At 68.0% G+C, this 180,916-nt stretch carries 165 protein-coding genes, 2 pseudogenes and 1 riboswitch; of the genes and pseudogenes, 82 read left to right on the top strand and 85 right to left on the bottom strand.

The window, feature by feature from the left end:
- Together ACCD11_RS05410 and ACCD11_RS05405 are read left to right on the top strand one after the other, a co-directional pair.
- Positions 1 to 901 (top strand): ABC transporter substrate-binding protein (locus tag ACCD11_RS05410; RefSeq protein WP_413312794.1); only part of this gene is annotated, 901 nt, incomplete at its 5' end.
- A gap of 25 nt (positions 902 to 926) precedes the next feature.
- A complete protein-coding gene (locus ACCD11_RS05405) occupies positions 927 to 1,439 on the top strand; it encodes an SET domain-containing protein (RefSeq protein ID WP_007839124.1) in 513 nt (170 codons plus the stop codon).
- Here the strand turns inward: ACCD11_RS05405 and ACCD11_RS05400 are convergent.
- The 8 genes from ACCD11_RS05400 to ACCD11_RS05365 all read right to left on the bottom strand — a co-directional run bounded on the left by ACCD11_RS05400 (position 1,409) and on the right by ACCD11_RS05365 (position 13,342).
- Positions 1,409 to 1,858: a vWA domain-containing protein gene (locus ACCD11_RS05400; RefSeq protein WP_413312806.1), complete on the bottom strand. Its 450-nt coding sequence runs from the start codon at positions 1,856 to 1,858 to the stop codon at positions 1,409 to 1,411. The two genes, ACCD11_RS05405 and ACCD11_RS05400, sit on opposite strands and share 31 nt — an antisense overlap.
- A 203-nt stretch (positions 1,859 to 2,061) precedes the next feature.
- On the bottom strand, positions 2,062 to 3,117 hold the full coding sequence (locus ACCD11_RS05395; RefSeq protein ID WP_413312793.1) for an ATP-binding protein: 1,056 nt from the start codon (positions 3,115 to 3,117) through the stop codon (positions 2,062 to 2,064).
- On the bottom strand, positions 3,114 to 6,935 hold the full coding sequence (gene cobN / locus ACCD11_RS05390; protein ID WP_413312792.1) for a cobaltochelatase subunit CobN: 3,822 nt from the start codon (positions 6,933 to 6,935) through the stop codon (positions 3,114 to 3,116). The genes ACCD11_RS05395 and cobN overlap by 4 nt, the downstream gene beginning before the upstream one ends.
- A gap of 12 nt (positions 6,936 to 6,947) precedes the next feature.
- A complete protein-coding gene (gene cobW, locus ACCD11_RS05385) occupies positions 6,948 to 8,015 on the bottom strand; it encodes a cobalamin biosynthesis protein CobW (RefSeq protein WP_413312791.1) in 1,068 nt (355 codons plus the stop codon).
- Positions 8,016 to 8,151: 136 nt separating this feature from the next.
- Positions 8,152 to 8,829, bottom strand: a complete 678-nt coding sequence (locus ACCD11_RS05380) for an energy-coupling factor ABC transporter permease (protein ID WP_413312789.1) — start codon at positions 8,827 to 8,829, stop codon at positions 8,152 to 8,154.
- Between the two features lie 73 nt (positions 8,830 to 8,902).
- Complete coding sequence (locus tag ACCD11_RS05375) at positions 8,903 to 10,426, bottom strand: PepSY domain-containing protein (RefSeq protein ID WP_413312788.1); 1,524 nt, start codon at positions 10,424 to 10,426, stop codon at positions 8,903 to 8,905.
- Between the two features lie 11 nt (positions 10,427 to 10,437).
- On the bottom strand, positions 10,438 to 12,624 hold the full coding sequence (locus tag ACCD11_RS05370) for a TonB-dependent receptor (protein WP_413312786.1): 2,187 nt from the start codon (positions 12,622 to 12,624) through the stop codon (positions 10,438 to 10,440).
- 128 nt (positions 12,625 to 12,752) lie between these two features.
- A riboswitch (cobalamin riboswitch) is annotated at positions 12,753 to 13,033 on the bottom strand.
- Between the two features lie 87 nt (positions 13,034 to 13,120).
- Positions 13,121 to 13,342: a hypothetical protein gene (locus ACCD11_RS05365; RefSeq protein WP_007839105.1), complete on the bottom strand. Its 222-nt coding sequence runs from the start codon at positions 13,340 to 13,342 to the stop codon at positions 13,121 to 13,123.
- 154 nt (positions 13,343 to 13,496) lie between these two features.
- Here ACCD11_RS05365 and ACCD11_RS05360 point away from each other — a divergent pair, with 154 nt between their 5' ends.
- Positions 13,497 to 13,901, top strand: coding sequence for a hypothetical protein (locus ACCD11_RS05360; protein WP_413312784.1), 405 nt, complete (start codon positions 13,497 to 13,499; stop codon positions 13,899 to 13,901).
- Positions 13,902 to 13,912: 11 nt separating this feature from the next.
- Here the strand turns inward: ACCD11_RS05360 and ybaL are convergent, their stop codons facing one another.
- The 3 genes from ybaL to phbB all read right to left on the bottom strand — a co-directional run bounded on the left by ybaL (position 13,913) and on the right by phbB (position 18,002).
- Positions 13,913 to 15,619, bottom strand: a complete 1,707-nt coding sequence (gene ybaL, locus ACCD11_RS05355) for a YbaL family putative K(+) efflux transporter (protein ID WP_413312782.1) — start codon at positions 15,617 to 15,619, stop codon at positions 13,913 to 13,915.
- Between the two features lie 172 nt (positions 15,620 to 15,791).
- Positions 15,792 to 17,135: a dicarboxylate/amino acid:cation symporter gene (locus ACCD11_RS05350; RefSeq protein WP_413312781.1), complete on the bottom strand. Its 1,344-nt coding sequence runs from the start codon at positions 17,133 to 17,135 to the stop codon at positions 15,792 to 15,794.
- Positions 17,136 to 17,264: 129 nt separating this feature from the next.
- Complete coding sequence (gene phbB, locus ACCD11_RS05345) at positions 17,265 to 18,002, bottom strand: acetoacetyl-CoA reductase (protein ID WP_007833119.1); 738 nt, start codon at positions 18,000 to 18,002, stop codon at positions 17,265 to 17,267.
- Between the two features lie 203 nt (positions 18,003 to 18,205).
- Between phbB and ACCD11_RS05340 the strand changes: the two genes are divergently transcribed.
- Both ACCD11_RS05340 and ACCD11_RS05335 read left to right on the top strand, forming a co-directional pair.
- Positions 18,206 to 18,853 carry a DJ-1/PfpI family protein gene (locus tag ACCD11_RS05340; protein ID WP_007833117.1) on the top strand — a complete coding sequence of 216 codons (648 nt, stop codon included), beginning with the start codon at positions 18,206 to 18,208 and terminating at the stop codon, positions 18,851 to 18,853.
- Complete coding sequence (locus ACCD11_RS05335; protein WP_007833116.1) at positions 18,850 to 19,371, top strand: CinA family protein; 522 nt, start codon at positions 18,850 to 18,852, stop codon at positions 19,369 to 19,371. The genes ACCD11_RS05340 and ACCD11_RS05335 overlap by 4 nt, the downstream gene beginning before the upstream one ends.
- 5 nt (positions 19,372 to 19,376) lie before the next feature.
- Here the strand turns inward: ACCD11_RS05335 and ACCD11_RS05330 are convergent, their stop codons facing one another.
- Genes ACCD11_RS05330 through ACCD11_RS05310 form a run of 5 tightly spaced genes read right to left on the bottom strand, consistent with a single transcriptional unit; the run spans position 19,377 to position 24,349 of the window.
- On the bottom strand, positions 19,377 to 20,372 hold the full coding sequence (locus ACCD11_RS05330; protein WP_413312778.1) for a tripartite tricarboxylate transporter substrate-binding protein: 996 nt from the start codon (positions 20,370 to 20,372) through the stop codon (positions 19,377 to 19,379).
- A gap of 38 nt (positions 20,373 to 20,410) precedes the next feature.
- Complete coding sequence (locus tag ACCD11_RS05325; RefSeq protein WP_413312805.1) at positions 20,411 to 21,262, bottom strand: HpcH/HpaI aldolase/citrate lyase family protein; 852 nt, start codon at positions 21,260 to 21,262, stop codon at positions 20,411 to 20,413.
- 2 nt (positions 21,263 to 21,264) lie between these two features.
- Complete coding sequence (locus tag ACCD11_RS05320) at positions 21,265 to 22,446, bottom strand: CaiB/BaiF CoA transferase family protein (protein ID WP_413312776.1); 1,182 nt, start codon at positions 22,444 to 22,446, stop codon at positions 21,265 to 21,267.
- Positions 22,447 to 22,461: 15 nt separating this feature from the next.
- The gene (locus ACCD11_RS05315) at positions 22,462 to 23,358 is read right to left on the bottom strand and encodes a MaoC family dehydratase N-terminal domain-containing protein (protein ID WP_413312774.1); all 897 of its coding nucleotides are present in this window, start codon (positions 23,356 to 23,358) and stop codon (positions 22,462 to 22,464) included.
- Between the two features lie 10 nt (positions 23,359 to 23,368).
- Entirely contained in the window at positions 23,369 to 24,349 is a 981-nt protein-coding gene (locus ACCD11_RS05310) for a tripartite tricarboxylate transporter substrate binding protein (protein WP_413312772.1), read from the bottom strand.
- Positions 24,350 to 24,459: 110 nt separating this feature from the next.
- On the opposite strand from ACCD11_RS05310, the gene ACCD11_RS05305 reads away from it, so the two are divergent.
- A complete protein-coding gene (locus ACCD11_RS05305; protein WP_056599545.1) occupies positions 24,460 to 25,371 on the top strand; it encodes a LysR family transcriptional regulator in 912 nt (303 codons plus the stop codon).
- 442 nt (positions 25,372 to 25,813) lie between these two features.
- Here the strand turns inward: ACCD11_RS05305 and ACCD11_RS05300 are convergent, their stop codons facing one another.
- Positions 25,814 to 26,404 (bottom strand): NADPH-dependent FMN reductase, encoded by a 591-nt coding sequence (locus tag ACCD11_RS05300; protein WP_413312770.1) that lies wholly within the window; start codon positions 26,402 to 26,404, stop codon positions 25,814 to 25,816.
- On the bottom strand, positions 26,401 to 27,282 hold the full coding sequence (gene yghU, locus ACCD11_RS05295; RefSeq protein ID WP_413312768.1) for a glutathione-dependent disulfide-bond oxidoreductase: 882 nt from the start codon (positions 27,280 to 27,282) through the stop codon (positions 26,401 to 26,403). The genes ACCD11_RS05300 and yghU overlap by 4 nt, the downstream gene beginning before the upstream one ends.
- 28 nt (positions 27,283 to 27,310) lie before the next feature.
- Between yghU and ACCD11_RS05290 the strand changes: the two genes are divergently transcribed.
- Positions 27,311 to 27,943: a glutathione S-transferase family protein gene (locus ACCD11_RS05290; RefSeq protein WP_413312766.1), complete on the top strand. Its 633-nt coding sequence runs from the start codon at positions 27,311 to 27,313 to the stop codon at positions 27,941 to 27,943.
- A gap of 30 nt (positions 27,944 to 27,973) precedes the next feature.
- Here ACCD11_RS05290 and ACCD11_RS05285 read toward each other — a convergent pair whose 3' ends face one another.
- On the bottom strand, positions 27,974 to 29,152 hold the full coding sequence (locus tag ACCD11_RS05285) for an acetyl-CoA C-acetyltransferase (RefSeq protein WP_007833100.1): 1,179 nt from the start codon (positions 29,150 to 29,152) through the stop codon (positions 27,974 to 27,976).
- A 43-nt stretch (positions 29,153 to 29,195) separates the two neighbouring features.
- Positions 29,196 to 30,947 (bottom strand): class I poly(R)-hydroxyalkanoic acid synthase, encoded by a 1,752-nt coding sequence (gene phaC, locus ACCD11_RS05280; RefSeq protein WP_007833098.1) that lies wholly within the window; start codon positions 30,945 to 30,947, stop codon positions 29,196 to 29,198.
- Positions 30,948 to 31,060: 113 nt separating this feature from the next.
- Between phaC and ACCD11_RS05275 the strand changes: the two genes are divergently transcribed.
- Positions 31,061 to 31,387, top strand: coding sequence for a hypothetical protein (locus ACCD11_RS05275; RefSeq protein WP_081502654.1), 327 nt, complete (start codon positions 31,061 to 31,063; stop codon positions 31,385 to 31,387).
- Here the strand turns inward: ACCD11_RS05275 and pgeF are convergent.
- Positions 31,316 to 32,077 carry a peptidoglycan editing factor PgeF gene (gene pgeF / locus ACCD11_RS05270; RefSeq protein ID WP_413312764.1) on the bottom strand — a complete coding sequence of 254 codons (762 nt, stop codon included), beginning with the start codon at positions 32,075 to 32,077 and terminating at the stop codon, positions 31,316 to 31,318. The two genes, ACCD11_RS05275 and pgeF, sit on opposite strands and share 72 nt — an antisense overlap.
- A gap of 5 nt (positions 32,078 to 32,082) precedes the next feature.
- Positions 32,083 to 32,721, bottom strand: coding sequence for a maleylacetoacetate isomerase (maiA, locus tag ACCD11_RS05265; RefSeq protein ID WP_007833091.1), 639 nt, complete (start codon positions 32,719 to 32,721; stop codon positions 32,083 to 32,085).
- Between the two features lie 141 nt (positions 32,722 to 32,862).
- On the opposite strand from maiA, the gene ACCD11_RS05260 reads away from it, so the two are divergent.
- From ACCD11_RS05260 to ACCD11_RS05245, 4 genes are all read left to right on the top strand, one after another.
- Entirely contained in the window at positions 32,863 to 33,564 is a 702-nt protein-coding gene (locus tag ACCD11_RS05260; protein ID WP_007833089.1) for a fumarylacetoacetate hydrolase family protein, read from the top strand.
- 17 nt (positions 33,565 to 33,581) lie between these two features.
- Positions 33,582 to 34,133 (top strand): NUDIX hydrolase, encoded by a 552-nt coding sequence (locus ACCD11_RS05255; RefSeq protein ID WP_007833088.1) that lies wholly within the window; start codon positions 33,582 to 33,584, stop codon positions 34,131 to 34,133.
- Between the two features lie 14 nt (positions 34,134 to 34,147).
- Positions 34,148 to 34,630: a CreA family protein gene (locus ACCD11_RS05250; RefSeq protein ID WP_413312761.1), complete on the top strand. Its 483-nt coding sequence runs from the start codon at positions 34,148 to 34,150 to the stop codon at positions 34,628 to 34,630.
- A 155-nt stretch (positions 34,631 to 34,785) separates the two neighbouring features.
- Positions 34,786 to 35,292, top strand: a complete 507-nt coding sequence (locus ACCD11_RS05245) for a murein hydrolase activator EnvC family protein (protein WP_007833081.1) — start codon at positions 34,786 to 34,788, stop codon at positions 35,290 to 35,292.
- A gap of 87 nt (positions 35,293 to 35,379) precedes the next feature.
- On the opposite strand, the gene ACCD11_RS05240 is transcribed toward ACCD11_RS05245, so the two are convergent.
- Both ACCD11_RS05240 and ACCD11_RS05235 read right to left on the bottom strand, forming a co-directional pair.
- Positions 35,380 to 37,008, bottom strand: coding sequence for a phospholipase D family protein (locus tag ACCD11_RS05240; protein WP_413312759.1), 1,629 nt, complete (start codon positions 37,006 to 37,008; stop codon positions 35,380 to 35,382).
- Positions 37,009 to 37,101: 93 nt separating this feature from the next.
- The gene (locus ACCD11_RS05235) at positions 37,102 to 37,332 is read right to left on the bottom strand and encodes a hypothetical protein (protein WP_042673331.1); all 231 of its coding nucleotides are present in this window, start codon (positions 37,330 to 37,332) and stop codon (positions 37,102 to 37,104) included.
- Positions 37,333 to 37,493: 161 nt separating this feature from the next.
- Here ACCD11_RS05235 and alkB point away from each other — a divergent pair, with 161 nt between their 5' ends.
- Positions 37,494 to 38,177 (top strand): DNA oxidative demethylase AlkB, encoded by a 684-nt coding sequence (gene alkB / locus ACCD11_RS05230; RefSeq protein WP_413312757.1) that lies wholly within the window; start codon positions 37,494 to 37,496, stop codon positions 38,175 to 38,177.
- Positions 38,178 to 38,312: 135 nt separating this feature from the next.
- A complete protein-coding gene (locus ACCD11_RS05225) occupies positions 38,313 to 38,519 on the top strand; it encodes a hypothetical protein (RefSeq protein ID WP_413312755.1) in 207 nt (68 codons plus the stop codon).
- A 30-nt stretch (positions 38,520 to 38,549) separates the two neighbouring features.
- On the opposite strand, the gene ACCD11_RS05220 is transcribed toward ACCD11_RS05225, so the two are convergent.
- Positions 38,550 to 38,816 (bottom strand): hypothetical protein, encoded by a 267-nt coding sequence (locus ACCD11_RS05220; protein WP_007833071.1) that lies wholly within the window; start codon positions 38,814 to 38,816, stop codon positions 38,550 to 38,552.
- A 207-nt stretch (positions 38,817 to 39,023) separates the two neighbouring features.
- On the opposite strand from ACCD11_RS05220, the gene ACCD11_RS05215 reads away from it, so the two are divergent.
- The 4 genes from ACCD11_RS05215 to ACCD11_RS05200 all read left to right on the top strand — a co-directional run bounded on the left by ACCD11_RS05215 (position 39,024) and on the right by ACCD11_RS05200 (position 43,514).
- Positions 39,024 to 40,697, top strand: a complete 1,674-nt coding sequence (locus ACCD11_RS05215) for an alpha/beta hydrolase family protein (protein ID WP_413312753.1) — start codon at positions 39,024 to 39,026, stop codon at positions 40,695 to 40,697.
- A 105-nt stretch (positions 40,698 to 40,802) separates the two neighbouring features.
- Positions 40,803 to 41,759 carry a S1C family serine protease gene (locus ACCD11_RS05210; protein WP_007833069.1) on the top strand — a complete coding sequence of 319 codons (957 nt, stop codon included), beginning with the start codon at positions 40,803 to 40,805 and terminating at the stop codon, positions 41,757 to 41,759.
- 65 nt (positions 41,760 to 41,824) lie between these two features.
- Positions 41,825 to 42,670, top strand: a complete 846-nt coding sequence (kdsA, locus tag ACCD11_RS05205) for a 3-deoxy-8-phosphooctulonate synthase (RefSeq protein WP_007833068.1) — start codon at positions 41,825 to 41,827, stop codon at positions 42,668 to 42,670.
- Positions 42,671 to 42,680: 10 nt separating this feature from the next.
- Positions 42,681 to 43,514 carry an alpha/beta hydrolase gene (locus tag ACCD11_RS05200; protein ID WP_007833067.1) on the top strand — a complete coding sequence of 278 codons (834 nt, stop codon included), beginning with the start codon at positions 42,681 to 42,683 and terminating at the stop codon, positions 43,512 to 43,514.
- Positions 43,515 to 43,525: 11 nt separating this feature from the next.
- Here the strand turns inward: ACCD11_RS05200 and ACCD11_RS05195 are convergent, their stop codons facing one another.
- Positions 43,526 to 44,179, bottom strand: coding sequence for an alpha/beta fold hydrolase (locus ACCD11_RS05195; RefSeq protein WP_413312751.1), 654 nt, complete (start codon positions 44,177 to 44,179; stop codon positions 43,526 to 43,528).
- A 272-nt stretch (positions 44,180 to 44,451) separates the two neighbouring features.
- Between ACCD11_RS05195 and fusA the strand changes: the two genes are divergently transcribed.
- Entirely contained in the window at positions 44,452 to 46,512 is a 2,061-nt protein-coding gene (gene fusA / locus ACCD11_RS05190; RefSeq protein WP_413312749.1) for an elongation factor G, read from the top strand.
- Here the strand turns inward: fusA and ACCD11_RS05185 are convergent.
- The 5 genes from ACCD11_RS05185 to ACCD11_RS05165 all read right to left on the bottom strand — a co-directional run bounded on the left by ACCD11_RS05185 (position 46,509) and on the right by ACCD11_RS05165 (position 52,677).
- The gene (locus tag ACCD11_RS05185) at positions 46,509 to 46,946 is read right to left on the bottom strand and encodes a CBS domain-containing protein (RefSeq protein WP_007833062.1); all 438 of its coding nucleotides are present in this window, start codon (positions 46,944 to 46,946) and stop codon (positions 46,509 to 46,511) included. The two genes, fusA and ACCD11_RS05185, sit on opposite strands and share 4 nt — an antisense overlap.
- A gap of 45 nt (positions 46,947 to 46,991) precedes the next feature.
- A complete protein-coding gene (locus ACCD11_RS05180) occupies positions 46,992 to 48,047 on the bottom strand; it encodes a 2-oxoacid:ferredoxin oxidoreductase subunit beta (protein WP_413312747.1) in 1,056 nt (351 codons plus the stop codon).
- Entirely contained in the window at positions 48,044 to 49,885 is a 1,842-nt protein-coding gene (locus ACCD11_RS05175) for a 2-oxoacid:acceptor oxidoreductase subunit alpha (RefSeq protein WP_413312803.1), read from the bottom strand. Before ACCD11_RS05175 ends, ACCD11_RS05180 begins: the two co-directional genes overlap by 4 nt.
- Before the next feature lie 2 nt (positions 49,886 to 49,887).
- Positions 49,888 to 51,687 (bottom strand): FAD-dependent oxidoreductase, encoded by a 1,800-nt coding sequence (locus tag ACCD11_RS05170; protein WP_413312745.1) that lies wholly within the window; start codon positions 51,685 to 51,687, stop codon positions 49,888 to 49,890.
- Positions 51,688 to 51,864: 177 nt separating this feature from the next.
- On the bottom strand, positions 51,865 to 52,677 hold the full coding sequence (locus tag ACCD11_RS05165) for a class I SAM-dependent methyltransferase (protein ID WP_413312743.1): 813 nt from the start codon (positions 52,675 to 52,677) through the stop codon (positions 51,865 to 51,867).
- A gap of 174 nt (positions 52,678 to 52,851) precedes the next feature.
- Between ACCD11_RS05165 and ACCD11_RS05160 the strand changes: the two genes are divergently transcribed.
- The 4 genes from ACCD11_RS05160 to ACCD11_RS05145 are packed head-to-tail and all read left to right on the top strand — an operon-like array spanning position 52,852 to position 56,259.
- The gene (locus ACCD11_RS05160) at positions 52,852 to 54,072 is read left to right on the top strand and encodes a helix-turn-helix domain-containing protein (RefSeq protein ID WP_413312742.1); all 1,221 of its coding nucleotides are present in this window, start codon (positions 52,852 to 52,854) and stop codon (positions 54,070 to 54,072) included.
- A gap of 43 nt (positions 54,073 to 54,115) precedes the next feature.
- Positions 54,116 to 54,796: a DUF6923 family protein gene (locus tag ACCD11_RS05155; RefSeq protein WP_413312740.1), complete on the top strand. Its 681-nt coding sequence runs from the start codon at positions 54,116 to 54,118 to the stop codon at positions 54,794 to 54,796.
- 1 nt (position 54,797) lies between these two features.
- On the top strand, positions 54,798 to 55,598 hold the full coding sequence (locus ACCD11_RS05150) for a DUF899 domain-containing protein (RefSeq protein WP_413312738.1): 801 nt from the start codon (positions 54,798 to 54,800) through the stop codon (positions 55,596 to 55,598).
- 34 nt (positions 55,599 to 55,632) lie between these two features.
- Positions 55,633 to 56,259 (top strand): hypothetical protein, encoded by a 627-nt coding sequence (locus ACCD11_RS05145; protein ID WP_413312736.1) that lies wholly within the window; start codon positions 55,633 to 55,635, stop codon positions 56,257 to 56,259.
- Here the strand turns inward: ACCD11_RS05145 and ACCD11_RS05140 are convergent.
- Positions 56,256 to 57,161: a LysR substrate-binding domain-containing protein gene (locus tag ACCD11_RS05140; protein ID WP_413312735.1), complete on the bottom strand. Its 906-nt coding sequence runs from the start codon at positions 57,159 to 57,161 to the stop codon at positions 56,256 to 56,258. The genes ACCD11_RS05145 and ACCD11_RS05140 overlap by 4 nt on opposite strands.
- 75 nt (positions 57,162 to 57,236) lie before the next feature.
- Between ACCD11_RS05140 and ACCD11_RS05135 the strand changes: the two genes are divergently transcribed.
- The 6 genes from ACCD11_RS05135 (at position 57,237) to ACCD11_RS05110 (ending at position 62,919) form a co-directional block, all read left to right on the top strand.
- On the top strand, positions 57,237 to 58,106 hold the full coding sequence (locus ACCD11_RS05135) for an HpcH/HpaI aldolase/citrate lyase family protein (RefSeq protein WP_413312733.1): 870 nt from the start codon (positions 57,237 to 57,239) through the stop codon (positions 58,104 to 58,106).
- 36 nt (positions 58,107 to 58,142) lie between these two features.
- Positions 58,143 to 59,117: a tripartite tricarboxylate transporter substrate binding protein gene (locus tag ACCD11_RS05130; RefSeq protein ID WP_413312731.1), complete on the top strand. Its 975-nt coding sequence runs from the start codon at positions 58,143 to 58,145 to the stop codon at positions 59,115 to 59,117.
- A gap of 26 nt (positions 59,118 to 59,143) precedes the next feature.
- Positions 59,144 to 60,337, top strand: coding sequence for a CoA transferase (locus ACCD11_RS05125; RefSeq protein WP_413312729.1), 1,194 nt, complete (start codon positions 59,144 to 59,146; stop codon positions 60,335 to 60,337).
- Positions 60,338 to 60,341: 4 nt separating this feature from the next.
- The gene (locus ACCD11_RS05120) at positions 60,342 to 61,217 is read left to right on the top strand and encodes an amidohydrolase family protein (protein ID WP_413312727.1); all 876 of its coding nucleotides are present in this window, start codon (positions 60,342 to 60,344) and stop codon (positions 61,215 to 61,217) included.
- 23 nt (positions 61,218 to 61,240) lie between these two features.
- Positions 61,241 to 62,203 (top strand): tripartite tricarboxylate transporter substrate binding protein, encoded by a 963-nt coding sequence (locus ACCD11_RS05115; protein ID WP_413312725.1) that lies wholly within the window; start codon positions 61,241 to 61,243, stop codon positions 62,201 to 62,203.
- 152 nt (positions 62,204 to 62,355) lie between these two features.
- Complete coding sequence (locus ACCD11_RS05110) at positions 62,356 to 62,919, top strand: thioredoxin family protein (RefSeq protein ID WP_413312724.1); 564 nt, start codon at positions 62,356 to 62,358, stop codon at positions 62,917 to 62,919.
- A 220-nt stretch (positions 62,920 to 63,139) separates the two neighbouring features.
- Here ACCD11_RS05110 and ACCD11_RS05105 read toward each other — a convergent pair whose 3' ends face one another.
- On the bottom strand, positions 63,140 to 63,883 hold the full coding sequence (locus ACCD11_RS05105) for a response regulator (protein WP_184641902.1): 744 nt from the start codon (positions 63,881 to 63,883) through the stop codon (positions 63,140 to 63,142).
- Between the two features lie 262 nt (positions 63,884 to 64,145).
- Between ACCD11_RS05105 and ACCD11_RS05100 the strand changes: the two genes are divergently transcribed.
- Positions 64,146 to 65,528 (top strand): ATP-binding protein, encoded by a 1,383-nt coding sequence (locus ACCD11_RS05100; RefSeq protein ID WP_413312723.1) that lies wholly within the window; start codon positions 64,146 to 64,148, stop codon positions 65,526 to 65,528.
- A gap of 149 nt (positions 65,529 to 65,677) precedes the next feature.
- The gene (locus ACCD11_RS05095) at positions 65,678 to 67,411 is read left to right on the top strand and encodes a cytochrome c biogenesis protein DipZ (protein ID WP_413312721.1); all 1,734 of its coding nucleotides are present in this window, start codon (positions 65,678 to 65,680) and stop codon (positions 67,409 to 67,411) included.
- A 225-nt stretch (positions 67,412 to 67,636) separates the two neighbouring features.
- Here ACCD11_RS05095 and ACCD11_RS05090 read toward each other — a convergent pair whose 3' ends face one another.
- Positions 67,637 to 67,963, bottom strand: a complete 327-nt coding sequence (locus ACCD11_RS05090; RefSeq protein ID WP_413312719.1) for a hypothetical protein — start codon at positions 67,961 to 67,963, stop codon at positions 67,637 to 67,639.
- Positions 67,964 to 68,144: 181 nt separating this feature from the next.
- Here ACCD11_RS05090 and ACCD11_RS05085 point away from each other — a divergent pair, with 181 nt between their 5' ends.
- From ACCD11_RS05085 to ACCD11_RS05035, 11 genes are all read left to right on the top strand, one after another.
- On the top strand, positions 68,145 to 68,501 hold the full coding sequence (locus ACCD11_RS05085; RefSeq protein WP_413312718.1) for a hypothetical protein: 357 nt from the start codon (positions 68,145 to 68,147) through the stop codon (positions 68,499 to 68,501).
- A gap of 211 nt (positions 68,502 to 68,712) precedes the next feature.
- On the top strand, positions 68,713 to 70,044 hold the full coding sequence (locus ACCD11_RS05080) for a M20 metallopeptidase family protein (protein ID WP_413312716.1): 1,332 nt from the start codon (positions 68,713 to 68,715) through the stop codon (positions 70,042 to 70,044).
- A gap of 156 nt (positions 70,045 to 70,200) precedes the next feature.
- Positions 70,201 to 71,856 carry a long-chain-fatty-acid--CoA ligase gene (locus ACCD11_RS05075; RefSeq protein WP_413312715.1) on the top strand — a complete coding sequence of 552 codons (1,656 nt, stop codon included), beginning with the start codon at positions 70,201 to 70,203 and terminating at the stop codon, positions 71,854 to 71,856.
- 93 nt (positions 71,857 to 71,949) lie between these two features.
- The gene (locus ACCD11_RS05070) at positions 71,950 to 73,179 is read left to right on the top strand and encodes an ABC transporter substrate-binding protein (protein ID WP_413312714.1); all 1,230 of its coding nucleotides are present in this window, start codon (positions 71,950 to 71,952) and stop codon (positions 73,177 to 73,179) included.
- A 14-nt stretch (positions 73,180 to 73,193) separates the two neighbouring features.
- The gene (locus ACCD11_RS05065; protein ID WP_413312713.1) at positions 73,194 to 74,081 is read left to right on the top strand and encodes an SMP-30/gluconolactonase/LRE family protein; all 888 of its coding nucleotides are present in this window, start codon (positions 73,194 to 73,196) and stop codon (positions 74,079 to 74,081) included.
- A gap of 13 nt (positions 74,082 to 74,094) precedes the next feature.
- Positions 74,095 to 74,847: an SDR family NAD(P)-dependent oxidoreductase gene (locus ACCD11_RS05060; RefSeq protein ID WP_413312711.1), complete on the top strand. Its 753-nt coding sequence runs from the start codon at positions 74,095 to 74,097 to the stop codon at positions 74,845 to 74,847.
- Positions 74,848 to 74,867: 20 nt separating this feature from the next.
- A complete protein-coding gene (locus ACCD11_RS05055; protein ID WP_413312709.1) occupies positions 74,868 to 75,617 on the top strand; it encodes an ABC transporter ATP-binding protein in 750 nt (249 codons plus the stop codon).
- Positions 75,610 to 76,338, top strand: a complete 729-nt coding sequence (locus ACCD11_RS05050) for an ABC transporter ATP-binding protein (RefSeq protein ID WP_413312708.1) — start codon at positions 75,610 to 75,612, stop codon at positions 76,336 to 76,338. The genes ACCD11_RS05055 and ACCD11_RS05050 overlap by 8 nt, the downstream gene beginning before the upstream one ends.
- Before the next feature lie 31 nt (positions 76,339 to 76,369).
- Positions 76,370 to 77,251, top strand: coding sequence for a branched-chain amino acid ABC transporter permease (locus ACCD11_RS05045; RefSeq protein WP_007833006.1), 882 nt, complete (start codon positions 76,370 to 76,372; stop codon positions 77,249 to 77,251).
- 11 nt (positions 77,252 to 77,262) lie between these two features.
- Positions 77,263 to 78,219, top strand: coding sequence for a branched-chain amino acid ABC transporter permease (locus tag ACCD11_RS05040; protein WP_413312707.1), 957 nt, complete (start codon positions 77,263 to 77,265; stop codon positions 78,217 to 78,219).
- An 11-nt stretch (positions 78,220 to 78,230) separates the two neighbouring features.
- Positions 78,231 to 79,022 carry an SDR family NAD(P)-dependent oxidoreductase gene (locus ACCD11_RS05035; RefSeq protein WP_413312706.1) on the top strand — a complete coding sequence of 264 codons (792 nt, stop codon included), beginning with the start codon at positions 78,231 to 78,233 and terminating at the stop codon, positions 79,020 to 79,022.
- Positions 79,023 to 79,060: 38 nt separating this feature from the next.
- On the opposite strand, the gene ACCD11_RS05030 is transcribed toward ACCD11_RS05035, so the two are convergent.
- From ACCD11_RS05030 to ACCD11_RS04985, 10 genes are all read right to left on the bottom strand, one after another.
- On the bottom strand, positions 79,061 to 80,734 hold the full coding sequence (locus ACCD11_RS05030) for a flavin-containing monooxygenase (RefSeq protein ID WP_413312704.1): 1,674 nt from the start codon (positions 80,732 to 80,734) through the stop codon (positions 79,061 to 79,063).
- Between the two features lie 130 nt (positions 80,735 to 80,864).
- Entirely contained in the window at positions 80,865 to 81,620 is a 756-nt protein-coding gene (locus ACCD11_RS05025; protein ID WP_413312703.1) for an IclR family transcriptional regulator, read from the bottom strand.
- Positions 81,621 to 81,693: 73 nt separating this feature from the next.
- On the bottom strand, positions 81,694 to 82,902 hold the full coding sequence (locus ACCD11_RS05020; protein WP_413312702.1) for a porin: 1,209 nt from the start codon (positions 82,900 to 82,902) through the stop codon (positions 81,694 to 81,696).
- A gap of 145 nt (positions 82,903 to 83,047) precedes the next feature.
- Positions 83,048 to 83,611, bottom strand: a complete 564-nt coding sequence (locus tag ACCD11_RS05015) for a nuclear transport factor 2 family protein (RefSeq protein ID WP_413312700.1) — start codon at positions 83,609 to 83,611, stop codon at positions 83,048 to 83,050.
- Positions 83,601 to 85,712, bottom strand: a complete 2,112-nt coding sequence (locus ACCD11_RS05010; protein ID WP_413312699.1) for an acetate--CoA ligase family protein — start codon at positions 85,710 to 85,712, stop codon at positions 83,601 to 83,603. Before ACCD11_RS05010 ends, ACCD11_RS05015 begins: the two co-directional genes overlap by 11 nt.
- Positions 85,713 to 85,722: 10 nt before the next feature.
- A complete protein-coding gene (locus ACCD11_RS05005; protein ID WP_413312698.1) occupies positions 85,723 to 86,823 on the bottom strand; it encodes an acyl-CoA dehydrogenase family protein in 1,101 nt (366 codons plus the stop codon).
- 4 nt (positions 86,824 to 86,827) lie between these two features.
- Positions 86,828 to 88,027 (bottom strand): acyl-CoA dehydrogenase family protein, encoded by a 1,200-nt coding sequence (locus ACCD11_RS05000; RefSeq protein ID WP_413312696.1) that lies wholly within the window; start codon positions 88,025 to 88,027, stop codon positions 86,828 to 86,830.
- Positions 88,028 to 88,071: 44 nt separating this feature from the next.
- Positions 88,072 to 89,043, bottom strand: a complete 972-nt coding sequence (locus ACCD11_RS04995; protein ID WP_413312694.1) for a Bug family tripartite tricarboxylate transporter substrate binding protein — start codon at positions 89,041 to 89,043, stop codon at positions 88,072 to 88,074.
- A 103-nt stretch (positions 89,044 to 89,146) separates the two neighbouring features.
- The gene (locus tag ACCD11_RS04990) at positions 89,147 to 89,788 is read right to left on the bottom strand and encodes a TetR/AcrR family transcriptional regulator (protein WP_007832976.1); all 642 of its coding nucleotides are present in this window, start codon (positions 89,786 to 89,788) and stop codon (positions 89,147 to 89,149) included.
- Positions 89,789 to 89,924: 136 nt separating this feature from the next.
- Positions 89,925 to 90,698, bottom strand: coding sequence for an enoyl-CoA hydratase/isomerase family protein (locus ACCD11_RS04985; RefSeq protein ID WP_007832974.1), 774 nt, complete (start codon positions 90,696 to 90,698; stop codon positions 89,925 to 89,927).
- A gap of 287 nt (positions 90,699 to 90,985) precedes the next feature.
- Here ACCD11_RS04985 and ACCD11_RS04980 point away from each other — a divergent pair, with 287 nt between their 5' ends.
- Together ACCD11_RS04980 and ACCD11_RS04975 are read left to right on the top strand one after the other, a co-directional pair.
- Positions 90,986 to 91,210: a hypothetical protein gene (locus ACCD11_RS04980; RefSeq protein WP_413312691.1), complete on the top strand. Its 225-nt coding sequence runs from the start codon at positions 90,986 to 90,988 to the stop codon at positions 91,208 to 91,210.
- Positions 91,211 to 91,369: 159 nt separating this feature from the next.
- Positions 91,370 to 91,714: a PRC-barrel domain-containing protein gene (locus ACCD11_RS04975; RefSeq protein WP_413312689.1), complete on the top strand. Its 345-nt coding sequence runs from the start codon at positions 91,370 to 91,372 to the stop codon at positions 91,712 to 91,714.
- Here the strand turns inward: ACCD11_RS04975 and ACCD11_RS04970 are convergent.
- Positions 91,702 to 92,325 (bottom strand): isochorismatase family cysteine hydrolase, encoded by a 624-nt coding sequence (locus tag ACCD11_RS04970; protein WP_413312688.1) that lies wholly within the window; start codon positions 92,323 to 92,325, stop codon positions 91,702 to 91,704. The two genes, ACCD11_RS04975 and ACCD11_RS04970, sit on opposite strands and share 13 nt — an antisense overlap.
- On the opposite strand from ACCD11_RS04970, the gene ACCD11_RS04965 reads away from it, so the two are divergent.
- The 3 genes from ACCD11_RS04965 to ACCD11_RS04955 all read left to right on the top strand — a co-directional run bounded on the left by ACCD11_RS04965 (position 92,304) and on the right by ACCD11_RS04955 (position 94,282).
- Positions 92,304 to 93,173, top strand: a complete 870-nt coding sequence (locus ACCD11_RS04965; RefSeq protein WP_413312687.1) for a UdgX family uracil-DNA binding protein — start codon at positions 92,304 to 92,306, stop codon at positions 93,171 to 93,173. The genes ACCD11_RS04970 and ACCD11_RS04965 overlap by 22 nt on opposite strands.
- Before the next feature lie 85 nt (positions 93,174 to 93,258).
- Positions 93,259 to 93,555, top strand: a complete 297-nt coding sequence (locus ACCD11_RS04960) for a hypothetical protein (RefSeq protein ID WP_413312686.1) — start codon at positions 93,259 to 93,261, stop codon at positions 93,553 to 93,555.
- 127 nt (positions 93,556 to 93,682) lie between these two features.
- Entirely contained in the window at positions 93,683 to 94,282 is a 600-nt protein-coding gene (locus tag ACCD11_RS04955) for a DUF4142 domain-containing protein (protein ID WP_413312685.1), read from the top strand.
- Positions 94,283 to 94,293: 11 nt separating this feature from the next.
- Here ACCD11_RS04955 and ACCD11_RS04950 read toward each other — a convergent pair whose 3' ends face one another.
- From ACCD11_RS04950 to ACCD11_RS04940, 3 genes are all read right to left on the bottom strand, one after another.
- The gene (locus tag ACCD11_RS04950) at positions 94,294 to 94,710 is read right to left on the bottom strand and encodes a DUF6766 family protein (protein ID WP_413312684.1); all 417 of its coding nucleotides are present in this window, start codon (positions 94,708 to 94,710) and stop codon (positions 94,294 to 94,296) included.
- A 94-nt stretch (positions 94,711 to 94,804) separates the two neighbouring features.
- A complete protein-coding gene (locus tag ACCD11_RS04945) occupies positions 94,805 to 95,689 on the bottom strand; it encodes a DUF72 domain-containing protein (RefSeq protein ID WP_413312683.1) in 885 nt (294 codons plus the stop codon).
- A 42-nt stretch (positions 95,690 to 95,731) separates the two neighbouring features.
- Entirely contained in the window at positions 95,732 to 96,070 is a 339-nt protein-coding gene (locus ACCD11_RS04940) for a four-helix bundle copper-binding protein (protein ID WP_413312682.1), read from the bottom strand.
- A gap of 335 nt (positions 96,071 to 96,405) precedes the next feature.
- On the opposite strand from ACCD11_RS04940, the gene ACCD11_RS04935 reads away from it, so the two are divergent.
- On the top strand, positions 96,406 to 97,278 hold the full coding sequence (locus tag ACCD11_RS04935; RefSeq protein ID WP_413312680.1) for a glucose 1-dehydrogenase: 873 nt from the start codon (positions 96,406 to 96,408) through the stop codon (positions 97,276 to 97,278).
- 76 nt (positions 97,279 to 97,354) lie between these two features.
- Here the strand turns inward: ACCD11_RS04935 and ACCD11_RS04930 are convergent, their stop codons facing one another.
- The 3 genes from ACCD11_RS04930 to ACCD11_RS04920 form a co-directional block, all read right to left on the bottom strand.
- Positions 97,355 to 97,855 (bottom strand): ferritin-like domain-containing protein, encoded by a 501-nt coding sequence (locus ACCD11_RS04930; RefSeq protein WP_413312678.1) that lies wholly within the window; start codon positions 97,853 to 97,855, stop codon positions 97,355 to 97,357.
- Positions 97,856 to 98,029: 174 nt separating this feature from the next.
- Entirely contained in the window at positions 98,030 to 99,046 is a 1,017-nt protein-coding gene (locus ACCD11_RS04925; protein WP_413312676.1) for a glycosyltransferase, read from the bottom strand.
- Positions 99,047 to 99,228: 182 nt separating this feature from the next.
- Positions 99,229 to 99,597: a hypothetical protein gene (locus ACCD11_RS04920; RefSeq protein ID WP_413312675.1), complete on the bottom strand. Its 369-nt coding sequence runs from the start codon at positions 99,595 to 99,597 to the stop codon at positions 99,229 to 99,231.
- Positions 99,598 to 99,864: 267 nt separating this feature from the next.
- Between ACCD11_RS04920 and ACCD11_RS04915 the strand changes: the two genes are divergently transcribed.
- The 3 genes from ACCD11_RS04915 to ACCD11_RS04905 all read left to right on the top strand — a co-directional run bounded on the left by ACCD11_RS04915 (position 99,865) and on the right by ACCD11_RS04905 (position 103,680).
- On the top strand, positions 99,865 to 100,332 hold the full coding sequence (locus ACCD11_RS04915) for a low affinity iron permease family protein (protein WP_413312674.1): 468 nt from the start codon (positions 99,865 to 99,867) through the stop codon (positions 100,330 to 100,332).
- 111 nt (positions 100,333 to 100,443) lie between these two features.
- Positions 100,444 to 101,526 (top strand): glycosyltransferase family 4 protein, encoded by a 1,083-nt coding sequence (locus ACCD11_RS04910; RefSeq protein WP_413312801.1) that lies wholly within the window; start codon positions 100,444 to 100,446, stop codon positions 101,524 to 101,526.
- A gap of 3 nt (positions 101,527 to 101,529) precedes the next feature.
- Positions 101,530 to 103,680 (top strand): glycogen debranching N-terminal domain-containing protein, encoded by a 2,151-nt coding sequence (locus ACCD11_RS04905; RefSeq protein ID WP_413312672.1) that lies wholly within the window; start codon positions 101,530 to 101,532, stop codon positions 103,678 to 103,680.
- A 16-nt stretch (positions 103,681 to 103,696) separates the two neighbouring features.
- Here the strand turns inward: ACCD11_RS04905 and ACCD11_RS04900 are convergent, their stop codons facing one another.
- The 6 genes from ACCD11_RS04900 to ACCD11_RS04875 all read right to left on the bottom strand — a co-directional run bounded on the left by ACCD11_RS04900 (position 103,697) and on the right by ACCD11_RS04875 (position 110,394).
- Positions 103,697 to 107,845 (bottom strand): CheR family methyltransferase, encoded by a 4,149-nt coding sequence (locus tag ACCD11_RS04900; RefSeq protein WP_413312671.1) that lies wholly within the window; start codon positions 107,843 to 107,845, stop codon positions 103,697 to 103,699.
- 121 nt (positions 107,846 to 107,966) lie between these two features.
- Positions 107,967 to 108,374, bottom strand: a complete 408-nt coding sequence (locus ACCD11_RS04895; protein ID WP_413312670.1) for an Hsp20/alpha crystallin family protein — start codon at positions 108,372 to 108,374, stop codon at positions 107,967 to 107,969.
- Between the two features lie 45 nt (positions 108,375 to 108,419).
- Positions 108,420 to 108,857, bottom strand: a complete 438-nt coding sequence (locus ACCD11_RS04890) for an Hsp20/alpha crystallin family protein (protein WP_413312669.1) — start codon at positions 108,855 to 108,857, stop codon at positions 108,420 to 108,422.
- 71 nt (positions 108,858 to 108,928) lie between these two features.
- Positions 108,929 to 109,264, bottom strand: a complete 336-nt coding sequence (locus ACCD11_RS04885; protein WP_413312668.1) for a hypothetical protein — start codon at positions 109,262 to 109,264, stop codon at positions 108,929 to 108,931.
- A gap of 144 nt (positions 109,265 to 109,408) precedes the next feature.
- The gene (locus ACCD11_RS04880) at positions 109,409 to 110,077 is read right to left on the bottom strand and encodes a phosphoribosyltransferase (RefSeq protein ID WP_413312667.1); all 669 of its coding nucleotides are present in this window, start codon (positions 110,075 to 110,077) and stop codon (positions 109,409 to 109,411) included.
- Between the two features lie 14 nt (positions 110,078 to 110,091).
- The gene (locus ACCD11_RS04875; protein WP_007832939.1) at positions 110,092 to 110,394 is read right to left on the bottom strand and encodes a hypothetical protein; all 303 of its coding nucleotides are present in this window, start codon (positions 110,392 to 110,394) and stop codon (positions 110,092 to 110,094) included.
- Positions 110,395 to 110,621: 227 nt separating this feature from the next.
- On the opposite strand from ACCD11_RS04875, the gene ACCD11_RS04870 reads away from it, so the two are divergent.
- Positions 110,622 to 110,774 carry a hypothetical protein gene (locus tag ACCD11_RS04870; RefSeq protein ID WP_007832938.1) on the top strand — a complete coding sequence of 51 codons (153 nt, stop codon included), beginning with the start codon at positions 110,622 to 110,624 and terminating at the stop codon, positions 110,772 to 110,774.
- Positions 110,775 to 110,835: 61 nt separating this feature from the next.
- On the opposite strand, the gene ACCD11_RS04865 is transcribed toward ACCD11_RS04870, so the two are convergent.
- Complete coding sequence (locus tag ACCD11_RS04865; RefSeq protein ID WP_413312666.1) at positions 110,836 to 111,126, bottom strand: hypothetical protein; 291 nt, start codon at positions 111,124 to 111,126, stop codon at positions 110,836 to 110,838.
- A gap of 258 nt (positions 111,127 to 111,384) precedes the next feature.
- On the opposite strand from ACCD11_RS04865, the gene ACCD11_RS04860 reads away from it, so the two are divergent.
- The 3 genes from ACCD11_RS04860 to ACCD11_RS04850 are packed head-to-tail and all read left to right on the top strand — an operon-like array spanning position 111,385 to position 115,190.
- Positions 111,385 to 111,960: a 2Fe-2S iron-sulfur cluster-binding protein gene (locus tag ACCD11_RS04860; protein WP_413312665.1), complete on the top strand. Its 576-nt coding sequence runs from the start codon at positions 111,385 to 111,387 to the stop codon at positions 111,958 to 111,960.
- Positions 111,957 to 112,940, top strand: coding sequence for an FAD binding domain-containing protein (locus ACCD11_RS04855; RefSeq protein ID WP_413312664.1), 984 nt, complete (start codon positions 111,957 to 111,959; stop codon positions 112,938 to 112,940). Before ACCD11_RS04860 ends, ACCD11_RS04855 begins: the two co-directional genes overlap by 4 nt.
- A gap of 12 nt (positions 112,941 to 112,952) precedes the next feature.
- A complete protein-coding gene (locus tag ACCD11_RS04850) occupies positions 112,953 to 115,190 on the top strand; it encodes a molybdopterin cofactor-binding domain-containing protein (protein ID WP_413312663.1) in 2,238 nt (745 codons plus the stop codon).
- A 25-nt stretch (positions 115,191 to 115,215) separates the two neighbouring features.
- On the opposite strand, the gene ACCD11_RS04845 is transcribed toward ACCD11_RS04850, so the two are convergent.
- Both ACCD11_RS04845 and ACCD11_RS04840 read right to left on the bottom strand, forming a co-directional pair.
- Entirely contained in the window at positions 115,216 to 117,129 is a 1,914-nt protein-coding gene (locus ACCD11_RS04845) for a PAS domain S-box protein (RefSeq protein ID WP_413312662.1), read from the bottom strand.
- A gap of 83 nt (positions 117,130 to 117,212) precedes the next feature.
- Entirely contained in the window at positions 117,213 to 117,992 is a 780-nt protein-coding gene (locus ACCD11_RS04840) for a metallophosphoesterase family protein (protein ID WP_413312661.1), read from the bottom strand.
- Positions 117,993 to 118,145: 153 nt separating this feature from the next.
- On the opposite strand from ACCD11_RS04840, the gene ACCD11_RS04835 reads away from it, so the two are divergent.
- Positions 118,146 to 118,994 carry a nucleotidyltransferase gene (locus ACCD11_RS04835; protein WP_413312660.1) on the top strand — a complete coding sequence of 283 codons (849 nt, stop codon included), beginning with the start codon at positions 118,146 to 118,148 and terminating at the stop codon, positions 118,992 to 118,994.
- 21 nt (positions 118,995 to 119,015) lie between these two features.
- On the opposite strand, the gene ACCD11_RS04830 is transcribed toward ACCD11_RS04835, so the two are convergent.
- The 8 genes from ACCD11_RS04830 to ACCD11_RS04795 form a co-directional block, all read right to left on the bottom strand.
- Positions 119,016 to 124,154: a malto-oligosyltrehalose synthase gene (locus tag ACCD11_RS04830; RefSeq protein WP_413312659.1), complete on the bottom strand. Its 5,139-nt coding sequence runs from the start codon at positions 124,152 to 124,154 to the stop codon at positions 119,016 to 119,018.
- A complete protein-coding gene (gene treZ, locus ACCD11_RS04825) occupies positions 124,144 to 126,006 on the bottom strand; it encodes a malto-oligosyltrehalose trehalohydrolase (RefSeq protein WP_413312658.1) in 1,863 nt (620 codons plus the stop codon). Before treZ ends, ACCD11_RS04830 begins: the two co-directional genes overlap by 11 nt.
- A gap of 16 nt (positions 126,007 to 126,022) precedes the next feature.
- A complete protein-coding gene (glgX, locus tag ACCD11_RS04820; RefSeq protein WP_413312657.1) occupies positions 126,023 to 128,185 on the bottom strand; it encodes a glycogen debranching protein GlgX in 2,163 nt (720 codons plus the stop codon).
- The gene (locus tag ACCD11_RS04815; protein WP_413312656.1) at positions 128,186 to 128,932 is read right to left on the bottom strand and encodes a mechanosensitive ion channel family protein; all 747 of its coding nucleotides are present in this window, start codon (positions 128,930 to 128,932) and stop codon (positions 128,186 to 128,188) included.
- A gap of 33 nt (positions 128,933 to 128,965) precedes the next feature.
- Complete coding sequence (gene treS, locus ACCD11_RS04810) at positions 128,966 to 132,268, bottom strand: maltose alpha-D-glucosyltransferase (RefSeq protein WP_413312654.1); 3,303 nt, start codon at positions 132,266 to 132,268, stop codon at positions 128,966 to 128,968.
- Positions 132,269 to 132,283: 15 nt separating this feature from the next.
- A complete protein-coding gene (locus ACCD11_RS04805) occupies positions 132,284 to 134,326 on the bottom strand; it encodes an alpha-1,4-glucan--maltose-1-phosphate maltosyltransferase (protein WP_413312652.1) in 2,043 nt (680 codons plus the stop codon).
- Complete coding sequence (glgB, locus tag ACCD11_RS04800; RefSeq protein ID WP_413312799.1) at positions 134,323 to 136,215, bottom strand: 1,4-alpha-glucan branching protein GlgB; 1,893 nt, start codon at positions 136,213 to 136,215, stop codon at positions 134,323 to 134,325. The genes ACCD11_RS04805 and glgB overlap by 4 nt, the downstream gene beginning before the upstream one ends.
- Before the next feature lie 266 nt (positions 136,216 to 136,481).
- Entirely contained in the window at positions 136,482 to 137,393 is a 912-nt protein-coding gene (locus tag ACCD11_RS04795; RefSeq protein WP_413312651.1) for a formate dehydrogenase accessory sulfurtransferase FdhD, read from the bottom strand.
- 107 nt (positions 137,394 to 137,500) lie between these two features.
- On the opposite strand from ACCD11_RS04795, the gene ACCD11_RS04790 reads away from it, so the two are divergent.
- From ACCD11_RS04790 to ACCD11_RS04725, 14 genes are all read left to right on the top strand, one after another.
- Complete coding sequence (locus ACCD11_RS04790) at positions 137,501 to 138,085, top strand: DUF3305 domain-containing protein (RefSeq protein ID WP_056599854.1); 585 nt, start codon at positions 137,501 to 137,503, stop codon at positions 138,083 to 138,085.
- The gene (locus ACCD11_RS04785; RefSeq protein WP_413312649.1) at positions 138,078 to 138,701 is read left to right on the top strand and encodes a DUF3306 domain-containing protein; all 624 of its coding nucleotides are present in this window, start codon (positions 138,078 to 138,080) and stop codon (positions 138,699 to 138,701) included. Before ACCD11_RS04790 ends, ACCD11_RS04785 begins: the two co-directional genes overlap by 8 nt.
- Positions 138,661 to 140,739: a 4Fe-4S binding protein gene (locus ACCD11_RS04780; protein ID WP_413312798.1), complete on the top strand. Its 2,079-nt coding sequence runs from the start codon at positions 138,661 to 138,663 to the stop codon at positions 140,737 to 140,739. Before ACCD11_RS04785 ends, ACCD11_RS04780 begins: the two co-directional genes overlap by 41 nt.
- Positions 140,736 to 141,353 (top strand): molecular chaperone, encoded by a 618-nt coding sequence (locus ACCD11_RS04775; protein ID WP_413312648.1) that lies wholly within the window; start codon positions 140,736 to 140,738, stop codon positions 141,351 to 141,353. The genes ACCD11_RS04780 and ACCD11_RS04775 overlap by 4 nt, the downstream gene beginning before the upstream one ends.
- Before the next feature lie 114 nt (positions 141,354 to 141,467).
- Positions 141,468 to 141,689 (top strand): hypothetical protein, encoded by a 222-nt coding sequence (locus ACCD11_RS04770; RefSeq protein ID WP_056521105.1) that lies wholly within the window; start codon positions 141,468 to 141,470, stop codon positions 141,687 to 141,689.
- Positions 141,690 to 141,701: 12 nt separating this feature from the next.
- A complete protein-coding gene (locus ACCD11_RS04765; protein WP_413312646.1) occupies positions 141,702 to 144,689 on the top strand; it encodes a formate dehydrogenase subunit alpha in 2,988 nt (995 codons plus the stop codon).
- A 9-nt stretch (positions 144,690 to 144,698) separates the two neighbouring features.
- Positions 144,699 to 145,319: a formate dehydrogenase FDH3 subunit beta gene (fdh3B, locus tag ACCD11_RS04760; protein WP_007832884.1), complete on the top strand. Its 621-nt coding sequence runs from the start codon at positions 144,699 to 144,701 to the stop codon at positions 145,317 to 145,319.
- Complete coding sequence (locus ACCD11_RS04755; protein ID WP_007832882.1) at positions 145,316 to 145,567, top strand: hypothetical protein; 252 nt, start codon at positions 145,316 to 145,318, stop codon at positions 145,565 to 145,567. The genes fdh3B and ACCD11_RS04755 overlap by 4 nt, the downstream gene beginning before the upstream one ends.
- 12 nt (positions 145,568 to 145,579) lie before the next feature.
- Entirely contained in the window at positions 145,580 to 146,839 is a 1,260-nt protein-coding gene (locus tag ACCD11_RS04750; protein WP_413312645.1) for a formate dehydrogenase subunit gamma, read from the top strand.
- Positions 146,836 to 147,222: a hypothetical protein gene (locus tag ACCD11_RS04745; RefSeq protein ID WP_413312643.1), complete on the top strand. Its 387-nt coding sequence runs from the start codon at positions 146,836 to 146,838 to the stop codon at positions 147,220 to 147,222. The genes ACCD11_RS04750 and ACCD11_RS04745 overlap by 4 nt, the downstream gene beginning before the upstream one ends.
- A 39-nt stretch (positions 147,223 to 147,261) precedes the next feature.
- Positions 147,262 to 148,515: a gephyrin-like molybdotransferase Glp gene (gene glp / locus ACCD11_RS04740; RefSeq protein ID WP_413312642.1), complete on the top strand. Its 1,254-nt coding sequence runs from the start codon at positions 147,262 to 147,264 to the stop codon at positions 148,513 to 148,515.
- Positions 148,512 to 150,431 (top strand): molybdopterin biosynthesis protein, encoded by a 1,920-nt coding sequence (locus tag ACCD11_RS04735; RefSeq protein WP_413312641.1) that lies wholly within the window; start codon positions 148,512 to 148,514, stop codon positions 150,429 to 150,431. Before glp ends, ACCD11_RS04735 begins: the two co-directional genes overlap by 4 nt.
- A 42-nt stretch (positions 150,432 to 150,473) precedes the next feature.
- Positions 150,474 to 151,310, top strand: a complete 837-nt coding sequence (locus tag ACCD11_RS04730; protein WP_413312640.1) for a substrate-binding domain-containing protein — start codon at positions 150,474 to 150,476, stop codon at positions 151,308 to 151,310.
- A gap of 71 nt (positions 151,311 to 151,381) precedes the next feature.
- Positions 151,382 to 152,884, top strand: a complete 1,503-nt coding sequence (locus tag ACCD11_RS04725) for an ABC transporter permease (RefSeq protein WP_413312639.1) — start codon at positions 151,382 to 151,384, stop codon at positions 152,882 to 152,884.
- A 71-nt stretch (positions 152,885 to 152,955) separates the two neighbouring features.
- On the opposite strand, the gene ACCD11_RS04720 is transcribed toward ACCD11_RS04725, so the two are convergent.
- From ACCD11_RS04720 to ACCD11_RS04705, 4 genes are read right to left on the bottom strand one after another with little or no spacing between them, the layout of a single operon-like run.
- Entirely contained in the window at positions 152,956 to 154,290 is a 1,335-nt protein-coding gene (locus tag ACCD11_RS04720; RefSeq protein ID WP_413312638.1) for an MmgE/PrpD family protein, read from the bottom strand.
- Between the two features lie 32 nt (positions 154,291 to 154,322).
- A complete protein-coding gene (locus tag ACCD11_RS04715; RefSeq protein ID WP_413312637.1) occupies positions 154,323 to 156,407 on the bottom strand; it encodes an acetate--CoA ligase family protein in 2,085 nt (694 codons plus the stop codon).
- A gap of 5 nt (positions 156,408 to 156,412) precedes the next feature.
- Positions 156,413 to 157,213, bottom strand: coding sequence for an enoyl-CoA hydratase/isomerase family protein (locus ACCD11_RS04710; protein WP_413312636.1), 801 nt, complete (start codon positions 157,211 to 157,213; stop codon positions 156,413 to 156,415).
- A gap of 17 nt (positions 157,214 to 157,230) precedes the next feature.
- On the bottom strand, positions 157,231 to 158,229 hold the full coding sequence (locus ACCD11_RS04705) for a tripartite tricarboxylate transporter substrate binding protein (RefSeq protein WP_413312635.1): 999 nt from the start codon (positions 158,227 to 158,229) through the stop codon (positions 157,231 to 157,233).
- Between the two features lie 198 nt (positions 158,230 to 158,427).
- Between ACCD11_RS04705 and ACCD11_RS04700 the strand changes: the two genes are divergently transcribed.
- A complete protein-coding gene (locus ACCD11_RS04700; RefSeq protein WP_413312634.1) occupies positions 158,428 to 159,225 on the top strand; it encodes an IclR family transcriptional regulator in 798 nt (265 codons plus the stop codon).
- Positions 159,226 to 159,258: 33 nt separating this feature from the next.
- On the opposite strand, the gene ACCD11_RS04695 is transcribed toward ACCD11_RS04700, so the two are convergent.
- Both ACCD11_RS04695 and ACCD11_RS04690 read right to left on the bottom strand, forming a co-directional pair.
- Entirely contained in the window at positions 159,259 to 160,116 is an 858-nt protein-coding gene (locus ACCD11_RS04695; RefSeq protein WP_081502650.1) for an alpha/beta fold hydrolase, read from the bottom strand.
- 134 nt (positions 160,117 to 160,250) lie between these two features.
- Entirely contained in the window at positions 160,251 to 161,135 is an 885-nt protein-coding gene (locus ACCD11_RS04690; protein WP_413312633.1) for a LysR substrate-binding domain-containing protein, read from the bottom strand.
- 70 nt (positions 161,136 to 161,205) lie between these two features.
- Between ACCD11_RS04690 and ACCD11_RS04685 the strand changes: the two genes are divergently transcribed.
- Genes ACCD11_RS04685 through ACCD11_RS04665 form a run of 5 tightly spaced genes read left to right on the top strand, consistent with a single transcriptional unit; the run spans position 161,206 to position 164,904 of the window.
- On the top strand, positions 161,206 to 162,045 hold the full coding sequence (locus ACCD11_RS04685; protein ID WP_413312632.1) for an amidohydrolase family protein: 840 nt from the start codon (positions 161,206 to 161,208) through the stop codon (positions 162,043 to 162,045).
- Positions 162,042 to 162,842, top strand: coding sequence for an SDR family NAD(P)-dependent oxidoreductase (locus tag ACCD11_RS04680; RefSeq protein WP_007832850.1), 801 nt, complete (start codon positions 162,042 to 162,044; stop codon positions 162,840 to 162,842). The genes ACCD11_RS04685 and ACCD11_RS04680 overlap by 4 nt, the downstream gene beginning before the upstream one ends.
- A gap of 37 nt (positions 162,843 to 162,879) precedes the next feature.
- The gene (locus ACCD11_RS04675; RefSeq protein WP_413312631.1) at positions 162,880 to 163,839 is read left to right on the top strand and encodes a Bug family tripartite tricarboxylate transporter substrate binding protein; all 960 of its coding nucleotides are present in this window, start codon (positions 162,880 to 162,882) and stop codon (positions 163,837 to 163,839) included.
- Entirely contained in the window at positions 163,836 to 164,363 is a 528-nt protein-coding gene (locus ACCD11_RS04670; protein ID WP_413312630.1) for a carboxymuconolactone decarboxylase family protein, read from the top strand. The genes ACCD11_RS04675 and ACCD11_RS04670 overlap by 4 nt, the downstream gene beginning before the upstream one ends.
- A gap of 13 nt (positions 164,364 to 164,376) precedes the next feature.
- Positions 164,377 to 164,904: a hypothetical protein gene (locus ACCD11_RS04665; protein WP_413312629.1), complete on the top strand. Its 528-nt coding sequence runs from the start codon at positions 164,377 to 164,379 to the stop codon at positions 164,902 to 164,904.
- A 24-nt stretch (positions 164,905 to 164,928) separates the two neighbouring features.
- Here ACCD11_RS04665 and ACCD11_RS04660 read toward each other — a convergent pair whose 3' ends face one another.
- The 7 genes from ACCD11_RS04660 to ACCD11_RS04630 are packed head-to-tail and all read right to left on the bottom strand — an operon-like array spanning position 164,929 to position 170,682.
- Positions 164,929 to 166,227 (bottom strand): MSMEG_0569 family flavin-dependent oxidoreductase, encoded by a 1,299-nt coding sequence (locus tag ACCD11_RS04660; protein WP_413312628.1) that lies wholly within the window; start codon positions 166,225 to 166,227, stop codon positions 164,929 to 164,931.
- Positions 166,228 to 166,259: 32 nt separating this feature from the next.
- Complete coding sequence (locus ACCD11_RS04655) at positions 166,260 to 166,544, bottom strand: MSMEG_0570 family nitrogen starvation response protein (protein WP_413312627.1); 285 nt, start codon at positions 166,542 to 166,544, stop codon at positions 166,260 to 166,262.
- A complete protein-coding gene (locus tag ACCD11_RS04650; RefSeq protein ID WP_413312626.1) occupies positions 166,535 to 167,545 on the bottom strand; it encodes a sll0787 family AIR synthase-like protein in 1,011 nt (336 codons plus the stop codon). Before ACCD11_RS04650 ends, ACCD11_RS04655 begins: the two co-directional genes overlap by 10 nt.
- The gene (locus ACCD11_RS04645; protein ID WP_007832837.1) at positions 167,542 to 168,102 is read right to left on the bottom strand and encodes an MSMEG_0567/Sll0786 family nitrogen starvation N-acetyltransferase; all 561 of its coding nucleotides are present in this window, start codon (positions 168,100 to 168,102) and stop codon (positions 167,542 to 167,544) included. Before ACCD11_RS04645 ends, ACCD11_RS04650 begins: the two co-directional genes overlap by 4 nt.
- Positions 168,103 to 168,104: 2 nt before the next feature.
- Entirely contained in the window at positions 168,105 to 169,175 is a 1,071-nt protein-coding gene (locus ACCD11_RS04640) for an MSMEG_0568 family radical SAM protein (protein WP_007832836.1), read from the bottom strand.
- A complete protein-coding gene (locus ACCD11_RS04635; RefSeq protein ID WP_007832835.1) occupies positions 169,138 to 170,184 on the bottom strand; it encodes a Nit6803 family nitrilase in 1,047 nt (348 codons plus the stop codon). The genes ACCD11_RS04640 and ACCD11_RS04635 overlap by 38 nt, the downstream gene beginning before the upstream one ends.
- A gap of 15 nt (positions 170,185 to 170,199) precedes the next feature.
- The gene (locus ACCD11_RS04630; RefSeq protein ID WP_007832834.1) at positions 170,200 to 170,682 is read right to left on the bottom strand and encodes an MSMEG_0572/Sll0783 family nitrogen starvation response protein; all 483 of its coding nucleotides are present in this window, start codon (positions 170,680 to 170,682) and stop codon (positions 170,200 to 170,202) included.
- Between the two features lie 351 nt (positions 170,683 to 171,033).
- Here ACCD11_RS04630 and ACCD11_RS04625 point away from each other — a divergent pair, with 351 nt between their 5' ends.
- From ACCD11_RS04625 to ACCD11_RS04610, 4 genes and pseudogenes are all read left to right on the top strand, one after another.
- Positions 171,034 to 172,434: a PLP-dependent aminotransferase family protein gene (locus ACCD11_RS04625; RefSeq protein ID WP_413312625.1), complete on the top strand. Its 1,401-nt coding sequence runs from the start codon at positions 171,034 to 171,036 to the stop codon at positions 172,432 to 172,434.
- Positions 172,435 to 172,680: 246 nt separating this feature from the next.
- Complete coding sequence (locus tag ACCD11_RS04620; protein ID WP_413312796.1) at positions 172,681 to 174,111, top strand: aldehyde dehydrogenase family protein; 1,431 nt, start codon at positions 172,681 to 172,683, stop codon at positions 174,109 to 174,111.
- 20 nt (positions 174,112 to 174,131) lie between these two features.
- Positions 174,132 to 175,457 (top strand): NAD(P)/FAD-dependent oxidoreductase, encoded by a 1,326-nt coding sequence (locus tag ACCD11_RS04615; RefSeq protein ID WP_413312624.1) that lies wholly within the window; start codon positions 174,132 to 174,134, stop codon positions 175,455 to 175,457.
- 71 nt (positions 175,458 to 175,528) lie between these two features.
- A pseudogene (locus ACCD11_RS04610) lies at positions 175,529 to 175,801 on the top strand (FAD/NAD(P)-binding oxidoreductase); the annotation flags it as partial.
- Between the two features lie 440 nt (positions 175,802 to 176,241).
- Here ACCD11_RS04610 and ACCD11_RS04605 read toward each other — a convergent pair.
- Genes ACCD11_RS04605 through ACCD11_RS04590 form a run of 4 tightly spaced genes read right to left on the bottom strand, consistent with a single transcriptional unit; the run spans position 176,242 to position 179,687 of the window.
- Positions 176,242 to 177,243 (bottom strand): NADP-dependent oxidoreductase, encoded by a 1,002-nt coding sequence (locus tag ACCD11_RS04605; protein ID WP_413312623.1) that lies wholly within the window; start codon positions 177,241 to 177,243, stop codon positions 176,242 to 176,244.
- A gap of 56 nt (positions 177,244 to 177,299) precedes the next feature.
- A complete protein-coding gene (locus tag ACCD11_RS04600) occupies positions 177,300 to 177,821 on the bottom strand; it encodes an alpha/beta fold hydrolase (protein ID WP_413312622.1) in 522 nt (173 codons plus the stop codon).
- Positions 177,822 to 177,877: 56 nt separating this feature from the next.
- Positions 177,878 to 178,864 carry an MDR family oxidoreductase gene (locus tag ACCD11_RS04595; RefSeq protein WP_413312621.1) on the bottom strand — a complete coding sequence of 329 codons (987 nt, stop codon included), beginning with the start codon at positions 178,862 to 178,864 and terminating at the stop codon, positions 177,878 to 177,880.
- Positions 178,865 to 178,898: 34 nt separating this feature from the next.
- A complete protein-coding gene (locus tag ACCD11_RS04590; RefSeq protein WP_413312795.1) occupies positions 178,899 to 179,687 on the bottom strand; it encodes an SDR family NAD(P)-dependent oxidoreductase in 789 nt (262 codons plus the stop codon).
- A 141-nt stretch (positions 179,688 to 179,828) separates the two neighbouring features.
- On the opposite strand from ACCD11_RS04590, the gene ACCD11_RS04585 reads away from it, so the two are divergent.
- Together ACCD11_RS04585 and ACCD11_RS04580 are read left to right on the top strand one after the other, a co-directional pair.
- Positions 179,829 to 180,434 (top strand): TetR/AcrR family transcriptional regulator, encoded by a 606-nt coding sequence (locus ACCD11_RS04585; protein ID WP_413312620.1) that lies wholly within the window; start codon positions 179,829 to 179,831, stop codon positions 180,432 to 180,434.
- A gap of 121 nt (positions 180,435 to 180,555) precedes the next feature.
- Positions 180,556 to 180,841 (top strand): annotated as a pseudogene (locus tag ACCD11_RS04580) (IS3 family transposase); the annotation flags it as partial.
- Positions 180,842 to 180,916: the final 75 nt, after the last annotated feature.

The following is a 180,916-nucleotide window of genomic DNA, read 5'->3' as shown; positions in this document are numbered from 1 at the left end:
CCCGCCGTTTGCCTCCGCCGCCCGCCAAATCGCGAAGGCCGCGGCCTTCGTGGCCCTGGGCTTCGGTTCGGTGGCGCACGCGGCGGGCATCCGCCTCGAAGACGACCGCGGCACCACGCTCGAACTGCAGGCGCCGGCGCGGCGCATCGTGTCGCTGATGCCCTCGCTGACCGAAACGGTCTGCGCGCTCGACGCCTGCGACCGGCTGGTGGGCATCGACCGCCATGCCAACTGGCCGGTGTCGGTGAAGGGCTTGCCGCAGGTCGGCGGCATCGACGACGCGAACATCGAGCGCATCGTCGCGCTCAAGCCCGACCTTGTGCTGCTGCGTCCGCGCAGCCGCGCTGCCGAACCGCTGGAGCGCCTTGGCATCAAGGTGCTGGCGCTCGACGCCAAGACCCACGCCGACATGCGCCGCGTGATGGAAACCGTGGCCCGCGCCACCGGCCGGCCTGGAGCGGGCGAAGCCTTCTGGCGCAGGCTCGACGCCGGGCTGGACGCCGCCAAGGCCCACGTGCCGGCTGGCTGGCAAGGCCGTCGCGTTTACTTCGAGGTGCACGGCGGCATGGCCGCGGCCAGCGAGAGCTCCTTCATCGGCGAGACGCTGGCCCGCCTCGGGCTTGGCAACGCTGTGCCGGGCACACTCGGCCCGTTCCCGAAGATGAGCCCCGAGTTCGTGGTACGCGCCAATCCGGACGTGCTGATGGTGTCGGCGCTCGGCGAAATCTCCGCCATGGCTTCGCGGCCCGGCTGGTCGGCCATGTCGGCCATCCAGCGCGGGCGCGTGTGCAGCTTCGCCTCGGCGCGCTTCGACCTGATGATGCGCCCCGGTCCGCGGCTGGACGAAGCGGCCGACGCCATCGTGGGCTGCCTGGCCTCGCTGGGTGCACCGAAGCCCTGACACCCGACGACTCATCCCTTCCGCCATGAAGCATCGCAAGCAAACCTCCTCCACTCCTTTCGTCCGGGTAGGCCCCAGCGGCGTGCACGGCCTCGGCGCCTTCGCCACGCGCGACCTGCCGGCGGAAGCTTTCCTCGGCCTCTACGAAGGCCGCCGCTACACCCAGGCCGAGATCGCCACCAAGGTTTGGGACGACCAGCTCACCTACCTGTTCACGCTGTCGAACCACGAGACCATCGACGGCGCCAAGGGCGGCAACGCCACTCGCCACCTGAACCATTCATGCGAGCCGAATTGCGAGGCCGTCGAGGAATACGACGAGGGCGGCGAAATGGTGCTGAAGTTCCAGACGCTGATGGCCGTGGACGCAGGCGACGAGCTATTCATCGACTATTCGCTGACCGCGGACGACGGCTCGCCGCCATCGAAGTACCCGTGCCATTGCGGCTCGCCCAGTTGCCGGGGAACGATGCTGGCGCCGGTCGAAACAGCGGCCGGGCAAGACGCTCAAGCGTTCGGGTTCGAGGCCACGACGTAGCGCGCATCCCAATGCGTGGCAAGCTGCCGCGCACGGTGCAGCGGCACGCGCGCCGTCTCGAAGTCCACCACGCAGGCCATGTCGGCGGCCTCGGGCCGCGCGGGGTTTTCGCTGCTGCGGCCATCGGTCAACAGCCACAGCCAGCGTTGGCGCGACTCGCTCTTCGCCAGCAGGTGCCCCGCGCGCTGCACGCCCAATGCCAGCGGCGTACCGCCGCCCGCTGCGATCGGCGCGACCCAGTCGTCGTTCCAGGCGCTGGCGCGGCGCGGCGGCAGGCGCAGTTCGACCACCTCGCCGGCAAAACACAGCAGCGCGACGTGGTCGCGGCGCTGGTAGGCCTCCTGCATCAGCGCGAGCAGCAGGCCCTTGGCGCGCGCGAGGCTGCTGTCGCTGCGCATCGAGGCCGAGCAGTCGAGCAGGAAGCAATGCAGCGCGCCGCTGCGTGCCTGCTGCGGGCGGCGGCGCAGGTGCTCCGGGCGCAGGTGGCCGGCACCGCGCGCCGCGAAGGTGCGCGGCCAGTCGAAGGCCGCGCCCTGCGAGGCGGGGCCGCGCCATGCATCCCTCTGCGCGCCCTGCCTCCGGTCACCCTGGCGTGCGCCAGTGGGTACGGCGTCCCGGAGGCTCAGGCTTTTTTTGACGCGGCCTGTGCAGGAGCGATCAGCGGTCGCAGCGGCTTCACGCGCTCGATGCCGACGGGCTCGGGCGGCATGGCCCCCCAGTCTTCATCGCCCGCACTGTTCGCGGCGTCGTTCGGATTCGCGTCGGGCATTGCGGAGCGAGGAGCCGCCGATGGCGCAGCCTCGGCTTCGGGCCTGCGCCGGTGCAGCAGCACGGCTTCGGCCACGCGCTGCACGTGGCCAGTGGTAATGGCGCCCGCCCCGTCCCAGGCCGCGAGCGCGCGAGCGGAGCGCAGCATCACGAGATCGGCGCGCAAGCCATCGACGCCGGCTGCGATGCACAGCGCACCGACCGCCTCATGCACCGCATCGCCATACGGCAGCGCTGTCGCATCGGCCACGAGGGCGCGCGCACGGACCAATGCGGCTGCCAGTTCGGCTTGCGCCTTCGCATGCGTCGTGCGAAAGCCCTGCGGATCGGCATCGAAGGCCAGCCGCGCACGCACGATGGCCTGCCGTTCTGCGGCATCCTCGATGTTGCGCAGCTGCACGCACAGGCCGAAGCGGTCGAGCAGCTGCGGGCGCAGCGTGCCCTCTTCCGGGTTCATGGTGCCGACCAGCACGAAGCGCGCGGCATGCCGGTGGGAAATTCCGTCGCGCTCCACCACGTTGACGCCGCTGGCCGCGGCGTCGAGCAGCGAGTCGATCAGCGCATCGGGCAGCAGGTTGATCTCGTCGACGTACAGCACGCCGCCGTGCGCGCGCGCCAGCAGGCCGGGCGCGAACTTCAGTTCGTGGCCGGCCAGCGCCTGCCCGAGGTCGAGCGTGCCCACGAGGCTTTCAAGGCTGGCGCCCAGCGGCAGCGTGACAAAAGGCGCGCCCGGCAGCAGCTCTGCCAGCGCGCGCGCAGCGGTGGTCTTGGCGGTGCCGCGCGGTCCTTCGATCAGCACGCCGCCAAGGCCCGGATCGACAGCGGCCAGCAGCAGCGCCTGGCGCAGCTGCGGCTGGCCCGCGATCGCGGCAAAGGGAAAAGGGACCGGCATGGGGGCGGCAGTGGTCATCGCGAAAGTCCTTCCATCTGCTGCTCGTGGCCGAGCAGCAGGTTTTGCAATTGGTCCTTGTAGTCGCCGGGCGATTGCCACAGGCCGCGCTGCATGGCCTCGAGCAGCCGGCTGAGCATGTCGTGCAGCGCGCACGGATTGTGCGTGTTCACGAAGTCGCGGGTGGCTTCGTCGAGCACGTAGGCGTCCGCCACCATCGCGTACTGGTGGTCGCCGACCACGCGCGCGGTGGCGTCGAAGCCGAACAGGTAGTCCACCGTCGCGGCCATTTCGAAGGCGCCCTTGTAGCCGTGGCGCTTCACTCCGTCGATCCACTTCGGGTTGACCACGCGCGCGCGGATGACGCGGCTGATTTCTTCCTTCAGCGTGCGCACGCGCGGCGCCTGCGGGTTGCCGTGGTCGCCGTGGTACATGGCCGGCTGCCGCCCGCTCAGGTGGCGCACGGCGGCGGCCATGCCGCCCTGGAACTGGTAGTAGTCGTTGGAGTCGAGCAGGTCGTGCTCGCGGCTGTCCTGGTTCTGCAGCACGACGTTCATCGCGCGCAGGCGGCGCACCAGCGCGCCGGTGGCGGGCACGCCGTCGCTGCCCTGGCCGTAGGCGTGGGCGCTGCCGCCGACATAGGCTTTCGACAAATCGTCGTCGGTCTGCCAGTCGCCATGATCGAACAGCCGTTGCAGGCCGGAGCCGTAGCTGCCGGGCGCGGAGCCGAACACGCGCCAGCCCGCCTGCGTGCGGGCGGCCTCGGGCGCCATGCCCTGCGCTTCGAGCGCGGCGGCCTCGCTGAGGATGCGCGCGCGGACGGGGTTGCGCTCGGCGTCTTCGTCTTCCTGCGCGGCGACGGCCTGCACGGCCGCGTCGAACATCTGCACCGCATTGGGAAACGCGTCGCGGAAGAAGCCCGAGATGCGCAGCGTGACGTCGATGCGCGGACGGCCGAGGCCCACCGTGGGCAGCACCTCGAAATCGACCACGCGCTGGCTGCCCGGCGCCCACTTCGGCCGCACGCCGATGAGGGCGAAGGCCTGCGCCAGGTCGTCGCCGCCGGTGCGCATGGTGGCCGTGCCCCAGACCGAGAGGCCCAGCGCCGCGGGATAGTCGCCGTGCTCCTGCAGGTGCCGCTCGACCAGCTGCGCGGCGGACTTGAGGCCGAGCATCCAGGCGGTGGGCGTGGGAATGGCACGGGTGTCGACCGCGTAGAAGTTGCGCCCGGTGGGCAGCACGTCGGGGCGGCCGCGCGATGGCGAGCCGCTCGGTCCGGGCGGAACGAAGCGGCCTTGCAGGGCGCGTGAAAGCTGCAGCAGCTCCTGCGCACCGCAGGCGTCGAGCGCGGGGGCGAGATCTTGTTCGACGCGGCCCATCACCGCAGCGGTATGCGGCATGCCGGACGGACAGTTGTTGTCCTCCAGCAGGCGCTGCGCCAGCAGCTCCAGCCGCTCACGCGTATCGCCCTGATGCCGCCACGCATCGGTGCTCACCGATTGCAGCAGCGCGGGACGCGCGCCCAGCCACGGTTGTGCCGCGTCGATGTCGAGCGGGTCAAACGCCTCGCCCGGCAACAGGTCTTGCGACAACGCGCCGAGCAGCCCGGCATTCGCGCCCGCGCCGTCCGCAGCCGGATAGCGCGCCAGCGCCAGCAGCGTGTCGCGCCGCAGCCGCTCGCGCGGCGACGCGCCGAACACATGCAGCCCGTCGCGGATCTGCGTTTCCTTCAGCTCGCACAGGTAGGCATCCACGCGCGCCAACACCGCATCGTCTTCCGCGCCCGGCAGGCCGCCCAGCTCTTCGACCAGATGCTGCGCCCGCACCGCCGTGAGGATCTGCGCGCGCAGCACCTTCGCGCGGCGCGCATCGACCAGCAGCGCGTCGTAGTACTCGTCGACCTGCCGCTCCAGGTCCTGCATCGGGCCATGGTTCTCGGCGCGCGTGAGCGGCGGCATCAGGTGGTCGACGATGACCGCCTGCGTACGCCGCTTGGCCTGCGCGCCCTCGCCCGGGTCGTTGACGATGAAGGGGTACACGTTGGGCAGCGGCCCGAGGATCGCGTCGGGCCAGCAGGCCCGCGACAGCGCGATGCTCTTGCCCGGCAGCCATTCGAGGTTGCCGTGCTTGCCGACGTGCACGACCGCGTCGATGGCGAAGGCATCGCGCAGCCAGAAATAGAACGCGAGGTAGCTGTGCGGCGGCACCAGTTCGGCGTCGTGGTAGCTCGCGTAGTCGGCCATGTCCAGGGTACCCAGCGCGCGCGCGGGCTGGATGCCGACGAACACGCGGCCCAGCCGCAGGCCGGCGATCATGAAGCGATCGCGCCGCAGCATCGGGTCCTGCTCTGGCGGGCCCCAGCGTGCGTCGATGGCGTCGGCCATGCCTTCAGGCAGCGACGCGAGCCGCATGCGGTACTCGGCCAGCCCGTAGCTCTGCCACGCCGGCCGCGCAGCCCACTGCGCGGGATCGTTCGCAATACCTTCCTGCAGCTTGCGCATCAGCGCATCGCCCTCGGCGGGCATCGCGCCGGGTTCGCCCAACGCATAGCCCTCGGCCGCCATCGCCTGCAGGATCGCCATCACCGAAGCCGGCGTGTCGAGCCCCACACCGCTGCCGATACGGCCCTCGCTGCCCGGGTAGTTCGCAAGGATCAACGCAATGCGCTTCTCGTCGGCGCGCAGGCTGCGCAGCCGGCACCAGCGGCGCGCCAGCTCGGCCACGAAGGCGATGCGGTCCGGCTCGGGCTGGTAGCTGACCACCTCGGTCTGCGTGAGTTCGCAGCGGTGCGACAGGCCCTTGAAGCTCACGGCGCGCGTGACGATGCGGCCGTCCATCTCGGGCAGCGCGATCTGCATGGCGATGTCGCGCGGACGCAGGCCCTGGCTGTCGGCCAGCCAGTCCTCGCGGTTGCCGCCGCTCACGATCACCTGCAGCACCGGCGCATCGCCGGCCAGGGCCAGGGCTTCGCCATATTCATCCTGCGCGCCCTGCCCCAGCGCCGCGAAGGCCGTGGTGTTGAGCACCAGCTGCACGTCATGCTCGACACACAGCGCACGCAGCGTGGACAGGCACAGCGGGTCTTTCAGCGAATCGAGCGCCACCGGCAGCGGGTTGAGCCCCTCGGCGCTCAGCGCCGCGGCGAGCGCATCGAAGGCCGCCGTGTTGCCCGACAGCAGATGCGAGCGATAGAACACCAGCGCCACCACCGGCGCACCCGCATGCCAGCCGGCGCGCAGGTCGTCGATGCCGGCGACGGCATGCGCCGCGCCCATGCCCTGCGGCACATGCAGCGCGACCTGCGGCAGGCTGCGCGGCGGCAGCGGCGCTTCGCCGTGGCCAAGCCCGTGGAAAGCCACCGCACGCAGGAACTGCATCGCATTGCCCGCTCCGCCGCTGCGCATGTACTGCCACAGCTGGCGGCTCACCGCGCGCGGCGCCGTGCTGCGCGCGAGCAGGTCTTCGTCTTCCTGCAGGTCGCCGGAGAACATGGCGAGCTGCTGGCCTTTGCGTTTGGCCAGCTTCTCGAGCTGCTGGAGTCCGTAGGCCCAGGCCGATTCCGCGCCCAGGTGGTCGACCACCACCACGCGCGCGTGCTGCAGCACCTCGTCGGTGTACAGGTCTAGCGAGGCCGGCTGGCGCAGGTGCATCAGGTTGGCCAGCCGCAGCGACGGGTAGCCCGGGTCGGTGACCGCCAGCGCAGTGCGCGCGGCCGCGAGCAGCGCGAGCGTGGTGTCGGCCGAGCTGAGCACCACGATGTCGCCCGGCGTCTGGTCGAGGCGGGTGACGACGCTGTCGTCCTCGACGAAGCGTCCGGGCTGGGTGCTCAGCAAGTGCATCGGTTCAGGTGGTCAGGCGGCGACTGCGCTCACCTCTTCCAGCGCCTTGCGCAGCATCGCTTCGTCAAGGTCTTCGCCGATGAACACGAGGCGCGTGCGCTGCGCCTCGCCATCGCGCCAGCGGCGATCGAAGTGGTGGTCGAAGCGGCGGCCCACGCCCTGCACCAGCAGGCGCATCGGCTTGCCCGGAATGGCGACGAAGCCCTTCACGCGGTAGATGGTGTGCTGCTCGACCAGTTGGCCCAGCACAGCCAGCAGGCTGTCGCGGTCCACGGGCGGCAGCTCGATCACGAGCGAGTCGAACTCGTCGTGATCATGGTCTTCCTCATGGTCGTGGTGGCTCTCGCGCAGGTGGATGGTGGCTTCGGCCTCACGGCCCTGGCCCAGCAGCAACGCGAGCGGCAGCCTGCCCTCGGTGGCGGCGACGATCTTCACTTCGGGCGGCAACTCCTCGCGCACCAGCGCCTCGACCTTGGCCCGCGCGGCGTCGTCCATCAGGTCGGTCTTGTTGAGCACCACGAGGTCGGCGGCCGAAAGCTGGTCTTCGAACAGCTCATGCAGCGGCGATTCGTGGTCGAGGTTGGGGTCGGCGCGGCGCGCTTCGTCCACGGCCTGCGGGTTCTCGGCGAACTGGCCCGAGGCGGCGGCCGGGCCGTCGACCACCGTGACCACCGAATCCACAGTGAAGATGTTGGCGATGTCGGGCCACTGGAAGGCCTGCACCAGCGGCTTGGGCAGCGCGAGGCCGGAGGTCTCGATGAGCACCGCGTCAAGCTCGCCGCGGCGCTCGGCCAGCTGCAGCATCACGGGCAGGAACTCTTCCTGCACGGTGCAGCAGACGCAGCCGTTGGCCAGTTCGTAGAGCGCGCCCGCACGCTCGTTGCCTTCCTCGTCGCAGCCGATGCCGCAGCCGCGAAGAATCTCGCCGTCGATGCCGAGCTCGCCGAACTCGTTGACGATCACCGCGATGCGGCGGCCTTCCGCGTTGCCAAGGATGTGGCGCAGCAGCGTGGTCTTGCCGCTGCCGAGGAAGCCCGTGACGATGGTGACGGGGATCTTGGCGTTGTTTGCTTGTGTCATGGATGTGTTCGAGGCGCCGCTGGCAAGGGGATGGGTGAGGGAGAACCAGGCGCCCAGCGGCGCGCCTGCTTCGGATTTTTCCAGGGGATGCGCCGCTCCCCCGAGGCGTGCTCGAGGCAATGGCGCCGGGCTTGGGTCAGACGCTGCTGTACAAGCGGCGCTCGACGAAGGCCGTCCCTTGCAAACGGCGCCAGCCCTTGGCGGCGGCCAGTACACCCAGGTCGACCAGCGGCTCGACAAGCACGACGGTCATGTAGGCCGCGCCGAAGCTGGCGATCTGGCCCAGGTTCTCGAGCCCGGTACCGCGTCCGTACAGCGCCCAGAAGCCGACCCAGACCACGATGCCGCCCTGGTAGGCCACCGAGAGCTTGAAGGCCTGCTGGTAGCCGATGTCCACGTAGGCCAGCTTTTCGGGAATGATCCGGCGGGCCAGCGCGGAAGTGGCGAACAGCGGCACCAGCAGCGTGGTGACGTTCATGCCGTACTGCGGCAGATCCTGCGGCTCGAAGAACAGGCCCTGCACGAGCAGCCCGCCCGCCAGCCCGATGGCCGCGGGCGCCAGCCCGAACACCAACAGCAGCGTGGTGCCCAGGATCAGGTGCACCTCGGACACGCCCACCGGATGGTGCGGGAACACCTCGAAGAAGCAGAACACCAGCGCCACCGCGATGGCGGAGCGCAGCACCAGCGCGGCGGGCCCGTCCTTCATGAGCATCTGGAACGCGACCTTGCCGGTGTAGGCAAGAGCGGCTGCCGCCGTCGCATAGCTGAGGAAAATCTTGGATCCGTCGACGAGACCTGGTTCGATGTGCATCGAGCGCCTCCTGAAATGCACCGCAGTGCGAAAGTTGATTGTTGGTGGATGGGCCGGCTCGCGCAAGCCCCTGTCATGAACGCCGAAGCACGGGCTGCGCTCCCGGCGCGGCCGACGAGCGAGGCTTGCGCAGCAACCGCCGCCAGCCGATCACCACGCCGCTGGCGGAGGCCACGGCGCCGATGATCGACAGCAGCCACATCACGATGTCCCAGGCCGGCCGGTACTGGATGAGCCAGGGAAAGTCGAGGCTGTGCGCCGCGTTGAAGAGCCAGCGGCGCAGGCGCGAATTGCTGTCGTTGCTGCCGACGACCTGCCCGCTCGCGGGATCGATGTAGATCCAGCTGCGCGCGGAGTCGTCGAACTGAAGCCGCCATACGGGCACGATGCGCTCGCGGTGGTGGCCGTACCAATGGAAGTCCTCGCGGGTCTGGAGCGTGGCCTGCGTGACGGCCGATCCGGGCCGCAGGCGCGGGGCGGCGCGCAGGATGTCTTCGCGGCTTATCGACGCAATCGCGCCAGTGGCAGCGTCGATCACGCGAACGTGGGCCTGCGCATTGCGCAGCTGCAGCAGCGGCTTGCCGTCGAACCACAACGGCACGGCTTCGCGCGGTGCGGCAGCGCCCTCGCCGGTCTGCAGCGAAGCCGGTGGCCATGGGAACGGCGATGTGCCGGCGCCCGTGTAGCGCGCCATCACCGCCGCATCGACCGGTCCGCGCTGGAACCAGCCATTGGGGTTCATCGACAGCCAGCCGCTGACGATCCACGTCAGCACGAAGAAGCCACCGATCAACCCCGCAATGTGGTGCCACGCCATCCAGCCGGTGTACGGCGTGACTGCGCCGTTGCGGAATCGCCGCCGCAAGCGCACCCGCAGGATGCCGATGACGATGCCCGTCACGGCCGAGACGATGCACGCCCCCGACAGCCACACCACCACGTCGTGCCACAGCGGCGGATCGGCGCGCAGCGGCGTGAAGTAGATCCAGTGCGGCACGGAGCCAAGCCAGTTCCACAAGCGTTCCGAGCGCGTGGTGTCGCGCACCACCTCGCCGTTGCGCGAGGACACATACAGCTCGGTGCCGGCCGCGTCGCCGACCTCGATGCGGTGCAGCGGGCGCAGCGGGTCCAGGCCTTGCGGCACGGTCCACTGGTCGCGCTCCAGCGTCTCCGCCCAGTGCGCACCGGCACGGCCCGAGAAAGCTCGCGCGATGGCCTGGGCCTGCGCGGCATCGACCGGGCCGGGCACATGGCCGTCGCGCGCCGAGACGGTGTGCCGGCCGCCGCGCGCATCGACGATGCGCCACACCGGTTCGGGGCTGTCGCCGCCCTGCATCTCCAGCACCATGCGCCGCGGCGGCTGGGGTAGTCGATCGAGCGCGGCAGCGGGCGACACCGCCGCCTGCCCGAAGCGCAGCGGCGCGAGCCCCGCCAGCCGCTCTTCGTCCGTGAGGTTGGGATATCCCACGTACATCATCACCACGCCCGAGACGAACCACATGGCGAACAGCAGGCAGCCGCCGATGCCCAGCCATCGATGCGTCCAGTAGAGCCAGTGCCGAATTCGCGGCCAGGCGCGGCGCCATGCAGAGGTCATGAGGGCACTGCTCAGAAGTTGACCAGCGCCGACAGCTCGAACGAGCGCGGCCGCCCCAGCAGCCACTGGTTGCCGCCGTTCGAGAACGACACCGGATAGCGCCGGTCCGCCAGGTTGTAGGCGCGCAGCGCGAGCTTGAGCGACGGGTTCGCCTGCCAGCTCACGCCTGCGTCGGCCACCGTGTAGGAACCGATCTTGCGCGAGTTGGCCGTGTCGGCCTGGCGCGGGCCGACGTAGCGCACGCCGAACTCGGCTTCCCACTGCGGCATGAAGCGCCAGTTGAGCCACAGGTTGGCTGCCTCCTCGGGCACGCCTGTGGGCGTGTTGCCCGTGCGCGAGACCAGCGACTGGCCGACCAGCTCATTGAAGTCGTCGTAGCGCGCACGCAGCTTGGCGACGTTGGCTTCGAGCCTCAGCGTGGATGTCAATGCCAGGTCGAGCGTGGCCTCGACGCCTTCGGACGACTGCTTGCCGATCTGCTGGGTGATGGTCGGGTCGGTCGCGTCGCGCGAGAGCAGCTTGCTCTTCTCGATGCGATAGGCCGCCACCGTCCAGGCACCGCGGTTGTCGGCCAGCTGGCGCTTGTAGCCGACCTCGACCTGCCTGCCGGTGCTGAGGTCGAAGGCCGCCTGCGAAGTCGAGGTCGTGACCAGCGAGCCCAGCGGATCGGCCGCGCGCGCCACCTGTGCATAGAAAGACTGCGACACATCGGGCGCATAGACCACGCCGAGTCGGCCGGTGGCGTACTCGAAGGTCTTGCCGAAGCTGTTGGCGGCGTTCAACAGGTCGGTGCGCGCGATCTTCGCGTGATCCCAGCGCAGGCTGCCCACCACCGACCACTGCTGGTTGAAGGCCAGCTTGTCCTCGGCGAAGAAGGCGTAGGTGCTGGTCCTGGTCTTGTAGCGCGGCGTGTAGGCCACGGGCGAAGCGTAGTAGCCGGGGTTGAAGACGAAGGGGTCGACCACCGAGCGGCCGCCATAGGGCGAGTCGTTGGTGTGCATGAAGTCGATGCGGTTCGCATCGAAGCCCACCAGCACCTGGTTGGCCAGGCCGAACAGACCATGCCTGAAGGTGGCGTCGGTGCGGTTGCCGATCTGCTCCTGGTCGTGGCCGATCTCCAGGTAGTCGCCGCGCGTCACGCGCCGCGTGGCGGCGTTGTAGGTGTAGGTTTCGCTGTTGCGCCAGTGGCGCTTGCTCTCCAGCCGGTAGAGCTGGTTGCGCACGGTGACGGCATCGTTGGGCGTCCACTGCGCGTCGAGCCGGGTCCACTTGTCGCGGTACTTGATCTCGGCGTCGTCCACGTTGTAGTTCTGGCGCAGCGTCTGGCTGCCCAGGCGGCCGTCGATCAGCGGCACGCCGTAGTAGCGCTGCGGCGACTGGCTGCCTTCGTCGTGCGACAGCGTGAACTGCAGCTGCGGCGACACGTCGAGCCGCACGGCCGCGCCCACGGCGAGGCTCTCGGCCTCCCCGCGCTGCATGAAACCGTCGGTGGCGCGGTGGCTGATGTCGAAGCGGTACGAGAGCCTGTCGTCGATCGCCCCGCCGCTGCCGAAGGCCACCTGGCGGGTGGCGTCGGAGCCGAGCGTAACGAGCGCCTCGTTGCGGATCGGGCCGCGCGTGGGCTTCCTGGGCACCACGTTGATCGCGCCGCCGATGGCGCCCTCGCCGTACATCACCGAGGCCGCGCCGCGCAGCACCTCGATGCGATCGACCGACCAGGTGTCGAACGGAAAGGTGACGGTGCCCGCGCCCGCATACAGGCGCGTGCCGTCGAACAGCTGCATCACCGAGCCGTGGCCCGAGAAGCCGCGCGCGGCCATGGCGGTGCCGCCGTTGCCGGGGCCGGGCGAGCCGGTGATGCCGGTGGCGCGGGTAGCGGCGTCGATCACCGAGACGTCGCCGCGCGCGCGGATGGTGTCGCCCGTCAGCACCTCGATGCTGGCCGGCGTTTCCAGCGGAGAGAGGCCGAGGCGGCTGCCGGTGTACGAGGGTTCGTCGATGGCCAGCGGCGTGTGCCGCTCGGCCTCGACCTGCACCGGCCTCAAACCATGGCCGCTGCCGGCCGCTTCATCCGGCGATTGCGCGAAGCCGGCGGAAGGCCCGAAGGCCAGCCCCAAGCCCAATGAGAAACCCGAAAGGCGCGCCCAACGCAGCGGCGTACCCATGCAATCGCGCGCCGGCGATGCTTGCTGACCCATTTGATCTCTCCTGCGACCTGCGTCCCCGCAGGCTCCCGACCGATAGAGGAAGCAACGGAAGAGGCGAAGGGACTGCGGCGGTCCGCGCGAGCGCGAGGCGGCAGGCCCGGACACGCACTCCCGCAGCGTCCGAAGGCGGTTGCGAAGGCCGGTATCCGGGCTCGCGGAGCGCCGCGGTGTGCTGTTGGATTGCACACCGCGGCCGAAACCCTCGCCTTCCCACGCCGATGCGCAGTGGCTGCCCATGCCTGCGTGGAAGCAGGCATGGGCGTGAGGGTTTCCAGATCCGCCGACCGTTGCGGGGGCAGCGCAGGAATTGACGCGTCAAGATCGACGCGGCGCACCTGCTTCCCGTTTAACCCCGTGGCCATCACATGGCGTGCGGGGCACCTTCGAACCGTGTTGCCTGGCGCAAGTCAGTTCATAAGAACTGACACACCAGGGCGGGCGGGATTATAGGGAACGGCCTGCGGCAAGCCGCATTGCGCCGAGAACTTCAGGCGGGCTTCCCGTCGGGCCCGAACAGCCGCCGCAGCACGGCCACGCCCGCCACCAGCGCATTCGAGTAGGTGGCGTAGGGATCCTGGGCGGCCTCCAGCGGCATGTAGACGTGGGAGGTTTCGCCCGGCGTGTCGTCGACCGCCTCCATCAGCACCCAATAGAACTCGCCCGCTTCCAGTTCATGGACGGTGAGTGCGACGTTTCTTGATAAGGACATGGAAATGGGCGTGACGGGATGGTCTGTCCTGAATGGGCGGGGAACGCATGCGGTTGACAGTGCTTTCGGGGTTCTCCTACAGAGCCCGACCCGCGCGCGGCCTAATGTTGTAGTCAGGGATCTTCGAAGAACCTCAAAAGAGCCAGGAGGCATCATGAAGCATTTCACTCTTGAACCGAACATGCGGTCGAGCATCGGCGGCGCCTTTTACCCGACCGGCTACTCGATGGTGATGTTTCCGAGCGCAGAAGATGCCAACCGCATCGGTCACCGCCTGATCGAAAAAGGCATGAGTGGGGACGAGGTCTACCTGCTTCCCGCGCAAACGGTGCTGGCCGAGATCACCCCGACCGTGAAGAGCTCCGACGATCCGTTGCCGTCCGCCGGCACCGATGCCGCGACCGTACGCGCCTATACCAAGCTGGCGAACGAAGGCCACACCGGCCTGCTGGTCAGGACCCGCGACAGCGCGACGGCCGAACGCCTGATGGAACTGGTGCGCACGGTGCCCTATTCCATCGCCCAGCGATACCGCACGCTGGTCATCGAAGACCTCTGACGGCACGGGCGTCAAGCCGGCACGGCCATCGACACGGCCCGCTGGACCACGTCGCGCGCCATGGCCTGGGCCAGTTCCTGTTCGCCCAGGAACACGGTGGCGGAAGTCTCCTGCGCGAGCAGCCGGGCCTCCTGCTCGTTGTGGCTGCGGATCACGGTCTGGATGGTGGGGTTGAGCGTGCGGGCCGTCTCCATCATCTGGCGCACGTTCATGGCGTCGGGCGTGGCCACCACCAGCACGCGGGCACGAGCGATGTGCGCCTGGATCAGCACGGCCGGATCGGCCGCGTCGCCCCACACGGCCGGCGTACCGGCCTCGCGCAGCCTCTCGACCAGTTCGCGGTTCTGCTCGGCCACCACATACGGGATGTCGTGCGCGTCGAGTTCGGCCGCGATGCGGCGCCCCACGCGGCCGTAACCCACGAGCACCACCTGCCGCGAGAGGTATTTCGCCTCGGTGGTCATGGGCAGTTCGGCCAGCGGGTCATCGCGCGATTCGAGTCCGCGCGCGAAGGAGGAATGGGCGTGCAGCCACTTCTGCATCGGCACGATCAGGCTGAACCACAGCGGGTTGGTGGCAATGGAGATCAGCGCGCCCGCCAGCACCAGGCTCTGCCCTTCCACCGGCAGCAGGCCCAGCGATACGCCCAGCCCGGCCAGGATGAACGAGAACTCGCCGATCTGCGCGAGGCTGGCGCTCACCGTGAGCGCGGTGCCCAGCGGGTATCGGAACACCAGCACCAGCGCGCAAGCCGCGAGCGACTTGCCCAGCACGATGACGAGCACCACCGCCAACACCTGCAGCGGCCGCTCGATCAGCACCGAGGGATCGAACAGCATGCCGACCGACACGAAGAACAGCACTGCGAAGGCATCGCGCAGCGGCAACGACTCCTGCGCCGCGCGATGGGCGAACTGCGACTCGCGCATCACCATGCCGGCAAAGAAAGCACCCAGCGCGAAGGACACGCCGAACAGCGCCGCCGAGGCGAAGGCGATGCTCACGGCGGCGGCCACCACGCACAGCGTGAACAGTTCGCGCGAGCCGGTGCGCGCGACCTGCCAGAGGATCCACGGGAACACGCGCCGCCCGACCACCAGCATCAGCGCGACGAAACCGCCGACCTGCAGCAGCGTGAGGCCCAGCGTCTGCCACAGCGGATCGCCCGGCCCGGCCTGCGCGCTCTGGCCGCCCAGCGCGCCCGCCAGCGGCGGCAGCAGCACGAGCACCAGCACCATGGCCAGGTCTTCGACCACGAGCCAGCCGACGGCGATGCGGCCGGTGAAGGAATCGAGGATGCCCAGGCTTTCGAGTGCGCGCAGCAGCACGACGGTGCTGGCCACCGACAATGCCAGCCCGAACACCAGCGCCGCGCCGGGGCTCCAGCCCCACCACAGGGCGAGCCCGCCGCCGAGCAACGTGGCCACGGCGATCTGCGCGAGCGCACCGGGCAGCGCGATCTTGCGCACGGCCAGCAGGTCGTCGAGGGAAAAATGAAGGCCGACGCCGAACATCAGCAGCATCACGCCGATTTCGGCAAGCTGCGCGGCAATGCCTGCGTCGGCCACGAAGCCCGGTGTGAACGGGCCGATGATCACGCCGGCCAGCAGGTAGCCGACCAGCGCCGGCAGCCGCAGCCTGGCTGCCAGGAACCCGAGCACGAGCGCCAGCCCCAGGCCGGCGGCTATCGTGTTGATGAGGGAGACGCTGTGGGGCATCGCTGCATTCTGCAGGAACGATGTCTGGCCTTTTATTTCACACGGCCTTCTTTGAGGGGCTCTTTTTCGGACTCTTCTTCGGGGGGCGTGCACAGGCCACCGGGTGCTCCCCTGCGCGAATGTCCCCCGTCGGCGTGAGCACCCCCGAATCACATATGCAAAAAGTTCAGCCTCAACCAGCCATCTTGCTGCTGCGCGCCGCGTCGAGCGCCTCGGGTTCCTGCGCCTCGACCCAGCTCTCGTTGTTGAGTCCAGCCTGCAGCCGTGTCTCGTCGAGCTCATGGGTCCACTTGGCCACCACGATGGTGGCGACGCCGTTGCCGATCAGGTTGGTCAGCGCGCGGGCTTCCGACATGAAGCGGTCGATGCCCAGGATCAGCGCAAGGCCCGCCACCGGCACATGGCCCACGGCCGACAGCGTGGCCGCCAGCACGATGAAGCCGCTGCCCGTGACGCCGGCTGCGCCCTTCGAGGTGAGCAGCAGCACGGCCAGCAGGGTGATCTCCTGCGTGAGCGTCATCGGCGTGTTGGTGGCCTGTGCGATGAACACGGCCGCCATGGTCAGGTAGATCGACGTGCCGTCGAGATTGAACGAGTAGCCGGTGGGAATGACGAGGCCCACGCAGGTCTTGTTGGCGCCCAGGTTCTCCATCTTCTCCATCATGCGCGGCAGCACCGACTCGCTCGACGACGTGCCCAGCACGATCAGCAGCTCTTCCTTGATGTACTTGATGAACTTCCAGATGCTGAAGCCGTGGAAGCGCGCGATGAGCCCCAGCACCACGAAGATGAACAGCAGGCAGGTCAGGTAGAAGGTGCCCATCAGCTTGCCGAGCGAGAACAGGCTGCCCAGGCCGTACTTGCCGATGGTGAATGCCATCGCACCGAAGGCGCCGATGGGCGCGAGCTTCATGATGTAGTTGACGATGCCGAAGAGCACGTGCGAGCCTTTCTCGATCACGTCGAACACCAGCGTGCCGCGGCCGCCGAAGCGGTGCAGCGCGAAGCCGAACAGCACCGCGATCAGCAGCACCTGCAGGATCTCGCCCTTGGCGAAGGCGTCCACCACCGTGCTCGGAATGACGTTGAGCAGGAAGTCGACCGTGCCGGTCATCTTGCCAGGGCCGGTGTAGGCCGCGATGCTCTTGGTGTCGAGCGTGGCCGGGTCGATGTTCATGCCGGCGCCGGGTTTGAGCAGGTTCACCAGCACCAGGCCGACCAGCAGCGCGATACTGCTGACGATCTCGAAGTACAGCAGCGCCAGCCCGCCGGTCTTGCCTACCTTCTTCATGTCCTCCATGCCGGCGATGCCCACCACCACCGTGCAGAAGATGATCGGCGCGATGATCATCTTGATCAGCTTGATGAAGCCGTCGCCCAGCGGCTTCATCGCCTCGCCCGTCGCCGGGTAGAAGTAGCCGAGCAGCACGCCGATGATCACCGCGGTGATCACCTGCACGTAGAGGGAACGGTAGATCGGGAGCTTTCTGGCGGGTGTGATTGTTGTGCTTTCCATGGCTTGCCTTCCGGAGGGTTTGGAAACTGTAGGACGCATATCGGCCGCTTTCTATCCGTGGAACCCGAATCGATGAAATGAAAAAACCCGCCGAAGCGGGTCTTGTCGATCAGGTACAGGTCCGCATGCTCAGTGCATGTGCAGGCCGCCGTTGACCGAGAAGTCGGCCCCCGTGCTGTAGCCGCCCTCGTCGGTGGCGAGCCACGCGATGATCGAGGCGATTTCGCTCGGTTCGCCCAGGCGCTTGACCGGGATGGTGGCGACGATCTTGTCGAGCACTTCCTGTCGGATGGCCTTGACCATGTCGGTGCCGATGTAGCCCGGGCTCACGGTGTTGACCGTCACGCCCTTGCTGGCCAGCTCCTGCGCCAGCGCCATGGTGAAGCCGTGCATGCCGGCCTTGGCCGCCGAGTAGTTGGTCTGGCCCGCCTGGCCCTTGGCGCCGTTGACCGAGCTGATGTTGATGATGCGGCCCCAGCCCTTCTCGACCATGTCGCCCACCACCTGCTTGGTGACGTTGAACATGCTGTTGAGGTTGGTCTCGATCACCGCGCTCCAGTCCTCGGGCGTCATCTTCAGGAACATGCGGTCCCGCGTGATGCCGGCGTTGTTGACCAGCACGTCGATCGGGCCGTGCGCGGCCTTGGCGGCGGAGAAGGCCTCGACGGTGGATTGCCAGTCGCCGACATTGCCGACCGACGCATGGAACTCGAAGCCTTCGGCTTTCTGTTCGGCCAGCCACTTGGCGTGGTCGCGCGTGGGGCCGCATCCGGCGACCACGGTGAACCCGTCCTTGTGCAGACGCTGGCAGATGGCAGTTCCGATGCCACCCATGCCCCCGGTGACATATGCAACTTTCTTGCTCATGAGATTTCCTTTATGTACATAGCAAAAGCCTGAACGGCCGCCTTCACTCTAGCGAGTTTCAAGCCGTGGTCCTCTGAGGAAAACACTGAGCCGAGCTTGCAACCAGCTGTCACGAAGCGACCTTCGTGCCTGGGCTCTATCCTCGCATCTGTACGCTCTCGCGCAAGCGTCATCGCCAACCTTATTACCAAGGAGTCGAAAGTATGAATTTCGGGATCATCGTCTTCCCCGAGGTCGAGGAACTCGACTTTGTCGGCCCCTGGGAAATGCTCACCATGTGGAGCAAGCTGGCCGGCGGTCCCGAGCATTGCCTGATCGTGGCCGAAAAGCGCGAACCGGTGGTCTGCGCCAAGGGGCTGTCCATCAACCCGCACGTGTCCTTCGCTGACTGCCCGCCGCTCGATCATCTGCTGGTGCCCGGCGGCATGGGCACGCGACGCGAGGTCGACAATCCCGCAATGACCCGTTTCCTCGCCGACCAGGCGCCGGGATGCCAAACGCTGATGTCGGTATGCACCGGCGCCTTCGTGCTGCACGCGGCCGGGCTGCTCTCGGGCAAGACCGCTACCACGCACTGGGGATCGCTGGACCGCCTGCGCGCACTGGGCGACGTGAAGGTGGTCGAGCAGCGCTTCGTGCAGGACGGCAACGTCTGGACATCGGCGGGGGTATCGGCCGGTACCGATCTGATGCTGGCCTTCATCGCCCACACCGCCGGCGATGAAGCCGCCGCCCGGGTGCAGCTGCAGGCCGAGTATTACCCGGCGGATACGGTATACGGCAGTACCGCGAGCCACGAGCGCGCGCCGGCCTACGTGACGCGTCCGGGCACGCCCTTCAAGACGCCATGAGCGCCGTTCCCCTGCCCGAACTTCTGTCCGTCCTGGCCGCGCGCGTCGGCGAAACGCTGCGCGCGCGGGGCCAGACGGTGTCGGTCGTCGAGTCTTCGGCCGGCGGCCTCGTGTCTGCCGCCCTGCTCGCCATTCCCGGTGCATCGGCCTACTTCCGCGGCGGCGCGGTCGTCTATTCGCGGCGCGCCGGCCGCGCGCTGCTGGGCCTGACCGCGGAAGACATGGCCGGCATGCGCGGGGAAACCGAGCCCTACGCCCGGCTCGTGGCAGGCCGGGTGCGCGACACCCATCACACGACTTGGGGCATCGCCGAAAGCGGTGCGGCCGGCCCGTCGGGCAGTCCGTACGGCGATGCGCCGGGGCACGTGTGCGTCGCCGTGGTCGGTGGGGTCACGGTGAGCCGGACTATCGAGACCGGCGACACGGACCGTCCGAGGAACATGGAGGTGTTCGCGCGCCACCTGCTCGCGCTGTTCGACGAGACGCTGCGGGCGCAGCCGCAGACACCGCCCGCCTGAGAGATTCAATCCGCCTGCACGCCCGCTGCGCGGATCACCTTGCCCCATTTCTCGATCTCCGACGCGAGGTGCGTGCGCAGGCCTTCCGGCGTCTGCTTGTCGAGCGGCACGATCTCCGAGCTGAGTTCGGCCAGCCGGTGCTTGACCATGTCGTCCTGCAGCGCGGCGCGCAGGGCGACGTTGAGCTTCTCGAGCACTGCGGGCGGCGTGCCCTTGGGCGCGTAGATGCCGTGCCACACCTTCACTTCAAAGCCCTTGAGCCCCTGTTCGTCGAGCGTGGGAATGGTCGGCATGCTCGACAGCCGCCTGGGCGTGGTCACGCCGAACACCTTCACGCGATTGCCGTCCTTGATGACCGGCGCGGTCTGCGTGGTCTGGTCGCACAGCAGGTCGACCTGCCCGCCCATGAGGTCGTTGAGCGCCGGGCCCGCGCCCTTGTAGGGCACGGTGGTCAGCTGCACCCCGATCTGGTTCATGAACAGCAGGCCGCACAGCTGCGACACCGCGCCCACGCCCGCATTGGCCAGCGTCACCTTGTCCTTGTGGGCCTTCACGTAAGCCAGCAGCTCCTGGTAGTTGTTGGCGGGGAAGTCCTTGCGCGACAGCAGCGTCATCGGCACGTCCATCACCTGGCCGATGTATTCGAAATCTTTCAACGGGTCGTAGTTGAGCTTCTTGTAGAGCGCGGGCGCGGTGGCCATGCCCATGTGATGGATCAGGATGGTGTAGCCGTTGGGCGCCGCCTTGGCCACCCGCGTGGGCGCGATGGTGCCGCCCGCGCCCACCGTGTTCTCGACGATCACGGTCTGGCCCAGCGACTTGCCCATGGGAATGGCCAGCATGCGCGCCACCACGTCCGTCGGGCCGCCGGCCGAGTACGGCACGACCAGGGTGACGGGCTTGTCGGGCCACGCAGCCTGTGCAGCCACCGGTGATTGAAAGGCGAGCAGGCAGGCGCTCGCCGCGGCCGCGAGCAGGGCCTTGGATTTCCAGGTCTTCATTGCTGTCACTTCGCTGTCTCCTTCTGGGGGTTATTTATTTACGGATGTTCGAGCGCGAGCAGGCGTTCGGCCAGGCGCACCACGGGCGCGTCGACCATGCGGCCGTCCAGGCTGACGACTCCGCCGCCGGCTGCGCGCACGGCATCGATCACGCGACGGGCCCATGCCACTTCGTCGGCGCTCGGGCCGAGCGCGGCGTGCACCGGCGCGACCTGATCGGGGTGGATGCACAGCTTGGCGCCGAAGCCGCCGCGCCGGGCGCGTGCGGTGTCGGCCGCAAGCCTTGGCGCATCGCGCCAGTCGGGCGTCACGCCGTCGATGGGCGCGGGCAGGCCGGCGCGGCGCGAGGCCAGCAGCAGCGCGAGGCGCACCGGCACGAGTTCGGCTTCGTCCGCATCGCAGGCCAGGCCGAGGTCGGCCTGGAAATCCAGGTTGCCGAACGCCAGGCGCAGCACCTGCGGGCCAGCCGCGAGCTCATCGGCCGCCGACACGCCTTCGGCCGTCTCGATCAACGGCACCAGCACGCTCTTCGGGCCGATGGCTTCCGCAATCCTGGACAGATGAGCCGCGCGCTCCGCCTTGGGCAGCACGACGCCGGCAATCAAGCCTTGCGCCGCCAGTGCGCCGACCTGCGCGCAATCGTCTTCATGCCACGGCGTGCCGGCGGCATTGATGCGCACCAGCAGGCGTTGCCGGTCGATCTCGGGCAGCTTGGCGAACGAGGCGGCGAGCGCCTCGCGCGCCGCCACCTTGCGCTCGGGCGCCACCGCGTCTTCGAGATCGACGATCACGCCGCCCGCACCGGTCGCCAGTGCCCGCGCATGGCGCTCGGGCCGGTCGGCCGGCACGAAGAGAAAGGCGCGCGCGAGAGCAAGCGGAGCCAATGGCACGCTCACACCGCCCCCGCCTCGCGCAGCGCCGCGATGTCCGCCTCGCTGCGGCCGAGGCTGCGCAGGATGGCGTCGGAGTGCTCGCCCACCGCCGGGATCGGGTCCATGCGGTAGTCGAACGCGCTCTGCCGGCCGGCCGGCAGCAAGGCCGGGATGTTTCCGGCCGGAGATCCCACCTGCCGCCAGCGCTCGCGTGCCTGCAACTGCGGATGGGCCCACAGCCCGGCCATGTCGTTCATGCGGGCGTTGGCGATCTGCGCCGCGTCGAGCCGTTCCAGCACCTGCGCGGTGCTCAGCGCGCCGAAGGTCTCGACGATGATTGAGCGCAGAGCCTCGCGGTTGTCGTTGCGCCGCGCATTGCTGTCGAAGCGCGCATCGGCCGCGAGCCCGGTCTGCAGCAGCACCTTCTCGCAGAAGGTGCGCCATTCGCGTTCATTCTGCAGGCCCAGCATCACCGTGCCGCCATCGCCGGCGGGGAACGGGCCATAGGGATAGATGGTCGCGTGCGACGCGGCGCTGCGTGGCGGCGGCGCCGCGCCTTCGTACGCGTAGTACATCGGATAACCCATCCACTCGGCGAGCGATTCGAGCATCGACACGTCGATGTGCGAGCCCTTGCCGGTCTTGCCGCGCTGCAGCAGCGCCGCGAGGATGCCGGTGTACGCATACATGCCCGCCGCGATGTCGGCGATGGAGTTGCCCGACTTGCACGGATCGTTGGGCGTGCCCGTGACCGACAGGAAGCCGGCTTCGCTCTGGATCAGCAGGTCGTAGGCCTTCTTGTCGCGGTATGGGCCGTCTTCGCCGTAGCCCGAGATGTCGCAGACGATGAGCCGCGGATGCTTCGCCTGCAGCGCCTCGGCGCCGAGCCCCATGCGCGCCGAGGCCCCGGGTGCAAGGTTCTGCACCAGCACGTCGGCGCCGGCCAGCAGCTCCTGCAGGACCGCGAGCGCGGCGGGCTGCTTGAGGTCGAGCGTGAGGCTTTCCTTTGAGCGATTCACCCACACGAAGTGCGAGGCCTCGCCGGCCACGCGGGCGTCGTAGGCCCGCGCGAAGTCGCCTACCTCGGGGCGCTCCACCTTGATGACCCGGGCGCCGAGGTCGGCCAGCTGGCGGGTGCAGAACGGTGCGGCAATCGCGTGTTCGAGCGAGATGACGGTGATGCCGTCCAGGGGTCTTGTCATGTGTTCCTTCTCCTGTCAGGCGAGTACGGCCGTGGCCTGCATCGTGAGCCAGCCGTCGGCGTCCTCGCCCCAGAGGCTGAATGTCTTTCCATCGGCGCCCGGCTTGCCGTGCACGCGGAACGGCGCGATGTCGAAGGTCGGGCGCACGGCGCGAAATTCGAAGCGCGCGAGCAGCGCGCCCGGCACGTTGCGGCGAAGCAGGTCGACCAGCAGCGTCGCGATCAGCGGGCCATGCACGATCAGGCCCGGGTAGCCCTCGACCTGCGTCACGTAGCGGCGGTCGTAGTGGATGCGGTGGCCATTGAAGGTCAGCGCGGAGTAGCGGAACAGCAGCACGTCGTCGGGCGCGATGTCGCGGCTGAAGGCAGCGTCTTTCGGCGCGGGCGTGGGCGGCGGGGCCTTCTCGCCAGGCGCGGCGGCGGCGCGGTAGACGATGTCGTGCTCCTCGGTCAGCGCGAGGCCGCGCTCGTTGCGCACCTCATGGCGCACGAGCACGAATACCAGTTCGCCGGTGCGGCCCGCCTTGTGCGTGACCGAGGCGATGGTCGAGGTGCGCTCCACCTTGTCGCCGACCCGCAGCGGATTGCCCGCCTCCCAGTTGAGCCGCCCGCCGGCCCACATGCGGCGCGGCAGCGGCACGGGCGGCAGGAAGCCGCCGCGTTTCGCATGGCCGTCGTCGCCGATCTCGGACTGGCGATGGTGCGGCAGGAAGTAGAGCCAGTGCCACAGCTCGGGCAGGCGCGTACCGGCCTGCGGCAGCGGATCGTCGCGATCGAGCGTCGCGGAGAGCGCGCGCACGGGTGCGGCGGTAATGTCGTCGGCCAGCGTTTCGCTGCGGCCCTGCCAGGCCTGCAGCCTGGCCAGCGCATCGCTGTCGATCATGGAAGGCGCCGTGCGGTTGTCGTTGCTCATGGGGCTTCCTTCAGTCGACCGCAGCGCCGGAGGCCTTGACGATGCGCGCCCACTTTGCGAGATCGCCCTGCAACAGCGCCGCGAACTGCTCGGGAGAAGTCGGCGCCGCGATCTCGACGCCCTGCTGTTCGAGCTTGTCGCGCAGGTCTTTCGAGGCGAGCGCCTTGCGCGTGGCGTCCTGCAGCGCCGCCAGCACGTCGGCCGGCACGCCTGCGGGTGCGAACAGGCCGATCCACAATGTGCCGTTGTAGCCTGGCACCGCCTCGGCGATGGTCGGCACGTCGGGCAGCACGGCCGAGCGCTTGTCGCCGCTCACGGCCAGCGCGCGCAGCTTGCCGGCCTTGATGTGCGAGAGCGCAGAAGGCAGGCTCGCGAACACGATCGGCAGTTGCCCGCCCAGCACGTCGTTGAGCGCGGGCGCCACGCCCTTGTACGGCACGTGCTGCAGCGAGATGCCGGCCATGCTGTTGAGCATTTCGCCGAGCAGGTGGTTGAGCGTGCCGTTGCCGGCCGAGGCGTACTGGTAGTTGGCACCCTTCTGCCGTGCGAGCTTCAGGAACTCCGCGAAGTCCTTCGCCGGGAAGGTGGGGTTGACCAGCAGCACGTTGGGCACCGCGCCGATCAGGCCGACGGGCTTGAAGTCCTTTACCGGGTCGAAGCCCGGGTTCCTGTACAGCGCCGGGTTGATCGCCTGGCTGCTGCTGATGGTCATGAGCAGCGTGTAGCCGTCCTTCGGCCCCTTGGCGACGAGCTGCGTACCGATGTTGCCGCCCGCACCGGGACGGTTGTCGACCACCACGCTGGCGCTGTTCATCACCTCGCCGAGCTTCTGGCCCACGAGGCGCCCGACGATGTCGTTGGTGCCTCCGGCGGCCTGCGGCACGACCAATGTGATGGGGCGCGAGGGATACGGCTGGGCGCTCGCCGGGCCCGTCGGGATCAGAAGCGCTGCCGCAGCCAGCGACAGCAGCGCACGTAGGCGGAATCTCATGTGTGGTGTCTCCATGGCCGCATGGTCGTTCGCCCTCCTCCTGCGCGCAATCTGCGATTTCGGAACCCAGCCTTCTGCATTTCCGAAGGCTCGGCGCATAACATCGCCTCATGCTTTTCGATCTCACCGACCTGCGGCTGTTCGTGGCCACGGCCGAACTCGGCAACCTCACTCGGGCCGCCGAACGCCAGCACCTGTCGCTGGCCGCCGCGAGTGCGCGCATCAAGGCGCTGGAAACACAGGCGGGCCTTCAGCTGTTGCAGCGAGAAGCCCGCGGCGTGCGGCTGCTGCCGCCGGGCGAAGCCTTCCTGCACCATGCGCGCCTCGTGCTGCACCAGACCGAGCAGCTGCGCGCCGACCTGCTCGAATACGGCGGCGGGCTGCGCGGCCACCTGCGCGTGTTCGCCAACACCACGGCGGTGACCGATTTCCTGCCCGAAATCCTGCCCGGCTTCCTCGCGCACAACCCGCGCATCAACGTCGACCTTCAGGAAAAACCGAATGCTCAGATCCCGCGCGGCGTGCTCGACGGCCGCGCCGACATTGGCATCGTCGCAGGCCGCGTCGACACGCTAGGCCTGGAGGCGATCCACTTCAGCACCGACCGGCTTGTGCTCGTCACATCGCGCAAGCACCGCTTCGCGAAGCGCCGCAGGATCGCCTTCGCCGAGACGCTCGACGAGGATGCCATCGGCATGCAGCAGGGCAGCACGCTGCAGACCTTCCTGGCGCAGATCACCGACAACCTCGGCAAGCGGCAGAAGCTGCGCATCCAGCTCGGCAGCTTCGACGCGATGTGCCGGATGATCGGCAGCGGCGTGGGCATTGGCGTGGTGCCGGAGTCGGCGGCGCGGCGCAACCAGGAGAGCATGCAGCTCGCGCTGATCGATCTCAGCGATGCGTGGTGCGTGCGCGAGCGGTATCTGCTGGTGCGGAACCGGGCGGCGCTGCCGGTCTATGCGCAGGCGCTGGTCGAAACCTTGTGCCGGCACTACGCCGAACAACAGGCCGAAGAAAACTGAGCGCGGCACCCCCGAAAAACAGAGGACTTGCAGGCGATTGCCGAACAAGCCGATCCCGTCCCCATTTTCCGTGGACAACTTTGGGGGTAACTCACGAGGAGCCTTGTAAAACAGATTTAAGTCATTGTTTTACAAGGGTAATCCTTAGTTTGCTCAAAATTTGGGCGGTGAACAACCTGAGCGGGCAAAACGGTCCCGATGGGCCTGGAAACGGCGATGAAGAGAACTTTCCTCCAATTTCTGGAGGGCAGAAAGCCCTATCGGATCAGTGACTTACGGCCGAATCAAGAAAACCTGATGTCGTCCCCATTTTCAGTGCACAACTTTGGGGATAACTCATGGGGAGCCTTGTAAAAGGCTCATAAGCTGTTGTTTTACAAAGAAATTAATCACTTTGCCCAAAAAATGGGCGGTGAACAAAGTGCTTCGCCGGGCCTGCCGCTCAGTACGGCGGTGCCTTGCGCCCACGTTGCGCACGCGCCGCTTCGGTCCACCACGCCAAGTCGTCCGCAAAGCGGTCGAACGAGCGCTCGAGCGATTCACCCGCCGGCCCGGTCGGTTTGCCGGCCGCGTCCAACGTCTGCGAGATCGGGCCAACCGCGAGCGTGCTCGACACGACGACCATGCCCATCTCCGACAGGATCGAATGCCACACCGTGCCCGAGCGCACGCCCGAGAAGCGCCCCGCCGAATAGCTCGCGATGGCCGCGGGCCGCCAGAACCACTCTTCGAGAAAATGGTCGGTCAGGTTCTTCAGGCCCGGCTGCGGACCCCAGTTGTATTCGCCGGTAACGAAGACGAAGGCATCGGCCGTGCGGATCTTTTCGGCCAGCGCTTCCATCGCCGCCGGCGCGGTGCCCCTGGGATATTCCTTGTACATGCGGTCGAGCATGGGCAGGTCGACCACCTTCGCGTCCACCAACTCCACATCGTCGCCCCGCGCGCGAAGGCCGGAGACGACATAGTCCGCCAGGCGCACGCCCATGCGATCGGAACGGTACGAACCGTAGAAGACCAGGATCCTGTCGCTCATCGCTGTTCCGTTTCGAGCTTGTCCTGGGTGCGGGTCCCGAAGTCGCCTGCATCGTGGCGCTCGTGCAGCTGGCTCGAAGGCTGGCCCCAGGCGCGATTGACCATGCGGCCGCGCTGCACCGCCGGGCGCTGCGCGATCTCGTCGGTCCAGCGCAGCACGTTCCTGTACTCGCCCACCTGGAGGAACTCGCCCGCCTCGTACAGCTGCCCCTTGGCGAGCGTGCCGTACCAGGGCCAGACGGCCATGTCGGCAATGGTGTACTCGCTGCCCGCCAGGTAGCGGCTCTCGGCCAGCCGGCGGTCGAGCACGTCGAGCTGGCGTTTGGTCTCCATGGCGAAGCGATCGATCGCGTATTCGATCTTCGTTGGCGCATAGGCATAGAAGTGCCCGAAGCCGCCGCCCAGGTAGGGCGCGCTGCCCATCTGCCAGAACAACCACGACAGGCATTCGGCGCGGGCTGCCCGCTCGGTCGGCAGAAAGGCATTGCCGAACTTCTCGGCCAGGTACTGCAGGATCGCGCCGGACTCGAACACGCGGATGGGCGTAGCGCCGCTGCGGTCCATCAGCGCGGGGATCTTGGAATTCGGGTTCACCGCCACGAAGCCGCTGCCGAACTGGTCGCCGTCGCTGATGCGGATCAGCCAGGCGTCGTACTCGGCGCCGGTGTGGCCGAGCGCCAGCAGTTCTTCGAGCATCACCGTCACTTTCACGCCATTGGGCGTTGCCAGCGAATAGAGTTGCAGCGGATGTCGCCCCACCGGCAGGTCCTTCTCGTGCGTGGCGCCCGCGATCGGGCGATTGATGTTCGCGAAGCGGCCGCCGCTTTCCTTGTCCCAGGACCAGACGGTGGGCGGCGTATAGGCTGTCGTGCCATTCATGCGATGAGTTCCAGGAGTTGGACAGACGATGATCATTCTCTACGACTGCGCCACCGCGCCGAGTCCGCGGCGCGCCCGCATCCTGCTTGCCGAAAAGGGCATTGCCCATGAAACGGTGCAGGTCGACCTGGCACATGGTGAGCAATTGGGTGCAGCCTACCGCGCGATCAACCCGCAATGCACGGTGCCCGCGCTGCGCACCGAGGAAGACGGGCTGCTGACCGACAACGCCGCCATCGCGGCCTGGCTGGAGGCCCGCTACCCGGAGCCACCGCTGATGGGCCGCACGCCCAAGGAAAAGGCCGAGATCGCCAACTGGAACTGGCGCATCGAATTCGAAGGCCTGCTGGCCATTGCCGAGACGCTGCGCAACGGTTCGCCGGCCATGGCCAATCGGGCGCTGCCCGGCCCTGTGGACTATGCGCAGATTCCCGAGCTGGCACAGCGCGGGCTGGCACGTGTACAGCATTTCTTCGAGACGCTGAACGAACGGCTGGCCGGCCGCGAGTTCGTCGCCACCGACCGGTTCAGCCTGGCCGACATCACCGCCGTGGTGGCGGTGGACTTTGCCCGCGTGGTACGGGTCAAGCCCGGGGAACAGCACCCCGAGCTGCTGCGCTGGCGCGCTGCGATGGCGCAGCGCCCGTCGATGTCGCGCTGAGCGGCACGACGGCGCGCCGGACGCTGTGGATCAGCGCTCGATGGTCAGCGCCACGCCCATGCCCCCGCCGATGCACAGCGAGGCAATGCCCTTCTTGGCGTTCTGGCGCTGCATTTCGTGCAGCAGCGTCACCAGGATGCGGCAGCCCGACGCGCCGATGGGGTGGCCGATGGCGATGGCGCCGCCGTTGACGTTCACCTTGTTCACGTCCCAGCCCATTTCACGGTTCACGGCGCAGGCCTGCGCGGCGAAGGCTTCGTTGATCTCGAGCAGGTCGAGGTCGGCCGCCTTCCAGCCCGCGCGCTGCAGCGCCTTGGTCGATGCAGGCACCGGGCCCATGCCCATGATGGCCGGATCGAGGCCGGCGGTGGCGTAGCTGGCGATACGGCCCAGCGGCTTCAGGCCGAGCGCGGCGGCTTTCTTGGCAGTCATCACCATCACGGCGGCAGCCCCGTCGTTCAGGCCCGAGGCATTGCCCGCGGTCACGCCGCCGGCCTTGTCGAAGGCGGGACGCAGGCCGGCCAGGCCTTCGGCGTTGGTCTTGCGGTTGATGAATTCGTCCTTGTCGAAGACGACGGGATCGCCCTTCTTCTGCGGAATGCTCACGCCGACGATCTCGTCCTTGAACTTGCCGGCGTCCTGCGCGGCGGCGGCCTTGGTCTGGCTGCCCAGGGCCAGCTCGTCCTGCGCGGCGCGGCTGATTTCGTACTTCTTGGCCACGTTCTCGGCCGTGATGCCCATGTGGTACTGGTTGTAGACGTCCCACAGGCCGTCCACGATCATGGTGTCGACCATCTTCCAGTCGCCCATGCGCTGGCCGTTGCGCGAGTTGGGCAGCACGTGGGGCGCTGCGCTCATGTTTTCCTGGCCGCCGGCGATGACGATCTCGCTGTCGCCCGTGGCCACGGCCTGGGCCGCCAGCATCACAGCCTTCAGGCCCGAGCCGCACACGGCGTTGATGGTGAGCGCCGGCGTTTCCTTGGCGCCGCCGCTCTTGAGCCACGCCTGGCGCGCGGGGTTCTGGCCGGCGCCGGCCGCCAGCACCTGGCCCATGATGGCCTCGCCGACCTGTTCGGCCGTGAGGTTCGCGCGGGCAATCACTTCCTTGATCACGAGGGCGCCCAGCTCGGTGGCGGGAATGCCGGCGAGCGAGCCGCCGAACTTGCCGACCGCCGTGCGTGCAGCCGAAACGATGACGATGTCTTCCATGAGGTTCTCCGTTGAAGTGATCTGAAATTCGAGGTGAGAGGGATCAGGCGCGAGCCTTGACGTAGCGGCCCGGCGCCGGCTCGATGGCCTTGTAAGCCTTGCCGTTGCCGTAAGCCTTGGGCGCGGGGATCTGTTTGCCCGCGTGGCCCTTGAGCCATTGTGCCCAGTCGGTCCACCAGCTGCCGGGATGCTCCTGCGCGCCGGCGAGCCATTCGGCCTGCGTCTTCGGGAACTTGCCGTCGTCGCGGATCCAGTGGCTGCGCTTTTTCTTGGCGGGCGGGTTGATCACGCCTGCGATGTGGCCCGAGGCGCCCATCACGAAACGCTTCTTGCCCGGCAACAGTTGCGTAGAAGCATACGCGCCGCCGATGGGCACGATGTGGTCTTCGCGCGAGCCGTAGATGTAGGCCGGGATGTCGATGTTGCCCAGGTCGATCTTCTGCCCGCATACCGTCAGCGCATTCGGCTTGGCCAGCTTGTTCTCGTGGTACGTGTTGCGCAGGTACCAGGCATAGAACGGGCCCGGCAGGTTGGTCGCGTCGCTGTTCCAGTACAGCAGGTCGAAGGGAGGCGGGGTCTCGCCCTTCAGGTAGTTGCCGACCACGTAGTTCCACACGAGGTCGTTGGGCCGCAGGAAGCTGAAGGTCGAGGCCAGGTCGCCGCCCGGCAGCAGTCCGCCCTTGCCGAGCTGCATTTCGCGGTACGCCACCATCTGCTCATCCACGAAGATGTCGAGGATGCCGGTGTCGCTGAAATCGAGGAAGGTGGTCAGCAGCGTGACCGATGCGGCCGGCTTCTCGCCGCGCGCCGCGAGCACGGCCAGCGCGGTGCTCAGGATGGTGCCGCCCACGCAGAAGCCCAGCGTGTTGATCTGGTTGCTCCCGCTGATCTCCTGCACCGTGTGGATCGCCTTGATGGCGGCGTTCTCGATGTAGTCGTCCCAGGTGGCCTTGTCCATCGACTCGTCGGGGTTGCGCCAGCTCACCACGAACACGCGGTGGCCCTGCTCGTTCGCATAGCGGATCAGCGAGTTCTCGGGCTGCAAGTCGAGGATGTAGAACTTGTTGATGCACGGCGGCACCAGCAGGAACGGCCGCTCGTACACCTTGGGGGTGAGCGGCTTGTATTCGAGCAGCTGGAAGAACTCGTTCTCGAACACCACGGCGCCTTCGGTGGTGGCCACGTTGCGCCCCACCTCGAAGGCGCTCTCGTCGGTCATGCTGACGTGGCCCTGCTTCATGTCGTGCAGCAGGTTCTGGATGCCCTTGGCGATGCTCTCGCCCTGCGTGTCGATGGCCTTCTTCTGCGCTTCGGCATTGAAGGCCAGCGAGTTGCTGGGCGACGAGGCCGCCATCCATTGCTCGACCGCGAAGCGCAGGCGCGCCTTGGTCTTTTCGTCGGCGTCGATGGCCTCGGCCATGCCGAGCATGGTGCGGCCATTGAGCAGGTACACGGCCGCCGAGAAGGCCGACAGCGGGTTGCGGCCCCAGGCGTCGCCAGCGAAGCGCTTGTCGCCTTCGGGCTTGGCGCCGAAGCCCTGGCGCCAGAGTTCGGTGGCTTCCGCCATGTACTGCTGCTGGATGGACTGGAGCTTTTCGGGGTCGATGGAGAATTTTGGCAGCTCGGGCATCTTCGCGGCCTGCGGCAATTGCCATAGCGGCGTGCCGCCGCCGTTGAAGGCCGAAGCCCCTTGCGCGGCGGACTGCCGGAAAGCTTCCAGCGCCTGGGTCCATCCCTCGGTCATTGCCTGCTGGAAGGGCGCGAACGCATCGGCCCCCGTGGCTTGTTGCTTCATCATGTCTCCTGGTCCTCGCCTGAGTCGAAACGGATGGCTTGCGTGTTTTGAGTATCCTGCATTTCACGGGGCCCTCACAACGCCGCTTCCTTGCTTACCAACTGAAACTACTTGTGTTTATCCATCTGATCGTCATCGGTTGGTTGTACGTCGCCCTGATGATGGCGGTGGCCGAGGCCACCAACACCACAGGCACGGTGCTGGGCGCCATCTTCACATTTCTTTTGTACGGATTGGTGCCGGTGGCACTGGTGGTTTACCTGATGGGCACTCCGGGCCGCCGCCGCGCGATGAGGCAACGCGAGGCCGAGGCACAGGAAGCCGCCCGGCGTGCCGCAACCGAGAAATCGGCGCCGCCGGTCGCAGGCTCAGGCCTTCTTCCAGACCAGGGCGGCGAAGCGGCCGCTGACGCTGTCCCGCCGGTGCGAAAAGAACCTTGAGGGATTGGCGACGGTGCACCAGCCGTCGCTGCCGTCGTTGCCATGGACGGCCTCGATACCCACCGCGTGCAGCCGCTGGCGCGCCAGTGCGGGCAGGTCGGCCAGCCATTTCCCGGTGGCAGCCGCGGGCCTGAAGCAGGACGCCGCTTCGGGCGCATGCGCCTCGAAGGCAGCCCTGACCTCGGGGCCGACCTCGAAGGCCTTGGGCCCGATGCACGGGCCCAGCCAGGCGATGACGCGGGCCGCGCCATCGGCCTCGAAGGCCTTGGCGGTCTGTTCGAGCACACCGCCCGCCAGCCCGCGCCAGCCGGCATGCGCGGCCGCCACGCGGTGGCCCGCTTCGTCGGTGAAGAGCACGGGCAGGCAATCGGCCACCATGATCGTGCAGGCCAGGCCGCCGGCAGTGGCCGTGCAGGCATCACCAACGGTGCCGTCGCGCACCGCGTCCTGTGCGGCGTCGAGCGAGACGACGCCGGTGCCGTGCACCTGCTGCAGGAAGACCGGACCCGCTCCGATGGCCGCGCGCAAGCGGTTCCGGTTCTCCGCCACATGCGCGGACTCGTCGCCCACGTGGTCGCCGAGGTTCAGGCTCTCGTAGCGCCCCAGCGAAACCCCGCCGTCGCGCGTGGTGCACACGGCCCGCACGTTCGGCGGCGCGGGCCAGTCGGGGACGAGCCAGCGCTCGTTCATGGGGCTCAGGCTTCCGCGTCGGGCGCCTGCGAGGGCTGCGCGCGCTGGAAGGCGTCGAGCTCCATGCAGGCCTCGAAGGCGGCCATGGTGCGCGGCAGGCCGCTGAAGTCGCAGTCGAAGCGGCGGCCGTTGAAGATCTGCGGCACCAGGCAGCAATCGGCCATGGTGGGTGTATTGCCCCAGCAGTAGATGCCGGCGGGGTGCTGCGCAAGCTGGCGTTCGAAGGCCAGCATGCCGTCGCGCACCCAGTGGCGGTACCAGGCGTTCTTGGCCGCATCGTCGAGCTTCAGCTCTTTCACGAGGTACTTGAGCACGCGCAGGTTGTTGAGCGGATGGATCTCGCAGGCGATCGACTGCGACAGTGCGCGCACGTGGGCGCGGCCCACCGGATCGGTCGGCAGCAGCGCCGGCTCGGGGTGCACTTCGTCGAGGTATTCGATGATCGCCATCGATTGCGAGAAGCGCTCGCCCTCGTCCTCCAGCAGGGGCACCAGCATGTCGGCCGAGATGGCGGAGTAAGGGCCGGTGCGGTGGTCGCCGCGCGCGATGTGCACGGGGATGTACTCGAAATCGAGGCCCTTCAGGTTGAGGGCGATGCGCACGCGGAACGAGGAGGAGGAACGGAAGTAGTTGTGCAGCTTCATGATTTCCCAAGCATAGCGCTCCGTCACGGGCGCGGCATGGCCCTTCAGCGCGCCGTTCTGGCCGGCTTCTATTGTGGACCTCCCGCCTCTGGCACACTGCCGGTCTCCCGCTTAGGTTTCGCTGAAAAAGGACACGTCGCAATGGCTTCCGAGTTCGTCTTCGCCCCGCCCGCCACCGTCTCGGTGCCGGTGGCCGGCCAGCCCGCCCGCTTCCCGGTGCACCGCATCTACTGCGTGGGCCGCAACTACGAAGATCACGCCAAGGAAATGGGCTTCACCGGCCGCGAGCCGCCCTTCTTTTTCATGAAGCCGGCCGATGCGCTGGTGGTGGTCGACGCGGGCCAGACCGGCACCATGTCCTACCCCTCGCTCACGAAGAACCTGCATCACGAGATCGAGCTGGTCGTGGCCATCGGCACGGGTGGCAAGAACATCCTGGCGGCCGATGCGCACAAGCACATCTACGGCTACGCCGTCGGCCTCGACATGACGCGCCGCGACTTGCAGAACGACATGAAGAAGCAGGGCCGCCCCTGGGACATCGGCAAGAGCTTCGAGCAGAGCGCGCCCATCGGCCCGATCGTGCCCGTGGCGCAGGCCGGCAATGCGGAAAAAGCCGAGATCTCCCTGCAGGTGAACGGTACCGACCGCCAGCGCAGCAACGTGGGCAAGCTGATCTGGAACGTGGCCGAGACCATCGAGCACCTGTCGGCCGCGTGGGAGCTGCAGCCCGGCGACCTGATCTTCACCGGCACGCCCGAAGGCGTGGCCGCGGTGGTGGCCGGAGACACGCTCGTGGGCGAAGTCGCGGGCCTGCCCAAGCTGACCGTCAAGATCGCCTGAAGACGGCAGCCGGTTCCATGCTCCTGCGCGTACCCATCAAGCATTGCAAGAACTGCGGCACCGCGGTGGTCTACCGCGTGCCGGACGACGGCGACACCAAGCAGCGCGCCGTCTGCCCGGCCTGCCACACCATCCACTACGAGAACCCGCTGAACGTGGTGGGCACCATCCCGGTCCTGGGCGACAAGGTGTTGCTGTGCAAGCGCAACATCGAACCGCGCTGGGGCAAGTGGACGCTGCCGGCCGGCTTCATGGAGCTCGAGGAAACCACCGCCCAGGGCGCGGCCCGCGAGACCGACGAAGAGGCCGGCGCCCACTATGTGATGGAGGGCCTGTTCTCCGTCATCAGCGTGGTGCGCGTGGGCCAGGTGCACATGTTCTACCGGGCCCGGTTGCTCGACGACAGGTTCGACCCAGGCCACGAGACCATCGAGGCCAGGCTCTTCGCCGAAGAAGAGATTCCCTGGGACGAGATCGCCTTTCGCACCGTGCGCGAGACGCTCGAGCACTACTTCGAGGACCGGCGCCGCGGCAGCTTCGACCGAGTCCACACGTTCGACATCGTCTGAACCCGCAGCGCCCCATGACACTTCGCTCCATCCTGCTTCGCGCCGCGATCGGCCTCGGATTCATCCTGGCCACGACGGCGCAGGCGGAAACCGTGGGCGACGTCGACACCGCCTTCAAGCTCATCGGCCCGGACCACAAGATCGTGATCGAGGCCTACGACGACCCCAAGGTCAGCGGCGTGACGTGCTACGTCTCGCGCGCCAAGACCGGCGGGCTGGCCGGCGCCTTCGGCGTGGCCGAGGACAAGGCCGAGGCCTCCATCGCCTGCCGCCAGGTCGGCCCCGTGAGCATCACGCAGCCGCTGCCCAAGCGCGAGGAGGTCTACAGCGAGCGGCTGTCGGTGCTCTTCAAGCGCCTGCGCGTGGTGCGCATGGTCGACCCGAAGCGCAACACGCTGGTCTACCTGACCTACTCCGACCTGCTGATCGACGGTTCGCCCAAGAACAGCGTGACGGCGGTGCCCATCGACCGCGGCACACCGATCCCGCTCAAGTAGCGCCCGGGGGCCGATGGCCCCTTCACAGCCGGTTGCTCTTTCGCGGGGCGCCGTCGCGGCAGTTTGCTAGCATCGCCCGCGTGGCCTCCCCCCGCGGGCCGCGGCGAGCCAGATCGCCGGAACCCTCCGCAACGAAACCGTTCCAACACAGCGCCATGCATCTTCAGACTTTTGTTTCCCGTATCGCCGCCCTGGCCCTGGTTGCCGCGAGCCTCGCGGCCTGTACCACCACCGACCTCAACGCGCCGCGGCCCGGCCCCTCGGTCACTCCCCCCGTGCAAAGACCCACCGCGATGTTCGTGCGCCCCGCCACCGGCGCGACGCTGGCGCGCTTCGACGGCGTGCGCACCAAGGGCATCGACATCGCCGGCAACCTGGGCGATCCGGTCGTCGCCTCGGCCGACGGCCGCGTGGTGTACGTGGGTGGCGAGCTGCCGGCCTACGGCAACATGATCATCGTCAAGCACAACGAGACCTTCCTCACCGCCTACGCGCACTTGCAGACCATCCTGGTGAAGGAGAACCAGGTGGTCCGACAGGGCGAGAAGATCGGCGAGATGGGCAAGAGCAACGCCGACCGCGTGAAGCTGCGCTTCGAGATCCGCAAGAACGGCACGGCCGTGAACCCCGAGCCGTATCTCAACGGATTGCTTCAGCAATGACAGGCGGCGCCCGCCGCCCATGAAAAAAGCCCCTCGCGGGGCTTTTTTCTTTCAGGCCGCGTCATGCCGAAGCCCTGGCCTCGCCGGCTAGAGCAGGCTCTCGGGCACCAGCGGCGCCAGCAACTCCAGCTTCCAGCGCGACCAGAAATCCGTTTCGGGCTCCTGGTGCAGGATGGTGTCGGCCGCGTCCCCCGTGGCCGGGCTCACCCACTCGATGGCGCCCGTCGGTCCCAACTGCAGTTGATAGGCGCCGTCCAGCCGGATGAAGCCGATCAGGCTGGTGAGTTGTTGGGCGATCTGCGGGCTGAAGATGAAGATGCCGACCTCGGTGTTGTGCAGCATCGAACGCGGATCGAAGTTCATCGAGCCGATGAACACGATCTTGCGGTCGATCACCGCCGACTTGCCGTGCAGCCGGCCGCTGGCCGAGCCGTACATGCCGAAGCGCCTGGTCTGCTCCACCCGCTTGGGGCTCAGTTCGTACAGCTCCACGCCCAGGCGCAGCATCTCCGCGCGGTAGCGGCGGTAGCCGATGTGCACCAGCGACTCGTCGGTGGCCGCCAGCGAGTTGGTGACGATGCTGTAGGCCACGCCATTGCCGCGCACGAGGCGGATCGTTTCCATGCCGCCGCGCCCCGGAATGAGGTAGGGCGTGGTCTGCACGATCTCGTTCTCAGCGCCGCGCAGGTAGCGGCGCACGTTGTAGAGCACGCTGTCCTTCGATTCGTCGGCGGGCAGGCCGCGCGCTTCGTCCGTCGGCGCGAGCGCCTTGGCCGGCGCGTCGGCGTAAGCCTCGGCGCGCGCCCAGACCAGCTTGAGCGCTCCCGCGTCCAGGTCCTTGGCCAGCGGGTTGTTGCCCAGCAGGTCGGTGGAGGCGGGCTCCTCGGGGTGCAGCTGCTCGGGGCCGGTGGTCAGTTTGTCGAAGCGCTCGCGCAGCTGTTGCGGCGTTTCGCCCGTGGCGGGCACCAGCGATTCGATGGGGTAGACGTACGGGCTGCTCCAGTACATGTCGAACAGCGACGACAGCCTGGGCACCACAGCGCCGGCCACCAGCGTGTCGATGTCGATGAAGTTCGAGCCCCCGTCGCGCAGGAAGTACTCGTTGGCCATGTTGCGCCCGCCCATGACGCCGATGACGTTGTCCACCACATAGAGCTTGTTGTGCATGCGGCGGTGCACGCGGTCGAAGTCCAGTATCGACCAGGCCCAGCGCGTGCCGAAGCGGCCCCGCCCCGCGGGGAACGGGTTGAAGAACCGCACCTCGACGTTCGGATGCGCGGCGAAGCTGGCGAAGAGCGGGTCGGCGCCAGCCGTGTAGAGATCGTCCACCAGCAGCCGCACGCGCACGCCGCGGTCGGCCGCATCGCGCAGGGCACGCAGCAGGTAGCGGCCGGTCTCGTCGTTCTGCACGAGGTAGTACTGCACGTCGATGGAGCGCTGCGCGCGGCGTGCGAGCTCGATGCGCGCGTGCAGCGAAAACTGTGGCATGGGCAGCAGCCTGAATCCGCTGAGCGGCTCGCCGGGCGGGGCAGCCGCCTGCACGAGACGGCCCAGGGTGGTGTCCGCGCCATCGCTGATTGCCACGGAGGGTTTGCGCTGCACGTCGGCAGGCAGTCCGGCGCAGCCGGCCATGCACAGCGCAACGATGCCGAGCAGCAGCCACGCCAGCCACCGGGCGCACGGTTCGTCGGCAGCCCGACAGGGGAAATTCGGCATGAAAAACAGAGGTGGGTTGGAGCGTGGATCGAAAAGCTCGCGGTTTCTACCACGCGCCTGTCGAACGTGCTGCACCGCCGATCGCGTCCGGGTTCAGTGCCCGCGCGTCGGCTCCCATTGCCTGACGAAGTGATCCGCCCGCAGCGTGGCCCGCTCTACCGCCGCATCCCACGACAGCTGCTGGGTGATCACCAGGGCACAGCGCGGAATGCCGCCCAGGCTCAGCTCGCAGATGCCGGCATAAGTGCCGCTGGGTGTGCGCATGAGCTCGATCCAACCCGTCCAGCCTTCTGGAACGCTGAGAGCGACTCGAGCGCTGGCCATGATGAATACACCCTACCCTTTTTGTAACGCAGCGCCATGAATTGAAACCCTAAGCACTACAAATATTCGTCAGGCGGAGACTAAAGGCGGCACTCTCGAACAGCATCCCTCGAATATGGGGGCCGGCACATGCCTCCGCTTTTCAGCAAAGATCGAGGGGCATGAACACAAAGACCAATTCCGCAGCGGGCAGGCCGGCCACCCTCGCGCTGTTCGACGACCCGCCGCGCGAGGGGCGCGAACGACTCGGGCCCGGGGCCTTCGTGCTGCCCGGCTTCGCCCTGCCCTTCGTCGATGCGCTCCTGCCGGCCATCGAAGGGCTGGCGGAACGCGCGCCGTTCCGCCACCTCGTCACGCCGGGCGGCTTCACCATGTCCGTGGCGCTGACCAACTGCGGCGCGCTGGGCTGGACCAGCGACCGGCGCGGCTACCGCTACAGCGCCGCCGATCCCGACACCGGCAAGCCGTGGCCCGCCATGCCCGAGCCATTCACGCGGCTGGCGCGCGAGGCGGCCTCGGCAGCCGGCTTCGACGGCTTCGCGCCCGACGCCTGCCTTGTCAACCGCTACGCGCCCGGCGCACGCCTGTCGCTGCACCAGGACAAGGACGAGCGCGACTACGGCGCCCCCATCGTCTCGGTGTCGCTCGGCATGCCTGCCGTGTTCCTGTTCGGCGGCCACGCGCGCGGCGACAAGGCGGCGCGCATTCCTCTGATGCATGGCGACGTGGTGGTCTGGGGCGGCGAAGACCGGCTGCGCTACCACGGCGTGCTGCCACTGAAGGATGAACCGCATCCGCTGCTGGGCGCGATCCGCATCAACCTCACATTCCGCAAGGCGGGGTGACACGCATGCAGGCGACCGGCAAGACAAGGAAGATATCGAAGAGGTCTTTCCTGAGGGGGGCAGCCTGCAAGTTGCGCAACGACCGTCGCCAACGGCCTACAGACAAGTCCCCCTCGCTGCGCCATGTTGCAAGCCATGACACATCCCATCGAACTCACCATCGTGGAGCCGCTGCCGGGCGCCTTTGTCTGGCAGTTGCTCGAAACCGACGACGCAGGAGCACACCCGCGCGTGCTGCGCAGGGCTTACGACGCAGCGGAAAGTTATGAGCTGGCGCTCTCGGCCGGCCAGCGGGCGCTGCAAAGCGAGATCCGGCACCGCGTGCCTGCCGGCCACGGTTGAGTGGAACGCTACGCCTTACAGCCTTGGGGCTCAGGCGTGCAATGCGAAGTCGTCGACCGTGAGCGTGATGGCGCCGCGCTGCCCCGCCTGGTAGCGGGCGATCGCCACGGGCTCGATGACGTGGAAGTACCGCCTGCACGTTTCCAGCAGGCCCTCTCCCATTTCGCGTGCACCGAATTCGTCGTGCAGGGTTTCCTCTGAAATCTGCGCGACGACGCGCGGCCCGTCAGGGCCTTCGGGGTAGAAGGCAAATCGCACGCTCGCCGTGTCGAAGCAATAGATGCCTTCGAAGTTCATCTCTGGTGTCTCCTTGTGAAGCGGCGGCGATTGGACGCGTGTGCCGCGGCGGTAGGGAGCGGAAATCAGCGCATCTCCGTGCAGGACATTTCCTACAGGCAACAGGGAGCGCGCTTGCATCCGGAAACGGTTCCGGCCTCCGTTGCAAAGCGTCGATGCAGCGAAGATCGGGCCTCCAATTTCCTCGCTCACGGAGCACCTGATTCGATGATGACCGCCACGATCACGCGCCCTGCACCTCGATGCGCCGCTGCATGCGCCCTCGCCGCCTCGCTCCTGCTGGGCGCGTGCACCGGAACCAGCGAGGCCCAGCGCCAGGCCACCGCCAGCACGCCGCCGCCCACCGATTGCACCGCCTGGGTCGGTGCCGACCGCAACGCCATGATGGGCGGCTATCTGCTGCCGCAAGGCCAGAAAAACAGCACAGGCACCAAGGTCTGCGTACCGGTGCTGACGACAGCCAACCGCGCGCCCGCCGGCTACGCGGGCGGCGACTATCACATCGGCGAATTCACCGACGACAAGCTCAAGGCCCGCTGGCGCGCCTGCAAGGAAGACCCGGCCTGCTTCAAGCGCATTGACGCGCAGATGCAGCGCTGGCTGCCGCCCAACAAGGAGCGCGCCACGCGCTCGACCGGCGTGGTCGACCCTTCCGGCAAGATCGATCCGGACGGCCAGGTCGACCTGAAGCAGATCCGCCGGCCCGCCTTCTTCGCCAAGGCGCCGTACCGCGAGGGCATCGCGGAGGCCGACGCCCGCACCTACATCGTCGAATTCACCGCGCCGCGCGACACCTTCGAGCGCATCGACCTCAAGATGACCGGCGACATCAAGCTGCGCGGCTGGTACATCGAAGGCGCCGGCGTCGATGACGGCAAGGGCAGGAAGGTGCGCGCGCTGGCCATCATGGCGCCGGGCGGCGGCGGGCAGCTCACGGCCGTCCAGCATCCGGACGAAGCTGCGTACCGCATCGACGAGAAGACCGGCAGGACCGTGCCCATCAGTTTTCCCAACGCGACCACCGAGACCATGGGCCAGCGCTGGTGGCGCGAGAACCTGTACGCGCTCAACCAGGCCGGCTTCGACGTGCTGGCCTACGACCGGCGCGGCGAGGGACTGTCGGGCGGCTTCAGCGACACCAACACGCTGGAGCAAGGCGAGGACGTGTTCCGTGCGCTCGCCGCCCTGGACACCGGGCGCGGCCTGCGCATCCTGACGCCGAAGGGCGAGGTGCTCGAAGGCAACGCCACCCCGGGCCGGCTGCTGGCGGGCATGGCGTCGAGCGAAATTCCGCTGGTGCTCGGCGGCTATTCGCGCGGCTCGATGTCAACTGCATGGGCCATGACCCGCAACTACGTGGCGCAGTGCAGCTTCGACATGCCCGAGCCCAACTGCACACCGCCCAAGGGCCTGCGGAACATCCGCGGCGCGATATTGCTGTCGTCGTTCGCCAGCGGCGCGGGCTACGTGGGCGATTCGCCCGACCTGGCCGATCGCAACCTGTTCCTGGGCGGCATGGCGGCCGAGCACCACATCGCGTTCTATCCGAACTCGTCCACGCTCGCGGGCATGGACCGCTGGCCGGCCGCCTTCTTCGGCAAGGGCCTGTGGGACCGCGCGGAAACGCTCGAAGGCACGGTGGCCGCCTACAACCGCATCCGCGGCGTGAAGGAGATCGTGCTGGCGCGCGGGCCCCATTCGATCGAGACCTGGCCCGCCTCCGATCAGGCCTACCTGCGCGAGCGCATGGTGGTGTTCGCGAAGGCGGTGATCGTCGGCGGGCGCACCATCCCGGGCGCTCGGCCCTGGAAGGACTTCAAGTCCCTGGTCGCAACCACGCCTGACTCGTGGGAGCCGTCGTCGCGGCCCAAGGCGCCTTGAGCGCCCACCGCACGCGCGTGCCGGGGGCGCCCGTCACGGCCGGGTTGAAAACCTACGGCACGCCGCCACCTCCTCTGGGATCCAGGCGACTGAAAGAGGTGCTCCATGGGCGCGCGCGACGAATTCATTCTTGACTCCTACTCGGCCACCGTCACGCGGGTGGCGCACACCGCCAGCGCGGCGGTCGCGCACATCAAGGTCCGCAAGGCGGCTCAGCGCGGCAACGCAGCCTCCCACGGCAGCGGCTCGGGCTTCCTGTTCACGCCCGACGGCTTTTCGCTCACCAACGCCCACGTGGTCGAGGGCGCAACCGAGTTGCGCGCCGCGTTCGCCGACGGCACCGAAAGCATCGCGCGCCTGGTGGGGCTGGACGCCTCGACCGACATCGCGGTGCTGCGCATCGAGTCGCACCCGGGGGCTTTCCTGCCGCTGGGCAGCTCGGCCACCCTGCAACCCGGCCAGCTGGCCGTGGCGGTCGGCAACCCGCTCGGCTTCGATTTCACCGTGACCGCGGGCATCGTGAGTGCGCTGGGGCGCAGCCTGCCGGCACGCGGCGGCCGGATGATCGAGGACGTGATCCAGACCGACGTGGCCCTCAACCCCGGCAACTCGGGCGGCCCGCTGCTCGACAGCGCGGCGCAGGTGATCGGCGTGAACACGGCGGTGATCCCGTCGGCGCAAGGCCTGAGCTTCGCGGTGGCCATCGACACCGCGCGCTGGGTGGCCGGCGAGCTGATGCGCCATGGCGCAGTGCGCCGCGGCAAGCTGGGCGTGCAGTGTGCGGCGGTGGCGCTGCCCAGGCGCTGGGTGCGCGAGAACGAATGGCCCGTAGCCACCGGCGTGCGTGTGGTCGAGGTGGTGGCCGGCTCGGCCGCGGCGCGCGACGGGCTGCGCAGCGGCGACATCCTCATCGGATGCGACGGGATACCGCTTGCCCAGCTGTCCGACCTGCTCAAGCGGCTGGCGGGCGAAGGGTACGGGCGGCCGCTGCTGCTCAAGCTGCTGCGGCCGGTGGCCGGGACGCTGACGCCGTTCTACATCACGGTATCGCCGGCAGGCTGAGATGAAGACCGGCCGGCGCAACGACAATAGGCGCCTGCAGCGAAGCACCCGTCCAGGAGAAAACCTTGTCCACCGTCACCATCACCCCTCAAGTCAACGCCGGCAACGACGCCCCCTTCGTCCTCTTCGGCGGTGTCAACGTTCTCGAATCGAAGGACCTGGCACTGCGCTCCGCCGAGGAGTATGTGCGCGTCACGCAGAAGCTGGGCATTCCCTACGTCTTCAAGGGCAGCTTCGACAAGGCCAACCGCTCCTCCATCCACTCCTACCGCGGCCCCGGCCTGGATGAGGGCCTGAAGATCCTGCAGGCCGTGAAAGACAGCTTCGGTGTTCCCGTGCTGACCGACGTGCACGAGATCGCGCAGGCAGCGCCTGTCGCCGAAGTGGTCGACGTGCTGCAGCTGCCCGCCTTCCTCGCGCGCCAGACCGACCTCGTGGTGGCGCTGGCCAGGACCGGCCGCGTCATCAACATCAAGAAGCCGCAGTTCCTGAGCCCGTCGCAGATGCTCAACATCGTCGAGAAATTCAAGGAGGCCGGCAACGACAAGCTCATCCTGTGCGACCGTGGCACCTGCTTCGGCTACGACAACCTCGTGGTCGACATGCTGGGCTTCGGCGTCATGAAGAAGGTCACACAGAACCTGCCCGTCATCTTCGACGTGACCCATGCGCTGCAGCAGCGCGAAGCCGGCGCCGCCGCATCGGGCGGCCGCCGCGAACAGGTGGCCGACCTGGCGCGCGCCGGCATGGCGGTCGGCCTGGCCGGCCTTTTCCTCGAAGCCCACCCGGACCCGGCGCAGGCCAAGTGCGACGGCCCGAGCGCGCTGCCGCTGGACAAGCTCGAACCGTTCCTGGCGCAGATCAAGGCGCTGGACGATCTGGTCAAGTCGTTCGCGCCCCTGAATATCTGAAGAGCCCATCTTGTCATCCAAAGTCTCCCGCATCGCCCTGTCGGCTTCGGCCGCCGCCATCGGCGGCATCGCGGCGTACTGGACCCTCCTCGCGACGCGCCAGGGGCACATCCTGTTCAACGCCCGCAAGCTCCCCGTCGTCCACCTGTCGGACGACTTCTCCACCTACTCCCACACCGTGCCGGGCGGGATGGTCCGCGGGTATGTCTACCACCCCCAGGGTGAAGACACGCTGCAGGACCTGTTCGTCTATTTCGCCGGCCGCGGCGAGGACGTGCGCGCCACCGCGCAGATGCTGCACTGGCTGCCCAAGGGCTTCGGCTTCGCCGCGATCAACTACCGCGGCGTGGCCGACTCGCAGGGCCATCCTTCCGAGATTGCCTCGGTGGAGGACGCGGCCCAGTTCGCCAACCACCTGCGCCGCGCCTTTCCGCAGGCGCGCCTGCACGTCGTCGGCCGCAGCCTGGGAACTGGCGTTGCCATCCAGCTCGTGGCGCTGCAGGACTTCGAGAGCCTGCAGCTGGTAACGCCCTACGACTCGATGCTCGAGATTGCGAAAAAGCGGTTCCCGCTCGTGCCGCTGTCGCTGTTGCTGCGGCACCAGTTCAACTCGCTGGAGCATTCCAAGGAGGTCGCCGCGAAAACCCAGGTGCTGCTGGCGGAGCACGATGACGTTGTCGTGCCCGAGCGCTCGCAAAAGCTCATCGCCGCATGGCCCACGCCGATCAGCGTGCAGACGATTCCGGGGTCGAACCATCACAGCATCATGGGGCTCGAAGCGACCTGGCTTCATCTCATCGACTTTGCGTTGACGGCGATTCTTCCGGAGCCGAAGGCGGCTTAGGCCCGGCCTTCCTATACGTACTTCAAGAGAATCCTCGCGAGAGCTTCGGGGGCCAGCCGCGGAACATCGTGTGCGCATTCGAGGCGATGCGTGGCCCATTCAGGGTCCAGCCGCAGGCGTTCGTACAGCTCGACGAATGGGCTTCCTTCCCACCCACACGCGGCGATGAAGGCTTTGCTGCGGACGTTGCGCCAGTTGCCGGTCAACTTGATCGCCTGCAGGAAGGTAGCGATCGGATGGGGACGGCATCGCCTGTCGAGATGGGCCGGCGGCGCGCAAGTCAATCCATCCGCAGCCGCGCCCGCTATGAAACGCTCCCGGTAGCTCGGTGTGGCGAGCGCCCAGACCGATGCACCGTTGTCCGGCACATAGGCATCGGCGTAAACGATGGCCCTGATGCGCGACGGCTCCTTGTCCGCCGCGCCGGTGATGACCATTCCCCCATACGAATGACCGACGAGAACGGCACTCGCATCGCGCCCGCGAACCGCTTGGACCACCTCGTCGATATGACTGTCGAGATTGGCGCCATCCGCGGGCTCGTCGCCCAGCCCCGAGAGAGTGAGCGCCTGGACTTCATGGCCTTCGCCTGACAGCGCATTGCCGACAGCCTCGAATGCCCAGGCTCCGTGCCAACCACCTGGCACCAAAATGAATCTTGCCATCCAGTTTGTCCTCTCGGATACGGCTGCAGAGCAGGCGCCGGGCCATCGGCCGCAGCAATTTCGCCGTGCGCACATTGTTGCTTGGGGATCGTGTTCGCGCCAAGCTCGGCGCAGGGCAGGATGCGAGGGCTCCTGTCCCCGCGACATGCCAGCAAGCAGCACCGGCTTGCGTTGACACGTTCAATCCCGTACGCTGGCTTGGCGTCCACGCGCAGCACCCGAGCCCTTGCGGGCCGCCGGACCGGCCTTGCGGACGTGAAGGAGTCCACGCCATGCCAAGCCGATCGAACGGCCCCACGGCCGAAATGGAAGCAGTGCGAACGCTGGCGCTCGTCGGTGCCGCCGCAGCCGGCAAGAGCTCCCTTGCCGAGGCCTTGCTGCACAAGGCTGGCGCCATCGCAGCGTGCGGCAGCATCGAGCGCGGCAGCACCGTCAGCGACTACGACCCGCTGGAGCGCCGCATGCTGCACTCGCTCAACGCATCGGTGATGCACCTCACGCATGCCGGCACGCGCGTCCACTTCATCGACACGCCCGGCGGCCCCGACTTCCTTGGCCAGAGCCTGCCGGCGCTGGAGGCGGTCGAGACGGCGGCGGTGGTCATCAATGCCGCCACCGGCATCGAGCCGATGACGGTGCGCATGATGGAGTACGCGGCCTCGCGCCACCTCGCCCGCATGATCATCGTCAACAAGATCGACTCGCAGGGCGTCTCGCTGGCGCGCCTGCTGGCCGACATCCAGGCCACCTTCGGCCGCGAATGCCTGCCGCTGAACCTGCCCGACGGGGTCGGCAAGCAGGTGGTGGACTGCTTCTTCAACCGCTTCGGGCAGTCCGACTTCGGCCCCGTCGAAGCAGCGCACCGCGCGCTGGTGGAGCAGGTGGTCGAGGTCGATGCGGCCTTCGTCGAGCGCTACCTGGAAGAGGGCGACATGGATCCGGCCGAGCTGCATGCGCCGCTCGAACAGGCGCTGCGCGAGGGCCACCTGATTCCGGTCTGCTTCGTCTCGGCGCGCAGCGGCGCGGGCGTGGCCGAGCTGCTCGACGTGATCGTCAGGCTGCTTCCCGACCCCGCCGAAGCCAACCCGCCGGACTTCCTGGTCGGCGAAGGCGCGGATGCCAAGCCGATGCAGGCCAGGCCCGATCCGTCGCTGCATGTGCTGGCGCATGTGTTCAAGGTCATGGGCGACCCTTATGTCGGCAAGCTCGGCATCTTCCGCGTGCACCAGGGCACGGTCGCGAGCGACAGCCAGCTCTACATCGGCGACGGCCGCAAGCCCTTCAAGGTGGGCCATCTGTTCATGCTGCAGGGCAAGGACCACGTGGAGGTGTCGCGCGCCGTGCCGGGCGACATCGTGGCGGTGGCGAAGATCGAGGAGATCCACTTCGACGCCGTGCTGCACGACGCGAGCGAAGACGACCACGTCCATCTCGCGCCGCTGGAATTTCCTGTGCCGGTGCACGGACTCGCCGTGGAACCCGCACGCCATGGCGACGAGCAGCGCACCTGGGAGATCCTCGGCAAGCTCGCGGCCGAAGACCCCTGCCTGCGCATCGAGCACGTGGCCGCCACCAACGAAACGATCCTCTACGGCCTCGGGGAGCTTCACCTGCGCACGGTGCTCGAGCGCCTGCGCGAGGTGTACCGCTTCGAGGTCCGGACGCGGCCGCCGCGCATCGCCTATCGCGAGACGGTGGCCGCACCGGCCATGGGCCATCACCGCCACAAGAAGCAGACCGGCGGCTCCGGCCAGTTCGGTGAAGTCTTTTTGCGCATCGAACCGCTGGCGCGCGGCGCCGGCTTCCAGTTCGATGACGAGGTCAGGGGCGGCGCGATACCGAGCCAGTTCATCCCCGCGGTCGAGAAAGGCGTGCGCGAGGTACTGCTGGGCGGTGTGATCGCCGGCTACCCGGTAGTCGACGTGCGGGTGGTGGTATACGACGGCAAGCACCACAGCGTCGACAGCAAGGACATCGCCTTCGCGACTGCGGGCCGCAAGGCCTTCATGGCGGCAGTCCGCGAGGCCAGGCCGGTCGTGCTGGAGCCGATCGTCCAGATCGAGATCGTCGTATCCGAGCATTCCGTGGGCGACGTCACGAGCGACCTGTCGTCGCGGCGCGGCCTGGTCACGGGCACGTCGGCCATGGGAATCGGCAGCGTGGTCGTTCGCGGGCAGGTGCCGATGGCGGAGCTGGCCAGCTACCAGTCGCGGCTGAATGCGATGACCAGCGGCCAGGGCCGCTACACCATCGCGCTGTCGCACTACGAAGCCGTGCCGCCGGCAACGCAACAGGCGCTGATGGGCCAGTTCCAGGTGCGCGACGAGGCTTAGCCCAAAGCGTCGTTCACCTGCTCGCGGAACTCGCTCAGGCTGACTGCGGCGCCGATTTCCCGCGGCAGCGCATCGCGCACCGAGAACACGCCGAGCACCTTCGCTCCCGCCACCAGCGGCAGGTGGCGAAAGCCGCGCTCGAGCATGAGCACCACGGCATCGGACACCAGCGTTTCAGGCGGCACGCAGATCGGGTTGGGCGTCATGACTTCGCGCACCGCGGTGTGATCGGGATCGAGTCCGCGGGCCAGCACCCGGGTCATGAGGTCGCGCTCGGTGAGGATGCCCAGCAGGGTGTCCGGCAGCTCCATGACGAGCACGCTGCCGCAACTGGCCCGCGTCATCACGCAGGCAGCGTCGCGCACGCTGGCCTGCGGGCCCAGGCTGACCACATGTGCGCGCGAGATGGATTGGAAAACGGTGCGCTCGGCCATGGTGCGCCCTCCGGAAGTAGCGTGAATGGTGCCGCCGGCTTTCGCTCAGCGCAAGGAGTCGTTGAGCCGCTCCAGCGCCTCGGCGCCGGGGCACAGATGGGCCGGCCCCAGCGCGTTGAGCGGCCGGTCGCTGGTGTTGAGCGCCGTGTGCAGGTCGGTGGCCAGCGGATCGACATAGAGCAGTCCGGTGACCACTTCGCCCATTTCCTGGTGCCGTTGCATGTAGGCCATAGCGGCATAGCGGTCGCCGGGGTTGTAGTCGGAATGCAGGCTGCGCAGGCGCAGCAGCGTGCCGTCGTGCTGGCGCACGTCCACCACTTCGCCCGCCCCCATGTCGACGGTGATTTCCTCCCGCCCGCTGATGAAGTCGATGCGGCTCACCGCCTCGTTGTGCTCGCGCACGTAGTCGTAGCTCTTGGTGCTGCCGGGGTGGTTGTTGAAGGCCACGCAGGGGCTGATCACGTCGATGAAGGCAGACCCGCCGTGGCTGATCGCGCCCTTGATGAGTGGCACAAGTTGCGCCTTGTTACCCGAAAACCCCCGCCCCACGTAGCTGGCTCCCAGTTGCAGCGCCATGGCGACAAGGTCCACCGGGCTGTCGCTGTTGACGACGCCCTTCTTGCTCCTGGAACCCTGGTCGGCGGTGGCCGAGAACTGGCCCTTGGTCAGGCCGTAGACGCCGTTGTTCTCCACGATGTAGGCCATGCGCACGCCGCGCCGCATGGCGTGGGCGAACTGTCCCAGGCCAATGGACGCCGAATCCCCGTCGCCCGAGACCCCCAGGTACAGCAGGTCGCGGTTGGCCAGGTTGGCGCCGGTCAGCACGCTGGGCATGCGGCCATGGACGGTGTTGAAGCCGTGCGATGCACCGAGGAAGTAGTCCGGCGTCTTGGAGCTGCAGCCGATACCCGAGAGCTTGGCCACGCGATGCGGTTCGATGTCCAGCTCCCAGCAGGCCTCGATGATGGCGGCGGAGATCGAATCGTGGCCGCAGCCGGCGCACAGCGTGGATATCTTGCCTTCGTAGTCGCGCCGCGTGTAGCCGACCTTGTTGGTGGTCAGCGTCGGATGGCGCAGCCGGGGCTTGGCGAGATAGGTCATGCAAGTTCCTTCGTCCCGGTGCTGCCGGATGCATGCGTCTGCACGTGCGAGCTGATCGCCTGCACGATGAAGCGCGCGGTGATCGGCGTGCCGTCGAAATGCAGCACGCGCACGAGCCGGGCGGGGTCGGCGTCCAGTTCGTTGACCAGCAGGCTGCGCATCTGCGCGTCGCGGTTCTGCTCGACCACGAACACCTTGTCGTGCTGCGCCAGGAACTGCACCACGCTGTCCGGAAAGGGAAAGGCCCGCAGCCGCAGTGCATCGAGGTGGATGCCGCGCTCTTCCAGCGCCTGCAGCGCCTCATGCATCGACGGGCTGGTCGAGCCGAAATAGATCACGCCGAGCGCGGTCTTTTGGGCGGCCGGCCGCAACACCGGCTGCGGCACCAGCGTGGCCGCGGTCGCGAACTTCTTCAGCAGCCGCTCCATGTTGTAGATGTAGTCGGGGCCGCGCTCCGAATACCGGGCATAGGCGTCGCGCGTCGTGCCGCGCGTGAAGTAGCTGCCCTTGGTCGGGTGCGTACCCGGCAACGTGCGCCACGGAATGCCGTCGCCGTCCACGTCCTTGTAGCGGCCGAAGTCGCGGCCCGCCTCGAGCTCCTCGGCGCTCATGACCTTGCCGCGGTCGTAGGCCTTGCTGTCGTCCCAGGCGAAGGGCTTGCACAGGCGCTGGTTCATGCCGATGTCCAGGTCCGTCATCAGGAACACAGGCGTCTGCAGCCGGTCGGCCAGGTCCAGCGCCGCCGCCGCTTGCTCGAAGCATTCGTGCGGGTCTTCGGGGAACAGCAGCACGTGCTTGGTGTCGCCGTGCGAGGCATAGGCGCAGGACAGGATGTCGGCCTGCTGCGTGCGCGTCGGCATGCCGGTGGAAGGGCCGCCGCGCTGCACGTTGATGAGCATGATCGGGATCTCGGCGAAGTAGGCCAGCCCGATGAACTCGGCCATCAGCGAAATGCCCGGCCCCGAAGTCGCCGTGAAGGCGCGTGCGCCGTTCCAGCCGGCGCCGACCACCATGCCGATCGAGGCCAGTTCGTCTTCCGCCTGCACGATGGCGAAGCGGTGCTGGCCCGTGGCCGGGTCCACGCGGAATTTCGCGCAGTACTTCTGGAAGGCCTCGGCCACCGAGGACGACGGCGTGATCGGATACCAGGCCGCGACCGTGGCGCCGCCATACACGCAGCCCAGCGCCGCGGCACTGTTGCCGTCCACAAAGATCCGGTCGCCCACCCGGTCGGCGCGCCGCACCTGCAGCCCCACGGGCTCGCGCAGGTTCTCCCTCGCGAAGTCGCAGCCCAGGTGCAGTGCCTGCACGTTGGAGGCCAACAATTTTTCCTTGCCCTTGTACTGCTCGCCGAACAGCTTCTCGACCACTTCCGGCTCGATGCCGAGCAGGATCGCCAGCGCACCCACATAGACGATGTTCTTGAACAGCTGGCGCTGGCGCGGGTCCTGGTAGACCGCGTTGCAGATCTCCGTCAGCGGCATGCCGATGACGCGGATGTCGTCGCGGAACTTCGATGGCGGCAGCGGCCGCGTGCTGTCGTAGAAGAGATAGCCGCCGGGCTCCAGTTCGGCCACGTCGGCGTCCCAGGTCTGCGGGTTCATCGCCACCATCATGTCGGTGCCGCCACGCCGCCCGAGATGGCCCTGCTCGGTCACCCGCACCTCGTACCAGGTCGGCAGGCCCTGGATGTTGCTCGGGAAGATGTTGCGCGGGCTCACCGGCACGCCCATGCGCAGGATGGCCTTGGCGAACAGTTCGTTGGCCGAGGCCGAACCCGAGCCGTTGACGTTGGCGAACTTGATGACGAAGTCGTTGACCGCCTCTATCTGCTTCATGCTCATGCGGCCACCCCCTGCCCTGCCGGCGTCATCTTCAGCAGGAACTTCTGCATGTCCCACGCGCCGGTGGGACAGCGCTCGGCGCACAGGCCGCAGTGCAGGCAGACATCTTCGTCCTTGACCATCACGCGGCCCGTCTTGAGCCCGCCGGAGACGTACAGATCTTGCGCCAGGTTCAGTGCCGGCGCCTTGAGCCGGGGCCGCAGTTCGGCTTCGTCGCCGTTGTCGATGAAGTTGATGCAGTCCATCGGGCAGATGTCCACGCAGGCATCGCATTCGATGCAGGCGGCCTCGGTGAACACGGTCTGCACATCGCAGTTCAGGCAGCGCTCGGCCTCCTTGAAGGCAGTGGCGGCGTCGAAGCCAAGCTCGACCTCCACGCGGATGCTCGCCAGCGCCATCTCGGCCTTGGCCCACGGCACCTTGTAGCGCAGGTCGTTGGAGGTGTCGTTGCCGTAGCTCCATTCGTGGATGCCCATCTTCTGCGACACCAGGTTGGTCATGGGCGCGGGCCGCACATACACCGGTTCGGCACGCAGCAGCTTGTCGATCGACACTGCCGCCTCGTGCCCGTGGGCCACGGCCGTGATGATGTTCCTGGGCCCCAAGGCCGCATCGCCACCGAAGAACACGTTGGGCACCGTCGACTGGAAGCTGGTCTTCTCGAGCACCGGCAAGCCCGACTTGTCGAAGTCGATGCCGCTGTCGCGCTCGATCCACGGAAAGGCGTTTTCCTGGCCCACCGCGACCAGCACCTCGTCGCATTCGAAGTACGCGTCCGGTGCGCCCGTCGGCACCAGCGTACGGCGGCCCTGGCTGTCGTATTCGGCCCGGACGATTTCGAATCGCATGCCCAGCAGCTTGCCCTCCTCGTGCACGAAGGCCTTGGGCACATGGAAGTCGATGATCGGAATGCCTTCGTGCTGGGCATCTTCCTTCTCCCAGGGCGAGGCCTTCATTTCGTCGAAGCCGCTGCGCACGATGACCTTCACGTCGGTACCGCCCAGGCGGCGTGCCGACCGGCAGCAGTCCATCGCCGTGTTGCCGCCGCCCAGCACGATCACGCGCCGGCCGATGCTGCTGACGTGGCCGAAGGACACGGAGTTCAGCCAGTCGATGCCGATGTGGATGCAGGCCGCTGCCTCCCGGCGCCCGGGAACGTCCAGGTCGCGCCCGCGCGGTGCGCCGCAGCCGACGAAGATCGCGTCCCATCCCTGCGCCAGCAATGCCTTCATCGAATCGATGCGCTCGCCGCCGCGGAATTCGACGCCCAGGTCGAGGATGTAGCCCGTCTCTTCGTCGATCACCGACTCCGGCAGGCGAAAGCGCGGTATCTGCGTGCGGATGAACCCGCCGGCCTTGGCCTCGCCGTCGAACACCGTCACTTCGTAGCCCAACGGCGCGAGGTCGCGCGCCACGGTGAGCGAGGCCGGCCCCGCACCGACGCAGGCGACCCGCTTGCCGTTCTTCGGTTCGGGCTTCGGCATGCGCGCGCGCACGTCTTCCTTCATGTCGGCCGCCACGCGCTTGAGGCGGCAGATCGCCACCGGCTCGGGCTCCTTCGTGTTGCCTTCTTCCACCCGCCCGCGCCGGCAAGCCGGTTCGCAGGGACGGTCGCAGGTGCGCCCCAGGATGCCGGGAAAGACGTTGGAGACCCAGTTGATCATGTAGGCGTCGCCGTAGCGGCGCTGCGCGACCATGCGGATGTATTCAGGGACGGGGGTATGCGACGGACAGGCGTACTGGCAATCGACAACCTTGTGGAAGTAGGCCGGATCTGCAATGTTGGTGCGTTGCAATGCGTGTCTCCTGGCAAGCCTCCCTCGACCCCGGAGGGGCCGGCATGCGGCTTTGCCGCCAGTATGCGCCGCACTGGCGGGCGCACGGCCTTGGTGGAATCCCGCAGCGCTCCGGGCCATGCCTCGGTGGCCAATCCCCGCATCGATGCCGGCAATGCGTGTGCGCCCGGGCCTGCGCTATCCTTTCGCAACGATCACGTGCGCCTGTATCTTGCCGGCCACCGGGCCTTCGCCATGGCGGCTGGCGATCGCCTGCGTTGCGCGGTCCGTCGCGAGCTGAAGCAAGCTGGCGTCGCGCGCCTCGATTTCGTTGCGCAGAGGCGTTCCCTGGCAATAGGCGGTGGCGACCTCGCGTGCCGAGGGCGCGCGACTCACCTCCTCGCGCGTCTCGATCTCGATGTCGGTGAACCCTGCGCGGCTCACATCCTCGCGGATCAGTGCGACATCGTGATAGCCGTGCGGCGTGCGGGCAAGGAATCGCGGAGGGTCGTCCGGAAACATCGCGGCAACGGCGTTGGTGACATCGTCGGCAAAGGCGTTCTCTTCGATGCGGTCCCAGACGTTGAAGACGAAGCGCCCGCCAGGCCTCAGCACACGACGCGCCTCGGCGTAGCCGGCGACCCTGTTGGGGAAGAACATCGCGCCGAACTGGCAGCAAACGACATCGAACGAGGCATCTTCGAACGGCAGGCCGAGCGCATCCGCCTGCCGCCATTCGATGCGGCCGTCGGGCCCCTGGCGGGCGGCGGCATAGTCGAGCATGGGCTGGTTGAGGTCGCTCACCACATAGCGTGCGTCGGCGCGGAGTCTTGGTGCAAGCGCACGCGTGACCACGCCGCTGCCGGCGGCCGTCTCAAGCACCGCGCCGGGCGAGAAGGCAGCGACGCGCTGCGCCATGTCGGTGGCATAGGCCTCGAAGATCAGGGGGACCATCAGCGTGTCGTAGAACTTCGGGATCGAACCCGCGAACACCTTGTCGCTCTCAGCCATGGGATCTCCTTGAAAGCTCCGAACGGCGCCTTGAGCTTCCGTTCCCGAGCGGGCCAGTCCTCCCCGACGAGTCCGCCGCGTGGGACACCCGCGACGACCCGCCATGGTGGACGCGCCTGCCGGCCTCGTCAACGTCGTCGTCCTGCGGTCTGCCCCTCAAGGTAACCTGTCGCCATGGATTCCCTCATCGCCGCCTCCGCCCGCGCCCTTGCCGCCGGCGATGCACTCGGCGCCCTCAAGCGGATCGCCCTGCGCGACGATCCGCCGGCGCTGGCCCTGCGCGGCATCGCCATGGCGCAGCTCGGAGAACACCCCCGCGCGCGCGAGTTGCTGCGGCGCGCCGCGCGCGACTTCGGCGCCCATGAAGAGCTGTCGCGCGCCCGCTGCATCGTCGCCGAGGCCGAGGTCGCGCTGGCCATGCGCGACCGCGGCGGCTCCCCTCGCCCGCTGACCGCGGCGGCGGCGACGCTGGAGGCGCACGACGATCACGCCAACGCATTGCAGGCGCGGCTGATCGCGGCGCGCAGGCTCCTGCTGCTCGGCCGCCTCGACGAAGCCGCCGCCGCACTGATGCACCTCGATGCGCGCGGCCTGCCGCCAGCGCTGGGGGCGGTGGCCGAACTGACCTCGGCCGAACTGGCGCTGCGCTCGCTGCGCATCGGCCCGGCCCAGGCCGCACTCGCCCGCGCACACGAAGCGGCCGGCCGCGCGCGCGTGCCCGCGCTGCTGGCCGAGGTGGCGGAGGCGCGTGCGGCCTTCGAGCGACCCGCCGCGCGGCGCCTCTTCGCGGGTGGCGAGCAGGCGCTGCGCCTCGACGAAGTGGCCGCCCTCCTCGCCTCGAACGCGCTGGTGGTCGACGCCTGCCGCCGGGGCCTGGGCGCTGGCGACGCATGGCTGCCCCTTGCTCGCCGGCCGATCCTTTTCACGCTGGCACGCACGCTGGCAGAAGCGTGGCCCGCAGACGTCGACCGCGAAGCCTTGATCGCATCCGCCTTCCGCACCCACCGCCCCGACGAAACGCATCGCGCGCGGCTGCGGGTCGAGATCGGCCGCCTGCGCGCGCTCGCCACCACGCTGGCGGGCATCGAGGCCACGCCGCGCGGCTTCGTGCTCAAGCCGCATGGCGAGCGCACCGTCGCGCTGCTGGCACCGCCCATCGACGGAGACCAGGCCTCGCTGGTCGCGTTGCTGTCCGACGGCGCGGCGTGGTCGACCTCGGCCCTGGCGCTGGCGCTCGGGGCCAGCCAGCGCACCGTGCAGCGCGCCCTCGCCGAACTGGAGGCCGAAGGACGGGTGCGCTCCATCGGCCAGACGCGGGCGCGCCGCTGGCTGTCGCCGCCGCTGGCGGGATTCACGACGATCTTGTTACTCCCCGCTGCGCTGCCGTTTGAATAAAGTTGTCTCCAGGCGCCGATCCACGGCGCTACAGGAGCCAACAATGACCAGCAGGAAGAGCAAGGACACCACCCAGCCCAAGGTGCGGCCGGCCGAGATCGTGCGCGAGTACGGCCCCTTCGGCGGTTCCGGCAGCATCGCCGGCGTGACCCATGACGGCCAACGCGTCTGGGCCGCCACCGGCACCAAGCTGGTGGCCTTCGACCCCGCCAGCGGCGAGACCACGCGCACGCTCGATGCCGCCTGCGACGCCGGCACCGCCTTCGACGGCACGCACCTCTACCAGATCGCCGAGTCGCGCATCGACAAGATCGACCCCGCCACCGGCAAGGTGCTGGCGTCGATCCCCACACCCGGCCACGGCTACGACTCGGGGCTCACCTGGGCCGAAGGCAGTCTGTGGGTGGGGCAATACCGCGACCGCAAGATCCACCAGATCAACCCCGAGACCGGCGCCATCGTGCGCACCATCGAGTCGAACCGCTTCGTCACCGGCGTGACCTGGGTCGACGGCGAGCTATGGCACGCCACCTGGGAAGCCGAAGAAAGCGACATCCGCCGGATCGACCCGCAAAGCGGCGCCGTGCTCGAGCGGCTCGAGATGCCGCGCGGCGTCGGCGTGAGCGGGCTCGAATCCGACGGGGCCGATCTCTTCTATGCCGGCGGCGGCGAGAGCGGAAAGGTCCGCGCCGTTCGCCGTCCCCACAACCCTACGGAGCACTGACATGACCGGCCTCGCCACCACCGCCAAGAACCCCGCCATCGAACCGGGCCTCGCCAACCATCCCGTCGTATCCGGCGAACGATGGCTCGCCGAGCGCAAGGCATTGCTGGCGCGCGAGAAGGAGCTCACGCACCTGCGCGACCAGATCGCCCGCGAGCGCCGCGCGCTGCCGTGGGAGCGCGTGCAGAAGAACTACCTCTTCGACACGCCCGCCGGCCAGCGCACGCTCGCCGGACTCTTCGAGGGCCGGCGCCAGCTGCTGGTGCAGCACTTCATGTTCGGTCCGGGATGGGAGCAGGGCTGCCAGAGCTGCTCCTTCATGGCGGACCACACCGACGGCATGAACGTGCACCTGGCGCACCGCGACATCACGCTGGTCGCCATCTCGCGCGCACCGCTGGCCGAGATCGCGCGCTTTCGCGAGCGCATGGGCTGGCAGTTCAACTGGGTGTCGTCGAACGGCAGCGACTTCAACCGGGACTTCCACGTCAGCTTCTCGCCCGAGGAACGCGCCGGCGGCGAGGTCTACTACAACTACGGCATGCAGCCCTTCCCGCAGGAGGAAGCACCCGGCGTCAGCGTGTTCTACAAGGACGACGCAGGCGAGGTGTTCCACACCTACTCGACCTTCGGCCGCGGCGTGGAAGTGATGATGGGCGCGTACAACCTGATGGACCTCGTGCCGGAGGGCCGCGGCGAGCGCGACGTGCCCTACAAGATGGAATGGGTGCGCCACCACGATCTGTACGAACCACAGCCCGATGCGAAGGCTGCCGGGTCGTGCTGCTCGGAACACAGCTGAAGCGCGAGCGGCCCCGGCGCGTGGAGACAACATCATGGCAAGCCTCTGGCCATGGCTGGCGGTCGCGGGGGTCGGCGCCCTTCACGGGCTGAACCCCACCACCGGCTGGATGTTCGCCGCCGCCCGGGGCGTGCGGTCGCGCGACCGGACGAAGGCGCTGCGGGCCCTGCTGCCGATCGCCATCGGACACGCCGCATCGGTCGCGCTCGTCGCGGCCGCGGTGGCGCTTGGCCTGTCGATGGGCGGCGTGATGCTGCAGGTGCTGGCGGGCGGGCTTCTTGCCGCCGTCGCGGTGCATCACCTGCGGCGCCGCAATGCAAGGCATGCGCGGGCAGCGGCCGGGAATGCCGGGCTGGCACTCTGGTCTTTCATGATGTCCACCGCGCACGGCGCGGGGCTGATGCTGGTGCCGGCGCTGATCCCGCTGTGCATGAGCGGCGCACCGGCAGCCCGCGAGATCACCGCGTCGGGCTCGCTGCTGCTGGCGCTCGCGGCCGTCGGCGTTCACACCGCGGCGATGCTTGCCGTCACCGGCGTGATGGCCATTGGTGTTTGCCTGGGCTTCAACGCCGTCCGTGCTAACTCCGCTCCTTCGGCAGGCGAAAATCCGGCGACCGACGGTCTGGCGCGCAGGCGTCGGTTCGCTCCGAACCGGAACTAGCGGGCGGGCGATCCGCGAGCGCCGCTGCCCTTGCCGGCAATGACAAGCCCCGCGCTCTCGACGAATCCGTGAATCAATTTCAGCCGCGGCGACGCGCGCGGCCACAGGACGCCGAAGCGCCGGGTCTCCGAGGGCAATGGCAATGGAATCTTGGCGACCCGCTGCCCCTCCAGCAGCGGCGATGCGATGTCGGGCACGATCGACACGCCAAGGCCGCGGTCGACCATCATCGCGATGGCCAGCAGTGAACTGAGCTCGAAGCGCTCCTGCGGAACGATGCCCGCCGCGCGCAGGTAGCGGTCGGCCTGCTTGCCGCCGCCGAGATTGCGGTCGTAGCGGATGAGCGGTGAAGTTCGCAGCAGCCCGTGCGGGTCGCGCCGCGCGAGGCGACTGGGCGCGAGCAGCACCAGCGGCTCCTCGCGCAGCAGCGCCCAGTCGAAGGTCTTCGCGAGCGCGAACGACGGATACAAGCACACCGCCGCATCGAGTTCGCCCTGCTGCATCGACTTGTAGAGCGTGGCGGTGGTGCCCGACTGCAGGAACACCTTGACGCCCGGATGCGTCTTCACGAAGCGCGCGAGGATGTCCGGCAGCAGGCTGTGGATGGCCGTATTGATGGTGCCGATGACCAACTCGCCGCCGGCTGCTTCGCTGCCGAGCATCGCCTTGATGTCGCTCACATCGCGCAGCAGCGTGCGGGCCCGCTGAACCAGCCGGTGCCCCGCCTCGGTCGGCTGCACCGTGCGGCCGGCGCGCGCGAGCAGCGGCGCGGCGAGTTCGCGCTCGAGCGCGCGGATCTGCTGCGCCACCGCGCCGGGCGTCAGGTCAAGCCGGCGTGCGGCCTCCGACATCGAGCCCGATTCCACCACCAGAAGAAAGCTTTGCAGGTAGGCCGTTTCCATGAAGATAGATTTTCTACGATGTGATCGCAGGAAGCAGCTGTTTTTCTCCTCTCACGAACTGCGGACACTGCATCCATGAGAAGCAAACTCTTCGTTCCCGGCACCCGCCCAGAGCTGTTCGCCAAGGCACTGGCCAGTGCAGCGGATGCCATCTGCCTCGACCTGGAAGACGCGGTGTCCGAGCCGCGCAAGGACGAGGCACGCGAAACCGTGCGCAAGTTCCTCGAAAGCGGCAAAGCGGCCGCGTCGCACAAGACACTGATCGTTCGCATCAATGCCATGGACACGCCGCACTTCGAGCGCGACGTGGCAGCGGTGGCGCAGGCCGGCGTGCACCTGATCAACTTGCCCAAGCCGCAGAGCCCGGCGCATGTGCGCACGGCGGCCGAAGCCATCGAGCGCGCGGAGCGGGCCAACGGTGTGCATGCGCCCATTGGCCTGCTGCTGAACATCGAGACACCCGCTGCCCTGCGCACGGCCGCCGAGCTCGCACTGGCGCATCCGCGCGTGGCGGGGTTGCAGCTGGGGCTGGGCGACCTCTTCGAGCCGCTGGGCATCGCGCGGCGCGAGCCCTCCGCGATCCGGCAGGCAATGTTCGCGGTGCGCATCGCGGCCGGCGAAGCGGGCCTGTATGCCTGCGACAGCGCCTTCGCCGACATCCGCGACGCCGAGGGCTTTCGTGCCGAGGCGATGCTCGCGCGCGACCTCGGCTTCCTCGGCAAGACCTGCATCCACCCGAGCCAGATCGCCATCGCCAACGAAGTGTTCCGACCGACCGACGAAGAAATCGCGCACGCCCGCAAGGTGGTCGAGGCGGCGCAAGAGGCCGATGCCAAGGGCGTCGGCGCCTACGTGGTGGACGGAAAGATGATCGACATCCCCTTCGTGATCCGCGCGCGCGCCATCGTCAAGAGCGCACGCAGCTTGGGGCTGCTGCCCGGCTGAGCTTCCCTATTCGAAAAGAGAACCGGAGACAAAAAAATGCGTATCCCTTCATTCATTCGTCCGCTCGCGGTGGCCTCGGCCGTCGCACTCGCCGGCACCGCGTTCGCACAGGCCGCCTATCCCACCAAGGCCATCACGATCGTCGTGCCCTACCCGGCCGGCGGATCCAACGACACCTTCGCGCGCCAGGTTGCCAAGGAGCTCGGCGATGCGCTCAAGCAACCCGTGATCATCGACAACCGCCCCGGCGCGAGCGGCAACACCGGCACCGGCCAGGTGGCCAAGGCGGCGCCGGACGGCTACACGCTCGTGGCCGTGTCCTCCAGCATGACGACCAATGCGGCCGTGCAGTCGAAGCTGCCCTTCGATCCGGTGAAGGGCCTCGCGCCCGTGGCCATGTTCGCCAAGGGCCCGTTCATCGTCGCGGTCAACAACGAGTTTCCCGCGAAGACGCCGGCCGAGCTGATCGGCGCCATCAAGGCGAAGCCGGGCCAGTACAACTACGCCTCGTCGGGCTCGGGCAGCGTGAACCAGTTCGGCACCGAGTTGCTCAAGGCCAAGGTAGGCGACCTGCAGATCGCGCACATCCCCTACAAGGGCATGGGCCCGGCCGTGACGGACCTGGTCGGAAACCAGACGCAGCTGCTGATTTCCAGCGGCCCCTCGCTGCTGCCGATGGTGCGTGCCGGCAAGCTGCGCGCCGTTGGCATCACGAGCCTGAAGCCCAGCCCCATCGCCCCCGATCTCACGCCGATGGCCACGGCCGTACCCGGCTACGAGTTCGAACTCTGGTGGGGCCTGCTGGCACCGGCGGGCACGCCGGCCGACGTGGTCGCGAAGCTGAACGGAGCCGTCAACCAGATCCTGGCAAGGCCCGAGATCACCGCCAACTTCCTGCGCGAAGGCGCCATCGCCACCCCGCTCACGCCGGCGCAGTTCGGCACCGTCATCGCCGAGGACGTGGAGCGCTGGAAGAAGCTGGCGAAGCAGCAGAACATCACCGCCGATTGAGGAAAGAAAGAAGGAAAGAAAAGCCCATGAGCACCACCGTCCCCGACGACGCGTCCCTGCCTGTCCGCCAAGGCCCCGCCGGGCCGTTGAGCGGCCTGCGCGTGCTCGACCTGAGCGCCTACATCGCAGGCCCCTACGGCTGCTCGCTGCTGGCCGACCAGGGCGCGGAGGTCATCAAGATCGAGCCGCCCACCGGCGACAACCTGCGCAAGTACCCGTCGTCGCTGGAGGCCGAGAGCCGCGCGTTCGTCGGTGTCAATCGCAGCAAGCTGGGCGTGGTGCTCGACCTCAAGAACCCGCAGGACCTTGCCGCGCTGATGGCACTGGTGCGAACGGCCGACGTTCTGGTGCACAACTTCCGCCCCAGCGTGCCGCCGCGGCTGGGCATTGCCTACGACCAGCTGAAGGCCGTGAACCCGCGCCTCATCTACTGCGCCGTGACGGGCTACGGCGAGACGGGGCCGCTGCGCGAGAAGGCCGGCTACGACCAGGTGCTGCAGACCATGACCGGCATGTGCGCACTGCAGGGCAAGCGCGGCGAGCCGCCCGAGATCATCTACGGCTCGGTGGTCGACTACTACGCGGCCGCGCTGGTGGCCGCCGGCGTCGCCTCGGCGCTGTACGAGCGCGAGAAGAGCGGCGAAGGCCAGTTCGTCGGCGTGTCGCTGCTGCGCTCCGCGCTCACGATGCAGTCGGCGCGCATGGTGTGGGCCGAGGGCGAGCCGAAGGACGTGGGGCGCGACATGCGTTCGGGCGGCATCACTGGCATCCACCCGACCCGCGAAGGGCACATCTACATCTCGGCCAACACGCCGCATTTCTGGCAGGCGCTGTGCGCCAAGGTCGGGCTGCAGGAGCTGGCCAACGACGAGCGCTACGACTCGGTGCGCAAGCGCGCGCAACATTTCGCGGAGATCGTTCCGAAGCTTCGCGCCGCGCTGGCCGAACGCACCGCGCTCGAATGGGAAGAACTGTTCGGCGAGGACGTGCCCTGCGCCGCGGCCCGCACGGTGGAAGACATGTTCGACGACGAACAGGTGCTGGCCGAGGACATGGTCGCGAACTTCGCGCACCCCACGCTGGGCTCCTACCGCGGCTTCACCCGTCCCGTGAAGTTCGGCCGCACGCCCGGCCCCGAACCCTTCGCGGCGCCCACACTGGGCCAGCACACGCAGCACGTGCTGACCCCGAAAGCGGCCGCCAGCCGCACGGGCGACTGAGCCCATGCGCGCCGATCTCGCGGTGCCGCACAGCAGCGGCACACGCAAGCCCACCCATGCAGCGCCCGAAGACGCCTGCGACGCCCACATGCACGTGTACGACCGCCGCTTCGCGCTGCAGGGATCGCCCGACGCCATGCTCGACCATGCCACCGCCGACGACTATCGCCTGCTGCAGCGGCGCATCGGCACGCAGCGCACGGTGGTCGTGCAGCCGCGCGTGCACGGTACCGACAACAGCGTGACACTGGCGGCCATCCGCGAACTGGGCGCGCAGCACACACGCGGCGTGGCGGTGGTGCGGCCCGACGCGAGCGACGCCGAACTCGAAGGGCTGCACGCAGGCGGCATCCGCGGCATCCGCTTCACGCTGTACACGCCGACGAATGCAGCGACGGACTTCGGCATGGTCGAGCCGTTGGCGCACCGGGTGCATGCGCTCGGCTGGCATGTGCAGCTGCATTGGAGCGCCGGCCAGATCGCGGAACACGCGGCGCTGCTCGCGCGGTTGCCTTGCACCGTCGTCTTCGACCATCTCGCGCGCATGCCGCAGCCCGATGCGCAGGCGCATCCCGCGTTCGAGGTGGTGCACCGGCTGCTCGACAACGGCCGCACCTGGATCAAGCTGTCCGGCGCGTACCTCGACTCGCGGGTCGGCGCGCAAGGCGGCTATGCCGACACCGTCGCGCTCGCGCGGGCGTGGGTGATGCAGGCGCCCGAACGCGTGGTGTGGGGCAGCGACTGGCCGCATCCCACGGAGCGCATCGCCAAGCCCGACGACGCGCAACTCTTCGACCTGCTGAGCCAGTGGGTGCCCGACGAAGTGCAGCGCCAGCGCGTGCTGGTCGACAACCCGGCGCGGCTCTACGACTTTTCCTGAACCACAAGACCCGAGACATCGACATGAACAAGCGACTCCTGAAATCCGTCGCGGCCCTGGCCGCCTGCGCCGCTCCACTGCTGGGCTGGGCCGCCTGGCCCGACAAGCCGATCCGCATGGTGGTGCCGTATGCCGCGGGCGGCGGTGCCGACAACACCGCGCGCATCGTTGCGCAGCAGATGAGCACCGCGCTGGGCCAGCAGATCGTGATCGACAACAAGCCGGGCGCGGGCGGCGTGATCGGCGCCGACAACGTAGCCAAGGCGGCGGCCGACGGCTACACCGTGCTGTACGACGCGTCGGCGTTCTCGGTGAACCCCTCGCTGCGCAAGCTGCCCTTCGACGCGGCGAAGGATTTCAATCCCGTGTCGCTGGTGGCCACGGCGCCGCAGATCCTCGTGGTGCCGGCGACCGCGCCCTACAAGACGGTGCCGGAGTTCATCGACTACGCACGCAAGAACCCCGGCAAGCTGAGCTTCGCGTCGGCCGGCGGCGGCACCGGTTCGCACCTCGCCGGCGAGGCATTGAACGAGCAGGCGAAGATCGGCCTGATGCACGTGCCCTACAAGGGCGGCGCGCCCGCGCTGACCGACGTGATGGGCGAGCAGGTGTCGGCCTACTTCGGCAACGTGGCCTCGACGCTGGGCTACGTCAAGAGCGGCAAGCTGCGCGCGCTGGGCGTGAGCTCCATCAAGCGCGTGCCGGGGCTGCCCGACGTGCCGACGCTGGCCGAGTCGGGCCTGCCGGGCTACAACGTGGTCGAGTGGAACGGCATGTTCCTGCCCAAGGGGACGCCGGTCGACATCGTGCAGAAGCTCGGCAAGGCGGTGCAGGCGGCGGTCGCCGATCCGGCCGTGCGGCAAAAGCTGCTGCAGCTGGGCCTGGAGCCCGCGGGCACCGCGCCCGAGGCGTTCGCGAAGTTCGTGCAGGACGAGACGGCGAGAGTGAGTGCGCTGGTGCGCTCGCGCAACATCAGGGTCGATTGACCATGCGCGTCCGCGCGGGATGTGAAACGTAGTGTGTGGGGTTCGTCCCGCGGATACAGAGGCATACGCATTTCGCTCCGCGGCGGGGTGGCCCGGCGAAGAATCGGCTCCGTTCACAGACGAACGCCCGTCACTCTTCCGAAGGAATCGCCATGCGCTTTCGCTCTCCCGCCCTCTTCTTTGCCGTCGCCATCGCGGCCTCTGCGGCAGCCCTCACGCTGACCTTTGCCGCGCCCTCGCCGCTGGGCGGCGAGGGCGCGGCCGGCGAGGCCGTGCCCGCACCGGAATTCCAGAACATCGACAGCTGGCTCAATTCGCCGCCGCTGAAGCTGAGCGAGCTGCGCGGCAAGGTGGTGCTGGTCGACTTCTGGACCTACACCTGCATCAACTGCCTCAACCACCTGCCCTACGTGAAGGAGTGGAACGAGAAGTACAAGGACAAGGGCCTGGTCGTCGTGGGCGTTCACACGCCGGAGTTCGCGTACGAGAAATCGACGAAGAACGTGAAGGACGCCATCGCGCGTCTGCAGATCAAGCATGCCGTGGCGCAGGACAACAGCTACGGCACCTGGAAGGCCTTCAGGAACCAGTACTGGCCGGCCGTGTACCTGATCGACAAGCAGGGAAAGATCGTCTATTCGCACTTTGGCGAAGGCAGCTACGGCACTACCGAGAAGAAGATTCAGGCGCTGCTGGCTGAGCCTTCTGGGACTTGAGACGACGCAGTAGTTCGGGGTGCGATCACGACGACGGGGGACCTTCGCGGAGGGGAGCGCCCGGTGCCATTCGCACGCCCCCAGAACACAAGCAACCACAACACGAGACAAACAAGAGAAATGAACAAGCTCTGGTTCGCCCTCCTCTTCCTCGCAGGCGGCATCTCGCAGGAAATCCGCAACCCGGTGAACTGCCAATGCATCCCCTCCCGCGCAGGCGTCAGTCGAGCGCCTCGACGGCCGACGAAAAGACGTAGCCCTCGCTGCGCACCGTCTTGATGTAGCGCGGCTCGCGTGCGTCGTCCCGCAGGCGCTGGCGCAGGCGGCTCACCAGCAGGTCGATGGAGCGCTCGAAGAGTTCCGCCTCGCGACCTTGGGTGAGGCTCAGCAGCTGGTCGCGGCTCAGCACCTTCTGGGGATGATCGAGAAACACCATCAGCAGCCGGTACTCCGCGCCGCTGAGCGCCACCATCACGCCGCTGTCGTCGATCAGGTTGCGCGCGGTGGTGTCGACCTGCCAGTCGCCGAAGGCCAGCTTCGAGGCCGACTCGGTGGAGCGCATGTTCGGCGGCAGCATGCGCGTGCGGCGCAGCACCGAGCGGATGCGCGCCAGCAGCTCGCGCGCGGAGAATGGCTTGGCAAGGTAGTCGTCGGCGCCCATCTCCAGGCCGAGGATGCGGTCGGCCTCCTCGCTGCGGGCGGTGAGCATCAGGATGGGCGTGGCCTTGTACTTGCCCGTGCGCAGGTCGCGGCACAGCGTGAGCCCGTCTTCGCCCGGCAGCATCAGGTCAAGAATGATCAGGTCGAAAGGTCCCGACTCCTCCAGCGCCGCGCGCATGTGCCGCCCCGTGGGTACCGTCACCACCCGCAGGCCGTTCTTGACCAGGTAGGTGGAGAGCAGTTCGCGGATTTCCCGGTCGTCGTCGACGATGAGGATGTGGTCGGAGGTCTTGGCAATGTTCATGGAAGTGCGGTGATGCGCCCGCAGGGCGACGGGCAGGTGCAATGTAGCCCGTGCAGGCGAAGGATCGGGCGGTTTTGTATGCCCGTGTATCCGGCGGGCCGGGCGACCACACTATGTTGCTTGCACGGGCGCGCCGGCAGGGCCGGCGCCGTGGAGGCAGACCGGGCGCGACGGGTAATGTTGTATGTCAGGCCACGCGGCCCAACACACTGGAATACAAACCGCCGCGCCTTGGAGCGGGACCGGGTCTATAAACCCGTCCATGCCTACTCCCGCCGCCAGCCTTCCCGCCGACATCGCGCCGGCCTCCTGCGCCCCCATGGGCCTGCGCCGGCTGCTGCCGCGCTCGCTGTTCTCGCGGGTGACGCTGATCATCGTCGTCGGGCTGGCCATCGCGCAGCTGCTGACCTTCATGGCCATCGGCTACGAGCGCGGCATCGCGATGCGCGAGCTGATGATGATCGGCATCGAGCGCGACATCGCCAGCTCGGTCGCCATCCTCGATCGGCTGCCGGCCGCCGAACGCGAGGGCTGGCTGGCGCGGCTGGAGCGGCGCAACTACCGCTTCGTGCTCGGCGGGAACGCGCAGGGCAAGGCGCCCGACACGCCGTCGTCGCAGCAGTTCGCGACCGCGATCGTCGACGCGATGCGCCCCTTCGAGATCGTGAAGATCGGGCAGGTGAGCAACCCGCCGCAGGGCCTGCAGATCCAGGTGCGGCTGTCGGACGGCTCCTCGGTGGTGGTGCATGCGCGGCGCGTGGACATGCCGGTGTCGAGCTGGGTGATGTGGCTGCTGTGGGTGCAGCTGCTGGTGCTGGCGGTGTGTGCCTGGTACGCGGTGCGGCTGGTCACGCGGCCGCTGGCGCAGCTGGCCGACGCGGCCGACGAGCTGGGCCCCGACCTGAAGGGCCGGCAACTGGCCGAAGAGGGGCCGACCGAGGTAAAGCACGCGGCGCGCGCCTTCAACGCGATGCAGAAGCGCATCGCCGGCTACATGGCCGAGCGGGTGGAAATACTCGCGGCCATCTCGCACGACCTGCAGACGCCCATCACCCGCATGCGGCTGCGCACCGACCTGATGGACGACGGCCATGACCGCGACAAGTTCCGCCAGGACCTCGACGCCATGCACACCCTGGTGCGCGAAGGCGTGACCTACGCGCGCACGCTGCACGGTGCCACCGAGCCGCCGCGCCGCATCGACGCCGACGCGCTGTTCGAGAGCATGGTGGCCGACTATGAGGACTCGGGCGAGCAGGTGCTGCTCGAAGGCCGCGTGGGCGAGCCCATGATGACGCGGCCGAACGCGCTGCGGCGCATCCTGACGAACCTGATCGACAACGCGCTGAAGTTCGGCACCGACGTACGCCTGCAGGTGCATGCAGACGCCGGCAACCGGCTGACGCTGGCCGTGGTCGACAACGGCCCCGGCATTCCGACCGACCAGTTGGAGAACGTGCTCAAGCCCTTCTACCGCGTCGAGGGCTCGCGCAACCGCGGCACCGGCGGCACCGGGCTGGGCCTGGCCATTGCACAGCAGCTGGCGACGGCGATGGGCGCGGAGCTCACGTTGCGCAACCGGGACGAAGGCGGGCTGGAAGCCCGGCTGACCATGAATACCAACGCGGCCGCGCCACCGGACTGAGCCGGCTGCGCGGCAGCCGCCGCAGCAGCACCACCGACCGAAGAAGAAAGAGAAGAGCGGCTCGCATGGCGAGACCGCGAAGGGCCCCGCTCGCTCTCGACTTCCTGTTTAGCCCTTCATCGACAACATTCACCGACTGGAATCCGATCATGCTGCTCCTCATCGTTGCCTACCTCGGTGGCGTGCTCACCATCCTGAGCCCGTGCATCCTGCCCGTGCTCCCGTTCGTGTTCGCGCGCGCCGACCGGCCGTTCCGCTCGCACGGCCTTCCCATGCTGCTGGGGATGGCGCTGGCGTTCTCGGCCATTGCCACGCTCGCGGCCGTGGGCGGCGGCTGGGTCGTGGCGCTCAACCAGTACGGGCGCTATGCCGCGATTGCGATGCTCGCGGTATTCGGCGTGACGCTGCTGTTTCCGTCGGTGGCCGACCGGTTGAGCCGGCCGCTGGTGGCACTCGGCCTGAGGCTGGCGGGGCCAGCACCGGAAACAAAGGCGTCGGTGTTCTCGCCGCTCCTGCTGGGGGTTGGCACGGGGCTGCTGTGGGCGCCTTGCGCGGGGCCGATCCTCGGACTGATCCTGACGGGCGCGGCGCTCAACGGCGCAAGCATCGGCACCTCGCTGCTGCTGCTGGCCTACGCGGCAGGTGCGTGCACCTCGCTGGCGGCCGCGCTGCTCTTCGGCGGGCGGCTGTTCTCGGCGATGAAGGGCTCGCTGCGCACCGGCGAATGGGTGCGGCGTGCAGCCGGCGTGGCCGTGCTCGCGGGTGTCGGCGCCATCGCGCTGGGGCTGGACACCGGGCTGCTCAGCCGCCTGTCGGTCGGCACCACTTCGGCCTTGGAGAAAGCACTTGTGGAGAAGATCGGCATGCCAATGCCGATCCCCGTGCCGTTGTCGCAACCTCGCGCACCGGCGCTGCCCGACGAAGGCGGCCTTCCTTCGCTCGCGGGCGCCACCGAATGGCTGAACTCCGCCCCGCTGACCGCCGAGATCCTGCGCGGCAAGGTGGTGCTGGTCGACTTCTGGACCTACTCGTGCATCAACTGCCTGCGCACCCTGCCCTACGTTCGTGCCTGGGCCGAGAAGTACAAGGATGCGGGACTGGTGGTCGTCGGCGTGCATGCGCCGGAGTTCGCGTTCGAGAAGCTGCCCGCCAACGTGCGCCGCGCGACGAAGGACCTGGGCATCGGTTTCCCCGTGGCCATCGACAGCGGCTACGCGATCTGGCGCGCCTTCGGCAACCAGTACTGGCCGGCGTTCTACATCGTCGATGCGCAGGGGCGCATCCGGCATCACCAGTTCGGCGAGGGCCAGTATGCGAAGGCGGAACAGGTCATCCAGCAGTTGCTGGCGGAAGCGGGGCGGCCCGCCGTGCCGGCCGACCTGGTCTCGCCGCAAGGCCAGGGCACGCAGGCCGCGCCGGCCAAATCGCCGGCCCTGTCGGGCGAAACCTACCTGGGCTACGAGCGCGCGCACAACTTCGCTTCGCCCGGCGGCATATCGAACGACCATGCGCACGTCTATTCAGCGGCTGCGCCATCGCTGCGCACCAACCAATGGGCACTGGCAGGTGAATGGACGGTGGAGAGCGAACGCGCGGTGCTGGTCCGCGCCAACGGGCGCATCGCCTACCGCTTCCATGCACGCGACCTGCACCTCGTGCTCGGCCCGTCGGCCGATGGCAAGCTGGTGCGCTTCAGGGTGCTGGTCGACGGCAAGCCTCCGCTCGCGGACCACGGCGCCGATACCGATGCGCAGGGCAACGGCACCATCGACGGGCAGCGGCTGTACCAGCTGGTGCGCCAGGCGGCGAACGACAGGGAGCGCCTGTTCGAGATTGAATTCCTCGATGCCGGCGCGCAGGCCTACGTGTTCACCTTCGGCTGAGTGCCTCGCGGCAGCGGGCGCGTGCCCCTTTCACAGGTGCTGAGCCACCAGCACCACGGCTCCGGCGATAGAGATGACGCCCCCAACGAACTTCCTGAATGCCTTCATGGCGTTCTCCTTTAATGAGGCTCCATGGTGCCGCGTGGCTGTGCGTTCGTGGGTTGGGAATTCTCATGTGCAGGATAGAAAAACCCAACCCGCAAGGCATTGCTCGGTCGTCGGCATCTACGACCGGGCACTCGGCAAGAAAAGCCGCGCCCTCGCGAACTGGCTGGCGCGAAGCCTCACGCGCTCCACTGCCGCTTCCAGCGTGGGCTGCTGCATGAATACGAGCACTCCCTGCTTGAGCCCGCGAAGGCTCAGCTCGGCAACGCCGGCGTAGCGGCCGTTCGTGGTCCGCTGGATATCGATGCGGCTCGACCAGCCATCGGGCAGTTTGACGAGAAGCTGTAGCTGTTGTGTGACGCTCATGAGGGCGCCGAGGATAGGCGCCGCGACGTTGGCCCCCAAGGAAATAGTTCCTTGGTATTCGAGATACTTCAAGGTTGGCATCGAGTGAATCTCCGGACCCATCCTCTTTGCAAACTGAGCAAGTTCAGTTCTGACAATCGTGAAATGCGTCCCTGTCTGGAGCTCGCCGCCTCCGATGGCATGGCCGAAGAGTCAACCGACATGCGGCGAGGACGTTGACAGCCACATGCACGTGTTTTCGTGTGACCCTTGAGGTGCAATCATGAAAAAAGCCCTGATCCTGTTGGCTGCCGGAACTGTCTTCACCGCTTCGGTCTTTGCGCAGCAGCCACCGGCTGCAGCAGCAACGACGAGCCCCGCTCCCGCTGCAAAAATGGCACCAGCACCGGCACCAGCCGCTGCGCCCGCGGCCGCAGCACCCGCAGCCGCAGCGCCCGCGGCCAAACCCGCAACGACCACCACGGCAGCAGCACCTGCCGCAGGCCAGGTCTGGGTCAACGGCAAGGTCTATCACTGCGCGACCGACAAGTACTTCGGCAAGACGAAGCACGGCTCGTACATGTCGGAGGCCGACGCAAAGGCCAAGGGCGCTCACGCAGCCCACGGCAAGGCCTGCTGAACGTCGCAATGCCGGGGCGCGGGCTGCTTCGCGCCCGTGCCCCGGCGAAAACCCACGAGCAGACAGCGGCCTGCTGCTCCCCTCGCTTTCCCCCCGCTCCCTTCGTTGTGGCTATCGGCCGAAACTGCTAGCATCAGTTAACTTACCGGCCGGCATATAAAACAAACCTCCAGCCTCGGCGGCCCGTGGCGCACCACAACAAGGCACCCTCATGCGACTCTTCAAACAAACCCTGTGTGCGGCCGCGATGGGCATCGTGTTGGCTTCGGCGGCGACGCCGCAACCCTTGCTCGATCGTGCGCTCGCCCTGTCCGATGCCGCGGAGCCCAACGTGATCGCATGGCGCCGGCATATCCACCAGCACCCCGAGCTGGCCTACGAAGAGGTCGAGACGGCCAGGTACATCGCCGCAGTCCTGGCGAAGATTCCCGGCATCGAAGTGCAGACCGGCATCGCCGGAACCGGCATCAAGGCGGTGCTTCGCGGCGGCAAGCACGGCCCGGTGGTGGCGCTGCGCGCCGACATGGATGCCCTTCCCGTCGAGGAGCGCAACGACCTGCCGTTCCGCTCGAAGGCCAAGGCCATGTGGCGTGGCCAGGAGGTGTCGGTGGCGCACGTCTGCGGCCACGACACCCACGTGGCGATGCTGCTGGGCGCGGCGCAGGCGTTCTCGGCCATGCGCGCCGAACTGCCCGGCACGGTGGTGTTCCTGTTCCAGCCGGCCGAGGAGATCGGCCCCGGCGACCGCCCGAGCGGCGCGCTGGCCATGGTCAAGGCGGGCGTGCTCGACAACCCCAAGGTCGACATCGTGCTGGGCCAGCACATCGGCTCGCAAGCGCCCAAGGGTTCGATCTCTTATCGCCCAGGCGCGATGCTGGCCAGCATCGATGTGTTCGACATCAAGCTCAGCGGTGCGGGCGGACACGGCGCCGCGCCCTGGGCCGCCAACTCGCCGATGCTGGCGGCGGCGGAGATCACGCTGGGCCTGCAGAACATCGTGAGCCATCGCACCAACCCGACCATTGACGGCGGCGCCACCGTGGTCACGGTGGGCATGCTGCAAAGCGGCAACCGCTTCAACATCCTGCCCGAGACCGCCGAACTCTCCGGCACGGTGCGCGCGCTGTCGGCGCAGAACCAGAAGACGGCCCACGAGCAGATCCGCATGAAGGCCGAGCACATCGCAGCCAGCTATGGCGTGAAGGCCGACGTGCGCATCGACACCGGCGGCGGCTATGGCGTGCTGGTCAACGACGTACCGTCCACCCTGGCGCTGGTCGATGGCCTGAAGGCCGCAGCGGGCAAGGACAAGGTCGCGGAAATCCTGCCGTCGATGGGCTCCGAGGACTTCGGCGCGTTCGGCGCCACGGGCATCCCGGTGGTCTTCTGGATCCTCAACGCCTCGCCCTATCCGGACCGCGCGGGTCCGACGAACCACTCGCCGCTGTTCACCATCGACGAGTCGGCCATGCGCATCGGCGTGCGCGCGCTGACCAGCGCAACCCTCGCCCAGATGACGCGTGCCAACGGCACGTCGCCTTGAAGACAGCCGACGGCTGATCCCCGGGTTTCCCCCGACCCACCCGCGTTGTGGCTGTCAGCCAAAACTGCTAGCATGAATTAACTTACCGGCCGGCATGTAAAAACAAGCATCGAGGCCGGCGGCCGAGACCACAGAACCAGAGACGCGAGACAACGAATGAACGCCCTGATGCAAGACAACGCGCTGCTGATTTCCAGCCTGCTGGAACACGCGGCCCGCCATCATCCGGACGTCGAGATCGTCTCGCACCTCGACATGCGGACCTGCGTGCGAACCACCTGGCGCAAGGTGGCGCTGCGCGCGGCCAGGCTCGCCTCCGCCCTGCGGACGCTCGGCATCCAGCCCGGCGCACGCGTCGCGACGCTGGCCTGGAACACGCACCGGCACCTCGAGCTCTACTACGCCGCCTCGGGCATGGGCGCGGTGCTCCACACCGTGAACCCGCGGCTCTTTCCCGAGCAGATCGGCTACATCGTCAACCACGCGGCCGACGAGTTGGTCTTCTTCGACCTGGGCTTTGCGCCGCTGCTCGAGCAGGTCGCACCGCAGCTGAAATCGGTCAAGGGATTCGTGGCGATGTGTTCGCGCGCGGAGCTGCCTGCGCTGAACCTGCCCGGCCCCCTGCTGTGCTACGAAGACCTCGTGGCCGATGCCGAGCCACTCGCCGAATGGCCCTCGCTCGACGAGAACACCGCCTCGTCGCTGTGCTACACCTCCGGCACCACGGGCAACCCCAAGGGCGTGCTCTACAGCCACCGTTCGACGGTGCTGCACTCGTGGGCCGCCTGTGCCGCCGATGGCCTGCAGCTGTGCGCGCGCGACAGCGTGCTGCTCGCGGTGCCGATGTTCCATGTGAACGCCTGGGGCATTCCCTACGCGGCGGCCATGTGCGGCGCCAAGCTGGTGCTGCCGGGCCCGGACCTCGGCGGCGAGCGCCTCTTCAACCTGATGCGTGACGAGCGCTGTACCTTCTCGCTCGGCGTACCGACCGTGTGGCTGGGCTTCTTCCAGCACGCGGAGAAGCTCGATGCGGCTGCGCGCGCCGGCCTGTGCCTCGAGCGTGTCGTGGTTGGCGGCTCCGCCGCGCCGCGCGCCATCGTCGAAAAGTTCGAGCACCTGTTCGGCGCCTACGTGATCCAGGCCTGGGGCATGACCGAGACCAGCCCGCTGGCCACCATCTGCAACCTGCTGCCGCGCCACGACGGCATTCCCCTGGAAGAGCGCTTCGACGTACAGACCCGCCAGGGACGCGCCATCTTCGGCGTGGAGATCGCGGTGTTCGACGCCGAAGGCCGCCGGCTGCCCGCCGACGACCACACGCCCGGGGAACTGAAGGTGCGCGGTCCCTGGGTCGTGTCGGCCTACTACGGCCAGGAGCCCGGCGCCGAGCTCGACGCGAACGGCTGGTTCGCCACCGGCGACGTCGCGCTGATCGACAAGGACGGCTACGTGCAGATCACTGATCGCTCGAAGGACGTGATCAAGTCGGGCGGCGAATGGATCTCCTCCATCGACCTCGAGAACCTCGCGGTCGGCCATCCCAAGGTGAAGGAAGCCGCAGTGATCGGCGCGTACCACAGCAAGTGGCAGGAGCGCCCGTTGCTGATCGTGGTACCGAACGAAGGCGCAGAGGTCACGGCTGCGGAAATCCTCGGCTTCATGCAGGACCGCGTGGCCCGCTGGTGGATGCCCGACGACGTGGTCTTCGTCGACGAACTGCCCCACACCGCCACCGGCAAGCTGTTGAAGACACGGCTGCGTGAGCAGTTCCAGGGCCACCGGCTGCCGACCGACGCGGCCGTTGCCGACTGAGGTTCGGGCGCCCCCCAAACGCGCCCCCGACGCCCGCCGGTGCTGCGGCCGAGTTCACGCGACAGCAACCCTGAAAACAATGGAGAGACAAGCATGCAACATCGATTCCGGCTCGCGGCCTCTGCGGCCATTCTTCTCGCCTGCGCTGCGGCTGCTGCGCAGGGCACCCCGAATACCATCAGCGACGACGTCGTGCGCATCGGCGTCATGGCCGACCAGACCGGCCCCTACTCGGGCAATGGCGGCCCCGGCTCTTCGCTGGCCGTGAAGATGGCGGTCGAGGACTTCGGCGGCAAGGTGCTCGGCAAGCCCGTCGAGGTGCTGGTGGCCGACGACCAGAACAAGCCCGACGTGGGCCTGAACATCGCGCGCAAGTGGCTGGACACCGAGAAGGTCGACACCATCGTCGGCGGCTCGGCCTCGTCGATCGCGCTGGGGGTCTCGTCGCTGCTCAAGGAGCGCAAGAAGCCGTACCTGATTGCCGGCACGGTGAGCGCGGAGCTCACCAACAAGTCGTGCTCGCCGATGAACTTCCAGTTCCTCACGGACACCTATGCGCTGCCCAAGGCGGGCGTGCAAAGCCTGATGAAGCAGGGCGTGAAGAGCTTCTACTTCATCACCGTGGACTACGCCTTCGGCCAGGCCTTCCAGGACGACGCCACCAAGTTCATCCAGGCCGCCGGCGGCAAGGTGGTGGGCTCGGTCAAGCATCCGCTGGGCGCCACCGACTTCTCGTCGTACCTGCTGCAGGCGCAGTCCAGCGGCGCGCAGGCCATCGTCATCCTCAACGCCGGCCTCGACCTGTCGAACGCGTTGAAGCAGGCGGCCGAGTACAAGCTCACGCGCAACGGCCAGATGGTGTCGGTGTTCGGCATGACCATCAACAGCGTGTCGGCCATGGGCCTGGACGTGGCCCAGGGCCTGCAGCTCACGGTGCCGTTCTACTGGGACCGCGACGACGCCTCGCGCGAATGGTCGAAGCGCTTCATGGCGCGCAACAAGGGCGTGGTGCCAACCTATATTCACGCCGGCGCCTACAGCGCGACCATGCACTACCTGAATGCGGTCAAGGCCGCCGGCACCGACGACGGCGCCACGGTCGCGGCGAAGATGAAGGCCACGCCGATCAACGATTTCTTCTCGAAGGACGTCAAGATCCGCGAGGACGGCCAGGCGCTGCGCCCGGTGTATGCCGTGCAGGTGAAGAAGCCGGCCGAGTCGAAGGGTGCGAACGACTACTACGCGGTGCGCGCCGAGATTCCACCCGAACAGACCTGGCGTCCGCTGGCCGAGAGCAGCTGCGACTTCATCAAGGGCAAGTGAGCGGTACGGTGGGCATGCAGATCGACATCCTCGAGCTCCGGCGCGACCTGCTCGGCGAATGCCCGCTGTGGGACGCGCGAAGCCAGTCGCTCTACTGGATCGACGGCCGCGCGCAACGCGTGCGCCGCCACACGCCCGCCACCGGCGCCAGCGCCGAGTGGCATGCGTCGCAGCACATCGGCTCGATCGCGTTGTGCGAGAGCGGCCGCCTGCTGCTGGCGCTGGAACACGACTTCTGGCTGCTCGACCCCGACAGTGGCGCGATCGTGCCCATGGACGCGGGCGTCACGCATGCGGCCGATCGCATGCGCCTGAACGACGGCCGTACCGACCGCGCCGGCCGCTTCGTCGTCGGCTCGATGACCCTGGGCCGCGCCGAGCCCGAAGGCGCGCTTTACCAATTGACGGCCGGCGGGGCAGTGAAGACGCTGGACACCGGCATCGCGGTTGCCAATGCCACCTGCTTCAGCCCGGACGGCCGCTGGCTCTACTTCGCGGACAGCCACACGCACCAGATCCGCCGCTATCCCTACGACACGGCCACCGGCACAGCCGGCGCGAGCGAAGTGCTGGTCGATACCCTGCCACTCGGCTCGGTGCCCGACGGCGCCACCGTCGATGCCGAAGGCCACCTGTGGGTGGCGCTGGTGCAGGCCGGCCAGCTCGCGCGCTTCACGCCCGAAGGCCGGCTCGAGCGCACCATCCAGCTGCCGGTGACCTACGTCTCCTGCCCCTGCTTCGGCGGCCCCGGGCTCGACGTGATCTACCTCACGTCGATCAGCAACAGCGGCAACCTGCTGCGCAGCGACCATCCGGACGCGGGCGCGGTGTTCGCCATCCATGGTGTCGGCGTGCGCGGGCTCGAGGAGTCCCGCTTCGCCGACCTCCCTCCCCGCATCTGACAAGGCAGACAACATGACTCGACGTTTCGAAGGCAAGGTGGCGCTGGTCACCGGCGGTGCACGCGGCATCGGCCGCGCCATCTCGGACGCCCTGGCGGCCGAAGGCGCCGTGGTGGGCGTGCTCGACCGGCAGGAAGACCTGGCGCGCGAGGCCGCCGAATCCATCAAGGCCCAAGGCGGCCACGCCGTGGCCTTCGGTGGCGACGTGGCGCGCCGCGACACCTTCGCCCAGTCCATCCCGGCGCTGAAGCAGCAGTTCGACCGCTTCGACATCCTGGTGAACAACGCGATCTGGGTGCGCTACGGCCCCATCGAGGCCATCACGCCCGAGATGCTCGAGCGCATGGTCGGCACCGGCTTCAACTCGGTGGCCTGGGGCATCCAGGTCGCGGCCGAGGCCATGGGCGAAGGCGGCAGCATCGTCAACATCGCCTCGTCGGCGGCCTACCTCGGCCTGCCCGAGGGCATGCTGTACTGCGGCGTGAAGGCGGGCGTGCTGGGCCTCACGCGCTCGGCAGCGGTCGACCTCGGGCCGCGCGGCATCCGCGTCAACGCGATCTGCCCGGGCTCGATCGAGACCGAAGGCGTGAAGATCAACCTGACACCCGAAAAGACCAAGATCCGCCTGGCCAAGACGCCGATGAAGCGGCTCGGCGCGGTGGACGACGTGGCCAAGGCCGCCTGCTTCCTCGCCTCGTCCGACAGCAGCTTCATCACCGGCGAATCGCTGCTGGTCGACGGCGGCGTGACGCACGCCTTTCTCTGAACACCGGGCCCGCCCACGCCATGGACACCATCCTCGAAGCGCACCAGCTCAGCCGGCAGTTCAGCGGCTTCTTCGCCGTGAAGAACGTCGACCTGCGCGTGCGCCGGCATTCCGTACATGCGCTGATCGGCCCCAATGGCGCGGGCAAGACCACCTGCTTCAATCTGCTGACCACCTTCCTGCGGCCCAGCGCCGGGCGCGTGACCTTCAACGGCCGCGACATCTCTCGCAGCGACCCGGCCTCGGTGGCCATGGCCGGCCTGGTGCGCTCGTTCCAGATCTCGGCCGTGTTCGGCCAGATGACGGTGCTGGAGAACGTGCGCGTCGCGCTGCAGAAGAAGGCCGGCGGCAGCTTCGCCTTCTGGCGCAACGTGCGCGTGCTGCGCAGCCTGGACGCGCGCGCCATGGAGCTGCTGGAGCGCGTGGGCCTCGCGCACTGGCGCGACACGATGGCCGGCGAACTGCCCTATGGCCGCAAGCGCGCACTGGAGCTCGCCACCACCATCGCGATGGACCCCGAGATGATCCTGCTCGACGAGCCCATGGCCGGCCTCGGCCACGAGGACATCGGCCCCGTGGTCGAGCTGATCCGCGATGCGGCCAAGGGTCGCACCGTGCTGATGGTCGAGCACAACATGAAGGTCATCGAGGCGCTGTGCGACCGCGTGACCGTGCTGCAGGCCGGCCAGGTGCTGGCCGAAGGCAGTTACGACGAGGTGTCGCGCGACGCCCGCGTGATCGAAGCCTATGTGGGGGGCGCGCATGCCTGAGACCCTGGAAGCGGCGGCCCCCACCGCCATGCTGCGCGTGGACGGCCTGCGCGGCTGGTACGGCGAAACACTGGCGCTGCAGGGCATCGACCTGGAAGTGCATGAAGGCGAAGTGGTCTGCCTGCTCGGGCGCAACGGCGCCGGCAAGACCACCACGCTGCGCGCCATCATGGGTCTGCTCGGGCGGCGCGAAGGACAGATCCGCATCGGCTCGACCCCGTCCATCGGCCTGCAGCCCGAAGCCATTGCGCGGCTCGGGCTGGCCTACTGCCCCGAGGAGCGCGGCATCTTCGCCAGCCTCACGACGCAAGAGAACCTGATGCTGCCGCCGGTGCTGCGCCCGGGCGGCCTGAGCGTGGACGAGATCTACACGCTGTTCCCCAACCTGCTGCAGCGCCGCCACAGCCCCGGCACGCGGCTGTCGGGCGGCGAGCAGCAGATGCTGGCCATCGCGCGCATCCTGCGCACCGGCGCGCGGCTGCTGCTGCTCGACGAGCCGACCGAAGGCCTCGCGCCCGTGATCGTCGAGCGCATCGGCCAGACCATCGGCATGCTGCGCGAGCGCGGCTTCACCGTGCTGATGGTGGAGCAGAACTTCCGCTTCGCATCCACCCTGGCCGATCGCTTCTACGTGATCGAGGAAGGCCAGGTCGCGGCGCACTTCCGCCGCGACGAGCTGGACGCCCAGCGCAGCCGCATCGAGTCCCTGCTGGGGCTCTGAGCAAAGCAACCAACGCAGGACACACCACAAGATGGACGGGCTACTCGGAATTCCCCCGGCGGCACTGATCGGGCAGCTGATGGTCGGACTCATCAACGGCGCCTTCTACGCGCTGATGAGCCTGGGGCTGTCGATCATCTTCGGGCTGCTGCGCGTGGTGAACTTCGCGCACGGCGCGCAGTACATGCTGGGCGCCTTCGTCACCTGGGGGCTGCTGGAGTACCTGGGCATCGGCTACTGGGGCGCGATCGTCATCGCGCCGCTGGTGGTGGCGGCCTTCGGGCTGCTGTTCGAGCGCTGGATGCTGCGGCGCCTGTACACGCTGGACCATGTCTACGCGCTGCTGCTGACCTTCGGCGTCGCCTTGCTCATGGAGGGCGCGTTCCGCCTGCAGTTCGGCGTGAGCGGTCAGCCCTACCCCAACCCGCTGTCGGGCGGCCTGGACGTGGGCGTCACCTTCCTGCCGATGTACCGCGTGTGGGTCATCGTGGCCGCGCTGGCAGTGTGCATGGGCACCTGGTTCTTCATCGAGAAGACGAAGCTCGGCGCCTACCTGCGCGCCGCCAACGAGAACGCACCGCTGGTGCGCACCTTCGGCATCAACGTGCCGCGCATGCTGATGCTGACCTACGGTCTCGGCGTGGGCCTTGCCGGCCTCAGCGGCGTGATGGCCGCGCCCATCTACCAGGTGAGCCCGCTGATGGGTTCGAACCTGATCATCGTGGTGTTCGCGGTGGTGGTGATCGGCGGCATGGGCTCGATCCTCGGCTCGATCGTCACGGGCTTCGGCCTCGGCGCGATCGAAGGGCTCACCAAGATCTTCTATCCGGACGGTGCCGGCGTCGTCATCTTCGTCGTGATGATCCTGGTCCTCGCGGTCCGCCCCCACGGCCTGTTCGGCCGCGCCTACTGAAGAAAGCCGACATGGACGCTCTCCACCGCCGCACGAACATCGCATTGCTGGCAGCCGCCCTGGCGGCGCTCGCCATCGCGCCCTTCGCGGTCTATCCGATGTTCCTCATGAAGCTGATGTGCTTCGCGCTGCTCGCCGCCTCGGTCAACCTGCTGGTGGGCTATGTGGGCCTGCTGTCCTTCGGCCACGCCATGTTCTACGGCACCGCGGGCTACGTCACGGCGCACGCGGTCAAGGTCTGGGGCTGGGACGGCATGGCGGGCATCCTGGCGGGCGTGGCCACGGCGACGCTCGTCGGGCTGGTCACGGGCCTGCTGGCCATTCGCCGCCAGGGCATCTACTTCTCGATGATCACGCTGGCCTTCGCGCAGTTGGTGTACTTCATTGCGCTGCGCATGCCCTTCACCGGCGGGGAAGACGGCATCCAGGAGATCGCGCGCCCGATGGTGCTGGGCCTGTTCTCGCTGCAGAACACCCTGGTGCTCTACTACTTCGTCGCGGCGCTGATCGTGTTCGGCTTCTGGCTGATCTACCGCGTGGTGCATTCGCCCTTCGGCCAGATCCTTCGCGCCATCCGCGACAACGAGCCGCGCGCCCAGTCGCTGGGCTACCGCGTCAACCGCTACAAGCTGCTGGCCTTCGTGCTGTCGGCCGGGCTGGCGGGGCTGGCCGGTTCGCTCAAGGTGCTGGTGTTCCAGCTCGCCTCGCTGACCGACGTGCACTGGGCCACCTCGGGCGAGGCGCTGCTGATCTGCATCGTCGGCGGCATGCACACGCTGCTCGGGCCGGTCGTCGGCTCGATCGTCATCGTGTCGATGGAGAACTACCTCGCCTCGTTCGCCGAATGGGTGCTGATCATCCAGGGCGTCGTCTTCGTGCTGGTCGTCATGCTGTTCCGCAAGGGCATCGTCGGCCAGTTCCATTCGCATCTCGCCGCGCGCCGGCAGCGCCGCGCCGCGGCTTCCTGAGGAGCATGCCCATGGCAGCCCACGACCTTCCCTCCACCTGGCCGGCCACGCCCGGCCTGCTGTCCGGCCGGCTGGCGCTGGTGACCGGCGCCGCCAGCGGCATCGGCCGCGCCATCGCAACGGCCTATGCCCAGGCGGGCGCGCGCGTCGTCGTGACCGACCTGAGCAGCGATCGCTGCGCCGAAACGCTGGCGGCCGTGCGCGCCGCCGGCGTCGAGGGCTGGGCCTACGCGCTCGATGTGTCCGATGCCCAGGCCTGCGTCGCGCTGGCCGAGGCGGTGCATGACACCGCGGGCGACATCGACACGCTGGTCAACAACGCCGGCGTGATCATCCGCGAAGGCATCGACAGCCCGCGTGCGCAGGAGAACCTGCACCGCACGATGGACGTGAACCTGTTCGGCGTATTCAACACCGTGCATGCGTGGCTGCCGGCCTTGCGGCGCACGCGGGGCTGCATCCTCAACGTGGCCTCGGGGGCCGCGTTCATCGCCCAGGGCGGCGCGCTGGGCTACTCGGCCTCCAAGGCCGCGGTGAAGATGTTCACGCAGACGCTGGCGCTCGACCTTGCGCCGGACGGCATCCGCGTCAACGCGCTCGCGCCCGGCGTGATCGAAACGCCCATGACCGAAGCCACGCGCGCCGATCCGGCGCGGCTGGGCCGATTCATGCAGCGCATTCCGGCCGGCCGGCTGGGCCAGCCGCACGAGCTCGCGGGGCCCGCGGTGTTCCTGGCCTCCGGGCTGGCGAGTTTCGTCAACGGCGTCACCTTGCCGGTGGACGGCGGCACGCTGGCCGTGTAAGGCCCCGGGACCCGCAACAGCGGGTCCACGCCTTGGCATCAGGCCGCTAGTGCTTGCTGCGCGCGTTCGAACACGAAGTCGCGATAACCGCCCTGCGCCGCCGCGGCGCAATGCTCCCGGTACTTCAGGAAGCCGCCCGTGAAGAGCGTGAGCCCTTGCGGCTTGTCCTTCACGTTCGCGCCGACGTACCAGGTCTTGGCCTTGGTCAGCAGTGTGCGCTGCGAGAGCGCGTAGACAAGGTCCATCCAGGCTTGCTCGGCCTGCGCGGTCGGCTCGATGGTCGACAGGCCGTTCTCTTCCATGTGCGTCATGGCCGCCGCGATCCAGTCGACGTCGTGCTCGCTGATGCGGATGATGTTGGCGAGCGCGGCCGGGCCGTTCGGTCCGGTGGTCATGAACAGGTTCGGAAAGCCTTCCATCATCAGGCCCAGGTGGGAACGCGCGCCGTCCTTCCACTTCTCGTTCATCGTGCGCCCGTCGCGCCCGACGATGTCGAAGGCCAGCAGCGCGCCCGTGAGGCCGTCGTAGCCGGTGGCGAAGATGAGCATGTCGAGCTCGACCTCGCCGGCCTGCGTCTTCACGCCACGCTCGGTGATCTCCACGATCGGGTCGGCGATGCAATCCTTCAGGTGGACGTTGGGCCGGTTGAAGGTCTCGTAGTAGCTGCTGTCCAGGCAGGGGCGGCGCGCGAAGATGGGGTAGCCGCGCGGCTTCAGCTTCTCGGCCGTTACCGGGTCCTTCACGGTCTCGCCGATCTTGCCGCGCACGAATTCGGCCACGTGCTCGTTGGCTTCCGGGTTGGCCAGCAGGTCCGAGAAGGTGCCGAGCATCGCAAGCCCGCCGTTCTTCCAGGCGTCTTCGAGCAGCTGCTGGCGCTGCCTGGGCGTCACGCTGAAGAAGGCCCGCGTGGACTGCGGGCGCACGCCGCCCACCGCGCTGTTGCGGGCCGATTCGCGAATGCTGGCGTAGTTGCGCTTGACCTCGGCCACATAGTCGGGCTCGAGTACTTCGTTGCGCATCGGCATGGTGAAGCTGGGCGTGCGCTGGAACACGAAAAGCTCGCCGGCTTCCTTGCCCACTTCCTGCACGATCTGGATGCCCGTCGATCCGGTGCCGATGACGCCCACGCGCTTGCCCGCGAAACCGACGGGTTGGTGCGGCCACTTGGCGGCGCGCAGCAGCTGGCCCTTGAAGCGGTCGATGCCGGGAATCTCGGGGTCCTTGGGAATCGACAAGGGGCCGGTCGCCATGATGCAGTACGTGGCCTCGTAGGTGTCGCCGCGATCGGTCGTCACGGTCCACAGCTTGCGCGCCTCGTCCCACACCGCGCGGGTCACGCGCGTCTTGAACTGGATGTGCCGGCGCAGGTCGAGCCTGTCGGCCACGAAGTTGATGTACTTCAGCAATTCAGGCTGGGCCGCGAACTGCTCCGACCACGTCCACTCCTGCTCGATCTCGGGAGAGAACGAAAAGCTGTAGTCGATGCTCGGCAGGTCGACGCGCGCACCGGGGTAGCGGTTCCAGTACCAGACACCGCCGACGTCGCCGCCCGCTTCGAAGCCCTGCACCCTGAAGCCCATTTCGCGGAAGCGGTACGTGGCGTACATGCCGCCGAAGCCGGCGCCGACCACGACCACGTCGACGCGCCTGGCGCCGGTCTGCGGGTTCAATGGATGGTGGGATGGATGCAGGTTGATGGGTTCGGCGGTCATGTGTGTCTCCTTGTTGATTCCAGCCACGGCGGGCAGGTTTGCGTGCAAGGGAAATGATGCCCACCGTGGGGAAGCCCATCAAGAAAATCACACTGGCGCTGAACAACATTACATCCGTGATTTCCGCGCCCTATGCGGTCCCGTCTTTGTCCAGCTGCTGCACGAGCCTTCGCATGAGTGCGGTGTAGCGCGCACGATGCGGGCGCATGCGCTCGATGGTCCCGCCCATGCCCAGCACCGCGATGCGCCCCTGCACCAGGCAAGGCAGCACCACGCCGACGGTGGCGCCGCCGAGCAGCGGCATGTTCTCCATGTAGATCGACTTGCGCTCGCGCGCATCGGCCACCTGCGCCGCAACGACTTCCAGCGGCACGCGGTCTTCCTTGCGCGGCGTGGCGATGTTGGCGCGGCGCACGAGCTTCTCGATCTCGGCATCGGAGCGGTCGGTCAGCAGCAGCCACCCCATCGCCGACAGTGTGAGCGGCCGCATGCTTCCCTCGTCGGTGTGAAAGCGCAGCTGGTGCGTCGACTGGATCACGCGGATGTACTGCAGGTAGATGTCGTTGAGCATGCAGATCGACACCGTCTCGCCCGTGGCGCTGTGCAGGTCGCGCATCACCTCGACGACGCGGCCTTGCCCGAACAGCGCCTGCGTGACCCAGTCGCCCAGCGAGGCCACGCGCGGCGTGGGGAAGTACACGCGATCGGCGCGGTTGTAGTTGAGGTAGCCCAGTGCGATGAGGTTCTTCAGCAGCACCGTGGTGCTGGACTGCGGATACCCCAGCGCGTCGCTGATCTGCTTAAGGGCCAGGGGCGTGCGCACCTGTGCGAAATGCTCCAGCACCTGAAGCACCCGCGTGGCCGATTTGACTGTGCCGATGGGCATCGATGTCCTTCAGAAATCACGCATGCGATGGTAGTTGTCGTACATGCGTGTCCTCCACCGGGTGAACCATAGGCTAGAACGCCACGCGCACCCCGACGTGGGTGGCGTGGCTGTTGCCGCCGCGGTCCAGCCCGGCCTGGGAGGTGGCGCCCGTCACCGCATACGCCGCGCCGTTGCGGTTGCGGATGCGGCCGTAGTCGGCGTACAGGCTGGTGCGCTTCGACAGCGCGTAGATGTAGGCGATGCCGAACTGCGTGGCGTCGCGGTTCAACGGCCCCTTGTCATCCACGCGCACCACCTGTGCGAGCACGGTGCTCACGCCAAAGGGCACGGCGATGCCGATCGACGCGCTGCGGTCGTCCTGCCCGCTGTAGTAGCCCACCAGCGGAAAGCCCGCGAACATGAGGTTGTTGTCCGCGGCGGCATGCGTGGCCGGCGTGACCGCAGCGCCCGGATTGCGGAAGGTCGCGTATGAGCCGAACAGCTTGGCCGCACCGAAGTCGTAGGCCGCGGCGGAATGGAACCAATGCAGGGTGCTCGCGTCCGCCAGTTGCCTGTAGGTGGAATAGCCGATGGCGGCGCTCAGCCCGCCCTTGAGGTAGAACACCGACGCGGCCGTGCTCGCGCCGGACCTGGAGCTGGTCGCCGTTCCGCTGGTCACGGTGGTCTCCCCCGGCGAGTAGGACAGCTTGGCGATGAATCCGCCGAAATTCGGCGACTGGTACCAGATGGTGTTGTTGACCCGCCCCGGCGCCGGCTGGATGCCCTGCAGGTTGCCGCCGCCGCCCAGGCCGAAGGCGTCGCCCACCGCCTGCACCTCGGAGCCGATGGCCACCACGGTGCGCCCGAGCCGGATCTCGCCCATCGAGCCCGACAGGCCGACGATCGCTCCGCGGCCGAACGACTTGGCGCCCGCGCCCTGGTTCTGGCCCATCGTTCCCGCATCGGAGTTGAGGCCCATCTCCAGCAGGAAGTTGGAGCGCAGTCCGTCACCCAGGTCTTCGCTGCCCTTGAACCCGAGGCGCGAGCCGTTCATGTGGCCGCTGTCCATCCGTCTCACCCGTCCGCCGGCATTGCTGGCCGATGCCAGGCTCGTGTCGACCAGGCCATACATCGTGAGGCTGGACGGCGAGGCCGCCATGCCGCCCGCCGGCTGCACGATCTGGCGCAACTCTTCTTTCTGTGCCTGCTGGGCCAGCGCTGGCGATGTGCCACAAAGGCCGGTGGCAAAAAGCGTCACGGCGAGCGGCATGCGACGCGGGGTGTTCAAGAAACTCGACAAGATTTGTCTCCTCGTATGGGATTTCTGGTTGCAGGCCCGCCTTGCAAAGGGCCTGGCCGCCGTCAACGCGTGGTTGTCGGCCGGCATGCAGAAAGCCGCCCTGCGGCAATGCCGGGGGCGGAAGTCGAAGAGAACGGAGGTTTCGTCAGGTAGTTGCCGGGGGCAGCGACGCCAGGAGCGCGTACCAGGGGTCGTCGGGCGCGCGCCCGCCGATCGGCTGGCGCACGCCGAAGCGCTCGGCCTCGGTGCCGGCGGGCGCTGCCGACTCGCGGATCCAGTCGTAGGCCACGGTGCGCGCGGCCACCCGCCATTCGCCCGCGCCGCGCCGCTCGAAGCGGTCGATGTAGCGGCCGCACAGGAAGGTCTCGCGCAGCTTGCCCTGCGCGTCGGTGTCGGTCTGGAAGGCCTGGAAGTAGCTCTCCACCGCGGCCTCGGCGCCACGCAGTTCGATCGCGATGTTGCCGATCGAGTGGATCACGCGGCCGCCCTCCTTGAGCTTTGCCAGCGCCCAATCGATGAAGCCGCTGGCGCTGCCGCTGTAGGGGCCGTGGCGATCGGTGGCGTCGGTCCAGTACGACGAGCGCAGCGCGGCCTCGTCGCAGCGGTCGATGCCGCGGCAATAGCGATAGAGGCATGCGCGGATCGCCTCGCGCGCGCTCAGCGCCTCGAGCCGGGCCTCCAGTGCGATCAGGCGTCCTTCAGTCTGCATGCGAATGCTCCTTCGTTTCCGTGCCGCGCAGCACGATCACCGCGTCGAGGCAGGCGGCACCGTCGGTGCGCACCACCAGGGGATTGATGTCGACGCTTTCGAGCTCGTCGGCATGGGCGATGCCGAAGTCGGACAGGCGGCACAGGGCGTCGGCCAGCGCCGCCTCGTCGTAGCGCGGGCCGCCGCGCCAGCCGCGCAGCAGCTGCGTGGAGCGCACGCGCTCGATCAGCGCGGCGGCACGCCCGGGCGTCAACGGCGCGGAGGCGAAGGCCACGTCCTTGAAGAGCTCGACGGCCGTGCCGCCCGAGCCGTACATCACCATCGGCCCGAAGGTCGGGTCGCGGTGGATGCCGAGGATCACCTCGACACCGCCCTGCAGCATCGGCGCGACCAGCACGCCTTCGAGCCGCGCGTCGGGCCGCGCCTTGCGGGCGCGCGCCATCAGCTCGTCGTACGCGGCCTCGACCGCCGCCGCGTCCTGCAGGCGCAGCATGACGCCGCCGACCTCGGTCTTGTGGGGAATGTCGGGCGAGACGATCTTCGCAACCACCGGAAAGCCCAGCGTCCGCGCGGCAGCCGCCGCATCGGCGGCGCTGCGGCACAGGCGCTCGGGCAATACCGGCAGGCCCGCATGCGCCAGCGCGCGCTTGGCACCGTCCTCGGTCGACACGTCGCCGCGCAGCGGCTCAGCAGCCGCACACCGCACGGGCTTGTAAAGCGTTTCGCGGCGTGCACGGATATGCGCGAGCGCGGCCAGCGCACGCACCGCGCGCGACGGGTCCTCGAACACCGGAATGCCGTGCTGTTCGAGCGCGCGGTTGACTTCGGGCTTCGACAGCATCACCAGCACCATGAGCCGGTCCGGATGCCGCTGGCGCTGCGCGATCAGTTCCGCCTGCGTCGAGGCGAAGCGCTCCGGCGAAAGGCCCACGTGAGCGAGGTAGGCGAACACCGCGCCGTAGTCCGCGTGGTCCAGCATGACGCCCACCGTGCGCGACACGCCGCTGGGCACCGAGGTGACCTGCGCCGTCATGTCCAGCGGATTGCTCGCCACCGCGAACGGCAGCAGGTCGAGCGCGGCACGGCGTGCGGCCTCGGGCAGCGGCGGCAGCGCCATGCCGCGCCCACCGGCATCGTCGGCCATCAGCACGCCGATGCCGCCGGAGCCGGTGACGATGCCCATGCCGGCGTTGTGCGGCAGGGCCCGCGCGACCGAGAACGCGTAGGCGATGTCGAGCATCTCCTCGATCGATTCGGGCCGCCATGCGCCGCACTCTGCGAAGACGGTGTCGTAGACCGTGTCGTTGCCGGCCAGCGAACCGGTGTGCGTGGAAGCCGCGGCGGCGCCGACCTCGGTGCGGCCCACTTTCATGATGAGCACGGGCTTGCCCGCAGCCGCGGCCTTCAGCAGCGCGCGCCGAAGGCGCTCGCCGTCGCGGCACGACTCCAGCGCGGCGCAGATGACGCGCGTGTCGGCGTCGTCCACGAGGTAGTCGATGCACTCGGCCACATCGACGTCGCCTTCGTTGCCGGTCGCGATGATCTTGCTGAAACCCAGGCCGCGCAGCGAGGCCATGCCGTAGGCCGCGGAGCCGAAGGCGCCGCTTTGCGTGGCCAGCGCGATGGGCCCGGGCACGGGCTTCAGGCCGTTCAGCGCGGTCGAGAAAGTCGAGAAGAAGCGCGTCGGCACGTTGAGCAGGCCGAGCGAGTTCGGCCCCACCATGCGCACGCCGGCATCGCGGCACATCTGCACCAGGCGGTCCTGCAGCGCACGGCCCGCGGCGTCGATTTCGGCAAAGCCGGCGGTCAGCACCTGGATCGCCTTCACGCCCTTGCCGATGCTGTCGCGCACGGCCGCCTCCACGCCGGCCACCGGCACGGCAATGACGGCCTGGTCGACCGGGTGCGGAATGTCGAGCACGCTGGCGAAGGCGGGCAGGCCCTGGATGGTGTCGCCGCTCTTGTTGACCGGGTAGAGCGGCGCCTCGAAGCCGCCTTCGAGCATGAAGCGCAGCGGTCGTCCGCCGATGCGTTCGGGGTCGGACGAAGCGCCGATCAGCGCCACGGAAGAGGGATTGAAAAGCGAATCGAGCGAATGCACCACAAGCTCCTCAATGCAGCACGGCATCGGCGGCGAGCCGGTCGAGCTGGCTGAAACGATCACCCCACCGCTGGCTGCAGGCCAGCGCATGCATGGCGAGCCGCGCCGCCGGCAGCTCGCGCGACATGCCGATGCCGCCGTGCAACTGGATGGCAGTCTCCGCGACCTGGCGGCCTGTGAAGGCGAGGTACAGCTTCACCAGCGCCAGTTCCCGCCGCACCTCGCGCCCCGGCAACGCCGAGCCCATGCCGTCGAGCACCAGCACCTGCTGGCGCACCATGCCGCGCACATTCTCGTAGGCCACGTACATCTCGACCACCTTGTGGCGCAGGGCCTGGAAGGTGGCGAGCGCCACGCCGAACTGCTCGCGCGTGCCGAGGTACTCGATGGTCTGCTCGATCATCGCGCCGATGGCGCCGACCATCTGCGCGCACGACAGCAGCGCGCCGACCGCGTTGGCGTGGTCCACCAGCGGGCGAACCGCGGCGCCGCTCAGCAGCACGGCGGCCTCGGGCAGCGCGAGGCCCTCGACGTCGATGTCGGTGGTGTGGCGTGCATCGATGCCCGTGTAGCTGCGTGCGGCGCCTGCCAGCACAGCGCGCGGCAGCAGCACCAGCGCGTCCTTGCCGTCCAGCGCGACGAACGCCAGCAGGTGCGTCACGGGTTCGGTGAGGTCCGCGCCGCGCAGGCTGCCGTGCAGCACCACGCGTGCGCCTTGCAGGCGCGCGGCAGGGGCCGCGTCGTCGAGCGCCAGCACCGGGCAGACCGAGGCCTCGCCGCTCGCGATGTCGCCCAGCAGCGTTTCGGCGGCGGGGTTGCCGCCGATGCGCGACAGCAGCGTGGGCACCACGGCGCAGCGCTCGACCAGTGGCGCGGCCAGCGCGTGGCGTCCGGCCGCCTCGGCGATGGCGGCGATGTCGCCCAGCGAGGCGCCGGCACCGCCGCTGGCTTCGGCCACCAGCACGGCCTGCCAGCCCAGGCCCAGGAACTGGCGCCAGGTTGCGCTCGATGCATGGGCATCGGCATCGGCGGTCGTGGTGGCAGCGGCGGCAACGCGCAGCGTCGTGTCGTAGAGGTCGCCGGGGAACATCGGCTCTGCGTGGAATGGCATGGATTCAGGCTCCGAAAAGGTCGCGCGCGATGACGTTCTTCTGAACTTCGCTGGTGCCGCCGGCGATGGTGCGCGAGCGATAGAAAAGATAGGTGTGCACGAGCTCGCGCTGCAGGTCGGCATCCTGCTGCGCGTCGACGCCGGTGGCAGCCACCAATCGCGCCGCGTGCGCCGGGCCCGCGATGTCGAACGCGATGCCGATGATCTGCTGCGACAGCTCCGAACAGTAGAGCTTCAGCGCCGACGACTTGGAGGCCGCGAGCGTGCCCTGCATCTCCTCCTGGATGGCGCTCAGCAGCATCTCGCGTGCGCCCTTCACGCCGGCCTGCGCGAGATAGAGGCGCTCCAGCAGCACGTGGAAGCTGGGCGAGGCGGCGCTGGCGGCATTGGCGTCGCGCCGCGCCGTCAGCAGCTCTTCGACCTGCTCGGCAAGCCGCGCCAGCCGCGGCACGGTCGCGGGCGACAGGCGTTCGCGGTCGAGCAGGAACTTGGCGCACTTCCAGCCCTCGCCTTCGGCGCCGACCAGGTTCTCGCACGGCACGCGCACGTCGTTGAGGAACACCTCGTTGACGTGGTGCCAGTGGTCGATGGTGGGAATCGGGCGCACCTCGATGCCCGGCGTGTTCATCGGCACCAGCAGCAGCGAGATGCCGGCCTGCTTGCGCCCCTCGTTCGAGGTGCGCACCAGCGTGTACATCATGTCGGCCTCCTGCGCGTGCGAGGTCCAGATCTTCTGGCCGTTGAGCACGTAGTGGTCGCCGTCGCGGCGCGCGGAGGTCTTGAGCGAGGCCAGGTCGGAGCCGGCGCCGGGCTCCGAGTAGCCCTGGCACCACCACTCGCTGCCGTCGAGGATGCGCGGCAGGAAGCGCGCCTTCTGCGCCTCGGTGCCGAAGTGCAGGATCACCGGGCCGATGTGGCCCAGGCCGTGGTGGTACTGCGGCGGGCAATCGGCCTGCGCGGTGATCTCCTCGAACAGGTAGCGCTGCTGCAGGTCCCAGCCGGTGCCGCCGTGGGCCACGGGCCAGTTGGGCGCGGCCCAGCCGCGGGCGAACAGCTTCTCTTGCCAGACGCGGTATTCGTTGCGCGTGATCTTCTGGTTGCTGCGCACGAAGCGCTTGAGTTCTTCCGGGCACTGCTCGGCGGCGAACTGGCGCAGCTCCTCGCGGAACGCGGCGTAGGGATCGGTCTGTGTTGGCGTTGTCATGTGTCGGTGTGCTTTTTTTCGAAGGCGGTCATCTCGGGTCTTGTTCAGTCGAGCTGGATGCGGCGCTCGCGGATCACCGGCGCCCAGCGGTCGTGCTCGGCGCGCAGGTAGGCCGCGAACTCCGGTTGCGTCATGAGGCGCGGCTCCACGCCGGCGCGCTCGAGGGCCGCGCGCACTTCGGGTGTCTCGAGCACCGCGCGCAGGTCGGCATAGATGCGTTGCTGCAGTTCGGCGGGCGTCTTGCTCGGCAGGAAGAAACCGAACCAGCCGCCCGCGGCGAAGCCCGCAAGCTGCGGCACGCCCGAGCGCGCGATGGGCACCACCTCGGGCATCCGCGCCACCGGCGCGTCGCTGGCAACGCCGAGCGCCTTGAGCCGGCCTGCGCGCACGTAGGACATCGAGGCGGCCGAATCGAACATGGCCTGCACCTGGCCGCCCAGCAGGTCGTTCAGCGCAGGACCGTTGCCGCGGTAAGGCGCGTGCACGATGTCGATGCCCGTCAGCGAGGCCAGCAGCTCGGCGGCGATGTGCGGGCTCGATCCGTTGCCGGAGGACGCAAACACAACCCCCTTGGGATGCGCCTTGGCATAGGCGATCAGCTCGGGCACCGTGTTCACCGGCAGCCTGGCCGACACGAACAGCACGCTCGGCGCGTCGGCCACGACGGTGACCGGCACCAGCGCGGCGGGATCGTAGGGCAGGTTCTTCATCAGCAGCGGATTGCCGATGTAGCCGAAGGCGGTGAGCAGCAGCGTGTAGCCGTCGCCCGGCGCACGCGCGGCCGCGGCGGTGCCGATGGAGGTGCCTCCCCCGTTGCGGTTGTCGATCACCACCGGCTGGCCCCAGCGCGCCGACAGCGCAGGGGCGACGATGCGTGCGAGGTTGTCGGTGAGCCCGCCGGCCGCGTACGGAACGATCAGTTGCACCGGCTTGTCGGGAAACGCCAGGGCCATGGCCGGCACCGCGGCAAGCGCGCCGCAGCACATCGCGAGAAGGAATCGTTGAAGGACTTGCATCGCTGGATCTCGAAGGAAGTTTACTTAACGGCCGGTAAGTTACGAATCGGGTTTACCCTTCCAGGCGATGCAGCGCGCGTGGGCGCCGCAGCGTCGCCAAGGTTCAACGCTTTGGTGTCGCGCGCAGGCCGCCGAAGGCCATGTCGAGGTACTGCTCGATCACCTCGCGGGTGCTCAGGCGGCCCTTGGGCGAATGCCAGCGGCAGATGTGGTTGAGCATCGACAGCAGCATGCGTCCCGCGATGGCGGGGTCGACCTTGCGCACCTCCCCCTTGGCGATGGCCTCGGCGATGCAGTCGCGCAAGAGATGCTCGTATTCGTCGCGCAGGTAGACGGCCCCTGCGCGCGGATCGCCCTCACTGCCGGACCAGAACGCGTTGGAGCCCGCGATCCAGGAATTGCGGCTGCGGTCCAGGAAGTCGGCGGACGACTCCATGAACAGGCGCACCTTGTCCAGCGGACTCTTGCCGCGGGACATCGCCTCGCGCACCGAGTCCACCAGCGCCTGCATCGACTCCAGCACGATGCGCTCGTACAGCGCTTCCTTGTTGGGGAAGTGATAGTAGAGCGCAGCCTTGGTGATCTTGGCTTCGTCGGCGATGTCGCGCAGCGACGTGCCTTCGTAGCCCTTCTTGGCGAAGAGCCGGCAGGCGATTTCGGTCAGCTGCTCCTGGCGCACGTCGGACTTGCGCCTGGAGCCCCGTTCCGGATCTGCCGCCTCGGCGACGTTGGACTGGGTTGCCATGGGCGAAGGTCCTCTTGAAATTCTTGGCGTGGGAGCTTGCGGGGGCAGCGGCTGAACAGCCATGCAATCGGTCCGCAATCGATCAAAAAATAATAGCACGCACCATGTCGGCGCAAGGTCCCGGTGCCGCGCGCCATCAGCGTCCGGTGTAGACGGGCGCGCGCTTCTCGAGGAAGGCGCGCTGCGCTTCCTTCGCGTCTTCCGTCTTCGACAGCGCCACCGTGTTGCCCTGCTCGTAGCGGTAGGCATCGCGCGACGGCATCACCTGCGTCATGCGGGCCGCTTCCTTGGCCAGGCGCAGCGCGATCGGGCTCTTGGAGGCGATCTCGGCGGCGATCTCCATCGCGTAGGGCATGAGTTCGTCGGCCGGCAGGCAGGCTTCCACGAGGCCGAGGCGGTACAGCTCCTGGCCGGTGACCTTCATGCCCGTGTAGAACATGCGCCGCGCGCGCGAGCGGCCGAACACCTCCTGCAGGAAGGTCACGCCGCCGGCCAGGCCGACGTTGATCTCGGGCATCGAGACGAAGGCGTCCTCCGACGCCACCCAGATGTCGGAGGCCATCACGAGGCCGAAGCCCGCGCCCATGGCCGGGCCGTTGATGGCCGCGATGACGGGCTTGGCGCACTCCACCACCGCGTAGTACGACTCGCGCACCAGGCGGTTGTGGCGGCCATAGGCGCCGGGCGTGGCGCCGAGGTTGGGCCGCTCGCGGATGTCCGCGCCGGCCGAGAAAGTCTTGCCGCTGCCGGTAAGCACGATGACCGAGACGTCGTCGCGATCGGAAAGCTCGTCGAACACCTGCGTCAGCTCGCTGCGCAGCTCGGCGTTCTGGGCGTTGACGGGAGGGCGATTGAGCGTGAGCACCGCGATCCGGTCCTTGACCTCGAGCAGCAACGTATTGAAAGTCATCATGTCTCCTTGGGTGTCCTTGAAAATATTACCTGTCGCACGGTAAGTTATTTTGGGGCAGACCGCGCTCTTTTGGCAACTGCCGCGGCCCCAAGACAGGTCGCGGTCGGGACAGCCGCGCCGAAGCCATCTATGCCAGAGGGGCCGATGCGGGGCCGCATGTGCGCCGCGGAATTCAGGTGCTCATAATGCCGGCGACCACGCCAGAGGTCACCCTCGAACCCGAGGCTCCGCGCCCTCCAGCCGGGCCGGCCGCTCTCCTCTCCTGGCATTTAGGGGACGACATCATGAGCGCACTGCACATGTTTCTACCGGCGTGCGAGCCAGCGCGCAGCGAGATGCTCGCGCAGCTGGTGAAGACGCACCACGTACCCCGCCACCTTGTCAAAGGCATCGTGCCCAGGAGCCACGGCACGCGCGTGGAGACCACTTCGGTCGATACGCCGCAAGGCCAGCAACAGGCGCAGCAAGCGCCGCCGCAGGAATCCGGGGCACCGGCCGCACAGGAGTAATTGCCGCGCAAACCCCCGGCCGTCGGGGATGGGGGAATCTCCTACAGCGCGATGGTGCTGCAACCGATCCGCGCGTCTCCCACGCAGAGCGACACCTCCTCCCTGGGCTCTGCAAGCAAACGCCGGCGCTTTCCCAGAAGTGCCGTCAAGGAGATATTCATGGCAGCCACTTCCATTGCCACCGTGATCTCGTCGGATCGCGTCGAGGGGACGAGTGTCTACAACACATCGGGCGACAAGCTCGGCTCGATCGACGACCTCATGATCGACAAACTCACGGGCCAGGTCCGCTATGCGGTGCTGGAGTTCGGCGGTTTCCTCGGCATCGGCACCGACCGCTATCCCATTCCCTGGAGCATGCTCAAGTACGACACCTCGCAGGACGGCTACGTGGTGCCCCTGGACAAGGCCATGCTCGACAAGGCGCCGCGCTACACCGACGACCAGGTACCGGACTACGACGACCGGTACAGCGCCACCATCAACAAGTACTACGGCTTCTGACGCGGCGATCGCGGGCCCGCCAGGCGGATCCGCGCGCCGGACGTGATCGGCAGCTTCAGGAACTCCTTCAGCTGCCGCAGCACGATGTCGTTGCGCCTGGCCGACTGAGAGGCCACGCAATCGCGCGGCACCACCACCGAGAGGTCGCGCATTCCTGCCTCGCTCGCCGTCACGAGAACGCACTGGTCGCTCGCCACGCCCGTAAGGATGAGGCGGTCGGCGTCCAGGTGCTGCAGCAGCAGTTCGAGCGGCGTGCCGAAGAACGCGGACTGCTTGGGCTTGAGCAGGAAGTAGTCGTCGGCGTCGGGATTCAACGCATTCGCGATCGCTGCACCGGCGCCGCCCTGCGCCAGCGCCTGGTCCACCAGTGCGCGGAAATCGGAGCGCCAGCGGCCCCGGTTGTCGTTCGCGTAGATCACCGGCACGCCGGCCTTGCGGCACCGCGCCTTCAGCGCCGCGATGGGCCGCGCGATCCGCGCAGCGCGCACGAGCAGCTTTTCCGCATCGGGGAAATCCCAGCAACTGATCATGTCGATGATCAGCAGCGCGGTGTGGCCCGCGGCGCTTTCGTCGGCGAGCACGCCTGGAGATGCGGCAGATCGGGAAGGCATGCGGCCATTTTTTCATTTGCAGCACCCGTGTGCGCAGCGGCAGCGCCATTCGCGGCTTCGTCCGACATCGCATGGCGGCGCAGCGCGGCGGGCCCGCGCTTTCGCACGGAAGAACGTCGGCCTTTTCCACCTGCCCTCGACCACGAGCCCGGAGTCTTCCGATGAAAAGTACCGTCAGCGATCTCGTTGTCCAGCGTAGTGCCACGACCGCGAGAGGAGAAGCGGCCGTGCCCACGCGCCTTTCGGTCGCACGCACGCGCGAGGCGCTGCTCGAGCTGAAGAAGGCGACCGACCGATGCCGCGAATGCCCCCTCGGTGCGCGCGCCACGCAGGCCGTGTGCGGCGAGGGCCGGGTTCGCTCGGCCATCATGGTGGTCGGCGAGCAGCCCGGCGACAAGGAGGACGTGCAGGGCCGGCCTTTCGTCGGACCGGCTGGCAAGCTCCTCGACCGGGCGTTGGACGAACTGGGCTGGACGCGCGAAGAACTCTATGTGACCAATGCGGTCAAGCATTTCAAGTACGAGCTGCGCGGCAAGCGGCGCATGCACAAGACGCCGGCCCAGCGCGAGGCCGAAGCCTGCCATCACTGGCTGCAGGACGAGATCGATCTCGTGCGCCCCCCTGCCCTCGTCGCCCTGGGCGCCACGGCAGCGCGCGTACTTCTCGGACGGCAGGTGGCGGTGACGAAGGAGCGCGGCCGCTGGCACGGCGACCCGTCGGGGCGGCCCGTGCTGGTCACCCTGCATCCCTCCGCATTGCTGCGTGGCGACCCCCGGCAGCGCGACGAGGCCTGGCAGGCGTGGCTGAAGGATCTGGGGATTGCGCTGCCGCGCAAGGCGAAGGACTGACACGAGCGATGGGCCGTTTCTCACACGCGCGGCCCGTGAATCCTGCAGATTGAAGACTGCCCAGTTTCGACCCCGAAGGACTTCCATGACTGCCAGCATTCCCGGCTCACCGGGCACACCCGACTCGAGCGATGTCGTCGATCGGCTTCTCACGTTCGCATACCGCGGATGGATCGTTTCCTGCGGCACCCAGCGCATCGATCGCGGCCTCTACAGGCCGGTCGTGTTCTGCCGTCCGGACGATCCGGGAGAAAAGGACACCAGGCTTCCCGCCGACACGGACAACGCCGCCTATGCAAGCGAGGCCGAGGCGCTGCGCCATGGAGAGCAACAGGCCATGCGGTGGGTCCACGACCGCACCGGGGGACAGGGCGAGTTCTGAACGATTCGCCCGGCAACCTCGGCGGCCATTGGCGGCGACTGCCTACATCCGCATGGGGGTGTGGCGTCGTGCGCTCGCGCGAGACGATCCCTACGATGGCCTCGTCCAAGTGTTGCAGGAGGCTCGCATGCAAATACGGCGACATCGAATCCTCATCCACCACCACCGCCCGTTCCACCTCCATGTTCTCGGCACGTTGGCGATATTGGCAGTGCTGCTGACCTCGTCGATGGCAACGCATTCGCAACGCCACGGAATCCTGGTCGCCGCCGATGCGCCGGCCATCGAGGCGCAGGCCGCCGCCGGGCAGCTCGATCCGGCCGACAGCGCCCTGCTGCGCGACATTGCCGAGGCCAATCTGGCGGAGATCGAATCGGGCCAGCTCGGCCTCGAGAGAGCGCAGAGCGACCAGATCCGGCAGTTCGCGCGAACCATGGTCGACAACCACACGCAGGCCATGAAGGAAACTGAACTGTTCGCAAGGGAAAAGAACATCCGGCTGCCTTCGGGTCCGGGCGCACGATACGCCGTCGCCCTCGCCGAACTCAAGGCGCTCAAGGGCGCAGCCTTCGACCGGCAGTACATGTCGCAGTCCGGCTTCGGCCAGCACAAGGCGACCGTCGAGCTGCTGCAGAAGACCCAGTCGACGGCAAAGGACCCGGAGCTGAAGGCCCTGGCCGTGAAGCTGCTCCCGATCGTCCAGAAGCAGCTGCAGTACGCCACCTGAGACGTGGCGGCCTACTGCGCACGCTCGCGCGCAGCCGCCCAGCGCGGATCGGGGTCGCGCCCTTCGTACTCGCGGTCGATTTCGTCGATCAGCTTTTCGGCGTTCTTCGGATCGACCGCCGCGAGGATGGCGTCGATCTTCGCCTCCACCCGGTCGTTGCCCTCCTTCGATTGAGGAGAGCCGACGTACAGGAGAAAGGCCAATCCGCCGATCTGCCATAGCAGCTGCAAGAACTCTGACTGCCAGTTCTCCAGCGTGTCGCGGCCCATCTGCATCGCATAGCCTGCGAACTCGACGGGGTGGCCGAACTGCTTCTGTTCGTCCACGTAGGCAAACCAGCCGAACACCCAATGCCCGAGCAGCGAGACCAGGAAGAAGCCCAGAGTGACCCAGCCATATCCGTAGAGTTTCCAGATGGATTTCTTCACGCTTCTTCCTTCCGGTTGTTGTGTGCCGGGATTTATCGGACCGTGGGAAGACGGGCCGTGAAGGCTGCCATCTGAAGCGCGTGATCGGTCCGTCCTACGCCTCGGGCACACCGGCTCCCAGGCGCTGCGCGAGCCGGGCGGCATCGTGCGGGGCATGCACCTTGATGTCGTTGTCGAAATAGCAGAACACGTCGCGCATGCCGCGCCGCGCCGGACGCGGCGAGGCCAGCCTCGCTCCTGCCAGCTGCCGGCCATGGCGCCATGCATCGATGCGCGCGGCCCACTTCGCGAGTGCTTCGTCGCCGTAGCCGCTCGCATAGAGTTCCTTGTCGCCGTGCAGCCGCAGGTAGACGAAATCGGCGGTGATGTCCTCGATCAGCGGCCACCGCCCGGCCGTGTCGGCGACCACGAGCGCGACCTCGTGGCGGCGCAGCATCGCCACGAAGTCGGGCGTGGCGAAGCTCGGATGCCGCACTTCGATCGCGTGCCTGATGCGAAGCCCGCGCGGCGCTTGCAGGAAGCCGCGCCCGTCGACGCGCTCGTCGTGCAATTGCGCAAGCCCCAGTGCCGAGCGACCATCGCGCGGCAGTACCGACAGGAAGGCGTCGATGCGCTCGGCGTCGTAGGCCAGGCGCGGCGGCAGTTGCCACAGCACCGGCCCCAGCTTGGCGCCCAGCGCGAGCACGCCCGAAGCGAAGAAGTTCGCCAAGGCAATCTCCGCGTCCTCCAGACGCATCATGTGCGTGATGTAGCGCGAACCCTTGACCGCGAAGAGAAAGTCCTCCGGCGTCTGCTCTCGCCACGCCTCATACGACTCGGGTCTCTGCAAAGAGTAGAAGGAGCCGTTGATCTCGATGGTCGACACCTTCCTCGACGCGAATTCGAGTTCGCGGCGCTGCGCAAGCCCCCGCGGATAGAACTTGCCGCGCCACGGCGCGTATTTCCATCCGGAGATCCCGATGCGTGTTTCGCCCGGCATGGCGCTTCCATACGCCCGGGTACCGGCTGCGCCGCGACGTCCTCAGGGTGCGCTCGCCGCCATGTTGCGGCACTCCTGCGCGCAGCTCCTGCAGGCCGTCGCGCACGCCTGGCAGTGATCGTGGTCATGGCTGGCGCATTCGTCGCCGCAGGCACTGCAGACCTCGGCGCACAGCCGGCAGGCGGCTCTGGCGTGCACGCTGCCGCGGGCCATCATCGATGCGCAGAGCCTGCACATGGCCTCACAGTCGGTGTCCAGCGCGATGCACGCGGCCAATGATTTCACGTCCGGTTCGCGCAGGCATGCCGCCGCGCAGCGGCCGCATGCAGTGGCACAGGCATTGCACGCGGCAATGCATCGATCGAAGAGTTCCTGGGTCATCAGAGTCCTTCCTTGCGTTTCGGCAGGAGTTCCGTTGCGGCGCGCAACGGGCGGGGCCCGGGCTCCCGGGGTGCATCGGTCGGCGCGCTTCCTGGTGCACTTCCGGAAATCGGCCATCGCGAGCGCCGGTCGTCCGGGCCAAGCCAAGGTTCGGCCCAGGCGGCGCGCGCCATGTCGGACAGATGCGGACGCGGCGGTCGGCTGCCGTCGAAAAACCGGGCTCGCGGCGTTGCCGGTTGCCGGCCCATTCGCCTGCATCGAAAAAGCGCAGCGCTCCTACATCCCTGCGAGCTGGGCGGATGAAGAACACACCTTTCACCTCGAAAGGAACGCACATGACCGACCCACGCAAAGCGGCGCCGCGCCCGCCGTTTTCCACCCCCGAACAGCAGCCGCCCGGACTCCAGTCCCGCATGGACCCGCCGCCCGACTCCGGCGAGAACTCGTACGTGGGAAGCGGCAAGCTGCAGGGCAAGGCCACCCTGGTCACGGGCGGGGACAGCGGCATTGGGCGCGCCGTCGCACTCGCCTTCGCGCGCGAGGGCGCCGACGTGCTCATCTCCTACCTGGCCGAAGAAGAGGAAGACGCCCGCGTCGCCGCCCAATGGGTCGAGCGCGCGGGGCGCAGCTGCGTCTGCGTGGCAGGCGACATCCGCGAGGAAGCGCACTGCCGGCGGCTCGTGGACACGGCCATCGAGCGCTTCGGCAAGCTCGACGTGCTCGTGAACAACGCGGCATTCCAGATGAGCCACAAGTCGCTGGACGAGATCTCCGAGGAAGAGTTCGACCGGACCTTCCGCACCAACGTCTACGCCACTTTCTTCCTCAGCAAGGCAGCGGCCGCGCACATGAAGCCGGGCAGCTCGATCATCAGCACGGCCTCGGTCAACGCCGACAAGCCCAACGCGACCCTCGTGGCCTACGCGGCCACGAAGGGGGCGATCCAGAACATGTCCGGCGGCATGGCGCAACTGCTCGCCGAAAAGGGCATCCGGGTGAACTGCGTGGCGCCCGGTCCGTTCTGGACGCCGCTCATTCCTTCCACGATGCCGCCCGACAAGGTCAGGGAATTCGGCAGCCAGACGCCGCTGAAGCGCCCCGGCCAACCGGCCGAGCTGCAGGCCGTGTACGTGCTTCTCGCCTCGGACCAGGCAAGCTACATCTCAGGCGCCACCATTCCGGTGACGGGCGGGGTGCCTTTCATCTGAGGCGGGACGCGAAGGCCGCCTGCCGGTCTGCCGCATGAGCGCGGCAGTCCAGGGCGGCTCTCCGCATGGCTCCAGCTCAGGCCTTGGCACTGCGCATCTGGTCGCGCAGGGACTTGATCTGGTCGTGGTTGCGCTGGGCACCGTCGGCCTGGCGCTGCACCACGGCACGCACATCCGCCGGGAGTTCCTGCTTGAGCGCCTTGCGATAGCGCGCGACCGCCGCGTCCTCGCCGCGTTCGCATTCCTCCAGCATGGACAGCGGGCTGTCCGCGCCGACCTTGCCCTTCACGTGCACCCAGCCGCGGTGCATCGCGCCGGCGACCGTGCCGCCGTCATCGACTTCGCCTCCGTACTGCCGGATGAGCCCCGCCAGTTCCGATGCAGCGCTGGCGCACTGGCCGGCGCGCTCCCGGAACACCTGCTTCAGTTGCGCCGAGTCGACCTCTTCCGCGCAGGCGCGGAAGCCGTACTCGCCGTCGCGCGTGTTTTCCAGGAGATCGTCGAGCACGTCCACGACCTGGTCGTTGGGAATGACGCTCGTAGTGGTACCGGTGGTTGTGTGGGTGTAGCTGGTCATGAAATCGCTCCATGCAAATGCCGGGCAGCCGCGGCGCCGGCGGGGTTGAAGAAAAGGAAAAATTGCAATGAAGCTTCATCGTGTGCCGCTCGCGTGCGGCCCGTGTCGTCTACACCCGATGGCGGCTGTAAGCCTTCTCCGAGGCGCAGCATCCCGCGGGCGGGAACCGCCGCTTCATGCAACCAGCCTCCCCGCGGAAATGGAGGAGTCGCCCCGATCGAGTTGCGCGAGGATGGCGAACAACTCGTCCACGCGGTGCGCGCAGGTGTGGCGGGCGAGCACCGTGGCAAGGCCGTGCTGCGCCAGCGAATCGGCGAATTCGCGGTCCCCGAGCACGTCGTGCAGGTGTTGGCGCATTGCGGTGCCGTCGTTCGCGACGAGGAAATCGCGGCCCGGCGTGAACAACCCCTCGGTGTCGTGCCAGGGCGCGCTCACCAGTGGAATGCCGCACGCCAACGCCTCGAACGTGCGGATGGTGGGAACGCCGCGCAGCGCTTCCACGTGGGGCCGGTGCGGCAGGTGCACCGTTACACGGTGGCGCGCGAACACGAGCGGCACCTTGTAGTTGGCGATCCATCCGCCGTACTCGATGCCGGCCCCGCTCAGGCGGTCGAGCGCGGGATCGGGGTAACGCACGCCGTGCACCAGGGCCTTCAGGCCGAGGTCGCGCACCGGTCCGAGCAGGAATTCGTCGATCTCGGCCACGCGCTCGTCGTCGCCCCAGTTGCCGATCCACACCAGGTCGCCGGTGCGTGCCACCTCGGGGCGTGGATGAAAACGCCGCACGTCCGCGGCCTCGTGCCACGTCCACGCCTCGCGTGTCCAACCCTTGCTGCGGTACAGGTCGCGAATCACATCGCCGAAGGCCAGCGCGCCGTCGTAATGGGCGAGGTCGTAGGCGGCCATGGATCTTTCGTCCGTCACCGCGCGGTGATGCGTGTCGTGGAACAGCAGGCGGTAGCGGCCGCCGTCGCGCCGGTGCAGGCCGATGCGGCGCACCAGCGCAGGCTCATTCCATTCGTGCACGAGGACGACGTCCGCACCGTCGAGCACGGCATCGAGGTCGAGCGTCGCGCGATCGTACGGCGTGCTTCGCAGTTCGGGGTAGGCGCGCGCGAAGCCTTCCACGGGCCTGCGGCCGTGTCCGGCCTCGAGGTTGGCTCGGCTCCAGCCGCGGCGCGGTTCGTACACGGCCACTTCGTGGCCTCGCGCGACAAGCTCGCTGCAGATGCCGCGCAAGAAGTGAGCATTGCCATGGTTCCAATCGGAAACGAGTGAATGGCAGAACATCACGAAGCGCATGAAATCTCCCTGTTTTGCTGTTTTTCTGTTGGACGGCAAGGTGGAAGCAACGGGATCGGCGACCCCGGGCCTCAGTGCCTGCGCCTCGCCACGAGATAGCCCGCCGCGGCGGCCAGTGCCAGGGCGCCTCCCGCCGCGACGATGCCCGCTGCCAGCCCCGGCATCTCCGGGCGGGGCGGCGTGCGCTGCGCGGTGGCGCGCGCCGGTGCGGGCGCCGCGGACACCGGCATCGACTTCGACACGCTCACCGACACCGGATCGCTCGCCGGGAACGACTCTTCGATGCCGTGGTCGATCGCGTCCTCGTGCGGCATCTCGGTCACGGCCCGGGCAGGGGGCGTCCCGCCGCTGTGCGCGGGTGGAGCGGAGTGATCCTCCGACGTGGGGAAACGGAAGGCGCGGTCCTCGTCCGGGGTGCTGCTGGAAGTGGGGGTGCTCATGGAAGGACTCCTGGATATGGTTCGGCTTCGGATCAGATTGCCGGTCTATCCAAGCGCCGCACCGCCGTGTGTGGGAGCCCGGGGTCAGCGCCTGTAGGAGCGGCGGACTAGGGCCGGCCACACGGGCGCGGCGGGGAAAAAAGCCCGGCCGGTATGGGTGCGCTCCGACGCGAAGACGGGATTCCGGGACGCGGTGGCCGTCGCTTCCGGACGACGCCTCCATGGGGCCGGCGCAACCAGCATCGGGGCCCCAGGAGGAATACGCCCATGGACCGACTCTTCGCTTCGTTCGCCAACCACGTCGCGCGCATCGCGGGGAGCCCGACGACCTTCCTGCTCTGCGTCGCGGTGGTGGTGGTGTGGGCCGCCACGGGGCCCATGTTCGGCTTCTCGGAGACCTGGCAGCTGATCATCAATACCGGTACGACGATCGTGACGTTCCTGATGGTGTTCCTGATCCAGAACACCCAGAACCGCGACGGCCTGGCGCTGCAGACCAAGCTCGACGAACTCATCCGCTCGTCCGACGCGCAGGACGAATTCATGGGCATCGAGAAGCTCACCGACAAGGAACTGGTCGTGCTGCACCAGAAGTGCGAGGCGGCTGCGAGACAGAGCCAGGCCACGCTGGAGCGCGCGCTCGCCGAACGCCGCAGGCGCGGCCATGCGGGCGTGCCCGAAGGCGAGCGCGAGGAGGTGGCCGATGGCCGGAATCGCGGCATGGGCGAACCTTGAATTCGAGCGGCCGAGACCGAATAATGGGCCGCAGGCGCCGCCCCTGCCGCCCCTATCCGTATCCGCCGCGTTCCTTGTTCATTCATCCCTTTCGAGGAGATCGTCTTGACAATGAAGATCGCGCAGATTGCGCCACTGTACGAAGCCGTTCCACCCAGGTTTTATGGCGGCACCGAAAGAGTCGTCGCGCACCTTGCCAATGCGCTGGCGGACCTCGGCCATGAGGTCACGCTGTTCGCCTGTGCCGACGCGCGCAGCCGCGCGAAGGTGGTGCCGATGCGCGCCCAGGCACTGCGGCTGGACCCCGCGCCACTGAAGTCGGACCTGGCCAGCCACCTGACCATGCTCCACGAGGTTCGGCGCCGCGCTGGCGAGTTCGACGTGCTTCATTTCCACGTCGACCTGGTGCACTTCCCGTTCTTCGAGGACATGGCCGAGCGCACGCTGACCACGCTGCACGGGCGGCTCGACATCGCCGACCTGCCCGAGGCCTACATGCGCTGGAACAGGTATCCGCTGGCATCGATCTCGCGCCACCAGCGCCGCCCCCTGCCCTTCGCCAACTGGCTCGCGAACGTGCCGCACGGGATCGATGAATCGGCCTACGCGTTCGGACAGGGCACGGGCGGCTACCTGGCGTTCCTCGGCCGCATCTCGCCCGAGAAACGGCCGGACCGCGCCATCTCGATCGCCAGGAAGGCGGGCCTGCCGCTGCGCATCGCCGCCAAGGTGGACCCCGCCGACCGGCACTATTTCGAGCAGGAGATCCGCCGCCTGCTCGACGACCCGCTGGTCGATTTCATCGGCGAGATCGGCGACGAGGACAAGGCGGCCTTCCTCGGCGGCGCGCGCGCGCTCCTGTTTCCCATCGACTGGCCGGAGCCCTTCGGGCTCGTGATGATCGAAGCCATGGCCTGCGGCACGCCGGTGATCGGCTGGCGCTGCGGATCGGTGCCCGAGATCGTCGAGGACGGCGTGAGCGGTGTGATCGTCGAGAGCGAGGCGCAGGCCGTCGCGGCGGTGCACGAGATCGACCGGCTCGACCGCCGCCTCGTGCGGCAGGCCTTCGACAGCCGCTTCTCCGCGCGCGCCATGGCCAAGGCCTACCTGGAGCTCTATGCGCGCCTCGTGGGCGGCGGCGCCCCCCTGCCGGAGAAGCAGCCGCCGCTGCCGGTTCTCCAGAAAGCGGCCTGAGACATGAGCACCGATGCAGAAGCCACCGCCGCCGACCAGGCCGAGCCGGCCACGGAGCGCGCCGTGCAGCAGGCCTTCGTCCTGAAGGAAGGCGACACCTATTTCGTGATGGACGCGCTGGGCGACGTGGGCGGCGGCGTCGACGGACTGTTCCACAACGACACGCGCATGCTCTCGACCTTCGCGCTGAGCCTCGACGCGCAGCGGCCATCGCTGCTTTCCAGCGGCGTGAGCCAGGACAACGTGTTCTTCATCGCGAACCTCACGAACCATCCGCTGCCCGTGCTCGGCTCGACGTCGATGCCGCAGGGCGTGATCCACCTGGAGCGCAAGCGCTTCCTGTGGAACGCCCGCCTCTTCGAACGCATCCGCCTCGTGAACTACGGCGAGCAGGCGGCCCACGTGCCGCTGGGCCTGCGCTTCGGCGCCGACTTCCGCGACATGTTCGAGGTGCGCGGGCAGCGCCGCGCCCGGCGTGGCGACTTCGACGCCCCCGAAGTGCGCCCCGACGGCGCGACGCTTCGCTATCGCGGGCTCGACACCCTCCTGCGCAGCGCCTGCATCGATTTCTCCATGACCCCGCGCAGCATGGACGCCGGCAGCGCCGAATTCGATGTGCGGCTCGCCGCACACGGCGAATGGACCTTGCATGTCGAAGTGGGCGAGCAGCCCGCGCGGCCGACTCCGCAGCGATTTCGCGAAGCCTGCACGCTCGCGCGGTGGCGCATGCGCGCGCGGCAGCGCAGGGGCGCCCGCCTGCAGAGTTCGGGGCGCCTGTTCCAGGCATGGCTGGAGCGCTCGCGCGCCGACCTGGCGCTGCTGACCACCGACTTGCCCACCGGGCCCTATCCGTACGCCGGCATCCCCTGGTTCTCCACGCCTTTCGGGCGCGACGCGATCGTGACCTCGTTCCAGACGCTATGGATCGATCCGCGGCTGGCCGAGGGCGTGCTCACCTTCCTGTCGGCGAGACAGGCGCGCCAGACCTCCACCTTCCGCGACTCCGAGCCGGGGAAGATCATGCACGAGACCCGCAAGGGCGAAATGGCCGCCGTGGACGAGCTGCCCTTCGGCGAGTACTACGGCGGCGTCGACACCACGCCGCTGTTCGTGGCGCTCGCGGGCGCCTATGCGCGGCGCACCGGCGACCACGCCGCCATCGCGCGCATCTGGCCCTCGCTGTGCGCCGCCTGCGACTGGATGGAGCGCAACATGTCGCGCCACCCCGAGGGGCTGCTGGCCTACCAGCGCGGCGAGGCCAGCGGCCTCGTCAACCAGGGCTGGAAGGACAGCCACGATTCGATCTTCCACGCCGACGGGCGCACGCCCGTGGGGCCCATTGCGCTGGTCGAGGTGCAGGGCTACGCGTACGACGCGTTCCTTGCGATGTCGACGATGGCCGAATGGCGCGGCGACGCGGCCGCGGAGCGCTGGCGCCGGCGCGCCGAGGCGGTGCTCGAGGCGGTCGAGAGATGCTTCTGGCTCGAGGACCAGCAGTTCTATGCACTGGCCGTCGACGGCCTGGGGCTGCCCTGCCGCGTCCGCGCCTCCAACGCCGGCCATCTGCTGTTCTTCGGCCTGCCGGACCAGGACCGTGCCGCGGCGGTGGGGCGGCAACTGATGTCGTCCTCGTTCACCTCCGGATGGGGCGTTCGCACGCTGCCCACGGAGGCCGTGCGCTTCAATCCCATGTCCTACCACAACGGCTCGGTGTGGCCGCACGACACCGCCCTGTGCGCGGCGGGCCTGGCGCGGTACGGCGAGCGCGAGGGCGTGATGCGCATCCTCGACGAGCTCTTCGAATCCGCCGCGCATTTCGGCATGCGCCTGCCGGAACTCTTCTGCGGCTTCGACCGCCAGCCCGGCCAGGCCCCCGTGGCCTACCCGGTCGCATGCCTGCCGCAGGCATGGGCAGCGGGTTCGGCGTTCATGCTGGTCCAGGCCTGCCTGGGCGTGGAGATCGACGGCATCCGCAACAAGGTGCGCATCGTGCAGCCGCGCCTGCCGGCGAACATCGAGCAGCTGCGCGTGGAACGGCTGAAGGTCGGCCAGGGCCTTGTGGACCTGAGGTTCCAGCGCATCGGCAACCGCATCGTGGTTTCGGCGGAATCGCCGCCGCGCGGCCCGCACGTGGAGGTGGAGCTTTGCCTCTGACGCCCGCGACGGGTGTCTAGAGCCCGCCGACGATGGTCTTCAGCTCGTCGATCGACGCCGGTTTCGGCAGGTGCGCATTGAAGCCCGCCTCGAGCGCGCGGCGCACATCCGCGCGCCGGCCCAGGCCCGACATCGCGATCGAGCGCAGCTCGCGCGTCGCGGGCCGGCGGCGCACCTCCGCGATGAGCTCGAAGCCATCCATCTGCGGCATTCCGAGGTCGGACACGAGCAGGTCGTAGGTGTTCTTCTCGAGCAGATCCAGCGCTTCCCTGGCGCTCTCCGCGACGTCGACGGTCGCGCCTTCCAGCCGCAGCACCTCCGCGAACGGAATCAGCGCGTCGGCGTAGTCATCCACCGCCAGCACGCGCCAACCTTTGAAATCGACCTCGGCCTGCGCCTGTGCCTGCGTTGCCGCCTGCTCGGCGCCCTTGCCTTCGAGCGGAAGCCACACGCTGAACTCGCACCCTTTCCCGATGCCGGCCGAGAACGCCTTGACCCGCCCCTGGTGGGCATGCGCGAGTTCCTGCACCAGGGCCAGGCCGATGCCCATCCCGGCGTTGGACGGCGCTGCCTCGTCGACGGCCTGGTTGAACATGCCGAACACATGCGGCAGGAACTCGCTGGAGATGCCGCAGCCGCTGTCCGTCACGGTGAGCCTGGCGAATCCGCCCTCGGCCTCCACGCGGGCGCAGATGCGCCCGCCCGCGGGCGTGAACTTGACGGCGTTGCTCAGCAGGTTCCAGGCGATCTGCTCCACGCGCACCCGGTCGCCATGGCACTCGGTGCCCGGTTCGCAGTGCGTCTCCAGCACCAGCTTCTTCTCGGGCGCGGCTGCAACGGCGGCATTCGCGGCAGCCTGCACGATCTCGCCCAGGTCGACGCGCACCCGGTTCAGCCGCAACTTGCCGGTGCGGATGCGCGAGAGGTCCAGCAGGTCGTTGATGATGCGGGTCTGGCTGCCGACGGCGCGCTTGATGGTCTCGCTCACCCGCCGGACCTTGGCGTTTTCCATGGCCACCGGCAGGTGCAGCAGCAGTTCCGCGTTCATCTGGATCAGGTTGAGCGGCTGCTTCAGCTCGTGCGACATCACCGCGAGGAACCTGTCCTTCAGCTCGTTGGCCATCTGGGCGTTCAGGCTCGCCTTTTTTTCCTTGACCAGCAGATGGTCCAGCGTGAGCTCGTGCCGCTTGGTGCCGGTCATGTCCCGCGCGATCTTGGCGAAGCCGCCTCCCGCCCTGTCGTCCAGCAGCGTCATCACGCCGCTGCAGAAGAAGCGCGTGCCGTCCTTTCGCTGGTGCCAGCGCTCGTCTTCGGCGCGGCCGGACTGCGCCGCGCAGCGCATTTCCGCTTCGGGTACGCCGTGCGCGCGGTCCTCGGGCGTGAAGATGGTCGCGATCGGGCTGCCGATCATCTCTGCCTCGCCGTAGCCGAAGATGCGCTCGGCACCGAGATTCCAGCTGGTGACGATGCCCTGCGGGTCGGCCGTGATGATGGCGAAGTCGCTCGTCGTCGCGGCCGCCCGCCGCAGCCGCTCCTCGCCCGCACGCACGCGCTCTTCCGCGGCCCGCAATTCGGTGATGTCGAAGAAGTTGAGGATGGCCCCCTCGATCCGGTCCTCGGCCGTCCGGTACGGAAGGATGCGCGCGAGGAAATGCCGTCCGTCGGCGCTCTTCACGTGGCGCTCGCTCGCGCGCAATTCCCTGAAGGCCGACGCCGTGTCCTCGGCCAGCTCGGGGTAGTCGAGCCGGGTCGTGATGTCGAACAGCGAGCGCCCCAGGTCCGAGGGAATCAGGTTGAAGAGGTTGCTCGCATGCGGCGTGTAGCGCTTGATGTGCATGCTCCGGTCGACGAACACGGTGGCGATCTCGGCCGAGGCGATCAGGTTCTGCAGGTCGTCGTTGATGTGCTCCCATTCCTCGACCTTGATCTTGAGCTCGAAGTTGACGGTCACCAGCTCCTCGTTCATCGACTGGAGCTCTTCCTTGCTCGTCTCCAGTTCCTCGCTGGCCGAGCGCAGTTCCTCGTTGATGGCCTGCAGCTCCTCGTTCGAGGCCTTCAGTTCCTCGGTCGATGTCTCGGAGCTCTCGATGGTGTCCTGCAGGTGGAGCTTGAGCTGCCTGATTTCCTCCTCGAGCTGGGCGACCAGCTGTTCGCGCGCGGCGTCGGGCGGTGCGCCATCGTCCGGCCGCGTGCTCTCCTCGACCTCGTCGAAGACCACCAGGATCAGCTGCCTGCTCCCCGGCTCCTGCTGCACCGGTCGCACGGTGATGTTCAGGAACACCTGCCGGCCGTCTTCCTGGCGCAGCACGAGCCGCGCCTCGACGCTGTGCGACGACTGCGCCGATTTGAACAGCGCGGTGCGCAGCTCGAGCCGGATGTCCGGGCGCACGTTGTTCAGCAGGTTGTCCGAAGGCTCGCCGCTCGCGCGCTCGAGGAAGCGCCCGGCGCCGTTGGACAGGTGAAGCACGTTGTGGTCGCTGTCGATCAGCACGCTGGGCGGCGAGAACTGCTCCAGCGCGCCCTGGTGCAGCTCGGCGAGGCTGGGCCGTTCGCCGCCATTGCGCCTGGCTGCACGCAGTGCCTGCATGACGGGGCCGGTCGGCAGCGCGGTCGGCGCCTCGCTGATCACCGGCACGTGCCGTGCGGGCGGAAACTCGGGGTTGACCTGGAAGATGCGGTGGCGCTTGTCGACGGCGGCGAACAGGTTCGCGGCCGCGTCGGTCGACTCGGAGGTGCCGAGGAACAGGAAGCCGCCCGGCTTGAGCGCGATGCGGAACATCCCGAGCACGCGGGCCTGGGCGTCGCGATCGAGATAGATCAGCAGGTTGCGGCAGCAGATCATGTCGAGCCTGGAGAACGGCGGATCGCTCAGCAGGTTGTGCTGCGCGAAGAGCACCGGCTCGCGCACCGCGGCCGACACGCGGAACTGGTCGCGGTCCTTCAGGAAGTACCGCCGCAGCCGGCCCGGCGCGATGTCTTCCGCGATGCCCTGCGCATACACGCCCTTGCGGGCCGTGGCGATGGCGCGCTCGTCGACGTCGGTTGCGAAGACCTGGATGTCCAGCGGCTTCGACAAACGATCGGCGTGCTCGCGCAGCAGCATGCTGACGGAGTACGCCTCCTCCCCGGTCGCGCATCCTGCCACCCAGACCCGCAGCTGCTCGCCCGGTTGCTTGCGCTCCACCAGCGGCCCGATGACCTCCCCGGACAATGCCTCGAAGGCATCGCGGTCCCGGAAAAAGTTGGTCACGCTGATCAGCATGTCCTGCAGCAGCGGCGCGGCCTCTTCCGGGTGCTCCCGGAGGAAGTCGCGGTAGGCCGGCAGGTCGGCCAGCCGGTTCACCTGCAGCCGGCGCTCGATGCGGCGCAGCACCGTGGCGCGCTTGTAGTGGAGGAAGTCGTGCCGCGTGTAGGTCTTCAGCAGCGCCATGACCTCCTGCAGCGCCTTCTCGGCGAGCAGCGACGAGGCGAGGCCCTCCGGCTCCTCCACGAAAGCGCCCACCTCGGACGCGTGGGGAAGCTGGATGTGGCGCGCGTTGCGCCATACATCGACCAGCCGCTCGCCCATCTGGTCGGCCGGAAGCACGAAGTCGACCATGCCGGTGGCGATGGCGGCCAGCGGCATTCCACCGTAGGTCGCGTCCTCCGGAGACTGGGCCATGGTCAGGCCCGCATGCTCCTTGATTCGGGTGAGCCCGACCGCGCCGTCGCTGCCGGTGCCCGACAGGACGATGCTGACCGCGCGCTCGCGGTGCACCTGCGCCAGCGTGCGGAAGAAGACGTCCGCCGCGGTTGCGCGTCCATAGGGCCGCTCGCCCTGCGTGACCTGCAGGTTGCCGCCGTTCATCGTCAGTTCGACGCCGGGCGGAATCACGTAGATGTGATCGACCTCGATCGGCATCGTGCCGGTCGCCTGGGCCACGGGCAAGGCCGTCGTGCGCTGCAGGATCTCGGGGGCGCTGCTTTCATGGTCCGGCGACAGGTGCAGGATCACCACGAAGGCCATGCCCGGCCGCTCGGGCATGTGCTCGAAGAAGCGCATCAGCGCTTCCATTCCGCCGGCCGATCCGGCAAGGCCGACGACGGGGAAACTCAGTGAACTTGGCGCCAGCGTCGCGGGTGCGGAGGACGGCGCAGGGGCACCGGAGGTCTGGGAATCGGGCATTCGGGCTCGCAGGGAAAGTGCGGCATTCGGGAGGAGCGATTTTGCGCCCAAGTCCGGCAACCCCGGTACGGGCATTTCCTGCGCGGCGCCCGCCGCGGGAGCGGGGGCGCCGTGCAAGCCCTCAGGCGGCCTGGATCTCGATGCGCCGCGCCTTCGCGTGCGCAGCCTTGGGAATCCGCAGCCGCAGCACGCCCTGCGCCAGTTCGGCGGTGACGTTCTGGGTGTCAAGCTCCTTGCTCAGCGTGAACACCCGCCTGAACCTCGCGAGGCCCACCTCCGTGTGGCTGGAGTTGAGGCCCTCGGGCGTTGTCAGGCTGGACTCGGCTTCGATGGTCAGCGTCGCAGCTTCCACGTGGAGGTTCAGCCTGTCGCGGCTCACGCCGGGCAGGTCGGCGTAGAGCGTGATGCCGCCGCTGTCCTCGATCACGTCGACGGCCGGCGTCAGCGCGGCCTCGGCATGGCGAGACGAGTCCCTCTGTGCGAGCTTGCCCGGTTCGGCGGCCGACGAGGTCTGGAGATCGCGTTTCATGGTGTGGCTCCTTTCGTTCGGTTCGTTAGGGGTTCCTCCGGCTCGCTACTGGATGGCGATCCGGCGCGGCTGCGCGGACGCGCGCCGCTGGACGGTGATGTGCAGCACGCCATCGCTCATGCTGGCGTTCACGGCGTCGGGGTCGGCGTCTTCCGGCAGCGTCATGACGCGGCGGAATGCGCCTTCGAAGCGCTCGTTGATGTGCACCGCGGCCTTGTCGCCTTCCTCGGGGAGCGCGCTCTTGCGCTCCCCGGAGATGGTCAGCAGGCCGCGCTCGAGGTTGACCTCGAGCGTAGAGGGGTCCACGCCCGGCGCGAAGGCATAGATTTCCAGCGTCTGCGGGGTGCTGCCCACGTTCAGCGCGGGGAAGCCGTTCCAGGCAATGCCGCGGATGGAAGGAGACAGGTCGAAAGCCTGCTGCACGTCGCGCTGCAGGCGGTCCATCTCCGCAAAGATGTCGCGAGGAAACAAGGATCGATACATGGCGAAACCTCCGTAAGAAGTTGAATGCAGAAACAACGAAAAGCCGGCGGCGTGCCCCCGTGCTCCAGGCGCTACTGGAGCCTGCTCGATTCGCGCTGGGCCGGGGGCGGCGCCGCCGGACCGGCGCGCGCGAGCGTCTTGATTCGCGGCATCCGCAAGCGCCAGCGCGGCGGGCGGGTCACCGGATAGTCGAACTTCGCCAGTTCTTCCCGCCCCTTGCTGGTGATGGCGAGCACCTGCGCCGCGGACGGCGTGCCCGCAAGCGCGATGGGGTCGGAGGGCGACGGCACCAGGGCCACTACGAGGCCCGCGGCCCGAAGCAGCCGGACCTTGTCGATGTCCTCCGTCCGGTAGAAGGACACGGGCAAGCGGGAGGTGGCGATTTGCCTCAGCAGGTTCATGGTCATTTGAGTGCCTCCTTTTCGGTTTGACCAGGTTCCAACGGAAGTCAACATAGTTTCGCTCGCCAGGATTTCAAGAGGGGAAATCGACAGCCGATCTTCAGTGTCAGTGCGCCGCGTTTTCGCTGTCTCCTTCCTCATGAAGGTCGCTCATGGACGGCTCCACGAAGCCAGGGTGTCGCGCACCTCGTCGTCGCTGGGCGGATCGAAGACGCCGTACCACGCGCCCACGGCGTGGAAAGGATCGGGCATGTGCATGCAGACCACCTCGTCCGCACGCGAGCCTATGCGCTCGAGGTCGCTGCGGCCGGCGAACTCGCTCGCCTTCGCGGGCTGTGCCAGCGCCTGGCACGCCATGGCTTCGCCGACCGGCACCGCGGCAACGACTTTCGCCGCGCCGAGCGAACGCGCCGCGATGATCGCGGCACGCATCGACAGGCCGGTGGCGAGGCCGTCGTCGACCAGGATGACGGTCTTGCCGGCCAGCTCGCAAGGCGCCCGGCCGCCGCGGTAGGCGCGTTCGCGGCGCGCCAGTTCCCGCTGCTCGCGTTCGAAGACGGGCGCCAGGTCGGCCCAGGGCTCGCCGGTCACGCGCACGCCGCCAGCGGCGATCGCCCCGGCCGCATATTCCTCGTGGCCGGGAAGCCCCAGCTTGCGCACCACCATGATGTCGAGCGGGAGATTCAGTGCGCGCGCGACTTCCGCACCGACAGGCACGCCGCCGCGCGGCAGCGCCAGCACGAGCGCATCCGGCGCGTCGCGGTACTGGCCGAGCAGCGCCGCGAGCTGGCGGCCTGCATCGACGCGGTCCCGGAACATGGTCGGCCTCCCGCCTACGAACGGCCTCGCCGCAAGGCCGGGTCGCTGGGCGAATTGGTCGGCGACAGCTGTTCGGCCGGCGGCCCGAGCAGGCCGCTGTCGCCGCCCTTGGCGTGCGTGGTGCCGCCGCTGCGCACCTTGTAGCGGCCCGAATAGATCTCGTCGTCGTCGAAGTTCAGCGGTGCGGTGTCGGGGGTACCGCCGCTTTGTACCGCGCCGCGCGACGGCGGGTTGTCGTCGTGGGGGCCGATGGCGTCCTGCACCGGGGCGCCGGCCTGGCGGCTTTTCGTGGCTGCGGGCTTGTGCGTCGTTTTCATGGTTCGTTCCTTTGCGCGATGGAGACCGGAAACAGGCCTCTAGAGTTCGGGTTTCGACCTTGCAGCGCAGGTCCGCTGTGGGAGCGGCCAGGCAGCGAATGTAGGAACAGAAACCCTTGTCGCGTGCCACCGCACTCGCGCTCCCTCAGAGCGAAGTGAACCCGTCCGACAGACGGCCGGCGCCGGCGGCGCAGATTGGTCCTGCCAAGTGAAAAAAGGAGTGCGCAATGATCCGGAAACTCGCTTCGGGCGAATACCGCCTGTATTCCCGCAAGATCGACCCCAAGACCGGCAAGCGCCGCAACCTGGGCACCTTCGCTTCGCAGGAGCAGGCCCGGCAGCACGAGCGCGAAGTCCAGTACTTCAAGCGGCACCACTGAAGAGCCAGCGTGTCGCGAAGGAACGGGACCCCGCGCCACGGAGCCGGGGCGGGCCGGCAGCTCACAGCATGAACGAATCCCGGCTGCGCGCGGCGGGGCCTGCCTCGCTCGCGCTGCCTTCATCGTCGGCGGTGGCGATGCGCAGGCGGGCGCGTTCGTGCCTGCGGATGAGGTCGCCGCACCGTTCGCGGTCGGCCGTATCGGCGGGCGGGTCTTCGCCGCAGTCGATGAGGAACTGCGACTCGTCGAAGCTGAGGCCGTGCAGGATCTCCTGATTCCGCGAATTGAGGGCGAGCAGGTTTTCGCTCGATAGCTGGGCGCGCCGCTGCGTCGAAATCCGAAGCATCTTCATGTCGTCTCCTGGTGGTTTCCTTGGGTGTTCATTCGAGCCCGCATGCCAGACCAATCTAGTGCGCGCCCATCGCGCTTCCGTAGGAGGCAGCGCAGTCCGCTGTAAGAAACCGGGTGCACTTTCGTACGACGGCGCGGCGGTGGAGCGGCGCCCTTTTCGTCGGCCCGTGCCTACACGACGACAGCGCGCAGGCGCCGCCGCGCAGCCACGGGTCGTTCCTAGGATTCGTCCCGGTCCTCATCCGATCGGAGGCTCCGCATGAAATTCGAACATCGCACGGACGACGTGGGAGATGGCGTGGGACGCCTGCCGCCCGAGCGCATGCAGCTGCAGCTCCAGCTCAACGGGCAACCCCATTGGCTGGAGGTCGACACCCGCACCACCCTGCTCGACGCGCTGCGCGAGAACCTGTGCATGACGGGCACCAAGAAGGGCTGCGACCACGGCCAGTGCGGTGCCTGCACGGTGCTCGTCGAAGGCCGGCGCATCAACGCATGCCTCACGCTGGCCGTGATGCACGAGGGGCAGTCGGTCATCACCATCGAAGGCATGGCGCAGGGCGAGACTCTGCATCCGCTGCAGCAGGCCTTTCTCGAGCGCGACGGTTTCCAGTGCGGTTACTGCACGCCTGGGCAGATCTGCTCGGCCGCCGGCATGCTGGCCGAGGCCAAGGCGGGCATGCCCAGCCACGTCACGCGCGACCTGGGTGCGAGCGTGACGCTCACCGACGCCGAGATCCGCGAGCGCATGAGCGGCAACCTCTGCCGCTGCAGCGCGTACCCCAACATCGTGGCCGCCATCAAGGACGTGGCGGGAGCGGAGGCGCGCCCATGAAAGCCTTCACCTACGAGCGGGCCGCGACGCCGCAGGCGGCGGCCTCGGCCGCAGCGCGCCCGGGGGCGCGGATGATCGCGGGCGGCACCAACCTGCTCGACCTGATGAAGCTGCAGGTGGAGACGCCGGTGCACCTGGTGGACATCAACCGGCTGGGCCTCGATGCCATCGAGCCCACCGCCGACGGCGGACTGCGCATCGGCGCGATGGTGCGCAATGCCGACCTGGCCGCCGACCCGCGCGTGCGCCGGAACTACGCGGTGCTCAGCCGCGCGCTGCTGGCCGGGGCCTCGGGCCAGTTGCGCAACAAGGCCACCACCGGCGGCAACCTGCTGCAGCGCACGCGCTGCGTGTACTTCTACGACATCGCCCGCCCCTGCAACAAGCGCCAGCCCGGTTCGGGCTGCTCCGCGCTGCAGGGCTACAACCGCATGCACGCGGTGATCGGCGCCAGCGACCAGTGCATCGCCACCCATCCGTCGGACATGGCGGTGGCCATGCGGGTACTCGACGCGACGGTGGAAACGGTGATGCCGAGCGGTGCGCACCGCGTGATTCCCATCGCCGATTTCCATCGCCTGCCCGGCGACACGCCGCAGCTGGAAACCGACCTGCAGCCCGGCGAGATGATCACCGGGGTCACCCTGCCGCCGCCGGTGCCAGGGCGGCAGGTGTACCGCAAGGTGCGCGACCGGGCCTCTTACGCCTTCGCGCTGGTGTCGGTGGCGGCCATCGTCGATGCCGGCGGCGGGCGCATCCGCTCGGCGCGGCTGGCCTTCGGCGGGCTGGCGCACACGCCGTGGCGCGTGGAGGCGGCCGAGGCGCGGCTGGCCGACACGGTGCTCGACGAGGCGGCTGTCGACGCCGCGGCGGACGGCGTGCTTGCCGGCGCGCGCGGCCGCGGCCACAACGACTTCAAGCTGCCGCTGCTGCGCCGCACCCTGCAGGCCACGATCGACGAAGCCGCGCGCGCGGCCTGAAGGAGTGGCATCATGGACATGAACGCACCCTCGGCGCGCAATCCCATCGACGACAACCGCGGCGGCCTGATCGGCAAGCCCGTCAATCGCGTGGACGGCCGCCTCAAGGTGACCGGCCAGGCGCCCTATGCCTACGAGGTGCAGGAGGCGCCGGGCAAGCCGGCCTGCGGCTTCATCGTCGGCGCCACCATCGCCCAGGGCACGGTGGCCGACATCGACGCCTCGGCCGCAGAGAAGGCGCCGGGCGTGCTGCTGGTCATGACCCACCGCAATGCGCCGAAGCAGGCGCCCTGGGGCCCGGTCGACGCCAAGGACCGCTTCGCGCGCTCGACGCCGCAGCTCGCGAGCAACGCCGTGCGCTACTACGGCGAAGCGGTGGCCTACGTGGTAGCCGAGAGCTTCGAGGCCGCACGCGCGGCCGCCGCGCTGATCCGCATCCGCTATGAAGCGGCGCCCGGCGAATACGACATGGCCGCCGCCCAGGGCAAGGCGGAAAAGCCCAGAGACGAAGAGACGCAGAAGGCTGACAGCCGCATCGGCGATTTCGAGGCCGCCTTCGCCGGTGCGCCGGTGCAGGTCGATGCGACCTACACCACGCCGCACCACATCCACGCGCAGATGGAGCCGCACGCTGCCCTTGCGTGGTGGAGCGGCGACCGCGTGACGGTGCACTGCGCCTCGCAGCTGCTGGAGAGCGCGCAGAACGCAGTGGCCGACACGCTGCAGATTCCGCCGTCGAAGGTGCGCATCGTGAGCCGCTACGTCGGCGGCGGCTTCGGCGGCAAGCTGCCCGTGTACGGCGACGTGATACTCAGCGCCATGGCCGCGCGGCAGCTGCGGCGCCCCGTGAAGACGGCGCTGACGCGCCAGCAGATGTTCCACTTCACCACGCACCGCAGCCAGACCGTGCAGCGGCTGCGCCTGGGCGCCGCGCCCGACGGACGGCTCACCGCCATCGGCCACGACTCGCTCTCGCACAGCGCGCGCTTCGACGACTTCTACGAAACCGCCAGCACCCAGACGCGCTCGCTCTACGCCGCGCCCAACCGGCTCACCACGCACCGCGTGGTGAGGCTCGACCTGCCGGTTTCCGACTCCACGCGCGCACCTGGCGAGGCGGTCGGCATGCTCGCGCTCGAACAGGCCATGGACGAACTGGCCGGCAAGCTCGGGCTCGACCCGATCGAGCTGCGCCGCCGCAATGAGCCGGCCATGGACCCGGAGACGAACCTTCCCTTCTCCACCCGCCAGCTGCTGCGCTGCATGGACGAAGGCGCAGAGCGGTTCGGCTGGAACCGGCGCAGCGCCACCCCCGGTGCGGTGCGCGAGGGCCGCTGGCAGATCGGCCTGGGCATGGCCGCGGCCACCCGCGGCAACTACCTGATGGATGCCAGGTGCGCGGTGGCACTCGACCGCCAGGGCGTGCTCACGGCGCGCATGTCGATGACCGACATCGGCACCGGCAGCTACACCGTCTTCACGCAGATCGCGGCGGAGATGCTCGGCCTGCCGATGGAGAAGGTGCGCATCGAACTCGGCGACAGCGACTTCCCCGAGACGCCCGGCTCCGGCGGCTCCTGGGGCGCTGCCAGCGCGGGATCGGCCCTGTTCGACGCCTGCACGGCCCTGCGCGCGCAGCTCGCGCAGCGGCTCGGCGCGAAGCCCGCCGAAGTGGTGTTCGCCGGCGGCCGCGCCACGGCGGGCGCGCGCTCCGAAACGCTGGGCGCGCTCGCCGGCACCATCGGCCTGAGCGCCGAGGGGCGCATCGGGAAGGGAGACATGGCGAAGAAGTTCTCGCAGCAGGCCTACGGCGCGCATTTCGCCGAGGTGGCGGTCGACGCGGACACCGGCGAGATCCGGCTGCGCCGCATGCTTGGCGTGTTCGCGGCTGGCCGCATCCTGAACATGAAGACCGCCACCAGCCAGGCCACGGGCGCCATGATCTGGGGCGTGGGCTCGGCGCTCTTCGAGGAGGCGGTGGTCGACCCGCTCTTCGGCGCCTTCGTGAACCACGACCTGGCCGAATACCACGTGCCCTCGCATGCCGACATCCCGGCCATCGAGGCGGTGTTCCTCGACGAGTTCGACGACAAGACCAATCCGCTGAAGATCAAGGGCGTGGGCGAGCTGGGCATCTGCGGCGCCGGCGCCGCCGTGGCGAATGCGGTCTACAACGCGACGGGGGTGCGCATCCGCGACTATCCGCTCACGCTCGACAAGGTGATCGGCCTTCAGCCGCACCAGGGCTGAAGGGGCGCGCCGCCGGGCTGCCGGTTCAGGTCCTGGCGGCGTAGATCTGGTCGAGCATCGAGCCCAGCCGATCGAAATCCACCGGCTTCGTCAGATGGGCGAAGAAGCCGGCTTCGAAGCTGGTGTCGCGGTCGCTGGGCTGGCCGTAGCCAGTGATGGCGATCAGCGCGGGCGGATTGATCAGGTCGGCGCGCAGGCGCTTGGCAACGTCGTGGCCGTTCATGCCGGGCAGCCCGATGTCCAGCAACACCACGTCGGGCCGTTTCGCCTTGACGGCCTCTATCGCGGCAAAACCGTCGTGCTCCACCGAGCACGAGTAGCCCAGCGATTCCAGCAGCAGTGCCAGGGTTTCCGCCGCATCGCGGTTGTCGTCCACGACCAGCACCAGCTTTTCGCCCTCGCCGCGTTCGGTCGGCCGAGGCATGTCGGGTGTGGGCGCCGCCGGCAGGCGCACCACGAATTCGCTGCCCTCCCCCGCGCGCCCGGTGCTGAACACGCTGACGTAGCCGCCATGAAGCTGCGTCAGCTGCTGCACGAGGCTCAGGCCCAGCCCAAGCCCGCCGCGCGTGCGCGCCAGTTCGTTTTCGCCTTGCACGAAGAGTTCGAAGACCCTCTCGAGATCCTTGCGCGGGATCCCCGGGCCGTTGTCCTTGACGCTGATCTCCGCTTCCGAGGCGTTGGCACCGTGGGTGCCGAGGCGGATCGCGATGCGCCCGCCGTCGGGAGTGAACTTGGACGCGTTGTGAGCCAGGTTGCCGATGACCTGGATCAGCCGCGCCCTGTCGCCCGTGACCCAGGGATCGGCCCCGTCGACCTGCAGTTCCAGGACCTGCGACTTCAGCGCCATGGCAGGGCGCATGGCCTCCACCCCTTCGACGACCACTTCGCGAAGCCGCACCGGCTTGGCTTCCAGGTGGATGCGCCCGCTCGTGATCCGGCCCACGTCCAGCAGGTCGTCGATGAGCCGCGTCATCTGCCTGAGCTGGCGATCGATGATGCCGCGCGTCCTGTTCAGCACCAGCGAGCCCGTCTCCTCGCGCTTGAGAAGCTCCAGCGCGTTGGAGATGGGCGCGAGCGGGTTGCGCAGCTCATGGCCCAGCATTGCAAGGAAGGTGGTCATGCGCCTTCCCTCGTCCTCCAGCGTGATGATCCGGCGGCGCTCGGTGAGGTCGCGGGTGACCTTGGCGAATCCCTTGTGCTGCCCGGCGGCGTCGTAGATGGCCGTGATCACCACGCTGGCCCAGAAGCGGGTTCCGTCCTTGCGCACGCGCCAGCCTTCGTCTTCGAAGCGTCCCTCGCGCAGCGCGTTGGCCAGTTCCTCGGCGGGCCATCCGCGCGCGGCGACATCGGGCGGATAGAACTTCGAGAAGTGCTGGCCGACGATCTCGTGTGCCTTGTAGCCCTTGTTCTTCTCCGCGCCGAGATTCCAGCTGACCACGTGGCCGCCGGGGTCGAGCATGAAGATCGCATAGTCCTTCACGCCCTCGACGAGCAGGCGGAACCGTTCCTCGCTGGCGCGCAGCGCATCTTCGTGCTTTCGCCGGTCGCTGTGATCGCGAATGATCTTGGAATACCCGCGCGTGGCGCCGTTGGCGCCTGGGAGGCGGGTGATGACGATGTTGGCCCAGAAGCGCGTGCCGTCCTTGCGCAGGCGCCAGCCCTCGTCCACGAAGCGCCCCTGCTTGCCGGCCTGCGCCAGCTCCTCGTCGGGCAAGCCGCGCGAGAGCGTCTCCTGCGGATACAGGACGGAGAAATGGCGCCCCAGGATGTCGGCGCCGTCGTAGCCGCTGAGCTGGCGTGCCCCGGCGTTCCAGCTGACGATGTTGCCGTCCGGGTCCAGCAGGATGATGGCGTGATCGGTGAGGCCGTCGACCATCTGGCGATAGTCGGCATCGGTCAGGGAGGCGACGGACAACCCGGGCTGTTCGCTGGCTTTCATCGGTTCAGCAGGCATGTCTGGCCCCGGCTCGTGGAGTCTTGCAAGTGTGGTCCATTGCACTTGAACAGCCCGTGGGAAGATTCCTACTCCGGAGCGGAAGCCGAGGCCTCCTGGGCCGCTTCGCGCGGCAGTTCGTACAGGAAGAATGGCGGCACGCCGGGCCGGCTGCGCTGCAGCAGGGGCTTGGCAACGTTGTAGACCGGCACGCCGTTGATGGTGCGCGCCTCGAGCGTGCCCCGGTGCGCGTGGCCGTGGAACACCGCATCCATCGGGTAGCGCAGCAGCGGCTCCTCCAGCCGGCTGCTGCCCAGGAAGGGAAAGATCTCCACCGGCTCGCCCTGCACCGTGCCGGCGATGGGCGCGTAGTGCAGCAGCGCGATGCGGCGCCGCGTGCGCAGCTTGGCCAGCGCCGACTCCAGCTTCATCGCCTCGTTCAGCGCCTCCTGCACGAACAGCTTGATCGCCGGCTCGCCCCAGGCGCCCAGCGAGCCTCGCCCGAAGCCACCGGCAAAGCCCTTCACGCCGGCGATGCCCACGCCCTCGATCTCGCAGGCCGAGCCATCGAGCACGCGGACGCCGGCATGCATCAGCGCACCGGTCACCGCCTCGGGCGTGCCGGACTCGTAGTCGTGGTTGCCCAGCACGGCGACGATGGGGATGTGGATCGCACCCAGCTCCTCGACCAGCACCCGGGCCTCCTCGGCCGTGCCGTAGTCGGTGAGGTCGCCACACAGCAGCAGCGCATCGGCCTCGTCGGCGGCCTGGGCGAAGAGGCTGCGCAGCGTGCCGGCGGAGTCCTTCTGGACATGGATGTCGCCGACGGCGGCAAACCGGATGTGGGAGGACGATTTGGGATTGGGCATGGCGACGCGGCTCGATGAAGGCGAGCGCCAGAATGTGCCGCGCCGCGGTTCGCCGTCATCGGCCCCATCCCGCAGCGGCTGTAGGCGCATGCCGACGTTCGATGGGGCCCTTTGCTCCGGGCCGCCGCCTGTGGCCAGCCCTAGCTTGCATGCATGTCGCCCTTCACCGCGCTCGCGCCTTCGCTGGAAGAAGAAGTCGACCCCCACGTGGCCGATTTCTATCGGCAGACCTTGCGCGCCTTGAACGGTGCGGGCATTCCCTTCCTGGTGGGCGGAACCTTCTCGCACGCGTGCTACACGGGCATCCGCCGCTCGACCAAGGACCTCGACCTGTTCATCCACCGCGAGGACTACGAACGCATCGCGCAGCTCATGCAGCGGCACGGCTGGCGCACCGAGCTGACCCATCCGCACTGGCTGGCCAAGGTGTACGACGGCCCCGAGTTCATCGACCTGATCTTCAATTCGGGCAACGGCGTGACGCCGGTGGACAAGCGCTGGTTCCGCGGCAACTGCCGCGCCGAGATCCTGGGCGTGCCGGTGCTCATCGCCAACGCGGAGGACAGCCTGCTGTCCAAGGCCTTCATCATGGAGCGCGAGCGCTACGACGGCGGCGACATCGCCCACCTGCTGGAGGCCAATGCGCAGCGGCTTGACTGGGTCAGCCTGCTCGAGCGCTTCGGCCCGCACTGGCGGGTGCTGCTGGCCCACCTCACGCTGTTCGGCTACATCTACCCCGGTCAGCGCCATCACATTCCGGACTGGGTCATGTCCCGGCTGATGGAACGCCTGGCCGATGAAATGCGCGAGCCGCCGGCCACGCACGAGAACGTGTGCGCCGGCACCCTGCTGTCGCGCGAGCAATACCTCCACGACGTGGAGCGGCTGGGCTACGTGGACGGACGCCTCACCGGCGCGAGCAGCATGACGGCCGAGGACGTGGCGTTGTGGACCGCGGACATCCACGCCAGGAAGCCGCATTGCACCGCGGGCGGGCCGTAGCCTGCGCAGTTGCGTGGGGGTTCATGCGGTGCGGGCAGCCACCAGCGCCGCCCACGGCATGCGGCGGAAAGCCACGTCGAGGCTCACGGTGCCGCCAGCGGCCGCCGCGGGCTCGCCGGTCAGCACGTTCTTCAGCACGCCCCCGTCGTGGCCTGCGGGAAGCCGCACCGCCGTGCCGCGCCACCTCGCCGCATCGGGCAGGGCCGGGGCATGGTCCATCGCTTCCCGATGCGGAAGCCCGACGAACAGCCGGCTCGCCACGATCACGAGCATGCGGTCGCCATGCAGCCGCCCGAAAGCCACGACGTGCCTCGACAACGGCCCCTCGACCTCCAGCGGTTCGTAGCTGCCCTCCTGGAACAGCAGCGGCTGCTGCCGCCGCAGCGACAGCAGCCGCCAGATGAACCAGAGCTTCGCGCGGCCGTCGTGCGGGGCCGCCGCCAGCGCACCGACCCTCTCGGCAAGAGCGTCGCCCTCGGCCACGGCATGCAGCTCGTCGAGGCGCTGCTGGCGCAGCGCGTAGTCGACCGGGCGCCGGTTGTCCGGATCGACGAGGCTCAGCTCGATGAGTTCGCTGCCCTGGTAGAGATCCGGCACGCCGGGGGAGCCGTACTTGAGCAAGGTCAGGGTCAGGCTGTTCCACGCGCCGAACCAGGCCAGCCTGTCCGCCATGCGCTGGATGTCGGACAGGCAGGCGCCTTCGCTCGGGTCGCCCAGGATCTCGCGCACGAAGGTCTCCAGCACCGCCTCGTAGTCGGCATCGGGATGGGACCATCGCGTGCGCAGCTTCGATTCGCGCGCGGCCTTCTGCATGTAGTGCCAGATGCGGTTGCTGTAGCCCGCGACTGCATCTGCGGCCAGCCCGCCCACCGGCAGGGTGCCGAGCAGCGTCTGGTAGAGCAGGTATTCGTCCGCGCGCGAGGGAGCCTCGCCGCCGGGCAGCTTCCTGTGCGCGCCGCGGCACTGCGCGTGCCATCGCGCCAGCGCGTGCATCCATTCATCGGGCATCTCGGACAGCACGTCGATCCGGTTGCGCACGTCCTCCGAGCGCTTGTTGTCGTGCGTCGAGGTGGCCAGCATCGTGTGCGGCCAGCGCAGCGCGCGATCGGCGCTGAGCGCGTGGAATTCCTCGACCTCGATGCCGAAGCGGTCGGGCTCGCCGCCCACTTCGTTGAGCGAGCAGAGCGGAAAGTAGCGGTAGAACGCGGTGTCCTCCACGCCCTTGGCCGCCACCGGCGCGCTGAACTGCTGGAAGCGCCGCGCGAAGTGGCGCGCCCGTTCGCCCAGTGCCGGCGCGGCCTGGACGGCCTCTCCCCGCAGTGCGCTGCGCACGAAGAGGAAGATCGAGCGGTCGGCATCGCCGCTGCTGCGGGCGGCCGCGTCGACGGCTTCGTCGATGACCCGCTCGTCCTGTCCCGAGAGGCCATCGACGATGTAGGTGCGATACACCGGCATGCACGAAGCCACGCCCGCGAGGGCCCGGCGCAGCGCGTTGAGCGTGTAGTCGCGCGTGCTGCGGTCGGCGCGGGCGATGCGCAGCAGCTCGGTGGCCAGCACGTTGAGCTCCGACGCCAGCGCGTTGCGCATCACCTCCCGCCGGCCCGACCGCGCCACTGCGGCAAAGTCCTGCGTGTCGCCGGTGAAGCGCTGCCAGGCGTGGAGAACATCCGACTCGGCTGCCGTATCGACCAGCACGCCGTTGGCAACGTTGGCGAAGCGATAGCCCGTGGTCCCGTGCACGTGCCAGGTCTCGGGCACTTCCTCGTTCGCGCCCGCGATCTTCTCGGCCACCACGTACAGCGGCCGCGCGGGCCGCCCTTGCGCGTCGGCAGCCGGCAGCATGAGGCCGGCACGGCGCGCATAGCCCTCCTGCAGCTTGCGGAAGTAGCCGGCGGGGTCGTAGAGCCCGTCGGGGTGGTCGATGCGCAGGCCGTCCACCGCCCCGGACGCAGCCAGCTCGAGCACGAACGACTGCGTGGCCTCGAACACCTCGTCGCGCTCGATGCGGATGGCGGCCAGGTCGTTGATGTCGAAGAAGCGCCGGTAGTTGATCTCGTCGGCTGCCATCCGCCAGTGCGCGAGCCGGTAGGCCTGCGCCTCGATCAGCCGGTGCAGTGCGTCGCGCGCTTCCGGCAAGGCGAGGTTCAGCTCCGCCACCGACGCCTGGATCGCCTGCGCCACCGCGGGGCGCCGCCGCACGAGCAGCGCAAGCCGCGCCTTGAGCAGCTCCTTGTCGCGCACACGTTCCGCGCGTTCTTCCGGCGACGCCGCATTGCGTCCGGGCAGGTGGCCGAACGCGGTGGCAAGGCTTGCGAGATGCCCGGAGGCGGTCGCATCGCCGAGCCGCGCGAGCGCCCGGTGCAGCACCGCCGGATAGCTCTCCGGCGCGAGCGGAAAGCGGTGATCGAAGTAGCGGATCGCCAGGCTGCCGGCCGCATCCTCGAAGCGAAGGATCAGTTCACCGTTTTCCAGCACCTCGCCATAGTGCCCACCGAGCACGGGCAGCAGCACCCTGCCGGCAAGCTCCACGTTGAGCGGTTGCCAATCGATGTCGAAGTGCTGAGCGAACAGCGAGGCCGGGCCGTTTTCCAGCACGTCCATCCACCATGCGTTGTCGGCGCCGAACACGCCCATGTGGTTGGGCACCATGTCCAGCAGCTGGCCAAGGCCGTTGGCCTTCAGCGCGGCAACGAAGCGCGCGAAGCCTTCGGCGCCGCCCAGCTCGGGGTTGATCTCCGCGTGCGCCACCACGTCGTAGCCATGCATGCTGCCGGCGCGCGCCCGCTGGATCGGCGAGCAGTACACGTGGCTCACGCCGAGCCTTGCGAGATACGGCAGCACGCGGATCGCCTCGTCGAAGCCGAAGTCCTTGTGGAGCTGCAGCCGGTAGGTGGCGCGCGGCACGCGGGTCTGCAGGCCCGGCGATGCCGCGTGTTCGACAACGCGCGGCCTCTGGGCACGCAGCAACCGGCCGAGGCCGCGCATGCGTTCGCCGCCGGCCAGCGCCGTGCTCGAGACGGGCAGCTTGCGCCGCCAGTTGGGATGCGTATCGACCGTGCCCGGCATGTTGGCCTGGGCGACCACCTCCGCCACGTCTTCGAGCTGGACCAGCATCAGCGCCGACGGCGAGGCCGCCAGGAATGCATGCGCCGCTTCCACGATGCGGCCGGTCGGCATCGCAAGGCCGGCGGCCTGCGCCATGTCTTCGCGCGACAGCAGGCCGGCCCGCAGCATCGCGTGCATCAGCTGCATGCGCTCGTGCGCCCGGTCCATCAGCTGTTTGTCGAAGATCGCCGGATCGGGGAACAGGCCAAGCGCGAGGCGCTCCCGAAGGTCTTGCGCCGTCCACCAGCCCGCGAAGGTCGCAAGGTCGTGCGTGCTGACCGCGGCCAGCGCGGCCGGCGGATAGGCGGCGGGCGGCTTGAATCCGCCGCCCTGCGGCTCCTTCTCGAAATACAGCAGGCGATAGGACAACACGTCGGCACGCAAGAGCGCGTCGCGCAACGCGTCGTCGACCGTGCCCAGGTCTTCGCCCACCACCATGCAGCGGTGCCGGTGGCTCTCTATCGCCACCACGGCCAGCATCTCGTCCAGCGCGTAGTGGACGTAGGCGCCCTCTTTCGCATCGCGTCCGGGCGGAATCCAGAACAGGCGCATCAGGCCCATCACGTGGTCGATGCGCAATGCACCCGCGCCACGCATGCCGGCACGCAGCGTGTCGATGAAGTAGCGGTAGCCCTCCGCGCGCAGGCGGTCGGGGCGCAATGGCGGCAGGCCCCAGCCCTGTCCCGCAGGGTTGAACTCGTCAGGCGGCGCACCGATGCTGGCACCTCCGGCAAGGCCCTGCTGCAGGGCCCAGGCATCGGAACCGGCGCGGTCGACCGACACCGCCAAGTCCACGTACAGGCCAACACCCATGCCGAGCGCGCTGCAGCGCGCGGCGGCCGCAGCCAGCTGGCGGGCGGCCAGCCACTGGAGGTACTGGTGGAACTGCACGCGCTGCGCATACACCACCGCGAATGCACTCACCTCGGCGGAATCCGGGTCCTGGTAGGCACTCGGCCACGCGTGCCAGTCCCACGCGCCCCCTTCGTGCGCGAGGAAGTGGGCCTGCAGCGCTTCGAAAAGAGCGTGCCGGCGCAGCGCCTCGCCACGCTCCGCGACGAAGGCCATGAACTCCTGGCCCGTTTCGTCGGGCGGCCCTTCGGACGGCAGATGGCGCTCGCAGAAATGGCTGAACAGCAAGGCGAGCACTTCGAACTTCGCGGCAGCCACGCCGGGGTAGTCCACCAGGGGCGTTGCGCGCAAGGCGGCAAGGCGCGACTGGAAATCGGGCGAATGCACCCGCTCGCGGGCCGGCGCGCAATCGGCGAAATCCGCCACCGCCTCCACGTCGATGTAGAGCGCATTGAGCTGCAGGCGGGACGAAGGGCTGTAGGGGCTCGCGTGCTGCGGGGTACTGGCGAACAACGCGTGCAGCGGGTTGAGGCCGATGATGTCGGCGCCCTGCGCCGCCATCTGCACGGCCAGTTCTTCGAGATCGCTGAAGTCGCCGATGCCCCAGTTGCGCGGCGAGCGCAGGCTGTAGAGCTGTAGCGACACGCCCCACACGCGGCCGCCGTCGCGCACCACGGGGGGCCGGTAGCAACGGCCCGGCGAGACCAGCACCAGCGTCTCGCCGCGCAGGCCTTCGCCTTCGATGCGCAGCCTGCAGTAGCCTGCTTCGAGGCTCGATGGGAGGTGCAGGACGCGCTCGCACACATGCCCGCCGCTTTCGATGCGGCCGGTTTCGGGCAGCGCCCCGGCATCCGCTTCGCCCTGCCGCGCACGGCCTTGTTCGTCGATGAGCTCCCATCGAAGCCGGCCCGTCGAGACCGGCAGCCGCAGCGGCACCTGCCACCCGCGGCTCGACGCCTGCACGGCCACGGCCGGCGGCAGCACCTCGGCGCTGCGCGCGCGGTGTGCCGTCTCGAGGGCGTGGGCCGCGTCGGCCGCATCGCCGATGTGCATGCCGAACTCGGCGAGCAGCGCAATCAGGCTCTGCGCAGAAACCTCGCGACGAACGCCGAATGCGTCGACATAGCCGGTGTCAATGCCGAAGTGCTCGCACAGCCGCCCAAGTTCGCCTGTGACGCCGTGGTGGTGCGGTTCATGCGCCATGCAGCTCTTCCAGCGTCACATGCGCCGCGCCGCGTGCGCAGCGCAGGCTGCCCTGGCAATCGGCCGTGCCGTCGCTATGGATCACGGCGCCCGGCGGCGGCTCGACGCCATCGGCCGGCTGCGAACCGAAATGAGCGAGCAGGTACAGCCGCGCCCCAGGCTGGCCATGTTGCAAGGGCCCCAGGCTCCACTGCACCCGGAGCAGGCCATTCTCGCAGCGGTAGCTGCCCGCGCCCGCGGTACCGGCGAGCCACGGTACTACGAAGCGCTGGCGCAGGCGCAGCAGTTGCGTCACCTCGCTGAGCCTCGCGAAATGCGCGCGCGCGCCGCGCTCGCGCCAGTGCAGCTTCGACGCGAGAAAGGTCGATTCGGCGTTGGGGTCCGGAATGCGCGCGCGGGCTGCCTCATCGGCAAACGCCGCGAAACCGCCGAACTCCGAACGCCGCCCGTCGGACACCGCCGCCGCCAGCTCGGGGCCGAAGTCGCAGAAATACTGGAACGGCGTGGAGGCGGCGAACTCGTCGCCCATGAAAAGCATCGGCACATGCGGGCACAGCAGCAGGCAAGCCATCGCCGCGCGCAGCAGCACCGGATCGCCGAGCGCGTGGATGCGCTCTCCGAATGCGCGGTTGCCGACCTGGTCGTGGGTCTGGAGAAACGACACGAACGCCTGCGGCGGCAGCTGCGTGCTCGACTCGCCACGCCGCTCGCCCTGGCGGAAGAGCGAGGGCTGCCCCTGGTAGACGAAGCCCTCGGCCAGCGCCTGCGCGAAACGGCATACCGGGTCGTCGGCATAGTCGGCGTAGTAGCCATCGCGTTCGCCGGTGGCCAGCACGTGCACCGCGTGGTGCAGGTCGTCGTTCCACTGCGCCGTTGCCGCGACCGGCAGGCCGTGGTCGTCGCGTACCAGCATCGAGGCCTGGTTGGCATCGTTCTCCACCACCAGGTGGATGTGGCGCTCGCGGGCGGGGCCGGCGTCCAGCGCCTCGCGGATCTCGCGCACGATGTGCGGCCGCGTTTCGTCGTGGATCGCGTGGACGGCGTCCATGCGCAGGCCGTCGAAGCGGAACTCCTCGATCCAGTAAAGCGCGTTGTGCAGGAAGAAGTCGCGCACGGTGCGCGAGCCCGGTCCGTCGAAATTGATCGCGGCGCCCCACGGCGTCCGGTGCCCGGGGTTGAAGAACTCGGGACAGTAGGCATGCAGGTGGTTGCCCTCCGGGCCGAAGTGGTTGTAGACCACGTCCAGCAGCACCATCAGGCCGAGCGAATGCGCGGCATCGACCAACGCCTTGAGATCGTCCGGCGTGCCGTAGGCGGCGTCCGGGGCGAACGGCAGCACGCCGTCGTACCCCCAATTGCGCCGGCCCGGAAAGTCGGCCAGCGGCATGAGCTCGATGGCGGTGATGCCGAGTTCGGCCAGCTCGCCGAGCCGTTCCCGCGCCGCATCGAAGGAGCCCTCCTGCGTGAAGGCGCCGACGTGCAGTTCGTAGACCACCGCCTCCTCCCACGGGCGGCCGCGCCAGGCGTCGTCGGTCCACCCGAAGCGGTGTGGGTCCATCACGGCGCTCGGGCCGTGCACGTCGTCGGGATTGAATCGCGAGGCCGGATCCGGCACGCGCGAGCCGTTGGCCAGCAGGTAGCTGTATCGGTCGCCGTGCCCTGCCTGCGGCACCAGCAGCCGATGCCAGCCGCGGTGGTCGCGCTCCATCGGCCTGGAGACCGCGCCGCCCCCGGCGGCGCGGTGTTCGAGCACGACGGACGGCTCCGAAGGCGCCCAGAGGGCGAACTCCACCCCGCCACCCCCCGCCTGCACGGTGGCGCCGAACGGCATGTGGTGCGAACGGGTGCTCATGGGATGCCTCCGGGGTTCATGGCCTCATGCCGGGCCGGTTCAACACCGCGAGCGAGCGGCATTGCAGGGGGTAGGCCGGCTGCGTCCACGCCGGGGCCGGCGTGGCGGCGTCGACGGTGGCGAGCGGCGGCGCGCTGCCGGCGGTGTCGACCAGCAGCCGCCAGGCCCCATGCGGGGTCGCCGGCAGCGTGAAGGGAATCTCGTCGTGGTGGGCGTTGAACAGCACCAGGAAATCGTCGTCGTGCTGCGCCTCGCCGCGCGGCCCGCGGTCGACGATGCCGCCGCCGGGGATGTACATCGCGATGCAGCGCGCGTTCGCGTCGTTCCAGTTCTCGGGCCGCATCTCCGTGCCGTCGGGCTTGAGCCAGTGCACGTCGGTCACGCTCTCGCCTTCCGCCGGCCGGCCCGCGAAGAACGAACGGCGCCGGAACGATGGATGCGCTCGGCGCAGCGAGATCATGCGTTCGACGAAGCTCGTGAGCGCCGAACTCTCCGGCGAGGGCATCCAGTCGAGCCAGCCGATCTCGTTGTCCTGGCAATAGACATTGTTGTTGCCCTGCTGCGTGTGGCCGCGCTCGTCGCCCGCCAGCAGCATCGGCACACCCTGCGAGAGCAGCAGCGTGGCCAGCAGGTTGCGCTTCTGCCGCTCGCGCAGCGCGAGCACTTCGGGGTCGTCGGTGGGGCCCTCGGCGCCGCAGTTCCACGAGACGTTGTGGTTGTTTCCGTCGCGGTTGTCCTCGCCGTTGGGCTCATTGTGCTTATCGTTGTACGAGACGAGGTCGTGCAGCGTGAAGCCGTCGTGCGCGGTCACGAAGTTGATGCTGGCGGTGGGCTTCTTGCCGGACCAGCCGTACAGGTCCTCGGAGCCGGTGACGCGCCTGGCCATCTCGCCGAGCAGGCCGCCATCGCCCTTCCAGAATCCGCGCATGCCGTCGCGGTACTGGTCGTTCCATTCGGCCCAGCCGAGCGGGAAGTTGCCCACCTGGTAGCCGCCGTGGCCCAGGTCCCAGGGCTCGGCGATGAGCTTCACGCGGTTGAGCGTCGGGTCCTGGCGGATCGCGTCGAAGAAGCCGCCGAGGTTCTCGACCTTGCCCGACTCGCGCGCCAGCGCCGAGGCCAGGTCGAAGCGGAAGCCGTCGACGTGCATCTCCTCGGCCCAGTAGCGCAGCGAGTCCATCACCAGCTGCAGCGCGTGCGGGTGCTCCAGGTTCACGGTGTTGCCGCAGCCGGTGAAGTCGTCGTAGTAGCGGCGGTTGTCGGCGTTGGCGATGTAGTAGGAGGCGTTGTCCACGCCGCGCATCGACAGGGTGGGTCCGAGCTGGTTGCCCTCGCAGGTGTGGTTGTAGACCACGTCGAGGATCACCTCGATGCCTGCCGAATGCAGCGTCTTCACCATGGTCTTGAACTCCTTCACCTTGCCCGAGGCGCTGTAGCGCGTCTCGGGCGCGAAGAAGGCCAGCGTGTTGTAGCCCCAGTAGTTCTGCAGGCCGCGCTCGGCAAGGTGCCGGTCGTTGAGGAAACTGTGCACCGGCAGCAGCTCCACCGTGGTCACGCCCAGGCGCTTGAGGTAGTCGACCACCGGCGCGCAGCCCAGGCCGGCGTAGGTACCGCGCAGCGCGGGCGGCACGTCGGGGTGCGTCATGGTGAAGCCGCGCACGTGCATCTCGTAGATCACCATGTCCTGCCACGGCACGAGGGGGCGGCGGTCGTCTCCCCAGGTGAAGGCGGTCTCGAGCACGCGGCCCTTGGGCATCAGCGGCGCGCTGTCGCGGCGATCGAAGGAAAGGTCCTCGCGCTTGCTGCCCACGGTGTAGCCGTAGAGCGCGTCGCCCCAGCGCAGCTCGCCCGCCAGGTCCTTCGCATACGGGTCGACCAGCAGCTTGTTGGCGTTGAAGCGGTGCCCCTCCTCCGGCTTGTAGGGGCCGTGCACGCGGTAGCCGTAGGCTTGGCCGGGGCGCGCCTCGGGCAGGTAGCAATGCCATACGCCGTCGGTGCGTTCGCGCATCGCGATGCGCTGCAGCTCGTGGCGTCCGCGCTCGTCGAACAGGCACAGCTCGACGCCGCTCGAATGCTGCGAGAACAGGGCGAAATTGACGCCCCCTCCGTCCCAGGTGGCGCCGCGCGGATACGGTCGGCCGGGCCAGACGGCCGTGATCGACGGATTGGGTTTTCGTGTCATTCAGTGCGGCAGGCGATCGTTGCCGGGACGCGGGGTGGAACTGTCGACAGTGGTCACGTTCGGCGGCGGCTTGCCGCCCCTGATCTGCCTCGGCCACCAGTGTTCGATCTGCGCCTTCGCCCAGTCCTTGCCTGCCAGTCCGAAGGCCAGGGCGAGCGCGAAGACCACGCCGGCGAGGATCACGAGGAAGCTCTCGCGCACGATGTCGCCGCCGACCTTGATCTGGTCGAGCGCGATCAGGATCACGAAAGCCATCACCGCGTACTGCGCCACCTTGCCGAAGAGGGCCGCGTCCTGCATCTGGATGCCGCGGAAGTAGCTCGACACCGCGTCGCCCACGAAGCGCGCGAAATAGGAGCCGAAAGCCAGCACCAGCAGCGCCACGAACACGTTCGGCACGAACCAGACGATGCGCCCGAGCAGGTCGGCGATGTAGCTCAGCCCCATGCCGTTGAAGGCGATGAGCAGCGAGGCGAAGATCACCAGCCAGTACGCGAGGATGCCGAACAGGCTGCTGGTGTCCCCCGCGAGCCCGCCCTGGCGCAGGAAGTTGTCGAGCCCCGCGCGCTCGGTCAGCACGTTGAAGTTGACGGCGCGCAGCGCCCTGGTCACCGCGAAGCGCACCGCCTTGGCGACCAGCCAGCCGGCGATGACCACGACCACCGCGATCAGCAGGCGCGGCACGAAGGCGCCGACCTGGTAGAGGATGGCGCGCAGCGGCTCCAGGTGAATGCCGAAGTTTTCCATGGTGTGAGCTCCCTTGGGGTTGCGTCGACAACGTCAGGCGCGGGACGGTTGGATGAGCGCGAGCACGCCTTGCAGCGGCACCTGCGCCCAATCGACACGGTTGTCGAGTTCGTAGCGCAACTCGTAAAGGGCTTTCTCGAGTTCGAACAGCGCGAGCAGTTCGCCGTCGAGCGCCCCGCCGTAGCCCGCCAGGAAAGCTTCGCGCGTCGCCTGCTCCCACGCGACGGCCGGGGCGGCCAGCCGCTCGGCCTCGTCGGGGTTCTGCGCCACCCGGCGCAGCGCCGACCAGCGCGCGTAGTTGAACGAGCGCAGCATGCCGGCCACGTCGCGCAGCGGCGAGCTCTTGGTGCGTCGCTCCTCGAAGCTGCGCGCGGGCTCGCCCTCGAAATCGATGATGACGAAATCGTTGTCCTTCACCAGCACCTGGCCGAGGTGGTAATCGCCGTGGTAGCGGCTCTTGATGCCGGTGCCTTCCACCGGCCGTCTCGCCTCGATGCCGGCCTGCAGCGTGCCGGCCGCCGCGAGCAGCGTGCGTGCGTCGGCCTGCACCGTGGGCGGCAGCAGGTCGAGCCGTTCGCGCAGCAGCGCGAGCGTTGCCTCAGCGTCGCTCGCGGCATGGGCCCTGAACCCGGCGAAGTCGGCAGACGCCAGCGGCTCGGGGTCGAATGCGGCGGCGCCCGTGCGCACGGCGAGCGCCTGGTGCAGCTCGGCCGTGCGGCGGCCCAGCGTGGCCATCAGCGCGAGGAAGCCGCCGTGCACCTCGGACACGGCGGGCGCGCCGCCGTCGGTGGTGGCCACGTCGCGCAGGAAGCGCTCGAGGTAGCCGAGCGTGTAGTCCCAGCCGTCGCCCTGGTTGGACACGTAGCTCTGCACCATGGCGAGCGTGATCGTGCGGCCGTCGTTCGCCATGTACTCGAGCGCGCCGAGCACCGGCACGCAGTGCGGGTAGCGCGCCACCTCGGTCAGGAAGCGGCCCATCTCCAGCTCGGGGTTGATGCCTTCGCGCACGTGCCGATAGCCCTTGAGGAACAGGGTCTCGTCCAGCGTGACCACCGTGTTGCTGCTCACGCCGCTCGGGCGGCCCACGGGCAGCGCGTCGATGTCGGCGCCGACTTGCGCGAAGGCCGCCGTCGGCTTGAAGACCAGCCTGCCGTTCGCCGTCGCAAGCTCGGTCCCCTTGCCGATGGCACGCACCAGCTCGCGGCAGAAGGCCTCGTCGTAGAAGGCGTCGCCCATCAGCCCGACCTGCGCCTGCTGCCGCACCTTCGCGATCGCGGCCTGCGCCACGCCGGCCATGCGCTCCTCGTCGCGCTCTTCCCACGCCAGCGCGAGCGGCATGAAGTAGGCGGCCCCGCCGGGCGGGCCGTCGAGGTCCAGCAGCGGCAGCATCCAGCTCAGGCCGCCGACCTCCCACACGGCATGGTCCACCAGCCGCGCGCGCCCGATGGCCGTGCCCTTGGAGGCGTACCAGCGCTGGATCTCGATGTGGCGCGGCAGGATCTCCAGCTCGAACTGGTTGCGCATGCGTTCGGCCATGTTGATGCGCCAGGGCATCACGCGGTCGCGGAAGAAGCTGGTCCAGCCGTCGAACAGCACCAGCGTGGGCCACTCCTGCAGAGCCACGCCTTCCTGGTGCCAGCTCGGCGCATCGGCCTCGGCGGCGAGCTTGAACCAGTAGAAGCCGTACGAAGCCAGTGTGAGCAGGTACGGCAGCTCGCCGATGGGCGGGAACGGTGCGCGCCCCAGCATCTCGATGGGCACGAAACCCTTGAACTCCGACAGGTCCAGCTCCACCGGCTGGGCCGCGCGCGACAGGTTGAACACCGTCAGCACCACGTCGCTGTCGTACTCGCTCAGGTAGGCCAGGATCTTGCGGTTGCCGGGCTTCAGGAAGCGGCGCCTGCCGCGCCCGAAGGCGTGGCTGGTCTTGCGCACAGCGAGCATGCGCCGGGTCCAGTTGAGCAGCGAGCTGCTGTCGCGCGCCTGGGCCTCGACGTTGAGCGCCTCGTAGCCGAACATCGCGTCCATGATCGGCTGCAGGTAGAGGCGCTGCGGGTCGGCGCGCGAGAAGCCCGCGTTGCGGTCGGGGCTCCATTGCATCGGGGTGCGCACGCCATTGCGGTCGCCCACGAACACGTTGTCGCCCATGCCGATTTCGTCGCCGTAGTAGATGATGGGCGAGCCCGGCATGGACAGCAGCATGCCGTTCATGAGCTTCACGCGATCGGGGTCGTTCTCCATGAGCGGCGCGAGCCGGCGGCGGATGCCCAGGTTGATGCGCGCGCGCATGTCGGCGGCATACATGGTGTACATGTAGTCGCGCTCCTTGCTGGTCACCATCTCGAGCGTCAGCTCGTCGTGGTTGCGCAGGAAGATGGCCCACTGGCAGCCCTCGGGGATGTCGGGCGTCTGCGCCATGATCTCGACGATCGGGTGCCGGTCTTCCTGTGCGATGGCCATGTACATGCGCGGCATCAGCGGGAAGTGGTAGGCCATGTGGCACTCGTCGCCGTCGCCGAAGTACTCGCGCACGTCCTCGGGCCACATGTTGGCCTCGGCCAGCAGGAAGCGGTTGCGGTACTGCGCATCGATGGCCGCGCGCAGCCGCTTGATCACCGCATGGGTCTCGGGCAGGTTCTCGTTGCTGGTGCCGTCGCGCTCCACGAGGTAGGGAATGGCGTCGAGCCGGAAGCCGTCCACGCCCATGTCGAGCCAGAAGCGCATGGTCTTGAAGATGGCTTCCATCACCGCCGGGTTGTCGAAGTTCAGGTCGGGCTGGTGGCTGAAGAAGCGGTGCCAGAAGTACTGCTTGGCCACCGGGTCCCAGGTCCAGTTCGACGTCTCGGTGTCGGTGAAGATGATCCGCGTGCCCTGGTAGATCTGGTCGGTGTCGCTCCACACGTAGAAGTTGCGCTCGGGCGAGCCGGGCGGTGCGAGCCGCGCGGCCTTGAACCACGGGTGTTCGCTCGAGGTGTGGTTGATGACCAGCTCGGTGATCACGCGCAGGCCCCGCTTGTGCGCCTCGGCCAGCATCTCGCGGAAGTCGTCGAGCGTGCCGTACTGCGGGTGCACGTCCTCGTACTCGGAGATGTCGTAGCCGTCGTCGCGCAGCGGCGAGGGGTAGAAGGGCATCAGCCAGATGGTGTTGACGCCCAGCTCCTTCACGTAGTCGAGCTTGGCGGTCACGCCCTTGAAGTCGCCCATGCCGTCGTTGTTGGAGTCGAAGAAGGCCTTGACGTTGAGCTGGTAGATCACGGCGTCGCGGTACCACAGCGGATCGTCGCTGTTGTCGATCTCGACGGTTTCGAGCGCGATGTGCGAGACGGGTGCATTCATGGGCCGGCGACCTCCTCACAGGAAATAATCGAAGTCGCGCTCGTCGCCATGGCGCCGGCGGACCACGAAGATGTGTGCGGGCACGCTGCGCGGATCGAGCCGCACGTAGTGCCAGTCGCCCTGCCAGGTGAAGCGCTGGCCGCTCAGCAGGTCGTGCATCTGGAAGGCCCGCGAGGAAGGAACGCCGACGCTGCCGGGTTCCAGCCCGAGCCAGCCCGACTGCGGCTCGTGCGGATCGAGGTTGACGACGGTGACGATCACGTTGAGGCCGTCCGGCGATTCCTTGGCATAGGCCAGCAGCCGGTCGTTGTCGATGTGCAGGAAGCGCAGGCTCCGGTCCCGCTGCAGCGCCGGGTTCTCTCGGCGGATGCGGTTCACCCGCGCGATGAAGGGGGCGAGGCTCGCGGGATCATCGTGGTTCCAGTGGCGCAGCTGGTACTTCTCGGAGTCGAGGTATTCCTCGCTGCCGGGTCCGCGCGGCAGGTGCTCGCGCAACTCGTAGGCCGGCCCGTAGATGCCGTAGTTGGCCGCCAGGGTGGCCGCCAGCACGAGCCTGGCCATGAACACCGCGGGCTCGCCGGTCTGCAGCTGCTCGTGCAGGATGTCGGGCGTGTTGGGCCAGGCATTCGGGCGGAAGTAGTCGATGCCGGGGGCGCTCGAAAGCTCGGTGAAGTACTCCAGCAGCTCCTGCTTGGTGTTGCGCCAGGTGAAGTAGGTGTACGACTGCGAGAAGCCCAGCTTCGCGAGCCGGTGCATCACCTTGGGCCGCGTGAAGGCCTCGGCAAGGAAGATGGTGTCCGGGTGCTCGCGCTTCACCTCGCCGATGGCCCACTCCCAGAACGGGAAAGCCTTGGTGTGCGGGTTGTCCACCCGGAAGATGCGCACGCCCTCCCCGATCCAGTGGTCGATCACGCTCTTGAGCTCGGCCCACAGCTCGCGCCATTCCTTGCACTCGAAGTTGAACGGATAGATGTCCTGATATTTCTTGGGCGGGTTCTCGGCGTATTGCACGCTGCCGTCCGGGCGCCAGCGGAACCAGTCGGGATGCTCCTTCACGTAGGGATGGTCGGGTGCGCACTGGAAGGCGATGTCGAGCGCGATCTCGAGGCCGTGTTCCGCGGCGCGTGCAAGCAGCCGCCGGAAGTCTTCGGGCGTGCCGAGCGCCGGAAGGATCGACTTGTGCCCGCCTTCTGCCGCCCCGATGGCCCATGGGCTTCCCACGTCTTCGGGGCCGCTGGCGAGCGCGTTGTTGGGACCCTTGCGCTGCACGCGGCCGATCGGGTGGATCGGCGGGAAGTACAGCACGTCGAATCCCATCGCCGCGATGGCCGGCAGGCGTGCTTCGACATCCTTGAAGGTGCCGTGCACGCCCGGCTGGGGACTGGTGGAGCGCGGGAACAACTCATACCAGGTGCTGAAGCGCGCGCGCTCCCTGTCGACGGCCAGCGGCAGCTCGATGGGGTAGCGCGCCTCATGCCGCCTGTCGGGATGGCGGCGCACGAGCGCGGCATATTCCTCGTCGAGCGCCAAGGCCTTGAGCGAACCGATGTCGCAGCCGGGATCGGCCGCCATGGCGTCGAGCTCGGTCGCCCAGCGCTGCAGCTCGACGCGGTCGGTACCCTCCGCCCGCGCGGCGGCGGCGGCGATTTCGAGCGCACCGATCTGGGCCGCGATGCGCACGTCCGCGGGATCGACGCGCCGCGTGAGTTCGTGGTGCCACGAGTCGAAGGAATCCACCCACGCAACGCAGGTGTAGACGTAGCGACCGAGGGACGGCGGCGAGAACGCGGCCTCCCACACGTCGTTGCCGAGCGGCTTCATCGGTACTTCGCGGAAGTCGGCCTGCTCGTGCGCGCGCCAGCACAGCTGCACCCGCAGCACGTCGTGCCCGTCGGTGAAGCAATGGGCGCGAACCCGGACCCGCTCGCCGACGACGCACTTGACGGGAAACCGCCCGTTGTCCACGCATGGCAGGACGGCATCGATCACGGCGCGCACGGCGCCCTTCTCGATGTCTGCCGCCGCGGGTACGGGACGCGTCGCAAAGATGTTCTTCATGAGGCGCTGTGCTCCAGGATCAGCGTGGACAACGGCGGCAGCGTCAGGCACACCGATTGCCTTCGGCCGTGCGAACGCACGGGGGCCGCTTCGACGCCCCCGAAATTGCCCCAGCCGGAGCCGCCGAATTCGGTGGCGTCGGTGTTGATGAGCTCGCGCCAGTGGCCGCCGAGCGGCACGCCCAGCAGGTAGTTGGTGCGCGGTACCGGGGTCATGTTGCTCACGACGAGCAGCGGCGGACTGCCGTCGCTCGCCTTGCGCAGGAACGCGAACACGCTGGCGTCGGCATCGTCGGCAGCAATCCATTCGAATCCCGGCGACGAAAAATCCAGCTGATGGAGCGCGGGCGCGCCGCGGTAGACGTGGTTGAGCCGGGCCACCAGGCGCTGCAGCCCGCCGTGCCCCTCGAGCTCGCACACCCACCACTCGAGCTCGCCGTCGTGCGTCCATTCACGGCGCTGGCCGAATTCACCGCCCATGAAGAGCAACTTCTTGCCCGGATGCGCCCACATGAAACCGAACAGCGCGCGCAGGTTGGCGAACTGCTGCCATTCGTCGCCCGGCATCTTGTTGAGCAGCGACCCCTTGCCATGCACCACCTCGTCATGCGAGAGCGGCAGCACGAAGTTCTCGTGAAAGGCGTACACCAGCGAGAAGGTCAGCTTGTGGTGGTGGTACTTGCGATGGACCGGCTCTTCCTTCATGTACGCCAGCGCGTCGTGCATCCAGCCCATGTTCCATTTCTCGCCGAAGCCGAGGCCGTCCATGTCGGTGGGCCGCGATACGCGCGGCCACGCGGTCGATTCCTCCGCCACCGTGATGGCGTCGGGATGCTCGCGGTAGACCGCCCGGTTCAGCGTCTGGATGAAATCGATCGCCTCCAGGTTCTCCCGGCCGCCGTGGCGATTGGGAATCCATTCGCCATGCCCGCGCGCGTAGTCGAGATAAAGCATCGAGGCGACGGCATCCACGCGCAGGCCGTCGACGTGGTACAGGTCGAGCCAGAACAGGCCGGAAGACACCAGGAAGCTGCGCACCTCGGGCCGGCCGTAGTTGAAGATGCTTGAATTCCATTCCGGATGGAAACCCTGGCGCGGATCGGCATGTTCATAGAGGTGCGTACCGTCGAAATACGCAAGGCCGTGCTCGTCCGTCGGAAAGTGCGAAGGCACCCAGTCGAGCAGCACGCCGATGCCCTGCTGGTGCAGGTGATCGACGAGGTACATGAAGTCCTGCGGCGAGCCGAAGCGCGACGTGGGCGCGAAGTAGCCGGTGGTCTGGTAGCCCCACGACCCGTAGAACGGATGCTCGGTCACGGGCATGAGCTCCACGTGCGTGAAGCCCATCTCGTTCACATAGGCGGCGAGCTGGCGCGCGAGCTCCCGGTAGTCCAGGAACCGCCCGTCGCGGCGGCGCCATGAGCCAAGATGCACCTCATAGACCGACATCGGGGCGTCGAGCGCATTGCGCGAGCCGCGCGTGGACATCCACTGCGCGTCCGCCCATTCGTACGAAAGCTCGCAGATGCGCGATGCGGTCGCGGGTGGCGGCTCGGCACTGAAAGCGACCGGGTCGGCCTTGTCCACCGAGTAGCCGCCGTAGCGGGATCGAATGCGGTATTTGTAGGCCTGGCCGATGGTGGCATTGGGAGCACGGCCTTGCCATATGCCGGTGCCATCGGCACTGGGCCTCAGCGGATCGGCATCGCCGGACCAGTAGTTCCAGTCTCCCACCACCGACACCGACTCTGCATTCGGCGCCCACACGGCGAAATGGGCGCCGCCCTCTTTGGAGGGATGGCAACCCAGCACGTCATACAGGCGGGAGTGGGTCCCCTCGCGGAAAAGATGGACGTCTTGCTCGTTCTGGAGTGAATGATTCAACGGCACCGGCAACCCTCGGATTGAAGCCGGCGGAACGATGGTCAAGGAACGACGTCGGTTTCCGCAGGGCTTGGTGCCAATCTGCAGCGAGCCAAGGCAGCGCAGGTACGGCCTGCACCGCCTCGTCTTGTCGGAGAGTTGCCTGTTCGCCGGGGTTTCGCTTCGCGCAGCGTGCAGGACATTTGGCATAACGCCTGGTGCCCGGGGCGACGCCGCGCACTGGAAAGGGGCGCTCAGCGCGCAATCGGAATGATGGGCGGAGGCCTAATGACTTACTGCGCAGTCTTGTCCTGTGGCTGGTCGTGCGGCAGCGGCTCGGCATCGAAGCGCTCGAACCCGCAGTAGCAGAGAAAGTGGCGATTGGCGGCTCGGCCGAACAGCGTCATGCCGAGCTTGCCTGCCAGCTCGTGCCCCATCGCGGTGACGCCATTGCGCGAGACGATGATCGGCACACCCATGTGGGCCGACTTCATCACCATCTCGCTCGTCAGACGCCCTGTCGTGTAGAAGACCTTGTCGCCACCGTCGACGCCATGGACCGCCATCCACCCTGCGATGGTGTCGATGGCGTTGTGCCTTCCGACGTCTTCCACGAACACCAGCATGTCGGTTCCGCGGAACAACGCACAGCCGTGCACCGACCCTGCGCGCCGATGCACGCTGTTGCGCGATCTCATCAGTTCGAGAACCCGCAGCAGCGTGCCTTGGGCGATGCGTGCCGATTGCGCCGGCGGCAGGCGGACGGAGTCGAGCTGGGCCATCGCATCGCCGAAAACGGTGCCTTGTCCGCAACCTGTCGTCACGACCCGGCGCGCGGTCTTCTCCCCGAGTCTGGCGACGCCGCGATGCGACTTCACGGCGGCCGCATCCACACTCCAGTCGACATCGATGCTCTCGATGTCGCTTGCGCGCTGGATCAGGTCCTGATTCAGCAGATAGCCCAACACCAGCAACTCCGGCGAGGCGCCCAAGGTCATCAGCGTGACGAGCTCGCGCTTGTCCACGAAAACGGTCAACGGCCGCTCCGCCGGAATATCGATGTCGCGCCGTTCTCCGTGCTGGTCGACGATCTCGATCCGGCGCAACAGCGGGCTGCGCGCCTGGTTCAGGCGAGGCGTGCCGGCACGCGTGGAGAGCTGTACCGCATCAAAGGCCAGCGGCGCTTCGTCTTCAGGTGGGGCCATGCAGGAATCCTACGCCACCGGACTGCCGCCACATGCCGGATCCGCGGGCCTCCCGTCGAAGGGGATACTTCTCGCAGGCTTTCATGCCATCGGCTATCGTTCGTTCGATGCCTTCCTCGGACACTCCTGCCGCCAACGGCCGCCCGGCGCTCGACGTCGCGGTGGTCATGCGCCGCGAGCGCCTGCACGGCCCCTCGAGCCACTGGCAGCCCTGGCGCTGGACGCTCGACAGCGTGCTGCCCGACGAGCCCGGCTTCGGCACCGAGCCGCGCCTCCTGCGCAATGACGGCGGCGAGCAGCACTGGCTGCATCCCGGCTTCAAGGTCGAGCTGTTCCGCGACGAAGCCGAGGGCTACCACCTCAACGCGATCACGCCAACGCCGTGCTGGTTCGTGCTGTGGCGCATGGACGAGGAGGCAACGCTCGCGTCCGAGCCCATCCCCCGACCGGTCGTGGTGACTCTGAGCTACTACGAGGCCGGGCGCTGGCTCGATGCGCAGGAAACGGTAGAACAGGTTCCGGCACCTGCAGAGGTGGTCGACTGGGTGCGCGCCTTCGTGGACGAGCACTACGTGATCGAACCCAAGCGCCGCCGGCGGCCCGAGAGCTTCCGGTCGCTGGTCGACCGTTTCGGCAACGCCGCGAGCGTGACGACCGAGAAGAAGCGCGGGCGGGGCGCTGGCGATGTCTGAGGGTTTTCTCGGACGGTGGTCGCGCCGCAAGCAGGAGGTGCGGGCGGCCGAGACCGCCGTGGAAGAGAAGGCCCCGCCGGCAGCGGCACCTGTTCCGACGCCAGCGGCGGCACCCGCCCCCGTCGCGGAGGCTGCCGCCCTGCCCCCGGCGGGTGAACAGGAAGCTCCGCCGCCACTGACGCTCGCCGACGTGGACGAGTTGGGCATCGAGTCGGACTACAAGCCCTTCCTGGCCAGGGAGGTCGCGCCCGAGGTCAAGAACGCGGCCTTGCGCAAGCTCTTTTCCGATCCGCATTTCAACGTGATGGACGGCCTCGACACCTACGTCGACGACTATTCCCGATCCACCCCCGTGCCCGAGAGCGTGCTGCGCCAGATGGCGAGCGCCAAGTTCCTCGAGCTCTTCGACGAGGCGCCCGAGGACACTCCCCCGGAAACCCCCGACGACGCCGAGGCAGCGAAAGTGGCACAGTCCAGGGAATGTGAAACGCTTCCCAGCCCGCCGGTTGCCGAAATGCAGCCCGCCAGCCAAGAAACCGATGACCACCACGCTGATTTGCGACTGCAACCGGACGATGCCGCTCGAGCCGAAGACCCTCGGCGCGGCACTGGCTGAAACGCTTCCGCTGCATTCGTCGCTGTGCCGCCGCGAGGCGACTTCCTTCCAGCGCGCCATCCAGTCCGGCGACGAGGTCGTGGTCGCCTGCACCCAGGAAAAACGGCTGTTCGGCGAACTCGCCACGCAGACGCCCGACGCGACCTCGCCGGTCCGCTTCATCAACATCCGCGAGACGGGCGGCTGGAGCCGCGACGCCAAGAGCGCGATGCCGAAAATCGCCGCGCTGCTGGCCGCCGCCAGCCTGCCCGAGCCGGAGCCCGTCCCGACCGTGAGCTACACCAGCCAGGGCCGCCTGCTGATCATCGGTCCGCTCGACGAAGCCGAGCGCGCCGCGGCACTGCTCGGCGACACGCTCGACGTGACCTTGCTCGCGCAGGGTCCCGGTGCAGTCGGCGGCGCACAGGCGCGCCGCTGGCCGGTGATAGCCGGGCGCATCGATTCGCTCACCGGCTGGCTCGGCGCCTTCACGCTGCACTGGACGCGCGACAACGCGATCGACCTCGACCTGTGTACCCGCTGCAACGCCTGCGTCGTTGCCTGCCCCGAGCAGGCCATCGGGCTGGACTATCAGATCGACAACGCGCGCTGCACCTCGCACCGCGATTGCGAGCGCGCCTGCAGCGCGGCGGGCGCCATCGATTTCAGCCGCAAGCCCCAGGCGCTCGATGCGGCGTTCGACCTCGTGCTCGACCTTGGCCCCGCGCCGCTCATCGACTGGCACGCGCCGCCGCAGGGCTACTTCCACCTGTTCGGCGGCGTCGCGCATGCCGATGGCCTGCAGACGCTGCTGCGCGTGCGCGAACTGGTCGGGGAATTCGAAAAGCCCAAGTTCTTCGACTACAAGCAGAAGCTCTGCGCGCACAGCCGCAACGAGGTGGTCGGCTGCAATGCCTGCATCGACGTGTGCTCGGCCCATGCCGTGAGCAGCGACAAGGAACGCCAGCGCATCGTGGTCAACCCGAACCTGTGCGTGGGCTGCGGCGCCTGCACCACGGTGTGCCCGACGGGCGCGCTGGGCTACACCTACCCGCGCGCGCCCGACCAGGGGCTCAAGCTGCGCAAGCTGCTCGCCACCTATGCATCGGCGGGCGGCCGCGACGCCGCGCTGCTGCTGCACAGCCAGGAAGGCGGCCAGGCGCTGCTCGAGCAACTCGGCCGACAGGCGCAGCTCGGCAAGGCGCAGGGCGTGCCGGCGCAGGTGATCCCCGTGGACCTCTTTCATGCGGCCAGCACCGGCATCGACCTGTGGCTGAGCGCGATCGCCTTCGGCGCCTCGCAGGTGGCGGTGCTTTGCACCGGAGAGGAAGCGCCGCAGTACCTCGCGGCACTCAGGCAGCAGATGGACATCGCGCAGGCGCTGTTGCTGGGCCTGGGCTACACCGGCACGCACTTTCGCGTGATCGAAGCCGACTCGCCCGCCGTTCTGGATGCCGCGCTGGCCAGCTTGCGCACGACCACGCAGCGCGTGCCGGTCGCCCCCGCCCGCTTCGCCGTCGGTGCCGACAAGCGCGACCGGCTCGAGATGGCGCTCGACCATCTGATGGGCACGGCGCCCGCCCTGCAGACGCAGCTCGACGCACCGCTGGCTTTCGGGTTGCCGGCAGGATCGCCCCTGGGCGCCATCGCGGTCGACAGGGACAAGTGCACGCTGTGCCTGGCCTGCGTCGGCGCCTGCCCGTCGGGCGCGCTGCTGGACAGCCAGAGCGCACCGCAACTGCGCTTCATCGAAAAGAACTGCGTTCAATGCGGCTTGTGCGAGACCACATGCCCCGAAGACGCCGTCTCGCTCTTGCCGCGCCTGCTGGCCGCGCCCGAGCGCAAGCAGCAGGTGCTTCTGAACGAGGCCAAGCCCTGGGTCTGCATCCGCTGCAGCAAGCCCTTCGGTACCCAGAAGGCGATCGAGGCCATGCTCGGCAAGCTGGCCGGGCATGCGATGTTCCAGGGCGAAGCGCTGGAGCGCCTCAAGATGTGCAGCGACTGCCGCGTCATCGACCTCTACAGTGCCACCAACGAAGTGAAGATCGCCCCGCTATGAGCCAGACCTTTCCCGCCTCTTCCGCACTCGACGAGGAGGTGGCCCGGGCGGAGCTCTACGGCCTGCTGGCGCGGCTCTGGTACGCCGCACCCGATGCCGGGCTGCTGGAGGCCTTCCAGGTGGCGCCCACCGAGGCGCCGGCCGCGGGCGCCTTTCTCGAGGAACCGTGGCGCCAGCTGGTCGGCATCGCGCGCGACACGAGCGCGGCCGCCGCGCACGACGAATACGACGCGCTCTTCGGCGGCATCGGCAAGCCCGAGGTCTTCCTCTTCGGCTCGCACTACCTGAGCGGCTTTCTCAACGACAAGCCGCTCGTGCAGTTGCGCAACGACCTCGACCGGCTGGGCCTGGCGCGCACCGAGACCACCTGCGAGACCGAGGACCACATCGCCTGCCTGTTCGAGGTCATGCGCTACCTGATCGCCGGCGAAGACGTAGCGGTCGCCAACCTCACGCAGCAGCAGGCCATCTTCTCGAAGCACATCCAGCCCTGGCTGCCAGCGCTGTGCGAGGCCGTTTCGCAGCATCCGAAGGCCCGGTTCTACGCGGCGCTCGCCGTCTTCACGCGCGCGTTCGGCGACGTCGAGGCACAGGCCTTCGACATGCTGGCCTGAGGCCACGGAACGCAAGGGCTATTCAGGTTGCTCACCGGTTGCTGCTGGTCTAGTATTTGTAAGGGCGGACGGGTTTCCCTTCTCTCGTCGGGCCCAGCCACTCCAGGGGTCAGCATGCAGGACAGCCAAAATACCGGCCTCGAGCCGGCATCCCGTCGGGGATTCTTCCTCGGTGCCGCAACGGCCGGCGTCGCCGCAGTGGCCGTCACGGCGCTTCCGAAGGTGGTCGAGACGCCCGTCGCCGCCCCCTCCCCCTTGCCACCCGCGCCTGAAAACGGCGGCGGCTATTCCCTGAGCGAGCACGTCAAGCGCTACTACGCGACCGCTTCAGCCTGAGGAGTCCCTGTTGTGCTTCTGACCAGAAAATCCCCGGGCACCGCAAGTCAACGTGCCTGCGACGCGCCCCCCAATGCGTCGCCCTTCGTCCACAGCCTTCGGCGCGGCCTCGCGAACGTGCTGCCGACGATGGACCGGCGCGCCTTCCTGCGGCGCTCCGGCCTCGGTGTCGGTGTGGGCCTGGCCGCCAGCCAGCTTACGCTGATCCAGAAAGCCAGGGCCGCTGACGGCAAGCCCGCGGCCATCGGCGCCGGCAAGATCGAGGTGAAGCGCACCGTGTGCTCGCACTGCTCGGTCGGCTGCGCGTCCGACGCCGTGGTCGAGAACGGCGTGTGGGTCCGGCAGGAACCCGTGTTCGACTCGCCCATCAACCTCGGCGCCCACTGCGCCAAGGGCGCCGCGTTGCGCGAACACGGCCATGGCGAATATCGCCTGCGCTATCCGATGAAGCTCGTCAACGGCAAGTACGAGCGCATCAGCTGGGACACAGCGCTCGACGAAATCACCGCCAAGCTCAAGGAGCTCACCAAGGCCAGCGGGCCCGACGCGATCTACTGGATCGGTTCGAGCAAGCACAGCAACGAGCAGTCGTACCTGCTGCGCAAGTTCGTGAGCTTCTTCGGCAGCAACAACTGCGACCACCAGGCGCGCATCTGCCACTCGACCACGGTCGCGGGCGTGGCGAATACATGGGGCTACGGCGCCATGACCAATTCGTACAACGACATGCGCAACGCGAAGGTCGCGATGTACATCGGCTCGAATGCGGCCGAGGCGCACCCCGTGAGCATGCTGCACATGCTGCACGCCAAGGAACACGGCTGCAAGATGATCGTGGTCGACCCACGCTTCACCCGCACCGCGGCCAAGGCCCACGAGTACGTGCGCATCCGCTCGGGCTCGGACATCGCGTTCCTGTTCGGCATCCTGCACCACATCTTCAAGAACGGCTGGGAAGACAAGCGCTACATCAACGACCGTGTCTACGGCATGGACGAGGTGCGCGCGGACGTCATGAGCAAGTGGACGCCCGACAAGGTCGAAGAGGCCTGCGGCGTCGGCGAAGCCCAGGTATTGAAGATCGCGACCATGCTGCACGAGAACCGCCCCGGCACCGTGGTCTGGTGCATGGGCCAGACGCAGCACACCATCGGCAACGCCATCGTGCGGGCTTCGTGCATCCTCCAGCTGGCGCTCGGCAACGTCGGCACGTCGGGCGGCGGCACCAACATCTTCCGCGGGCATGACAACGTGCAGGGCGCGACCGACGTCGGCCCGAACCCCGATTCGCTGCCGGGCTACTACGGCCTGGTCGAAGGGTCGTGGAAGCACTTCGCCGCCACCTGGGGCGTGGACTTCGAATGGATCAAGGGCCGCTTCGCATCGCCCGCGATGATGAGCAAGCCCGGCATCACGGTGTCGCGCTGGATCGACGGCGTGCTCGAGAAGAACGAGCTGATCGACCAGGACTCGAACCTGCGCGGCGTCTTCTACTGGGGCCATGCGCCCAACTCGCAGACCCGCGGCCTCGAGATGAAGCGGGCGATGGACAAGCTCGATCTGCTCGTCGTCGTCGACCCCTATCCGTCGGCCACGGCCGCGATGGCCGCGATGCCGGGCAGGCCCGAAGACGCCAATGCGAACCGCGCGGTCTACCTGCTGCCCGCGTGCACGCAGTTCGAAACCAGCGGATCGGTGACGGCGTCGAACCGGTCGGTCCAATGGCGCGAGAAGGTGATTGAGCCGCTGTGGGAAAGCCGCAGCGACCACATGATCATGCAGCAGTTCGCCGACCGGCTGGGCTTCGGCAAGGAGCTCAGCAAGAACTACAAGATGCAGAAGGTCAAGGGCATGGATGAGCCCGTGCCGGACGACATCCTGCGCGAGATCAACAAGTCCTGCTGGGCCGTCGGCTACTCGGGCCAGAGCCCCGAGCGGCTGCAGGCGCACATGCGCAACATGGCCGCCTTCGACGTGCGCACGCTCAAGGCCAAGGGCTCCGTCAAGGACAAGGTCAACGGCTACGACATCTCGGGGGACTACTTCGGACTGCCCTGGCCCTGCTACGGCACGCCCGAGCTGAAGCATCCCGGCTCGCCCAACCTCTACGACACGTCCAAGCACGTGATGGATGGGGGCGGCAACTTCCGCGCGAACTTCGGTGTCGAGCGCAATGGCAAGAACCTTCTGGCCGAAGACGGCTCGTACTCGCTCGGCGCCGACATCACCACGGGCTATCCCGAACTGGACCACGTGTTGCTCAAGAAGCTCGGGTGGTGGGACGAGCTCACCGAGGCCGAGAAGCCCAAGGCGGAAGGCAAGAACTGGAAGACCGACAGCTCGGGCGGCATGATCCGCGTGTTCATGAAGAACCACGGCTGCCACCCCTTCGGCAATGCCAAGGCGCGAGCCGTCGTGTGGAATTTTCCGGATGGCATTCCGCAACACCGCGAGCCGCTCTACGGCACGCGTCCCGACCTGGCCGCGAAGTACCCGACCCACGACGACAAGATGGCCTTCTGGCGCCTGCCCACGCTCTACAAGACCGTCCAGCAGAAGAACATCGCCGACAAGATCGCCGAGAAATTCCCCTACATCATGACCTCGGGCCGGCTCGTGGAATACGAGGGCGGCGGCGAGGAAACACGCTCCAACCCCTGGCTGGCCGAGCTGCAGCAGGAGATGTTCATCGAGATCAATCCGAAGGTGGCGGCCGAGAAGAACATCCGCAACGGCGAGCGTGTCTGGGTGCACACGCCCACCGGCGCCAAGCTCAACGTGCAGGCTCTGGTGACCGAGCGCGTCGGGCCCGACACGGTGTTCATGCCCTTTCACTTCTCGGGCCGCTGGCAGGGCCAGGACCTGCTCGCCTACTACCCAAAGGGCGCGGCGCCCGTCGTGCGCGGCGAGGCCATCAACACCGGCACGACCTACGGCTACGACAGCGTCACCATGATGCAAGAGACCAAGACCACTGTCTGCAACATCGAGAAAGCATGAGGAATCACCATGGCAAGAATGAAATTCGTCTGTGATTCCGAGCGCTGCATCGAGTGCAACGGCTGTGTCACGGCCTGCAAGAACGAGAACGAGGTGCCCTGGGGCGTGAATCGCCGCCGCGTGGTCACGCTCAATGACGGCCTGCCGGGCGAGAAATCGATCTCGGTGGCCTGCATGCATTGCTCCGACGCACCCTGCATGGCGGTGTGCCCCGTGCAATGCTTCTACCGCACCGAGGAAGGCGTGGTGCTGCACGACAAGGACGTGTGCATTGGCTGCGGCTACTGTTCGTACGCCTGCCCCTTCGGCGCGCCGCAATTCCCGTCGCAAGGCACCTTCGGCGCACGCGGCAAGATGGACAAGTGCACCTTCTGCGCCGGCGGCCCCGAAGCCAACGGCTCCGAAGCCGAGTTCGAGAAGTACGGCCGCAACCGCCTGGCCGAAGGCAAGCTGCCGGCCTGTGCCGAGATGTGCTCGACCAAGGCGCTGCTGGCCGGCGACGGCGACGTGGTGGCCGACATCTTCCGCACCCGCGTCGTGCAACGCGGCACGGGCGCCGAAGTCTGGGGCTGGGGCACGGCCTATGGCTCGCAGCAGGCCGGCACGCCGACCACCGGAGGCACCAAGTGAAGCGCGCGGTCGCGACCCTCGTCGTGCTCGCTTCGGGCGCGATGCTGCTTGCGGCCTGCACCGAGAAGCCGCAGACGAACGCGGAGGGCGTCAAGCACGATGCAGTGCCCTGGAGCGGCACCGGCACGCAGGCCAACACCGGCACGGCCTTCACCGCGCCCGGCTGGAAGGTGGGCGACAAGACGGCGTGGGAGCAACAGATCAAGGTTCGCTCCAACGGGCAGAACGAGTACATCCGAGAAAACTGAACCGGAGGCCGCATGAGCGTCACCATTCGCACCAGGCGGGCGTTCCACGCGCTGTTGGCGACCGCGCTCCTGGGCTGTGCGGCGGTGGCGCCGGCCCAGGACGCCAACCCGGCCGCGAGCGGCGCCGTCGCGGCTTCGCCCGCCCCTGCTTCGCCTGCTTCCGCTTCCACCGCCGCTGCCGCACCGAAGGCCGAGGGCGGCATCCGCAGCCAGAACATCTTCGAGGTCAAGCCCGAGGCCAGCGCCGACCCGAACTACCTCAACCAGACCAACGGCGAGCGCAACAAGGTGCAGCCCGGCAACAACGCACCGATGTGGCGCCAGGTGAGCGGCGGCATCACCGGCTACAGCAGCCTGCCCGTGAGCGAGGCGCCCGAGGCCGGCAACCTGATCCAGCGCTTCGTGCAGTACCCGGGCTCGCGCTTCACCAACGCGGGCGAGGCCTGGCGGCAGGTGCGCAACAACTGGATCATTCCGTACGGCGCGGCGCTGCTCTTCGTCACGCTGCTGGCGCTGGCCATCTTCCATTTCACGCGCGGGCCGATCCGGCTGCACGGCGCCGAGACCGGCCGCAAGATCGAGCGCTTCACGCCGTTCGAGCGCGCCACGCACTGGTCGAACGCGCTTGCCTTCGTCACGCTCGCGCTGTCGGGCATCGTGATGGCCTTCGGCAAGTTCTTCTTGTTGCCGGTGCTCGGCAGCGCGCTGTTCGGCTGGCTCACCTACATGCTCAAGACCGTGCACAACTTCGTCGGACCGCTGTTCGTCGTGACCACGCTGTTCATGATCTTCACCTTCATCCGCAGCAACTGGCCGCGGGCGGAAGACCTCAGCTGGCTGCGGCACGGCGGCGGCCTGTTCGGCGGCAAGGAGCCCGCGTCGCACCGCTTCAACGCCGGCGAGAAGGCCGTGTTCTGGGGCGGCGTGCTCCTTCTGGGCAGCATCGTCATCGGCTCGGGGTTGTTCCTCGACAAGCTGTTGCCGGGCTTCGTCTACACGCGCGGCGAGATGCAGATCGCGCACATGGTGCATGCGGTGGCCACGCTGCTCATGATGGCCATGATCCTGGGCCACATCTATATCGGCACGCTGGGCATGACCGGCGCCTACAAGGCGATGCGCGAAGGCTATGTCGACGAGACCTGGGCGCGCGAGCACCATCGCCTCTGGTATGACGACATCGAGGCCGGCAAGATCCCGGCGCAGCGCTCGGCGCCCCCCGACGCATCGGACCCGGCGCGGCCGGTGACCGCGCAAGGAACCTCCGCATGAAGCACACGCTGACCCTTCTCTTCGCGCTGGCTGCATCGTCCGTTTTCGCCAAGCTTCCCGCGCCCACGCCGGAAGCGCAGGCGAAGGCCGCCGAGGCTGCAGCCCGCACCGCATGGAGCACCAAGACCGACGCCTACCTGCTGTGCAAGGCACAGGACCAGGTCGCAGCCAAGTACCGCGCCAGCGCCCAGTCCGCGGGCAAGCCGGTACCGGCCGCGGCGACCACACCGCCCTGCGTGGATCCGGGCCCTTACGCCGCGGCGCCCGCGGGCGAAACCAAGCCCATCGAAGCCTCGGGCGCACATTCCCCGGCCTCCACGGCTGCATCACCGCCCAGTACGAACCAGCCCTCGGCACAGACCCATCCCGCACCCAAGAATTAAGTCAGCCGCCGCGCGCAAGCGCGGGCGAGACTGAACCTGATGCCCCCACCCGAACGAACTGCCTCGACCGATGTGCGCATGCGCGGCTTCACCCAGCGCGCGGAGGTTCCCGACGCGCTCGCCTGGATCGACGCCCACACGCCGCTGCTGCCGGGCGAATCCGTGGCGGTTGAAGAGGCCGCGGGACGGGTACTGCTGCATGAGGTGATCGCACCCATCGCGGTGCCCGAATTCGACCGCTCGGCCATGGACGGCTATGCGCTGCGCGGCGGCGAGACCACGGGGGCCGGCGAATACAACCCGTTGGAGTTTCCGATCGCGGGCCATGCCTGGCCCGGCCGGCCGTTCGATGGCGCCGTGCCCGCGGGCGCAGCCATCCGCATCATGACCGGCGCTCCGGTACCGCTGGAACTGGATGCCGTGGTGCCCGCCGAATATGCGAGCGAGCAGGACGGGCGCCTGGCCATCACGCGGGCTGTGGCACCGGGCCAGCATGTGGGCCGCGTCGGCGAGGACATCGCGCGCGGCAGCACGGCGCTGGCCGCGGGACGCCGGCTGCGACCGCAGGACTCGGGGCTGGCGGCTTCGCTGGGCCTGGCGCAGTTGCAGGTGGTGCGCCGGCCCCGCGTGCGGCTGCTCGTGACCGGCAATGAAGTGCGCGCACCCGGCACGCCCAAGGGGCCCTTCGACATCTACGACGCCAACTCCGTGACCTTGCGCGGCCTCGTGGCGCGCGACGGCGGCCTGCTCGAGTCGCACCAGCGCCTGGGCGACGACCCGCAGGTCATTGCCCAGGCGCTGGCGGCGTCCGATGCCGACGTGGTGCTCGTCTCCGGCGGCTCCAGCGTGGGCGCCGAGGACCATGCGCCGCGCCTGCTGGCCGAACTCGGCGAACTGGCCATCCACGGCATCGCGATGCGGCCCTCCAGTCCGGCCGGCATGGGCCGCATCGGCGACACGCTGGTCTTCCTGCTGCCCGGCAACCCCGTCTCCTGCCTGTGCGCCTACGACTTCTTTGCCGGGCGTGCGATCCGCCGGCTCGGCGGCCGGTCTGCCGACTGGCCCTATCCCAAGACACGCGCAACCGTGGCGCGCAAGATCGTCTCCCAGGTCGGACGCGTCGACTACGTGCGCGTGAAGATCGGCGAAGAAGGCGTGGAGCCGCTCGCGCTGTCGGGCGCGTCCATGCTGAGTTCGACCACGCGGGCCGACGGCTTCGTCGTCGCGCCCGCGGAAAGCGAAGGCTTCGGGGCCGGGATCGAAGTCACTGTTCATCTTTACGAGTGCCTGTGAAACCCCAATCGCAATTTCTCGATGTCGTCACGCGCGACGAGGCCGAACGCCGCTTCCGTCAACACCTCAGGCTCGCGCCACTGGGTCGCGAGACCGTTCCCCTGCACGAGGCGCTGGGCCGTGTGCTGGCCGAAGACGTGGTCGCCGCCATCGACGTGCCCGGCTTCGACCGCTCCAACGTCGACGGCTTTGCCGTGCAGGCCGCCGACACCTGGGGCGCAATGGAAGAACAGGCCCGACTGCTGACGCTCGCCGACGAGACGCTGGCGCCCGGCATCGTGCCGCAGCGCGAAGTGACAAATGGCCATGCGACGGCGATCGCCACGGGCGGCATGCTGCCGCGCGGCGCCGATGCAGTCGTGATGGTGGAGCACACCGATACCGAGGACGGCCGGGTGCAGATCCGCCGCGCGGCCACCGAAGGCGAGAACGTCAGCTACGCCGGCACCGACATCGCGCGCGGAGAAACGGTGTTGCGTGCCGGCCAGGCGTTGAGCTCTCGCGAGATCGGCGTGATCGCGGCACTCGGCCTCGCCGAGGTCGGCGTGTACCGCAAGCCGCGCGTGGCCATCTTTTCCACCGGCAACGAGATCGTCGCGCCCGGCGCGCCGCTGCCCACGGGTGCGGTGTACGACTCCAACGCCGCCATCATCGGCGCCGCCGTCGAGGAACTGGGCGGCCAGCCCGTGCGGCTGGGCGTGATTCCCGATGACGAGGCCGCACTGTCGGCCGCGCTCGCACAGGGGCTGGCCTGCGATGCCGTGGTCTTCTCGGGCGGCACGTCCAAGGGCGAAGGCGACCTCTCCTACCGTGTGGTCGCCGCGCTCGGCGATCCGGGCGTGGTGGCGCACGGCGTGGCGCTCAAGCCCGGCAAGCCGGTGTGCCTGGCGGTCACGGGCGGCAAGCCGGTCGTGATCCTGCCGGGCTTTCCGACCTCGGCGGTCTTCACCTTCCACGAGTTCCTGGCCCCCGTGATCCGCGCCTTCGCCGGCCGGCCGCCGGAGCGGCGCGAGCATGTGGACGCCAAACTGCCGATGCGCGTGAACTCCGAGCGCGGCCGCACCGAGTACCTGCTCGTGGGCCTGGTGCCCACCGACGAAGGCCTGGCGGCCTACCCGATGGGCAAGGGCTCGGGCTCTGTCACCACGTTCAGCAGCGCGGACGGGTTCATCACCATCGGCCAGCACACCGAGATCGTCGATGCCGGCGCGCCCGTGCAGGTGCAGCTGCTGGGCCATGGGCTGGACGCCGCGGACCTGATCTTCATCGGCAGCCACTGCGTGGGCCTGGACTGGCTGGCCGGGGAGCTGGTGCGCCAGGGCATTCGCATCAAGGCCATGAACGTGGGCAGCACGGGCGGGCTGATGGCCGCCCGGCGCGGCGAATGCGACGTGGCGGGCATCCACCTGATGGACCCGGCCACCGGCGTCTACAACCGGCCACTGCTCACGCCGGAGCTGGAACTGATCCCGGGGTATGGCCGCATGCAGGGCATCGTCTATCGCCCATCGGACGCGCGCTTCGAGGGGCGCGATGCCACCGCGGCCATGGCCGCCGCGATCGCCGGGCCCGGCTGCACCATGGTCAACCGCAACGCCGGCAGCGGCACGCGCATCCTCATCGATCGCCTGCTCGGCAGCGCCAAGCCGCCCGGCTACGGCGTGCAGACCAAGTCGCACAACGCGGTGGCCGTGGCCGTGGCGCAGCAGCGCGCCGACTGGGGCCTGGCCATCGACACGGTTGCACGGCAGTACGGCCTGGGCTTCATCCCGGTGCAGGAAGAGCGCTACGACTTCGTGGTGCCCAGGGCACGCCGCGAGCGCGCGCCCGTGCAGGCATTCATTGCCTTGCTGCAATCGGCCGCGGCCCGCGAGGCGCTGAGCCGGTTGGGCTTTCGCGTCGATCCCGCTGTCTGATCCGGCAGGACGGTACATCCTCAACTTCCAAGGACCTACACGATGACGATGGCCTCGCGCAGACGCCTCAACTTCCTCGCCCTCGCTGCTGCCCTCGTCGGCACGCTGCTCGCGCCGATCGCCCAGGCGCAAGAAAAGTTCATCGTGCTGGCTTCCACCACCTCGACCGAGCAGTCCGGCCTGTTCAAGCACCTGCTGCCGCAGTTCACGAAAGCCTCCGGCACCGAGGTGCGCGTGGTGGCCGTGGGCACGGGCCAGGCGCTGGACATGGCGCGCCGCGGCGATGCCGATGCGCTGTTCGTGCATGACCAACCCGCCGAGGAAAAGTTTGTCGCGGAGGGCTTCGGCCTCCCGCGCCGCGCGGTCATGTACAACGACTTCGTGCTGATCGGACCGAAATCCGACCCGGCCGGCGTGCGCGGCAACGACATCGCGGCCGCGCTCAAGCGACTGGGCGCCACGGGCGGTGCCTTCGTCTCGCGCGGCGACAAGAGCGGCACCCACGCGGCCGAACTGCGCCAGTGGAAACTGGCGGGCATCGACCTCGCGGCCGCCAAGCCCGCCGGCTACAAGGAGTGCGGCTGCGGCATGGGCCAGGCGCTCAACATCGCCGCTTCCACCAATGCCTATGTGCTGTCCGACCGCGGCACCTGGCTCAACTTCAAGAACCGCGGCGACCTGGGCATCGTGGTCGAGGGCGACCGGCAGCTGTTCAACCAGTACGGCGTGATCGTCGTGAATCCGGCCAGGCATCCGCACGTCAAGAAAGACCTGGCGCAGGCTTTTTCCGACTGGGTGGTGTCGCGCGACGGGCAAGCCGCGATCGCCTCGTACAAGATCGGCGGCGAGCAGCTCTTCTTCCCGAACGCGAGCCAGTGAACGGTGGCCCAGTCGATGGATGGGCCGCGTGATGAGCATGGCCTCGCGCTTGCATTGAGAGCCGTCCTTCGATGAACACCATGACCGAAGGCTGGGCACTGGCCTGGCAGCTCATCACGCACGCCGACCCCGAACTCGTACGCATCACGGCGCTCTCGCTGCAGGTCAGCGCCACGGCCTGCGCAATTGGCGCGCTGTTCGGGCTGCTGCTGGGCGCCTGGCTGGCAGTGGCGCGGTTCCCGGGGCACGCGCTGGCCGTGTGGTTGGTGAACACGCTGCTCGCCCTGCCCGCCGTGGTGGTGGGCCTGCTGGTGTACCTGCTGCTCTCGCGCTCGGGACCGCTGGGCGAACTGGGAATCCTGTTCACGCCTTCAGCGATGGTGGTGGCGCAGAGCGTGCTCGTCACGCCGCTGATCGCCGCCCTGTCACGCCGGCTCGTGATGGCGGCCCTGGCCGATGGCGGCGACCAGTTGCGCTCCCTGGGCGCCGGGCCGCTCACCACCTCGCTGCTGATGCTGGTGCACGACCGGATGGGCGTGGCCACCGTCCTGCTCACGGCCTTCGCGCGGGCCATTGCCGAGGTAGGGGCCGTGATGATCGTCGGCGGCAACATCGCCGGCGTCACGCGCGTGATGACCACCACCATCGCACTGGAGACCAGCAAGGGAGATCTTGCGCTGGCCTTGGCGCTGGGCATCGTGCTGCTGGCGGTGGTCGGCGCGGTCAACGGCGCCATCGGCCTGTTGCATTGGCTTGCCACGCGCCCGCTGCGCGCCGCCTCTCAGGTGCCGCCGCATGCGGCGCCCCGGACGCCCACTCCTCGCGCCCCTCGCACGCCGGCTGCTACCGAGGCGGCAGCGTTGATCCGGGCCGACCGGGTCACGGTGCGCTTCCGTTCGTTGATGGCGCTGAACGACGCATCGCTGACCGTGCGCCGGGGTGACCGGCTCATCCTCATCGGAGCCAACGGCTCCGGCAAGACCACGCTGCTGCGGCTGCTGCATGGACTTTTGCCCTGCGAAGGTCGCTGCGAATCCTTGCCGCTGCAACCCGAAGGCCGCCTTCCGCGAGCGGCCATGCTGTTCCAGCGCCCCTTCCTGCTGAGCCTCTCGGTGTGGCGCAATGTCTGGGTGGGCCTCTGGCTTTCCGGCGTGCCGGCCTCCGAGCGCAGCGAGCGCTGCCGCCAGGGCCTGGCTAACGTGGGCCTGCTCGAACACGCCACGCGATCTGCCCGTTCGCTTTCGGGCGGACAGCAGCAGCGCCTTGGCCTCGCACGCGCCTGGGCACTGCAGCCGGACATCCTGTTCCTGGACGAGCCGACTGCCAGCCTGGACCCCGGCGCCAAGAATGAAATCGAGGCCCTCATCGAGGAGGTCGCCAACAGCGGCGTGACGATCGTGATGAGCACCCACAACCTCGGGCAGGCCAAGCGCCTCGCCACGCGCGTGGCCTATCTGCATGCTGGACGGATCGTCGTCGAGCGCCCCGTGGCGTGCTTCTTCGACGCAGAGGATCTGCCCGCCGAGGCCGCCCAGTTCCTCCAGGGCGAACTTGGCTGGCGCCTGCGGCCGTAGGCAGGGCCGGCCTGGGCGCCCTGGGCGAAGCCGCTTGCGCTCCCCTGGTGGGCTCGACGCCCCCTGCCTCATCAAGATTCGTATGCAAGACTGGTCGCACTCTCCAGGCGCCACAGCCGCTCGAGAAGCCTGCGCGCCCGCGCGGCACCGATCACCGGCGTGGACAGTTCGAGAAACTTGCTTTCCAGGTCGGCGTCACTCAGTGGCTCCTCGGGATCGCCCTTCCGATTGGGCTGCAGATGGCTGAGCCGGCGCCCATCCGCGGTGTCGATCTCGATGCGCGCGGCACGCTGGCCCGGGAATGCCGCGTCGAGCGCCGGATCCACCGCGACCTCCATGCGCTCCATCAGGGCGCGCGTTGCGGGATCCTCGAGGCGCGCCGGCTCAAACGCCGCCATGCGCACGCTGCCATGCACGAGGGCCGACGCCACCATGTACTTCAAGCTGAAGCGTGCTTCGTTGGCGGAAGCCGGTCGCTCGTAGCAAGCGATATCCAATGCTGGCCGATAGGTGCCTACACGAATGCGAACGATGTCTTCAGTCGCAATACGGTGCTTCGACTGCAGCGCGAGGGCGCCGTCGATCGACGGAAAAGTGTGGCCGCAGCCGATATGGTTCTTGAATGTCAGGCGTGTGATGTGAAAGTCCTGCCCGAGCGTCGCGCCGACCTGCGACCAGTCGGGCCCGTTGCTCATGGCCTGGCCGAGCCCGGCGTCGCCATCGAGGACATCCAGCGAACCCGTCAGGCCGCGCCGCGCCAGTTGGGCAGCGAGGAGGCCCGCCTCGGCTGCACGCCCCGCATGCAGCGGTTTGGACATCGAATCCATCCGGAACGCCTGCTGCAGTCCCGCCGTGAAGGTCGCAGCGGTGGCGAGCGCGTGCGCGAAGGCAACTTCGTCGAGCTCCATCAATCCGCCAGCCGCCGCAGCCGCTCCGAAGCTACCCACGGTGCCCGTGCTGTGCCAGAACTTGTAATGCGACCGGCCCATCACGACGCCGATTCGCGTCGAGACCTCGTAGCCAAGCACCACGCCGCGCAGAAACTGAAGCCCTGAGGCACCGATGTCCTGCCCACCGGCCATTGCGGCCGCGATGGTCGCAGCGCCTGGGTGGTACATGGCCTCGCGAAAGCTGTCATCTACCTCTGCGGCATGCGCAGCCGTGCCGTTGATGAGCGCAGCAGCGCGCGCAGTGGCCGGGCGCCCTTGCGCCAGGGAGGCGCCACCGCGATCGAGGTCGTCGCCCAGGGCTTGCTCCAGCATGCGCACCGGTGCCGCATCCAGGCCCGGGAAAAGCGATGCATACCAGTCGATCACTGCGCGCTTGGCATGATGAATGACCTCGGCAGGGAGCGGCTGCCGGTAAAACTCGGCCGCGTATCGCGCAAATACTTCCGTTGCATGCATCCAGGTTCTCCTGATTCAGGGGTTCAATTTCTTCAGGCGAGAACGACCACGCCATCGGCAGCACGCACGCCCTGCCCCTGCGGCAGCACGAACACCGGGTTGATCTCGGCTTCGACCAGACGGTCGCCCAGTTGGGCCGCCATGTGAGAGAAAGCGACGATGGCCGCCAGCAGCGCCTCGACATCGGCCTTGGGCCGGCCGCGAAAGCCGTCCAGCAGCGGCCACGTCTTCAGTTCCTGCGCCATGCCCAGTGCCTCGTCGCGGCTCAGGCCACCTTGCGCCGGCAGAAGCCGCATCGCCGTGTCCTTGAACAGCTCTGCGGTGACGCCGCCCATTCCCAGCAGGATGGCCGTGCCCAGCGCATCACGGTGCATGCCGAGGATCAGTTCGGTACCGCCGGCCACCATTTCCTGCACCAGGAATCGCTGCGGCCTCGAGCCGGCGTTGGCCTCGACATCGGACGCCATCTGCAGCAGGCGCGCGCCCACCGTGTCGGGCGTGAGGTTGACCGCCACACCGCCCACGTCGCTCTTGTGCGTGACCTGGGCCGACAGGATCTTCAACACTACGCGGCCACCCAGCTCACGCGCAGCGGCCTCGGCCTGCGCTGGCTCGGTGACGACAAGCTCTCGCGCGCACGGCACGCCGAAACGGCTGAAAAGCTGCTTGGCCTGCGCCTCGTCGAGCGAGCCCGAAGGCAGATCGCCTACCGCAACCGGCTGCATGGCGGCGGTCGGCTCGCCCGGGTCTTTCCACTGGCTGGCCCGCAGCATGGCGCCGAGCGCAGCGGTGCAGCTTTCCGCCGCGGCAAAAGCGGGGACACCGCGCTGTGTCAGCAGCGCGCCGATTTCCGGCGCGTGCGGGCTCACGTAGGCAATGACGGGCTTGTCCGAGGTCGGCAGGCAGTCCTGGATCGCGCCGGCCATCAATTCGGGCATGGCGAGGCTGGATGAGCCGACGATGATGGTCAAGGCGTCGTAGCTGGGACTCTTCAACAGCACGTCGATGGCGCCGCGCAGCAAGTCAGGCCGCAGGCCCGCCAGGGTCACGTCGATCGGGTTCCGATCGAGCACGGCATGGTCGCCGGTCTGCAGCGCGCGCAATGCTTCGGCCGTCGCGGCATCGGGTGCGGGCGTATCGAAGCCGGACAGGCCCAGGTCGTCCGACACCAGCGTCCCGGCGCCGCCGGTGGAGGTCAGGATCGCGACCCGGTTGCCGCGCAGCTTACGGCCGGTGGCCAGTGCGGCGGGGATGTCCAGCAGGTCATTGAATGTCCGGGCGCGGATCACGCCCACCTGCCTGAAGAGCGCGTCGTACATGCGGTCGGCTCCGGCCAGCGCGCCGGTGTGCGACACCGCCGCCTTTGCGCCCGCCTCGGAGCGGCCGATCTTGAACACGACCACAGGCTTGCCCGCGCGTGCCGCCTTCAGCGCCGCAGCGCGGAACTTCTCCGGATTGCGCACCGTCTCGACGTACAGCGCGATGACCTTCGTGGCGTCGTCTTCGGCGAGATGATCGATGAAGTCCGCCAGCTCCAGGTCGACCTCGTTGCTGGTCGAGATCAGCTTGGACAGGCCGATGCCGCGCACCGCAGCGCGAGACAACAGCGAACCGAGGATGCCGCCACTCTGCGACACCACGCCGACGCCGCCGACGGGAAAGTGCGCCATCTCGAGCGCACCCGTGGCCGACAGCACGATGTTGTCCGTGAGGTTGACCAGGCCGATGGTGTTGGGCCCCAGGATGCGCATGGACCCGGCCGCTTCCATCAGCTGCCGCTGGCGGCGCGCGCCCTCTTCACCGGTCTCGGTGTAGCCGCTGGCCAGCACGATGGCTGCCGCGGTGCCGCGGGCGGCCAGGTCGCGCACCGCCAGGTGGGCGCGCTCGGCCCCGAGCAGCACGATGCCCACGTCAGGCACCGCCGGCAGCGAAGCCACGTCCGCATAGCAGGCCAGCTCGCCGATGCGATCGGCCTTCGGATTCACCGGATAGATTTCGCCCGAGAAGCCGTGCTTCACGAGGTACGAGATGGGCCTGCCAGCGGTCTTGGTGGCGTCGCCCGACGCTCCGATGACGGCGACGCTGCGTGGCTTGAGGAGTCGGGAGATGGCATTCATGGCGCTCACTCCTTGCCGGCCGGGGTGGAGGTCTTGGCCAGGAACGCCATCACCGATTCGCGATGCTCGGTGCTGGTGTAGCAAATGCCTTGCGCCTGGCTGCCTTGGGCGAACACCTGATGGGCCGACAACTCGAAGCTCTGGTTGAGGATGGTCTTGCCCAGGGCCAGCGCCGTGGCGGAGCCCTTGCTCATTTCGGCGGCCCAGCGCTGTGCCTGCGCAATCAGGCTGTCCGCATCGGCCTTGCGATCTGCGATGCCGAGACGAAGCGCCTCTTCGGCCTCGACCTTGCGGCCGCTGAAGATCAGCTCCTTGGCCTTGGCCAGGCCGACGCGGCGAGGCAGAAAGTACATGCCGCCGCCGTCGGGAATGATGCCGCGGTTGATATAGGACCAGGTGAAGCTCGCCGCATCCGACGCAATGATGAAGTCGCAGGCGAGCGCCGTATCGGCACCCAGGCCCGACGCGGCGCCGTTGACTGCGGCGATGGTCGGCTTGGGCATGGTGTGCAGCAGCGACTGCGCGTGGTGCACGCGTTGCTGGCGGCTCCAACCGTTGAAGCCGACCTCGCCCGCGGGCGCTTGCATCCGGCGCTCCATGCCGGCGATGTCGCCGCCGGCGCAGAAGCCATTTCCCTTGCCCGTCAGCACCAGGGCGCGAATCGCCTTGTCGTTCGCCACGCGCTCGAGCGCGGCGATGAATTCGGTGCGCATGTCGTCGCTCATGGCATTGCGCTTTTCCGGGCGGTTCAACCACAGCGTGGCGACGCCGTCGACGACTTCGAGTTGGATCAGGTTTTCGGTCATTTTTTTGCCCTTGGGCCTCAGTCAGTGGTGATGTGGTTCTCTTTGACCACCTTTCGCCAGCGGGCCTCTTCACCCTTGGCATAGCGGTCGAACGCCTCCGGCGAACCCGCGTCGATCACGAGGCCTTCGCTTTCCACGCGCTTGCGGAAGGCCTCGGTCTGGACGGCTTTCCTTGCGGCGGCGTTCAGTTTCATGATCACGTCCCGTGGCGTTCCGGCCGGCGCATAGAGGCCATACCAGCTGTCCGCCACATAACCGGGCACGCCGCTCTCCGCGACGGTCGGCACCCTGGCCAGCGAGGGCGCCGTGGAGCGCGAGGCGGTGGTCACGGCCAGCGCCCGCAGCTTGCCGCTTTCGATGAACGTGCCGACCGCGGCTGCCGTGGCAAACATCACATCGACCTGGCCGCCCAGCAGATCCGTGATGGCCGGGCCGGCGCCGCGGTAGGGGATGTGCGTGATGTCGGTCTTGGTGAGATTCTTGAAGAGTTCGCCTGCGAGATGAGCCGATGTGCCGGCGCCCTGCGATGCGAACGAGAGCTTTCCGGGATGGGCCTTGGCCGCGGCGATGATGTCGCCCACGGACTTGTAAGGACTTTCGGCCCGGACGACGAGCACGTTCGGCGAAATTCCCACCAGCATGACCGGCGCAAATGCCTTCTCGTAGTTGTAGGGAAGCTTTGGCAGGAGGCTCGGATTCACCACGTGCGCGACGGTCGCCATGACAAGCGTGTAGCCGTCGGGCTGGCTCTTCGCGACGGCGTCGGTTCCGATGATGGTGCCTGCACCGGGCTTGTTGTCGATGATCACCGGTTGACCCAGCTCCTGGCCCATGGTGATGCCCATGGTGCGCGCCACGAGATCGGTGCCTCCGCCCGGCGCGAATGGCACCACGATCTTCACAGGCTTGTCCGGAAACGCCGCGAAAGCGGGGAACGCCGTCAGGCTTGCTGCAACGGTGGCGCAAGAGAAAAAGACGGCTCGTTTGGCACGCGCCAGGGTCAGCGTGATCTGCATGGATTTGTCTCCGGTTTGACAAGAGAAGTACGGGAAGCCCCATCGACGGCCACGTTGGGCTGCGGTTCTCATCGAATGGGTGAAGCTTAGGTTTGCCAAGCGGTTCGCGCACCCCCCTATTTCCAACAGATGGAAATCGGTGATACGCTGCCCGGCGCCTCTCCCCACGTTTTCAGCGCCACACGCCACTCGCGGAACATGTCGAACACACCCTCTGAAAAAGCGCGCCGGCCACACCACGAAGACCCGATGCTCAACCGGTCGCTCGTGCGCGGTGTCGAGGTGCTCAGAGCGTTCAGGCCAGGCGCCGATCTGCTTGGCAACGGCGAACTCGCGGAACGCACGGGACTGTCTCGCGCCACCGTGAGCCGCCTGACGCAGACGCTGGTGGAAACCGGCCTGCTGGAGCACGATCGCGCCCGCCGGGCCTACCGCCTCGCCGCACATGTCTTGAGCCTGGCCCATGCGATGCGCGCGGGCTCGCCGGTGCTGAACACGGTCGCCCCGCTGATGCGCGCGCTGGCCGAAAAGATGCGCATCAACGTCGGCCTGGCGGTGCCCGATCGCGACGAAATGGTCTATCTCGAATCCGTTCGCTACAACCGCCGCGTCGCGCTACGCCATGTGGTGGCAGGTCAACGGGTGCCGATGGAACTCACTTCGTTGGGCCGCGCCTATCTGGCGGTCGCTCCGGAATCCACGAGGCGAGCGCTGCTGGCACTGTTCCGCAGCAGACGCTCCACCGGATGGGGGCAGTTGCGAGACGAGATCAAGTCCGCGAAACTCAGCATCGAGCAGCGCGGCTACTGCAGCGCCGCATGGCAACCGGAAGTGATCGCCCTGTCAGCACCGATCGTGCTGGCGGATCGCCCGATCTATGTGCTCAACGTCAGTGTCGCCACCGCCGCCAACATGGACGACGTGGAGCAGGAACTCAGCGGCCCATTGCTTTCCTTGAGGGAGAAAGCGACGGCCGCTCTTCTGGCATCCGCCTGAGCAGGCCTTCGGCCGCAAACCTGCATTCACCGCTCAGACAGCGAGGTACACCTTTCGCGCGAAGGACGCGATGGCGTCGCTCATCGCGCGCGGTTGCTCTGGAGCCATTGCATGCCCCGCGTCGCGAACGATCTCGACGGTGACACGATCGCCCAGCATCGGCTTCATGATGTCGGGGACGACCACGGCGTCATGCTCGGCCTGAAGGTCGAGGATGGGTACGCGGTCGCCCGCGGAGAAGTAGTCATCCACGGGGGTGATCTCTCGGGCGCGACCTTGGGCATCGTGGGCCGCAGGAAACCAGCCGCCAAGCCACACGCTGGGATCGTGCCCCGGCGCAAAGAAAGCCTTGCGAAGGCACTCGAGCCTTCGAGGCTCCGACAGGGAGAGATCGCCCGCACCGTCGATCTCATCGCGCAGGCGGCTGTAGGGCTTCTCGGTCGACCCGGGAGGAAGCTTGCCGGCGGAAGCCGCCGCCATGACGACACCGCGTACGAGATCCGGCCGGTCTGCCGCCAGTGTGCGGGCGGGTTGACTGCCCCACGCATGGCCGACGATCACGATCGGACCGACTGCCTCGCTGTCGAGGACCGCGGCGACATCGCTCGCGAAGTCGTGCAGATCGAGCTCTTCCATCGGCCCCTTGCTGCGACCGATGCCGCGCGGTTCAGGTCGAAGGACGCGAAAGCCTGATGCTGCGAGATGGGCTGCAACGACGTCATAGTCTCGCCCCGATCGAGCCAGCGACGGCAGGATGCAGACAACGGGCCCCGTGCCCTGGTCAGTGAATTCGATCTGGACATCCGCACTCGCGCGTGCCGGGCGGTATGAGATCAGCTTGCTCCGTGAAAGAGCCCCGCCTGCGGGAGTTGACTGGTTTTCGATGGACATGGTGCCGGAGTCTCCGTGGCGATACCAGCATTCGTAAGCTGGTCGCTCCTATATCAGCTATGTCTTCCAGCTATGCCTGTGCTCGCATTCGAGATCGCGAGCGACTTGTACCTACGGCCGCAGGTCCGACCCGGCTAGCGCTGCCGGAAATCCAGTTCCTGCAAGAGCTGTGCGGTTCCCCGTGTCAGGCGCGTTGCGGGACGCGCCACCGGCGTCGCCAGCATCAACGCATTCCAGATCGTCGGCGGACCGATGGGCGCGCGCTGCAGCTTCTCGTTGCCGCTCGCCCGGAGTGCGCTTTCCGGAAGGATCGTGCATCCAACACCCGTCGCGACCAATGCGAGCACGGTCTGGACGGCACCGACTTCCGCAAGAACCTGCAACTGGATTCGACGCGGATTCAACACGGAGTCAAGCAAATGGCGAATCGCATTCGGAGCGCTCGGCAGCACCATCGGGTAGTTCGCCAATGCGGCCAGGCCTACTTTGGCCGGCAATCTGCTTGCGGGCGGTGCGACCAGCAGCAGCTTCTCTCGCATCAGCGGCTGGAACGTCAACTGGGGTGAGGCCGCGGGGTCGAACAGAAGCGCAAGATCCAGCCTTCCCGCAATCAACGACTCGCGCAGTGCCACGCTCAGTCCTTCGAGCACCGTGATCACTGCGCGCGGGAACCTCTCTCTGAATCGCTGGACAAGCGGCGTGCTCAGCCCCAACGCCACGCGGGGCGGCATGCCGACGATGATCCGGCCGGCAGGGCTTTCATCCATGTCGCGCAACTCGTCGCGGGCTTGCCAGGAAATGTCGAGCATCGCGCGGGCATGAATGAGCAAGGCCTCCCCCGCCTCGGTCGGCACCACGCCACGCCCCGTTCGCACGAGCAGCCGTTGTCCGAGGTCGGCCTCGAGAAGTGCGATCTGTCTGCTCAGACTGGGCTGGGCGAGGTCGAGTACCACAGCACCTCGGCTGAGACTCCCGGCGTCGACCACCGTGACAAAGTAGAGAAGCTGCCGCAATTCCATAGCGGATGAGCATAGCTGATATAGACATGCATACCTATCACCGATATCCACGGGTTGCAACACTCGCGGCATGACATTGACTCTTCCATCCGGGGCATGCAATGCACATTGCCATGTCTTCGGCCCTCGATCACGCTTTCCGTATGCACCCGGGGCCGCCTTCGTTCCCCAGGAAGATGCGCCCAAGGAAGCCCTGTACGCGCTGAACGACAGCCTGGGCCTGACGCGCTGCGTGGTGGTCCAGTCGAGCTGTCACGGCTTCGACAACAGTGCGACAGAAGACGCCGTCACATCACGTCCCAGCGACTATCGTGGCATTGCCCTGCTGCCAACGGACGTCCACGATGCCGAACTTCAACGCCTCCACGCAGCCGGTTTCCGGGGCGTTCGCTTCAACTTCATGGGACATCTGGGACGGCATACGCCGATCGAAGCCGTCCTTGCACTGGCCGCGCGCATCGCGCCGCTGGGCTGGCACCTGCAGATACATGGCGACCCTGCCCTGCTGACCGATCTGGCGCCGGCGCTGCGACGCTCCCCGACACCCGTGGTGATCGACCATATCGGCCGGATCGACGCGGCCCTCGGCCTGAACCAACCGGACTTCCAGGCGCTGCTGATGCTGATGGCCGACGAGCGCTTCTGGGTGAAGGTCAGCGGCATGGACCGCATCACGCGCCTGGGGCCTCCTTACGCAGACGCTCAAGCCTTCGCCAGGACATTGGTCGCGGAATTCGGCAACCGCGTGCTGTGGGGCAACGACTGGCCCCACCCCAACCACGGAGGGCCCATTCCGGACGAGCGGCAACTGGTCGATCTCATCGCCGAGATCGCACCGAGCCAAGCCGCGCGCGAAGCGTTGCTCATGCACAACCCCCAACGACTTTATCAATTTGGAGACAACCAATGAGCTTGCGATTTGCGAACAAGGTGGCCATCGTGACCGGCGCCGGATGTGTCGGTGCCGGCTGGGGAAACGGCCGCGCCATTGCAGTGCGGCTGGCGGAAGAAGGCGCCAGGGTGCTGGCGGTCGACCGCGATCGTGCGCGGCTTGACGAAACCCTGGAGCTCGCCGGCGCTGCACGCGCCTCGATCACGCCCTGGGTCTGCGACGTGACCAGCAGCGACAGCGTCGCTGCCATGGCGGCGGCTTGCCTGCAGACCTACGGAACGATCGACATCCTGGTCAACAACGTCGGTGGCTCCGCCGCCGGAGGGCCGGTGGAACTTGCCGAAGACGCATGGGATTCGCAGATCGACATCAACCTCAAGAGCGTGTTCCTGACCTGCAAGCACGTGCTTCCCACACTCCTGGCCAAGGGCGCGGGCTCCATCGTCAACATCTCGTCGACCTCGGGCATGCGCTGGACCGGCAGCGCGCAAGTGGCCTATGCGGCGACCAAGGCGGGCGTCATTCAAATGTCGCGCGTCATTGCCGTTCAACACGCCGCGAAGGGCGTGCGGGTCAACAGCGTGGTGCCGGGGCAGTTGCACACACCGATGGTCGAGACGCGGCTGGCCAGGCAGCGCGCAGGCGGCGACGTCGAGGCGCTGCTCGCCCAACGCCAGAAACGCATCCCGCTCGGCTTCATGGGCGACGGCCGCGACACCGCGAGCGCCGTGCTGTTCCTGGCCAGCGACGAGGCACGCTTCATTACCGGCACGGAGCTGGTCGTGGATGGCGGCATGACAGCACGTTGCGATTGAACGCATTCCAACAATTCCCCTGACGGAGACAAAACTCGTGATCAAGCAATTTCTTCTCGCCGCCGCGCTCGGCCTTTCCATCGCAACCAACGCAGTTGCTCAAACGCAAGTCATGCGCATCGTCGTCACCTTCGCGCCGGGAGGCCCGGTCGAACTGGTCGCACGAATCATGGCGGAACGGCTGGGCAAGGAACTGGGGCGCACGGTCATCGTCGAAAACAAGCCGGGCGCGAACGGAGCGATCGGCGCTGTGAGCGTGGTGCGCTCCCCGCCGGACGGCAACACGGTCTGGCTGACCAGCGTGGGCGCCGCCGCCATCAACCCTGCGCTCTACAAGAGCTTGCCCTATGACATGCAACGCGATTTCGCGCCTGTTGCCGTGGTCGTCAACAACGTCGAACTGCTGGTCGCGAATCAGGACGAACCTTCGAAGGATGCCGCCGAGTTCGTGGCGGCCACGAAAAACCGCCCCAACCCCACCGCCATCGCGTCGTCCGGCATCGGAAGCATTCCGCACCTGGCCATCGAGCAGTTGAAGGACGCCACTGGTGCCAAGCTCCTGCACGTTCCCTACAAAGGTGGAGCCCTCGCCATCACCGACCTGATGGGCGGGCAGGTACGCGGCTTCTTCGGCGATGTGCCAGGGCTGCTCAACTACGTGCAGGGCGGACGTCTCAAGGCACTTGGCGTGGCGTCGCCCAAGCGCCTGCCGTCGTTGCCGGACGTCAAGACCCTGGAGGAGCAAGGCATCAAGGGCGTGGACACGAACAACTGGTATGCCATGTTCGCGCCCGCCAAAACGCCTGCGGCCGTTGTCGACGCAATCAACAAGGCCGTGCGCAACACGCTGGCCGATCCGCAGGTGCGGGAGAAGCTGCTCAAGGCGGGCACCGAGCCCGCGCCATCGACGCCCCAGGCGCTGGCCGCGCTGCTGAAGCACGACACCGACAAATGGGCCAAGCTGATCCAAGACAAGAACATCAGGATCGATCAATGACCACCTCCCACATCCGCGTGCCTTTGGTACAACCCGGCACGGTGCCCGAACTGGCCGAGGTCGAGTCCCGCATCATGGCGGAGCGCGGTCGCGTCTCCCTGCTCTACCAGGTGCTGCTCAACAGCGGCCCGATCGCTTCGGGCTGGGAGCGCCTGCTCACGGCCGTGCGCAACCAGACCGGCGTGCCGGCGGATCTGCGCGAACTGATCATTCTTCGCGTCGCCGTACTCAACGGCGCGAGCTTCGAGTTCGACGCGCATGTGCCCCACGCACAGAAGGCCGGCGTCGGCAGCGAGAAGATCGCGGCCGTTCGCGACGAGGCATTGCCGGACGTCTTCACGCCGATGGAACGCCTGGTGCTGGAACTCACCGACACCATGACCCGGCAGATCGTCGTGCCGCAGGCCCTCATGACGCAGGTGCAGCAGCACTTCGATGCCAGGGGCGTCGTGGAGCTCGTGGCGACGGTGGCGGCCTACAACATGGTGTCACGGCTGCTCGTGGCACTGAACGTCGCGCACTGAAACGAAACGAGCGATGCAAGACCTTTGGCTGCTCAAGCTGGACGCACCTGCTGCATCCGACGAATTGCTCATGGCCGAACTTCATCGGCTCCATCCGGAAGCCCGGCCCTGGCAGGCCGTGGACGACGGCGCGATCTACCTCTACCTGCCGGGCGACGCATTGCCGATCGACGCACTCCCGCGCGGCGGCTCCGGGTGGCATCGCCTTGTCTGCACACAGGAGATAGCGGGCGCTTCGCAAGGCCGGGTCGCCCCGTTCCACTACGTTGTGGAGACAGACGTACTTCCGGAATTCGAGGAAGAACTCAACGCCTGGTATGCGCAGGAGCATCTGCCCGGGCTGGCCGCGGTCAAGGGAACGGTGCGGGCCTCGCGCTACGTCGTTGCTTTCGGCTCTCCCCGGTACTACGCCTGCTACGACCTCGAAAGCCCGGACGCACTCGACAGCCCGGCATGGCTGGCGGTGCGCGCAACGGCATGGAGCTCACGCGTTCGACCGGCATTTCGCAATGCGCGAAGGACAATGTTCTTCAAGCGCTGAACACCATCGGCACATGTTCGATCACTAGGCGGCATGGAGTGTTCGTGCCACTGCGGCATGGCTCTCGCGCAGTTTCGATTTTCTATTTTCGATGGCTTCCGCGAGGAACGCCGCATCACCGGCTACGCCCGAGAAGCGCCCCGACCCCCAAGTGTGCAGCCACGGCAGGCCCAGGAAGTACAGGCCCGGTTCGTTCGTCACCCCGCGCAGGTGCACCGGCGCACCGCGCCCGTTGAACACCGGCGCATCGACCCACGCGAAGTCCGGCGAGAAGCCGATGCACCATACGACGCTGCCGATGCCCGCCGCCGCAAGGTCGAGCCGCGTGCGTTCTTGCGCCGGCTCCCACACGGGCGTGTAGACCGAAGGCGGTGGCGCCTCGATGCCCTTCGCCGCAATGTGTTTGTCGATCGACGCGTTGATGCGGTTGTAGGTGTCGTCCGCGGCATCGAGGTTGTCGCGCAGGTTGGGCTGCAGCTCGAAGTTTCCGCTGTCGAAGCCGCTCAGCACCCCATACAGCTCCATGCCTTCGAGCGCGAAGCGCCGCAGGTCGATGTCGCGCCCGCCGTCGCGGCCGGTCACATAGTGGTTGGTGTTGTCGCGCACGCCTTCGCGCAGCGGATGCTCGGTGACGGGCATCTCGTAGTACTTCATCTCGGCGAGCCAGTCGACCACCTCGCGGCCGCGGTAGAAGCGCGCGCAGCGCGGCGCGTGGCCTGTGGCCAGGTGAACCTTGCGGCCGGCCAGGTGCAGGTCTTCGGCAATCTGCGCGCCCGACTGGCCGCAGCCCACCACCAGCACCGCGCCCTCGGGCAGCTGCGCCGGGTTGCGGTACTGCGCCGAGTGGAACTGCGCCACACCCGCAGGCAGCTTCTCGGCGAGGCGCGGCACGATGGGGCGGTGGTAGCCGCCCGAGGCCACGACCACCTGGTCGGCGGTGTAGAGGCCGGCGTCGGTCTGCACGTTGAAGCGCTCGCGTTCTCCATCGCGCGAGACGCGCTCGACCGTCACGCCCTCGATGGCCGGTGCCTTCACATGATCGACGAAGCCTGCGAGCCATTCGTTGATCTGGTCCTTGACCATGAAGCCGTGCGGATCGCTGCCGAGGTAGCTCCATCCCGGCAGCTGGCACTGCCAGTTGGGCGTGACGAGGCAGAACGAGTCCCAGCGCTGCGTGCGCCAGGTGTGCACCAGGCTGCGCTTCTCGATCACGAGGTGGTCGATGCCGCGCTGCTGCAGGCAGTGGCTCAGCGACAGGCCGGCCTGGCCGCCGCCGACGATGACGACGCTGTAGTGGCTGCGTCCGCCGTAGGGGTGTGACATGGGGTGCTTCTTTCTCTCTGGGGATGGAGTCGTCAGTCGAAGGCGACGACGGTGACCTGCGCGCCGGCGGTTTCCGCGAAGCGCGCAGCGATGTGTTCGATCTCCGCGAGCTGGTCCATCGCCTGCGAGCACGCGAAGCCGTACTTCGCGCGCACGCGCTCGCTGGCGAGGCCCAATGCCTCGCGCGCGTGCTGCATGAACTCACCGAGGGCATAGGGCTCGCCGGGCACGAGGTGTTCGCGCACCACGCTGGAGGGCGAGTAGCAGCGGGTCTCGCTGGCGTCGGGCCAGCGTACGCGGAAGTGCGTCACCGGCATGCGGCGGTCTCCGGTCGAATGGCGGGTGGCTGGATGAAGGCGTCACTGCCGAAGTCCCACAGCAGGGCTTCTTCTCCACCGGCACGCAGGTGCACCTGCCGCGTGGCGTCGACCTCGCCGATCACGCCGCAGGCGATGTCGCGCGCGGCGAAGCGCGCCAGTACCGAGCCCACCTGCGCAGGCGCGACGCTCAGCACGAAGCCGTAGCTCGGAAACGAGGACAGCCAGCGCATCAGCGGCACGCCCGCGGGCCTGGGCAGTGCGTCGAGCTCGATGCGCGCGCCCACGCCCGAGCACTCCAGCAGCATCATGGCCGTGCCCACCGCGCCCGCCATGCTGATGTCCTTGGCTGCACGGCACAGGCCTTCTTCGGCCAGCGCGGGCAGCACTTCGAGGTCGGCGCGCAGGCGCGCGGCGGGCGCGGCGGTCGATGCGTTCCAGTAGGGAAAGGGCTCCTCGTAGGCGCCGCGCAGGTCGGCCGCCATCACGAGCAGGTCGCCGGGCTTCGCATCGAAGCTGGTGAGCAGACTGCGCGCATGGCCGAGGATCGCGACCGCGAGCTGCGGCCGCTCGCTGCGGTTGTTGCTGTGGCCGCCGACGATGGGCACGCCGTAGCGCACAGCCGCCTCGGCCAGCCCGCGCAGAACATCGTCCGCAGGGCTCATGCCGGTGCTCCACAGTGCATCGACCACGGCGGTCGGCCGGCCGCCCATGGCGTAGATGTCGCTCACGTTGACCATCACACCGCAGTAGCCCGCGAACCACGGCATGCGCACGATGAAGTCCTCGACCAGCCCCTCGATGGCGAACAGCAGGTAGCCGCCGTGACCGTCGGGAATGGCGGCGCAGTCGTCGCCGATGGGCACGGCCTGCGCGAGCGCCGCGTGGCCGCCCGGAAGCGCCCGACCGAGGGCGGAGACCACATCGCTGATGTCGCGCTTGTGGGCGAAGCCGCGCGTGGCGCGAAGGGCTTCGGCGATTTCGCGGACGTTGTCGGTCATGGCAGCACCTTGGAGCGCGTGACGAAACCGCTCACGGGGTCGTGGCAGGGCGGGTACCAGCCGAGCTCGGCCTGCATGCGTGCATGCGGGCGGCCGTGCACGCCGGTTTCTTCGAGCAGTTGCCAGCCCAGCTTGCGAAAGAGCGGCACGTTCTGCATCTGCACCTGCGCGAAGAAGCGCTTGCAGCCAAGCGCGTTGGCGCGCGAAACCGCCAGGCGGATCAGCGTCACGCCCAGGTGGCCCTGGCTGCGGAACGCGGGATGCACGGCAAGGCGTGAGCCCCACCATTCGCCATCTGCCTCCCCGCGGTGGATGCGCACCGTGCCCACCACCTGCTCCGGCATGCCCGCCGCGCAGGACATCGCCACCAGCAGTTGCGCGTGGTCGTCGATGGCATCGCGGTCGTCGCGCACGAAGATGCCCTGCTCGATGCAGAACACCGCCCGGCGCAGCCCCATCGCTTCGTCGCGCTCCCACTGCTGCGCCGCCTCGCGCACCAGGTACTCGACCGGCGCGTAGTGCAGGTCGAGCTCGCTCAGGTCGTCGATGCACAGCATGGTCAGCTTTCGTAGACGGACAGCGACGAGCACGCGCCGCACTTGCCGCAGCCGGCCTTGATGTCGGCCGAGCGCAGGCCCGCCGCCACCACGCGCTCGCCCAGCGGCGCGAGCAGCGACTTCATGAACTCGGGCGTGGGCGCCGGATGGTCTTCGAGCGGCGTGCCGCTGATCGGCACGAAGGGCACGACGAAGGGGTACACGCCGCGCGCGAGCAACTGGTCGCAGGTGTCGAGGATGGCTTCGCGCGTATCGCCCAACCCCGCCAGGATGTAGGTGCTGACCTGCCCGCGTCCGAACACGCCCACGGCCGCCTCGAAGGCGCTCATGTAGCGCGAGACAGGCACGCTCGCCTTGCCCGGCATGAGGCGTTCGCGAACCTCGGGCGTCACCACTTCCAGGTGCATGCCCAGCGTGTCGATGCCGGCCGCCTTCATGCGGTGGAACCACTGGTCGTCGTCGGGCGGCTCGCACTGGCCCTGGATGGGAATATCCACCGCGGCCCTGATGGCGAAGGCGCTCTCGCAGAGGATGGCGGCGCCGCGGTCGGTGGCGTTGGGCGTGCCGGTGGTCATCACCATGTGCTTCACGCCGTCGAGCAGCACGGCGGCGCGCGCCACCTCGGCGAGTTGCTCGGGCGTCTTGCGCGCTACCGTGCGGCCGGCCGCGAGCGACTGGCCGATCGCGCAGAACTTGCAGCTCTTTTTCCGGCTCTCGTAGCGGATGCAGGTCTGCAACACCGTGGTGGCGAGCACGTCGCTGCCGTGCAGCGTGGCGATGTGCGAATAGGGCACGCCGTCGAAGGTCTGCATCGCGTAGAAGCGCGGCTGCTTCGGAAAGCTGATGCTGGCAATGGGAATGCTGCCGCGCATCACGCGGCTCATGCCCTGCGCGTCGGGCGCCTCGGCGGTGAAGGGCGAGTGCCAGGCCGTGGAGGTGTGGACCGGCACCATGATCGTGTGGCCGTCCACCGTCACGGCCTTGTGGTCCGAGGGGCCCGCGCCGCCGCGGCGGCTCGCAACGCCCGCCGAAGGATCAACCAGCCGCAACCCGAAGGACTGGAGCTCGGTCATCAGTTGCCGGCTGTCTTGCTGTGTCGTCGTGGTGGTCATGGTCGGAGCTCCGTTGAACAAAGGGTTGCGTGAGATGCATCGGCACGGTGGTTTGCGCCGGCCGGTCGTTGATGGCGAGCGACAGCAGTTCGGGCCGCGCATAGTGGCCGACCGAATCCATCATTCGCTTGCGCTTGGCGATGAGCGCCATGTCGAGGTCGGCCACCACCATGCCCTCTCCCTCGGTGAGCGGCGGCGCGAGGTGCTTGCCCTCGGGCGAGACGATGGCGGTGTGGCAGCCGCCGCGCAACGCCTTCTGCAGGTTGGCGTCGGGCGTGACCGAGCGGATCTGCTCGTCGCTGAGCCAGCCGGTGGCGTTGACCACGAAGCAGCCCGACTCCAGCGCGTGGTGGCGGATGGTCACTTCCATCTGCTCCGCGAAGATCGGGCCGACCAGCGAGCCGGGGAACTGCGCGCAGTGAATCTCCTCGTGCTGCGCCATCAGCGCGTAGCGCGCGAGCGGGTTGTAGTGCTCCCAGCAGGCCAGCGCGCCGACGCGACCCACTGCGGTGTCGACCACCTTCAGCCCCGCGCCGTCTCCCATGCCCCAGACCATGCGCTCGTGGTACGTGGGCGTGATCTTGCGGCGCTTGAGCGCGAGCGTGCCGTCGGCATCGAACACCAGCTGCGTGTTGTAGAGGCTGCCGTGGTCGCGCTCGTTCACGCCGAGCACCACGACCATGCCGTGATGGCGCGCGCGCTCGGCCACGGCCTGCGTGACCGGGCCCGGCACGACCACCGCGCGTTCAGCCAGCCGCAGGTGCGGCGCACCCTGCAGCACCGGCGGCAGCACGAAGCTGAAGTAGGGGTAGTAGGGCACGAAGGTCTCTGGAAAGACCGCGAGCTGCGCGCCCTTGGATGCGGCCTCGTCGATGGCGCTGCACACCCGGTCGAGCGTGCCGTCGGGCCGGTCGAGGTCGGGCGCGATCTGGATCGCCGCGGCACGCACGATGCGGGATGTGGAAGCCATCGCCGGTGCCCTGCCCTACAGCGTCCAGGTGTCGAGGATGACCGCGCCGGCCTTCTTGTGCAGCAGCACCAGGTCCAGCACGTCCAGCGGGTTGATCGGCGTGATGCCTTCGATCAGCGCCCCTTCGCCGTGGCCGTACAGCGCCTGCAGCGCGAAGCGGCAGGCGTAGACCTTGCCGCCTTCTTCCATGAACTTGCTGATCTGCTTGTTGAAGTTCTGGTGGCCCGGGAAGGCCTCGTCGCCCAGCGTGGGAAAGCCGCGCTGCACGCCCAGCGTCACGCCGGGGCCGTACAGCAGCACGGAGGTTTCGTAGCCCTTGCGGCGCAGGCGCGTGGCCTGCAGCAGGTTCACGAAGCCGATGGAACCTTCGAAGGCGACCGTGTGGAAGGTGACGAGCGCCTTCTCGCCGGGGTCGGCCTTGACATCTTCGAACACCTTCTCTTCGTAGTCGACGAGGTACTCGCCTTTCTCGTTGCGGGGGCGGGTGACTTTGGGCATGGGGTACTCCGGTTGAGGGGTTGAACGCAGGTCTTGCGTGCCTTTCTCTTTGCAGGCGATGTGCCAGCGTGCGGCCGGGTGCGTGCGATCAACTCGCGATCAATGTGCAGCGGTGCGCCTTGCGTGCGGATAAAAAAATTCGGAAGGCCGCAAAGGCGGGCACGCACAGAGGCTGCCGGCCGGTTTCCGCACCGCGACGACGCACCCGCCATGCGATCAATGCACCCGATCAATGAGGTTGATCGCACCCGATCGAAGCATTCGGCGCCTCCGGGGCGGGCGCGATTCCTGCGTGCTTGATCGGTGGCCCGATGCAATCAATGGATGCAATCAACTTCGACGATCCGCCCCATGCCCACGATCACCACCCACTGGCGCAAGCAGCTGCGCAACAGCGACCGGCCGGCCTACCTGCTGCTGGCCGATCTGATCGCCGACGACATCAAGACAGGCCGCCTTGGCGTGCGCGACCGCCTGCCTACGTTGCGCGAGCTCGCGGCCGACCTGGATCTCAACTACACGACGGTGGCGCGCGGCTATGCCGAGGCGCGCAAGCGCGGCCTGATCGACTCGCGCGCCGGCACCGGCACCTTCATCCGCTCCGGCAGCCCCAGCCTGCGGCTGCGTGGCGGCAGCGGCGCCGAGATGACGATGAACATGCCGCCAGAGCCCGACGACGCGCACCTGATGGCGCGGCTGCACGAGAGCGCGAGCCGTGCCTTCGCCGAGATCGACTTCCACGACCTGCTGCGCTACCAGGACTTCGGCGGCACCGCGCACGACCGCGAAGTGGCCTTGCAATGGCTGCGACCCTTCGTGCCGCATGCGAGCGTGGACCGCATCCTGGTGTGCCCCGGCATCCACGGCGTGCTCACGGCGCTGTTCTCGCAGCTCGCGCGGCCGGGCGAGCTGATCTGCGTGGAGTCGCTCACCTACCCGGGCGTGAAGGCCATCGCGGCGCAACTGGGCGTGCAGCTGCATGCGCTGCAGCTGGACGACGACGGCCCCATCGCCGATGCCTTCGAGCATGCCTGCAAGACGCTCAAGCCCAAGGCGCTGTATTGCAACCCGACGCTGCTGAATCCGACCGCCGGCACCGTGTCGCGCGCACGGCGGGAAGCGCTGGCCGACGTGGCGCTGCGCTATGCCATTCCGATCATCGAGGACGACGCCTACGGCATGCTGCCGCGCCAGACGCCGGGCACCATCGCCACGCTTGCCCCCGCGCTCACTTACTACGTTAGCGGGTTCTCCAAATGTTTCGGCGCGGGGCTGCGCAGCGCGTACGTGTGTTCACCGACGGTGGTGCAGTCGCAGCGCCTCGCGGGCGCGATGCGCGCCACCACCGTGATGGCCTCGCCGATCACCAATGCGCTGACCACGCTGTGGGTGGAAGACGGAACGACCGAGGCGATGCTGCAGGCGGTGCGCGCCGAATCGGGGGCGCGGCAACTGCTCGCGACGCGCCATCTGGGCGACAGCGGGTTGCAGGCACACCCTGAGGGCTTTCATGCATGGCTGCCGCTCACACCGGGCTGGAGCCCGGTGGAGTTCGCGTCCTACCTGCGCACCCAGAACGTGGGCGTGGTGGCGAGCGCAGCATTTTCGACGGATGGCGATCCGCCAGATGCGGTGCGCATTTGCCTGGGCGGGCCGATGTCGCGGGAGCAGTGCGATCAGGCGCTGAGGCTCATCGCCGACACGCTGGCGCATCCGCTGCATCCGCACTCGACATTGCAGAAGCGCGGTTAGCCGATCACACGGAGAGCGAGGTCGAGGCGTCGGCAGAACGGATGGCGTGATGGCACGATCTGCTGTAGCGACTCGCACAACCGCAGTCTGCTTTGTGCAAGACCCCCATTGCAGCACCGGCGCGAGGGGCACGCGGCCTAGACTTTTGGACATCCACAAGTCCGACCTCAGCCCCTTTTCCAAAGGACCAACTCCGTGAACTCCTCCATCGTCGAACGCCTCCGGAGCACTGGCCGTCTGGACCGCATGTTCATCGACGGCGAGTGGGTGCTGCCCCAGGGGCAGGCTCGCGCCTCCGTCATCGACCCGTCGACCGAGGAACCCGTTGCGGAGATCGCGCTGGGAACTGCGCAGGACGTCGATGCGGCGGTGGCTGCGGCGCGGCGCGCCTTCGCCGCCTGGTCCGTGAGCTCCGTCCGGAGCAGGGTCTTGCTTCTCGACCGTGTCCACGCCCTGATCCTCGAACGAGCAGAGTCGTTCGCCCAGGTGATCTCGCAGGAGATGGGCGCTGCCATCGGCTTTGCGCGCAGCACACAGGTGCCGGTCGCGGCGCAGCACATCCGCGTGGCCCGGGACAATCTGGCCAGCTATCCGTTTCTTACCCATCGGGGGGACGTGGCCATCATGCGCGAGGCCATCGGCGTGTGCGGCCTGATCACTCCCTGGAACTGGCCGCTCTACCAGATCACCGCCAAGGTCGGGCCGGCCTTGGCGGCGGGATGCACGCTGGTCCTGAAGCCCAGCGAACTGTCGCCGCTGAGCGCCCTGCTCTTTGCGCAGGTGATGCAAGACGCCGGCATCCCGCCGGGCGTTTTCAACCTGGTGAGCGGCACTGGGCCGGAGGTCGGCGCCGCGCTGTCGGCGCATCCGGACGTGGACATGATCTCGATCACCGGCTCGACCAGGGCCGGCGTCCTGGTGGCCCAGGCGGCCGCCCCGACGGTGAAGCGCGTGGCTCAGGAACTCGGCGGGAAATCGCCCAACGTGATCCTGCCGGACGCGGACCTGGTGCGAGCCGTGCCAGCAGGTGTGGCGGCCGCCTTGCGCAACGTCGGCCAGTCGTGCAGCGCGCCGACGCGCATGATCGTGCCGCGTGAGCACCTCCAGGAGGTCGAACGCATCGCGCACGAAGCGGCGTCCAGCTTCGTCGTGGGCGATCCGCGCGCCGAGCAGACCACGCACGGCCCTGTGGCGAATCGCGCCCAGTTCAATCGGGTGCAGGAAATGATCGGCATCGGAATCGCCGAAGGCGCGCGGCTCGTTTGCGGCGGCCTCGGCCGGCCCGAGGCCTTGAGCCGCGGTTTCTACTGCCGTCCGACCATCTTCTCCGCGGTGCATCCGCGGATGCAGATCGCGCAAGAGGAGATCTTCGGGCCGGTACTCGCGATCATTCCGTACGACAGCGTCGACGAGGCCGTGGAGATTGCCAACGGCACCGTCTACGGCCTGGGCGCTCACGTTCAGGGGCAGGACCTTGCAGCGGCACGCGCCGTCGCGGCGCGCATCCGCTCCGGGCAGGTGCACATCAACTATCCGGCCTGGAGCCCCCATGCACCCTTCGGCGGATACAAGCGCTCGGGGAACGGCCGCGAATACGGCATCGAAGGTCTCGAGGAATACCTGGAAACCAAAGCCATTCTTGGCTTCCAGGAAAGCAGCGAAAGCGTCCAGGCTTGAATCGACGAGCGAGATTCATCATGTCCCCTCCGCTGCACCATCTCAACACTTCCTCCAAGCCGCCGGCCTCCGCTGACGTCGTCGTGATCGGCGGCGGCATCATCGGCGTCTTTACCGCCTACTACCTGGCCAAGCGCGGTGTATCGGTCGCCCTGGTCGAAAAGGGAAGGATCGGCGCCGAGCAATCGAGCCGCAACTGGGGCTGGTGCCGGCAGCAGAACCGGGACGCTCGCGAACTGCCGATGGCGAGCAAGAGCCTTGATCTCTGGGAACGGTTTGCCGCTGAAAGCGGGGAAGACACGGGCTTCCATCGCTGCGGGCTCCTGTATCTCAGCAACGACGAGGCCGAGCTGTCCCGCTGGTCCAGCTGGCGCGATTTTGCGAAGACCGCCGGCGTGGCGACCTACGTGCTCGGCAGCCGCGAGGCCGCCGAGCGCGGCCGAGCGACCGGCCGCGCCTGGAAAGGCGGCGTCTTCTCGCCCAGCGACGGCACCGCTGATCCTGGCAAGGCTGCGCCCGCCGTGGCCGCTGCGCTCATCAAGCTTGGCGGCAGCGTCAACCAGAACTGCGCGGCCCGCGGCATCGAGACGGAAGGCGGGCGGGTCAGCGGCGTCATCACCGAAGCCGGGGTCATCAGGACCAGGACGGCCGTGCTGGCCGGGGGCGCGTGGGCCTCCTCGTTCTGCCGCCAGCTCGGCATCCGTTTTCCGCAGGCCTCGATCCGGCAATCCATCCTCAGCGTGTCCCCCGTGGAGCACCGCCTTCCGGATGCCCTGTTCACCTCAGGCGTCTCCGTGACGCGCCGCAACGACGGACGCTACGCACTGGCCATCAGCGGCCGCGCACGCGTGGACGTGACACCCCAGTTCATGCGCTTCGCCCCGCAATTCGTGCCCATGTTCGCCAAGCGCTGGCGCAACCTTCTTCCGGGGGGCCTGGAAGGCATTCGCGGTGGCCACGAAACGCTGGGGCGGTGGCGGCTCGATGCGCCGACGCCGATGGAGCGGGTGCGCATCCTCGATCCGAAGCCATGTTTGTCCACGATCAGGGAGACCCACCGACGCGCCGTCGAGCTCCTGGCCGAACTGCGCGAAGCAAGGATCACGCACGCCTGGGCCGGCTTCGTCGACAGCACGCCGGACGGTGTGCCCGGCATCGGCGAAGTGCCGGGCCTGCCGGGCTTCATCCTGGCTGCGGGCTTTTCCGGACACGGCTTTGGCATCGGCCCCGGGGCCGGCCACCTTGTCGCGGACCTTGCCACCGGTGCCAAACCGATCGTCGATCCCATACCGTACCGGCCCGAGCGGTTCAGCGACTCAGCATGGGGCAAGGTCGCTGATTTCTAGGCCGCGCCTGCGACGCGCCGAACCCTGCCCTGCATCTACGGCATCGCGACAACGGAGATCAAAGGCTCCAGCATCGCGTGCCGGCCGACGACGTGATTGCCTGCCGCTGCCAGGAAGCCACGGCCGGCGAACTGCGCCGATCGGTTGCCCTGGGCTGCCTGGGGCCGAGCCAGGGCAAAGCCTTCACGCGCTGCGGCATGGGCCCCTGCCAGGGCCGCCTTTGCGGCCTCACCGCCACCGAGGTCATCGCACATGAGCGCGGCGTCTCTCCGGCCGAGGTCGGTCACTACCGGATCTGCTCTCCCATCAAGCCGATCACGCTCGAAGAGCCTGCCGCACGTTGATTCCGGCCAGACGCAGACCTGGTCGAGCCGCTCGCCGGCCAACTGGGGCTGCCGGTATTCGTCACGCGACCCTTGTGAAATCGGCTCGGCGACGAAACGTAAGCAGGCCATAGGCTCTCAGCCGAGCCGCCAGCGGCGTCACGAAGCCGCAGACGCATCCCCGAGCAGGCCACGCTGAAGTGCGACACGCACGCCCTCGGCCCGAGACCGGCAATCGAGCGCCGCCAGCGAGTGCCGGACATGCATCTCGACGGTGCGGTGGCTCAGTCCCATCACCCGGCAGGTTGGTCTTGGCAGACGTGCTTGGCAACCTATGGACGTACCGCAACTGCATTGGATGCGCTGCGAAACAACCGAAAGGCGACCCCCATGCGAACCCAGACCGACATCGAATCGAACGCACTCCAAGGCATGCGAGGCATTCGAGGCATGCCCGGCGGCTACCTCATTTGCACCACGACCTTGCCCTTTGCGCGCCCACTGTCGACGTAAGCCAAAGCTTCGTGGGTGTCCTGAAACGGGAATACCTTGTCGACGACCGGGTGGATGGCACCCGATTCGACGAGCGAAGTGATCTCGCGCAACTGCGCCCCATCGGCCCGCATGAAGACGAACGAGTATTCGCTCCCGATCTTTTTTGCCTTCTTCCTGATGCCGAAACTCAGCAGGCGCAGCACCTGCTGGAGCGGCCAGGCCAGTCCTCGCGCGACGGCGAACGCCGGGGTGGGCGGCCCCGAGATGGAGATGAGATGCCCGCCCGGCTTGAGAACCTGGACGGATTTGTTCAGCTCGTCGCTGCCGAGGCTGTTCAGCACCACGTCGTAGCCGCGAAGCACCGTGGCGAAGTCCTGCTGCTTGTAATCGATGACGACGTCCGCGCCCAGGGATTTCATCCAGGCGATGTTGGCCGTACTCGTGGTCGTGGCCACGAACGCGCCGAGATGCTTGGCAAGCTGAATGGCGATGGTGCCTACGCCGCCGGAGCCGGCATGGATCAGCACCTTCTGCCCCTTTTTCAGCTTGGCGGTCTCGACCAGCGTCTGCCAGGCCGTCAGGGCCACCAGGGGAAGGGATGCGGCCTCGACCATGCCGAGTTTCGCGGGCTTCAACGCCACCGAAGATTCCTTGATGGCAATGAACTCGGCGAAGGTGCCGATGCGATCGTCGTCGGGGCGTGCATAGACCTCGTCACCGGGCTTGAAGTTGCGAACGCGGGGGCCGACGCGCATGACCGTTCCGGCCACGTCGTTGCCCAGGATCAGCGGGAGGCGGTAGGGAAGAATCAGCTTGAATTCGCCGCTCCTGATTTTCGAATCCAGGGGATTGATGCTCGCCGCGTGGATCCGGATCAGGACGTCATCGTCCCGGACCTCGGGGTCGGGCATCTCGCCGATGCGGCCGACTTCCTTCTTTCCGTAACGATCGATGATGAAAGCTTTCATGGGGGTTTTTTCAGGTTTTTTGATTGAAGCCGGTCGCCGAGGATGCCGACGTTCAGTCATTGAGGAAGGCCAGCGCCTTGGGCACGAACTCGCCGTGGTACTGGAAAATCCCCCCATGCCCGGCGTCCTTGTAGCTGACCAGTTGCGAGCCGGGAATGCGCTCCGACATCGTCGATGCCTTTGCCGCCTGCCGGCCCCGTGCCGGTCAGGATGAGTCGGCGCACCAGCGCGGGTGCTTTCAGCACGATGTCCTGCGCCACGAATCCTCCGAGGGAGAAGCCAAGCAGGTCGATCTTCTCGAAACCCAGCGCGTGGATCAGTGCGATCGCATCTCGTGCCGTCGCATCGATGGTCACGGGTGCCGTTCCGCCTGAAGCGCCGATACCCCGGTAGTCGATGGCGATGATGCGATGCCGGCGGGAAAGCCCATCGACGATACGCGGGTCGAAATTGTCGAGGACCGCGCCCCAGTGGTTGAGCAGGACCAGCGGCACGCCGCTGCGCGGCCCCAGGTCGCGGTACGCGAACGCAGTCCCGTCGACATCGATCGATTGGGTGGGGGTGTCGATATAGGGCATGCGCTATCCTGGGTGCCGGTCGGTCGGGGTCAACGTCATCGTCATCGCGTTGGCGGTCAGGCGTTCACGTCGACGATGGTGCGCCCCTGAACCTTCCCTGCGAGGACTTGGCTGGCGATTTCAGGAACCCCTGCCAGGCCAATCACCTTGGTGGTCCGTGCAAGCTTGCCCAGATCCAGGTCGCTGGCCAGGCGCGACCACGCCTGCAGCCGCACAGGCTGCGGCGCATTGACCGAGTCGATGCCGGCGAGGGTGACGTTGCGCAGGATGAACGGCAGCACGGATGCCGGCAGATCCGCGCCCTGTGCGAGGCCGAAGGCCGCGACCACGCCGCGATACCGGGTCTGCGCCAGGACGTTCGCCAGCGTATGGCTGCCGACCGAATCGATGGCCCCGGCCCACCGCTCCTTGGCGATCGGTGCGCCCGCTTCGGACAGGGTGTGGCGGTCGATGACGTCCGCCGCGCCCAGCGCACGCAGGTAGGCGGCTTCGTCGAGTCGGCCGGTCGACGCGATCACGCGATAGCCCAAGCCCGACAACAGCGTGATAGCCACGGAACCGGCGCCGCCATTGGCGCCGGTCACCAGGATGTCTCCACGCTCGGGCGTCAGGCCCCCATGCTCCAGTGCGAGCACGGACAGCATGGCGGTGAACCCGGCGGTGCCGATGGCCATGGCATCCCGGGTCGAAAAGACCTCCGGGATCTTGACCAGCCAATCACCGCTCACCCGCGCCTTCTGCGCGAAGCCACCATGGTGCGTCTGACTCAGTCCCCAGCCGGTCGCCAGCACACGGTCGCCGGCGACGAGGCCGGGATAGCTCGACGACTCGACGACACCGGCAAAGTCGATACCCGGAATCAGCGGAAACTGGCGAATGACCGGTGACCGGCCACTGAGCGCCATCGCGTCCTTGTAGTTCACCGTCGAGTACTCGACCGCGACGGTGACGTCGCCCGGCATCAGATCCTCTTCCTTGAAGTCGACCAGGCTGGTTGATATGGTGTCGCCGGTCTTGCTGGCGAGCAGTGCCTTGAATGTCATGTGCTGTCCGTTCCGTTCTGAGCTGTTTGCGGTTTCAGGCGGCGGCTCGATAGCGCTCTGCCACATGCGCCTGCCGGATGTCTGCGATCAGGGTCTGCCGTGCCGCGTTCAGCACTTTCCAGCGCGCGGCATCATGCAGCGGCGGGATGGTCACGAGTTCGCGGCGGTCGAATCCGACCAGTGCGGCATCTACCAGCTCTTCCACTCCCATCAGATCAGGCATCGCGCTGCTGTCGATGCCCGCGCGCTCCCAGATCTCGGTACGGGTTCCGGCTGGCAACACCGCCTGCACATAGACACCCTTGGGCGCGAGCTCCAGGCTCAGCCCCTGGGACAGGAACAGCACGAAGGCCTTGGTCGCACCGTAGACCGACATGCCGAACTCGGGCGCCAGGCCGACCACCGAGCCGATGTTGACGATCGCGCCTTTGCCAGCCTGCGCCAGGCGCGGGGCGACGGCGCTCGCCAGCCTGACGAGTGCGGTGGTGTTGAGGCTGACCAGGCGGGCGACATCGTCTGTCGATTGGTCGATGAAGTGACCGGACAGCGCGGCCCCGGCGTTGTTGATCAGCATTTCGATCTTGGCGTCCTCGCGCAGGCGCATCTCGACTGCGGCCAGATCGCCGGGCTGGGTCAGGTCGGCCGGGAGGGTATCGACGGCAGCGCCGGTTTCCTCGCGCAGCCGCGCAGCGAGCGTTTCCAGCCGCGCCTTGTCGCGTGCCACCAGCACAAGGTCGTGGCTGCGGCGTGCGAAGCGGTCGGCATAGATGGCGCCAATGCCGGTCGAGGCGCCCGTGATGAGAACAGTGGAGCGGGAGGTCATGTGTTTTCTCTTGATCGAAAAGGTCGTTGGAGTTGATTTAATGATGTCGATCAACATCTTTGCTGTCAAGGGATTTGATGATGATCGACATCAATGTATATTCATAACTTCACTGATGGCACATCTAGAGAGATCCTGGACATGAAGGTCACCAAAGCGCAGGCGCAGGCGAACCGGGCACACATCGTCGAGACGGCCTCCACGCTGTTTCGCGAGCGAGGCTATGACGGGGTAGGGATTGCGGACTTGATGGCGGGTGCAGGATTCACCCATGGTGGCTTCTATAAGCACTTCGGGTCCAAGGCCGACCTGATGGCAGAGGCGGCAACATGCGGTTTTGCGCAGACGGCGGCCAAGGCCGAAGGCGTCGATGCGATGGAGTTCGTCAAGCACTACTTGTCCCGTGAGCACCGCGATGCTCCTGGTGACGGTTGCACGATGGCCGCACTATGCGGAGATGCCGCGCGTCAGACGGAGTCGATCAAGACGGCTTTTGCGGCCGGCGTTGAAAGCTTGCTGGCGAACCTGGCAAACCAATGCGGCGCGACAGAGGAAGGCAATCAGGGCGGCGACGCGCGTGCCATGCGGATCGACGTCATTGCACAGGTAATCGGCGCAATAGTGCTGTCACGGGCGTGTCCTGACGACTCACCACTCGCCGATGAAATTCTGGATGTCTGCCGCACTGCAGTCCTGTCGAGGCTTTCCTCGCCGACCCTTGGCGCCTCCCTTGCCCAGATCAGCTAGTGCAGACTCATGAAGATGAGGAGTCGAAGGCTGGACAACCATGGGCACGATGCGTCAAGGCATTGCGAAAAGTGACCCTTTGGGGGTGCGGACGAAAACTTGGACTACCAGGAGGTAGTTCATGTATTCCTACGAAGACAGGGTTCTAGCGGTCGAGCTCTACATCAAGCTCGGTAAACGCGTCAGAGCGACCATTCGTCAGTTGGGTTACCCAACAAAGAATGCCTTGAAGGGCTGGTGCCGGGAATTCGAGCAGCGCCTCGATGAGGGCCCTGGGCTATCCCGGTCGAGGGACGTTGACCGCATGGGTTCGCGAGGCGCTTCCTGAGACCATGAAGGCCATGGTTGGCAAGTCTGGGCCTCCAAGGTATCCAGAGGCATTGAAGCACGCCGGAGTCATCGGACTGTTGATTTCCATCCAGAAGTGACCCACTTGGCCGTGTGATTTCCATCTAAATCTGACCCACGTGATAACCCTAACC

This window comes from Variovorax sp. Varisp36 (assembly GCF_047304235.1).
Lineage (GTDB): Bacteria > Pseudomonadota > Gammaproteobacteria > Burkholderiales > Burkholderiaceae_C > Variovorax.
This window is presented reverse-complemented; position numbering and strand designations above follow the sequence as displayed.

Excerpts from the sequence above, each read along its gene's own strand:
- ACCD11_RS05380 (WP_413312789.1), bottom strand. The coding sequence starts at position 8,829 with ATGCACATCGAACCAGGTCTCGTCGACGGATCCAAGATTTTCCTCAGC.
- ACCD11_RS05195 (WP_413312751.1), bottom strand. The coding sequence starts at position 44,179 with ATGGCAAGATTCATTTTGGTGCCAGGTGGTTGGCACGGAGCCTGGGCA.
- ACCD11_RS05150 (WP_413312738.1), top strand. The coding sequence starts at position 54,798 with ATGACCGGCCTCGCCACCACCGCCAAGAACCCCGCCATCGAACCGGGC.
- ACCD11_RS04935 (WP_413312680.1), top strand. The coding sequence starts at position 96,406 with ATGACCGACCCACGCAAAGCGGCGCCGCGCCCGCCGTTTTCCACCCCC.
- ACCD11_RS05135 (WP_413312733.1), top strand. The coding sequence starts at position 57,237 with ATGAGAAGCAAACTCTTCGTTCCCGGCACCCGCCCAGAGCTGTTCGCC.
- ACCD11_RS04890 (WP_413312669.1), bottom strand. The coding sequence starts at position 108,857 with ATGTATCGATCCTTGTTTCCTCGCGACATCTTTGCGGAGATGGACCGC.
- ACCD11_RS04600 (WP_413312622.1), bottom strand. The coding sequence starts at position 177,821 with ATGCCCTATATCGACACCCCCACCCAATCGATCGATGTCGACGGGACT.
- ACCD11_RS04990 (WP_007832976.1), bottom strand. The coding sequence starts at position 89,788 with ATGGCAACCCAGTCCAACGTCGCCGAGGCGGCAGATCCGGAACGGGGC.
- ACCD11_RS04715 (WP_413312637.1), bottom strand. The coding sequence starts at position 156,407 with ATGAATGCCATCTCCCGACTCCTCAAGCCACGCAGCGTCGCCGTCATC.
- fusA (WP_413312749.1), top strand. The coding sequence starts at position 44,452 with ATGCCAAGCCGATCGAACGGCCCCACGGCCGAAATGGAAGCAGTGCGA.
- ACCD11_RS05075 (WP_413312715.1), top strand. The coding sequence starts at position 70,201 with ATGAACGCCCTGATGCAAGACAACGCGCTGCTGATTTCCAGCCTGCTG.
- cobN (WP_413312792.1), bottom strand. The coding sequence starts at position 6,935 with ATGCACTTGCTGAGCACCCAGCCCGGACGCTTCGTCGAGGACGACAGC.
- ACCD11_RS05125 (WP_413312729.1), top strand. The coding sequence starts at position 59,144 with ATGAGCACCACCGTCCCCGACGACGCGTCCCTGCCTGTCCGCCAAGGC.
- cobW (WP_413312791.1), bottom strand. The coding sequence starts at position 8,015 with ATGACACAAGCAAACAACGCCAAGATCCCCGTCACCATCGTCACGGGC.
- ACCD11_RS05335 (WP_007833116.1), top strand. The coding sequence starts at position 18,850 with ATGAGCGCCGTTCCCCTGCCCGAACTTCTGTCCGTCCTGGCCGCGCGC.
- ACCD11_RS04625 (WP_413312625.1), top strand. The coding sequence starts at position 171,034 with ATGCCCACGATCACCACCCACTGGCGCAAGCAGCTGCGCAACAGCGAC.
- ACCD11_RS04985 (WP_007832974.1), bottom strand. The coding sequence starts at position 90,698 with ATGACTTTCAATACGTTGCTGCTCGAGGTCAAGGACCGGATCGCGGTG.
- ACCD11_RS04970 (WP_413312688.1), bottom strand. The coding sequence starts at position 92,325 with ATGCCTTCCCGATCTGCCGCATCTCCAGGCGTGCTCGCCGACGAAAGC.
- ACCD11_RS04875 (WP_007832939.1), bottom strand. The coding sequence starts at position 110,394 with ATGAAAACGACGCACAAGCCCGCAGCCACGAAAAGCCGCCAGGCCGGC.
- ACCD11_RS05155 (WP_413312740.1), top strand. The coding sequence starts at position 54,116 with ATGACCAGCAGGAAGAGCAAGGACACCACCCAGCCCAAGGTGCGGCCG.
- ACCD11_RS04865 (WP_413312666.1), bottom strand. The coding sequence starts at position 111,126 with ATGAAGATGCTTCGGATTTCGACGCAGCGGCGCGCCCAGCTATCGAGC.
- ACCD11_RS04655 (WP_413312627.1), bottom strand. The coding sequence starts at position 166,544 with ATGCCGGTGACGCACTTCCGCGTACGCTGGCCCGACGCCAGCGAGACC.
- ACCD11_RS05035 (WP_413312706.1), top strand. The coding sequence starts at position 78,231 with ATGGCAGCCCACGACCTTCCCTCCACCTGGCCGGCCACGCCCGGCCTG.
- ACCD11_RS05215 (WP_413312753.1), top strand. The coding sequence starts at position 39,024 with ATGATGACCGCCACGATCACGCGCCCTGCACCTCGATGCGCCGCTGCA.
- ACCD11_RS05320 (WP_413312776.1), bottom strand. The coding sequence starts at position 22,446 with ATGACAAGACCCCTGGACGGCATCACCGTCATCTCGCTCGAACACGCG.
- ACCD11_RS04685 (WP_413312632.1), top strand. The coding sequence starts at position 161,206 with ATGACATTGACTCTTCCATCCGGGGCATGCAATGCACATTGCCATGTC.
- ACCD11_RS04700 (WP_413312634.1), top strand. The coding sequence starts at position 158,428 with ATGTCGAACACACCCTCTGAAAAAGCGCGCCGGCCACACCACGAAGAC.
- ACCD11_RS04670 (WP_413312630.1), top strand. The coding sequence starts at position 163,836 with ATGACCACCTCCCACATCCGCGTGCCTTTGGTACAACCCGGCACGGTG.
- ACCD11_RS05350 (WP_413312781.1), bottom strand. The coding sequence starts at position 17,135 with ATGGAAAGCACAACAATCACACCCGCCAGAAAGCTCCCGATCTACCGT.
- ACCD11_RS05285 (WP_007833100.1), bottom strand. The coding sequence starts at position 29,152 with ATGGAAGACATCGTCATCGTTTCGGCTGCACGCACGGCGGTCGGCAAG.
- ACCD11_RS05235 (WP_042673331.1), bottom strand. The coding sequence starts at position 37,332 with ATGGCCAGCGCTCGAGTCGCTCTCAGCGTTCCAGAAGGCTGGACGGGT.
- ACCD11_RS05045 (WP_007833006.1), top strand. The coding sequence starts at position 76,370 with ATGGACGGGCTACTCGGAATTCCCCCGGCGGCACTGATCGGGCAGCTG.
- fdh3B (WP_007832884.1), top strand. The coding sequence starts at position 144,699 with ATGGCAAGAATGAAATTCGTCTGTGATTCCGAGCGCTGCATCGAGTGC.
- ACCD11_RS05040 (WP_413312707.1), top strand. The coding sequence starts at position 77,263 with ATGGACGCTCTCCACCGCCGCACGAACATCGCATTGCTGGCAGCCGCC.
- ACCD11_RS05395 (WP_413312793.1), bottom strand. The coding sequence starts at position 3,117 with ATGACCACTGCCGCCCCCATGCCGGTCCCTTTTCCCTTTGCCGCGATC.
- ACCD11_RS04615 (WP_413312624.1), top strand. The coding sequence starts at position 174,132 with ATGTCCCCTCCGCTGCACCATCTCAACACTTCCTCCAAGCCGCCGGCC.
- ACCD11_RS04695 (WP_081502650.1), bottom strand. The coding sequence starts at position 160,116 with ATGTCCATCGAAAACCAGTCAACTCCCGCAGGCGGGGCTCTTTCACGG.
- treS (WP_413312654.1), bottom strand. The coding sequence starts at position 132,268 with ATGAATGCACCCGTCTCGCACATCGCGCTCGAAACCGTCGAGATCGAC.
- glp (WP_413312642.1), top strand. The coding sequence starts at position 147,262 with ATGCCCCCACCCGAACGAACTGCCTCGACCGATGTGCGCATGCGCGGC.
- ACCD11_RS05090 (WP_413312719.1), bottom strand. The coding sequence starts at position 67,963 with ATGCCAACCTTGAAGTATCTCGAATACCAAGGAACTATTTCCTTGGGG.
- ACCD11_RS05140 (WP_413312735.1), bottom strand. The coding sequence starts at position 57,161 with ATGGAAACGGCCTACCTGCAAAGCTTTCTTCTGGTGGTGGAATCGGGC.
- ACCD11_RS04900 (WP_413312671.1), bottom strand. The coding sequence starts at position 107,845 with ATGCCCGATTCCCAGACCTCCGGTGCCCCTGCGCCGTCCTCCGCACCC.
- ACCD11_RS05055 (WP_413312709.1), top strand. The coding sequence starts at position 74,868 with ATGGACACCATCCTCGAAGCGCACCAGCTCAGCCGGCAGTTCAGCGGC.
- ACCD11_RS04710 (WP_413312636.1), bottom strand. The coding sequence starts at position 157,213 with ATGACCGAAAACCTGATCCAACTCGAAGTCGTCGACGGCGTCGCCACG.
- ACCD11_RS05025 (WP_413312703.1), bottom strand. The coding sequence starts at position 81,620 with ATGCCCATCGGCACAGTCAAATCGGCCACGCGGGTGCTTCAGGTGCTG.
- ACCD11_RS05080 (WP_413312716.1), top strand. The coding sequence starts at position 68,713 with ATGCGACTCTTCAAACAAACCCTGTGTGCGGCCGCGATGGGCATCGTG.
- ACCD11_RS04795 (WP_413312651.1), bottom strand. The coding sequence starts at position 137,393 with ATGGCCCCACCTGAAGACGAAGCGCCGCTGGCCTTTGATGCGGTACAG.
- ACCD11_RS05250 (WP_413312761.1), top strand. The coding sequence starts at position 34,148 with ATGACACTTCGCTCCATCCTGCTTCGCGCCGCGATCGGCCTCGGATTC.
- glgX (WP_413312657.1), bottom strand. The coding sequence starts at position 128,185 with ATGACACGAAAACCCAATCCGTCGATCACGGCCGTCTGGCCCGGCCGA.
- ACCD11_RS04730 (WP_413312640.1), top strand. The coding sequence starts at position 150,474 with ATGACGATGGCCTCGCGCAGACGCCTCAACTTCCTCGCCCTCGCTGCT.
- ACCD11_RS05185 (WP_007833062.1), bottom strand. The coding sequence starts at position 46,946 with ATGGCCGAGCGCACCGTTTTCCAATCCATCTCGCGCGCACATGTGGTC.
- ACCD11_RS04920 (WP_413312675.1), bottom strand. The coding sequence starts at position 99,597 with ATGAGCACCCCCACTTCCAGCAGCACCCCGGACGAGGACCGCGCCTTC.
- ACCD11_RS05255 (WP_007833088.1), top strand. The coding sequence starts at position 33,582 with ATGCTCCTGCGCGTACCCATCAAGCATTGCAAGAACTGCGGCACCGCG.
- ACCD11_RS04690 (WP_413312633.1), bottom strand. The coding sequence starts at position 161,135 with ATGGAATTGCGGCAGCTTCTCTACTTTGTCACGGTGGTCGACGCCGGG.
- ACCD11_RS05175 (WP_413312803.1), bottom strand. The coding sequence starts at position 49,885 with ATGAAGCAGATAGAGGCGGTCAACGACTTCGTCATCAAGTTCGCCAAC.
- ACCD11_RS04745 (WP_413312643.1), top strand. The coding sequence starts at position 146,836 with ATGAAGCACACGCTGACCCTTCTCTTCGCGCTGGCTGCATCGTCCGTT.
- ACCD11_RS04605 (WP_413312623.1), bottom strand. The coding sequence starts at position 177,243 with ATGAAAGCTTTCATCATCGATCGTTACGGAAAGAAGGAAGTCGGCCGC.
- ACCD11_RS04835 (WP_413312660.1), top strand. The coding sequence starts at position 118,146 with ATGTCGCCCTTCACCGCGCTCGCGCCTTCGCTGGAAGAAGAAGTCGAC.
- ACCD11_RS05070 (WP_413312714.1), top strand. The coding sequence starts at position 71,950 with ATGCAACATCGATTCCGGCTCGCGGCCTCTGCGGCCATTCTTCTCGCC.
- phaC (WP_007833098.1), bottom strand. The coding sequence starts at position 30,947 with ATGAAGCAACAAGCCACGGGGGCCGATGCGTTCGCGCCCTTCCAGCAG.
- ACCD11_RS04595 (WP_413312621.1), bottom strand. The coding sequence starts at position 178,864 with ATGACATTCAAGGCACTGCTCGCCAGCAAGACCGGCGACACCATATCA.
- ACCD11_RS05305 (WP_056599545.1), top strand. The coding sequence starts at position 24,460 with ATGCTTTTCGATCTCACCGACCTGCGGCTGTTCGTGGCCACGGCCGAA.
- ACCD11_RS04720 (WP_413312638.1), bottom strand. The coding sequence starts at position 154,290 with ATGCATGCAACGGAAGTATTTGCGCGATACGCGGCCGAGTTTTACCGG.
- ACCD11_RS04975 (WP_413312689.1), top strand. The coding sequence starts at position 91,370 with ATGGCAGCCACTTCCATTGCCACCGTGATCTCGTCGGATCGCGTCGAG.
- ACCD11_RS04855 (WP_413312664.1), top strand. The coding sequence starts at position 111,957 with ATGAAAGCCTTCACCTACGAGCGGGCCGCGACGCCGCAGGCGGCGGCC.
- ACCD11_RS05000 (WP_413312696.1), bottom strand. The coding sequence starts at position 88,027 with ATGACAACGCCAACACAGACCGATCCCTACGCCGCGTTCCGCGAGGAG.
- ACCD11_RS04640 (WP_007832836.1), bottom strand. The coding sequence starts at position 169,175 with ATGACCGAGCTCCAGTCCTTCGGGTTGCGGCTGGTTGATCCTTCGGCG.
- ACCD11_RS04635 (WP_007832835.1), bottom strand. The coding sequence starts at position 170,184 with ATGGCTTCCACATCCCGCATCGTGCGTGCCGCGGCGATCCAGATCGCG.
- ACCD11_RS04650 (WP_413312626.1), bottom strand. The coding sequence starts at position 167,545 with ATGACCGACAACGTCCGCGAAATCGCCGAAGCCCTTCGCGCCACGCGC.
- ACCD11_RS04910 (WP_413312801.1), top strand. The coding sequence starts at position 100,444 with ATGAAGATCGCGCAGATTGCGCCACTGTACGAAGCCGTTCCACCCAGG.
- ACCD11_RS05060 (WP_413312711.1), top strand. The coding sequence starts at position 74,095 with ATGACTCGACGTTTCGAAGGCAAGGTGGCGCTGGTCACCGGCGGTGCA.
- ACCD11_RS04705 (WP_413312635.1), bottom strand. The coding sequence starts at position 158,229 with ATGCAGATCACGCTGACCCTGGCGCGTGCCAAACGAGCCGTCTTTTTC.
- ACCD11_RS05050 (WP_413312708.1), top strand. The coding sequence starts at position 75,610 with ATGCCTGAGACCCTGGAAGCGGCGGCCCCCACCGCCATGCTGCGCGTG.
- ACCD11_RS04850 (WP_413312663.1), top strand. The coding sequence starts at position 112,953 with ATGGACATGAACGCACCCTCGGCGCGCAATCCCATCGACGACAACCGC.
- ACCD11_RS04995 (WP_413312694.1), bottom strand. The coding sequence starts at position 89,043 with ATGCAAGTCCTTCAACGATTCCTTCTCGCGATGTGCTGCGGCGCGCTT.
- ACCD11_RS05290 (WP_413312766.1), top strand. The coding sequence starts at position 27,311 with ATGATCATTCTCTACGACTGCGCCACCGCGCCGAGTCCGCGGCGCGCC.
- ACCD11_RS05260 (WP_007833089.1), top strand. The coding sequence starts at position 32,863 with ATGGCTTCCGAGTTCGTCTTCGCCCCGCCCGCCACCGTCTCGGTGCCG.
- ACCD11_RS04980 (WP_413312691.1), top strand. The coding sequence starts at position 90,986 with ATGAGCGCACTGCACATGTTTCTACCGGCGTGCGAGCCAGCGCGCAGC.
- ACCD11_RS05365 (WP_007839105.1), bottom strand. The coding sequence starts at position 13,342 with ATGTCCTTATCAAGAAACGTCGCACTCACCGTCCATGAACTGGAAGCG.
- ACCD11_RS04945 (WP_413312683.1), bottom strand. The coding sequence starts at position 95,689 with ATGCCGGGCGAAACACGCATCGGGATCTCCGGATGGAAATACGCGCCG.
- ACCD11_RS05310 (WP_413312772.1), bottom strand. The coding sequence starts at position 24,349 with ATGAGATTCCGCCTACGTGCGCTGCTGTCGCTGGCTGCGGCAGCGCTT.
- ACCD11_RS05210 (WP_007833069.1), top strand. The coding sequence starts at position 40,803 with ATGGGCGCGCGCGACGAATTCATTCTTGACTCCTACTCGGCCACCGTC.
- ACCD11_RS04665 (WP_413312629.1), top strand. The coding sequence starts at position 164,377 with ATGCAAGACCTTTGGCTGCTCAAGCTGGACGCACCTGCTGCATCCGAC.
- ACCD11_RS05375 (WP_413312788.1), bottom strand. The coding sequence starts at position 10,426 with ATGACCTCTGCATGGCGCCGCGCCTGGCCGCGAATTCGGCACTGGCTC.
- ACCD11_RS05115 (WP_413312725.1), top strand. The coding sequence starts at position 61,241 with ATGAACAAGCGACTCCTGAAATCCGTCGCGGCCCTGGCCGCCTGCGCC.
- ACCD11_RS04815 (WP_413312656.1), bottom strand. The coding sequence starts at position 128,932 with ATGGAAAACTTCGGCATTCACCTGGAGCCGCTGCGCGCCATCCTCTAC.
- ACCD11_RS04645 (WP_007832837.1), bottom strand. The coding sequence starts at position 168,102 with ATGCTGTGCATCGACGACCTGAGCGAGCTCGACCTGCACTACGCGCCG.
- ACCD11_RS04870 (WP_007832938.1), top strand. The coding sequence starts at position 110,622 with ATGATCCGGAAACTCGCTTCGGGCGAATACCGCCTGTATTCCCGCAAG.
- ACCD11_RS05240 (WP_413312759.1), bottom strand. The coding sequence starts at position 37,008 with ATGCCGAATTTCCCCTGTCGGGCTGCCGACGAACCGTGCGCCCGGTGG.
- yghU (WP_413312768.1), bottom strand. The coding sequence starts at position 27,282 with ATGAATGGCACGACAGCCTATACGCCGCCCACCGTCTGGTCCTGGGAC.
- ACCD11_RS04630 (WP_007832834.1), bottom strand. The coding sequence starts at position 170,682 with ATGCCCAAAGTCACCCGCCCCCGCAACGAGAAAGGCGAGTACCTCGTC.
- ACCD11_RS04940 (WP_413312682.1), bottom strand. The coding sequence starts at position 96,070 with ATGACCCAGGAACTCTTCGATCGATGCATTGCCGCGTGCAATGCCTGT.
- ACCD11_RS05110 (WP_413312724.1), top strand. The coding sequence starts at position 62,356 with ATGCGCTTTCGCTCTCCCGCCCTCTTCTTTGCCGTCGCCATCGCGGCC.
- ACCD11_RS04750 (WP_413312645.1), top strand. The coding sequence starts at position 145,580 with ATGAGCGTCACCATTCGCACCAGGCGGGCGTTCCACGCGCTGTTGGCG.
- ACCD11_RS04880 (WP_413312667.1), bottom strand. The coding sequence starts at position 110,077 with ATGTTCCGGGACCGCGTCGATGCAGGCCGCCAGCTCGCGGCGCTGCTC.
- ACCD11_RS04725 (WP_413312639.1), top strand. The coding sequence starts at position 151,382 with ATGAACACCATGACCGAAGGCTGGGCACTGGCCTGGCAGCTCATCACG.
- ACCD11_RS04960 (WP_413312686.1), top strand. The coding sequence starts at position 93,259 with ATGACTGCCAGCATTCCCGGCTCACCGGGCACACCCGACTCGAGCGAT.
- ACCD11_RS04955 (WP_413312685.1), top strand. The coding sequence starts at position 93,683 with ATGCAAATACGGCGACATCGAATCCTCATCCACCACCACCGCCCGTTC.
- ACCD11_RS05105 (WP_184641902.1), bottom strand. The coding sequence starts at position 63,883 with ATGAACATTGCCAAGACCTCCGACCACATCCTCATCGTCGACGACGAC.
- ybaL (WP_413312782.1), bottom strand. The coding sequence starts at position 15,619 with ATGCCCCACAGCGTCTCCCTCATCAACACGATAGCCGCCGGCCTGGGG.
- ACCD11_RS04830 (WP_413312659.1), bottom strand. The coding sequence starts at position 124,154 with ATGGCGCATGAACCGCACCACCACGGCGTCACAGGCGAACTTGGGCGG.
- ACCD11_RS05065 (WP_413312713.1), top strand. The coding sequence starts at position 73,194 with ATGCAGATCGACATCCTCGAGCTCCGGCGCGACCTGCTCGGCGAATGC.
- ACCD11_RS04785 (WP_413312649.1), top strand. The coding sequence starts at position 138,078 with ATGTCTGAGGGTTTTCTCGGACGGTGGTCGCGCCGCAAGCAGGAGGTG.
- ACCD11_RS04840 (WP_413312661.1), bottom strand. The coding sequence starts at position 117,992 with ATGCCCAATCCCAAATCGTCCTCCCACATCCGGTTTGCCGCCGTCGGC.
- ACCD11_RS05370 (WP_413312786.1), bottom strand. The coding sequence starts at position 12,624 with ATGGGTCAGCAAGCATCGCCGGCGCGCGATTGCATGGGTACGCCGCTG.
- ACCD11_RS04860 (WP_413312665.1), top strand. The coding sequence starts at position 111,385 with ATGAAATTCGAACATCGCACGGACGACGTGGGAGATGGCGTGGGACGC.
- ACCD11_RS05100 (WP_413312723.1), top strand. The coding sequence starts at position 64,146 with ATGCCTACTCCCGCCGCCAGCCTTCCCGCCGACATCGCGCCGGCCTCC.
- ACCD11_RS05095 (WP_413312721.1), top strand. The coding sequence starts at position 65,678 with ATGCTGCTCCTCATCGTTGCCTACCTCGGTGGCGTGCTCACCATCCTG.
- ACCD11_RS04885 (WP_413312668.1), bottom strand. The coding sequence starts at position 109,264 with ATGACCATGAACCTGCTGAGGCAAATCGCCACCTCCCGCTTGCCCGTG.
- maiA (WP_007833091.1), bottom strand. The coding sequence starts at position 32,721 with ATGAAGCTGCACAACTACTTCCGTTCCTCCTCCTCGTTCCGCGTGCGC.
- ACCD11_RS05165 (WP_413312743.1), bottom strand. The coding sequence starts at position 52,677 with ATGGCTGAGAGCGACAAGGTGTTCGCGGGTTCGATCCCGAAGTTCTAC.
- ACCD11_RS04590 (WP_413312795.1), bottom strand. The coding sequence starts at position 179,687 with ATGACCTCCCGCTCCACTGTTCTCATCACGGGCGCCTCGACCGGCATT.
- ACCD11_RS05360 (WP_413312784.1), top strand. The coding sequence starts at position 13,497 with ATGAAGCATTTCACTCTTGAACCGAACATGCGGTCGAGCATCGGCGGC.
- treZ (WP_413312658.1), bottom strand. The coding sequence starts at position 126,006 with ATGAGCACCCGTTCGCACCACATGCCGTTCGGCGCCACCGTGCAGGCG.
- ACCD11_RS04585 (WP_413312620.1), top strand. The coding sequence starts at position 179,829 with ATGAAGGTCACCAAAGCGCAGGCGCAGGCGAACCGGGCACACATCGTC.
- ACCD11_RS05245 (WP_007833081.1), top strand. The coding sequence starts at position 34,786 with ATGCATCTTCAGACTTTTGTTTCCCGTATCGCCGCCCTGGCCCTGGTT.
- ACCD11_RS04790 (WP_056599854.1), top strand. The coding sequence starts at position 137,501 with ATGCCTTCCTCGGACACTCCTGCCGCCAACGGCCGCCCGGCGCTCGAC.
- ACCD11_RS04805 (WP_413312652.1), bottom strand. The coding sequence starts at position 134,326 with ATGAAGAACATCTTTGCGACGCGTCCCGTACCCGCGGCGGCAGACATC.
- ACCD11_RS04930 (WP_413312678.1), bottom strand. The coding sequence starts at position 97,855 with ATGACCAGCTACACCCACACAACCACCGGTACCACTACGAGCGTCATT.
- ACCD11_RS05300 (WP_413312770.1), bottom strand. The coding sequence starts at position 26,404 with ATGAGCGACAGGATCCTGGTCTTCTACGGTTCGTACCGTTCCGATCGC.
- ACCD11_RS04775 (WP_413312648.1), top strand. The coding sequence starts at position 140,736 with ATGAGCCAGACCTTTCCCGCCTCTTCCGCACTCGACGAGGAGGTGGCC.
- ACCD11_RS04845 (WP_413312662.1), bottom strand. The coding sequence starts at position 117,129 with ATGAAAGCCAGCGAACAGCCCGGGTTGTCCGTCGCCTCCCTGACCGAT.
- ACCD11_RS05085 (WP_413312718.1), top strand. The coding sequence starts at position 68,145 with ATGAAAAAAGCCCTGATCCTGTTGGCTGCCGGAACTGTCTTCACCGCT.
- ACCD11_RS05005 (WP_413312698.1), bottom strand. The coding sequence starts at position 86,823 with ATGCCATTCCACGCAGAGCCGATGTTCCCCGGCGACCTCTACGACACG.
- ACCD11_RS05130 (WP_413312731.1), top strand. The coding sequence starts at position 58,143 with ATGCGTATCCCTTCATTCATTCGTCCGCTCGCGGTGGCCTCGGCCGTC.
- ACCD11_RS04895 (WP_413312670.1), bottom strand. The coding sequence starts at position 108,374 with ATGAAACGCGATCTCCAGACCTCGTCGGCCGCCGAACCGGGCAAGCTC.
- pgeF (WP_413312764.1), bottom strand. The coding sequence starts at position 32,077 with ATGAACGAGCGCTGGCTCGTCCCCGACTGGCCCGCGCCGCCGAACGTG.
- ACCD11_RS05120 (WP_413312727.1), top strand. The coding sequence starts at position 60,342 with ATGCGCGCCGATCTCGCGGTGCCGCACAGCAGCGGCACACGCAAGCCC.
- ACCD11_RS05330 (WP_413312778.1), bottom strand. The coding sequence starts at position 20,372 with ATGAAGACCTGGAAATCCAAGGCCCTGCTCGCGGCCGCGGCGAGCGCC.
- ACCD11_RS05225 (WP_413312755.1), top strand. The coding sequence starts at position 38,313 with ATGACACATCCCATCGAACTCACCATCGTGGAGCCGCTGCCGGGCGCC.
- ACCD11_RS05340 (WP_007833117.1), top strand. The coding sequence starts at position 18,206 with ATGAATTTCGGGATCATCGTCTTCCCCGAGGTCGAGGAACTCGACTTT.
- ACCD11_RS05315 (WP_413312774.1), bottom strand. The coding sequence starts at position 23,358 with ATGAGCAACGACAACCGCACGGCGCCTTCCATGATCGACAGCGATGCG.
- ACCD11_RS04660 (WP_413312628.1), bottom strand. The coding sequence starts at position 166,227 with ATGTCACACCCCTACGGCGGACGCAGCCACTACAGCGTCGTCATCGTC.
- ACCD11_RS05145 (WP_413312736.1), top strand. The coding sequence starts at position 55,633 with ATGGCAAGCCTCTGGCCATGGCTGGCGGTCGCGGGGGTCGGCGCCCTT.
- ACCD11_RS05220 (WP_007833071.1), bottom strand. The coding sequence starts at position 38,816 with ATGAACTTCGAAGGCATCTATTGCTTCGACACGGCGAGCGTGCGATTT.
- ACCD11_RS05180 (WP_413312747.1), bottom strand. The coding sequence starts at position 48,047 with ATGACCTATCTCGCCAAGCCCCGGCTGCGCCATCCGACGCTGACCACC.
- ACCD11_RS05160 (WP_413312742.1), top strand. The coding sequence starts at position 52,852 with ATGGATTCCCTCATCGCCGCCTCCGCCCGCGCCCTTGCCGCCGGCGAT.
- ACCD11_RS04680 (WP_007832850.1), top strand. The coding sequence starts at position 162,042 with ATGAGCTTGCGATTTGCGAACAAGGTGGCCATCGTGACCGGCGCCGGA.
- ACCD11_RS05015 (WP_413312700.1), bottom strand. The coding sequence starts at position 83,611 with ATGCAGACTGAAGGACGCCTGATCGCACTGGAGGCCCGGCTCGAGGCG.
- ACCD11_RS04905 (WP_413312672.1), top strand. The coding sequence starts at position 101,530 with ATGAGCACCGATGCAGAAGCCACCGCCGCCGACCAGGCCGAGCCGGCC.
- alkB (WP_413312757.1), top strand. The coding sequence starts at position 37,494 with ATGAACACAAAGACCAATTCCGCAGCGGGCAGGCCGGCCACCCTCGCG.
- ACCD11_RS05405 (WP_007839124.1), top strand. The coding sequence starts at position 927 with ATGAAGCATCGCAAGCAAACCTCCTCCACTCCTTTCGTCCGGGTAGGC.
- ACCD11_RS04915 (WP_413312674.1), top strand. The coding sequence starts at position 99,865 with ATGGACCGACTCTTCGCTTCGTTCGCCAACCACGTCGCGCGCATCGCG.
- ACCD11_RS04780 (WP_413312798.1), top strand. The coding sequence starts at position 138,661 with ATGCCGCTCGAGCCGAAGACCCTCGGCGCGGCACTGGCTGAAACGCTT.
- phbB (WP_007833119.1), bottom strand. The coding sequence starts at position 18,002 with ATGAGCAAGAAAGTTGCATATGTCACCGGGGGCATGGGTGGCATCGGA.
- ACCD11_RS04770 (WP_056521105.1), top strand. The coding sequence starts at position 141,468 with ATGCAGGACAGCCAAAATACCGGCCTCGAGCCGGCATCCCGTCGGGGA.
- ACCD11_RS05030 (WP_413312704.1), bottom strand. The coding sequence starts at position 80,734 with ATGACCGCCGAACCCATCAACCTGCATCCATCCCACCATCCATTGAAC.
- ACCD11_RS04620 (WP_413312796.1), top strand. The coding sequence starts at position 172,681 with ATGTTCATCGACGGCGAGTGGGTGCTGCCCCAGGGGCAGGCTCGCGCC.
- ACCD11_RS04965 (WP_413312687.1), top strand. The coding sequence starts at position 92,304 with ATGCGGCAGATCGGGAAGGCATGCGGCCATTTTTTCATTTGCAGCACC.